Below are 225889 nucleotides of genomic sequence, written 5' to 3'. Positions count from 1 at the left end.
CCTTGGGCCAGCCCGCTGTCGAGTAGCAGCCATTCCGGGGCCAGCAGCATATCGTCGGCCTGCAACGATGGGGGCGGGGTGTTCATTGTGTGTTCATCCTCCTTGTAGAACGCGCCAGCCGTACCAGAGGCCGGCAGCCAGCAAGGCCACGGCCATGAGCTGGCGCAGCCGGGGCCCGGGCAGCGTGCGGCCAAGCGCAATGCCGCCCGCCCAACCCAGCAGCAAGCAGATACCCAGCGCCGCGCCCAAGGCCAGGGCGAGCGTGCCAGCGTGGAAATTGACGAGGCTGGCGATGCCGGTAATGGGAAGCTGTATGGTCTGACCCAATGGCAGTGCGATGCGGGCCTCTACGCCCAGCAGCATCAACAAGGGCAACAGCACCAGCGCGCCGCCCGTGCCGGACCAGGCCGAGGCGCACCCGACCGCCAGGCCCAATAGAAAGGAGGGCGCCGACCCGGGCAGGTCTTTTGCGGCCGAGGCGTGGGTCCCGCGTGCCAGCAGGGCTTGGGCGCCGCTGGCGGTGGCTAGCGCAGCCACCCCCAGGCCGATGGCGGCGCCGGGCAGCCAAGGCAGGGTGAGCGCCCCCAGCGCCGCGCCTCCCAGCGCGCCAGCGGTAAGTCCCGTCGTGCCGCGCCCACTGGCTTGGCGCGACAGCATGCATTGCGCGGCCAGCGCCGGGAACAGCAGGGCGAAGCTGGCGGCGGCGATAGCCGCGTGGACGGGCATCTCCCCCACGGCTGTCAGCACCGGTACGATCAGCACGCCGCCCACGCCCGTGGCGCCGACGCCGATGCCGGCCAAGCCGGCCAGCAACCAGGCGGTGAGAGGCAGTGCGTCGGCCATGCGTCAGGGCTTGATGTTGGCCGAGGCGATCACCGCACCCAGCGTGCGCCATTCTTCGTCGAGATAGCGGGCGAAGGCAGTGCTGTCCATGCGCAGGGGCTCGAGGCCGGCTGCGCGCAGCTTGGGCAGGGTAGCTGGGTCTTTCAGGATGGTGGCGATCTCGCGCACGAGGCGTTCCGTGATGGCGGGCGCGGTACCTGCCGGGGCGAGCAAGCCGTACCAGGAGTCCAGCGCCAAATTCTTGAGCTGCGGCGTTTCCGACAGGCTGGGTGTGTCGGGCAGCGAGGGCCAGCGCTGGCGCGAGGTGACGCCGATAGCTTTGATCTTGCCGTCGTGGATCAACGGCTGTACCAGCGAGACCGGCATGGTGGCCAGGTCGATCTGGCCGCCGGCAAGGTCGGCCACCACCTGTGGGCCGGACTTGTACGGCACATGGAGCATATCTACGCCGGCCTGCTGCTTGATCAGCTCGGTCGCAATGTGCATGGAAGTGCCGACGCCATCGGTGCCGTAAGTGAATTTACCCGGCTGGGCGCGGAGCAACGGAATGAGCTGCTGCGCGGTATCAGCCGGCAGGTCCGCGCGGGCCACGGTTACAAAGGTCGATACGCCCACCGGCGTGATGGGCAGCAGGTCCTTGAACGGATCGTATTTGACGATGCCGGGCGAGACCTGCGGCGCTACGGTAATGGGGCTGGAGACGGCGAACAGCAGGGTCTGCCCGTCGGGCTTGGCGCGCACCACCTTGTACGTGCCTATGGTGCCCGCGGCCCCGGCGCTGTTCTCGATGACGATGTTCTGGCCCAGGCGCTGGGCCAGTAGCGGCGCGATGACGCGGGCGGCATTATCGACGCTGCCGCCGGCCGCGAAGGGCACGACCAGGGTAATGGGGCCGGCATGGGGCCAGGCGCCGGTATTTTGGGCCATACTCTGGCTGGCCAGGGCGAAGGTGGAAATCGACAGGGCGGCGGTCGCCAACAAGGTTTTCATTTGCATGATGCGCTCCATGCACCGGATGAGTGAACAACCGCACATACTGAGTGCGATCCTAACTTGATATAACAAGTAATGACAAGTAGAGCAAAAGCCGTACCAAGCCATTCCCAGGCGGTCCCGGGCCAGCCGCTGTACGCGCGACTGCGCGAAGCCCTGCGGGCCGATATCCTGGGAGGCCGCTACCAGCCACACGATCAGCTGCCTTCCGAGGCCGAGCTGACTGCCAGCCACGGTGTCAGCCGTATTACCGTGCGGCAGGCATTGAATGACTTGCACAAGGAAGGGCTGATCGTGAAGGTGCACGGCAAGGGCAGTTTCGTCGCCCCGCTCGCGGTGGCCCAGGACCTGACCCGGTTGCGCGGCTTGTCGGAATCGCTGGGCCGGCCGGGCCGCGTGCTGTCGCGCACGCTGTCCATGGAGCTGGTGGCCGCGCCGGAAGAAGTGGCGGCCCAGTTCGGCATGGCGCCGGGGGCGCGGGTAGGCGAGCTGTGGTCGCTGCGCTACCTGGACCGCCAACCGCTATCGCTGAACCATTCCTATATGCCGGGCGAGTATGCCGAAAGGCTGCGGCGTATCGACCTGGGCAACCGCGATCTGCTCGAGGTCTACGAGCGTGAGCTGCGCATCCCCGTGCACGATGCCGACTTGAGCATAGGTGCAGTCGCGGCGGATGCCATGCATGCGGCCCATCTGGCCGTGCGGCGCGGCGCGCCGTTGCTGCGCGTGCGCCGACGGCTGCATGCGGACGGCGGCAAGCCTTTCCATCTGGAATCGGCTTGCTACCGGGCGGATATGTTCGAGTATTCCTTGAATGTCGGACGGCTTGCGCGCTAGAGCTTGCGGGCGGCTGCTTGGGGCCGGATAGTGGCCCGACCTGCCGCTGCGACGGTTTGCGTCAGTCCCGGCGCAGCGCAGTCCCGTGTGCGCGGCTGCCGATGACCAGGTCCAGGTCCGGGTGGGTGCGATGATTGTGGCGGTTCCAGATCATGATGAACACCATCAGGACCGCCACCAAGGTTCCGAAGATGATGATGATGGTGTTGATGGGTATGTTCATGCCGAGCATGAGGGAATAGGCGGCCACCATCAGCAGGATGTTGAGCTGCTCGTTGAAGTTCTGCACCGCGATCGAATGGCCGGCCGAAAGCAGGACGTGGCCGCGGTGCTGCAGCAGCGCGTTCATCGGGACGACGAAGAAGCCGCCCAGGCCGCCAATGGCGATCAACACCGTATAGACGAACCAGGGCTCGTAGGCCAGCGGCATGAGCATGACCACCAGCCCCATGACCACACCCATGGGCAGGACGGTCAGCGCCCGATGCAGGGGGATCTTGCCGGCCAGCGTGGCGCCCAGGATGGTACCCACCGAGGCTACCCCCATCAGGATCGACGCCTTGTTGAGCGGCAAGCCCAACTGGACCCGGCCCCATTCGATCACGATCAGCTGCAGGGTGGCGCCGGCGCCCCAGAAAAGCGTGGTCACCGCCAGGGAAATCTGGCCGAGCTTGTCGCGCCACAAGGTCGCCACGAAGCTGCCGAAGGTCGCGACCAGCTTGAAAGGGTTGCGTTGCTGCTGAGGGTAGTCGACGCCGGTGGCGGGAATGAGCAGGTTGAAGACGGCCGCCACCACGTAGACGAGGGCGATGACCACGATGGCCGCCTCGGCGGGAGTGTCGAGGTCTGCCCCCAGGTCCAGGCCCAGATCTATGGACAGCAGCCAGTCCGACACGGTGGGGCTGATGAGCGCGCCGCCCAGCACGACCCCCAGGATGATGGAGATGACCGTCAAGCCTTCGATCCAGCTGTTGCCCTTGACGAGTTGCTCGGGCGGCAGCAGTTCGGTGATGATGCCGTACTTGGCGGGGGAATACGCCGCCGCGCCGATGCCCACCAGCGCGTACGCGCCGCACACGATATAGACCTGGTACGGATCGGCCAGCCCGAAGCTGGCATGGGTGAACATCAAGAGACAGCCGATGATCTTCACCGCATTGGTGGCGAACATCACGCGCCCCTTGGGGAAGGAGTCGGCAAACGCCCCGACGAACGCCGCGAGCAGCACGTAGGCCAGGGCGAACGACCACTTGATCATGGGCGTCATCCAGTCTGGCCCGTCCAGCTGCTGGATCAGCGCAATGGCGGCGATGAAAAGCGCATTGTCGGCAAGCGAAGAAAAAAACTGCGCTGCCATGATCAGATAAAAGCCGCGTTTCATCAGTGGGGCGTGGACTCGTGTGCCGGATGAGTGGATCGGAAAAGTGCCGGACTCAGGGTGGCACTACGGGCAGGATGCGTGCCGCGCATCGTAGCGCACGTTTTATAGCATGCGGATAGGGACGCTTGCGATTGCGCCCTGCACGATCTGATGGTAGTTATCCGCGAATGTTGCTGCCCTGGGGAAATTCCTGGAGCTGGACGGCTGGCTGCGGTTCCCATCCCGGCTTGCGATGTTCGGCCACGACGTTGGTGAAGATGCCGCCGCGCACATACCATTTCGCGGTGATGCGCATGAAGCGGGGAGCCAGTGCGCGCACCAGGTCGTCCAGGATCTCGTTGGTGACCGCCTCGTGGAATTTGCCTTCGTTGCGGAAGCTCCAGGTATAGAGCTTGAGGCTCTTGAGTTCCACGCAGAGCTGGTCGGGGATGTAGTCGATCACCAGTACGGCGAAATCCGGCTGTCCCGTCATCGGGCACAGGCAGGTGAACTCCGGCACTTCGATGTGGATCTGGAAGTCGCGCCCCGGGCTCGGATTGGCAAAGGTATCGAGACTCTTGCTGGGTTGAGAAGGCATGTGCTTGCGATTTATACGTAACGAAAGTGAAAAAAAGGCCTGCCGGCGGCGCCTGGCGTAACCTTGCCGATGACCCTTTGGTATTATACGGAGCACCTTGTACATCGTGCCGATGGCGCCATCTGACGGGGTCGCGGCCCGTCTTTTCCGACCGTTTCGGACGCATATCGGTTCCTTTTCCAGCCTTTTTCATCGAAGCTTCGTTTCCCGGTGCGACTTACCCAGATCAAACTCGCAGGTTTCAAGTCGTTCGTCGACCCCACGTCCCTCCAGGTGCCCAGCCAGTTGGTCGGGGTGGTGGGGCCCAATGGCTGCGGAAAGTCCAATATCATCGATGCCGTCCGGTGGGTCCTGGGTGAATCGAAGGCGTCCGAGCTGCGCGGCGAGTCCATGCAGGACGTGATTTTCAATGGTTCGGTCAACCGCAAGCCGGCCGCGCGCGCCTCGGTCGAGCTGGTGTTCGACAACTCCGAGGGCCGGGCATCGGGCCAATGGAGCCAATACGGCGAAATCGCGGTCAAGCGGGTGCTGACCCGCGACGGAACCAGCAGCTACTTCGTCAACAACCAGCAGGTCCGCCGGCGCGACATCCACGACATTTTCCTGGGAACGGGCCTGGGCGCCCGTGGCTACGCCATCATCGGCCAGGGCATGATCTCCCGCATCATCGAGGCCCGTCCGGACGAACTACGGGTCTTCCTCGAAGAGGCGGCCGGCGTCTCCCGATACAAGGAGCGCCGCCGGGAAACCGAGAACCGGCTGTCGGATACCCGCGAGAACATGACGCGGGTCGAGGACATCCTGCGTGAGCTCGCGACCCAGCTCGAAAAACTCGAGGCGCAGGCCGAGGTCGCGCAGCGCTATCAGGGCCTGCAGGCCGATAGCGAGCAAAAGCAGCGTTTCCTGTGGCTGCTCAAGAAGCGGGAGGCTGACGCCGACCGCATGCGATATGCCGTCGCCATCGAGCAGGCACAGACCGACCTGGAAGCCGCGACCGCAAACCTGCGCAAGCTCGAGGCCGACCTCGAAGGAACCCGCCAGGCCCATTATGCCGCCAGCGACGCGGTTCATGCTGCCCAGGGTGGCCTGTACGAGGCCAATGCCGAAGTGAGCCGGCTCGAGGCCGAGATCAAATACGTGGTCGAGGCGCGCAACCGCATGCAGGCGCAGCTGGCGCAATTGCAGCAGCAGATCGCCCAGTGGAACGAGCAGCACGAAACCGGCAGCGAACAGCTGGCCCAGGCCGAGGAAGACCTCGCCGTGGGCGAGGCCCGGGCCGAGGAGGCCCGCATTGCCGCCGAGGAGGCGCAGGCGCAGCTGCCCGATGTCGAGGCCAGGGTACGGGACGCCGCGGCGGGCTTGGCCGAGTTGCGGGGCGGTTTGTCCCAGGTCGAGCAGAGCCTGGCGCTGACGGCCCAGGAGCAGCGCGAGGCCGACCGCCAGTTGCAGGCGCTTGCGCAGCGCCGGGAACGCCTGGAACAGGAAGAACGCAATCTGCAACGGCCGGATCCCGGCCGGCTGGAGCAACTGGCCGGCGACCTGGCCGACACCGAGCAGCGCGTGGCGCAGGCCCAGGACGAGTTGTCGATGCTGGAGGCGCAGCTTCCGCAGGTCGACGCCGGGCGCCGCCAGGCGCAGGAACTGGTGCAGAAGGAAGCCGCGGCGGTCTCGCAGATCGAGGCCCGGCTGTCCGCGCTCACCCGCTTGCAGCAGGACGTGCAAAAACAGGGCGCCTTGCACCCGTGGCTGGAAAAGCACGAACTGACCGGCCTGGGGCGGCTGTGGCAGAAGCTGCATATCGAACCGGGCTGGGAAACCGCACTGGAAGCGGTGCTGCGGGAGCGCCTGGCGGCGCTCGAAGTCAGCAACCTGGAATGGGCGCGGGCGTTTTTCGGTGACGCGCCTCCGGCGCGCCTGGCCTTCTACCAGATGCCCCCGGCCGCGGCACCGGCGGCGCAGCCCGCTGCGCTGACGCCGCTGGTATCGCTGCTGCGCATCACCGATCCCGGGCTGCGGGCGCTGATGGCCGACTGGCTGCGTGACGTCTATACGGCCGCCGATGCCACGCAGGCGCTGGCCGCCCGTGGCCAGCTGCCCGAGGGCGGGCATTTCGTCGTCAAGGAAGGGCACCTCATCGGGCACAACAGCGTGCGCTTCTACGCGCCTGATTCCGAGCAGGCGGGCATGCTGGCGCGGCAGCAGGAAATCGAGAACCTGCAGCGCCAGTTGAAGGCGCAGCAGCTTATCGCCGACGAGGCGCGTTCCGCGGTGGCGCGCGCCGAGGCAGCGTACCAGCAGGTGGCCCAGGCCTTGCCCGCGTCCCGCCAGCGCCTGGCCGAGGTGACCCAGCGCCTGCACGCCATCCAGCTCGAGCATTCCAAGCTGTCCCAGCAGGCCGCGCAGACCGAGGAACGGGCCGCCCGTATCCAGGAGGAACGGGCCGAGCTGGAAGCGCAGGAAGAAGAGGCCCGCATCCGCAAGGAAGAGGCCGAGGGGCGTTTCGAAGTCCTCGATACCCAGCTGGGCGACAAGCAGTCCGCCTTCGAGGAAGCGCAGATGGCGCAGGAGCAGCGCGAGGCCGAGGCGCAGCGCGCGCGCGAGCGGCTGCGCGAGCTCGAGCGGGCGGCCCAGGAAGCCGTCTTTGCCGAGCGCGGGCTGCGGGCGCGCATCGACGAGCTGCGCCGCACCCTGCAGCTGGCCGGCGAGCAAAGCCAGCGCGCGGCCGCCGAAGCGGAGCGGGTGCAACAGGAGCTCAGGGTTCTGGACGACGCAGCGGCGCAGGCCGGCTTGCAGGGCGCGCTCGAACTGCGCAGCGAACGCGAGCAAGTGCTCAACCGTGCCCGCATCGAGATGGATACGCTGGCCGCGCAACTGCGCGCCGCCGACGAACAGCGCCTGGCCCTCGAGCGCTCGCTCGAGCCGCTGCGCAGCCGCATTACCGAATTGCAGCTCAAGGAGCAGGCCGCCCGCCTGGCGCAAGAGCAGTATGCCGAGCAGCTTGCGGGAGAAGAAGTGGATCTCGCTGCCCTGGGTGAGCAGCTCGATGCGCTGCCCAAGGAATGGCAGCGCGCCAATTGGCTGCAGTCGGAACTGCAACGCCTGGCGCGCGACATCGCGGCCCTGGGTGCGGTCAACCTCGCGGCACTGGACGAACTGAACGCCGCGCGCGAACGCAAGACCTATCTCGACACGCAGCATGCCGACCTGCAGTCGGCCATCGACACGCTGGAAGACGCGATCCGCAAGATCGACCGTGAAACCCGCCAGCTGCTTCAGGAAACCTTCGATGCGGTCAACCGCAACTTCGGCGAGCTGTTCCCGTCGCTGTTCGGAGGCGGCGAGGCCAAGCTGGTCATGACCGGCGAGGAAATCCTCGATGCCGGGGTGCAGGTGATGGCCCAGCCGCCGGGCAAGCGCAACAGCACCATCCACCTGCTGTCGGGCGGCGAGAAGGCGCTCACCGCGACCGCGCTGGTCTTTGCCATGTTCAAGCTCAATCCTGCGCCGTTCTGCCTGCTGGACGAGGTGGACGCGCCGCTGGACGACGCCAACACCGAGCGCTACGCCAACCTGGTCCGCCGCATGGCCGAACAGACGCAATTCCTGTTCATCTCGCACAACAAGATTGCCATGGAAATGGCGCATCAGCTCGTCGGGGTGACCATGCAAGAGCAGGGGGTATCACGCATCGTGGCCGTCGATATCGATTCGGCCATGCAACTTGCCGCCGAGGCTGCTTGATGAGCCGGCTGTCCATGCACCGGTATTCTTTCCACCATGCCCGCCACCGGGAACAACACCAATGAGTGATCTACAAACCGGGCTCATCGCCCTTGGCGTCCTGGCCATCGTCGTCGTGCTTGGCCTGAACTGGTGGCAGGACCGCCGTGCCCGCAAGCAGATACAGGACGGCTTTCCCGACAGCGGGAAGGATCCCCTGTTGCACGGCGCCGAGCCTGGCATGCCGCCGACCGAAGGCCTGCGCCGTGAACCGGCACTCGGTTCCGCCATCGAGTCGGACGGCAACGTCGTCGGGGGACTCGCGGCCCGTGATGCCGACGCCCCCGCGCCGCAGCACGATACCGACGAAGTCGACGAGGCGTGCGAGACCGTCATCGATATTTCCTTCCTGGAGCCGGTGCCGGGCGACGAGCTCGCCGCCTTCACCCAGGGCATTCGCCATGCCGGCCAGAAATCGCTGCGCGTGTTTGCCGAAACCACCGAGGGCGTGCACCGGTCCGCCATTCGCAGCGGCGAGAGATACGCGTCGGTGCAGGTCGCCGTCTTGCTGGCCAACCGCAGCGGTCCGCTCAGCGCCGGCGAATGGGCCGAAGCCTTGTCGCGTTCGAGAGTCCTGGCCGATCGCTTCGACGGTACGGTGGAAGCCAGTGATAGCCAGGCGGTGCTGGATCGCGCCAACAAGCTGGACGCGGTCTGCGCGGCCCTCGATGCGCAGGTCGGCCTGACGCTGGTCGCCAGCAGCCGCCGCTGGTCTTCCAGCGATGTGCTGACCGCAGCCCGCGAGGCGGGGTTCTCGTCCATCCACGATGGCCGGCTTCCGTGGATAGACGAGCATGGCGCGGTGCGTTTCACGCTCGGCCGCAGCGACGGGGTATCGCTGGGATCGGCAGGCGCCGCGACCATCGGCCAGCTCAGCCTGATTCTCGACGTCCCGCGCGCACCCGCCGACGAGCATGCGTTTTCCCGGATGGCCAAGGTCGCGCGGCAACTGTCGGGCCGGCTGGAGGCGACCGTGGTCGACGACAACGGCCGGCCGCTGGCCGATGGGGCCGAAGCGGCCATCGACAAGCAGCTGCAGGCGCTCTATGCGAGGTTGGAGCACTCCGGGCTGAAGGCCGGCTCCGTCCGGGCGATGCGGGTATTCGGATAGCCGCCGATGAAATCGATTTCATGCTCTTTGCCGCCTTGCGGGGCGCCCCCGCCTGCCGGAGCGGCCCGGTAGGACTGACATGGCTTCTGATCTCGATCGGGAAAACCGGGCGATGCAGCGCGCGGCGCAATTGCGTCAGGAATTGGCGCTGCACAACACCCGTTACTACGTGCTCGACGATCCGCTGATCAGCGACGCCGAATACGACGCGCTGTTCGCCGAACTGGTCAAGCTGGAGCAGGAATTCCCGCTGCTCGCCACGCCCGATTCGCCCACGCAGCGGGTGGGCAGCGCACCGCTGACGGCGTTCGGAACCGTACGCCATGCCGTGCCGATGCTGTCGCTGAACAACGCGTTCGACGAAGAGGACATCGGCGCCTTCGACAAGCGCGTGCGCGACGGGCTCCAGGCGACGTCCGACGTCGGCTATGCCTGCGAACTGAAATTCGATGGATTGGCGGTCAGCCTGCGCTACGAGAACGGCCGGCTGGCCCAGGCCGCTACGCGCGGGGACGGCCAGACCGGGGAAGACATCACCGCCAACATTCGCACGATACGGTCCATTCCGCTGACGCTGGCCGGCCCCGCACCCGAGGTGCTCGAGGTACGGGGCGAGGTGCTTTTGTTCCGCAAGGATTTCGAACGCCTCAACGATGCCCAGCGGCAAGCCGGCGAGAAGGTATTCATCAACCCCCGCAATGCCGCGGCCGGCAGCCTGCGCCAGCTCGATCCGCGCATCACCGCGCGGCGGCCGCTGCGCTTCTTCGCCTATGGCTGGGGCGAAATCCGCGGCAGCATGCCCGATGGCCGGCAGGCCACGGCGGAAATGCCCCCGTTCGATACGCATACCGGCATGCTGGATTGGCTGCAGGAACTGGGCATGCCGGTCAACCGCGAGCGCCAACGGGTCAAGGGGGCTCCCGGCCTCCTTGATTTCTACCACCGTATCGAGGGGCTGCGCGCAGCGCTGCCCTACGATATCGATGGCGTGGTCTACAAGGTGGACGCGCTGGAGTCCCAGCGCCGCCTTGGCTACGTTTCGCGCGCCCCCCGGTTCGCCGTGGCCCATAAATTTCCCGCCGAGGAGGCCACTACCGAGCTGCTCGATATCGAGGTCCAGGTGGGCCGTACCGGAGCGATCACGCCCGTTGCCCGCCTCAAGCCGGTATTCGTGGGCGGGGTGACGGTGACCAACGCCACGCTGCACAACGAAGACGAGATCGAGCGCAAGGACCTGCACATCGGCGATACGGTGGTGGTGCGCCGCGCGGGCGATGTCATTCCCGAGGTGGTCATGCCGGTGGTGGACAAGCGTCCGCCCAACGCCCGCAAGTTCGTGATGCCGAGCCATTGTCCGGTCTGCGGCTCGGCCATCGAGCGTCCCGAGGAAGAAAGCATCGCCCGTTGTACCGGTGGCCTGTTCTGCGCGGCGCAGCGCAAGCAGGCGCTGTGGCATGCCGCCCAGCGCCGCGCCCTGGATATCGAGGGTCTGGGCGAGAAGCTGATCGACCAGCTGGTCGAACGAGGGCGGGTGCGGACGCTGGCCGATCTCTATACCTTGACCGAGGACGAACTGGCCGGGCTGGACCGCATGGGCCAGAAGTCGGCGCGGAACCTGGTCGAAGCGATTTCCTCCACCCGTGAGCCGCCATTGGGGCGGTTCCTGTTTGCACTGGGTATCCGGCACGTGGGCGAATCCACCGCACGCGACCTGGCACGCCATTTCGGCAACCTGGATGCAGTCATGAACGCCACCGAGGCCCAGCTGCTGGCGGTCCCCGACGTGGGGCCGGTGGTAGCGGCGTCCATCCACCGCTTCTTTGCCGAGCCCCATAACCGGCAGGTGGTGGGGGATTTGCTGCGCAACGGCGTCACGCCCGGGACCGAGACTGTCGTGGACCGCACTGCAGGCGAGATCGCGGGCAAGACCTTCGTCCTTACCGGCACCCTGCCCACCATGACGCGCGACGAGGCCGCCGATTTGATCCGGGCGGCCGGCGGCAAGGTGACCGGCTCGGTGTCGAAGAAGACGCACTACGTCGTGGCGGGCACGGATGCCGGCAGCAAGCTGGCCAAGGCCCAGGAGCTGGGCATCGCGGTGCTCGACGAGGACGGCTTGAAGGCATTGTTGCAGTCTTGACAGGCGGGCCGTGGCCCGCAAGAGGAACCCACATGCAGGCAATCATCGGAGGCACCGGACTCTATCAATTGACCGGCCTCGTCGTGACGCGACGGCAAGTCGTGCGCACGCCCTATGGCGAGCCTTCGGGGGCACTGACCTACGGACGCATCGGCGATGGACAGGAAATCGTTTTTCTTGCCCGCCACGGCTACGGCCATACCCTGGCGCCGCACCGGATCAACTACCGGGCCAACCTGTGGGCGCTCCACGAGGTGGGCGTGCGCCGTATCGTATCGGTGGCCACGGTGGGTGGCATCGCCCCTGAACTGTCGGCGGGCAGCATCGTCGTGCCGGACCAGATCATCGACTACACCACCGAGCGTCCGCGCACGTTCTTCGAGGGCGGCGACCAGCCGGTGGCGCATGTGGATATGACGCAGCCCTACGGCGCGGAAATGCGCCAGGACTTGCTGGAGGCAGCACGTGCCTGCGGCGTGGCGGTGGTGGACGGTGGCGTATACGGCTGCACGCAGGGGCCGCGCCTGGAGACCGCGGCTGAAATCCGCCGCATGGCGCGCGACGGCTGCGACATGGTCGGGATGACCGGCATGCCGGAGGCGGCATTGGCGCGAGAGCTGGAGCTGGACTATGCCGCCCTGTGCCTGGTGACCAACGATGCCGCCGGCAAGGGGGCAAGCGTCAATGAAATTTCCATGGAAGGGATGCGGGCCGTGGTCGACAACAGCATGCGCAACGTGCACCGCATCCTGGGCGAGCTGGTCGGCGGAGGCTGCGCGCCCGCTACTCCTTGAACCGGGAGCAGCGGGCGGCAACGCGCGTTACGCCAGACCTTCGGCCTTGAGCGCCGCCTGGACGGCGGGGCGCTGGGCTATGCGCTCGCGGAAAGCCACGATGGCGGGCCAGCGCGAGAGGTCGAAATTCAGGCGCGGCGCCCAGCCGGTCGTTACGAACAGGTAGATGTCGGCGACGGAGAAGCCGCCCGGCAGCAAATAGTCGCGCTGGGCCAGTTCGCTTTGCACGTAGTCCAGGCGCGTCGCCAGGATCTGCTTGAAGACTTCCTTGGCATCGTCGCTTACCTGGGGCTTGAACATCGGCGAGAAACCCTTGTGGATTTCCGTTGCGATGAAGACCAGCCAGGTCTGGAGCGCATAGCGATCGGCGCTATCGGGCGGGGGCGCCAATTGGCGCTCCGGCACCTGATCGGCAAGATATTGCAGCAGCACGGCCAGCTCGGTCATGACCTGCCCAGGAGCCACTTCCAGGGCGGGAACGTAGCCCTTGGGGTTGATCTTGCGGAAATCCTGGCCGGTTTCGGTGACTTTCGCTTTCAGGTCCACCTTTTCCCAGGTGAAGTCGATGCCGGCTTCGCGCAGCGCGATATGGGGCGCCTGCGAGCAGGCGCCGGGCGTGTAATAGAGCTTCATAGTGCCTCGGTGATGGATGCTTGGGAGAAATGCGCGTCTATTCTCTCACCGCGGCGGCAGGGCGGGGAGCCCCCGGCGCCTCCAGCGTCCGCTCCAGTTCGGCCTGGTCGTAGAGTTCGACCGGCACGGGCCGCACCTTCCAGATCTGTTCGCTGTACTCCCGGATGCTGCGATCGGACGAGAACTTGCCCGAACGCGCGGCATTCAGGATGGACATGCTGGTCCAGCGCTCGGTGTCGCGATAGGCCTCGCTGACGAGGTCCTGGCATTCGATGTAGGACTGGTAGTCGGCCAGCAGTAGATAGGGGTCGCGTTGCAGCAGATCGTCGATCAGGGGGCGGAACAACGCGGCGTCTCCACGCGAGAAGAAGCCGCTCTGGATCAGGTCCAGGCAGATGCGCAGTTCGCTGTGGCTGTCGTAGTAGTCCGAAGGACGGTATCCCGCTGCGCGCAGCTTGTGCACCTCTTCGGCGGTATGGCCGAAGAGGAAGAAGTTTTCCGCGCCTACCTGGTCGCGCAGCTCGATGTTCGCGCCGTCCATGGTGCCGATGGTCAGCGCGCCATTCATCGCAAACTTCATGTTGCCGGTACCCGACGCCTCTTTTCCGGCCAGGGAAATCTGTTCCGAGAGGTCGGCGGCCGGATAGATGCACTGGCCTTGGGTCACGTTGAAGTTGGGAAGGAAGACGACCTTGAGCAGGTCGTGGACGTCGGGGTCGTGATTGATGACCTCGCCCACCGAAGTGATCAGCTTGATCATCAACTTGGCCATGTAATAGCCCGGAGCCGCCTTGCCGCCGAAAATGAACGTGCGGGGCTGCAGGTCGCGTGCGCGGCCCGACTTCAGCCGATGGTAAAGCGTCACGATATGCAGCACAGCCAGGTGCTGGCGCTTGTACTCGTGGATGCGCTTGACCAGCACGTCGAACATCGAGTCTGGATCCACTTGCACACCGGTGCGCCGCAGGATCAGCGCAGCCAGGTCCGCTTTGTTCGCGCGCTTGACCGCGCGCCATTCCTTGCGGAACGCGGAGTCGTCGACGTAGTCCTCGATCTCCCGGATGCGGGGCAGGTCCGTCACCCAGGCGTCACCGATGGCGCGGGTCACCAGCGACGTCAGGCGTGGATTGCTCAACACCAGCCAACGGCGCGGCGTGACGCCATTGGTGACATTGGTGAATTTCTCCGGCCACATTTCGTAGAAGTCTTTCAGCAGGCCGGTCTTGAGCAAGTCCGAATGCAGCTCTGCCACGCCGTTGATGGCGTGGCTGCCGACGCAGGCCAGGTGGGCCATCCGCACGTAGCGCTCGCCGGTTTCGTCGATCAGCGACAAGCGGGAAATACGTGATTCATCGCCCAGGAAGTGAATGCGTACGTCGTTCAGGAAACGCGCGTTGATCTCGTAGATGAGTTCGAGATGGCGGGGCAGGATGCGCTGGAAAAGTGCCAGCGGCCAGCGTTCCAGGGCCTCCGGCAGCAAAGTGTGGTTGGTGTAGGAGAACGTGCGCGTGGTGATGCCCCAGGCCTGTTCCCAGGGCAGCAGGTGCTCGTCGACCAGCAGGCGCATGAGCTCGGCGATGGCGATGGCCGGGTGCGTATCGTTGAGCTGGATTGCAAATTTCTTGTCGAAGTCGGTCACTGCTCCGCCGCGCACAAGATGGATTCGTATCATGTCCTGCAGCGAACATGACACAAAGAAGTATTGCTGCTCGAGCCGCAGTTCCTTGCCTTGCTCGGTTTCGTCGTTCGGGTAGAGAACCTTGGTCAGGTTCTCCGACGTCACCTTCTTGCTCACCGCGCCCAGGTAGTCGCCTTTGTTGAACACGGAAAAATCGAAGGATTCGGTGGCCTCCGCGCGCCACAGCCGCAAGGTGTTGGTGGTGTTGACGCGATACCCGGGAATGGGCGAGTCGAAGGGGACGCCCACCACGGTTTTCTCGGGTACCCAGCGTACGCGCAGGCAGCCAGAGTCGTCGATGTACTGCTCGGTACGGCCGCCCAGCTTGACCTCGACCGCCCATTCGGCACGCTGGATTTCCCAGGGGTTGCCGTAGCGCAGCCACTTGTCGGTGTTTTCGACCTGCCAGCCGTCGATGATGGTCTGGAAGAAAATCCCGTATTCATAACGGATGCCGTAGCCGAAGGCCGGGATCTCCTGTGTCGCCAGCGAGTCCAGGAAGCAGGCGGCCAGGCGGCCCAGGCCGCCATTGCCCAGCCCGGGCTCTTCTTCCTGCCGGAGTACTTCGTTGAAATCGAGCTTCATCTCGGCCAAGGCCTCGCGCACGTTGTCCGCGATGCCGAGATTGATCAAATGATTGCCCAGGTGCGGGCCCATCAGGAACTCGGCCGACAGGTAGGCGACCGTGCGCGGCGCGGTCTGGTTGTATTGCGCGGTGCTGCTGATCCACCGGTGCAGGCTGCGGTCCCGGATCGTATGGGCGAGCGCCAGATAGAGGTCGTTCTTGCCCGAAATCTTGGGGAACTTGCCTATCGTGTAGAACAGGTGGTCGAAGAACGCGCGCTTGAGGCTTTCCTTGGAAAGCGAGGTGCGATCGTCGTCGTTGTCGCCCAAGGGCGACTGCGGGGCTAGTGCTGACACGTGCGGGGCTCCCATCGTTGCGGCGCCCCGCGGCAGTGGGGGCGGACCGTCTTGCGCCCGGGGCGCGGAAAGCAGGCGCGGCTGTCCGGGAAGGGCGCCGCGCCGACCTGCCTGCCTATTGTTGCTTTCGGGATTCGTGCGGCGCAAGCCGCGTTTTCAATTCGTTAACGATGGTCGCGGGCCCTCACACGGAACGCGTCGCCGGCGCTATTGGAGGGCCTCGAGCAAGTCCTGTTCGAACTGGATCTGGCTGCGTGCGTTATCCAGGGCGGCGCCGTCGATCAGGAAGGTGTCTTCCACCCGCTCTCCCAGCGTCATGACCTTGGCGGTCTTCAGGTTGATGCCATGCTGGACGAAAGTGCGTGCCATGGCATGCAGCAGGCCGGTGCGGTCGGTGGCCGTCACGCTCAGTATCCAGGACTGGCCGCGCTCGTCCGGTCGCAGCTCGATGGCGGGCGTGATGGGAAACGTGCGCGATTGGCGGGATGGGCGAGGCCCCAGCGGAACGGCTTCCGTTCCGGGGGCCCGCGCGGCATGGGGCGAGGCCAGGCGCTGGGTCAGTTCGTGTTCGAGCAGGCTCAGCAGCGAACGCTGTTCGCTCGGCGTGCCTTGGGCCAGGACAATGAAGCTATCCAGCGCCCAGCCATGCCGCGTGGTATGGATGCGGGCATCCTGGATGCTGAGGCGCCGCTCGTCGAAATAGCCGCAGATCCGCGCAAACAGGTCGGGCTGGTCCTTGGCGTAGACCACGATTTGCAGTCCTCCGCCCACTGGTGTTATGCGGGCGCGGACGATAGGGGTGGGACTATCGACCTTGTTGTACAGGTGGCGGGTCTGCCATGCGATATCGGAGGCCTCGTGCCGCAGGAAATAGGCGACATCGAGTTGCTTCCACAGCGCTTCATGCGCGTCAGGGGTGAGGCCTGCCAGGCGCAGCGCCCCCAGCGCTTCTTCCTTGCGGTTCTCCAGTATGGCCTTGGGATCCGGAATCTCGCCGCCCAGGGCACGCCGGGTCTTCAGGAACAGGTCTTCCAGCAGCTTGGCTTTCCAGGCGTTCCAGACCTTGGGACTCGTACCGCGTATGTCGGCCACCGTCAGCAGGTACAGCGCCGTCAGGTGCCGCGTGTCGCCCACCAGCGCGGCGAAATCCTGTATGACGCGGGGGTCGGACAAGTCCTTCTTCTGCGCGACGGACGATAGCCTGAGATGCTGGCGCACGAGGAATTCGAGCAGCTCGGCGTCTTCCCTGGCCAGCCCATGCTCGCGGGCGAACTTGCGGGCTTCGATCGCGCCCAGTTGCGAATGGTCGCCGCCGCGGCCCTTGGCGATGTCATGGAAGAGGGCGGCGGCATAGAGCACCCAGTGGCCGTCGAAGTTGGCGATCAGCTGGCTGCAGAGCGGGTATTCGTGTGCGTGTTCCGGCATCGTGAAGCGGCGCAGGTTGCGCACCACCATCAGGATGTGCTGGTCCACCGTGTACGCGTGGAAGAGATCGTGCTGCATCTGCCCGACGATGCGGCGGAAGGGCAGCAAATAGCGCGGCAGGATGCTGAGTTCGTTCATCCGCCGCAGTTCGTGCACGATGCCCCGGCGTTGCTGCAGGATGGACAGGAACAGGTGCCGGTTGACGGGGTTGCGGCGGAACTGGGCGTCGATGCGGCCACGCGCATGCCAGATCGCGCGCAGCATGCGCGCCGACATGCCCTTGAGCTCCGGATGCTGCTGCATGACCAGGAAGGCGCGCAGCAGCAGCGTCGGGTTGCGCTCGAAGGCATCGTCCCGGTACATGTCCAGGCGCTCGTGCAGGTTGCGGAAGTCTTCGTCGATAGGCTGGGCTTCCTCGCCCGGGCGGGCGAACAGCCGCTCCTCGAGGTTCTGGACCAGTATGGTGTTGAGCTGCGTCACCAGCTTGGCAGCCCAGTAGTAGCGCTGCATCAGGACTTCGCTGGGGCGGCGCGGACCGTTGTCCGGGATGCCGTATACCTTGGCCATCGCGGGCTGCACGTCGAACACCAGGCGGTCCTCGCGTCGGCCGGTCAGCAAATGCAGCTCGATGCGCAGGCGCTTGAAGGCCTGCTCGGCGCGGCGCAGGTGGCGCGCCTCGTCGGCGGTCAGCAGGCCGGCCCGGGCCACCTGGGCCCAGGTCTTGCCGAACCCGGCGGCGCGTGCCATCCACAGGATGACCTGGAGGTCCCGCAGCCCACCCGGCGATTCCTTGCAATTGGGCTCGAGCGCGTACGGCGTGTAGTTGTACTTGGTGTGCCGCTGCTGCATCTCCAGCTGCTTGTCGTGGAAGAACGCGCGCTTGTCCAGCCGGGCGCGCATGGCCGCCTCGAACTGCCGCATCAGCGCACGGCTGCCGGCCAGGTAGCGAGCCTCCAGCAAGGCGGTTTCCACCGTAATGTCCTTGGCCGCCTCGGCCATGCAGTCTTCCACCGTGCGGGCGCTGTGGCCGGGCTCCAGGCCGATGTCCCACAGCGCCGTGATCAGGGCGCCGATGCGGGCTTCGTCCTCGGCGGTGGGCGGCTGCCGCAGCAGGACCAGTACGTCCACGTCGGAGTGGGGGTAGAGTTCCCCCCGCCCATAGCCACCCACGGCCGCCAGCGTCGCGCCTTCGGGCAGCGGATGGCTCTCGAGCAGGGCCTGCAGGGTGCGGTCGACGATGCGGCGCAGTTCGGTCAGCAGCGCATCGGCGCGCAGGTTGGCGCGGTAGGCGGCGATGGCGCGTTCACGCGCCTCGCGCATGGCGTTGCGCAGGTCCTGCAGCCCGCGCAGCGCGGGCGAAGTCATCGTGGCGGTGGGCATAGGGCGGAGGGTGCCTTAGGCGGCCTTCTTGGCGGAGACGAAAGCCGGCGGGGCGGGCATGCCGGGCGAGACGCTGAGGATCTCGTAGCCGGTCTCGGTCACGACCACGGTATGCTCCCACTGCGCCGACAGGCTGCGGTCGCGCGTGACGATGGTCCAGCCGTCGGCCAGGCCGCGGATCTCGCGGCGGCCCGCGTTGATCATGGGCTCGACCGTGAAGATCATGCCGGGCTGCAGTTCTACGCCCGTGCCGGGCTTGCCGTAGTGGAGCACCTGGGGATCCTCGTGGAAGACCCGGCCGATGCCGTGGCCGCAGAATTCCCGCACGACGCTGTAGCCGTGGTTTTCCGCATGCTTCTGGATGGCATGGCCGATGTCGCCCAGGTGAGCGCCGGGGCGCACCTGCTCGATCCCCAGCCACATGCATTCGTAGGTGACCTCGGCCAGGCGGCGCGCCTGGAGCGTGGGTTCGCCGGCGAAATACATGCGGCTCGTGTCGCCGTGCCAGCCGTCCTTGATGATGGTGACGTCGATGTTGAGCGAATCGCCGTTTTTGAGGACTTTGTCACCCGGAATGCCGTGGCACACCTGATGATTGACCGAGGTGCAGATGGCGCCGGTGAACGGCGGGTACCCCGGGGGGGCGTAGCCGATGGTGGCTGACTTCACCTGGAGTTCCTCGGTCATGAATTGCAGGCACAGCCGGTCGAGTTCGCCGGTGGTGACGCCAGGCTTGACGTAGGGAGCGATGAAATCGAGCACGCGGGCGGCGTCCTGGCAGGCGGCCCGCATTTTTTCGATTTCCTCGGCGGATTTGATGGTAATGCTCATAATCTTGGTACCGATTTGTAACCGGGCCGCCGTGCGCGAGAGGGCGCCCGGGCGGCTGGGTAAGGTGGTCGCTTGAGCAGCGAGGCCGGAAAATAGTAGAATTATAGGCTTCCTGCGATTTCAGGAAGTGAAAACGGTAGCGGCCTTGTGCCGAAATCGTAAACCCGTCGTAAACCGCGCGCCGTATCGTCCAGGGTGCCAGCAGGGCAGGCAGGGCTCTTATGCGAAGCCCATCCGCCAAGCAGGTGCTGATACGGTGCAAGACCCAACCCTCGGAGTCAACATGTCCGTTAGCATGCGCGAAATGCTGGAAGCCGGTGTCCACTTCGGTCACCAGACCCGCTTCTGGAACCCCAAGATGGCCCCCTATATCTTCGGCCATCGCAACAAGATCCACATCATCAACCTTGAGAAGACCCTGGCCCTGTACCAGGACGCTCTCAAGTTCGTCCGCCAGCTGTCGGCCCGCGGCGGTACGATCCTGTTCGTCAGCACCAAGCGCGCCGCGCGTGAAATCATCGCCGAGGAAGCGCAGCGCTGCGGCATGCCCTACGTCGACAGCCGTTGGCTGGGCGGCATGCTCACCAACTTCAAGACGGTCAAGACCTCGATCAAGCGCCTGAAGGACATGGAAGCCATGCAGGCCGAGGGCGCGACCGAGCGCATGAGCAAGAAGGAAGCGCTGATGTTCCAGCGCGAGCTCGACAAGCTGAACAAGTCCATCGGCGGCATCAAGGACATGAACGGCCTGCCGGACGCCATCTTCATCATTGACGTCGGGTATCACAAAATTACCGTCAGCGAAGCCAAGGCGCTTAACATTCCGGTCGTCGCCGTGGTCGATACCAACCACTCGCCCGATGGCGTGGCCCACGTCATCCCCGGCAACGACGACTCGTCCAAGGCGATCGCCCTGTACGCCCGCGGCGTGGCCGATGCCGTGCTGGAAGGCCGCGAGCAGGCCCTGCAAGGCGTGGTCGATGCCGTTGCCGAAGGCGGCGACGAGTTCGTGGAAGTCGACGAAGAGGTGTAAGCCCTTCGCGCTGGCGCGGCGAAAGCCGCCAGGGGGTGGGCCTTCTCCCCCCTCCGATTGAATTGTCTGAAGGGGCCTCGAGCCCCTTCTTTTTAGTCAAACCGTTATTTCCGCCCGTCATCCCCGGCGGAAAATGTCAGGAGTAATCATGGCCGCAATTACCGCAGCAATGGTCAAGGAACTGCGCGAGAAGACCGATGCCCCCATGATGGAGTGCAAGAAAGCGTTGACCGAGGCCGACGGCGACCTGGCGAAAGCCGAGGAAATCCTGCGCGTCAAGCTGGGCAGCAAGGCCAGCAAGGCCGCCGCGCGTGTCACGGCCGAAGGCCTGGTGGCGATCTACGTGGCGCCGGATGCCAAGACCGGCGTCGCGGTCGAAGTCAACAGCGAAACCGATTTCGTCGCCAAGAACGATGACTTCGTCCAGTTCACCAACGATATCGCCGAACTCATCGCCAAAGCCGCACCGGCGGACGTCGCCGCGCTGGCCGAGCTGCCGTTCCGCGACGGCACGGTCGAAAGCGTGCGTACCGGCCTGGTCGGCAAGATCGGCGAAAACATCTCCGTCCGTCGTTTCACGCGCGTCGCCACGGAAAACAAGCTGGCCCAATACGTCCACGGCGGCCGTATCGGCGTGCTGGTCGAGTACACGGGTGACGACGCCCTGGGCAAGGACATCGCCATGCATGTGGCTGCCACCAAGCCGAAGGCGCTCGACGCCTCGGGCGTGTCCCAGGAAGACATCCAGCGCGAGCGTTCGGTCGCCGAGCAAAAGGCTGCCGAGTCCGGCAAGCCGGCCGATATCGTCGCCAAGATGGTCGAAGGTTCGATCCAGAAGTACCTGAAAGAGGTTACGCTGTTGTCGCAGCCTTTCGTCAAGGACGACAAGCAGACCGTCCAGCAGGTGCTCAAGGCCAAGAATTCGGCCATTCAGCAGTTCGTGCTGTACGTGGTGGGCGAGGGCATCGAGAAGAAAACCACCGACTTCGCCGCCGAAGTCGCGGCCCAGGCTGCTGCCGCGCGGGGCTGAGCCTCCACGCGCCGCGCGCTCCTGGGGCGCGTGGCGGACCGGCCGGTGGGGCCCATGGCACCTGTCCGGCCGGCGGTGTGTCGGCAGTGACGTGGTTGTGATTGATAGAGGACGCAGCGGATCCTGGCTCGGCCAGTCCGCCTGTGTGCCCCGGGCGGGGCGCGGGCAGCGCCCGGGAGGTCGGGTTTGACCTCCTGTGGGGGCGGGCGTCCAGGATGTGCCAGACTATGGCGATTGCTCGGGAGCATGTATGACGGTGGAAATGAACGCATCTGAGGCGAAAAAAGGGGCGTACAAGCGCGTACTGCTCAAACTGTCGGGTGAAGCCCTGATGGGCGACGATGCGTTCGGTATCAACCGCGCGACCATCGGCCGCATGGTCGAAGAAATCGCCGAAGTGGCAGAGCTGGGCGTCGAGCTCGCGCTGGTCATAGGCGGGGGCAACATTTTCCGCGGCGTGGCGCCCGGTGCCCAGGGCATGGATCGCGCCACCGCGGACTACATGGGCATGATGGCAACCATCATGAACTCGCTGGCTTTGCAGGATGCGCTCAAGCGCCGGGGTGTCGATGCCCGGGTGCAATCGGCGCTGACGATCGAGCAGGTCGTCGAACCCTATATCCGTCCGAAGGCGCTGCGCTATCTGGAAGAAGGCAAGGTCGTGATCTTCGCGGCCGGTACGGGCAACCCGTTCTTCACCACCGACACGGCGGCCGCGTTGCGCGGCGCCGAGATAGGTGCCGAAATCGTATTGAAGGCAACCAAGGTCGACGGCATCTATACGGCCGATCCCAAGAAGGATTCCACGGCGACCCGCTACAGCCGCATCAGTTTCGATGAAGCCATCGTGCGCCGGCTGGAAGTGATGGATGCCACCGCCTTTGCGCTGTGCCGCGACCAGAAGCTGCCGATCAAGGTTTTTTCGATCAACAAACCGGGTGCTTTGAAGCGCGTCGTTTCGGGCGACGACGAAGGCACGCTGGTGCACGTTTGATCGATCGTTTGTATTTAGGAGACCGCAATGAGCGCTTCCGACGTCAAGAAAAACGCCGAGACCAAAATGGGCAAGTCCATCGAGACGCTCAAGGCCAATCTCGCGAAGATCCGTACGGGTCGTGCCCATGCCGGGATACTGGACCATGTCCAGGTCGAATACTACGGTTCCATGGTTCCGTTGAGTCAGGTTGCCAGCGTGAGCGTGCTCGATGCGCGCACCCTGAGCGTGCAGGCCTGGGAGAAAAAAATGGCCCCGGTGATCGAGAAGGCCATCCGGGAGTCCGACCTGGGTCTGAATCCCCAGTCCATGGGCGAACTGATCCGCGTGCCGATGCCGGCCCTTACCGAGGAGCGTCGCCGCGAGCTGACCAAGGTGGTCAAGAGCGAGGGCGAGGACGCCAAGGTGGCCGTGCGCAACCTGCGCCGCGACGCCAACGAGCAGCTCAAGCGCCTGGTCAAGGACAAGGAAATCTCCGAGGACGAAGAGCGCCGTTCCCAGGACGATGTCCAGAAGCTTACCGACCGTTTCGTTGCCGAGGTCGACAAGCTGGTCGCCCAGAAAGAAGCGGAGATCATGACGGTTTGACGCCCTTCATGTTCACCGGCGGCCCTACGGAGCTGACATGGTCTTGAGTTCGACTCTCGGGGTACCGCGTACCGATGCCGTGCCCAGGCATGTGGCGATCATCATGGACGGCAACGGCCGCTGGGCCACCCAGCGCTTTTTGCCCCGGGTCGCCGGGCACAAGAAAGGGGTGGACGCGGTCCGTGCCGTGGTCGAAGCCTGCGCGGTGCGCGGCATCGAATACTTGACCTTGTTCGCCTTCAGTTCCGAGAACTGGCGCCGCCCGGCCGACGAAGTATCCCTGCTGATGCGGCTGTTTGTACACGCCCTGGAACGCGAGGTTGCCCGGCTGGCGCGCAACGGCATCCGGCTGAAGGTCGTGGGCGATATCAGCGCCTTCGAGCCCCGCTTGCAGGAGCTGATTGCCGACGTCGAAGCGCGTACGCGCGACAACGACCGCCTCACGCTTACCATCGCCGCCAACTATGGCGGCCGCTGGGACATTCTGCAGGCAACGCGGCGGTTGCTGGCCGACCACCCGGAATTGGGCGGTCACCCGGAACGGCTGGACGAAGCCATGCTGTCGCCGTATCTGTCCATGGCCTATGCGCCCGAGCCCGACTTGTTCATCCGGACCGGCGGCGAGCAGCGCATCTCCAATTTCCTCATCTGGCAACTCGCCTACACCGAGCTTTATTTCACCGATTGCTTCTGGCCGGATTTCGATGCCGAGCAGCTCGATCTGGCCTGCAAGTCCTATCGCAGCCGCGAGCGCCGTTTCGGCCGCACCAGCGCCCAGGTGCAGGCCCTGGAGCCCGCGGCCGCTTCTCCCAAGCGCGCCAGCGGCGGCTGACAGCATGCTAGGGCAACGCGTCGCCACCGCCGTCGTGCTGCTGGCCGTCCTGGCCGGCGTGCTGTCGGTTGCCGATCCCCGGCCTTTCGAGATTCTGATGGCGGTGTTCGTCGGCTGCGCGCTGTGGGAGTGGTGGCGCCTGACGCTCGCCCCCCGCGGTGGCGCCGGACGGCCGAATCCCGCCGCGCTGGCGGCCGGTATAGGATTGGGGCTGGCGCTGGTAGCCTGGCGCTGGACGAGCGGGGGGGCGGATCTTTCCAGCGGTCCCGGAGGAACGCTCTGGCGCGCGCTGTGGATTGCGGTGTCGCTGGTCTGGGTGTTCGGCCTGGTGCCCATGCTGTTTCGGGCCAGTGCCGAGGTCGAGCCCCGCAATCCTTGGCTGACGGCGCTGGCGCCGTTTGCGCTGCTGGCCGCCTGGTCGGCGCTGACGGCAGCGTTCGGTCGCGGTGTTACGTTTCTCCTGACCCTGATGGCGCTGGTCTGGGTGGCGGACATCGCCGCCTATTTCGTGGGCCGGGCGCTGGGGCGGCGCAAGCTAGCCCCGCATATCAGCCCGGGCAAGACCCGCGAGGGCGCGCTCGGTGGCATCGTGTGCGCCGTCGTATTCGTACTCGCGAGCGCAATGTATCCCGGCACCTTCGGAGGCGCCCTGGTTGCGCGTTGGGGCTGGCTGGGGGCGCTGTTGCTGGCTGTCGTGCTCGCGGTGCTGTCCATCGCCGGAGATCTTTTCGAATCACTGATCAAGCGGCGGGCCGGCGTCAAGGACTCCAGCCGCTTGCTGCCCGGCCACGGCGGGGTCCTCGACCGCATCGACGCCCTGATTCCCGTGCTGCCCCTTGCCGTATTGCTGTCATGACTTGTCGCACCGTCACCATTCTGGGGGCCACCGGTTCCATCGGCGCCAGCACGCTGGACGTCATTGCGCGCCATCCCGGGCGCTACCGGGTGCACGCGCTGAGCGCACACAGCCGGATGGAGCTGCTTGCCGCGCAGGCGGCCGCCAGCCAGGCGCCGGTCGTGGTAGTGCCGGACGGGCCCGCCCGCCAGCGTTTCATCGAGTCCTGGCAGGGCGGGGCGCCGCTGCCGCAAATACGGGTGGGGGCGCAGGCGCTGGTGGATACGGCCGCCGATCCTGCCAGCGATACCGTGATGGCCGCCATCGTGGGCGCGGCCGGGTTGCCGTCGGCGCTTGCCGCGGCCCGGTCGGGCAAGCGCGTCCTGCTGGCCAACAAGGAGGCCCTCGTGGTGGCGGGGGCGTTGTTCATGGACGCCGTCCGGCAAAGCGGCGCCGAGCTCCTGCCCATCGACAGCGAGCACAATGCGATTTTCCAGTGCCTGCCCCACAGCGGCGCGGCTGCCGGGCAAGGGCCCGCCCCGGGGGTCCGCCGCTTGTTGTTGACGGCGTCCGGCGGTCCCTTCAGGACCCGCCCACTGGCGGAACTGGAAGGAGTAACGCCCGCGCAGGCCTGCGCGCATCCCAACTGGTCCATGGGACGCAAGATCTCGGTGGATTCCGCGACCATGCTCAACAAGGGCCTGGAAGTCATCGAAGCGCATTGGTTGTTCGCGATGCCGCCCGAGCGTATCGACGTGGTCATCCACCCGCAGAGCGTCATCCACTCCATGGTGGAATACGACGACGGCTCGGTGCTGGCGCAGCTGGGCCAGCCCGACATGCGTACGCCGATTGCCTATGGCCTGGCATTCCCGGAGCGCATCGCCAGCGGCGTCGGGCCGCTCGACCTGGCGCGCCTGGGGCGGTTGGATTTCGAGGCGCCCGACCTGGCGCGTTTCCCATGCCTGCGCCTGGCTTTCGAGGCGTTGCGTGCCGGGCAGGGGGCCTGCGTGGCGCTGAACGCGGCCAACGAAGTGGCGGTCGACGCTTTCCTGCAGGGCGCCGCCCCATATACGGCGATCGCGGCTATCATCGAGACTGTGCTGGAAGGCGCATGGATGCACGCCGGCAACCGCCTGGGCAGCCTCGAAGGGCTGCTGGACCTGGACCACGAAGCCCGCGCCCAAGCCCGGCAAGCGCTCTCCCGGTCCCGTCCAGGCGTAGCGGGGTGAGCCCGGCATGTTGGTTTACCGTGATTCGGTGAGCATCCCCGGACCCGGCGTCCGGTTCCGCGTTGATCCGCCGGTGCGGTTTCTCTGGTACGGCGCCGGAGCAAGGAGATTTCCATGTTGTTGACCTTGGCGGCTTTTGCCGTCGCGCTGGGCCTGCTGGTGGTGATCCACGAACTGGGGCACTACCTCGTGGCGCGCGCTTGCGGGGTACGCATCCTGCGTTTTTCGGTCGGCTTCGGCAAGGTCTTGTGCCGACGGACGGACCGCCGCGGGACGGAATGGGCGTTGTCCGCCATTCCGCTGGGCGGCTACGTGAAAATGCTGGACGAGCGCGAGGGCGACGTTCCCGCCGAGCAGCGCGGCCAGGCGTTCAACGCACAGCCTGTGGGCAAGCGCATTGCCATCGTGGCGGCCGGTCCGCTGTTCAATCTCGCGCTGGCGGCCTTGCTGTACGCGGTGCTGAACATGATGGGCGTCAAGGAACCCGCGCCGGTACTCGGCGCGCCGGCGGCGGGCACGCCGGCTTCGGTCGCGGGAATACAGGCTGGCGACAGGATACTCGCGATCGGCGGCTCGGCGGTCGCTACCTGGGGCGACGCGCGCTGGATGTTGCTCCGGAGCCTGACCGACAAGGGCCGCACCGTCATCGAAGTCGAGACCGCCGCCGGTGAGCGGCGTGCGCGCACGGTCGATTTCTCCGGGGCGGCGCTGGGCCAGATGGAGGGCGACGTCCTGGGCCGGGAAGGATTCGGGCTGGCCAGTCCCCGACCCATCATCCGGGGCATCGTGCCCGACAGCGCGGCTGCAGAGGCCGGGCTGCTCGCCGGCGACCGCATCGTGGCCGTGGGCGACCAACGCGACCCTTCCGCCACCGAGCTGATTTCGGTCATTCAGGGCCATGCCGACCAGCCGCTGCGGCTGACGGTGGTCCGGGACGGTGCGACGCTGGCCATCGACGTGCGGCCGCGCGCGGAGCGCCAGGCCGATGGCCGGCCGATAGGGCGCATCGGCGCGCAGATCGGGGGCGATATCGAGCTCATTACCGTACGGCACGGGCCCCTCGAGAGCCTGGGGATGGGCGTGCAACGCACCGGCGAAGTCTCCTGGTTCTCGCTGCGCATGCTGGGAAAGATGCTGGTGGGGGATGTTTCATTGAGCAACCTGAGCGGGCCGGTGACCATCGCCGACTATGCCGGCCAGACCGCCCGCATGGGGCTGGAGGCGTACATTGCCTTCCTGGCTTTGGTCAGCGTGAGCCTCGGCGTGTTGAATCTGTTGCCCATTCCGATGCTGGATGGCGGGCACCTGCTGTATTATCTGGTCGAGATCATCCGGGGCAGCCCGCCGCCGGAACGCTGGATGGAAATGGGGCAGCGCGCCGGGTTCGGCATCCTGATGGTGCTGATGGCCGTTGCCTTGTTCAACGACTTTACGCGACTGCTGACCTAGGATTCATGAGCGCTGTCTTCTCCGCCGCTTTTGCGGACCGCGCCCCGGCTGACGGCGCCAAGTCTCGTCGCGAATCGCTCTTCCGCATATCACTCAAAGAATTCCGGGATCACGCATGACCAATCGCACCCGGCGCATGCCGCGTTTGCTGTCTATTTTGCTGGCCATGGCCGTTGCCCCTCTGGCCCACGCTTTCGAACCCTTCGTCGTTCGGGATATCCGGGTGGAAGGTATCCAGCGTACCGAAGCCGGTACGGTGTTCGGGTATCTGCCGGTCAAGGTGGGCGAACGCTTTACCGAAGAACAGGCCACGCAGGCGGTACGCGCGCTGTACGGTACGGGCTTTTTCCGCGACGTACGGATCGAGGTCGAGAACGACGTGGTGGTGGTCATCGTCGACGAACGTCCGGCCATCGCGTCGATTTCGTTCAACGGCATGCGCGAGTTCGAAGCCGCCAACGTCCTGAAGTCGCTGGCCGAAGTAGGCTTCGCCGAAGCGCGCATCTTCGACCGCGCCTTGCTCGATCGCGCCGAACAGGAGCTCAAGCGCCAGTATCTGGCGCGCGGCAAGTACTCGGTCGAGATCGTTCCCACCATCACGCCGCTCGAGCGCAACCGCGTCGGCATCACCTTCGATATCTTCGAAGGCGACGTGGCGCGCATCGCCGGCATCAAGATCATCGGGGCCAAGGCCATCCCCGAGAGCGAACTGCTGGACCTGCTGCAGCTCAGCACGCCGGGCTGGCTTACCTGGTACACCAAGGCCGACCAGTATTCGCGCGAAAAGCTCCAGGGCGATATCGAAACCCTGCGCTCGTACTACATGAACCGCGGCTATCTCGAGTTCAACGTGGACTCGCCGCAGGTTTCCATCTCGCCCGATCGCAAGGATATCTTCATCACCTTGTCGATCACCGAAGGCGACAAATATTCCGTCAGCGACGTCAAGCTCGCGGGCGACTTGCTGGGCCTGGACCAAGAGCTGAACAAGCTGATCGCGGTCAAGCCCGGCGAAACCTTCTCCGCCGAGCGGGTCAACGAGTCGAGCCGGGCGATTACCGACTACCTGGGCCGGCTCGGCTATGCCTTCAGCAACGTCAACGCCACGCCGCAGGTCGATCGCGAGAAGAAATCCGCCGCCATCACCTTCTTCGTCGACCCCAACCGCCGCGTATACGTGCGCCGCGTCAACATCGGCGGCAACACCCGCACGCGCGATGTCGTGGTACGGCGCGAGATGCGCCAGCTGGAAAGCGCCTGGTACGACGCCGGCAAGATCCAGCTCTCGCGCGACCGCATCGACCGCCTGGGTTATTTCCAGAACATCACCATCGAGACGCCGCCCGTGCCCGGCACGCCCGACCAGGTCGACGTCAATGTGAACGTGCAGGAAAAGCCCACCGGCATGATCAACCTGGGCGCGGGCTTCAGCAGCACCGACAAAGTCGTGCTGTCGGCCGGCATCAGCCAGGACAACATCTTCGGCAGCGGCACCACGGCCGGCCTGGAGCTCAATACCGGCAAGACGTATCGCACCATCGCGATCAGCCAGACCAATCCGTATTTCACCCAGGACGGCATCAGCCGGTCGACCAGCCTCTACTACCGCACGCTGCGGCCGCTGTCGATCAACCGGGGTGACTACCGCATCAAGACCATGGGCGCGGGCCTGACCTTCGGCGTACCGTTCACCGAAACCCAGCGGGTGTTCTTCGGCGGCTCGGTCGAAGCCAACGATATCGACATCTACGAAAGCAGCCCGCAGCGCTACATCGACTACGTCAACACCTTCGGCCCCCGCAGCAATGCGGTGATTTTCTCGGTAGGCTGGAGCAACGACCGCCGAGACAGCGCACTGGCCCCGACGCGCGGCACCTACCAGCGCGCTGCCGGCGAGACCTCGTTGTTCGGCGACCTACGCTACTACAAGGCCAGCTACCAGCACCAGTACTACTGGCCCATCAACCGCAACATGACGCTGGCGCTCAACGGCCAGGTCGATTATGGCAAGGGCTTCGGCGGCCGGCCTTATCCGCTGCTCAAGAACGTCTACGCGGGCGGTATCGGATCCGTGCGCGGCTTCGATGGCGGTTCGCTCGGCCCGCGCGACAGCAAGAACGGCGACAGCCTGGGCGGTGCCAAGCGGGTCATCGCCAATGCCGAGCTGCTGCTGCCATTCCCCGGCACCCAGCAGGACCGCACCTTGCGCTGGTTCGTCTTTGCCGATGCGGGTAACGTCTATTCCGACGATGAAAACATCAGCCTCGGCCAGCTGCGGTATTCGGCCGGTATCGGCCTGAGCTGGCAATCGCCCATCGGTCCGCTGAAGATCTCGTTCGGCCGGGCCTTGAATGCCAAGCCGGAAGACCGGACCCAGAGCTTCCAGTTCCAGATCGGTACCGGATTCTGATGGCGCGCGGCGGTTTCCGGGCCCATGCCTCTCGAAAGGTTTTCTGCTACAACCAATTACGAGAGGATGGGCGCCGCTTGCGCGGGGCCGCGCCATTAGTGGCAAAATACACGACTACCTTCCTAGCGAGAAATAAATGATCCGCATGTTTTCGACATCTGCCTCCAGTCTGACCGCCTCCTCTGCAGTCAAGGGTGCCGGCCGGTTGCTGGCGGCTCTGGTGCTCTCAAGTGCCGCTGTCGGCGCGGCTCATGCCCAGGCATCGCAAGCCCCGGTCAAGATCGGCTTCGTCAATACCGAGCGCATTTTCCGCGATGCGGCGCCCGCCAAGGCTGCCCAGGCGAAGATCGAGGCGGATTTCAAGAAGCGCGATGCCGAACTGCAGGACATGGCCAACCGGTTGCGCACCCTGTCGGAGCAGCTCGACAAGGACAGCGCCGTCCTCTCCGAGTCCGACCGGGCACGCCGCCAACGGGAGCTCAGCGACCTCGACAAGGATTTCCAGCGCAAGCGCCGGGAATTCCAGGAGGACCTGAACCAGCGCCGCAATGAAGAGCTTTCGCAAATCCTCGAGCGCGCCAACCGCGTGATCAAGCAGATCGCCGAACAGGAAAACTACGACCTGATCTTCCAGGAAGCCGTCGTGGTCAGCCCGCGCGTCGACATTACCGACAAGGTGCTCAAGGCCCTGAACAACGGCGCCAAGTAATTGCGCCGCTGTTTCCTGTCCCCGTCGTCCGCGCGAGTTCCGCATGCCCATCTTGCTTGATACGACCAAGGCGCCGGTCCTGCAAAGGCTGCTCGAGGAAACCGATACCAGCGGGTTGACGTGGACGATCGAGCCGGGCGGCGCGCAGGTGCCGCCGCTGGCTGAAACCCGGGTCGCCGGTATCGCCAACCTCGAGCGCGCGGGGCCCCAGGAACTCAGTTTCGTCTCCAATCCGCGCTACCAGGCCCAGCTGGTGGACGCCCGGGCCGCGGCCGTGCTGGTCACGCCCGAGGTCGCGCAGTACTACCGGCAGGCGCTGTCCGAAGCCGGGCGCAGCCAGCAAGCGCTGGCGCTGGTAGTGTGCAACTCGCCGTACTTGCTGTTCGCACGGATCGGGCAATGGTTCGAGCAGCAGCTGTATCCCGCGCCGCCCGGATCCATCCATCCTTCAGCCGTCGTGGCGCCGGGCGCCCGGGTCGACGGCAGTGCGCATATCGGGCCGCTGGCCGTCATCGAAGAAGGGGTCGACATCGGCCCGCGTGCACGCATCGGAGCGGGTTGTTTCATCGGTGCCGGCTGCCGCATCGGCGCCGATTCCGTCCTCCATCCGCGCGTTACCCTGTACCGGGGGGTCAGCATGGGCGCGCGCTGCGTGATTCTTTCCGGCGCCGTCATCGGCGACGACGGTTTCGGCTTCGCGCCGGACCCCTCGCGCGCCAAGGGCGCCTGGACCAAGATTCCGCAATTTGGCGGCGTGCGCATCGGCGATGATGTCGAAGTCGGCGCCAATACCACCATCGATCGGGGGGCGCTGGACGACACCGTCATTGGAAACGGCGTCAAGATCGATAATCAGATCATGATCGGTCACAATTGCCGTATCGGTGATCACACGGCGATGGCGGCTTGCGTCGGCATCGCGGGTTCGACCACCATAGGCGAACGCTGCTCCATCGGCGGGGCCGCCATGATAGGGGGGCACTTGACCATCGGCGACGACGTCTTCATCTCGGCCGCCACCCCGGTGCACAGCAACATCGACAAGCCGGGTCAATACACTGGCTTCTTCCCGATGACCGAGCATGGTCAGTGGGAGCGCAACGCGGTCGCGGTCAGGCACCTGGCGACGATGGCCAAGCGCATCAAGGCGCTGGAAAAGAAGTAAAAAGGCGAGGCGGACTCCGGAGAGGTCCGTCCCGCGTCAAATACTGGAATTCTGTATGGAAATGGACATCAAGGGGATACTCGATCATTTGCCGCATCGGTACCCGATGCTGCTCATCGATCGAGTCATCGACGTCAAGCCCGGCGAATCGATACGCGCGATCAAGAACGTGTCGATCAACGAACCGTTTTTTACCGGCCATTTCCCGCATCATCCGGTCATGCCGGGTGTGCTGATCCTCGAAGCCATGGCCCAGGCCGCGGCGATCACCTCGTTTACGGCGGCAGGCAAGAAACCGGACGAGAACACCGTTTACTACTTCGTGGGCATAGACGGGGCGCGCTTCAAGCGGCCAGTCGTGCCGGGCGACCAACTCAACCTCGAAGTCAATGTCGAGCGGGCCACGCGCGGCATCTGGAAGTACAACGGCAAGGCGCTGGTCGACGGCCAGATTGCCGCCGAGGCCAGCCTGATGTGCACCATGCGCATCCTCGAACCCTGACGGAAGCTGCAGTGGCGAGGATACATCCCACCGCTATCGTCGATCCGGCGGCGCAGCTGGACGACACCGTGACGATAGGCCCGTTCGCCATCGTCGGTCCCCATGTGCGCATAGGCGCCGATACCGAGGTCGGCGCGCATTGCGTCATCGAAGGCCATACGACCATCGGCCGGGGCAATCGCTTCTTCCCCTCCTGCGCCATAGGCGGTATTCCGCAGGACAAGAAGTACGCCGGCGAACCGACCCGGCTCGAGATTGGCGACGGCAACACCATACGGGAATGCTGCACCATCAATACCGGCACGGCGCAGGATGCCGGCGTGACCCGCCTGGGTAACGACAACTGGATCATGGCCTACGTGCACGTGGCGCACGACTGCCAGCTGGGCAGCCATATCATCTTGGCCAACGGTACGCAGCTGGCCGGGCATGTGCATATCGGCGACCATGTCATCCTGGGCGGTATGACGGGCGTGCACCAGTTCGTCAAGATCGGCCCGCACGCGATGACGGGCGTGCATGCGACCCTGCTGCAGGACCTGCCTCCATTCGTTACCTGCGCCGGCAGTCCCGCACGGCCGGTGGGCATCAATGTCGAGGGCCTGAAGCGGCGTGGATTCTCGGCGGCGCAGATTTCCGGCCTCCGCGCGGCATACAAGACCCTGTACCGCCAGGGCCTGACCCTGGACGAGGCGCGCGCGGCACTACAGGCCAAGCGCGCCGGGTCTCCCGAGCTCGATGCCTCCTTGTCGACCTTGCTGAACTTCCTCGATACCGCCACCCGCGGTATCGTGCGCTGACGGAGGCCGGCGTGCCGGTTGTGGCCAGACCGTCCATCGGCATGGTGGCCGGAGAGCCCTCGGGCGACTTGCTGGCCGCCTCAGTCGTCGAGGCGCTGCACGCACGGGCACCCCAATTCGCACTGACCGGTATAGGCGGTCCCAAGATGCAGGCGCACGGGTTCGAAGCCTGGTATCCCATGCAGAAACTGGCCGTGAATGGCTATGCCGACGTCCTGATGCACCTGCCGGAACTGCTCCAGATCCGCCGCGCCGTACGCGAGCGGTGGCTGGCCGAGCGGCCGGCCGCGTTCGTCGGCGTCGACGCGCCGGATTTCAATTTCTCGCTCGAGCACGCCCTGCGCGCAGGCGGCATTCCCACTGTGCATTTCATCGGCCCCTCGCTGTGGGCATGGCGCGGGGAACGCATCAACAAGATACGCGAAGCGGTGTCGCGCATATTGGTGGTGTTTCCCTTCGAGGAACAGATCTACCGCGACGCCGGCGTGCCGGTTACCTACGTTGGCCATCCGCTCGCCCGGACCATCGCGCACACACCCGACCGCGCCGCTGCGCGCGCGCGCCTGGGGGCGGCTTCGGGAGCACGTGTGCTGGCGCTGATGCCGGGCAGCCGGGCGGGCGAGGTACGCCACCTGGCGCCGCGGTTCCTGGCTGCGGCCAAGCTGCTGCAGATCCGGGATCCCGCACTCGAACTGTGGGCGCCCATGGCCAATGCCGAACGCGAGCGCGAGTTCCTGGCCCATGCGTCCGCGGTAGGGGGGCTGAAGAACCTGCACACCATCGTGGGAGGGTCCCACGACATCCTGGCCGCCTGCGATGCCGTGCTCGTGGCCAGCGGCACCGCCACGCTGGAGGCGGCCTTGTTCAAGCGCCCCATGGTGATCTCCTACGTGCTGCCGCGGCTGTCGTGGTGGATCATGCGCCGCCAGGCCTACCTGCCTTGGGTCGGCCTGCCCAATATCCTGTGCCGGGACACGCTCGTTCCGGAGCTGCTGCAGGACGATGCCACGCCGCGTGCGCTGGCCGATGCGGCCTGGAAGGCCTTGACCGACGAGGCCGGGGCCAGGCGCCTGGAAGCCCGCTTTGGTGCCTTGCACGACGACCTGGTGCGCGATACGCCGGCCCTGGCCAGCCAAGCCATCCTGGAGGTAGCGGGCCATGGGTGAGAAAGGCTGGGTGCAAACCGAGTTCGGCTGGGCCGCGGTGGATTCGCCCGGGGCCGATCTGCTGCAGGTCTTCGATGCCCAGGCCCTGCGCACCCTTCGGGTCGCCGGCGTGGACGAAGCCGGCCGCGGGCCGCTGGCCGGGCCGGTCTACGCGGCGGCGGTCGTGCTCGATCCCGCCCGCCCGATTGACGGCCTGAACGACTCCAAGATACTGACCGAGCGGGCGCGCGACGAACTGGCGCCGCAAATCCAGGAACGGGCGCTGGCCTGGTGCGTGGCCAGCGTCAGCGTGGCGGAAATAGACACGCTGAACATCCTCAACGCGACCATGCTGGCCATGCGCCGGGCGGTCGAAGGACTGGGGCTGATGCCCGACGTGGTGCAGGTGGACGGCAATCGTGCTCCGGCGCTGCCATGCCCCGTGCAGACCGTCATAGGCGGCGATGCCCAAGTGGCGGCCATATCGGCGGCCTCCATCCTCGCCAAGACCGCGCGCGATGCCGAGCTGGTCCGCCTGCACGAGATCTACCCGGTCTACGGCTTCGACCGCCACAAGGGCTACGGGACGCCGGATCATTTGCGCTGCCTGCTCGAGCATGGCCCGTGTCCGGAACATCGGCGCAGCTTCGAGCCGGTCCGGCGGGCGCTGCCCGGGCAATCCATGGTGTCCGAGGCAGCGCTGGCCATGCCGCAAACCGGCTCGCTGATCGCTGCCTGGGAAGATGGCATGGTCGAGCCCCAGGCGCCCGTTTCCCGCCGCGGCAGGGCCAAATCGCGGGCCTAGGGCCCGGCGAGGGCCATAGAGAACCACCATGAAACGCATCGCTTCGCGCGACAACCCGCTGTTCAAGTCTCTGCGCAAGCTCGCGCATACGTCTCAGGCTCGCCGCCACGCCGGCCTGTCGGTTCTCGACGGCGTCCACTTGTGCCAGGCCTATCTGCAATGGCAAGGGTTGCCGCGCTATGCTGTATTCGACAGCCGGCGGCTGGAGGGCGAGCGCCCGAGCGCCGAAGTGCGGCGCTTGTGCCAGGACATCCCCGCCGATCGCCACGTCTGGCTCGACGGAAACCTGATCGAAGACCTGGAGCAGGTCCAGGCGGGACAGGGGGTGGTGTTCGTGGTCGAGACGCCGGTGCCGCCGCTACCCGAGCGCATCGCGGAAAGCTGCGTGTTGCTCGACCGCATCCAGGACCCCGGCAACGTCGGTTCCATCCTCAGGACCTGCGCCGCCGCGGGCGTGCGCAGCGTTTTCCTGTCCGACGAGACCGCCTTCGCCTGGTCTCCCAAGGTTCTGCGCTCGGGGCAGGGGGCGCATTTTTCCCTGGCCATCTACGAGCGCGTGGATCTGGGGGCGCTGCTTGGCCGTCTCGATGTTCCACTGGTGGCGACCACGCTGGACGATGCCACCGGCTTGTACGGCACCGCCTTGTCCAGGCATTGTGCCTGGATCTTCGGCAATGAAGGGCAGGGCGTGCGCGCCGATCTCCAGGCCGCGGCTGATCTGCGTGTGCGCATTCCCCAGGAGCCGGCCGCGGAGTCCCTGAATGTGGCCGCCGCCGTGGCGGTATGCTTGTTCGAGCACCGGCGCCGGTATATGGCCGCCTAGCGGCACAGGGACGATCAGTCGTCGGGCAAGAGGGCAGGGTTCCAGACGACTTCCCATAGATGGCCGTCGAGGTCCTGGAAGTACCCTGCATAGCCGCCCCAGAACGTGTCGTGGGCCGGCTTGACGATGCAGGCGCCCGCGCGCCTCGCCTGGTCCAGCGTGGCGTCCACTTCCTCGCGGCTGCGGACATTATGGCCGATGCTAAAGCCGGGGACGCCGGCCTCGCTCTTGGGCAGCCCGGTATCGTGCGCCAAGGAGGCGCGTGGCCACAGGGCCAGCTTCAAGCCCCCTTGCAGATCGAAGAAGGCCACGGCGCCATGCTCGAATTCCCGGCCGACGATGCCCTGCGTGGGCAGGCCCAGGCCGTCCCGGTAGAACGCCACCGCCCGTTCCAGGTCGTCTACGCCCAAGGTCAGTACCGATATGCGCGCTTTCATGTCGGTGCTCCTTATCGATCCGCTTCAATAGAAGCGTCCCTCCAACCCGATCTTCTGCAAAACCGTGGTGGAGATCTCCTCGATGGATTTGGTGGTGGTCGACAGCCAGCGTATGCTCTCGCGCCGCATCAGCTTCTCTGCCTCGGCGACCTCGTAGCGGCATTGTTCCAGCGAGGCATAGCGGCTGTCCGGGCGCCGCTCGTGACGCACCTCGGCCAGCCGCTCGGGCTGTATGGTGAGACCGAACAGCTTGCTGCGGTAGGGCAGGATGGCCGAAGGCAGCGCGCCGCGCTCGAAATCGTCCGGGATCAGGGGCACATTGGCTGCCTTGATGCCGTATTGCATGGCCAGGTAGAGGCTGGTGGGCGTCTTGCCGCAACGCGATACGCCGATCAGGATCACGTCGGCCTGTTCCAGGCCCTTGATGTACTGGCCGTCGTCGTGCGCGAGACTGAAGTTGATGGCCTCGATACGATTTTGGTATTGCTGGGTGTTGGCGACGTTGTGGGAACGCCCGATCGAATGGCTGGACTTGAGGTTCAGCTCCTGCTCGATGGGTTCCACGAAGGTGGAGAACAGGTCCAGGAACAGGCCGTTCGCCTGCCGTACACGGGTATTGATCTCGGAATTGACCAGGGTGCTGAAGACGATGGGCCGCTGGCCGTCCGCCGCGAAGGCGGCGTCGATGCGCGCGGCGACCTGCGCCGCCTTGTCTACCGAGTCGATGAAAGGAAGCCTGATATGCCGGAAACGGGCGTTCTCGAACTGGGCCAGGACCGAGTGCGCGAACGTTTCGGCAGTAATGCCGGTGCCGTCGGAAACCACGAATACCGTGCGCAGGTAGGTGTTCGGCGCTGGAGCGGATGGAGGCATGGAGATCTCGCTAAAACAGGGGATTCCTGTGCGGGCAAGGGTAACAAAAGACCGTGGTGCAGAAAAACCGGCGGCCGGCGTACAATCCGGGGATTCCCCCTGGTTACGCGTGGCATAGGTCCCCGGCTCGAATGTCCCGGGCCACGTCGAAGGCGGGTTTGGCCAGCGCACACGGAATGCGGCCGTGCCGCACCGCGCAAGAGCACTGCGAATGGAGCGGCATTCCGCGTGTGCTCGCCAAACAAGCTTTCTTGCCATTGTAATAGGGGACTTTCATGTCTTATGTCGTGCCGTTCGAGCAACTCCGGATGACGGATGTTGACTCGGTAGGAGGAAAGAACGCTTCACTGGGAGAGATGATCAGCCAGCTCGCCGGCGCCGGGGTCCGCGTGCCGGGGGGCTTCGCCACTACGGCGGAAGCATTCCGCGATTTCCTCAAGGATTCGGGGCTGGATACCCGCATCAACGAACGCCTGTCGTCCTTGAATCCGGAAGACGTGCGCGCGCTCGCGGAAACCGGCGCGGAAATCCGCCAATGGATCATCGACGCCCCGTTCTCGGCCCGCTTCGAGAAGGAAATCCGTGACGCGTTCGCCAAGCTCGACGCCGACGGGAAGGGATCGTTCGCCGTTCGCTCGTCCGCCACCGCCGAAGACCTGCCCGATGCCTCGTTCGCGGGCCAGCAGGAAACCTTCCTGAACGTCGTCGGCATCGACGACGTGCTGGACAAGATCCGCCACGTATTCGCCTCGCTCTACAACGACCGCGCCATTTCGTATCGCGTGCACAAGGGCTTTGCCCATGCCGACGTGGCCCTGTCCGCCGGCGTGCAGCGCATGGTGCGCTCGGACACCGGTGCGGCCGGGGTCATGTTCACCATCGATACCGAGTCCGGCTTCCCCGATGTGGTCTTCATCACGTCGTCCTACGGCCTGGGCGAAACGGTGGTGCAGGGTGCCGTCAACCCCGACGAGTTCTACGTCTTCAAGCCGACGCTCGAAGCCGGCCACTATCCCATCGTCAGCCGCCGCATCGGCTCCAAGCTGATCAAGATGGAGTTCGATCCGGCCCGCCCCGAAGGCCGCGCCGTGCGCACGGTCGATGTCGCGCCCGAGTTGCGCAACCGTTTCTCGCTGTCGGACGAGGACGTCATCGAGCTGGCGCGCTACGCCGTCATCATCGAGAAGCACTACGGCCGCCCCATGGATATCGAATGGGGCCGGGACGGCATCGACGGCAAGATCTACATCCTCCAGGCGCGTCCCGAGACGGTCAAGTCGCAGCAGTCCGGCAACGACGTGCAGCAGCGCTATCGCCTGAAGGCGACCGGCAACGTGCTGGTCACCGGCCGCGCCATCGGCCAGAAGATCGGGTCCGGCCCGGTGCGCCTGGTGGCCGATATCGCCGACATGGACAAGGTCCAGGCCGGCGACGTGCTGGTTACCGACATGACCGATCCCAACTGGGAACCCGTCATGAAGCGCGCCTCGGCCATCGTGACCAACCGCGGCGGACGGACTTGCCACGCCGCCATCATCGCGCGTGAACTGGGCATCCCGGCGGTTGTCGGCAGCGGCGACGCCACCAGCGTGTTGTCCGATGGCGCCATGGTTACCGTCTCGTGCGCAGAAGGCGACGAGGGCCGCATCTACGACGGCCTGCTCGAGACCGAGGTCGAGGAAGTGCGCCGCGGCGAAATGCCCGAGATCCCGGTCAAGATCATGATGAACGTGGGCAACCCGCAGCTGGCCTACGATTTCGCGCAGATCCCGAACGGCGGCGTCGGCCTGGCGCGCCTGGAATTCATCATCAACAACAACATCGGCATCCACCCCAAGGCCATCCTCGACTATCCGAATGTCGATGGCGAGCTCAAGAAAGCGGTGGAGTCGGTGGCCCGTGGCTATGCCAGCCCGCGCGCGTTCTTCGTCGACAAGCTGGCCGAGGGCGTGGCCACCATCGCCGCCGCGTTCTATCCCAAGCCCGTGATCGTCCGCATGTCGGACTTCAAGTCGAACGAATACCGCAAGCTCATCGGCGGTTCGCGCTACGAGCCCGAGGAAGAAAACCCCATGCTGGGCTTCCGCGGCGCGTCGCGCTACATCGCCGGGGAATTCGCCGAGTGCTTCCGCATGGAATGCGAGGCGCTGCGCCGCGTGCGCGAAGACATGGGTCTGACCAACGTCGAGATCATGGTGCCCTTCGTGCGCACGCTCAAGCAAGCCGAGCGCGTGGTGGATCTGCTGGCCGAGAACAAGCTCAAGCGCGGCGAAAACGGCCTGCGCCTGGTCATGATGTGCGAGGTGCCGTCCAACGCGGTGTTGGCCGAGCAGTTCCTGGAGTATTTCGACGGCTTCTCGATCGGCTCGAACGACCTGACCCAGCTCACGCTGGGCCTGGACCGGGACTCGGGCCTGGAACTGCTGGCGGCCGACTTCGACGAACGCGATCCCGCCGTGCAGGCGCTCCTGCAGCGCGCCATCGAGGCGTGCCTGAAGGCGGGCAAGTACGTCGGTATCTGCGGCCAGGGCCCGTCCGACCATCCCGACTTCGCGGTCTGGCTGAGGGACCAGGGTATCAAGTCGATCTCGTTGAACCCCGACACGGTGGTCGATACCTGGAAGAAACTCGCTGAGTAGGTGTCCCCCGTACGCGCTTACGCACGCCCCCCAGGGGGCGATGCGGGTGGACCGGCGGAGCCGGATCCACCCGCATCCTAGGTAAAACCATCGGCTGGTGGGGAGGGGGCTTGGGGGCGGTTTTTTGCGGGGGCGGCTTGCTGCGGAATTGTTTTTGGGCGCGGACTGTGGCTTATAGCGATCGATGACAGCTTCACCTTCCAAGGGGGAATCCCAGAGTGAATGGGGCGAGGACTTGCCGGGGCTGGCCTTCGAGAACAACCTGTCCTACAGGTTGTCCATTCTTGGGTCCTTGCTGGGCCGCGCCACGGCCGAGATCTACATGGCCGAGGAGTTCACGCTCCACCAATGGAAGGTGATGAGCGTGATCTGCCGCTACGCGCCTATCCCGGCGTCGGAAATCATGCGTTGGGTGACGCTCGACAAGGCGGCTGTCTCGCGTGCGGTGCGCAAGCTGCAGACGCGCGGCCTGATCGAACGCCGGCTGTCCGACGGCGATGCGCGTGTGACCCATATCCTCCCGACCAGGAAGGGACGCGATATGAACGATCGCGTGGCCAGCCGGATCGCCAAGTTGCAGGGCGAGCTGCTCGCCTCGGTGGACGACGCCAAGGTGCGGGCCATGTTCGAGGCCTTCGACAGGATAGAGGCGGTGCTGCGCCTGCGATTCGGCCATGCCGACCAGCCGTCCTCGACGGACGCCGATTGACATGACTGCGCCCAGGGCGCGATCACCGGCCTGAGCGGTGCAAGGCCTCGCGGCGCGGAGGAGTCAGCGCTTGTGCCAGACGCGCGTGGGAATGTCGTTGAGCGCTTCCGGGCCGGATGGGCCCACCAGGACGGCACCGCCTATGTTGACCCGTTTCATGCCTAGGCAGGCATTGGGTTCCAGTTCCAGGCCCATGCCTTCGGCCAGGACCAGTCCGGGGCGGCGCACGCCGGGCCGCAGCAGGCCCTCGATGGCTTCCTCCCGGGTTCCTGCCAGTTGCTCGCGGTTGACCGGCGTAAAGCCGGTCGAGCCGAAGGTCAGGGTATGCAGCAGCGGGGTCTTGCTCCAGCATTTGCTGGCCGCAATGGGCGCTTCCATGGCGGCCACCACTTCGCCGAAGGTCACGCCGGGCCGGATGGCGCGCAAGCCCGCTTCGTAAGAGGCCCGGGCGACGGCTTCGCAACGTTGCAGATCCGCGTCGACCGGGTCCAGGGCCACGCACATCTGGGCCTGGGCCTCTTGTCCGCCATAGGCGGTATGAATCTCGGCCTGGACCACGTCGCCCCGCTGCAGCGTGCGCGGCGGTTCTGCCCTGAGCGTCCAGCGGGGCGCCCCCCAGCCAATGTTGTCCGGTCCTGATTGCAGGCTCAGGAAGGGATAGCGTACATCGCATCCGGCCCGATAGATTTCACGCATCAGTTCCGCGTAGACCTCGGCTTCGCTGACGCCGGGCGCGGCGGTCTGTGCCATCGCGACACAGGCGCGTTCGGTCACCTGGGCCGCATAGCGCAGCAGCGCCTGCTCCTCCTCGCTCTTGACCAGCATGAAGGTCGTAAGATCGTCGGTGAAGTCGTGGAAGCTCGCCTGGGGAAGGGCGGACAGCAGGTTGGTATGGAAACCCAGCGGCATCAGTCCTTCCATTTCTCCGGGCGCCGTCGGCCCAAGGCCGACCAGCCCGATTCTGGCCCTGGCCAAACCGCGTTCCTGAAGGACGTCGGCGACGTATTTGCCGCCTCCGCCGATGCGGTAGTCCGACGCCCATAGCGGGATGCCGCGACGTTCGCTTTCGTAGGCGCGGGAGAGGCGGGATGCCGAGAAAGCCACGACCACGGCGTCGCCTTCGGCGGGCAGGATGACCACCGCATCCAGGAAGTCGTCGATGAGGTAGCTTTCGAGCCGCTCCCGGCCCTGGAAGCTGCCGACGACGATGGCGGCGAGATCGCGTTGTGCCATGATACGGCGCAGTCCCGCCCACCGGCGGTCCCGCTCGCGCAGGGACAGGGTCGGAGCGGACAAGGGTGACAGGGATGCCAGGGTCATGGGTTCCTCTTTCAGGGTTCGCCCGCGCCGTCCGTGCCTGCGCCATGCAGGGCGTCCAGCTGCAGTTCGACTTCGACATAAGGGCGGATATCGATGATCTCGGCGCGGGCGCCGGTATCCGTCGCCGACAGGCGCAGCTGTTCGTCGCGGTCGGCCTGGAGTCCCCACACCGCCGGCACGATGGCGGGGGTCCGGGTCCAGGATTTCAACGGGCGCCCATCGAGCAGCGCCGAGATTTCCCGCTCCCACAGACGGCGCGTGGCGATGACGCCGACGTCGGCCCGGCCCAGCTTTTCCGCCCGCCGGTCGGCAAGGCGACCCTGCCCCAGCTGCGCAATATCGTCCTGCAGGCGGACCATGTCCACGCGTTGCGGATCGACGTCCTGCAGCCGTTTCCGGCCGGTCAGGATGGCCTCGCACACGGTCTGGTGCGGGATGTCGATCGAGGAGCGGCGGCGTTGGCGGCGTTCCTTGAAACGAATCGCCGCGTCCCCCTTGAGGGGCACGCGATGAAGGCTGAACTGCATGTGCCGGGTGTCATCGATGGGCACCCACCAGAACAGCGACTCCTGCCAGTCGACGTCCTCTTCGTTCGGCAGGGCTGTCATGTGGAAGATATTGGGCATGCCGAACTGCTGCACGCGCACCTTGCCGTCGGCCCGGGTGAAGGTATAGGTCACCCCCCAGTCCGATTCCACCGCCCGCAGTGCGCGGCCCAGCCCGATGTCGCGGAAGGACGCGCGGTTGTCAGCGTGGACGAAACCTACGTGCGCCATGTCCAGCGCGTTCTCCAGGTTCTGGAAAAAATTGCAGTCGCGCACATAGGAATCGACTTCCACGATGCCTTCGAATTCCTCGAATTCGCGATAGCGCGGCAGCTCGGGGGGCGTGTCTTCGCCAAGGTAGGCGAACACCAGGCCCAGGTATTCGCGCACCGGCCAGCTCTGTATGCGTATCCTTTCCACGAAGGCGGACTCTTCCGCCGGCTGTTCGGTACAGCGGCCTTCCGGGTCGAACTTCCAGCCATGATAAAAGCACCGGATCTCGTCGCCTTCGATCCAGCCCGTGGACAGCAGCGTGCCCCGATGAGGGCAACGGGCTTGCACCAGATGCAGCGTGCCCGTTTCGCCGCGGTAGAGCGTGAAGCTTTCGCCGAGAATGCGCAGAGGGACGGCCGTGCCGGGAGCGATGTCCGCGCTGTGATAGACCGGGTTCCAGAACTTGCGCAGGTACCTCCCGGCGGGCGTCGACGGGCCGGTGAGGGCGCAGTCGATCCGGCGCGGGCGGCGGACATCGATGTCCGTGGCGGGGCGGGTAGTGGCGGACATGGGGAAGAGGTCCTCGAGCAAAGCGGGTGGGGTTATGGCTGTTTGAGGCCGGCCTGTTCGACAAAGGCGCCGAAGCGCCTTACGTCGCCGGCAATGGATGCGGCAAATTCGGCCGGGGTATTGGCCTTGGCCTCGAAACCGAGCGCCTCCAGACGTTGCCGGACGCTTGCCGCGGCCAAGGCTTCCGAGACGGCGCCATGGATTTGACCAATGACTTTTTCCGGCGTGCCGGCGGCTGCTACCAACCCTACCGACACGGTGTAGGAAGCGGGCACGCCCTGTTCCATCAAGGTCGGGATGTCGGGAAAGAGCGGAGAGCGGGAGGGGGTGGTGGCGGCCAGCGCCCTGAGCTTGCCGCTGCGGGTATTGGCCGCGGCCGACATGTCGCTGATGGCGATGGTGACTTGCCCGCCCATCACCGCGAGGGTGGCCGGCGACGCGCCGTTATACGGTACGTGCAGCAGCTTCGTGCCCGTGACCTGCGCCAGCGTTTCGCCCATGTAGTGCGCGCCCGAGCCCTTGCCGGTGGAGGCGAAGCTGACCCGGCCGGGGGCGGTTTTCGCCAACGAGACCAGGTCGCGCATGGTGCGCAGTTCGGAGTCGCTGTTGACCAGGATGAAGTAAGGACCCCAGCCGATTTGCGAGATGGGCGCGAAGCTCTTGACCGCGTCGTACGGCAGTCCCGTATAGGTGGCCGCCGACACCGCATGGGTGCCGGGTCCGATCAGCAGTAGCGTGTGCCCATCGGGCGGAGACGACGCCACATGGGCGGCCGCGATAGTCCCGCCCGCGCCCACGCGGTTTTCCACGATGACCGGTACGTTCCATTTGCCGCTCAGGTATTCGGCGACGATGCGTGCGGACAGGTCGGAAGAGCCGCCGGCCGGGAAGCCCACGATGATCCTGACCGGTTTGTCGGGAAAGGAGAAAGCCGGACCGGCATAGGCCTGGAAGCCCATGGCCAGGAACAGCGCCATGAGGCGGCGCATGAAGCGGGTGGAACGGAAGGCTGGCACTTTCATCATCGTCCTCGGCTGGGGTGGACTGCAATGGAAAGACTGGTACGCGCTACGGGTTGTAGTCTCATACAACGAGTTGTACATGTCAACCTTTTGCAGCCGGACATCCATTCCCGGCATGCTCGAGCGGCCGAGGCAGGGTGCGGGCATAATAGGCGGCGCGGCGGGAGCGCTTCATGCCCGGCCGCCCGGCAGGCCGGCCATGCCGGCTACATCGCAAGGAGATAGCAATGAACCCCGCGTGGGTGTGGTTCGGATTGATGGCATTGGCCCTGATCGGCGAAGTCATGAGCGGCACCTTCTACCTGCTGATGGTCGCGGTCGGGTTCGCGGTAGCGGGCCTTGCCGCCTGGCTGGGGGCCGGCATCGCCTGGCAGATCGTGCTGTGCGCGGCCGCCGTCGTGCTGTCCATGCTGCTGCTCAAGCGCCTCAACGTGCTCAAGAAGCGCGGCGGCGCGCCATCGCGCAATGCCAACGTCAACATGGACATCGGGCAGACCGTCAAGGTCGAGGCCTGGAGCGAGGACCGTACCGCGCGCGTCTGGTATCGCGGGGCGCACTGGCAGGCCGAGCTCGCGCCTGGCGTGGAACCGGTAGCCGGGCTCTACGTGATCAAGGAAATGCGGGGCAATAGTCTGGTGCTGGCCCCCCAAGACTGACGTGCTTGCCGGCGGTCGCGGGCCGCCGGCAATACCAAGAATCCACAAGGAAACACCATGAGCGCATCCACCATCGTCCTGCTGGTCATACTTTTCCTGGCCATCCTCGTCGTCGTCAAATCGATCGCGATCGTGCCGCAGCAACATGCCTGGGTGGTAGAGCGGCTGGGCAAGTTCGACCGGGTCTTGTCTCCCGGCGCGGGCTTCGTGATCCCGTTCATCGAACGCGTGGCCTACAAGCATTCGCTCAAGGAAATCCCGCTGGATGTGCCCAGCCAGGTCTGCATCACGCGGGACAATACCCAGTTGCAGGTCGATGGCATCCTGTATTTCCAGGTCACCGACGCCATGCGCGCCTCCTACGGGTCGTCCAACTACATCGTCGCCATCACCCAGCTGGCGCAGACTACGCTGCGCTCGGTCATCGGCAAGCTGGAACTCGACAAGACCTTCGAAGAGCGCGAGCAGATCAACAGCAGCATCGTCAATGCGCTGGACGAAGCTGCGCTGAACTGGGGCGTCAAGGTGCTGCGCTATGAAATCAAGGACCTGACCCCGCCCGCCGAGATCCTGCGCGCCATGCAGGCGCAGATCACTGCCGAGCGGGAAAAGCGCGCCTTGATCGCGGCTTCCGAAGGCCGTCGCCAGGAACAGATCAACATCGCGACCGGCGAGCGGGAGGCGGCCATTGCCCGCTCCGAAGGGGAAAAGCAGGCCCAGATCAACCAGGCGCAGGGCGAGGCCACGGCCGTCGTGACGGTGGCGGAAGCCACGGCCCAGGCGATTCGCCAGGTTGCCGAGGCGATCCGTCATCCCGGCGGAATGGAAGCCGTCAACCTGAAGGTGGCGGAACGCTATGTGGATGCCTTCGGCAACCTGGCCAAGACCAACAATACGCTGATCGTGCCGGCCAATGTCAGCGACATCAGCGGGCTGATCGCGTCGGCGTTGACGGTCGTCAAGGGAACGGAAGGGGCGCCCAAGGCGCCCAACTGAGGCCGGTGTCGCGGGACGGGACGCACGTTCCGCCCGATGCGGTCACGGTCGGCCCGCCGGCAGCCGCCGCGCGGGCATACGCGGTCAGGAGGCGTTGCGCCGCGTATCGTGCTTCATGATCTGCGCCTTTTCGCGCAGCCAGTCGCGCTCGCGCTCGGTGTCGCGCTTGTCGTATTGCTTCTTGCCGCGCGCCAGTCCGAAGTCCAGCTTGATGCGGGAATTCTTGTAGTGCAGGTTCAGCGGCACCAGCGCGAAACCGCGCTGTTCGACCTTGCCGATGAGCTTGCGGATTTCTTCGGCCTTGAGCAGCAGCTTGCGCGTGCGCGTGGCATCCGGGTGGATGTGGGTAGAGGCGGTTTCCAGCGGGCTGACGTGCATGCCCAGCAGGTACAGCTCGGCGTCGCGCACGATGACGTAGCTTTCCTTGAGCTGCACCCGCCCGGCACGAATCGCCTTCACCTCCCAGCCTTCGAGGACCAGGCCGGCCTCGAAGCGCTCGTCGATGAAGTAGTCGTGGAACGCCTTGCGGTTCTCGATAATGCTCATTACGTCGGTGCTCTCCGTCACGCCGCACGTTCCCGGCCGGGGGTGCCCCGGGGCCGGCCGTGCGGCTCCGCCACCGGCGGCGCTCGAGGCGGCGCGGGCGGGGCCAGGAGGAAATGACTTTCCCTCCCGGTAAAATGAATCATTCTAGCAATTTGCCCAACCGGCTCATCTACGCATGCATAAAGTGCAACGTTCGGTCCTGGTCCCCTACAGTGCCCCCCAGATGTTCGATCTGGTAGCCAAGGTCGAGGACTATCCCAAGTTCATGCCCTGGTGCGGCGGAACCGAGGTGCATGAGCGCGACGAAAACGGCATGCGCGCCTCGGTCGTGATCCAGTTCGCCGGCTTGCGGCACCGGTTCACCACACGCAATACGCACCATTACCCGGACCGCATCCAGCTCGATCTGGTAGAGGGGCCGTTTTCCATGCTGGAGGGCGTGTGGGAATTCCACGCCCTGGCCGACGATGCCTGCAAGGTGGTCTTCACCATGCAGTACCAGTTCTCCAGCCGCGCCCTCGAGGCGCTGGTCGGGCCGGTCTTCAACCGCATCGCCACCAGTTTTATCGACGCCTTCACCCAGCGCGCCGAAGTCTGTTATGGCTAGCGGGGAAGGGCAAGCGCCGGGTAGCGTGTCGGTCTGTGTCTGCTATGCGGCTGCGGGCGGGGTCTGGATGCGGGACCTGGTTCTGCCTCAGGGCGCCACCCTGGGCGAGGCCATCGCGGCCAGCGGCTTTTGCCGCGAATTTCCCCAGCTCGATCCGCAGCAATGCGGCACCGGCGTCTATGGCCGCCGGCGGGGCAGCGACTACGTGCTGCACGACCATGACCGTGTGGAAATCTACCGCCCGCTGGTGTTCGACCCCAAGGAGTCGCGCCGCCGTCGCGCCGAGCACAAAGCCGCGACGGCCCGGGCAGGCCGCCCGGCCGCGCGGGGCCGGTAGCAGGCGGGTGGGCGGCCGCGTAGCCGCCGGTTGGCGCGGGCCGCCCGGGCTGCTCTTCCATCGCGTTCCCGGGGGGCCTGCGCCTTGCCGCGGCGCCTGTGGGTTTTCCCGCATATAAACCCTCTTGACAGCAGGGGGCGGACAGCGAAACCCGCCGCTCTCAATTACAATACTGGGTTTATTGCGGCAAGGGGTTGCTCGATGCGTCTCGTACAAAAAGCGCTTACTTTCGATGACGTGTTGTTGGTGCCCGCATATTCTGCGGTGTTGCCCCGCGATACCAGTCTTCGAACCCGTCTGACCCGTGAAATCTCGCTGAACATTCCGCTGGTATCCGCCGCCATGGACACCGTTACGGAATCGCGCTTGGCCATCGCCATGGCCAAGGAAGGCGGGATCGGGATCATCCACAAGAACCTCACCGCGGACGAACAGGCGCGCGAAGTCGCCAAGGTCAAGCGCTACGAGGCCGGGGTCGTGCTCGATCCCATCACCATCGCTCCGCACATGAAGGTCCGCGAGGTCATCGAGCTGCAGCGCCAGCACGGTATTTCCGGCCTGCCGGTGGTCGAGGGGCGGCAGGTGGTGGGTATCGTCACCAACCGCGACCTGCGCTTCGAGGACCGCTTCGACGAGCCCATCCGCACCGTCATGACGCCGCGCGAACGCCTGATCACGGTACGCGAAGGCGCATCGCTCGAAGAAGCCCAGGCGCTGATGCACAAGCACCGCCTGGAGCGCGTGCTGGTGGTCAACGACAACTTCGAGCTGCGCGGCCTGATCACCGTCAAGGACATCATCAAGAACACCGAGAACCCCAACGCCAGCAAGGACGAGCACGGCAAGCTGCGCGTCGGCGCGGCCGTCGGGGTGGGCGAGGGCACGGACGAGCGGGTCGAGAAGCTCGTGGCCGCCGGGGTGGACGTCATCATCGTCGACACAGCGCACGGCCATACCGCCGGCGTGCTCGAGCGCGTGCGCTGGATCAAGAAGCACTATCCGCAAATGCAGGTCATCGGTGGCAACATCGCCACCGGCGCGGCCGCCCGCGCGCTGGTCGAGGCGGGTGCCGATGGGGTCAAGGTCGGCATCGGCCCCGGTTCCATCTGCACCACCCGCATCGTGGCCGGCGTGGGCGTGCCGCAGATCACCGCCATCTCCAACGTGGCCGAGGCCCTGGAAGGCACGGGCGTGCCGCTGATCGCCGACGGCGGCGTGCGCTATTCGGGCGACATCGCCAAGGCGCTGGCGGCCGGCGCCTATAGCGTCATGATGGGCGGCATGTTTGCCGGCACCGACGAAGCCCCGGGCGAAATCGTCCTCTACCAGGGCCGCTCGTACAAGTCGTACCGCGGCATGGGCAGCCTGGGCGCGATGGCCGACGGCTCGGCCGACCGCTACTTCCAGGACCCGGCCAACAACTCCGACAAGTTCGTGCCCGAAGGCATCGAAGGCCGCGTCCCCTACAAGGGCAGCGTGCTCGGCATCATCTACCAGCTGGTCGGCGGCGTGCGTGCCTCCATGGGCTATTGCGGCTGCGCCACGATCGACGAAATGCGCACCAAGAGCGAATTCGTGCAGATCACCGCCGCCGGCATCCGGGAATCCCACGTCCACGACGTACAGATCACCAAAGAAGCCCCCAACTACCGGATGGACTGATATGGTCCGGCCCATTCACACGCCGCGTTCGCGGCCCCCCGGGCGGCGCTTGTCGCCCGCCTTGGGGCGGCCCGGCGGCTCGCTCGGCTAGCATATGTCTCACGACCGCATACTTATTCTGGACTTCGGATCCCAAGTCACCCAACTGATTGCCCGCCGCGTGCGCGAAGCGCAGGTCTACTGCGAAATCCATCCGTACGACGTTTCCGACGACTTCATCCGCGAACAACAGGCCAAGGGCCTGAAAGGCATCATCCTGTCGGGCAGCCACGCCTCGGCTTATGACGAAGCCTCCATGCGCGCCCCACAGGCCGTGTTCGAATCCGGCCTTCCCGTGCTCGGCATCTGCTATGGCATGCAAACCATGGCCATGCAATTGGGCGGCAAGGTCAGCTTCAGCGACCACCGCGAATTCGGCTACGCCGAAGTCCGCGCCCACGGCCACACGCCGCTGCTCAACGGCATCGAGGACTTCGCGACTGCGGAAGGCCACGGCATGCTGAAAGTCTGGATGAGCCATGGTGACAAAGTCACCGAATTGCCTCCGGGCTTCAAGCTCATGGCATCCACCGCCTCGTGTCCCATCGCCGGCATGGCCGACGTCGACCGCGGCTACTACGGCGTCCAGTTCCACCCCGAAGTCACCCACACCGTGCAGGGCCACGCCTTGCTGTCCCGCTTCGTGCACGAGATCTGCGGCTGCGGCACCGACTGGAACATGCCCGACTACGTCAGCGAAGCGGTCGAGGCCATCCGCAAGCAAGTGGGCAACGACGAAGTCATCCTGGGCCTGTCCGGCGGCGTCGATTCCTCCGTGGCCGCCGCGCTGATCCACAAGGCCATCGGCGACCAGCTCACCTGCGTATTCGTCGACCACGGCTTGCTGCGCCTGAACGAAGGCCAGCAGGTCATGCAGACCTTCGCCGAAAACATGGGCCTGAAGATCGTGCACGTGGACGCCACGGACGACTTCATGGGCAAGCTCCAAGGCGTGAGCGACCCCGAAGCCAAGCGCAAGATCATCGGCAAGGAATTCGTCGAAGTCTTCCAGCGCGAAGCCGCCAAGCTCAAAGGCGCGAAATGGCTCGCGCAGGGCACCATCTACCCCGACGTGATCGAATCGGCCGGCGCCAAGACCGGCAAGGCCGTCACCATCAAGTCGCACCACAATGTAGGCGGCCTCCCCGACACCCTGCACCTGAAACTGCTCGAACCGCTGCGCGAACTGTTCAAGGACGAAGTGCGCAAGCTCGGCATCGCGCTCGGCCTGCCGCATGGCATGGTCTACCGCCACCCGTTCCCCGGGCCCGGCTTGGGCGTGCGCATCCTGGGCGAAGTGAAGAAGGAATATGCGGACCTGCTGCGTCGCGCGGATGCAATCTTCATCGAGGAACTGCGTGGCACGCGCGCGACCGAGCAGGACGCCGCCGCGGGCCTGTGCGCCGCGGACGAGGTCGGCAAGAGCTGGTACGACCTGACCAGCCAGGCATTCGCCGTGTTCCTGCCCGTGAAGTCCGTGGGCGTGATGGGGGATGGGCGGACGTATGACTACGTTGTCGCGCTACGCGCGGTGCAGACCACCGACTTCATGACGGCGCATTGGGCGCATTTGCCGTATGCGTTGTTGGGGAGGGCTTCGAACCGGATTATTAATGAGGTCCGGGGATTGAACCGGGTGGTTTATGACGTTTCGGGGAAGCCGCCGGCGACGATCGAGTGGGAGTGATCCGGCGTCCGGCACCGTCTGGCACAATCATCAGCGCATCAGCGCAGTGCATATCGACACCGATCACCTGCACGTGCACGTCGCTATCAACAAGGTCCACCCCACGGGGCTGCAAAACATCGAGCCGTTCTTTGACAAGCAACGGCTCATGGAGGCGTGCGAACGCCTCGAAAACATCCACGGCCTACAGTGCACCAACCACGGATTGACCGAGCGACAGGCGGACAAAACAATGGGTTCGGTAAATGACATAGAAGCCCATGCCGGGGTGGAAAGCTTCATAGGGAAAGTGACCCGCGAGGTCGCCCCCGCCATGCGCAAGGTTGTTAACTGGCAGGCGCTACACGCGGCATTGGCCGAGCATGGCCTACAGATCAAACCGCGCGGCGCGGGCCTTGTCATCGGCGATACTGGTCTAGGCTTGTGGTGCAAGGCCAGCGAATGCGGGCGCGACCTGTCCATGAAGGCGCTAACCGACCGGCTAGGACCATTCGAGCCCGACAGGAACAGCCCGACTCAGGCTCGCAAGCGATACGAGCCGCGACCGCGACAGCCACACCCGGCCAGCACCGCGCTTTTCGCCGAGTATCAGCGGCAGCGGCAGGCCGCTATCGTCGGCCGCAAGCAGGGCTTTACGGCGATCAAGACCGAGCGCGCACGCGAGGGCGAGCGTATCGCAACGGCAGGCGCGGCCCTTGTCGCGTTATCGCTGGCCGTCGAGCCGTTCGAGGGCCGGGCCCTCGACGTTCGCGGCACCGAGGAATTCCGGCGCGACGTGGCCCAGCTCGCAGCCATGCACAAAATCCGAGTTACGTTCGCCGATCCGGCGATGGAAATGACACGGCGCGCGGCCGAGGCGGTCCAGCAACCAAAACGATCTGCCGTTGGATCGATAATGCCAGCCTTACCCCGAGGAAGGGCGAACACGAAAGGAAAGGGAATCGAGCTTTGAAGCTCTTGGCGCTGCCAATGACGGCAGCCGACGTGTTCCGAAGGAAAAAGGACTGAAACATCTATGTTGATGCTTAAAATTGTTGGCGTTTTGGCAGCGCTATTTCTTATTTTGGTGATCCTGATCGCGTTCGATGAACACGTGCAGGAAAAATTCGGACACCGCTTTTTCACGAAGGCTACCTTTATCGCCATCGTGGCGTCATGCCTGATGATCGCAGGTGGCTATCACTGGCATCTGTCGGCGCTCAAGTCCCACGGCGACCCGTTGAACGGCTGGGTTGTTTTGGGAATTGGTGCGGTAATCTTGATCGGTATAGCGATCAACAACGTAGTGAAGACCAACCTTGCTTATGGCATCGGCGGCAGCTTTATTCAATTGCCGCTCTTTTTCGCCATTGGGTATTTCGGAATGCCGTTGCTGATCATATGGGCCGTACTTTCGATCATCGGCGCGATGCTGACGCCGACGGTGCGAGTGGTGAACTGATGTTGAGATTCATACCGAGCGCCCGCGCGATCTTGGCCGCTGTTGCTGCGCTGGCGGGAGGGTCGGCGGTGAGCGCGCCTATGAGTTCTCGGCGAGACATGCCGGCATCGTTTGCAAGCTGGGTTAGCATCCGCGCACGAGCGACCACGCCAAGCGCGGTGGCGATATAGGCTGGATCGTCGCCGCCTTCCTCCATGACGGCCTCCATATAGGCCGCAATGTCGTCCTCGGTCTTGAGATAGTCCGCGCTGTCGTAGCGGCTGAATTTCACCTCGCTACATAGCTCTGCCATGTCGAACCGCTCGCCTTTCCCGGCTTCCAGTTCGGCCATTGCGTTGAGCGTCATGTATTGACCCAGCAGAACCTGCTCAGGTTAAGCGGCTAATGCAAATGCCTCAGCCGGGGTCTTCATGCCAAGCGCCTGGTGCGGGCGTCGGCCGTTGTAAAAGCGTATCCAGTCGCCGATCACGCGGCTGGCGTGTTGGATCGTCTCGAAGCGATGCCGGTGCACGCATGTTCCTTAAGCGTGCGGATCACCCGTTCGATCATGCCGTTCTGCTGAGGGCAGTGCGGCGTGATGAACTCCTGGCGTAAGCTGTAGCTGCGCGCAAGGGCGGTGTAGCTGCGCGAGGTAAAAACCAAGCCGTTGTCCGAGCGCAGCAGAAACGGCATCGGCACGCGCCCCAGCGTTCCAAAGCGGGCGATCAGAGCGTGTTCCAGAGCAGCACCCGCCGCGGCTCGCCAGACGCTGTACTACCGGCCGCAAAACGGCAATTTTCAGCGCCTCTCTACCTACCAGTTCTCTGCCCCTGGCCCTTCTGGCGTGCAGGACCACCCAGGGTTCATTACCGCTGACGTAGGGGGTCTGGCCCGTGGAACCTATGACCTGCTGCTGGTGTCCACCGACAGCCAGGGCAGGGTAGTCAAGCACGATTTCTACACCATGAACCTGGGTACGACCGATGCCAGCACCTATTTGACTAGGTTGTCGGCCTCTGCGGCCCAGAGCTATTCCGGTACCGGCTGGCGGGTCGACCAGACCGGACTGTATGTGCGCTTGGCGAACTCCATCGATGTCTTCGATTTGCGCAGTTCGAGCGACGCGGCACGCGCTTTCCGTATCCGGGTGTCCTACACCAATACCAGCGGAAGCGCGGCATCCGTCAATCACTACGCGTGGGCGGAGAATGGAAGTTTCAGCTGGAGCCTGTTGGGCGCCAACTTGTCGGCACCGATACATATCGAGATGTTCGACAGTGCGGAGAATTCGCTTGGGGAGGTAACCGGCGGTGTCGCGGGCCAGGCGCTGTCGTTTCAATACGCACATACCAAGAGTTCAGCGGTTGTGCTCAGAGGCTGGCCGACCTCCACCGAGACGGTCACGGCCAGCTATACCTCCCCGACAGGCGCCACCGGCACCATCGCATTGAAGCGCACCGGAGACGGCGCGTTCTATTTCGATTATCTGGAAGCAGGGCTGGCGCCCGGCATCTATCAGATCAAGCTCGAGGCCGCGGACAACCTGGGCAGGCAGGTATTCCGCAGCCAGGCCAGCCTCAACCTTGGCGCCTCGACGTTCCAGGTCACCTTCACCGGCGAAGCGATTCCGCCATCGCTGGTATTCGACCTGCAGAACGATCAGTACGACCCTGCCACCATGGGCCAGATCACGCATATCGAGATGCGCTACCGGCTCAAAGACAGCCAGGATGTCTTCTTTGCCGAAACGATCACGACCGACATCCAGTACCCGACCTTCAAATGGCCGCCGACCCAGGCCGCGCTGGACCAGGAATACGAGTACTACTACGACGTTTATGTGTCCGGCGGCACAACCAGCAGCGAACCCTATGTCCTGGCCAGGAACAGCGGCTACTTCAAGCTGCACGACCCGGGCAATACATCGAACAGCCAGGCCCAGTGGATGTGGAGCGGCTACTCCACCGAGGGGGCAACGGTGCACCGCCGCCAGTCCTATAACGCCTTCGGCGAAGTCATCTCCGAAACGGACGGCCGGGGCAACGTTACCGACTTGAAGTACAACGCCTTGGGCATGCTGACCAGCAAGAAGCTGCCTACGGTTAGCTATACGCTGGCCAACGGCGCGAAGGTGGTCGGGCGGCCCGAGACGACTTTCTACTACGACCTGCTGGGGCAGTTGACCGGTGTCAAGGACGCCAACGGCAAAGTCAACAAGCAGGCCTGGCGTGTCAGGCCGGACGGCAAGAGCTTCGTTGTGCAGGAATGGCATGCGGACGGCGGCACCAAGAAGTTCGGCTTCGATGTGCTGGGCAACATGCGCTATACCGTTGACGAAGAGAACCGGCGCACCGACTACACCTACGATGCCATGGGGCGGCTGCTCCAGGTCCAGCGCCCGGTAGACCCCAATAACGGCAATGTCCGCTCCACCGAAAGCTACGAGTACGACCAGGCGGGCAACCGCATTGCCAGCACGGACGCGCTGGGCCACCGCAGCAAGACCTATTACGACATCCTGGGCCGGGTGACCAAGTTCGTCTCGGCCCAGGGCCGGACCACCACCTACGCCTACAGCTTCAACGCCGCAACCCTGGGGCTGGACGGCGTGCGGGGCGGCGGCTGGGTGCGTACCACCACCAATGCCGAAGGCCTGGCCAGCACCGATACGATGGATGCCTTCGACCGGGTGGTCACGCACACCGACTTCGGCGGCCACGTGTTCACCTACACCTACAACAAGGCGGGCCTGATCGCCAGCCAGACCGGCACGAGCGGGCAATCGATCAGCTACCAGTACTTTGCCAACGGCCTGCTGCACTCCATTACCGACGCCGGGACCAACACGCAGTCCAGCTTCCAGTACGACGATGACGGCAACCGTACCCGGGAAATCTATGCCGTGCAGAACGGCACGCCGCTGCAAAGCTCGGTGGTGCAATACGATGCGCTGAACCGCGTCACCGCCATCGAAGGCGGGGATTACACCATCTCGTACGAGTACGATCAGGTCGGCAACCGGCGCCGCGTATACAGCCGCTACACCGACGGCCTGGGTAACACCCAGGCCGAGCAGGACTACTGGTACCGCTACGACGAGATGAACCGGTTCGTGGTCGCTATGGGCCAGCTGGCGGGCAGCCGGGGCGGCTCGGCGACCACCATCGTGGCCGGCACCACTGGGGACGGCGTAGCGCTGACCTACTTCAAGGATGGCCAGCGCAAATCCGCCACGTATGCCAGCACGGGCCAGACGCCCGGGTATACCGAGACCTATGCCTACGATGCGAACGGCGGCCTGACCACGGTCACGATGGATGGTGTGGTGCGGGCCGAGCGGGTCAACGACGCGGCCGGGCGGGTGACGCACTACATCGAACGCAACGCCGACAATACGGTGCGCACCGACGTAACCCGCACCTGGGACGCGGACAACCTGCAAACCACCGAAACCGACAGCACCACCGGCCGCCTGACCACGTACAGCTACCTGGGCGACGGGACGCTGTCCCGCCTGGTGTCCGAAGGCGGGAACTCGGCCAAGACCACCACCACCTACAGCTACGAATGGTGGGACAACGCCAAGCAGACGGAAATCAAGCTCCAGGCCGAAGGCAGCACGCCGGGCTGGGCGGCGGGGTTCTCGCGGTTTACGTATGACGTGAACGGCCACGCCAAGACGGCCACGGACGTGGAGGGCAAACGCCAGTTCCGCTACGTGGTGGACGGGGACGGGCAAGTGCTGCGGCGCAACGAGTACCTGGGCGCGTCCACCAACAGCGCCGGCGAGCTGGTGGGCGCGGTGGCGAACCGCTCGCACTCGTACTACTACCTAAGCGGCCACCGCGTGGGCAACGTGGGCAACGACGGGGTCGAGCCGGTCAACTACGCGCAAGAGCTGGCGCGAACCACGCCGGAGCAGACCAAGGCCGAGGACTACTACAAGCGGTTCAAGCCGACGGCGACGGCGGACTTCGACGAGAACTACCTGCCGGTGAACCGCGGCTATCCGGGCGCGGCGCCCGGCAGCTACACGGTGCGCGGCGGGGACAGCCTGCGCAGCATCGCCACGCAGCTGTGGGGCGACGGCTCGATGTGGTACGTGCTGGCCGATGCGAACGGGCTAAGCGGCAACGAGACCCTGGTGGCGGGCACGGTGCTGCGCGTGCCCAACAAGGTCACCAATATCCACAACACGTCCGAGACGTACAAGCCGTACGACCCGGGCCTGGCGCTGGGGGACACCAGCCCCACGCTGCCGGCCGCGCCGCCGCCGCCGGGGCGGGGCGGATGCGGGGGCTTCGGGCAGGTGCTGGCCATTGTGGTGGCGGTGGTGGCAACGATTTATACGGCGGGGTTGGCCAGTTCGGTGCTGGCCTCGGGGATGACGGTTAGTGCCAGCGCGGCGAGTGCGGCCGGTGCAGTGGGTGTGGCCGGCGCGACAGCGGCCACCGCCGTGGCGAGCGTGGCCGGGACGATGGCCGCGGGCGCGACGGCTTTGGCGGGCGGAAGCATTGCATCGGCGGTGGTTGGCGGTGCGGTGGGGTCGGTGCTGGGCCAGGCCGTGGGGATGGCGACCGGTGTGCAGGACAAGTTCAGCTGGACCGGGGTTGCCCTGGGCGCGATCGGAGCGGGCGCGACCGCCGGCCTCGGCCAGGGCCTGATGTCCCCGCTGACCAACGCGCTGGGCAGCCAGACGGCAGCCCATGCGGCACTGGGCGGCATCCGCTCGGTCGCCACGCAAGGGGTGGGTGTGGTCACGGGCTTGCAGTCGAGCTTTGACTGGAAGGGCGTTGCGGCCTCGGCCGTTGCCGGCGGCCTGGCCTACCAGGCCTCGAACGCGATCGGGGAGCTGCAGTACGGCGAGCAAGGCTGGGCATCCCTGTCCAGCGGGGTCAACGGGCACTTGCAAAGCGCCTTCTTCGCCAGGGACGCGGCGCAGACCGCCCTGCGCGCGGCGGGCAGCGGCCTGGCGGCGGGGGTCAGCAGCGCGCTGGTCCGAGGCGGCAGCCTGAGCGATTCGTGGGACAGCATCGTGCAGGACGTGGTGGGTTCCACGGTCGGCAACGCGGTCGCCGACCGACTGGTATCGGCAAGCGCCGCCGATGCGTTAAAGCACGTCAGCGTCCGGGATCTGGAGGTCATGGACGCGCTGGGCGCGCGGTTCAGCCAGGAGATCTGGGAGGAACCGGGCACGCTCAATACGCTGGCGCGCGCGGCCTGGGCGGTGGGGCCGCAGGGGAAGATGTACTCGGCCGATACCCGCCGAGGCATCGCTGCTGATTTTCTTGCTTTGGATAAGAAGGTCTCTGCCGCGGATGTCGAGGGGGCGATGAAGATCCTCGCTCCCTTGTTTGGTGAGCCGGTCCAGGCCGGCACGGCAGGGTTGAACCCGTCGGTGCCCAGCACCCTGGCGGGCATCACGGCTGATCCGTTCGTGGTGTCATTGCCGCCCCTTCCGACGGTGGTGGTCTCGGCAAGCGCCAGCAGTCCTTTCCTGGGCCACTACACCGTAGACGACATGGCGGTCGGGGCGGGACGGGTGGTCCAGCGGATAGGCGAAGAGATAGACCGCAACCCCTTGGCCAAGCTTGCGTTGAAGGCGCTGGATGTGGCGGCTGGGCCGGTGGCGTTTGCGCTGCGGGAAGCCGTGATGATGACGCCGCTGGGCGATGCGATCACGCGGGGGCAAGCGGCGGTGGCGGGCTATATGGCGCAGGGGTTTGGTGAGGCGGGGTATGATTTTGATGAATCGAACCTGGGCGCGATGGGGTCGATGTCCGTGGGGGCGTTGGCGCTTGGGGGGGTGACGGGTGCGGTAAAAAGTTTGCGGGCGTTGGGGCTTGGCAATACTGGCACATCAGCAGCTGTGGACGCTGCAGTCGGGGGGCGCACCCTCTCGCAACGTCCTGACGCGTACCAAGGCGTTAGAGATGCGTCTGCATACCTGAAGTCGATGAATGTCGACAGAGCGACACGCGTCGAAGTACTTCAGTCGTTTGATGTTTCGACCATGTCTGTCAAGACGGCTGGCGACAACTTATTTGGATTGCGGTTCCACGACTTTGGCGAGAATGCGAAGCCTTTGGGCTCATATCTCTTTGAGACCTTCACGCCCCAAACAAACCGCTCCGGATTAGCTTTGCCCCATGAGTGGAATGGAATGACTGGAATTCAGCAGTGGCAAGTGAAGCCAGGTACGACATACCTTAGAGGCATTGCTGCGCCGCAGTTTGATTTCGGCCTACAATATACCGGCGGGGCTCAGCAAATGTATATCTTGCAGCCGTGGAAGTATGGAAGCTTGCGATGACCGGTTCTATTCAAGAAAGAATTGATGCGGCCATCACTCGCGTCGATAGTGCGTTGGGAGCGCATCAAATGAGAGCTAACGCGCCACTGTCGCCGAAATTGCTGACGAAGTTGAAGGCAGAGTTAATTGCTATGCGCGGCGCTGTCGAACGTCGCGACCACGTGCCTGCGTATCCACGTGCTTTGATTGACTGGCCAGGTGATGAACAGTTTGTTCAAGAAATGGTCAGCCTTGCTTACGACTACAAGAGAGGCATTAACTAGCATGAGCGTCCCCAATGTGGTTCGCCTCGGGGCAGCGGACAAAATAATCATCGGGAAACCTGCTCGTCCGACCGATGAGAAAATGGTCGCTCGTATCGAGCGCGGCCTGAGCGGTAGCGTTTCTATAATGGAGGCGCATCTCCCCCAGTATTTCTTGCTTGGTAATATGCCAGGCCCCAAGCTTCTTCTTGTGCTCGTAGTTCAAGATGCATCGACGCAGGAGAACGTTGCGTTAAAAGCAAATGAAGTTCTGGCCAAAGGGCCAGAGGCCGCTGCTATTGACGTTTTTGTCACCGATTTGAACGACGAGCTTTTGCCAACAGTGAGAAAGGCTCAGTGTCAGTTGGCTCTTGCGTGAAGCATCGAAGTCGAGTCTCGTAGCTTGGCAATATCGTGAGCGGCGCCGAGCGCGGTTCGCGGTCAGAATTCCGGCAGGAACCGAGATATATGCTGGCCGGATTAGCACCCAAGGCGGGCTATATTCTGGTGGTGCAGATCAGATTTTGGTAGTCAGACCTTGGACGATCAATGGTGTCGAAGTGGTGGGGAAAAGGCAAATCCGATGAGCACGATTCAGCGAATCTCAGATATTGTTCAGCGTATGAGCGAACTCGCTCGACGCGGCGGCTCGGTCAACGTCAGTGTCTCGCTTGAACGTGCCGCCGCGCTTGTTGCGCGCGATACGCAAGAAGGGGCGAGCGCCATCGTGGGGATGTATGGCGGGATGGGATCGCTTAACGACGTGATCCTCTATGAAGGCAACAAACCCCTAGTTGATGAGAACGAAGAGTTCGACGCCTTGAGAAGTGAGCTTTTTGAACTGAGCCAAGAACTGCGCATTTAGCGAGCAACTTGTTGCCGCAGAGAGTGCTGCGGCTCGCGGCGCGGCCGAATTCTCCTCTGGCAGCTTTTCAATCTCCGACTGGTCGGGGTATCTTGCGGGCGTACCGCGACCGCAGGGGCCATTTAGAATTCTTCAGGGCCATATGCGCGATGTTGTTGTTGTAACCCCGAACGATTTCGGACTACGGGAACTGGGAAGACTTCTTTCCGCAGGTGGCTTTGAGGTCATTGGTCCCTCCGAAGGCCGCCTTGCTGCTCAAGCCGACGGAGAGGTGGTCCAATTTGTGCTGGACGCGTCCTTGTCCGAGCACTACGAAGAGCCGGAGGAGCGAGCCCGCGTCAGCTCTCTCGGCCGTGACCCGAACTTCTTTCTCGTGAACTTCAAGAGCACCAAATTCCTGGGGCAAGTGCTGGCGCACGTGGTTGATAGATCGGATGCTCTTGTGGACAACGACTTCGGGACCATCGAGTCTGGCCGTGAATTCGTACAGCGCTTTCGAGAACGGTCGGATTGGGATTGGATTTTCTGATTCGAAGCGTCTCAGCTCGGAATTGACCCACATTTTTTGCAATGCGTTGGGAAGCAGCTTGGCAGAAGCCTCGCGGCCGGAAACTCAGGGTGTTGGTGTAATGACCCAGTGAAATCCTGCTCACGTCCTAATCAAGGAAACGACGTTGAGCACGAAGATGGAAGAAGACATCAAACGCTGGACAGCCAAGCGCAAGAGTGCGCTGGTGCTGGACATCATTCAGGGCAAGACCACCGTGGCTGAGGCAAGCCGCCAGTACGGTCTGTCGCCGTCGGAGGTCGAACAGTGGGTCGATGACGGCAAGCGGGGTATGGAGAACGCCCTGCGTGCGAATCCGCAGGACGTGCGCGAACAGTACGAACGCCAGCTCAAGGACCTGCAAGAGGCCTATGGCGAGGCGATGCTGGAGTTGCGCGCCAGAAAAAAATTGCAGTCCCTGCTGGGCGAGGACGAGAAGTGATCGAGACGATCCGCCAGGGACTGCAAGCCGACGGCATCACCGTCTCGATCTTCAAGTTGTGCCGCTGGTTCGGTGTGCCGCACCGTGCAACGCGTGTTCCAACTGATGGGCTGGCAGGTCCGCAAGCGGCCCATAGGCCCCGCATCCAGGCCCTGCCATCGGTGGCGACGATGCCCAATGAACAAAGGTTATGGCCAATTGCTGCTAGGCCACGCGGTCAATGTGGCCCTGTCTGTGCGGCAGAGCATGGGCGTGCGTGTCTTGGTCGTGGATGCCAAGGACACGACGGTGGCGATGTTTTATGAGGGTTTTGGCTTTCGCCGTACGGTCAGTGAAGCATTGACGTTATACCTGCCGATTTCCGCAGCTTGATTGACTGGATTTGTGTAAGAAAAAGCAGCTTTTTCAGCAGGGTATTTTTCATGGCATCAAGAAATCAGGGCTTGCACAGAGCAAGACGTCTCACTATGTCGCTTGGCGGGCACGGATATATTCGCCGGGCGCTTGTCCCACTTTGCGCCGGAATGCGGTACTGAATGCGCTGGCGGATTGGTAGCCGACAGCGGCGGCCACCGCTTCTTGCGGTAAATGCTCCCGCAGAAGAATGTCTTGCGCCACCGCTATTCGCCACTCAAGCACGTATGTCATGGGCGGCACCCCCACGAGGCGGGTGAAGCGCTCGCTGAATGCCGTTCGGGACAGACTCGCCTGCGCGGCCAATGATGCGACTGTCCATGCCGCTGCAATATCTGCGTGGAAACTTTCAAGTGCCCGGTTTATTCGCGGGTCGGCAAGCCCGGCCAAGAGGCCGGGCCGAAACTGGGTTCCCGGCTGATCCGCGCCATTGCGCAAGGCTTCGATCAGCATCACCTCGACGAGCCTTTCAAGCACCAGGTCGCGGCCTGGCCGGCGCTCCTGCGCCTCGTCGGCCAAGAGGTCGATGGTGTGGGCCAGTCTTCGAGCGCTGCCGTTGGCGGCGCTGATGTGAACGAACGCCGGGAGGACCTGCTGGAGCAAGGGGGTGTCGGCGTGGCTGAAACGGAAGCTGCCCCCCAGCAGCGCGAAGTCCGGCATTTGGCTACTGTCGCCGAAAAAAGCCTCGGCAGTCGTGCATGCGCTCAAGTTAGCCTCGTCATCGCCAATATCGCAGTCGCTGGCGAGTACGAAGTCGCGGGAGGACGGCAGTAGGATGAAATCACCTGCGGCCAATTCGATCAAAGGGCCTCCGTCTATGCGGAGCTCACAATTTCCCTTCAAGACGACGCCAAAGCCGGCGTTTCCAACCCGCGGGGGCCGCACGGCCCATCGTCCGGCGGCGTAGACTGTCTTGGAAAACACGGTTTGGGGGCGGATAAGCGCCACAAGCGCCGAGAGAGGGTCCATCCGAACGATCGATAAAGAAATGCGTATGCCGGATTATAGGAAGTACGGTGGCTGCCTGCTAGTCTCCACCAGACATATCCCACGATGGAGACGTCATGAGTACAGTTCTGATCACCGGCAGTTCATCCGGCTTTGGCAAGGCCACGGCACAACGCTTTCTCGAGAGCGGTTGGAACGTCGTGGCCACCATGCGCCGCCCCTCGGACAATACCCTTGAGGGTCCAGCCGATCGCCTCAAGGTCGTGGCGCTTGATGTGGCCGACGCCGACAGCATCAAATCCGCGGTGCGTGATGCCATCGGTCTTTTCGGCGGCATAGACGCCTTGGTGAACAACGCGGGCGTCGGCATTTTCGCGCCGCTCGAAACCACGACCGAGGAAGCCACGCGGAATCTGTTTGAGATCAATACCCTGGGCGTGATCGCGATGACGCGGGCGCTCATCCCGCATATGCGCGAACGGCGATCGGGTGCGATCGTCAACGTGACATCGAGCGTGGTCTTTAATCCGAAGCCGTTCGTATCTGTTTACGCCGCCACGAAAGCGGCCGTGGAAGGCCTTTCGGAAGCGCTCTATCACGAGCTGGCGCCGTTCGGGATCAAGGTATGCGTGGTCGAGCCCGGTTATGGACCCGACACCAAGTTCGGATCGCGCATGATGGCCCTTAATGATGAGCGTACTTTCCCTGCTGCCTATCAGGCACAGCTGGCGGCTGTGATGAAGGGCATCCCGACGAACACGACGACGCTTGAAGATGTGGCCGACGCCGTGTTCCGGGCCGTCACCGACGAGAGTGCGACCCTGCAACACCCGGCGGGAGCGGACTCGTTCGAAATCGCTGGCAGGCGCGCCAAGTTGGGCCAACAGGCATTTATCCAACTGGTGCGACAGTCCCTTAGTTAAGCAGTTTCACGGAAGCAAATTACCGTTGAACATGTCTTTTCCCTGGCTCGGGATGGTAGGCGCAACCTCGTTGCTCCTGCTGCTATCGAGGAATATGGGATCGACATCCTGGGCCGGACGTACGCGTTTCCGACGTCGATGTGCCAGCTGTTTGGTTTCCAGGATGCCGCGCATTGAGCCGAACGTGCCGTTAGAAGGGCTGCTTCGCATGCCTTCCGGACTTCAGAACCTGGCCTTTTGCTCCGCCCACTGCAACATCGCGTCCAGGGCGGGGCACAGCGCCTGTCCCCATTGCGTCAGCCGGTACTCGACCTTGGGGGGCACTTCGGGATAGACCTTGCGGGATACGATGCCGTCGGCTTCCAGCTGACGCAGCTGCTGTGCCAGCATTTTCTGCGAGATGCCGGGAATCAACTTTTCGAGATCTGAATAGCGCCGCACCTTTCCATCGAACAGGTGGAACAGGATCAGCAGCTTCCAACGGCCGTCGAGCAGGCGCAATACGTCTTCCACGTCAGCAGCGGCAGTCTCGGGTGTGTATTGCTTTCTCATTTGTCAGTAGCTAACTTTTTCGTGCGTTCTTGTGGACGGGACAGCCCAAGAGGAAAATTATCGCATTGCAACTTAGCTCCGCGAGGACGCATGTCAGTTTCTCTACCCGATCCCGTCGCAGCCTATTTCGAGGCCAGTAACCAGGCGGATATCGACCGCCTTGCTTCTTGCTTCACGCCGGATGCGACGGTCTACGACGAAGGCCGGACGCACCGAGGGCGCGCGGCCATCGCCGCCTGGCAAACCGACGCACGCAAGAAGTTCCAATTCAGTGCCGAACCGCTGGAAGCCTCGCGCGATGGCAATCGCGTGGCAGTCGCGGCGAACGTCGTCGGCAATTTTCCAGGCAGCCCCGTCGAGCTCGAGCACGTCTTTCTTCTGGCAGACGACAAAATCCAGTCTCTGGAGATCCGATAATGGCGATGGACCTGGAGTTGGAAGGGAAGCGCGTGCTGATCACGGCAGGCACGAAGGGGCTCGGACGGGCTGTTGTCGATCTTTTTTGCGGCCTCGGGGCAACGGTTCTTACTACTGCGCGACACCGGGACGCGGGTGCGCCCGGCACCTTCTTCACCCAGGCCGATTTGTCGACGGTCGAAGGGTGCGAGGCCGTGGTGCGGGCCGTCGCGTCCGATCTTGGCGGCGTCGACATAATCGTCCATGTGCTGGGTGGATCGTCCGCGCCAGGCGGCGGTTTCGCCGCATTGGGCGAGGATGACTGGCAGCGGGAGTTCGCCCTCAATCTGTTTCCTGCCGTTCGTCTGGACCGCGCCTTGCTGCCTGGCATGCTAGCTCAACGCGAGGGCGTGATCATTCATGTCACCTCCATTCAACGGATGTTTCCGTTGCCGGAGGCGACCACCGCATATGCCGCCGCCAAGGCGGCGCTTTCCACCTATAGCAAGAGCCTGTCGAAGGAGGTGTCGCCGAAAGGGGTGCGCGTGATCAGGGTGGCGCCAGGGTGGATCGAGACGGAAGCCGCCGTTGCGCTGGCCGAGCGGCTTGCCTTGGAAGCGGGCACAGATTATGAAGGCGGCAAGCAGATCATCATGGATTCGCTGGGCGGCATTCCGCTGGGCCGGCCCGCCAAGCCTGTCGAGGTAGCCAATCTCATTGCGTTTCTGGCTTCGCCCCGTGCGGCCGCCATCACGGGTACCGAATATGTGGTGGACGGCGGGACGGTACCGACAGCGTAGGTGGCTGCCGGCGCTCGTCGGACGTACTTGTCCGAGTGACGGGCCGCGATCGGCGCAAGCGATGGCACGCGTCGCATGGGTTGGAAGGTCCGGGCGGAAAACGGGCAGGCTATCGCAGCGCGAGCCCGCCCACCAAGTGGAGTTCGATTAGGCCGCCGGTTCGATTGGGGGAGCCTGCAGCCGACTCCCTCCATGGGCCTGGAGGATCATGTCGGCTGCCCGCTCTCCGATCACGACGCACGGCGCCATCAGGTTGCCGACGGTGATCCGCGGCATGATGGACGCATCGGCGACGCGCAGGTTGTCGATGCCGTACACACGCAATTCCGCGTCGACCACGGACATGGCGTCTCGCCCCATCTTCGCCGTACCCGACTGGTGCCAGAAGGTCACGGCCGAGGCCCGGATGAATCGCTCCATGAGCCGGCGATCGCCGTGCCCTGGGACGACCTCTCTTTTCACGAGGCTGCCCAATGCCGGATGGTTGCCTACCTCTCTGCACAGTTCGATCGTCGCAAGCGCCGCGGCCATATCCTCCGGCTCGCTGAGCACGTTCGGATCGATCAATACAGGGGCCTGGTGGCTGGGGTCCGACAACCGCAAATGGCCCCGGCTCCTGGGGCGGGCCAGCCCGGCAAACATGGTCCAGCCGTGTGCCGGCGCCGGCACGCCAACCTCCGGGGGCGAGGGCACTGGGAACTCGAGCTGGCAATGCAACAGGTCGGGCGCTTCCAGACGAGAATCGCTCTTCCAGTACAGCGTGGATTCGCAGCCGCCAGCGCCCACGGCCCGGGGTTCGGTGTACTGCCACGTGCAGCCGAATGCGATGTGATCCTGGTAATTGTGTCCCACGCCAGGAAGATCCTGGACGACTTCTATGCCATGCGCGTGCAACGCTTCCTGCGGCCCGATACCCGATTGCAGCAGGACCTTGGGCGTGTGGATAGCGCCCATCGATAACACGACCTCGCAGCGCGCATGGATGCGCCGTGGCCTCCCGTCGATGAGCACTTCTACGCCTGTCGCCCTTTTGCCGTCGAAGAGCACCCTCGTTACCATGGCGTCGGTCGTCACCGTCAGGTTGGTTTGGCGCAGCCGCGGGTAGACATACGATCGATAGACCGATTCGCGCTTGCCGCCGCGAATGCGCAAGTCCGCAATCGCGGCGCCCCCAGGTCCTTCCATCATTTCGCCATTGGGGCTGTCGAAGCGGGGTACGCCCACCAGACCTGCCGCTTCGACCGTGGCAAGCGCCAGGGGCTGCGGCGCCTGCGCCGGCGCCACATGGACCGGCCCTCCGACGCCTCGACGCAACGCGTCCGGGCGGCCGTGCCAGTCTTCTATCCGGCGATAGTACGCAAGCACGGACTCGTAGCCCCATGCCGGGTCTCCGGATTCCGAAGCGAAGTGGTCCCAGTCGCTTTTGTGGCCGCGCGCCCAGACCATGACGTTTATGCTCGAGCCGCCTCCCAGTCCTTTCCCCACGTTCAGGGCCAGGCGCCGGCCATTCAGGTTCGGATTCGGCACGCTTTCGAATGCCCAGTCATGCCGGGAACCAAGGTTGGCCGGCCATCGTGCGGGCTCGGAGATGTTCTCGCCCGTATCGTCGCCGCCCGCCTCGAGAAGCAGCACAGTTGCATCATGCTGGCCGGCGAGGCGGGCGGCGATTACGCTTCCCGCCGTGCCCGCTCCGCAGACGATGAAGTCATAGCTCGATCGCAGTCTCTGGGGGGATCTGTCGTTGCAGGGATTTTCGCGTGTCGTGATGGGATCACTATTCATTTCGACCTCTCGATGAGTAACAAGGGTACGGAGCACGAGCCCCGGGATCAGCGAGACGTACTGCGTGCGGCACGGTCGATGACGTCGGCAACGGCCTTGGGATGGGTGACGAACGGCACATGGCTCGCCTTCAGCTCCGTGACTTCCGCGCCGATCCGCTTGGCCGTGTGGCGCAGCAGCGTCGGATCGATCGCCTTGTCCTCAGTGGCCACGACGGCCCAACTCGGCTTGGTCTTCCAGGCCGCCTGGCCGACGTTGGTGGAGAAGATCGACATGTTGATCGGCACTTGGGAATCGCGCAGGAAGGCGGCATCGGAGTCGGTCGTGTCGTGCGCGAAGCCGGCCTTGAACTTCTCCAGGTTGACGAAACCGAATCCGTCTTTCTGCGTTTCGATGATGAATTCCGGTGGCGCAGGAAAGTCTTTGAACTGGGCTCCGGTGGATTCGCCAACATCGGGCGCAAGCGCCGAAACGTAGACCAGACCGCCAACCTTCGGATCGGCACCGGCTTCGGTGATGACTGTTCCGCCGTAGGAGTGCCCAACCAGGATCGCTGGACCTGCCTGGCGGTCGAGCACACGCTTGGTAGCTGCGACATCGTCGGCCAGCGAAGTCAGCGGGTTTTGGACGATGGTGACGCGGTATCCGCGTCCGGTAAGTTCGTCATATACCCCCCGCCAGCCGGAACCGTCGGCAAAGGCGCCATGCACCAGGACCACGTTACGGACTGCCTGGTCGGCGGGAATGCGCTCGGCGGCGTCGGCGGCCGATGCGAAACCGGCTGTGGTGGCCATCGCGGCCAAGAGGGTGTTCCATTTCATGGTCGATCTCCTTGTATATCGAGATAATAATTATCGCGATATGTTTTCTTGTGGTGTGCTATCGTGGATGCACGCTCGGGAGTTACGCGATGACACAAAAAAAGGTAGGGGCTCCGCCGCCCTTGGACGACCAGCTTTGCTACGCCGTTTATTCGTCAGGCATTGCGATCCAGCGGGTCTACAAGCCTTTGCTGGATCAGTTGGGACTGACCTATCCGCAGTATCTGGTGCTCAATGTGCTATGGGCGGAGGACGAGCAGACGGTAGGCGAGATTGCCGAGAAGTTGGCCCTGGAGTCCAGCACATTGACACCCCTGCTCAAGCGGCTCGAATCCGCGGGCTTCGTCCTGCGGACACGAAGCCCTGACAATGAGCGCCAAGTGATCGTGGCGCTGACCGAGCAAGGCCGCCTGATGCGTGACCGGGCCGGATGCCTGGGCCAGTCGCTGCTCGAGGCGTCGGGACAGTCGCCGAGGGACCTGGCCCTGTTGAACCGGCAGATCCGGCAGCTTCGCGATGCGATCTATGGGCACCTGCAGAATTGGAAGGCGCCTGGCGGCACGAATTCAAACACGTATTGAGGCAGAATGGATTAGGCGGAGAGTGGATCAGGCGCAGGAATGCGACGGGGCTTCCTGATGCGCTACATCTTCTCCACGCTATCGACGATTTTCCCTACGAATGCGTTGCTGTATTCGTATGCACGGGCGTCGACTTTCTCCGGGGCGACGGTCAGCGGCTGTATGCTGATGAGGCGTCCCTTTTGTACGGTGGAGCAGAACGAATGCAAGAGCTTCTTGTTTTGCATCGCATCGACACAGCTGACTTCTACCCCTGAAGGGGATTCGTAGTTGCGCCGCTCGACATAGGGACTACCTTCCTTCTTGATAAAGGCTGCGAAGTTCGAAAGCGTCTTGTCCCGATGCGTATCTCCATCGACGCCTTTCGGGATACGGATCACGAGTATCTGTGCCTTACGCGTCTTGTTGGCGTCGATATATTCCGCCGTGACTTTCCCCTGCTTGGGATCAGTGCGGACCGACTTCAGCTGGAGTCCATCCACGTCTTGTGGCAAGGCATTCATGAATTGATTCGTTCGTACGCCTTCTATCAGGTCAGCATCGTCGGCTGCTGGTGCAGCGGACCACATGGATAATCCCACAGCGGCGACTAGTACGGAAGACAAGCGCATATAGACTCTCTGGTTGACCTTTCCTCTGAATTGTAGGTGTCTATTCGGCTTATATTCTTGCGTGAAGTAATCGTTCGTAAGGTCGTTGCTGGCGTTGAGTTGTATCTTCGCGTGTGCGGCCTTGATGGGATCGATGCCGAGAACGTTACATAGCTTGCATTACCCATTTGCCAGAAAGAAGTTCCTTGTCGCGACATCGGCCGGGAAGAAGCTCTCCAGCGTCAGTTCGGCAAGGGTGATGTCGTTGGCAGTGCCAAACACGGTTGTGGTGGAAATCAGCGAAAGAATAGGCCCGCCGGGAACACGCAGCATTAACGGGACTGCAATGCGTGCCATGCTCGCTGGAGGCGTGCTGTCCGCAGCCACAGGAATCGCCGCCAATTCATCATGCAGTCTCAGCAGGCCGACGTTACCGCTCGCGGTGAAGTCCGCACGCAGCCGGGCAAGCAAATGGTTCCGCCACGCCGCCAGATTGGCGATTCGTGGGGCAAGCCCTTGCGGGTCCAGCGTGGCGCGCAATACATTGATCGGCGGTGTAGCCAGGCGGGTTGGCAGCCCGTCAAGCAGCTGCTGCGCCGGCCGGTTTGCGCGGACAAGATTCCAGAGCGGGTCGACCACCAAGGCGGGGTAGGGGGCGCTCGCATCGAGTACGGCCGAAATTGCCGCCAGCGCCGGTTCCATGTCCGGATCGTCGAGCGCGCGGGCGTCAAAAGCGGGTGCGTAGCCGCCCGCCACGAGCAAGCGATTGCGTTCTCGAAGCGGCATGGCGAGTTGCTCGCTGAGCCGCAGGAGGAGTTCCCGGCTGGCGCTGGCTCGGCCGCTTTCGACAAAGCTCAGATGACGTGCGGACACGCCGGCATCGAGGGCGAGGTCGAGCTGGCTCATGCCTCGGCGCTTGCGCCAGGCCCGTGTCAGATCGCCGACTGTCTCGCTGCTCACGCATGGCTCCTGTGACGAGGATTTCATTATGTAGGCCTGTGGCGGGAGATTACCTCAGAGGTAATCGCTTTGTTTTCGCTTCCGGTCCATCATTTCCCTGGCCAACACCAGGAGATTGAAATCATGATCGACCCGAAGATTATCGCCGATGCTTATCTCGAGACATGGAACGCTGTTCCCGGCCAAAGGCGCGCAGCGCTATCTGCATGGCGTCCCGACGCGGTCTACACCGATCCGCTCATGTCGGGGCAGGGTCATGAAGCGCTGCAATCCATGATTGACGGGGCGATGACTCAGTTTGCGGGCCACCGTTTTGCGCTGGACGGGCAGCCGGACGGGCATGGCCGCTTCGTTCGGTTCAGTTGGACCCTGCGCGATGGGGCCGACGTTTCGGTTGCAAGGGGAACCGACGTCATCAAGCTTGACGACAGCGGCCACATAGCGGAGGTAATCGGATTTCTCGACGGAGTTGCTCAGTGATCGATGCCGGCGCGGATTGATCGCACGGTCCGGAGGAGCTCAAAACTCCTCCAAAAAACGCATCCGGAACCGCCGCCCCTTGATATTGCTATTCGACATCCGCGAAAACGCCTGTTTCGCAATCTGCCTATCCAACGCCACATAAGAATTGAACTCGGTGATATTGATTTTCCCTACCTGCTCGGAAGTCAATCCGCCGTCTCCGGTCAGCGCACCCAGCAAATCTCCAGGACGCAGCTTGTCTTTCTTCCCCCCTTGTATGCACAAGGTAATCATGCGTGCCCGCAGTGGCCGGTCGGCTTTGGATCGCAGCGATTTGAGATCGCCCCATTTCAGCGGAGCGCCCTGATATTGCTCGATCAGATTGGCCCAGCGCACTTCCTCCGGCGAACATAGGCTCAGTGCCAACCCTTTCTGCGCGCCACGCCCGCTGCGGCCGATGCGGTGCACGTGAACCTCGGTGTCCTTGGTCACGTCCACATTGATGACTGCCTCCAGGTCCTGGATATCCAGGCCGCGGGCGGCGACGTCGGTGGCAACCAGCACGGCGCAGCTCTGGTTGGCGAACTGGATCAGGATTTCGTCACGCTCGCGCTGTTCCAGGTCGCCGTTGAGCGCCCGGGCGCTGATGCCCTCGGACTGCAGCCGTTCGACCAGGTCGTGGCTGCGGATCTTGGTGTTGCAGAAGGCCAGCGCGGACACCGGACGGAAGTGCGCCAGCAGGGTGACGACGGCGTCGAGCCGTTCGTCTTCGTCGATCTCGTAGAAGACCTGTTCGATGCGGCTCGCGTCATGCTGGGCCTCGACCTTGACTTCCGCCGGGTTGCGCAGGAAGCGGGCGCTGAGCTTGCGGATGTTGTCGGGGTAGGTGGCCGAGAAAAGCAGGGTCTGGCGCTTGGCGGGGCAATGCGATGCGATGGCGACGATGTCATCGTAGAAGCCCATGTCGACCATGCGGTCGGCTTCGTCCAGCACCAGGGTGTTCAGGGCGGATAGATCCAGGCTGCCGCGTTCCAGGTGGTCCTGTATGCGGCCGGGTGTGCCCACCACCAGATGCGTGCCGCGGGCCAGCGATTCGGCCTGGGGACGCGCGGCGGCGCCGCCGCACAGCGTCAGGACCTTGACGTTGGGAATCAGGCGGGCCAGCCGGCGCAGTTCCTGGGCGACCTGGTCGGCCAGTTCGCGGGTGGGGCAGACGACCAGCGCCTGGGGGACCAGGCGGCTGACGTCCAGGTGCTGCAGCACGCCCAGGCCGAACGCCGCGGTCTTGCCGCTGCCAGTCTTGGCCTGTGCGATGAGGTCGCGGCCTTCCAGGATGAGCGGCAGGCTCTGCGCCTGGATGGGCGTCATTTGCTCGAAGCCCAGGCTTTGCAGGTTGTCCAGCAAGGCGGGAAGGAGGGAGAGGGAGGTAAAGGACGTGTCGGTCACTGGGGGGGCGGGTCGCGAGACCGCGAAAGGTTAGGTTGGTCGTCAGTGTATGCCCTTGCCGCACTTGACGGCCTCCAGGTAATGGCGCCCGTGAACTGGGCATGACCGGCTGCGACCGCGGTTTATATCTAATTCTATTTTGCAGACATTGCCGTCTGTTCCTGGCCAAGAATCCCTTCGATCGTAATGTCCAGGACGAGCACGAGAAGATGGAAGAGGCCGCCGTCTCGCGCGATGCGGATCGCGCCTGCGCGTTGCTGGAGCAACACATCCAGCGCACTGCCGTGAATATCCGCGAGCGGCTGGTCAGCAGCGGCACGGCCGTGTGCACGCGCGAAGAGCGTGCCCAAAGCTATCGGGACCTGGCGGGCTTCCTGAAGCGTGAGAAGGAGTTGGCCGGGCAGGAGTCGTGAACGCCCCCAATCATGGTGTTGCTCTCCACGGATACTCGAGTTGCATGGCGACCACGTCGGCGGTGCGGGCGCCGTAGCGCCTGTCGATGGCATGCAGCGTCTGGTCCAGCGCCTGTGCCGGGCGCTGATGGACGAAGGTGTCCGTGTATGCTGCTGCCCGCCCATCGGCTGTTGTGGTCTCAGGAATGACGCGAATCCTGTTGCGGGTTGCGACGGCTTTCGGTGAGGCTGCGAACGACACGGCCCTTGACCGGTAGGTGCGCGACCACGCGTCGGCGACCAGGGCCAGCGATACTTCGTCCATGCCTGGCTGCAGCTCCACACCGACGTGTTCGCGCTTCCAGAACGCAAGGGTGTTGGCAAGCACCGTCGTCGCGAATGGCCGTGTCAGCTTGAAGGCACGGCTGGCGTGGCGGATGTCCCAGGAAGCCATGGCAAGGTCGGCGGCAACCGCTTCGGCTTTCTGCCGGCCGGCAATGGCCTCGATCAGTATCAGCGTCATCGGCATCGATGCGGAGATACCCGTGCTGGTCGCGACGCCCCGGTCAGCCACCACGCGCCGGTCGGCCACATAGGCGATAGACGGGTGCTTGTCCAGCATTTCCCTCAGGTAGTACCAATGGGTCGTTGCTCGCTTGCCGTCCAGCAGGCCGGCCGCGGCAACGACTTTGGCGCCGGCGCAGACGCCGATGACGGTCGCGCCTTTCCGGGACTGCTCGCGCAGCCAGGCCAGGACTGCCGGGTCGTCGTCGCGGCTCATGGCGGGTACGATGACATAGTCGGCTCCCGCGGGGTTCCGCGCATCGAATTCGGCAAGGGTGGCGTCAGCCTCGACCGTGAGCGCCGGATAGAGCGTTACCGGACCTGGGCCGGTCGCCAGTGTCAGGACGTCGGCAACGTCGGCGCGCCGCAGGATGCCGGTGGGCATCAGGTAGTCGGTGGTTTCGGTGGCGTCGTTGATGCCTACGACCGCTACGAGCGGGCGCTTGCGCTTTGGCGGCTTCAGGGCGGCGTGGAGCGCGTCCATTTCCTGCTTCGCAACGGAGGGTGTTTCGGCAGTGGCCGGTGCCGGGGGCAGGCTGAATATCCAGGCGCCGAAGCCCGCCAGCGAGAGCAGGAGGAGTGTCAGTGCACCCCGGATGACATGGCGTTTGAGCATGGGCGGCGGTCTCCGGGCCGAGGCATTGGCGGAGTCGACTTGCCGGACGTCCGATCGCCCGCGCAAGCTCATGCCGCGAACGTCTCGTTGGATTCGATGACGTTGATATCATCGACCCGAAGCCCTGCCTTGTCCAGCATCGCGCGTGTCGGGGGAACGGCACCTATGCCATGTAGCTCGCTCGCGTTGTTGAAGAGACGCTGGAGCTTTAGCGTACCTATGGATAGGCAATGCTATCGTGGCCGTTCAGATCAATAATCCAACTTTCCTTCAGGAGACTTCCCATCATGCGTATCCCCCCGATCGAACCGGGCACACGCCCCGAACTGGCCCAGCAGGAAGCCCGCCTGATGGCGGAACGCGGCAGGGTATCGCTGCTGTACCAGGTGCTGTTGAACAGTCCGCCGGTGGCACATGGCTGGGAGCAGTTGCTTTCGGCAGTGCGCAATCGCAATACGATCGATCCCGGTGTGCGTGAGCTGATTATCCTGCGGGTGGCCATTCTGAACGGCGCACACTACGAGTACGAGGCCCACGTGCCGCACGCCTTGAAGGCCGGCGTGTCGCAAGAGGCGATCGATGCCGTGCGGGATTTCAAGCCCGGCATGCCAGCCTTTACCGAGGCGCAGGCTGTTGCCTTGGAGCTGACCGATGCCATGACACGCGACATCGTGGTACCGGACGAGTTGTTCCAGCGCGCCACGCAAGGAATGAGCGAGCACCAGAAGGTCGACATCCTGGTTACGGTGGCGGCTTACAACATGGTGTCGCGCTTTCTGGTCGCGGCGCGGATGACGCATTGAGAACGGCGCCGAAACCTATTTTTCACCAGATCTTGGCCGCGCCGCGATCACGCGATACGTCGCCGCTGCGCGCGCCACGGGCTCCCCGGCGAGCGTCGTGACTTCTCCCTCCGCATAGGCGACGGTCTTGCCCGCACGCACCGCGCGGCCGATACCGATCAGGTCGCCGGCTCCTGCTGACAGGAAGTTCACGGTAAGCGTGATCGTCGCCAGTCCGCCGATAGGGGCGTCGTAGGCGGACCGCACGGCTTGCGACAGCAGGACGTCGAACAGGCCGGACGTGGCGCCGCCGTGTACGTCGCCGCGCGAATTGCCGATCTCCTTGCGGGCCGGCAGGCGGATGCGGCTTAGCCCGCCGCCCAGTTCTTCGAGCTGCAGTCCGAGATGGTCGTAGAAGGGGGCGAACGAGCGCCAGTTGGTCATCAATGCCTCCCGGGCCATTTGCCGGGTGACGCGTTCAGCGCCGCTTCGATAGCCGCAGTATCGCGTCCCAGCGGGGGCGCGTCGCCCGGCGTGTGAGCCGCCGTCCGTGAAAAGCGCGCGGGAAAGGCGCGTACCCGGACAGGCGTGTGTCCGGACATGGGAACTTCCCGCACTACCTTCAAGGCTTGTGTCTGTGGATGTGCGATGGTTTCGTCTGCGCGCATGTACGAGGCGGCGTTGCCCGCGTGCTTGCGGATCAGGTCGACCAGTTCGTTGGCCGAATAGCGAGCGAATTCCTTTTCGTATTCGCCGCGCGTTTCGGGAACGCGTATGCCGTAGCCGGTGGTCGAGCGGCCGATCTTGTCGAAGCGGGGGTCCTCTAGCAGGCGGGTGAAGCCGGCTTCCTCGATGAAGTTCACCCAGCCAGGGCGGCCCTGTGCGCCGACCGACCCACCAAAGGCGAAAAAGATGGGATTGTCGCGGGTTTTCCAGCCGCGTTCGGGCGGATAGTTGGCGCCGCCGACACGTGGCCCCGCGTAGCTGTCGGGGTCGGATTGGGCGGCCAGGTGGATGCTCTTGAGAGAGATCAGCGAGTTGAGCAGAGACAGCGAAACGCGCTGTCCGCCGCAGCGCTCGCGGGCACGGGCGAATAGGGCCGCCAGTACTGCTTGGCATGCGAAGATGCCAGTGCCCGCCGAAGCGACGTCCGCTCCCAATCGGCAGGCGGGCTTGCCGAATTCTCCTAGGTAGCGCGTGTAGCCCGCCATCGCTTGCGCGGTGAGTTCGGAGCCGGGCCGGTCGCGCAGCGGGCCGCGGTGTCCCCAGCCGCTGATCTCGACGGTGATCAGCCCCGTGTTTTCGGGGCAGGGGGAGGCATCGGTGTCCTCTCCGGCAGACAGGCCGAACGCCGCAAGTTCTTTCTGCGGCCGGTCGGTGATGAACACGTCGGCCTCGCGCAGCAGCTGGCGCAAGGTAGCCCCGGCGGCGTGCGGGTCGCTGTCCAGCTGCATTGAACGCTTGCCACGGTTGAGTTCGAAGAACGCTGCGCTCATGGTGGTCCCTGGAATCAGCGGTGCGGCGCCGCGCAACCAATCGCCCTGGATGTCCTCGCACTTGATGACGTCGGCGCCAAGGTCGGCAAGCCGCAGCGCAGCCAGCGGACCCGCGATGCCTTGCGCAAATTCGACAATCTTGATGTTTCGAAGCAGGCTCACTTTGCCTCCTGCATGCGGCGGATAGACGGGGCCAGGCCGGCTAGCACTTGCTCGGTATGCTCGCCTGGCCGTGCCGGTTCCTGGACGATGCATGGGGTGCTCCCGAAATGCCAGGGCAGGCCGGCGACGCTGACCTCGCCCCAATCGCGCGTCTTCAACCGGGCGATCATTTCATTGCTGACCACTTGCTCGTGATAGCGGAATTGCTCGAAATTGTGGGCGATGGCGCACGGCACCTGATGACGTTGCATCGCGCGCAGCCACCAGATCGCCGGCCGTGCCTTGAAGATGGGCTCGAGTTCCGCGTCCAGCGCTTCCCGGTTCTCGACGCGCTGCAGATTGGTGGCAAAATGCGGATTCTCCGCCAGGTCGGGGCGAAGGATCGCCGCGCAGAACCCTTGCCATTGCCGGGCGTCGTGCACGGTGACGAACACTTCGTTGTCCAGGGTGGCATAGGCCCGGTCCGGCGCCAGCGCGGGCGATGCGCTGCCGCGCGGACGCGGCACCTGGCCGGCGCCGAGCAGTTCCGCAATGCGGGAAAACTGTATCTCCAGCGCAGCTTCGAGCATCGATACTTCTACCTTCTGGCCGCCGCCGTTGAGTTCGCGGTCAAGCAAGGCGGCCAGCACAGCTTCGGTCGCCACGCTGGCGGTGGCCAGGTCGAGGAAGCCGGTGAACCGGAACGCCTCGACGGTCTCGCCGGGTTGTCCGTTGGCGCGGGCAAAACCGGAGAAAGCCTGCATGATGTAATCCGCGCATCCCGCCCTGGCGAGCGGGCCGATTTCGCCGAAACCCGAGATCGCGCAATAGACGATGTCCGGATTCACGGCACGTATCGATTCATAGTCGAGCCCCAGGCGCTCGATGACGCCGACGCGGAAGTTCTGGACGAATACGTCGCAGCTGGCGGCCAGCTCCAGCGCTGCCTGCTTACCCGCAGGGCTTTTGAAGTCGAGTGTGATGTCTTTTTTGTTGACGTTCATGGAAATGTAGTTGGTACCCATGCCGTGCTGCAGGGGCTCTACCCAACGTGTTCCGTCGCCGTCGGGCGGTTCGACCTTGATCACCTCGGCGCCCAGCATGCCGAGCAATGCCCCGGTCCAGGGCCCGGCGGCCATGATGCTGACGTCCATGACGCGTATCCCGGCGAGAGGGCCGTCAGGGTTCGCAGTTTCTTGCTGCATTGGCTGCATGTTCCGCTCCTCGCGCACTGCCGTCACGGCTCGACGGCCTGCGTCTTGATGCCGGCCGACTGGATGACATCTGCCCATTTGGCCTTTTCGCTGGCGAGCAGGCGGCCGAAATCGGCGGGTGCATTCGCGCCGTCTATCGGCTCGGCGCCTTGCTTGAGCATCAGCCCGCGGGTTTCTGGCTCACGCAGGATGCCGACGATGGCGCGATTCAGTTTGTCGATGACGGGTTGCGGCGTGGCGGCGGGCGCGACGATACCGAACCAGGAACTCACGTCGTAGCCGGGCAGGCCTGACTCCGCCACGGTCGGTACCTCCGGGGCGATGGGCGAGCGGGTCGCACCCAGGACGGCGATAGCCTTGAGCTGCTTGCTGCGTACCAGCGGCATGGTCGAAATGATGTTGTTCGACAAGAGCTGGACGCGATTGGCGATGACGTCGGCATAGGCTGGAGAACTGCCCTTATAGGGCACGTGGATCATATCGATGCCTGCCATTTTCTTGATGAGTTCCACCGCCAGGTGCGCGCTGCCGCCTACGCCGGTCGAGCCGAACGCCGCCTTGCCGGGGTTGGCTTTGGCGTATGCAATGAGGTCGGCCACGGTGCCGGGTGCAAAGTCATTGCTGCCTACCAGCATCAGTTGCAGCCTGTTCATCAGAACCACCGGTTTGAAATCCTTGATCGGATCGAATGGCAACGAGGCGTACAGGCTGGGGTTGATCACCTGGGTAGGCGTGATGACTGCCAGCGTATAGCCGTCGGGCTTGGCGCGCGCGACCTGCGTCGAAGCGCTGATGCCGCCGGCACCAGGCACGTTTTCGACCACGACAGGGCTGTTCCATAGCGCCGAGAGCCGCTGTCCGACGATGCGGGTCACCATGTCGGTGCCGCCGCCCGGGGTGAATGGCACGATCAGGCGGATCGGCTTGTCGGGATAGCTGGCGACGGGATCTGCACCTGCAGCGGCCAGGGCCGGCCGGGCCGACGGGAGGGCAAGTGCCAGGCCTAGGGTGGCGCAGCTTGCACCACGGGCCAGTGCGGTTCTTCGGGGGGCTTTCATGGGCGTCTCCTCGACGGGTCGGCAAACCGTGCGATCCTGGCCATCAGGCTGGGGCCATCGGTGTGCTCCAGCGAGCGCACCATCTGCACCAGCTCCAGCGCGGAAGGCCGGTCTCCTAGCGGCTCGACCAGCTTGACGAACTTGGTCTGGATGTCGTCCCAGCTCATAGGTGTTTGCGGATCCCCTTTGGGGTCGAACATCTCGGCGCGTTCCGTGCTGCCGTCCTTGAACTGCACCGTGATCACGCTGCCGTACCGTGGCATCGAGTCGTCGGTCTCGAACTGGATGAGAGGCAGCAGCTTGCGCAGGCGCGGCTCGTGCAGCAAGGTGTCGTCGACGTCGCCCACCAGCACATCGCCGCGACACACCACCAGCGCAATGTTGAACTGCATCGATAGCCGGGCAGCAAGCAGTGTCTGCGGGTTGTCGTCGCCCACTTCTTCTTCGACGATCGGATGCGTGCGGACGGTAATGCGGGCGATTTGTTCAGGGTTCGCCTCGCGGCGGCGCTGCATGATCTGCGCGGTTGCGCCCGAAGCGGTGATGGTAAGGGTGCAGCCGTAGTACGGGCGGAAGGTCGTGGCGTCGACTTCGAAACGCTCGCCCAGCGCTTCGGTCAACATGTCCGGCCGCGATTCGTCGCTGGTAGCCGCCAGGAAGCCCTGCCGGTCTTCGAACACGCTGTGCGGGCCGCTGAATCCCTGCTGGGCCAGCACGGCGGCTTCCACGCCGTTCTGGGCTGAACGCCCGGCGTGGAAGATCATGGTCAACGAGCCGTCGCTCTGAAACGCCTTCAGGCCGGCGGCCTGGGAGCCCGCAATGCCCAGCGCGCTGGCAGTCCGCCAGTCGTCGAGCGCCAGCAGGCGCGCCACCGCGGCTGCGGCCCCGAACGCGCCGAACGTACCGGTAGGGTGGAATCCGCGGTTGCGGTGGCTGGGAATGATGGCGCGGCCCAGCCGCCCCATGATGTCGTAGCCGGCGATCATGGCGGTGAGCATGTCGCGGCCGCTGCTGCACTGCCACTCGCCAGTAGCCAGGACCGCCGGTATGACGCAGCCGCCGGGATGTGAGCCGGACGGCTTGTGGATGTCGTTGACACCTACGCTATATAGCGTGATGCCATTGACGAATGCGGCATCGCGGGCCATGGCGTGCGAGCCGTTTATGACGATGGTCGCGGGGCCGCCGCTGTTGACGCTACCGCCACGGCCGTTGCCGGCCATGGCGGCATGGGCGTCCGCGGCCAGGCGGCCGGGCTCGCCACGGGTGCCGGCCAGCAGGCAGCCTATGCCATCGAGCAACAGGCGCTTGGCTGTTTCGCGGGTCGCTTCGGGCACCGCCTCGTATGTGGTGTGGGCCAGATAGCGGGCGACCTGGCGGGTGGGGCCCTCCCTTGCGGGCACAGTGCGTGATGCGTGGGGGAGTGTGGCGGATGACATCGAATCGCTCTCCTGGTCGGTCTTTACAGTGCTTCCAGCGATTCAACGACCGCACGGTCGAACACCAGCCCTTCCGTGCGGCGCCGTTCACGTTCGCGGAACGCACGTTCCGAAGGAATGCGGATTTCGTCGACGCCTGGCCGCCGTTTGGTTGCCTTGATCCCGCGGACCAGATCGGACATCTGGCGCTCGAAGTCCCCGCCGGGCAGCATCAGCTTGGGGTCCATCGCGATGAAGAGAAAGCCATAGTCCTGAGCTTGCCCGCGGGGAATCGCAGCGCCCGCCAGCAGGCCCATGGCCTGCACGGCGAACGCCAGCCCATAGCCGCGGTGATCGCCGAAGGGCACCACGCCGCCCTCGATAACCTTATTGGCGTCGGTCGACGGATTGCCGTCGGCGTCAAACCCTATGCCATCGGGAATCGGCTTTCCCAGGTGCGCGTGCAGCAGCAACTCGCCCCACATCAGCGATGCGGTGCCCATGTCGAATACCACCGGCCCGTCCACCGACGGAAAACCGAAGCAGAGCGGGTTGGTGCCCAGCGCCGGGCGTGCGCCCCCGATAGGCAGCACGCGCGGCTTTGCACTGGCAATATGCAGGCAGAACAGACCCTCCCGCGTCACTTTCTCGACGTAGTAGGCGTTGCGGCCGCTGTAATAGCTGTCGTAGACGCCGACCGACGCTATGCCGTTCTTCTTGGCTTTTTCGATGGCGATTTCGGCGGCGCGGTACACCGCTACGTAGCCGACGTTGTTGCCGCCGTCGAGCAGCGCCGAGGCCGGCGTGTCGTGGACGATCTCGATCGGACGCCGCGCGCGCCGGCTTTTTTCGTCTCCGGCGATTGCCAGGATTCTAGGCAAGCTCGCGAAGCGATAGCCGCACAGGGCATTGTCGATCAACTGGTCGACGATGATGGCTGCCTCGTCATCGGGAAAGCCCAGGCGCCCGAGCGCGCGCTTGCCCAAGGATGTCGCTTCCTCGACTGACATGCGCACGCCATCGGGACGATCCGGGTCGAGCGGACCGCTTGCCGCGCCGGCAGAGGTGGTAGTCATGGCGCTTCCTCGTCAGGGTTTTGCCGGCCGGAACTGCACCAGCGTGATTTCGTCGGTGATGTCCTCGTACGCCACTTCTACTGGCATGCCGATCTTGGCGTCGTGCGGCTTGCAATCGAGCAGGTTGGTGGTGAGCCTCGGCCCTTCCTCGAGCTCGACCTGAACGACCGCATAGGGCACCTTGTCTTCGAACCAGGGCGTCCAGGCTTTGTGGTAGATCACCCAGTTGTGGATCGTGCCTTTACCCGACATGCGCTCCCATGCGAACTTCATCGAGAAGCAATGCGGGCAGGCCGCGCCGATCGGATAGAACACCTTGCCGCAGCCGCAGCAGCGCTGTAGCCACAGCTCGCGTTTTTTGGCGCCTTCCCAGAACGGCAGCTCCTCCGGATAGATCACCGGCAGATAGCGGCCGGTGGCTTCGTCGCGCATTTTGGTGGACGGTTTCATGCTTGCTTACCTCCGGAAGATGATCGATTCGCCGAGGAAACTGCCGTAGTGGATGATCTCGGCGTCCTTGACCTGGCGTGGCCCGCATTCATGCCGCAATTGCCTGACTGCTTCGATGAACAGGTTCCAGCCCACCACGTGGCCTTCGGAAAGCAGGCCACCGGATGTGTTGACCGGAAGCTCGCCGCCCAATTCGATGCGGCCGTCCTTGATGAAATCGAGCGCTTCGCCCGGTCCGCAGTACCCGAACCGTTCCAGGCCGAACAGCACCAGTGGTGAGAACGCGTCGTAGGTAATCAGTGCATCCACGTCCTTATTGGTGATGCCGGCCATCTCGAAGGCGTACAGGTCTTCCTTTTGCGGCTTGTACTGGTAGACCTTCTGCTGGGCGACTCCCAGGCCGGGCAGCGTCAAGTTGTGGAACTGCGGGCCGGCGTGTACGCCTTGCATGCCGGAGATGTAGACCGGCGGCTTTTTCATGTCGCGCGCGCGTTCTGCCGAGGTCACGATGATGCAGGCGCCGCCGTCACCGTTCTGGCAGCAGTCGAACAGGCGCAGCGGCTCGATGATCCAGCGCGAGTTCAGGTAGTCTTCCCGGCTCATGGGGTCGGTGCGGATGGCCAGCGGGTTGAGCCGAGCGTGCTTGCGGAAGGCCATCGCGATCGGTGCGAGGTCGTCCGGACCGCCGCCGTACATGTGGAAGTAGCGCTGTACCGCTACCGCCACGCCGAACGCCGGGCTGAACGCACCGTAGGCAGGGCTTTCTCCATGTGGTCCGAGGCCTTGGCGCCACATTTCATGATCGGCCAGCTGACCGAATGCGCGGCCCTTGCGGCCATGCACGACCGCCACCGCCTTGGCCATGCCGGAGGCGACCACCATCGCGGCCTGCTGCAGCATGGGCGCGATGAAGCGGCCATGGGTCCAGCCTTGATTGGCGTAGCGGACGTCGCTGCCCACGGCCTCGAGGAAGCGGTCGTAGTCCGAGCCATACGAAAGCTGAATGATGCCGTCTACGTCTTCACGCTTCAAACCCGCATCATCCAAGGCCTTCTGGTAGGCCTCTACGGCAAGCGAGAGCGGGGTGCGGTCGGGAAATGTCCCGATCGTCAACCCCACGCCGCACACCGCGGTTGCATCGCGCATGGCGCGAGCAGTTTCGGTAATCGCCATTACGTTCCCTTCCTGTCAAGACGAGTGAGAGAAGTTCCAGCCCGGAGGACGCGGAACACCAGGGACTGTGGACAGACCCTAAATCACGATGCAATGGGCAGCGGGAAGCTCGACGTGTACGCGTTCCCCGGCGATGGGGAGGCTGTCGCCGGTGACCACTTCGCCGACCAGTTGGCTGCCGGAGCCGATATCGATGCCATACCGCAGCCGGTCGCCCAGGTACATCACATTGCGTACAGTTCCCGTGAATACGTTGGACTGGCCTTGCTGCGCGGCCGAAGGCAGCAGCTTGACCTGGTGATAGCGGACGATCAGCTGTCCAGCCTGGCCATTGCGGCCGCGCCAGTTCTCCGGCAGCACCCGGAGCGACAGGTCCGCGCCGAGTCGAACGGTCCCGCTAGCCCGGTCGGAAGCCGCGATCCGCAGGACATTGGCCTGGCCGATGAACTCCGCCACGAACGGATCGTTTGGCCGTTCATACAGGTCCGGCGGCTTGCCTTGTTGCACGATGCCGCCATCGCGCATGACGCAGACGCGGTCGGACAGGACCATCGCTTCGATCTGGTCGTGCGTGACGTATACCGAGGTGACGTTCAATTGCTCATGGATGGAACGCATCAGCGTGCGCATCGAATCGCGGAGGCGCGCGTCGAGATTCGACAGCGGTTCGTCGTATAGCAGTACCTTGGGGTCGCCCACCAGCGCGCGCGCCAGCGCGACACGCTGCTGCTGGCCGCCAGAGAGCTGCGACGGATACCGTTTCCCGAAGTCGCCGCTGGGCAGGCCCACCATGTCCAGCAGCCGGTTCACGCGCGGACGCTGCTCGGCTCGCGGCATCTTGCGCATGGCCAGCGGAAACGCGACATTGTCGTATACCGACTTATGCGGCCAGACGGCATAGCTCTGGAACACCATGCCCATGTTGCGCTGATGCGGCGGAACGTGGGTCGTGGCATCGTTGACCACCCGTCCGTCGATCCGGATCGTCCCGCTCGACGGCTTCTCGAGGCCGGCAATCATGCGCAGGGTAGTGGTCTTACCCGATCCGCTCGGACCAAGCAAGGTCAGGAATTCTCCTTGCTGGACGGTCAAATCGATAGCCTTGACCGCCTGCACGGTGCCGTAGGACTTCACGAGCTTTTCAATCTCTATGCCACTCATCGCACTTGCACCTTTGACGAGTTTCAGGAAACTGCGCGGGACTTCACTTCGCTGCCAAACGCCCAGCGGAACAACAGCACGATGACGCCCACGATCACCAGTTGCACGATCGAGAGCGCGCTCGCAATGCCATAGGCGCCGTCAAGCAGGTACGACCAGGTGAGCACCGGCATGGTCACCGAATCGACGCCGTACAGAATGACCGACGCGCTGATCTCGCGCATTACGATCATGAAAACCAGTAGCCACATCGAACTGATCGCCGGCTTGAGCAACGGTAGATTGACGAACAGAAAGGTACGAAGCGGCCCGGCGCCAGCCACCGACGCGGATTCCTCGAGCGCCCTGTCGATCTGCATCATGCCGTTGCCCAGCGTCCTCACGCCGTACACCAGATACCGCGTGACGAAGGCCAGGAACAGGATCCAGAGCGTCAGATATAGGGGTGTACGTACGTAGGCCCACAGCATGCCGATGCCAAACACGGTGCCGGGAATGCCGACCGGCATGGCGATGAGGTAGTCAGCCAACGTCATCTGGGGACTTTTCTGCCGCACCATCCGATAGCTGAGCACCAGGCCGATCAGCGCGCAGGCGGTCGCGGTGCCGGCAGCCAGGTACACCGAATTGCGCAGCCCCAGCATGATGTCTTCGGCCTGGAACAGGCTGGTGTAGTTGGCCAGGGTCAGGGCCTGGAAATCGACGCCACCGGTTCGTACTGGCATCAGCGAGCGCAGAATGACCGCGGCCAGGGGCAGCAGCGTGCTGGCAATGAAAATCAGCACGCAGGCCGACAGTACGACCGGGCGCAGGCGGCCCAGGTCGGTGAGGGCGGGCTTGTAGCCGCGGGCGCTGACGGTGATGAACTTTTCGGAACGCCGCGTGAGACGACGGTAGCAGTACAGGCCTATCGCGGCGAAGAGAATCAGCAGCGTGCCAGCCGCGGCCGCACCGGGCAGATCGGCCGGATAGCCGTTGGTGCGCAGGTAGATCGAATAGGCCAGGGTGCTGAAACGGATATGCGAGCCGAGAAAGCCGGGAATGGCGAACTGTTCCAGGGCCAGCGTGAAGATGAACAGCGCCGCCGCCGCCAGACTTCCGGTCATGATCGGAAGTGTGATGCGCGTCACCCGCTGCCAGAGATTGGCGCCGGACATCGAAGCGGCTTCTTCCAGCGCGGGATCCATCGTGCGGAAGGTGCCCACGTTCAGCACAAAGGCGTAGGGAATGAAGTAGCACGACATCACCCAGACGATGCCGAGGTAGGAGTAAACGTTGATCAGCGGCTCTTGGACACCTGTGAGTCCGGTCCACATCAGATTGACCAGGCCGCCACGAGGGTCGGCCAGTACCGACCAGCCGATCACCCCGACCAGAGGCGAATACAGCATCGGCAGCAGGAATGCGATCTCGAAGACACGGCGCCCGCGCAGATCTGTGCGCGTCACCGCCCAGGCCAGGAAGGCGCCGATGGCACAGGCGATAATCATTACCGGCACCGCAAGTGACAGGGAGCCCAGCGTGGCGGCTCGCGTCCACGAGTCGGCGAACAGGCCGCCGTACACCGACTTGATGTTGTCGAGACTGAAGACGGCCGCTGGGTCGCCCGGACTTCCGGTACGCAGTGAACCGTAGAGCAGGGCGCCGAGCGGCGTAAAAACCAGCGCCGCCACCAGGACGAGCAGCAGCCAAGCCCACATGCTGTCGCCTGAATGGTGATGTTTAGCCTGTCGCATCGCCGACCCGGCCGCTTACCGGTTGTAGCCGAGGATGCGGCGCATCTCGGGCATCAGCTTGGCGTAGTTGGTTTCCCAGTCATTCATGTCGGGTACCCAGCGCACCTTGTCCGGATAAGGGGTCCACCAGTCGGTTTTCTTGAGTTCGGCTACAGCCGTGCGCTCGTCAGGCAGGTTTTTCAAGGTCGGGCGGGCTTGCGCGAGATTCATCGCCGCGGCGCCTTCAGGCGTGAAGAGCCATGCGCAGAAAAGTCGCGCAGCGTGGGGATGAGGCGCCTTTGCGGAGATCGCCAGATACGTGTTGGCGAACGCCGGGCAGATGTCGGGATACGTCCAGGCAGTCTTGCTGCCCTTGAGGAAGTTGAGCATCGTGATCGATTCCCAATCGGGAATGAAGACGGCGATGGCACCTGCGGCAAGATCCTCGCGGCCGGGAGCAGATCCCGGATAAAGGCGCGGATTCTGCGCGGCCAGTTTCTGTACGAATTCCTTGCCGTACTGCGGATGGCGGTACAACATCAGGAAGAACGAGAACGGGACGCCGCCGCCGGCCGGCTCGTTGATGCCGATCTTGCCTTTGAGCTTGGGGTCGAGCAGGCCGTTCCAGGTCTTGAACTGTTCCTTGGCGACGGCGTGAGGGATTTGCGCCGGGTCGTACGAAAGGACGATCTCTGTCCATTTGGGGCAATAGCCCAGGCCGTCGAGGTAGGTGCCCGGATCGAGCTTGCTGCTCAGGTCCTTCAGCGTGTAGCGCAGGTACAGCCCTTCCTCGGCAAGGGCGCGCAGCCCGGCCGGGTCGGCGCAATAGTTCACGTCCATCACGTGGCGGCCGGCGCGTTCTTCCGTCGCGAACAATTGCGTGCCAAGCACCCCCACTTTGCGATCGGTCTGCACGGTAATGCCGAACTTCTTCTGGAAGGCCTGGGCCATCACCGCCATTTCGTCGATGGGTGAGCTGTAGCGCACCATCAGCGAACCCTCTTTCCTCGCCGCTTCGATCAGGGCCGGCGTCACGTCGACCGTTTCAGGTGCTGGTGCCGTCGCCGCCCAGGTCACGGAGCGGGGCAGAGCGGTGCCGGCCAATGCGGTCGCGCCGACCGTCATTGAGTTGATCAGGAAGTCGCGCCGTGTGATGTTGTCGAGTTTGTCGTTCATGTCTGCTCCAACATGATTGCCAGAGTGCCGGCTGGATTCGTTGCATGAGAAGGCGCCGCCGCGTCACGCAGGGGCGCGACGAAGCTTCAGAACCGCCTTGAAGAGAGGAGCGATCCGGTGCGGCTGCCGGGGTCAGCCGGGGAGAGGCGGAAGTGAAGGAGTTCGGAGGGGATAGCGCGCGAAGCGGAACACGTCCATTTTCAAGCTTGTCTCCTGTAGCGGCACCGTAATGCCTGCTCTTCTGGTTCTCGAAAACTGTGTCGCGAATTTCTGCAGCGCCGCATCGCTTGCGAAGGCGGCTGGTGCCCATCCTACTGCCGTCGCCCGGATTTGCGTTAACTTTATTATTGTATTGATCGATAAGATTTTTGAATCGGGCCGGCTATGAACAACTCTACCGATTTACGGCTTTCGCAGTTGCGGCAATTCTTGCTGGTGGTCGAAACCAAGAGCTATCAGACGGCGGCACGCCTGTCGTTCCGGTCCCAGCCGGCGTTGTCTCAATCGATCGCCCAGCTCGAAACTCGCTTGGGTGCGCCGCTGTTCGAAAGCGGCGCCCGGACCACGCTCACGCCATTCGGCGAAAGCTGCCTCCCGCTGATACGCGACGCATTGACCAACATGGACCGGGCGATCGGGGCAATGCACAGAATCGCCGACGTATCGGCGGGGAGGCTGGCGTTCGCAATCCTGCCGTCTATCGCTCGTCAATGGCTGCCCGCATTGCTACGCAAGTTCAACGCGGCGCATCCAAATGTCGAAGTCCGGGTGTATGCCGAAGGCTCGGTGCGGGTCGAAAAGCTGGTGGCGGAAGGCGAAGTGGACTTCGGCATATCGAGCTCGCCCTCGGATGAGTCGAAGATCGCATTCGAACCGCTGGTGCGCGACCAGTTCGGACTCATGTGCCGTAGCGATCATCGCTACGCCAAGGCCAAGTCGCTGAAATGGGAGAGGCTCGCCAATGAGCCTATCATCGGCGGCAACATGCACCGGCTGCTTGAGAACTCGCCCGTCGCTCACTTGCTGGCGCGGCCGAAGATATATGCATCGAATCTGCCGACCCTGGTCGGGCTGGTACGCGAAGGCGTAGGAGTAATTCCGGTCCCGGCGGTGGGCTTTCCGATCGAGGAGCCGGAAATTTCGTATGTTCCTCTAGTGGCACCGGTGGCTTTGCGCACGCTTGGCATCCTGACCATGAAAGATCGGTCGCTGTTCCCCTCCGCACGCGTGATGGTCGATATCCTCAAGGACGGCATTGCGGACGAGCGCTTGACCCCGGAAGGATCGAGCCCGTTACTTGACCGGATGATCAAGCGTCTGGCGCGCCAGGGGAGGTAGGGAAGAGGAAAATAGCTGATATTCAGTTATTTGACGAATAACTGTTTTTCAAATAATCTACATTTATTCGAAATTCAGGTACTCCGCCATGTCGACACCGCCCCAAGTCCTGGCGACGCCCTCCCAATTGGGACACCTGCTACAGGCCGCCCGCAAGGCCCAGGGCATGACCCAGTCTGCGCTGGCCGGCCGCCTGGGCCTGAGCCAATCGCGCGTTTCCCACCTCGAACTGCACGCCCAGGAATTGAGCGTGGAGCAATTGCTCGCCTGGTGCGCGGCGCTGGGCCTGGAACTGGCCGTAGGGCCGCGGGGCGGCCAAGCGCCGTCTTCCACTGTACAGGCGGATTGGTGACATGGGCCGTCGATCGCGCAGCCGCAGCCTGTCCATATGGATCAACGGCATTCGCGTCGGCCGCTGGACGATTCCTGCGCGCGGCGAGATGGAGCTGCACTATGACGCCGGTTGGGTAGGCTCCGATATCGGCCGGCCACTTTCGCTGTCGCTGCCTTTCAATCTGCAGAACCTGCCGCTCAAGGGCGAGAAGGTCGCCAACTACTTCGATAACCTGCTGCCTGACAGCCATGCGATCCGCAGGCGCGTGGCCGAGCGTTTCAGGACGGGTTCGACAGATCCTTTCGATCTGCTCAAAGCTATAGGCCGCGATTGTGTAGGCGCGGTGCAGGTACTGGGAGAGGACGAGACGCCGGAGGGTTACGATCGCATCGAAGGCGTACCGCTCTCGGAGGAAGACATCGAGCGGCATCTGATCGAGACGGTGTCGCCGCAAGCCTTCGCGGCCGGCCGGGACCCGGATGCGGATTTCCGTATTTCGCTGGCCGGCGCACAGGAGAAGACGGCCTTTTTGTGGTGGGATGGGAAATGGCATGCGCCGCGAGGCGCGACGCCTACGAGCCATATCTTCAAGCTTCCACTGGGCTTGGTGGGTGGACGGCAGGCGGATTTCACCACGTCGGTCGACAATGAATGGCTGTGCCTGCGATTACTGAAGGCCTATGGCCTGGATGTGGCCGAAGCCCGCATCGCGGTCTTTGGCCGGCAGCGGGTCCTGGTCGTGGAACGCTTTGATCGGCGCGTGGCGCCTAACGGCCGGTGGCTCATGCGGCTGCCGCAGGAAGATTTCTGCCAAGTGGAAGCATGTTCGCCGCTGCGCAAGTACGAGAGCGAGGGCGGCCCGGGACTCAAGGCTTTGTTCGCCACCCTGCGGCAGTCGGTGAACGCGCAAGCCGACATGAAGACGCTGATGGCTGCACAGATTCTGTTCTGGCTCCTGCGCGCGCCGGACGGCCATGCCAAGAACTTCAGCATCCAGATTCTGCCGCGCGGGCGTTTCCACTTGACCCGTTTGTACGACGTGATGTCGGCCTATCCGGTACTGGGGAAGGGGGCGAATCAATGGTCCCACCGCGAAGTCAAGCTGGCGATGGCGCTGCTCGGACGCAACAGGCATTACGAAATGCACGGCATCCAGCGCCGGCACTTCAATAGCACGGCGCAAAAAGTCGGGTACGCCCCGACGGCCGAACCTGTCATCGAGGAGATCCTGGCGCGCACGCCGGCCGCCATTGCCGAGGCGCAGGCGGAACTGTCTGGAGACTTTTCTCAACGCGTGGCCGATACGGTCTTAGCCGGGCTTGAACGGGCTGCAGCAGTACTCGAGGCCATGGCTCCCTAGCGGGGCCAGACAGCGTCCACTCTTCATCAGCCTGGCTAGACCGCGCATCACCATACCGGTGGCGCCGGTATCGGCTCTTGGTCCAAGGGGCGCGGCTCCGCCGGTAATCTCCAATGCCGCGCGATGAGTGCTAAATCTTCACGCTCTTGTTGCGACCACGCGTCGAGCATTACGGTCCGGCCTTCTGGCAGTGTGATCCAAAAATGCGTGCGAGCCCGGTCGTCGCCCGTGTCGGCGATGCGCTCGGTCCATGTCACATAGTCGACCGGCGTGCTGCCGTATGGCAGCGCAAAGATCGGCCCTTTTGTTCGCTCCAGCACGGCGCCGTCCTCAAAAAGATGGATCAGGGCGTTGCCGGATCGCCATTTCAACAAGGATTTGCGGAAGGTGAGGAGTCCTGCGCACAAAAAGGTCACGCCGAAGAAAATGCAAAGTCCTCGCATCCACCAGGGCCCAGGCAGGAACAAACCCAGACCGACGAACCCCCATGGGACCAGGAAAAGCATCCACGCGCCCATTTCCAGGCCGTCTTTATCGAGATGTTCGTTGACTCGCAGGCTATGCTTCCAAGCGCCCAATACCGCATCGCTTGCGGCTTGGCTTGCTCGCCGGTTCAGTGCGGCGTGCGATTTCATCCTAGGGCTTGCCGTGACGCAGCAACGCGGCAAGGACAAGAATGCCTGCCTGTCGGCGTAGATAAGGCACACCCAGCAAAAAGCAGGATGAGTTGCGCCATAAACCTTCCCCTTCTTTTTTGTTCTGGAGCTCCAAATCGATGTCGTCGCGCCAACCCGAGATGCTCCGCGGTCTGCTGGTATGGGATGGTGCCACGGCATTTAAGCGACTGTAGGGATGGCGGAATCACTCCAGGGCCAATCCCGCCCGGTCGATGACCTCTTTCCACTTCTTGCGCTCGTGGGCGATTAGATTCGCAAATTCCCGGGGCGTCATCGGAATGCTCTCGTAGCCGTGCTGCGCGAGCTTTTCACGAATGTCGGAGGACTTCAATATGTCGGTAATTTCCTTGTTGAGGCGATCAACGATTGCCGGCGGCGTATTGGCCGGCACGACGATGCCGTGCCAGTTCTGGACTTCATAGCCTTTTACGGTTTCAGCAATTACCGGTTCCGAGGGATTCTCCGGCGATCGTTCTTTGGCGGTAATACCTAGCGCGCGAAGGCGCTCGGCGGCAATCAGCGGTTGGCTGGGGGCTTGGCCGCCAAAGGTGAAGTCGACTTCGCCCGCTACGATGGCATTGGTGGCCAGGGACGCGCCTTTATAGGGAACATGCGTGGCGGGGATGCCCGTCATCGCGACAAACAGTTCGCTGGCCAGGTGTGCCGCCGAGCCTGCGCCGGCGGTAGAGTAGGTCAGGCCCTGCTTGGACTGCTTGGCTTTTGCTATGAGCTGTTCGACGGTATGGATGTCGGATTTCGGATTGACGACGAGCACAAGCGGTGCCGTGACCATGGCCGTGACGGGAGCGAAATCCTTTTCGGGCTCATAGGGCAGCTTCTTGTACAGGGAAGGGTTGATCGACAGGGTGCCTACGTGACCCGCAAACAGCGTGTAGCCGTCCGCGTCGGCCCTGGCGACGTAGCTCGCGCCAATGCTGCCGCCAGCGCCGGGCCGGTTCTCAATAACCACGCTTTGGCCGGTACGCTCGGTTAGTTTTTCTCCGATCAGCCGGGCGACAAAATCGGTAGAGCCGCCAGGTGCAAAAGGCACGACGATTTTTATCGGCCGGTTTGGATAGGTATCGCTGGCAAGCGCCGTGCGCCCAACTATTCCCAGCGCAAGGGCCGCCAGAACAAGGATTAGCGGGATGCGATTTTGCATGGGGGGTCTCCGATTAAGATAAGCCGTTGTCTGAGAGGTTCGCCGAGGACCGGAGGCACACCGATGGTCGCGATAGGGGACGATATCGGGGAGCTGCGTTAGGTCGCGGTGTTCATCTGAACCATGTAATTGTCTGACATCGATGAACGGTAAGCGGCTAAACTTACCATATAGCGAAATCAAAGCCGCGTGTGACTCATGATTGTCAGGCAATTATAGTCAAGGCCAATCTTCGAGACCTTAGGGATTTCCTCCAGGATTGATGGGCTGCCCAGGTTTGTGAAACAGCAGCTCCGTATATTTTTTCGATACCGCCCCGCTGCGTTTGCCGTCCGGGCCGTAGTAGCGGTCCTCACGGCAAAGGCGTTCCTTCGTGTCGCAGAAAACGCCGTTGGAGAGCGTAAATTCGGTCAGGCTGAACTGGCCCTGCGAAAAGAGCTTGGCCGCGGTAGTTTCGCCGAGATATTGCGCGGTCAATGCGCGGGAAATACCTTTTTCGTTGGCGCATAGGTACGGATCGCACAGCACGCCCGATGCCGGCGAGCGGACATCGGTTTTTTGTTCTGCAGGGGCGCCTTTGGCCGCAACCGTGAACAGCGTCGCCCTGTACGAAGGCCCCGGTTCGCGCGGGCCGCAAAGGCGCCCGTTGAACGGGGCTCGCACGGTAGCCGGGCCGATACGGAGGGCGACATAGGCCGGTGTCATGCAACGCCCATTATCGTAGACGTCCCCGGATACCCAACGCACCTCGCTGGTGGCCGATCCATGCGCGGGCAGCACGAGGGGAGCCAGCACCGGGCCGGGATGCATGCCGGGCGGCATGCGCGAGGATACCGGGAGTGCGCGATGGTCGCTATCCTCGAAGGCAAGTTCAGGGCGCGCAGGCAATGCACAAATGGCGTTGCCGCGGTGGGTAACCGTCAGCTCCATGCCCGATTGCGACATCCCGTTAAAGCGCCCCTGCCCGTCGTCGACCGCCAAGGTCAGTTGATCAGCAGGGCAGGGGGCAGGCGCCCGTTCGGCGAGGACCGGCTGGGCGCAGAGCAGCACGGCCATGGTCAGGATAATCCGCGCCTTCTTGCCTGGAATTGCCATGCAGTCACTCCTAGGACGGTATTTGCTTGTGCGGGCTCGGAAGCTCCGACCGGAGCCGGGAGTGTACTCAGCAACGACCTTCATGCAAATTTTGTGCAGCAAGGAAAAACTTTGCCGCGGACAATCAAGCCCCGTGCGGCGTCTGGTTCAGCAATGCACGATACTCGGCCATGCGCGCGATCATCCAGCCCGGGTATTCCGGCGCGAGCGAACCGGCATCGTCCAGCGTCTTGAGGTCGTCGGCCGTGAGTTCGACTTTCACCGAAGCAAGATTGTCCTGCAGCTGGTCGCCCCGCTTGGCGCCCACGATGACACTGGTCACGTGCGGCTGGTGAAGCAACCAGGCCAGGGCAACCTGCGCAACCGAAATCCCGCGCGCCTGAGCGATCGAGTCCATGGCGTCGAGCACGCGATGGCCAAGGGCGTCGTCGACCGGCGGAAATGGCCGGACGTCGCGGCGGCCATCACCATTGCCGGCGCGATATTTGCCGGAAAGATAGCCGCCGGCCAGTGGGCTCCAGACGAGCAATCCGATGCCTTCTGATCGAATCATCGGCACGATTTCGCGTTCGAGGTCCCGGCCGGCTACCGAGTAATAGCACTGGGTGGTCTGGAAGCGTTCCCACCCGCGCGCTGCCGACATGCCCAGGGCCTTGGCGATCTGCCACGCGGCCCAATTGGAGACGCCGATATAGCGGACATGGCCCTGGCGGACCAGGTCGTCGAGGGCGCGCAGCGCTTCCTCGATGGGCGTGGCGGGGTCCCAGCCATGGAGTTGGTACAGATCGATATGGTCCGTGCCCAGCCGCTTGAGGCTGGCCTTGGCCTGCTCCATGATGTGGTAGCGCGAGGTGCCGGCGTCGTTCGGCCCGTCGCCCATCGGACCCAGCACCTTGGTGGCGAGCACCACCTGGTCGCGTCGCAGGCCGAGATTCCGGATGGCTTGGCCGGTGATTTCCTCTGACAGCCCCTGCGAATAGACATTCGCGGTATCGATGAAGTTGACGCCTGCCTCGACGGCAGCGCGGAGCAACTGGTCGGCATCTTCCTGCCCGACAGCTCCCATATATTCGAAGAAGCCCTTGCCGCCGAACGTCATGGTGCCGAGGCAAAGCTCGGAGACGAACAGGCCAGTATTGCCGAGGCGGTTATAGCGCATGGTAAAGGTCCTTTTTTGGATCAGGATGGGGTGCCCAGGGAAGGGCATGAGGCCGGCTGCATGCCGGTCATCTCTTCGCTCTTGGCCCACAGCGCCCTGGCACGTGCGGGGTCCAGGGCATAGGGCTGGACGCCTTCGCGCGCGTCCGGGCCCGTCGCGATATCTGCCACATGGCAGTCCTCGCAATAGCGGCCGCCGATGATTTGTTCCGGCGCCACGACGCCGGCCCAGACAGAGGTAGCAGCTCCCTGGGGGATGGTCTTCCAGCGGAAGGGCGGGGCATCGGCGGCCGTGCGGGCACGATTGGCCAGCGCCTCCAGCGATTCCGGGGCCAGGTGCCGGGCAAGTCCGGTGCGAATGCCCCCCGGGTGCACCGCGGCCGCCCGTACGCCGCGCTCCCGGTGGCGGCGGTCGAATTCCACCGCAAACAGGATGTTGGCCGTTTTGGAGCGGCCGTAGGCGCCGAATTCCGTATAGGGCGTGCGTGTGAAATTGGGGTCTTCCAGATCCACGTCGGCGTATCGGTGGGCGGCCGAGGACAGCACGACCAGGCGGGCGCCGGACCGCATCAGGTGCGCGAGCCGGTTCACCAGCACGAAATGACCGAGGTGATTGGTGCCGAACTGGGTTTCGAACCCATCTTCGGTGAAGCTTTTGGGGCACGCCATCACACCTGCATTGGCCACCACCAGGTCGAAAGGTTCGCCGGCCGTGACCAGAGCGTCGGCACAGGCGTGAACGCTCGCGAGCGAGGCGAGGTCCAGTTTCACCAGCTCCAGGCCGCCGCCGGGGGCCGCCTGGGCGCTCGCCTCCCGCGTCGCCGCGCGAGCCTTGTCGAGGTCCCGGGCTGCCCCAACCACCCATGCACCGTGCGCCGCCAGCGCGCGCGCCGTCTCTGCACCCAGGCCGGACGAGACGCCGGTTACCAGCACGCGCTTGCCGGGAAGGTCGACGCCCTCGAGGACGTCGTCGGTAGTGGACTCAGCGCCAAAGGTCTGGGGCATTGGTGTCTCCTCGGCAATATAGGGAAGTGGCAGAAAAAACCAACTGGATGGTTTATTTTTGATCCGGTGAGTTTTTTTGTCAACCATCCAGTTGGTTTTATATGATCAGGGAGTCACTTCCCGGCGAGTGGGTCAATGGTGGCTCGCAGGGTGGGGCCGCTCGACGGGAGTAGGAAACGGAAAAGAGAAATGAAAAAGTCGGAAAAGACGAAACAGCGCTTGCTGGAGGCGGCTACTGCGGAGTTTGCGGCCCACGGCTTTGCCGGCGCCCGAGTGGACAGGATCGCCGAGGCAGCGGGCTGCAACAAGCAGGCGATTTATGCGTACTTCGATAGTAAGGACGGCTTGTTCGATGCGGTCTACAACGAGATGGTGGTGACCGTGATCGCATCGGTGCCCTTGGATGCGGACGACCTGCCGGGCTATGCGGCCAAGCTGGCGGAGCATTATGACAAGCACCCTGAGGTGCGGCGCCTGGCATCGTGGTACGAGCTGGAAAAGGCTGGGCATGCTCCCGTCCCGGCTGCGGCGGAAAGCGCAAGGAAGGACAAGATCGCCGCCATATCGGCGGCGCAGAAGGCGGGGCGGATTTGCGACCGCATTCCGGCAGATCTCTTGCTAAGCCTGATTCTGGGCATGACCCGGGCCGGTCCGAATCCGCATCAAGCCGAGTCGCCTTCGTCGTCGAAGGAGTGCCGGGCTTTCCGCACGGCGCTGCGCGACGCCGTCCGGCGGCTGGTAGCCAAATCCTGAGGGCAGCGCCTGGGGCTCAATGGGATAGTCCCACCGAGCTGCTCGCCTCCGTTTTGTCGTGCGTGCCGTATTTCTCGATCATGGTGGTGCTGGCGCGGTTCAGGCCATGGACGTCGACGGCAATGCCATTGCGGCGGAACTTGTGCACGATACGATCCAGCGCCTCGATGGCGGTGATGTCCCAGAAGTGCGCATGTGACAAGTCCAGGCGCACAGATTTGATGGCCTCCTTGAAATCGAATTCGGACACCAGCGCCTCCGAGGACGCGAAGAAAACCTGGCCGCGCACCGTGTAGCGGCGCTCGCCTGCTTGCGCATCCAGCGTTGATTCGACAGCCAGTACTCGGCGTACCTTGGCGGTGAAGAACAAGGCGCTGAGCAGCACGCCGATGAAAACGCCAATGGCCAGGTTGTGTGTCGATACGACGGCCGCCACCGTTGCCAGCATGACGATGGACGAGCTTTTCGGATTGATCGTCAGGTTGCGCAGGGAGCGCCAGTTGAACGTGCTGATCGAGACCATGATCATCACCGCGACCAATGCGGCCATGGGGATTTCCTTGACCCACGGGCCGAGGAAGACCACCAGGACGAGCAGCAGCGCACCCGCGAAGAACGTGGAGAGGCGGCCGCGGCCGCCGGATTTGATGTTGATGACGGTTTGCCCGATCATGGCGCAGCCCGGCATGCCGCCCAGGAAGCCCGAGACGATGTTGGCCCAGCCCTGTCCGCGGCACTCGCGGTTCTTGTCGCTGGGCGTGTCCGTGAAATCGTCGACGATGCTGGCCGTCATGAGCGATTCGAGCAGGCCCACCACGGCGATACTGGCCGAATAGGGAAAGATGATGCGCAGTGTCTCCAGCGACAGCGGAACCTGCGGCAGTGCAAAGAAGGGCAGTTCATCGGGAAACGCGCCCATGTCGCCTACGGTCGGCAAGTCCAGGCCCGCGGCCATCGAAACCGCGGTAAGCAGGACGATGCAGATCAGGGGCGAGGGAACGGCGCGGGTCACGCGGGGCAACAGGTAGATGATTGCCAGTCCAGCCGCCACCATGGCGTATACGTACCACGGCATGTTCCGAAGCTGCGGAAGCTGGGCCAGGAAGATCAGGATGGCCAGCGCATTGACGAAGCCGGTGATGACCGAACGGGAAACAAAACGCATGAGCGCGCCTAGCCGCAGGAGGCCCGCGCCTATCTGCAGCAGGCCGGCCAGGATGCCGGCGGCCAGGACGTATTCGACGCCGTGAGCCTTTACGAGCGAAACGATCAGGAGCGCCACCGCGCCGGTGGCGGCGGAGATCATGCCGGGGCGGCCGCCGGCGATGGCGGCTACCACCGCGATGCTGAAGGCCGCATACAGGCCGACCTTGGGGTCGACGCCGGCAATGATGGAGAAGGCAAGGGCCTCAGGGATAAGCGCGAGAGCGACGACGGTTCCGGCGAGGAGGTCGCCGCGAATGTTGGAGAACCACTCCTCGCGCATGCTATAGGTTTTCATTGGATGGGCCTGAGAGTGAAGCGACTTCGGGAGGCCGACGGAGTACTTCGCGAAGCGGTCCCGTTTGCAACGGCCGCTGGGCCTGCAGGCGTGTCCGATGCAATGAGCGGGTGGCGTGCGGGCGAGGTTCGGCGGCGCAGCGGCGGCGAACCATGGGCCCACCATGGATCCACGAATCTCCCGGTCGGTCGGGTTTGTGACGGGAGGCTACGTGGAACAACTACATCGGGGAACTCTCTGCGCGGTGGGAAAGACGCGGCGAGGCGACTGTTTCCCCGCTGCGGCGCGATATTTTATGCCGCGGCGGAAGCGTCGTCCAATCGGGCTACGCCCTGAAGCAGCACTGGCGGGCGCGATGTCATCCTGATCCCGGCGTTCGCGCGCTCTTAGCGCCTGCCGGCCAGCAGCAGGCCGATCAGTCCGTCTGCAATGGTGCGCAGGCGTTTTTCATCGTCATAGACGCGTTCGATCACGACCAGCCCCCGTGTCATCGCCACTACCATCCGGGCCGCTTCGCGCGGTTCCATGGCCAGTTGTTCCCTGGCGTCGGCGCGCGACAGCCTCTCGTGGACGGCGGCTTCGATTTCGTCGAGCAGATCCCGAATGGCGGACCGTATGGGTTCGTCGAGCTCTTCGGAGCCGATTGCCGTCTTCGTGCTCAAGCAACCGCGCGAGGGCGTGCCCGTGGTCATGGACTTGATGGCGAAGGTAAAGAAGCCCCGCAGCGATGCACGCAGCTCGGGCTTGTCCAGGGCTTCCCGCATCTGTCTGACGTAGCGTTTCCGGTATACCTCGAACACGCGCAGGAACAGCGTCTTCTTGTCGCCGTAGGCGTTGTAGAGCGACCCACGCTGTACGCCGGTCGCTTCGGCCAGCTCCTGCATGGTGGTGCTGGCATAGCCTTGCTGCCAAAAGAGCGCCAGCGCCTTGTCCAGCGCCTGGTCTTCGTCGAACTGGCGAACTCCGGCCATTTCCTGCTCCGCTGCTGTGTGTGGATGGATAACGAAACAACATTGGAACCGATTGTTGACACACCCGTCAAGTTTGACTAGATTGTCAAAATTGACAAGTATGTCAAAGAAACGCCACCAGCCTGCGGGCGCGGCGCCTATCGATTCTCCTGTGGAAATTTCATGTCTTCCCATAGATCCTTACTGCTCGCGGCGCGGGCCGACCGGATGCGCGTGTGGCGCTACCTGTTCGCCGGCTTGTGTGCCAGCCTCGAAAGCATCGGCCTGGCGCGGTTTGCGTTCACGCCGCTGCTTCCGGAACTGATTCATGCGCAGTGGTTCAGTGCCTCCAGCGTGGTCTACCTGAGCGCCGCCAACCTCGCAGGGTATGTGCTCGGCGCGCTGATAGGCCGGCCCATCGGCTCGCGCTTTGCCCACGAGCACGTGCTGCGTTTCATGATGGTGCTGATCGCCGCGACCTTCTTCGCTTGTGCCTTTCCGTTGTCCGTGCTGTGGTATTTCTGCTGGCGCTTTGCGTCCGGCATCGCGGGGGGCGTGGTGATGGTGCTCGTCGCGGGCACCATATTGCCGCACGTCCCGCCTTCGCGGCGAGGTGCGGCCGGCGGCGCGATTTTTCTCGGCCTCGGTCTGGGTATCGCAGGGTCCGGCACGGTGATTCCCTTGCTGCTGGAGTGGGGCCTGGCGCAAACCTGGGGCGGCCTGGGCATTATTTCGCTTGTCCTGACGGCGGCCAGCTGGTTTGCCTGGCCGCCGAGCCGCTCTTCGCCCGTGTCGGAACGCCATGGCGCCAAGGGCGGCCACGCCGCGCGCTTCGGCTCGGAGGTCAGGCTGGTCTACCTGCAATATGCACTGATGGCAGCGGCCGCCGTGCCGCCCATGGTTTTTCTCGTGGACTTCATCGCGCGCGGCCTGGGACACGGCACACACCTTGGGTCGGTGTTCTGGGCGATCTACGGACTGGGCGCCATCGCAGGGCCGCCGCTGTATGGCTACCTGGCGGATCGCCTGGGGCCGGAGCCCACGGTCAGGATGGTGTCGCTGCTGATGGCCATCGTGTTTGCCGGCTTCTACAGCGTGGACGACCTGATCGTGCTAGGTGTCCTGACGGCCGTCATCGGAACCTTCGCGCTCGGAATGGTTCCGCTCGTGCTGGCGCGCGTGCATGAAGTGATCGCCCATGATCCGGTGCGCCAGAATATCGCATGGACGCGAGCCAGCATTATTTCGGCCGCAGGCCTGGCCGCGGCGGCATACGGCTTTTCCGGGCTGTTCAACGCGACGGCGGGAAATCACCGCATGTTGTTCCTGGTGGCCGCGGCCATGCTCGTGGCCGTGCTGCTGATTGCCCAATCGGTTATTCTCGCAGCAACGCGAACAACGGATTCTGCATGACCAGGTTCAGGACGGCGGCAGCGATCGCGATGGCGTGCGCCGTCGCCACAGGCTGTGCCCAGTACACCGCGCTGCCGCGCGCAGGTTACGAGGTGCAAGGTACCGAGGAACTGTCCTCGGACCAGATGATGCAGACGGATTTCAACCGGACGCTCACCATCGCCATGCGCGACAACCTGTCGAGCCTGCAGGCGCTGATGATCAAGCTCTATAAGCGCAATCCTCGCGAATGGCGCAAGACCGGTCAGTCCAGCCTCGAGACCGCCGCCGAGTCGGTTCGGCAATCGATCGATGCGCGCAGGCCCCCGGCGGGATTGGAGGGCTTGCGCGATATCGAGATCCTGGCCGTATCGCTCGATCCTGCCTATACGGGCGACCGCGTCGCCGCATTCATCTATGGAATGGCAGACACCATCGTTACCGCGCATGACGGCAAGACGCGCTTCTATGCCTTCGACATGCTCGACGGCCAGCGCGTCTATAACGCAGCCCGCAATGTCGAAGCCGCGGCCTGGCTGCTGGGCAGCCGCCGCGATGCGCGCGGCGCGCCCTTGCTGTTGGCCAACGAGTGGACCGACACCCAGATGAACCTTAGCTTCGAGCGCGAGTTCGGGGCGATCATCGGGCGCCTGGACCTGATCGCCAACCTGCTCGGCGAGAACACCCGGCGGCTGGGCATCAACTATGCCCAGAACCTGTTGCTGTTTTCCTTCTTGCCGGTCCGCTAGGCCTCAGTCGCCGTGGGCCATGCCGTTCAGGGCCGTGATGGCGTCCGCGGGCAAGGTCAGCTCGCCGGAGGCAAGGTTTTCGCGTAGATGCGCGACCGACGACGTGCCGGGAATAAGCAGAATATTGGGCGAGCGCTGGAGCAGCCATGCGAGTGCCACCTGCATGGGCGTGGCGCCCAGGCCGCGGGCCACCTCGGACAACAGCGACGACTGCAACGGCGTAAAGCCACCCAGCGGGAAGAACGGCACATAGGCGATCCCCTCGCGGGCGAGATCGTCGATCAGCTGGTCATCGCTTCGATGCACCAGGTTGTAGTGGTTCTGCACGCAGGCGATCTTGCAGATCCGGCGGCCTTCCTCTATTTGCGCGGGGGTGACGTTGCTCAAGCCGATATGGCGTACCAGTCCTTGCTGCTGCAGTTCGGCCAGGACGGAGAGCGGGGCTTCGATCGATCCTTCGGCAGGACCGTGGGCATCGAACATGGCCCGCAGGTTGACGACCTCCAGCACGTCCAGCCCCAGATGACGAAGGTTGTCATGCACCGCCCGGGTCAGGGCCTCGGGCGAGAACGAGGGAATCCACGAGCCGTCATCGCCACGCAGCGCCCCGATCTTGGTGACGATGACTAGATCGTCGGGGTAGGGGGACAGCGCTTCGCGAATCAGGTGGTTGGTAACGTGCGGGCCATAGAAATCGCTGGTGTCGATGTGGTTGACGCCAGAGGCCACGGCTTCACGCAGCACCGAGAGGGCTGCGTCCTTGCTTTTCGGCGGGCCGAATACGCCCGGCCCGGTAAGCTGCATCGCGCCGTAGCCGAGGCGCTTCACGGGACGATCGCCGAGTATGAAGGTATCGAGGGAGTGAGCGGGAGACATGGTCTGGTTCCTGTCAAAGTCGGTGGAGCCCCCACAATATCGATCGCCGATATCTAGGACAATCCAATACAATCGGGACGGGTTGTGCGGAATTCCGAACAATGAAAGTCGATCTGAATGATCTACAGGCCTTCGTGGCCGTGGCGCGCGCCGGCGGGTTCCGCGATGGTGCCCGTGCGAGCGGGGGCAGTGCCTCCGCGCTCAGCGAGGCGGTTCGCCGCCTGGAAGCGCAACTGGGCGTCAGGCTGCTCCACAGGACCACCCGTAGTGTCGCGCCGACGGAAGCGGGTGCCAGCCTGCTCGCCCGGCTCGCCCCGGCATTGAACGAAATGGGCGCTGCGCTCGATGCCGTCAATGGTTTCCGCGACCGGCCCGCCGGTACGCTGCGCCTCAATGTTTCGGTCAGCGCCTCGCGGCTGGTCCTGCCTGCGCTGGTTCCACCGTTCCTTGCGGCCTATCCCGATATCCGGCTCGAAGTAGTGGCCGAGGAAAGTTTCGTGGACATGCTCGAGGCCGGATGCGATGCAGGGATCCGCTATGAAGAGCGCTTGGAGCAGGACATGATCGCCGTGCCGATCGGTCCGCGCATCCAGCGCTTTGCAGCGGCCGCTGCGCCGGCCTATCTCGATCGCAACGGGCGGCCGCAACATCCGCGGGACTTGATAGGGCATGCCTGCCTGCGCGGCCGCTTTCCGAGCGGATCGATGCCACCCTGGGAATTCGAGCGCGACGGCGAGTCAGTCCGGATCGATCCCGCCGGTCCGCTTATTGTCCGTATAGGTGGCGCGGTCGATCTGGCCGTCGACGCGGCCGTCGCAGGCACCGGCATCGTGTACCTTTTCGAGGATTGGCTGCGGCCGTATTTCGACAGCGGTGCGCTCGAACCGATACTCGAACCGTGGTGGCAGCGTTTTTCCGGGCCCTTTCTTTATTACCCCGGGCGTCGCCTGGTTCCGGCGCCGCTCAAGGCCTTCATCGATTTCATCAAGACATCGGGCTAGTGACACGACCGCTGCCTGCAAGCGAGGACGTCGCACGGGTACAACACGCGGGGGCGTCGCTGGCCCGTTTTCCGCGGCAGCCGGGACGAGTCACAGGACCGTACCTTGGTAACAGCTTTGATACCTGAGCGCCGCGCGGGGCGTGCTAGCTTCGTAGCAAGTACCTATTCTAAGACGTGAACAATGACTTATCGCAGCCTGCTTACCTTGCTTGTCCCCCTTGCCTTGGGGCTGGGGGCCGCCCAGGCCCACGCCGACCCCTGGAAAGATGAATCCGGCCACGGCTATCGCGGCAAGTACAAAGGCCGGGAATATAAAGAGGAATATTGGGACGGCCCCTGCAGGATCGAGCGCAAGTGGAAGGGGAACGGCGAATACAAGGAAGAGCGCAAATGCAAGGACCGCCCCTCCTACTACGGCGGCGGTGGCGTCTACTATCCCGCCGAGCCGGCGATCGTCATCACTCCTCAAATCGTGATCCAGCCTTGACGCCGTAACACCGAGTCATCCAACCCGCTGCCGCCGCAGCGGGTTTTGTTTGCCTGGGCGTCGTTGCTAGGCGGCGATGGCCCAGCCGCTCACGGCAGCCAGGGCGACGACCAGGACCGGCGGCCAGCGGCCGAATACCAGCAATCCAAACGCAGCGAGGGCCAGGCCGAAGTCTGCCGGCCCGCGAATCGCGCCGGTCCAGACGGGATCGTAGAGTGCCGCTAGCAGGATACCGACCACGCCCGCGTTGATGCCCGCCATCGTTGTCTGGATGTCTGCGCGTTGCCGCAAGCGCTCCCAGAAGGGCAGCGCGGCGGCCAGCACGAGCAGCGCAGGCAGGAAAACGGTCACCAGCGCGGCGAGTCCGCCTGGCCAGCCTTGCAGCGGCCATTGCGCCACTGTTCCGAGATAGGCGGCAAAGGTAAATAGCGGTCCCGGTATGGCTTGTGCCGCGCCGTAGCCTGCCAGGAAGTCGGCGTTGTCGACCATCCCCTGGGGAACGACCGTGGCCTGCAACAGAGGCAGGACCACGTGGCCCCCGCCGAAGACAAGCGCGCCCGAGCGATAGATTCCTTCCAGCAGTGCAATGACCGATGAACCGCTGGCGGCCGCCCAGATGGGCAGGACCAGCAACGGGAGCGCAAACAAGGCCAGCGCCAATAGGCCGAAGCCGCGCGAAAGAGGATAGGCGCTGGTTCGTACCGCCTCGGCAGGAGGCAGCCGCAGCCACATGCGCCCGAGCAGGCCCGCCGCGGCCATGGCCGTCACTTGCCCGGCGGCGGTAGGCAGTGCCAGCGTGGTCAATGCGGCCAGGATGGCCAGTGCGGCGCGGAGGCGGTCCGGGCAGAGCGACTTGGCCATGCCCCAGACCGCCTGGGCGACGACGGCCACGGCGACCACCTTGAGTCCATGTATCCATCCCGCGTCGGCCATGCTTCGGTATTCCGCCATCCCGTAGCCGAACAGCACGAGCACGATGGCCGAGGGAAAGGTGAACCCTGCCCAGGCGGCCAGGAGGCCCGGCCACCCGGCGCGGCGCAGTCCCAACGCCATTCCGACCTGACTGCTCGCGGGGCCAGGCAGGAACTGGCAGAGGGCCACCAAATCGGAATAGGCGCGGTCGTCCAGCCAGCGGCGCCGCTGGACGAATTCGGTCCGGAAGTAGCCCAGATGGGCGATGGGGCCGCCGAAAGAGGTCAAGCCGAGCCGCAGGAAGACGAGGAAGACGCGCCATGCGCCATCACGGTTCTCGGGTTGGGCGAGGGAGTCGTCGGTGTGGGGCACGCTGGCGATCCTTGGCATGCGCGGGCGCGCGGTTGCACGAGGGGAAACGATCGGCAGCATAGCCGAAAGCGGTGGCGATACGCCCACGCCGTAAAGCGTAGATGCGCGTTGGCGCGGACTGCGCGATTGTCACTAAAGGCTGGGGTGTTTTACCCTGTTTGGATTATCCGCGTGCCGTTCCACCAGGCCGCACGCGACTTCCCTCATCCTTTTTTCTGGAGGCTTTCTAGTGGCGTTGGACACCGCGACGGCAACACCCCGCGTTTTTTCTTTTCTTTCCTGGCTGGTCTTGCGCGAGCCCGGATGGAAATCATGGCTGGCCGCCATGCTGCTGGCCGGCGTCGTCGGAGGATTGCTTTCGCCCCGTGCCGCAGCGACGGAGCCGGACGGCGCGGCCTCGGCGCACACTCCCGCCGCCCTGGCCGAGCTACTGGAGAACCCCGAGGCCCGGCAGGCATTGATCGACCAGCTCCGCGCTCACGCGCCTGGAGAGCCGGCAGGACAGCCGGGCCAGCCGGTATCGGACAGCGAGGCCGAGGCGTCGCCAACGTCGCGCATGACGGCCCGCGTGCAAGGGTTTTTGTCCGGACTGGCGCAGGACTTGGTGCAGGCCAGTGCCGATGTCCGGTCCATGGCGCGCGGCGAGGCAACCGGCATCGGGGTCGATAGGGCCGCGTCCATGCTTCTGTACTTGGCTGCCGTCATGGCCGCCACAGTCGCCGTCTATGTGCTGCTGCGGCTCGCGGCGTCGCGCGCCTATGCCCGCATCGATCGCTGGGTTGCCGCCAACCATGCCGCAGCGCAGGCCGGTGCCCCGCTCAGCATGTACATCCTGTATCGGCGGGCGGGCGCTATCCTCGGCGCGCTGGTTATCGATATAGGCATTGTGCTGCTGGCGGCGCTCGTCGGGTATGGCGTGGCGGCCGCAGCCGGTCCCGGCCCGGGCCAGATTGCGCCCGCGGGGGCGATTTTCCTGCGGGCATTCCTGGCAGTGGAGATCACCAAGGTGCTGGTGCGGACCGTATTCTCGACCCGGTATCCCTATCTGCGCTTGCTGCCTATGTCCGACCAACAGGCGCACTACTGGAACGGATGGCTGGTCCGTATCGTAGCGGTGGCCGGATATAGCACGATGCTGGTGGCGCCCGTCGCCTCGGCGGCGCTGTCCCCCGCGATCGGCCGACTGCTAGGCCTGGTCATCATGGTAGCGGTCTATGGATATGCGGTGCGCGTCATCTGGCGCAACCGGAATAGCCTGCGCGAACGGCTGGACCGGCACGCGGCCCAGTCTCCCCTCGGATCCCGGCTTCGTTTCGTATCGCGTATCTGGCACATCCTGGGTATCGGGTACTTCACCGTGCTGCTGGTCGCGAGCCAGGTCGATCCGGCCAACGCCTTGCCGTTCATGGTCAAGGCGACTTTGCAGACGGTACTGGCCATCGGTGTCGGCGCCTTGCTGGGACTGGTCATCAATACGCTGCTGTCCCGGCCGCTGCGGGTTTCGGATGAGCTGCGCAGGCGTTTGCCGCTGCTCGAGGCGCGGCTCAATTCCTATGTGCCGGCAGTGCTGAAAGTGGTCGGCTGGACCCTGCGCATTGCCGTCGTGCTGGTCGTCCTGGATGCCTGGCGGGCGTTCAATTTGTCCGCCTGGATTGCGTCCGACGCAGGGGCTGCGGCCATCGGCCTGGCTGTGAACCTCGTCATCGTGTTGTTGTTCGCTGCATTGGCCTGGACCATCGTGGCCAGCATCATCGAGCACCGTCTGAGCATCCGGGAAGGGGCCGCGATGCCCACCGCCCGCGAAAAGACGCTGTTGTCGCTATTGCGCAATGCTGCCCTGATCGTCATCGTGACCATGACCATCATGGTGGTGCTGTCCCAGATCGGCATCGACGTGGCGCCGCTGATTGCGGGGGCGGGCGTCGTCGGCCTGGCGATCGGGTTCGGCGCCCAGAAGCTGGTGCAGGACATCATCACGGGAGTGTTCATCCAGCTCGAGAACGGCATGAACGAGAACGACGTGGTCGAGGTCGCCGGCGTGTTCGGAACGGTCGAGAAGATCACTATTCGCTCGGTCGGCATCCGGACGCTAGATGGCGGCTATCACCTGGTGCCGTTCTCGTCAGTGGACGTGGTGGCAAACCATAGCAAGGACTTTTCTTATCATTTGGGCGAATACACGATAGCGCACCGTGAAAACGTCGATGAGGCCATGCAGCAACTGCGCAACGCGTTTGCCGAACTAATGACCGATGAGGCCGTGGCGCCCGACATCCTCGGGGACATTGCCATTCCGGGAGTCACCTCGTTGAGCGAGAAGGGCGTCACCATACGTGTGCTCATCAAGACCAGGCCCGGCATGCAATGGGCTGTCCAGCGGGCCTACAACCGGTTGGTCAAGCAGCACTTCGACGCCGCCGGAATCGAGCTGCCTTATCCCCATACCGTGCTCTATTTCGGCCGGGACAAGAATGGGGCCGCCCCGCCGGCCAACATCACGCTGCATCGCCCGCTGGCGTCGGCCGAAGGCTGAGCGGAGCCGTCCGTCAGAGCTGCGCGAGGACCGCTTCGGCGATAGCCAGCGAAGCGGTCAGCCCGGGTGATTCGATGCCGTACAGGTTGACCAGTCCGTGGACGCCGTGGACCGACGGGCCCTGCAGGACGAAATCCGCCGCCGGTTCGCCCGGGCCCGAAAGCTTCGGTCGAATGCCCGCGTAGCCGGGATGCAGCGCGCCGTCAGGCAGTCCCGGCCAGTAGCGGCGGATGGAGGCGTAGAACGAGTCGGCGCGCCGGGGATCCACCTGGTAGTCGAGATGGTGGACCCACTCCACGTCGGGGCCGAACCGGGCCTGGCCGCCAAGGTCGATGGTCAGATGCACGCCCAGCCCCCCGGGCTCGGGGACCGGATAGACCAGGCGCGCGAACGGCGAGCGGCCAGACAGGCTGTAGTAGTTTCCCTTGGCCAGGTGGAGCAGGGGGATGGTGGCCGCGGCCAGCCCTTCCAGGCGGGAGGCGATTTGCTGAGCATGCAGGCCCGCTGCGTTCACCACGACGCCTGCCTGAAGGTCCATGGGGTGCTCCCCGCCGACGTGGAGCGTAATGCCGCCGGCCTCGCACCGGCCGCCGAGCACGGGGGAACGGAACGCCAGCATGCCCCCGGCCGCTTCGCAATCGGCTTGCAGCGACAGCATGAGCGCATGACTGTCGACAATACCCGTGCTGCGGCTCTCGAGCGCGGCCACGCAGTGCAAGGAGGGTTCGAGGGCGGCGGCGGCACGTGCGTCGATGATGTCGAGCCCGGCGACGCCATTGGCTTTGCCGGCGGCCCGCAGCTGGTCCAGGACGGGAACCTGTTCAGGCGCCGTGGCGACGATCAGCTTGCCGCATTGACGGTGAGGGACACCGCGGTCGGCGCAGTACTCGTAGAGCAGGTGCTTGCCTCGCACGCACCATTCGGCCTTGCGCGATTCCGTGGGGTAGTAGATGCCCGCATGAATGACCTCGCTATTGCGGGAGCTGGTACCGGTTCCGATGCCGGATTCCTGTTCCAGCACGATCGTTTCCCAGCCGCGCAGCGCGAGCGCGCGTGCAATGGCCAAACCGACCACGCCGGCGCCGATCACAATGCAATCTACTTTTTCCATCTGGTAGGGGCTAAGTCTTTTCGCCGGCGTTCCACAGGATGCAGACGCCGATGACCGAGGAGAGCAGCGAGCCGACGAATACCGCAACCTTGGCGGCCGCGAAATCCGCGTCCACCGCAAACGCCTGCCCGGCGATGAATAGCGACATGGTAAACCCTATGCCCGCCAGCGCACCCGCGCCTATCAGCTGTCGCCAGGAGTAATCCGCCGGCTTGCGGGCAATGCCCAGCCGGACCGCCAGCAGCGACGCGGAGACCAAGCCCAAGGGCTTGCCGATGGCCAGCCCCGCGACTATGGCCGCTGCCAGCCAGCCATGACTGGCCAGGATGTCGGGCGTGATCGGCACGCCGGCATTGGCGAGGGCGAACAAGGGCAGTACGACGTAGCTGGAGCGCGCGCCGGCCGTGCGCAAAAGGCGGTCCGCGGGTGATTCCAGGCGGTCGTGAATGGCGTCGAATGCCGCCAGGGCTGGAAGCGACGGGCCGTGCCGCAGCACTTCCCGGCTGTGGCTGGCCTCTGCCGCCAGTATGGCGTCGGCCTGGGCCATGAGGCTGTCCAGGTTGGGGGGCGGCCGGGTAGGGATGAAAAGCGCGAGCAGGACACCCGCCATGGTGGCGTGCAGGCCGCTCGCATGGATGCAGGCCCACAACAACAGGCCCAGCAGGGCGTAGGGCACGACCCGGTAGATGTGGGCACGATTCAGCAGTGCCAAAGCGGCTACCACGGCCCCCGCCGCAGCGAGGTAGCCCAGGTTCAGGGCCCCCGAATAGAACAGAGCCACGACGATGATGGAGCCGATATCGTCGACGATCGCAGCTGCCGTCAGGAATACCCGCAAGGAGAGAGGAACGCGGTTACCCATCATGGCGATCAGCGCCACCGCGAAAGCGGTGTCGGTGGCCATGGGTACGCCCCAGCCATGCGACCAGGGTCCGCCAGGAACGATCAATCCGTAGAGCAGGGCGGGGACCGCCATGCCACCTACGGCCGCGGCGATAGGCAGGGCGGCTGACCGTAAATTGGCCAGATGGCCGACGGTCAACTCGCGCTTGATTTCAAGGCCGACGACCAGGAAGAACACGGTCAGCAGGCCATCGTTGATCCAATGCAGGAGCGACATGCCGAAGGCCGACGGGCCCAATGAAATGGCCAGCGGCTGTTCCCAGAACGCGGTGAACGCGGGCCCCAGCCGGGAGTTGGTCAGCAGCATCGCGATGGCCGCCGCGACCAAGAGCAGTATGCCGGCGGAGGGCGCCCAGGCGGCGAAGTCCTGCGCAGCGCTCCGGATCCGGTGCCCCGGGGTGCGCACCATGGCATCGATGAACGAGCTTTCATCCCAGGGCCCGTCGTAGCGACGGCCATTGATGAAGAAGGTGGGCGTCATCATGACGCCGCTTGCTCTGGCGCTTTGTACATCGGCCCGTACCCGATCGCGGGCGTGGACGCGCGCGGCGTCGGCCACCTCGGGGTCTGCCTCCGGAACGCCCAATGTGCCGGCAACGCTGGCCAGGTCATTCTCGGTCAGGGTCGGCGAGCGCGTCATCAAGGCGACGTGCGCTTCCCAGAACCGCTCGGAGTCTTGCGCGTGCTCGACGAGTTCGGCCGCTCTCTGCGCAATATCGCTGCCCCGCAGCGGGTAGTGCCGGAATACGTAGCGCAGACGGTCGCCAAGCTGATGCCGGATCTCGGCTATCCGTTCGTTGGCGGCGCGGCAATATGGGCAGGCGTAGCTGCCATACTCCACCAGCGTAATGGCAGCGCCGCCAGGACCGAGCGTGTGGTCGTGGTCGTCGACGGGCCGATCGAGCCTGCCGGTTAAGGAATCTGTTGACACATCGAGCCTCGCGTTGCCCGAGGCTGGGTGCCGCCCCGACGGCTGCGCCTCTGCCTCGCCCCCGATTGTAGGGGGAGAACGCGCCGCGGCGCCCGGGGGGCCAGGCGCCGCGTCCATCATCGACCTGGTATGCGCCTCAGACGGTTTCCTTGATGGATGCCTGCTGCGCCGGGGCTGGCGGCTTGCTCTTCCACACTTTGTTGACAGCCCGGATTGCGGCCCAAGCCACCCATCTCGGGCTGGTCAGCCGGGCCGACGGCAGCCGCCGCATGACGTCGATCGCCAGTCCTCCGCGCTTGTGCCAAAGCTTGCGGCGCGTCTGGCTGTCGGTCCATCGCCCTTCGAGCCAGGGAAATTCGCGCCGGCCGGGCTTGTAGACGGGCGGGGTATTGAAGATCAGGATGTAGGCCAGGCGCGGGGTAGGCGACGTGTTGGGCGCGGTGTAGTGCAGGGTGCGCATGTGATGCACGGTGCAGTCGCCGGCCTCCAGCGGCGCCGGAACCGCGAGTTCGCGCGGGAAGTCGGCGCAGCACTCCAACGGGTGAAGCGCCTTGTCGCCCCCGGGGGACCGGTGCTCCAGCACCTCATACTTATTCGACCCGGGGATGAACTGCATGCAGCCGTTTTCGGCGGTGACCGGCTGCAATGCCAGCCAGATGCTCAGCTCCTTGTATTCGAAGTCGGGCGAGCGGAAGGCCTCGTCCTGATGCCAGGGGGTCTCGGGGCCGGCCAGCCCGGGCTTGAGCAGCGCATGCTCGCCGTACAAGGCGGCATTCTCGCCCAGCAGTTGTCGGGCCAATGCCAGGGCCCGTTGGAAGTACGCAGTCTTGACTAGCTCCGGCGCATAGTGACGGGGATCGTGCATGCTCGGGAATCTGGCTGGCTTGGAAGGATCGTCGCGGCCGACGAAGTCGTACTGTGCTCCTTCTTCGTACCCGGTTCTGCTCTCGAAAAGACCCATGAGGGTGGCGCGGATCAACTCGACCTCCTCCGGGGGGCATAGACTCTTCAGCGCCAGGTATCCCTGCCTGTTGTACAGCGCGGTTTCGGTATCCGACAGCACGGCGGTCGCTTCCATGATTCCTCCTAAAGTCGCCATCTGGCGTGGTGCCGTTGGCGTGATTGAACCTGGCGCTACCGTATCTGTCGGCGCCGTGCTTAACCATCGTGAGTCGGCCCTAGGTCACCGCGACGACGGTAGGTTTGGGCGAAGGGATGGCGCGCTAGTACGGACGTGCTAGCGGCGGTGGGTAGCGCGAGCCGAAGCGCTAGGGTTTCTCCCGCGTAGTAGATCGTGTGTAGGAGGCGTTATCCCTTGCTCCTCAAACTCGTGTCCGATTGCACGGAGCAGAGGCGTTCTGGCGTGCCGGGCATTTGCCCTAAGGCGTGCGCACACTGGCGGGCAAGGGGGAAAGCAAGCAGTATCACTACGTGACAGGACTCCAGAGCGCGGGTGCGGCAATGAGCATAGCGAGGATTGCGCTGTTGGTTGATGCGTATGAACAGCCGGGGTGGGTATGCGATCTCATCGAATGGATTGATCAGAGTCAGGCCTTCGGACTGGCGGCGATCCTGGTGGCGCCGCACAGTCCGGTCCGCTCCGGCTGGACGCGCAGGAACGGACCGTTGATGAAGGCCCTGATCCAAATGGAGCAGCGTGTGCTGACCGGGCGCCAGCGCGACTTGTTGAAAAGCCGCGATATTCGCCAGCTGCCTTGCGCGGACGGCAAGCCCATCGGTCTCTGGCCAACGGCCAATGCGGAGGAGTCGCTGCGAGGGCTCGACCTGGACCTGATCATCGCGCCGGATGGGTTGCCGGTGGCCCGCGAGCAACTGCGAGGTGCCTCGAGGCTGGGAACCTGGTGTCTTTCCTATTGCGCGACGGATGCCGGCTCCGGGCGGTACGCCGGTTTCTGGGAGGTGCTTCGCCGCGCCGATCATACGGTAGAAACCCTGTGGTGGCTGGCCGAACGCCCCGAGGACGATGAGCCCATAGAGAAACGCAGTTTCAATACCGAGGTCTTCTGGCTCAAGAACCAGGCGCGGGCCTTCGATATGGGCAAGCTGATCATCTGCGACGCGCTGTCCTGTCTTGCCGCCGCCAAGCCGCAACGCTATACCGATCCGGTTCCCCGCATCGATACCGCCTTACCGTCTACTCATCCTACCGAATGGGATGGTGCCAGCTACCTGGCGCGCCAGGTGTGGCTGGCTGCCGTCCTGTCCCTGCGCCGTGCAATGAACCGGAACATGCGTTGGCGCATTGGCATGTTCCCTTCCATGAGGGCCCAGGCCATGGCGTCGGACGCGCTGGTGCTCACGCCGCCGAAGGGACGTTTCTTCGCCGACCCGTTCGTGCACACACGCGACAACCGCCCCTACATCTTTTTCGAGGACTACGACTTCAACGAGCGCAAAGGGAAGATCGCGGTTGCCACTTATCGCGATGGCCGCTTCGAGGTGCTCGGCGACGTGCTGAACTTGCCCTATCACTTGTCGTTTCCCTACATCTTCGAGTACGAGGGCGAGACCTACATGGTCCCGGAGACCTGCGGCAATAGAACTATCGAGTTGTGGAAATGCGAAGAATTTCCATTGAAATGGAAACTTGAAACAACCTTGATGCGGGATATATCAGCGGTTGATACTGTCGTATTCCAGCATGGAGAATACTGGTGGTTGTTGACTAATATCGACAGAACCGACGGTTGGAGTCACTGCGACGAATTGTTTGCATTTTATGCGCCGTCTCCTACCTCGACGGATTGGCGTGCGCATGCGGGTAATCCCGTGGTTCGCAGTCCGGCGAAGGCAAGAAATGCTGGTTTAGTAGTTTCCCCATCCGGGGATATTATCCGGTGCGCCCAGTATCAGGGTTTTTGCCAGTATGGGAAAGGGATATCCCTTAACCGTATAGAAAAACTGACGCCGTATGAATACAGGGAAACCGATGGACCAGTGCATTACGCAAAATTCGTCGGCAAGAACAACTCGGCCATGCACCATTGGCACAGCCATGGGGGCCATACGGTATTCGACTTCGCATACATGGAATAGGCTGGCCGAAAACCTCCGCCTTTTGGTTTCATACCGAAGAACTAAGTGATGGATCTAATCATGTGTACATCGCACAAGGTGGTATATCTACACTCAGCGAACGTCCGATTCGGGCGAACGTCATCTGCGCACGCAAGTGGGCAAATGGCAACCGTGTTGTGCTACAAATAGCAGTAATAGCCGCGACGAGTCGAATGACTCAGTCTTAAAGTCTCCTGCTTTCGGAACGACTTTTCTCGCGGCTACCCCCCTTATTCCACTACAAAGGTTTGGTTCACTGTTCATTTTTGAACGGTGATGCAAATCCATGATTACACGATGAATGTAACTAAATTTAATTGGATCCGCGGATCTTTTCGTGGCTACGGATATCGTTGCGGGCGGGCGGGCGGGCGCCCATTATGGAAACAGAGGGAGTGATGGGAAAAATAGTCCTAATGGAATCTCATCCATTACTGCGTCTTGGTTTATGGCAGATAGTGAACAAGCTGGGCGAGCTCTGGGATATCGTCGAAATGGATTACGACGACATCTCCAAGGCGGATCCGACCGCTATCGGTGTCGATCTCTTGATTTACGGTGTGTCGGCGGAAACGGATTCCGACTGGCACCGCCTGCTTGAGATACACAAAACACTGCGTCCCAAGCGGGTCCTCTTGCTGACCGACGTGCTTCCTCTGCCCGCGGGTTTGCACAGCCTGACGGGAGTGCCTGTTTCCGGCTGTGTCATGAAAACGGTATCGGTCGAGATACTCGAGGCGGCAATCCGTCTCGTCATGGCGGGAGGGCAGTGTTTTCCGGGTAAGCAGCTGCAGGCTGCCGAGCCGTATTTGCGTAGTGTGACCAGCACATCTGTTGGCGCTACCGCGCTCGATACCGTAGGCAATGTGGTGCCGCATGGCACCAAGTCGAGCGAAATCAGCATTACTGAGGGAGCGCAGCTGCTTCAGCTGACTCCCCGTCAGTACGAAGTACTCGTGCTGCTGGCCCGTGGGCACCCGATCAAAACTATCAGTCGGATGCTGAACATCTCGGTGGCCACGACCAAGACCCATGCTTGTACCCTCTACCAGCGGCTGCATGTGCGCAATAAGGGGGAAGCCGTCTACGCAGCATTGAAGCGCGGCGCGACGCTGGAATGGCATGAAGGTGAGCGTGATCGCGAGAACAAACGGGTCTCGTCTTACGCCCATAAGTAGGCCTTTAAGCCGAACCGTTTCAATCGCACGACCGAGAGTCGCTGCGAATGGCCGCTGATAGCATAACAGCGAGTTGAAAGACGGCGCGCGGGCAGGCCCGCGTTTTCATTCGAGTGGGCCTCCCGCGATGACGCATGTCCAGTGAATCGAGTTTCTTCATCTCCACGCACGCCCATACTATTCCGGACCCATGGGCTGGCCAGGCGGGGCGTCCGGCGCGTTACAAAAGGCCGCGGGAATGGCGACTGTTCTAATTGAAGATTACGCGCTGTTGCGGCTGGCGTTAGAACATGTATTGATGCGAGTGCAAGGGGTCGGAGAGATCATCGTTCTCTCTGCGCGTCAATTGAGCGATCTGGCCGGCTCATGGAATCGTCAGGTTGAACTGCTGGTCATGGACGTGCATCCCGACGCCGTGCAAGCCGTCGATACCCTGGAACGGGCACTCGCGCTGTTCTCGCCTCGGGCGGTATTGACGCTCTATGGCGCAGAAGACGCGGCGGTCAGCGCGGCATTCGCCCGCAGAGGGGTGCAGGGATACATACCCAGGTCCTCCAGTCCCGCCGCCCTCGCGGCGGCGGTCAGCCTGGTGCTGGCCGGCGGCGAATGCTATCCGCGCCGCGAGGCCCTGGTGCCCGAGCTATCGATGCCCGCCAAGAATCCTGTCAGGGGCCTGACCAAGCGGCAGGAAGAAATATTGCGCCTGTTGGTACAAGGCCATAGCATGCGCGAGATCGCGGAGCGTATCGGCATATCGTCAGCCACCGTCAAAAGCCATGCGCGCACCCTTTATTGGAAGCTGAACGTGCGCAATCAGGCCGAAGCCGCTTTCGTGGCTCGCCGCAGGGGGCTGATCAAGTCGGGCGACGAGGACGCGGACTGACGGAGGACTGCGCGCCCGACCACAGTGGAAATGCGTTTCTCAGGCCGTGCGCCTTTGGCACAGACAGGTATGCAAATCCTGTTCCGCCTGGGACAGGATGGCGTCGATGTGAAGGTGACGGCGGGCGTAGTCGCGCGCGGCGGCCCCCAGTTCCGCGCGGCGGCATGGATCGTCCGCCAGGGCCTGCAGCGCATCCGCCAGTGCCGAGGCGTCCTCGGGAGGCACCAGGACGCCGCGCCCGGCAATGACCGCTGCCAGTTCGGTGCCCGGCGCCGCGGTGCAGACGACGGGGCGGCCGCTGGCCAGCATGCCGCCGAGTTTCGATGGCATGACGAGGTCCGAGGCGTGCTGGCGCTGCGGCAGCAAGTGTATATCGGCCGTGCAGAGAAGCTCGCCCAGGCGGTGCGCGGGCTGCAGTCCGATGAATCGCACGCGCGGCAGGTCGGCGCAGGACTTGCGCAGAGCCTCCCGCTGTGGACCCTCGCCGCAGAGCACGAACCAGAGGCGGGGATGTTGCTCGAGCAGCTTTGCCGCCTCGCCGAGGATCTCCAGGCCTTGCTTGGCTCCCATGTTTCCCGCGTAGAGGGCGACGATGGCGTCGCGAGGGATCCCGAGTTCGGCACGATAACGGTCGCGGCCCTCGGCAAGTGCGACAAAATCCACGTCGACCCAGTTGGGGAGGGATACCAACCGGTGGTCCTCCACGCCTTTCTGCAGCGCCAGCTCGAGCATTCGGTTCGAGATGGTCGATACGCGATCGAACCTCCGAAGCAGCCATCGCTCGAACGATAGGACGCGGCGGCGCAGCCAGTTCCCCTTGAGCAGCCCCAGTTCGAAGGCCGCGTCTACCTCGTAGTCCTGGATGTGCAGCCATGCTCGAGCACCACACAGGCGTGCTGCCGCCAGTGCGGCTGGGGCGCACAGCAGCGCCGGCGCGACCACGAAGATGACGTCTGGCCGTTTGGCGGCTTGCTGGATGAGAGCCGGCAGGCTGCCGAGCGCGAAGCTGGCGAGGTGCAGGATGCGCTTGAGGCCGCCCGGCCGTGCCGGTACCCATAGAGGCGCGCGCATAATCGACACGCCTTGCCAGCGCTCTTGCTTGTAGCGCCAGGCGGAATAGCCTTCCTGGACGCGCCACGCGGGGTAATAGGGCGGGCCGGCTATTACCGAGACGGTATGGCCCTGGCGAGCCATCCAGGTGGCCAGTTCGCCTGTGTACTTGCCGATGCCGGTCAGCTCGGGCGCAAAATTCAAGCCGTATATGAGGAGCTTCATCAGCGCATCGTCCCGCGCATGCGCACCGGACGGCAGGGATTGCCGTGACAAATCGTGCCGGCCGGCACCGCCTTGAATACCGAGCTGCGGGCACCGACGACGGCGCCGCGTCCGACCGTGACCCCCGGGCCGACGAACACGTCCGTCGCAATCCAGGCGCCGTTCTCGACACGCACGGGGCGCTCCCGGATCGGAAAGTTGCGCAGTTCCGGATCGTGATCGGCCGCGCATAGATAGCTGCGTTGAGAAACGACGACATGGTCGCCGATGTCTATGCTGGACAGGCTATACAGCACCACGTCGTCTCCGATCCACGAGTGATCGCCAATGCTGACTTTCCAGGGGTAAGTGACCGTTGCGGTGGGACGGATCAGCACTTTCTTGCCGACCCGCGCGCCGAAGCAGCGCAACAGCCAGCGGCGGAACCCATAGGCGATCTGGGGCGAGCCGCGGAATAGCGTGGCCTGCACCAGCCACCAGAGTTGTACGGTGAGCGCCGAGCGACCGCGCGAGCCGGGTGCGAGGGAGAAAAGATCCAGGCGCTGATATTCGTTCACAGCGGCCTCCGCTCCATACCGGGGGATGAGGCCTCGCGGGCCACGGTATTGGCGCGGGCCGAGGCACTCTTGAGCTCCTCGGTCTTGATGCCGATCTGCCAGTAGTAGAGCCCGCGCGCGACTGCGTAGTCGAATCCGGCCTTGCCGTCCAGGAATCCACGGCGCAGGACGTAGCTGTGGAGGAAGGCTGCCACGCCCTTGAAAGGCATGTTCTGGAACAGTTTCTTCGAAGCGGCACGGCCGCCGATGTTGGCTTCGCGGGGATCGTTCAGCAAGCCTTTCAGGCGCAGGTTGGCTTCCCAGTCCGAATAGCGGTTGTGCTTGTCGAAGTAATGGTAGAGGGAATCGTGGTCCGCATGGATCATGCGGTTCGACAGAACGAAGGTCGGTCCTTCGACATGCGGTTGATAATGGCCTTCCACCTCCCACATGTTGGCGACGTCGAGATCGTCGTAGTCGAGGAAACGGGCGCGTTCGCGGTCCAGCAGGACGAGCTTGTAGACGCGATGGCCGTGGCGCAGGGTCTTGCCGCAGAAGACGTAGTCGAACGCGGCGAATGCGCCGGCATGGCCGTCATTGAAGCGAGGCAGGGTGGTGCGGATTTCTTCCGCCAATTCCGGCGTCATTTCCTCGTCCGCGTCGACATACAGGACGATGCGGTGGGAGAACGGCAGGTTGTCCAGGCACCACTGTTTCTTCTTGGGGTATTTGCCGTTCCATTTGAAGGGCACTACCCGCGCGCCTTGGTCCAGCGCGAGGTCCCGGGTATCGTCGGTGCTTTCGGAGTCGACGACGAAGACCTCGGAGAAGCGTTGGAGGCTGGCCAGACACTTGACGATATTGCGTGCTTCGTTCTTCGTCATGACGACGACGGATACCGGAATGCGTTCCAAGATCTTCTCCGTGGCGGTAAGTCCGCTATAGCAGCGGATTGAAAAGGGCCGCGACACTGCGGCGGTGCTGCTCCAAGGAGAACTCCGCCGCTCGGTCGGGCGCCATCGTCGCCAGGCGTTCATGCTGGTCGGGATCCTCGACCAGCCGAAGCACGGCGGCGGCCAGCGCACAGGCGTCCCCAACCGGAAACAGCATCCCGTACCGCCCGTCGGCGAGTATTTCCGCGGGGCCATGCGGACAGTCCGCGGCGATCACGGGCACCCCCAGGCACAGCGCCTCCACCATGGCGTTACCGAAGCTCTCGCGGCGAGAGGTCGAGACGAAGGCGTAGGCATGGGCGAGGACGGGGAAGGGGTTGGCAACATAGCCGGCGAGCGTGACTTTCGACCTGGACCGGGAAGCGGAGATCCGCCGCTGCAGCGCGGTGCGTTCGGGCCCGTCGCCCAGGATCGTGAACGCAATGCGCGGGTCGTCCAGGATTTCCGCCGCTTCGATCAAGGTATTGAAGTCCTTGAGGGCATCGAGCCGGCCGATGGCGACGATATGGAAAATGCCGGGGTCGCCGGCCGGGGGACGCGTGCAACTGGCGAGACGGCGGACCTGATCGAGCGGAATGCCGTTGTAGACATGCCGGAACTTGCCTGCCATGGAGGGGAACATGGCCGACAGGTCGCGGACGACGCCTTTCGAGACCCCGACGACCAGGTCGTGGCGGGCATAGCTGTAGCGGGCCAGCCAACGCTTCATCCATTGCAGGGCAGAGCCGCTGTAGTGGACGGAGGGGCTGTTGTGCTCCACCGCCACGGTCGCGTAGCGCCGCATGGACAGCGTGGACGCTACGGCAACGAGTGTGTTGCACAGCAGGCCGTGGGAGCAGACCACCGCCGGTGGTTCATTCCGCAGGTGGATCAACAGGCGCCAGAATGCCAGCGGCAGCGCGGAGCGGAAGCGCCACGGCGTCGTGATGACCGGCAAGGCGTGGGTCACGTTCGAGTTGCTGACCTTGTACTCGCCGCTGAAGCGCCGCAGCAGGAACAAGTCGGTCTCCAATCCCTCCAGGGGCAGGGCGTCGGCAATGAACGTGACGCAGCGCCCGACGCCCCCCGGCGACAAGTCGGGAGCAACAAAGAGGACATCAGCCATGATGGACGGTCCTGCCCGTGTTCATTCCGGTCCGGACTTTACGGACCATCGGTTGGAACGCCGCGCCGTTGTGGACCAGCGATAGCGCGTAGCACAGCATGAATCCCAGAAAGGCCGTCTTGGGAGCATAGGCCAATCCTCCCGACATCGAATCGACGACCACATAGATGGGCAGGCAGCAGACCAGGTAGCGCCGGTGCAGTTCGAGGCCGGGATGGGCATATGGCCGCACCAGCGAGAGCAGCATGATGGCCAGCGGCGTCGCCATGATCAGGACGGTGCCGACGATGCCGAACTTCATAAGATAGAACGCCCACGAGTTGTGCGCGAACGTGCTCAGCTCGAAGCCTTCTTCGCCCATGACCCAGCTTCTCAATCCCGCCCCATGTCCGAATATCGGGGCCTGGCGGAACAAGTCCATCTGGCCCTGCATTTCCTGCACCCGTGCGCCATAGCTGGAGTCGTATTCGAGTTCCTGCACCGTGAAGATCCGGCTGATAAGAACGTCCATATAACCGATGAGGTAGAACACCGACACTCCCGCGATGATGGCGGGTACGAACAGCACGAGGGTTTTCTGCAAGGCTCTTGCCTGGCCGCCCAGGATGGCCGCAAGCACGACAGACACCGCCAGCTGCAGATACTGGCTGCGGTTGAGCGACATCGCCAGTGCGACAAACATGAACAAGGTCAGCAGATAGGCGCTCGCCCGGCCCAGTCTGAGCGTGCGGGGGAAAAAAATGATGGAAATGATCGAGAAGGGAAGCAGCCATACCGCGAGCCGGACGTTGCGCAGCGGTTCGGTAACGCTGAATCCGGTAGCTTGCTCGGCAAGCAGTAGGAACGCGACCGTGGTGCCGGAAAACACGATAGTCTTCTGCAGGGTGGCGTAGGCCCCGGCCGAGTCGATGTCCTTGTAGCAGAGAAACGGGATGCTTATGAAATAGAACACGATGCGCAGGTCACGAGCCACGTCGGGCCCTGCTATGCCTGGGTTCGGATAGCTGGTCGCAGCCAGGTAGGCAAGTGCCAGACCTTGGAGCGCCAGTGCAATAATGACCGGGCTGGAGGGCAGGGTGTAGGCGCCTGGCTGGCCGAGACGCATGAACTTGATCGCGACGATCACGACGAAAAACACGTCGAACAGCGAGAGCTTGAAGTTGCCAGCCCCGATCGTCAGCGAATCGTTGTTCAGCGCTACCGCGGAAAAAAAGAACGCGCATAGCCACGGCAAGGTGGTGTGTGTGAGTGAAGGCTTCATGGTGCAGGCGCCTTAGTGTCCGCTCCAGTCGTCGCGACCGATGAGTTTGCTGGCGAACTTCTCGAACAGGTAGGGAATGTCCCCCTGCTTGGCGTGCGCTGCCATCTTGGCCAGCCGGCAGGACAGTCCGTAGAACGGACCGATGCCGGGTTCCGTCTCGCGTATCCAATCGACGATGGCGCTGCGTTCTTCCAGCAGCACGTCCTGCAGCCGTGCGGTCTTGGTTTCCTCGTGCATGGTGTAGACGCCGTACGCGTCGGGAACGATCTGGTTGGTGCCGGCATAAAGCAGGCGGCTCCACAGATCGAGATCCATGCAGTACTGCTTGTCCTCGTCGAGCATGCCGTACTTCTCGAGCAGGTCGCGCCGGAAGATGGCGGCCTGGTTGGGAATGGAGGCCTTCACGACGGTCAGCATGCCGCGGTCCACGGGGGTGTACTGGATCTTGCGGAATATGCGGTTGGCCGCGTCGGCCAGATAGAGATTGCCGCTGACGATGGCGGGGCGGCCCACGGCCGCGGCTTTTCCCAGGCGCAGCAATGCACCCGGAAAGAACAGATCGTCGGAATTCTGCCACCCGACATAGTCGCCGGTAGCCCGAAGGAATCCCTCGTTGATGGCATGCGACTGCCCACGGTCCGGCCTGCTGGTCCAGTAGGCGAGGTACTTTTCGTACTTGCGGATGATGTCGACGCTTTCATCGGTCGAGCCGCCGTCGATGATGATGTATTCCAGGTTGGGGTAGCCCTGGTTCAGCACCGAGAGGATCGTACGCTCGAGGAATTTCCCCTGGTTGTACGACGGCGTGACGATGGTAATGCGTGGCAGCAAGCCGGTGGCCACGGGACGCGGCGGTTTCAGGCAGCTGACGAAGTTGAGCAGCTCCCGCGTTTCCTGTGCATGATGTCTGCGCATATATTCCCTGAGCATGTAACGGCTACCGGATCGCGACCGGGGTTGGATTGGGTAGAGGTTCACGGGACTCTCGAAGCGCAACGCCTATTCCAACGAGGGTCACCATGGCGTAGGCCATGCGTCCGATGGCGGCGGCGTTCTGGCCGACCGGACCGGACAGCGCGGCCATTAAACCGAGCATCGTCATTCCCCCCAGGCCGTTCAGCAGTGCGACGGCCCGGCCGTTGCCCAGGCCAAGCAGGGAGAAGTGGGCGGCGGCATTCATCGAAAGCATGCCGGACGCCAGGATCAGCAAGTCGAAGGTGATTTGTTGGCCCGCTACCTGGTCCGCTCCCAGCATCAGCTTGAGCAACGGTTGGCTCAACGCCAGCAGCAGCGCGGTCGCGCCGACCGAGAGCGCGAGGTTCCACCGGAGCAGCCGGCGTATTTCAATGCCGGCCGCGCCGGGATGAGGCGGGGCGACACGCAATTGGTTGACGCGAGGCATGGCCTTCTGGAAGACGGCCACCGCGCAGGTATGGGTGGTCTGGCCTATCTGCACGCCTACGGCGTAGAGCGCCAGCGCGCTGGGGCCCAATAGGCTCCCGATCACCACGCGGTCGAGCGAACCGAAGGCCAATGCGCTCACGCCGTGCAACCAGGACCAGCGCGAGAAGCGGAATGCACTGGCCATGGCCGCCCGGTCAGGAATGGGCTTGACCCAGTAGTGTCCTTCGTGGCGGGCGAATATCACCATCTTGACCCCGCCCGACAAGACTATGCCCAGGGCCTGGGCCGCCGCCGTCCATAGCGCACTTTGCGTGAACCAGGCCGCCAGGCATGCGAGCGCCATGGCGGCGAGACGGCCGCAGCACTCACAAAGCGCGGTGGCCTGGAAGCGCTCGCGCCCCTTCAAAGCGCCGGCATAGAGCTGGTCCACCTGTTGGGCCAGATAGACGGCCAGCGCGGCCGGCAGCAGCGTATAGAGCGCCGTTTCGCCGAACCGCAGCTGGGGCCAGGCCAGCGCCAGAGCGGAGGTGGCGAGCAATGCGACCAGCGCTACGGTGGCGAGCGCGCAGAAGATCAATGCCGAGGCTACGCCTGCGCCGTGATAGGCTCCGCCGGGTTCGTGGGCCTTTTCGGCCACGAGCTTGGTCGCCGTCACGCTCGCTCCAAGGTTTGCGAGGCTGCCGAAACCCGCGACGGCCAGAATCATCGCGTACTGGCCGAATCCTTCCGTGCCGAGCAGGCGCAGCAGCACCGGCAGTGCGGCCAGGGCGATGAGAGGCCCGCCGCCGTACTCGACCAGTCCCCAAAACGAGGCGTTGCCGACGACGTAGCGGCGTATCAGGCGCGTGATTGCCATGGGTCAACTCAGTACGCTGGTCAACCGTTGCAGGGCGCTCGACTCCCGCAGGAATTGCTTGTAGGTGATCGCGATGCCATCGGCCAGCGCAATCTCCGGTTTCCACCCCAGTGCCCGTATCCGTGACGAGTCCAACAGCTTGCGGGGCGTGCCGTCCGGGCGGCTCAGGTCGAACTTCAGCTTGCCTTCGTAGCCGACTACCTTGGCCACCAGGCGCGCGAGGTCCGCGATACTGATTTCTTCGCCGGAACCGACGTTGTAGATCGAGTGATCGTGATCACTTTCCAGCAGGTGTACACACGCCCGCGCCAGGTCATCGACGTGCAGGAATTCCCGCAGCGGCTGGCCGGTGCCCCATATCGTCACGGAGGAAGCGCCGGCTACCTTGCCTTCATGGAACTTACGGATCAGCGCCGGCAATACGTGGCTGCTCTCGAGGTCATAGTTATCGCCTTGGCCGTAGAGGTTGGTCGGCATCGCGCTGATGAAACACGATCCGAACTCCCGGCGGTATGCCTCGCACAGCTTGACGCCCGCGATCTTGGCGACCGCATAGGCTTCGTTAGTGCTTTCCAGCGGCCCGGTAAGCAGGTGTTCTTCGCGCATGGGCTGGGGGGCGAGGCGCGGATAAATACATGACGAGCCCAGGAACAACAGCTTGCTGACGCCGCTTTCATAGGCCGCGCGAATCACATTGGTCTGGATCATCAGGTTGCGGCCCAGGTAGGCGACGGGATGGCGCTCGTTATCGAGGATGCCTCCCACTTTGGCTGCGGCCAGATACACCATGTCGGGGCGTTCGCGATCGAAGAACTGTTGTACGGCAGCCTGGTTCTCGAGGTTGAGTTCATGCCGCGAAGGAGTAAGCAAGTGGCTATAGCCCTTGCGTTCAAGTTCCCGCCTGATGGCCGATCCCACCATGCCTCGGTGGCCGGCCACGAAAATCCGTGCAGAGCCCGGTTTCATGATTACTCCTTGTATGCGTAGACTTCGTAGCCGTTCTCTTCCATCAGCGCGTCGCGCTGCGCATCCCGCAGGTCGCTCTCGACCATTTCCTTGACCAGTTCGGCGAAGGATGTGCGGGGAGACCAGCCCAGCTTTTCCCTGGCTTTGCTGGGGTCGCCCAGCAGGGTGTCGACTTCGGTCGGCCGGAAGTAGCGGGGATCGACCCTGACGATGACCTGTCCGGGCTTGACCTTGTCATGCACGGCGCTGAAGAGGACGGTAGCCGTCTCGCGCAGGCCTTCTCCCTCCCACGACAGCAGCAGTCCCAGCTCCCTCGCGGCCACGTCGATGAACTCCCGCACACTGTATTGCATTCCGGTCGCGATGACGAAGTCTTCAGGCTGTTCTTGCTGCAGCATCAACCATTGCATTTCGACATAGTCGCGGGCGTGCCCCCAGTCGCGCAGCGAAGAGAGATTGCCCAGGTACAGGCAGTCTTGCAGGCCCATGGCGATGCGCGCCAACCCCCGTGTGATTTTCCGGGTAACGAAAGTCTCACCGCGGCGCGGGGACTCGTGGTTGAACAGGATGCCGTTGCACGCGTACATGCCGTAGGCCTCCCGGTAGTTCACGCATATCCAGTAGGCATAGAGCTTGGCAGCCGCATACGGGCTGCGGGGGTAGAACGGCGTGGTCTCTTTCTGGGGCGTCTCCTGCACCATGCCATACAGCTCCGACGTCGAAGCCTGGTAGAAGCGCGTCCGGTCCGTGAGCTTGAGCATGCGGATGGCCTCGAGCAGGCGCAGCGTACCCAGGCCGTCGGTATTCGCGGTGTACTCGGGCTCCTCGAAGGACACCCCTACATGGCTTTGCGCGGCGAGGTTATAGATCTCGTGGGGCTGCACGGCCTGGACGATACGGATGAGACTGCAGGAGTCCGTCATGTCGCCGTGGTGCAAGAAAAAGTTGCGCGAATGCTCGTGCGGGTCCTGGTAGAGGTGGTCGATGCGGGCGGTGTTGAAAAGCGACGCCCGCCGCTTGATTCCGTGGACCTCATAGCCTTTGCCCAGGAGCAGTTCGGCAAGGTAGGCGCCGTCCTGCCCAGTGACGCCGGTGATTAGTGCACGCTTCGACATGGTTGTGTCCTTGTGGCTTAGCTAGCGGACTCTCGGCCGAAAAGAGTCGGCCGGCGGTGAAAAGATTAGCGCCGGGGTAGTGTCGGCGGTATCGATCAAAGGGTCTAAGGCATCGCTTCGGTCAGACGCGCCCATACACGTCTTGGAACCGGACGATGTCGTCCTCTCCCAGGTATGCCCCGGATTGGATTTCGATGATGTCCAGGGGGATCTTCCCGGGGTTCTCGAGGCTGTGGACCTCGCCCAAAGGGATGAACGTGGACTGGTTTTCGGTCAGCAGATACTGCTTGTCGCCGTTGTAGATGCGGGCCGTGCCCGAGACGACGACCCAATGCTCGGCGCGATGGTGATGCATCTGGGAAGAAAGGCGGCCGCCCGGCTTTACCGTGATGCGCTTGATCTGGTAGCGTTCGCCCCGGTCTACGGAGTCGTACCAGCCCCAGGGGCGCTGGACTTGCCGGTGGTGCATGATTTCCGTGCGGTGCAGCACCTTGAAGCGCTCCACCAATCCCTTGATGTCCTGGGACTTGCTCTTGTGCATGACCAGTATGGCATCGGCGGTTTCGATGACGACGATATCGTCCAGTCCGATGGACGCAACCATGCGGTGGGTGGCGTGCACTAGGCAGTTGCGGGAGTCTTCCATCAGGACGTCGCCCTGTACCGCATTGCCGTCGGCGCATTTGGTTGCGATGCCCCAGACGCTGTCCCAGGTGCCGACGTCGCTCCACGCGCAATTGAGCGGTATGACGACAGCGTCCTCGGCATGCTCCATGACCGCGTAGTCGATCGAATCCGAAGGGCATGCGGCATAACTCGCGGGGTCGAGCTGGAACAATGAGTGATCGCCCTTGCCGGTTGCGATGGCGTTGCGCACGGCCGCCAGCATGGCCGGAGCATGGCGTTCCAGCTCCGCCAGGTACACGTCGGCCCGGAAGGCGAACATGCCGCTGTTCCAGTAATAGCCGCCTTCGTCGAGCAGGTGTTTCGCGAGTTCGGCCGATGGTTTTTCGACGAAACGCCGGATCCGGCGCGCGCCTTCGGGGCCTTCCACGGGTTCGCCGGCCTGGATGTAGCCGTAGCCGGTCTGGGGGGCGGTGGGCGCGACCCCGAAGGTCACGACGGCGCCGTTGCCGGCCTGGATGTAGGCGGCGGCAAAGGCCTTGCGCAGGGCCTCGCCGTCCTCCAGCACATGGTCTGAAGGCATGACCAGCAATACCGCATCGCTGTCGGTTTCCATCGCCCGCAGGGCCGCGGCGGCGATGGCGGGCGCGGTATTGCGCGCGCAAGGCTCGAGGATCAGTTCCAGCGAGCGTACGCCGATGTCATGCGCCTGCTCCGCCGCAACGTAGCGGTGCGAGTCGTTGCATACCAGGATGGGGCGGTTATCGGCGTTGGCCGACGTCAAACGCCGCAACGTATTCTGGAGCAGGCTGTAGGAGTCGTTCAGGCAGATGAACTGCTTGGGCAGCGTTTCGCGCGAAAGCGGCCACAAACGGGATCCTGAACCACCGCAAAGAATGACGGCACGGAACTGCGGGAGGAGGAGGTCGGTCATGAGACGCGCTCCTTGAAGTAGGCTTGGGTGTAGGGATGAACGCTTGGGTGGGAGCCTGCGCTGGCTGCTGGCATCCAGCAGTAGCGGCGATGCTGGTCCCGCGGAAAGTCAGGCGGTGCGGTGCCCAGCTGTGCCTCGAAAGCCAGGACGACGTAGTGCGTCGCCTGGCCGGATTCGTCGGCGAAATTGGTCTGGTAGAAATGCTCGTATACGCCACGCGAGACCCAGGCCGAAGCAGGAAGCTCCAGCCCGAGTTCCTCGCGCGCGATGCGGGTGCGGGCATGTGCCAGGGACTCGTTCTTGCGGATCCTGCCGCCGGGTACGAACCAGGTGTCGCGGGCGGGCGGGTTGACCCGTAGTCCGAGCAGGTACGCGCCCCAGCTGTTGCGAAGCAGCAGGTCGATCGACACTAGGGGGACCATGGCCACCGCTTTGCGGAAATCATCGGCACTCAGCAACCCCGTGGGGGGAAGTGCCGGGTCTTCAGTACGCATTGCGACCGGTCCACCCTGACAAGGCGGTTCTGGCAATAATGCGCAGATCCATCAGAAACGACCAATTCTGTATGTAGTACAGATCGAACTCGATGCGCGCGCGCATCTTGTGCACGGTCTCTGTCTGGCCCCGGTAGCCGTTGACCTGGGCCCAGCCGGTGATGCCGGGCTTGACGCGGTGCCGCATCATGTAGCGATCCACCACGTCCTTGTAGAGCTCGTTGTGTGCCAGCGCATGCGGACGGGGACCGACTACCGACATCTCGCCCTTCAGCACGTTGAAGAACTGCGGCAGCTCATCCAGGCTGGTGGCGCGGAGAAAGGCACCGATGCGAGTGACCCGGGCATCGTTGCGCGTAGCCTGCGTGACGGTTCCGTGTTCCTCGTGGACCGTCATGGTGCGGAACTTGTAGACGTTGAACACCTTGCCGTCGACGCCCAGCCTAGGCTGCTTGAACAGGACCGGTCCCGGCGAAGACAGCTTGACGAGCACCGCGATGACGATCATGACGGGCGCAAGGGCGATGAGCGCACAGGTGGAGAAGGCCCGGTCGAACATCTCTTTGGCCCAGCCGCGAATGCCGATGGCTGGCAGGCTGTTCAACTGGATGGCAGGCAGGCCCATGAAGTTGTCGATGCGGTGTCCCAATAGCCGGATCGACATCACGTCGGGTATCCACCGGATATCCACCAGGTCGTTGCGCAGCTGGAAAAGCACCTCATGCACGATCTGCCCCTGTTCCATGGGCAGCACGATCCAGACCTCGCGCACGCCGTTGTTGCGGACAAAGGCCGACAGGCACTCGAGCGAATTCAGCCGCCGGACGCTGCTTGGCAGCCGCTCGTCCGTGCCGGTATAAATGCCGGCCACTTCATAGCCGGTTGTACGGAACTGAGCCACCCGGCGCCACAGGTCGCGGCCCAACATGCCGAAGCCGACGATCGCGACGCGTTTCTGGTTCAGTCCGCGATCGCGAGCGGCACCAAGCGTGGCATATACGCCGAGGCGCAGCCCGGCCAGCGACAGTGCGGTCAGGGCGAACCAGGTCGAGGCCCATGGAAACGAGATCACGCCGCTCTGGTCCATGAGGAAGCTCAGCAGGATGCCCAGCGCGTAGACCGTGCACCAGGCCGCGAGGCTGCTCAACAGCAGTTCGCTCAGTTGCCGTCCGCGCCAGGATCCGTACAGGCGAAAGGCCGGGAAGATCAAGAGTGCGGCAAGCGTGCAGAAAGCGATCAGGAAGAGGTGGATGGGGGGCGCCGTGAGATTCGCTCCGGCGGGCAGGCGCCATTCGGCGGCTGCCAATCCGCAGCTGACGACGAGGCTTGCGTCGAACAGCCGATAGAGTGCATGAGCGCCGGTGACGCGTTCGGATTCGGGAAAGGAAGCCGACTCCATCACGTACTCCTGAGTTAACGAGAGGCGTATAGGGACAGTTCGTATGGACTTGTGCCGGCGAAGCGCTGACACGATGCAAAGCTTATTGAGCACCCCGAAGCCGCGAAACAACCGGATGGATGAATAGAAGGATGAAGTAGGACCTAAACCGTCCGTCCAATGGGCGGGGATTGCAAAAAAAGGTGGAATGGCGCAACCCGATCGCACCGGGTCCTCCGACAGGCAACGTAGTCACCCACCGTGAGCTGCCATGAAGACTTTTATCGAGACCACCCTTCGAACTTTCTGCATTGCGCTGGTGCTCGCCTCCCTGGGCGCGTGCGCCTTTGCCCCTGGCATGCGCTTCGACCCGGACTGGCCAGTCGATCCTAACGACCCCAGTTCCGTACCTACGATGAAGCAAATTACGCCCAGTCTCGTGCTGGCGGAAAAACACGCGCGGGAATCGCAAGTCGATGAGGCGGTCGACGCGATGATGGGCAACGGCATGCCCTATGTGATCGGACCCGGAGACATCCTGTCCATCGTGGTTTGGGACCACCCCGAGCTCGTATTTCCGACGCAAGCGTACGCCATTGGGACAGGCGCTACCGAACTAACCCTAGGCGATTCGTCATCGAACATTCCGGGCTATCCGGTCTCATCCGACGGATACATCCAGTTCCCCTATTTAGGCTTACTGAAGGTGGCTGGCTTGACGGAGATCCAGGTCCGGGATTTGATCATCAAGAACTCGCGCGACTATATCCGTAACCCGCAAATCACCGTCCGTGTGCTGGGTTACCGCAGTAAGCGCGTTCATCTGGAAGGCGAGCTGAAGAATCCAGGCACCGTGGCCATGAACGATTTGCCGTTGCATCTCATGGAAGCCATTAACCGGGCGGGAGGCATCCTGCCGTCCGCGGACCGCAGCCGCATCTTCGTGCTGCGCGGCGGCAAAGCTGTGCAGATCGATCTTCCCCGGCTCATCGAGCGTGGCGTGGATTTGACCAGGATCATGCTCAAGCCTGGCGACATCGTTCGCGTTTCGCCGCGCGACGAAAGCCGGATATTCGTGATGGGCGAAGTTTACGCCCCGCAGGCGATGAACCTCCGGGACGGCCGCATGAGCCTGACCGAGGCCCTGGGCGCGGCGGGCGGGCCGAACCAGAGTACGGCCGATCCGGCGCAGATTTTCGTTGTTCGCACCACTCCCCAAGCGTTGCCGGAGGTCTATCACCTGGATAGCAGCTCGGCTTCGGCACTGGCGGTCGCCGAACAGTTCCAGCTCAAGCCCAAGGATGTGGTGTTCGTCGATACCGGCAATCTGGGCCGCTGGAATCGCTTCATCAGCCTGTTGTTCCCGAGCGCGCAGACTGTCCAGACAGCCGCCGCCGTCGGTCGTTGACGGCGCGTTGGCCAGCAGTACACGCATGACCTTTCCCTTTCAAGCGAGCTGACGATGAATTTGCCTATTGAATCGTTCGAGCCTTCCACTCCGGCCAGACGGCCGGAGACGCCCATGTCGTCCTACCTGGACGCCGTGGTTGCAAGGCGGTGGTCCATCCTGGGCGCGATAGTGCTGACGCTGGCGTTGGCCGGGGCCTACCTGCTTCTGACACCGCCGGTCTATCGCGCCGACATCCTGGTGCAAGTCGAGGAAGAGCAGCCTACATCGACGGCTCGTACGCTGTTGGGCGATGTGTCGGCCATGTTCGACGTGAAGCCTGCCACGTCGGGAGAAATGGAGGTTCTGCGTTCGCGGACCGTCGTTCGCGCGGCCGTCGACCGGTACTTGCTGTATATCGATGCCGCACCGGACTACTTCCCCATCGTCGGCCGCTGGCTGGCGCAGCGGGACTACGGGCGCTCGGTCGCCCAGTTCCTGCCGCCCACCAGCTACGCCTGGGCAGATGAAAAGATCGTGGTCGGAAAGCTGGAGGTGCCCCGTTCGCTGCTGACCAAAAAACTGGAGGTCACGGCGCTGGGCGGTGGACGTTACCGTCTCGTGGACCGGGTGAATGACCTTTCGTTCGAAGGGCGGGTCGGACGGCTCGAGCGGTTCGTTGTGCCTGACGGCCCGATCGAGATCCAGATCGACGAGTTGACCGGTGCTGCGGGCACCGATTACACCGTTCGCCGCCGCTCCCGGCTGATGGCGGAGGAGTCGGTGCAGGCCAAGCTCGGCGTGTTCGAACGAGGCCGGCAATCAGGCGTGATCGGGGTCACCTTCGAAGGCTCGGACCCCGTGCTCACGGCGGCGATACTGAACGAAATCGGCCGCGAATATGTCCAGCAGAATGTCAACCGCCGCGCCGAGCAAGCCGAGAAGTCGCTGGCCTTCCTGGACAGTCAGCTGCCCAGCATGAAAAAGGCGCTGGACGAAGCGGAAAGCCGGTACAACGCATTGCGCAACTCGCGCGGCACGATCGACTTGAGCGAAGAGGCCAAGCTCATCCTGGCCCAGTCCACCGAGGCTCAGACGCGGGTTGTCGAGCTGCGCGCGCGCCGCAGTGAACTCGATACCAGGTTCGCGAAGTCGCACCCGGCCATCGTGGCGATCGATCAACAGATCGCTTCGCTGAATGCCGACATCAACCGGTTGGGCGGCCGCATCCGGCAACTGCCCGACCTGGAGCAGGACGTCGTCCGCCTGGTCCGCGATGTGCGCGTCAATACCGAGCTGTACACGGCATTGCTGAACAATACCCAGCAACTAAAGCTGATACGAGCGGGCAAGGTGGGCAATGTGCGGCTGCTCGACACCGCGGTCGTTCCGGAAGAGCCGGTCGAGCCCAAGCCTTCCATCGTCCTCGCGGTGGCGGGCGCGATCGGATTGATCGCCGGTACTTTGCTGGCGCTGATGCGCAACGCGCTGTTCGGCGGCCTGTCCGATCCCGACGAAGCGCAGCGCTACACCGGGCTTCGGGTGCTGGGAACCATCCCGTACAGCGAAGCTCACGAGCGGCTCTGGCGCCACAGCCTCAAGCGCAATTCCGAAGTGCAGCCATTGCTGGCGCAGAAGCGGGGCAAGGATCCGTCCATCGAGAGCCTCAGGGCGTTCCGCACCATCATGCAGAAGACTCTGCAGCAGTCGGTCAGCAACGTCATGGTGTTTACCGGCCCCGTTCCCGGCGTCGGCAAGTCGTTCCTGTCGGCGAACTTCGCCTTCATCCAAGGGGCGGTAGGCAAGCGGGTACTGTTGATCGATGCCGACTTCAGGAAAGGGCAGCTGAACCGCTATTTCAACTTGCCCAAGGGGCCCGGCCTGTTCGAGGTCCTGGCCGGCACGACACCGGTAGAGAAGGTCAGCAAGCATAGCGTGGCGGAAGGGGTCGACTTCATTTCTACGGGCGTGGTGACCTTCGACCCGTCGGAGCTATTAGCCTCGTCGGCGTTCGCTCCGACGCTTAACGAGCTTTCGCGCGACTACGATCTGGTCATCGTGGACACGGCGCCCGTCCTCTCGTCGTCCGACGCCGCAGCCGTGGGGGTCCACGCCGCGGCGGTGGTCATCGTGGTGAGAGACGGCATGAACACCGTGGGCGAGATCCGCGAAACGGCCAAGCGCCTGATGGAAGCTGGGGCACCGGTCGACGGCCTGGTATTCAACGGACTCAAATTGCTTCCCAAGCGCTACGGTTTCCGGCCCAAGTATGGCAACTACCGCTATGCGAGGGCCGATTACTATGGTGATGAGGCGGGCCGGCCGTCCTGAGCGGCGAGCGCAGCGCGGAGGGGGCGCGGCAGCTGGCGCTGTGCGCAGGAGTCACCAGGGCCGGACGGGTCACATGACGTGCTGGGGCGGTGGCCATCGACTGGACGCCCGTTTTCGTCATGAGGCAATGCCGGCACAATCGTGTGCCGCTCGCGTGTTGCCGCATCTTCGAGCAGTTCGTCCGGGTCGGCCAGCCAATCAGGCTCATCGTCGCGCCGCGCGCTTCCGTCGGCCAGCAGGCCCTTGGTAAGTTCCAACGCCTGCTTCTCGAATAGCCGGCGGTAAAGGCCGTCCGTGATGCGGATGAGTGCGGCGTGGCTGCCTTCCTCGACGATGCGTCCTTTCTCCATGACCAGCAGGCGGTCGAGTGCGCGCACGGTCGAGAGCCGGTGTGCGACAACCAGCGTGGTACGGCCTTCCATCAAACGTTCCATCGCCTGCTGGATGAGCACTTCGCTCTCGCTGTCGAGGCTGGAGGTGGCCTCGTCCAGGATGAGGATAGGGGCATCGGCCAGGAAGGCGCGCGCCAGGGCGACGCGCTGGCGTTCGCCTCCGGACAGCTTGACGCCGCGCTCGCCGACCAGTGTCTCGTAGCCGCTTGGCAGCGCAGCGATGAAGTCGTGGGCGTTGGCCAACCGTGCGGCGTGCTCGATCTCGGCCCTCGAAGCTTGGGGCCTGGCATAAGCGATGTTCTCGGCCAACGAGCGGTGGAACAATATGGGTTCCTGCTGCACGATGGCGATCTGCTGGCGCAGCGAGGCCTGCGCGACCAGGGCGATGTCTTGCCCGTCTATGGTGATACGACCCCCCGTCAGGTCGTAGAGGCGCTGGATGAGCTTGATGAACGTCGTCTTGCCCGAGCCTGAATGACCTACCAGGCCCACCTTCTCGCCGGGCCCGATGTGGATCGAGAAATCCCGGAAGAGCGGCGTGTCGTGGGCGCCATAACGGAAGTCCACGTGTTCGAAGCGGATTTCGCCGCGGTCGATCACGATAGGCGGTGCGCCCGGGGCGTCTTCGATCCCAAGTGGCTGGCGTTCGAGCGCGACGAGCTCTTCCATGTCGTTGACGGACCGCTGAAGGTTGCGCACGTCCATGCCGATGTTGCGTAGATAGCCTTGGAGCATAAAGAAGGTGGTCAGCGCGAAGGTGATGTCGCCCACGCTGGCCTGTCCACCTTTCCAGAGCATGAGCGCCGTCCCCACGATGGCGGCCTGCATCAGGACCAGCATGCCGCCCTGCACGCCGCCGTTGATGGTGCCCCGGACCCAGGTCCGGCGGGTGCGGGCCCGCCATTTCGCGACGACGCGCGACAGCCGGGACTCTTCGCGGGCCTCCGCGCCAAAAGCCTTGACCACGGCGTTGCAGGTAATGGCATCTGCCAGCGCACCACCCATCCTGGTATCCCAGGCGTTGGCCAGCCGGGCTGCCGGCGCGACGAAGCCCAGGGACAACGCCACCGTGAGGCCCACGTACAGCAGCGAGCCCACGCCAATGACGATACCCATGAGCGGCCAGTGAATGCCCAGAAGTATCGTCGTGCCGACCAGCATGACCAGCGACGGCAGAAGCGCGATCAGCAAGGTATCGTTGAGCAGGTCCAGCGCCCACATGCCGCGCGTGATCTTGCGGACCGTGGAACCCGCGAAACTGTTGGCGTGCCAGTCGGTGGACAAGCGCTGGACGCGATGAAAGGCGTGTCCGGCGATCTTGCTCATCATCTTCAAGGTAAGCGTGATGATGTTCAGGAAGACCATTTGGCGCAGCGCCGTGCTGCCTATGCCCAGCCCGGCGAGCACCCAGAAGGCGGTGATGGCCGCCCCCCAGGCCTTGGGGTCGCTGGCGTTTCCCGAGGCCACGGCGTCGACCAGCCTGCCTGCGTAGAGCGGCGTCATGACGTTGGCCGCGGTGGAAAGCAGCACGGCGCCGATGATCACGAGGATACGCCAGGGCTGTTCGGCCCAATGCTGGAAGGTAAAGCCCAGGACGTCCTTGAAGGACTGTCCGCGGAAATCGAATTTCTTGAATGGCATTGCGACGGTTCCGGCGATGGTGGCCGGGCCTCACCATAATACACTTGGGCATGCGCGGGCGGGCGCCTGCGGTGGCATGAACAAGACCAGTTGCAGAGGCGGTTATGAATATTGCGGTAATGGGGGCGGGGGCCGTGGGCAGCTATTACGGCGGTATGTTGGCCAAAGCCGGGCACGAGGTCGTCCTGATCGGACGTCCCGCACATGTGGCCGCGGTGCGCGAGCACGGCCTCTTGCTCGACATGCAGTCATTCAATGGACGTGTGCCGGTAAACGCGAGCGAAGAAGCCGAGGCCGTCGACAAGGCCGATCTGGTACTGTTCTGCGTGAAATCGACCGACACCGAGGAAGCCGGCCGGCAGATCGCTCCGTACCTGAGGCCGGATGCGGTCGTGCTCAGTCTGCAGAACGGCGTGGACAATGCCGAGCGGCTGCAGGCGCTGCTTCCGGTCCCGGTCATCCCCGCGGTGGTCTACGTCGCAGTCGAGATGGCGGGGGCAGGACACGTCCGCCACCACGGCCGGGGCGAACTGGTGCTGGGACCCTCTACCCGCAGCGGCGCGGTGACGGCTGCGCTGCGTGCGGCCGGGATCCCGGCGGAGGTCTCGGACAACGCTATCGGCGAACTCTGGGCCAAGCTCATCCTCAATTGCGCCTATAACGCCTTGTCCGCCATTGCTCAGGTACCGTATGGGCGCCTGGTAGCAGGGCCGGGCGTTCTGGACGTGATGCGGGATATCGTGCAGGAATGCCACCTCGTGGCCGACAGGCTAGGCGTGCGCGTTCCCGGGGATACCTGGGAAGCCGTGCAGCGCATCAGCCGCACCATGCCTACCCAGTTTTCGTCTACCGCGCAGGACCTTGCCCGGGGCAAACCCAGCGAGATCGACCACCTGAACGGCTATATCGTCCGCGCCGGGGAACGCCTGGGCTTGGCGACGCCCGTCAACCGCGCGCTTCACAGCCTGGTGAGACTGCTCGAAGCGGAATCGCGGCTGCAGGGCCGCTAGCAGGTTCGCCGCGCGCCGGCAAGCAGGAGACCCCGACAGGAACAAAACCTGCTGGACGGCTGTATCGGCTATCCCTTGCTGGAGGTAACCCCATGAATGCGCCTGCTAAAGAAATGCAGCTCTGCATCGATGCCTGCCTGCGCTGCTACCAGTCGTGCCTGGGCATGGCGATGAATCACTGCCTGGAAGCGGGCGGGCCCCACGTGGCCCCGCCGCATTTCCGCCTGATGATGGCCTGCGCCGAGATCTGCCGCACCGCTGCCCATTTCATGCTTTGCAATGTGCCGCATCACCGGCACGTCTGCGCGGATTGCGCCGCGATATGCCGGCAATGCGCCGACAGCTGCGACGGACTGGACGGCATGGATCAATGCGCAGCCGACTGCCGAAGCTGCGCCGACGCCTGCGAACGCATGGCGGCCTGATACCGGCCTATCGGCGAATTTGCTGTCGCCTTGGCTACGGCACGCCTGTTCCCCTATCATGCCGGTTGCCGGATGAAGGGGCCAGCCCGGTCCCGCCGGCATGGGAGCAAGCGTGGCGCAAGCAAAACGATCGGCGGTCCGCCGCAATTATCCGTCGGCCGACACCCTTGGCCGGCCCGAGGGAGGATGGCGGCTGTCGCTGTACAGGATCATGTTCGAGGCCGACTGCGAAGCAGGCAGGCGCTTCGACCAGGCAGTTTTCGTGGTCATTCTGGCCAGCCTGGCGGTGGTCATGGCCGACAGCGTCGAGTTCTTGGCGCAGCGCTATGGCCGCGTATTCACCTATCTGGAATGGACGTTCACCATCATCTTCACGGTGGAATACGTACTGCGGCTGCTTTGCGTGCGGAATCCCTGGCGCTACGCCCTGAGTTTCTACGGCGTGGTGGACCTGCTGGCCTTCCTGCCCTCGTATGCGGCCTTGCTGCTTCCCAATCTGACCTTCCTGATCGGCATCCGGGTGCTCAGGCTGCTGCGCATTTTCCGGGTCTTCAAGCTGCGCGTCTTCGCCGACGAGTATGCCATGCTGGGCCGGGCGCTGCGGGCGTCGGCGCGCAAGACCATGGTGTTCCTGTCGGTGGTGCTGTTGATCGTGCTGGTGATGGGCACCGTCATGTATGTCGTGGAGGGTCCGGAAAACGGCTTCACCAGCATTCCCACCAGCGTCTATTGGGCGATTTCCACGATCGCAACCGTCGGGTTCGGCGACATTACGCCGCACACTCCCCTCGGGCGCTTCGTCGCGTCAGTGATGATGCTGCTTGGCTGGGGGATCCTGGCCGTTCCCACGGGAATCTTCACGATGGAAATGACCCTGGCGGAAACGGCCCGCCGGCGGGGACAGATGCGTACCTGCCAGGTATGCATGACGCCGGGCCAGGACCAGGACGCAAACTATTGCAAGCACTGCGGCGCCCGGATGGAAGGCGCCCAGGCCGGTTAGTGCCCGCCGGGCGGCGGGGTCAGGCCGGCACCGCCTGAGGTTCGAGGTCGGCCAGGAAGCGGTCCCGCCATTGGCGGATGCTGTTGTCCTTGAGCACTTGCATCATGTGCTCGTGGCGCTCGAGTCGCTCTTCAAGCGGCATGCTCAGGGCCTTGTCGAGCGCGCAGGCCATGGCCTCGATATCGTAGGGGTTCACGATCAGGGCCCCGTCCGCCAATTCGTCGGCCGCGCCGGCAAATTCCGACAGTACCAGCACGCCGGGGTCATCTGCAGGCTGGGCCGCCACGTATTCCTTGGCCACCAGGTTCATGCCGTCGCGCAGCGGGGTGACGAAGCCGACCTGGGACGCCCGGAAGAACGATAGCAGCGCGGCCCGCTCATAAGAGCGGTTCATGTAGCGGATGGGTGTCCAGGAAAGCTCGGTCCAGCGGCCGTTGATATGGCCCGCGGTGGTCTCGAGCTGGCGCCGGATATGCCGATAGCCCTCGACGTCCGAGCGCGACGGCGGCGCGATCTGGAGGAAGCTGACCTTGCCGCGATAGCCTGGCCGGGATTCCAGCAGGCGCTCGAAGGCATTGAAGCGTTCCACCATCCCCTTGCTGTAGTCGAGCCGATCGACGCTGACGATGAGCTGTCGCTCCTGGAGTCCTTGCTTGAGGGTGCCGACGAGCTTGGAGCGGCTGCGCGCCTTGGATTTGTTTTGAATGTCGTCGGGCAGGATGCCAATGGGATAGTGTCCGACACGCACCAGGCCGCCACGGGTGCGCACGGCGCTGCCGGCTTCCAGGGGATAGCCGAGGCGGCGCGTCACATAGTCGAGAAATGCCTGGGCATCGCCCCGCGTCTGGAAGCCCACCAGGTCGTATTCGCACAGCGCTTCGACCAGCTCGCGATGAGGCGGTATGGTCCGCAGGACGCCCTCCGAAGGAAATGGCGTGTGGAGAAAAAAACCAATCCGGTTACGTATGCCGTGGCGGCGGCACGCCCTGGCAAAGGGAATGAGATGGTAGTCGTGGACCCACAGCCGGTCGTCTTCCTCGATCAGGTTCTTGAGCATCCCGGCCAGGCGGTCATTGACGGCCAGGTAGCCGGCATATTCCTTGGAATCGTAGCGGCTCAGGTCGATCCGGTAGTGAAAGACGGGCCATAGCGTGCCGTTGGCGAAGCCGCGGTAGTAATGGTCGTATTCGCTGCGGGACAGGCTGGTGGTTGCGCAGTCGATGCGGCCGATCCGGTGGAATCCCACTTCCGGGGCGGCCGATTCCTCGATTTTCCCGCTCCAGCCGAACCAGAGACCATCTTGCCGTTTGAGTGCATCCAGAACGCCTACGGCCAGTCCGCCAGCACTGCTCTTGCCTTCGGCTGCGGAAGCCACGCGATTGGAAACAATGACGAGTCTGCTCATGTCACGATCCTTTGTTCGCGGCCTCGGGGAGCAGGCCTTCCAACCAGAGCGCCAGAGCGGCCGGATCTGCCAGCCTCCATGCCGCCACGCTGTCTCCGTCCCCGATCTTGATCGAAATGCCGCCCAGCCGGTTGACCGCATCGAACGCGGGCTCGTCGGTCAGATCGTCCCCCGCCATGACGGGCACACGCCCGGCATAGGGTGCGATGGCCATGAAACGTTCAATGGCTTGCGCCTTGTCGGCGCCGCGTGGTTTGACCTCTGCCACCATCTTGCCGTACTGCAGCGCATAACGCTGGCCGAACGGCGCGGCAATCTGCGCCACCTCGTCGCGGATCGTGGATTCGAGCTCCGGGGCGTGGCGGTAATGGACCGCGAAGGATAATCCCTTGTCTTCGAGCCTGATCCCGGGATACCGGGCCGCGAGGGCGGCCAGGGCGGCGCGCAGGCGATCCGCTTCCGCCCGGTCCACCGGCATTTCCCAGAGGCGGCGGTCGGGACCGCGCCATTGGGAGCCGTGCAGGCCGGCGGCGGGGACGCGCATCGGCGCCAGCATGCGGTCGAGCACGTCGATGGCGCGGCCAGAGACGACGGCGACGGCACCGCGGGTAGCGTCTTGCAGGTGTTGGAGCAGAGCGAGGGTGGGCGCGGGGACGGCGGCTGCTTCGGGCACGGCGGCGATGGGAGCCAGCGTGCCGTCCAGATCAAAAAAGAAAGCGCAGCGCGACAGGTCCGGGGCATCGCTAGGCCGGGCAGCCGGGTTGCGTCCCAGCGTGGCGGCAAGGAGGTCGCGCGTATCGGGAATAGGGCCGTTTTCTTCCGATCCGGTCATCGTTTGTTGATTTTTGGTCAACGTATCGTTTTGACAACAGTCGTAATAGTATTAGGAAATGTTATGGAACGCCCCTCCGTGGGGGTGGTTCATTTTGCGCGTTTTTGTTTCCAATTATCTCGAAGCGGCCGCTATTGGCGGTCAAAGAGAGGGCGCCGGTTGCGATTGCGCAGTTCGCCCGCCACCTCGCGCAGCACATCGATGAACAGCCGGGCGCTCTCGGGCAATTCGTCCGTGCCGAGCGTGGTCAGTCCGACCGCGGCCGAGGTAGGGCTGGTGTCCACCGGCAGCGTGTGCGCTTCGCCCTGATCCAGGTCGGCTTCGATGACGCCGTAGGGCACGAACCAAACGGCATCCGCGGTATGCATCAGGGTGCGCGCCATGGTGGAGGACAGCGTTTCCACCAGTTGCTGCGGGATGCCAATGCCGCTCGACTGGAGGAAGGTCTCCGCGGCCGGGCGGATGTAGGTGCCTTTCATGGGAAGTACCAGCGGGTAGCGCCGCAGGTCCGCAGGTTCCAGGCGGTGCCCCAGCAAGGGATGGCCGGGACGGACCGCCAGCACCAGGGGCTCCATGTAGAGATGCTCGAACGAGATGCCGACCATCTCGGACGGGTCGCTGATGCGGCCGATGACCAAGTCCAGTTCGCGCAGCTTGAGCCGTACCAGCAGATCGGCATTGGTTCCGCCATGGGCCGTAACGACGAGGTGGGTATAACGTGCCTGGAGTTCCCGGATGGCGTTGGGGACCAGGGTCGCGGCGGCGGTGGGAAGAATGCCGATCCGCACGTGTTCCGGCGCTTTTTCGCCGGTTCCCAGCAACTCGAACCCCTCGCGCAGGGCCCCGATGGCCTGTGCCGCATGACGCAGCAGGATATGGCCGGCCGGCGTCAACTCCAGTCCCTTGCGGTGGCGAAGCGCCAGTGTTTCCCCGGTAATGGCTTCCAGTTCCGCCAAGCTCTTGGAGACGGCCGAGGGCGTCTGCGCCAAGGCGTCGGCGGCTTTGAGCACGCTTCGGTGGCTGGCCAGGGCGACCAGGCATTGCAAGTGCCGCAGCCGAAGGCGAGGGTCCAGGACGCGTAGCATTGATTTCCTTTCTCTCAATTAATTTGCGAAAAGATCAACCAATGATAGCGTCCCCGCCTCTATGATCCGCCCTATACCGGGGGCCGGTCGCAGGCCGCCGCCATATAAACAAACAGGAGGAGTCAGACATGCTGAGATCCATCGTCCGCGGGCTGGGGCTCGCGCTGGGGCTATCGGCCGCGGCTACCGCGCCGGCCCTTGCCGCCTATCCCGACAAACCGGTGAAGATCGTCGTCAATTTCACGGCCGGCGGTCCCTTGGACATCATGGCACGGCTGATCGCCGACCGCCTGAATGCCACGTTCAAGCAACCGTTCATCGTCGAGAACCGCACCGGCAGCGGCGGCAACATCGGCGCCGCGGCGGTCGCCAATGCCGCGCCCGACGGCTATACCGTGCTGTTCGGGCTGGATTCGACGTTCACCGTCAACCCGAGCCTGTACTCGTCGCTGGGCTTCAGGCTGGACCAGCTCAAGCCCGTGGTGCGGCTCGCTTCCTCGGGCATGCTGATCGCGGCCCATCCCTCTGCCAAGGCCGATACGCTGAAAGGGCTGGTCGACCAGGGACTGCGGGATGCGGTGACCTTCAGTTCCGCCGGCAACGGCTCGCCGGGCCACTTGAGCCTGAGCATGTTGTCCCAGGCGACCGATATGAAGATCAACCACATTCCTTATCGAGGCAATGCGCCCGCCGTCCTGGCCCTGGTATCCGGAGAGGTCCAGGCAGCCGCCCTGGCCACGCCGGGGCTGCTTCAGCACGTCAACGCTGGGACCATCAAGGCCCTGGCCGTGACGGGCAGCCAGCGTTCGCCGCTGCTGCCGTCCGTGCCCACGACGGCCGAGCTGGGGTATCCCGCGGTCAAGCAGGACGTGCTGTATGTCGCGATGGTGCCATCCGGTACGCCCGACGGCATTGTGCGCACCCTGCAGAGCGCCATCGGGAAGATCCTCGCCCAGCCGGACGTCCAGCAGCGGTTGCGCGCGATGGATTTCACGCTCGAATCCCTCGACGGCGAAGCGGCGGCCAAGGAACTGGCCGCCGTACGCGAACGCTACGCCAAGATCATCAAGTCGGCGGGGATGACCGTCGACTGAAACCGGAGCCAGCAGAGTTCTCATGAGCACCAATTTCATCTTCATCCTGGCCGACGATCTCGGCTATGCCGACCTGGGCTGCTATGGCGGCCGGCGGCCGGTTTCCCCGCAACTGGATCGCATGGCCGCGCGTGGCATGCGCTTCACGCAGGGGTACTCCAACTCGCCCGTGTGTTCGCCCACGCGCTTCGGCCTGATCACCGGCCGTTACCAATATCGCCTGCGCGGCGCCGCCGAGGAGCCGATGACGGGCAAGTTCCGCGGCAGCACGGAGATCGGACTGCCACCTGCGCATCCCACCTTGCCGTCGTTGTTGCGCGATCATGGCTATCGCACGGCGTTGATCGGCAAGTGGCACCTGGGTTATCCGCCGCACTTCGGGCCGCAGAAAAGCGGGTACGAGTACCACATCGGCCCCTTGTCGGGCGGAGTGAGCTATTTCAGCCACGTCGATCGCATGGGCAAGCACGACCTGGTGCGCAACGGCGAGCCGGTCAACTACGACGGGCACTATCTGACGGATCTGCTGACTGACGAGGCCGAAACCTATCTGCGCGCCCGCGCTCAAGACGGCCAGCCGTTCCTGCTCAGCCTGCACTACACCGCGCCGCACTGGCCCTGGGAGACCCGCCACCAAGGCGGCTCCAACGCCGAGACCGACAAGGACATCCGGCACCTGGACGGCGGCTCCATCCACGTCTACGCTGAAATGATCAAGGCCTTGGACGAAGGCTGCGGCCGCGTGTTGCAGATTCTGGACGAGCTTGGGCTGGCCGAGGACACCATGGTGGTCTTCACCAGCGACAACGGCGGCGAACGGTTCTCCGACTCGTGGCCGCTGGTAGGAGGGAAAATGGACCTGACCGAAGGCGGGATCCGCGTGCCTTATATCGTGCAGTGGGGCAGCAAGATCGCCCCGGGGTCCGTATCGGAGCAGCACTGCATGACCATGGATTGGACCGCGACCATGCTGGAGGCCGCGGGCGTGCCTGCCCATCCCGACTATCCGCTGGACGGCGTGTCGATGCTGCCGGTGCTGCGCGACCCGGCCCGGACCTTTCCCCGCGAGATGTGCTGGCGGATGAAATACCGCAACCAGCGGGCCTTGCGAGACGGCGACTGGAAGTACCTCGCGATCGAGGACAACGAGTACCTGTTCGACTTGTCGGTCGACGAGCGCGAACGTGCGAACCTGGCGCGCCGCCATCCCGAGCGGCTGGCCGAGATGCGCGCGCGCTATGATCGCTGGAATGCCATTTTCGGCCCCATCCCGCCAGAGGCGAACAGCGAACTCGTCTATACCGAAAAAGACATGCCGAGTCGCTGAGCGGGCGCCATAAGGCAAGTGCATCGCCAAAAAAAAACGGCCGCGTAAGCGGCCGTTCTTGCGAGGAGCGCCCTCTGTTTACATCGGCATCATGTTCGCGTTCATGTTGTGCAGCACCCAGGCGGAGCCGCCCACGATGATGGCGATGATGAGGACGGTGAAAATGAAGGACGACAGGTTTTCCCGCTGTTCCGGCGAGGTACCCATGTGCAGGAAGAAAACCAGCTGCACCAGCAATTGCAGTACGCACAGGACCACGATGGCGGCGATGGCGGCAAAGCCGGTGAGGGCGCCGGTCATGACCACCCCGAACGAGAGGGCGGTCAGCACGATGCAGAGCACGAACCCGATCAGATAGGACTTGACCGAGCCGTGGCTGGCGTGGGCGCCGTGGTCTCCGGCGGCCGTGGACGAGTGTTGCGCCATTACAGGGCTCCCATCAGGTAGACGAAGGTGAATACGCAGATCCAGACCAGGTCCAGAAAGTGCCAGAACAGGCTGAGGCACGCCATGCGGCGGCGGTTCACCGCATCGAGTCCGTGCCGGCGGATCATGTCCATCATGACCACCATCCAGATCAGGCCCGACGTTACGTGCAGGCCGTGGGTACCGACCAGGGTGAAGAACGCAGACAGGTAGGCGCTGCGCTGGGGGCCGGCTCCTTCGGCGATCAGGTGATGGAACTCGTAGATTTCCATCGCGATGAAGCCCGCGCCGAACAGGAAGGTAATGGCCATCCAGCCGAGCACCTTGTTGCGCTGGCCGGCATGCATGGCCAGCATGGCCATGCCGAAGGTCACGCTGCTGACCAGCAGCAGCATGGTCTCGGTCAGCACGAACGACAGGTCGAACAGTTCGCTGCCATGCGGGCCGCCGGCGGTGGCGCCTGAGAGGACGGCAAAGGTCGCGAACAGGACCGAGAAGATGAGCAAGTCGCTCATCAGGTAGATCCAGAATCCCAGTACGGTCTTGGAGCCGTCGTCATGGTGGGCATGGTCGCCGTGCCCGTGATGGGTATCGTCGCCATGTCGCGGCGAGTGGAGAATTGCTGCGCTACTCATATCAAAGTTCTTTATCCATAAGGAAGCCGACTCACGCGGCCTCGGGCCGCTCTCGGGAGAGGGGACGGAGCGTCGATCCGACCGTCCTTCCTGCCGCCCGCGGGCCGCCTGTCAGGCGGCGGAGGATTGCTACGCCGCTTTCTTCGCCGCCTCGAAATGCGCGTTCTCGATGCGCGCCACCTCGTCAGCCTTGACGTAGTAGTCCACGTCGCGGTCGTAGGCGCGGGCGATGAAGGCGCCGATCATGCCGACCAGGCCGGCCGCCGCGAGCCACCAGATGTGCCAGATCAGTGCGAAGCCCAGGATGGTTCCCGCAATGCCGATATACACCCCGGCCCCGGTGTTGCGCGGCATATGGATGTCTTCGTAGTGGTCGGGACGCTTGTAGGCGACACCGGTTTCCTTGTCATGCCAGAACTGATCGAGTTGCGTCACTTGGGGCACCTTCGCGAAGTTGTAGAACGGCGGGGGAGAGGAAATGGACCATTCCAGCGTACGGCCACCCCAGGGGTCGCCGTCGTAGTCGACGTTCTTCTTGCGGTCGCGGACGCTCACGGCGATCTGCAGCAGCAGGAAGACGATACCCAGCGCGATGATGGCCGCGCCTACCCAGGCAACGATCAGGTAGGGCTGCCAGGCAGGGTTGTCGTAGTGGTTCAGGCGGCGCGTCATGCCCATGAAGCCGAGGATGTAGAGCGGCATGAAGGCCATGAAGAAGCCCACGATCCAGCACCAGAACGAGTACCTGCCCAGGCGCTCGTTCAGCTTGAAGCCGAAGGCCTTCGGGAACCAGTACACCATGGCCGCGATACATCCGAACACGACGCCGCCGATGATGGTGTTGTGGAAGTGCGCGATCAGGAACAGGCTGTTGTGCAGCACGAAGGACACCGCCGGGATTGCCATCAGCACGCCCGTCATGCCGCCGATCACGAAGGTCACCATGAAGCCCAGGGTCCACAGCACGGGCACGCTCATCTGCACCCGCCCGCGGTACATCGTGAACAGCCAGTTGAAGATCTTCACGCCGGTGGGCACCGAGATGATCATGGTGGCAATGCCGAAGAAGGCATTGACGTTGGCGCCCGATCCCATGGTGAAGAAGTGGTGCAGCCAGACCAGGAAGGACAACACGCCGATGGCCGCCGTGGCGTAGACCATGGACTTGTAGCCGAACAGCGGCTTGCGCGAAAACGTGGCGATGATTTCCGAGAACGCGCCGAAGCAGGGCAGGATCAGGATGTAGACCTCGGGGTGGCCCCAGATCCAGATCAGGTTCACGTACATCATCACGTTACCGCCCAGGTCGTTCGTGAAGAAGTGCGTGCCCAGGTAGCGGTCGGCGGTCAGCAGCGCCAGCGTGGCCGTCAGCACCGGGAAGGCAGCGACGATCAGGATGTTGGTGACCAGCGCGGTCCAGGTGAAGACCGGCATCTTCATCATCGTCATGCCGGGCGCACGCATGCGCAGGATGGTGACGATGAAGTTGATCCCGCTGAGCGTGGTGCCCAGCCCTGATAACTGCAAGGCCCAGATGTAGTAATCCACCCCCACGCCCGGACTGTAGTCCAGGCCCGACAGCGGCGGATAGGCCAGCCAGCCCGTGGCGGCGAATTCGCCTACGAACAGCGACATCATGATCAGCACGACGCCGCCACCGAACAGCCAGAAGCTCAGCGAGTTAAGGAACGGGTAGGCCACGTCGCGGGCGCCGATCTGCAGCGGTACGACGACGTTCATCAAGCCGGTGATGAACGGCATGGCCATGAAGAAGATCATGATCACGCCGTGGGCGGTGAAGATCTGGTCGTAGTGGTGCGGCGGCAGGTACCCGGCCGAGTCGCCCGAGGCGATGGCCAGCTGCGTGCGCATCATGATGGCGTCGGCAAAGCCGCGCAGCAGCATGATCAGCGCCACGATGATGTACATGATGCCGATGCGCTTGTGGTCGACGGTGGTCAGCCACTCCTTCCACAAGTAGGTCCACTTGCCGTAATAGGTAATGGCGCCGAGCAAGGCGGCGCCCAAAACGACGACCGCGGCCAGCGTGACCATGACGATGGGTTCATGGTACGGAATGGCATCCAGGGTCAGTTTCCCGAACATCGATTTACTCCGACAAGGCGATCTTGGGTGAATTGGCAGGCGTGCACATCCCGGTATCCATGCCTGCTGAGGCCATGTACTGGTAAATGATGCCGTCGAACATGGTAGGTTCGGCGCCCGAGTAGTAGGCCACGGGCTCGTGCTCGCTGGGCGAGACCAGCGCCTGGTAGGATTCGGCCGTCAGCTTGTTGGGCGACGCCTGGGCATTGCGCACCCAATCCTCGAAGCCTTCGCGGCTGGTGGCGATGGCCTTGAAGCGCATGCCCGAGAAGCCCGCGCCGCTGTAGTTGGCCGAGATGCCGGCGTAGGTGCCGGGCTCGCGCGCAATGAGGTGGAGCTTGGTTTCCATGCCCGCCATGGAGTAGATCTGGCTACCCAGCTGCGGGATGAAGAAGGAGTTCATGACCGAAGCCGAGGTGATGCGGAAATTCACCGGAACGTCGACCGGGAAGGCAATCTCGTTGACGGTCGCTATCCTCTGTTCGGGATAGATGAACAGCCACTTCCAGTCCAGCGAGACGACGTCGATCTGGATCGGCTTGGCTTCGGACTGGATGGGCCGGTACGGGTCGAGTTCGTGCGAGCTTTTCCAGGTCAGCACGGCCAGGATGGCAACGATGATGCAGGGGATGGTCCAGACCACGACCTCGATGGCGGTGGAGTGCGACCACTTCGGATCGTATTCGGCCTTGGTGTTCGACTCGCGATACTTCCACGCGAACCAGAGCGTGAGGATGATGACCGGCACGACGATGAGCAGCATCAGCCCCAGAGCGGTGAGGAGCAGGGTTTTTTCCTGGGCGCCGATGTCGCCCTTGGGATTTAGAATTTCCATGTTGCAGCCAGCCAGCAGCAACATGACCGCACCGACGCATATCGTGCGTCCCGCGTTCGCAAAGAAGGATTTACTCACGTCCAGCCTTGGTTGAAGAATCGTTGGCGAAGTCCGCCAGTTCCGCATCCTACTGAGACGGTCTAGAAAAGAAGTGCGACAAAAAGTCGCGCGCCGGGGAGGAAAGGGGGGCGGCGCGGGGCTCGAAAGCCCGTTCCGCCCAGGGGTTTACAGGGATTGTGGCCAATTGTGACGGTTCGTCCCTAGGGCCTACCCTGCGACAATATGTCGCACTCGGCTGCCAGCGAGCCGCCGGCCTGGCGGCAGGCGCTCAGTTCGGCGCCGGAAATCCGTTGCGACCGGGGAATTCCGGTGCGAGTTCCCGCGCGTTGGCCATCTTCAGCCACAGGCGGATCATCTTGCGGCGGCGCGCGGGGTCAGGATCGTCCTCGAATTCGGTACGCGAGTGCAGGACCGCGTAGTTGTTGGCGAACTGGATATCCCCGGGCTCCAGCATCATGTCCAGCCGGATGGTGGCATCGTGCATGATTTCGTCGAACAGGTCGAGTGCCGCGATCTCCACCCGGGATAGGGGCCAGCCCTTGATCTCGTGGCCCAATTCCAGGTATTGGCGCAGGTACCGGCAGCTGAGCTTGCCGTGGTGATAGCTGAAGATGGGCGACAGGCTGGGCTGGTCTTCGCACAGGTGGGCAAAGTACATCGGCCGGTAGTAGAGCCCCAGCAGCTCGGGATGCCGAGCCAGGATCTCGTTATAAATGGCCGCCACGCTCACCAGGCTGCTCAGGCCGCCCCGCATGGCCTTGCGCACGCACATCAGCCCCACTACATCGGAGGGGTCGGAGTGGTAGGGCAGGTACAGGTTGGTTTCGTATACGCGGGTCGTCTTCTGGGTGACGTCGCCGACGTTCATGACCGCACCGAGCAGGTCGCCGCGCGGGTTCTGCCGTACCGGCGTGCCCATATGCAGGCCCATGCCGTAATAAAGACAGTTGAGTTCTTCCTCGGTATAACGGTCCACCGGCAGGCCGCGCAGCAACAGGAAGCCTCGGCCGTTCTCCAGTTCCTCGGCGTAGCGCTGGAACTCCGGCGCCAGGGCATGAACGGGAAAGTCGTCCTTCGTGAAGTGGGGGAAGCTCAGGCCGCGCGACTTCAGTTCGCCGAGCGCGTGTTCCAGGATCGCGATGGTCTCCGGCGTGAAGCGGTGGATCCAGGATTCGTCGCCGTCGAAGTCGGGGCCTTTCCAGACGGCCGGGCCGGTCAGAGGCTGCGTGTGGATGATGCTCATGGAAATCTCCTGAATGATGGCCGGGGCGGGGCAGGCCGGTCCCGACCGCGCCCGTCGGCGCGGGCGTCAACACGGGCTTATTGAGGCTGGTAGCCGGCGTTCTTGACCATGACGCTCCATGCTTCGTGGGTGGCCTGCAGCCGGGCGTTCAGCTCGCTCGCCGTCCCGAACACGGGTTCTATGTTCAGGGCCGCCAGTTTTTCTGCGAATTCGGGCGATTTCACGACCTTGGCAATGGCAGCGCTGTAGGTGTCGATCAGGTCGGCGGGCGTGCCGGCGGGCGCGAAGACGCCATTGAAAATGACGTCCTCGTAGCCTTTGATGCCCAGTTCCAGGTAGGTGGGTACATCGGGAAGGAACGGCAGCCGAGCCGTCCCGTTCACTGCCACGATGCGCAGCCGCCCTGCCTTGGCCGGTTGCAGCATGGCGCCGACCGACCCGATGGCCGCCGGAATCTGCCCCGCCATGACGTCCTGAACGATAGGGGCGTCGCCGCGGTAAGGGACCGACTTGAGATCCGCGCCCAGGGCCTTGCCTATCACGCCCACGGCAAAATCCGGTGCGCTGGCCGGCGCGGGAACGCCGACGTTGCCCTTGCCGGGATTTGCCTTGACCCATTCGGCGAATTCCAGCAGGCCAGCCTTCGGATTGCCGATCACGTCGGTATTGAGGACGAATACATCCGGATTGACCGCCACGAGGCTGACCGGGACGAAATCCTTGGCCGTATCGAAGCCCGGTTCCCGCAGCGTCAACGGGATCATGGCCACCGTGTGGCTGTTGGACATGAACAGGGTCGTGCCATCGGGCCGCGCGGCCTTGAGCGCCTGGGCCGCAATCTGGCCCCCGGCGCCGGGCCGGTTCTCGACGACGACGTTGCGGCCCAGTTCCTTCTGGAGGCCTTGGGCCAGGTGGCGGGCGATAACGTCGCTGCTGCCGCCGGCCGGATATCCGACCAGCATCCTGATGGGGCGATTGTCGGCATGCACTGGCGCGGTGGCCAGCAGCGCGGCGGCGCTTAGGCCGGAGAGGGCACGGAGGGCGAAGCGTCGTTTCACGATGGTGGTTCCTGGAAAGTGGTGGGAACGATGAATGACGGGTCCTCAGGCAAGATCGAACACCTTGCCCGGGTTCAGTAATCCCAGCGGGTCGAGGGCGTGCTTGATGGCCCGCATGGCGGTCATTTCGGCTGGGCTGCGGCTCGCGCCGAGGTAGGGCTTTTTATGCAGGCCGACGCCGTGCTCGGCCGATATGCTGCCCCCCGCCCGGGCAACCAGGCCATAGACGATGGATTCGACTTCGTGCTGGGCCTGCTCGAAGGACATTCCTCCCAGCGAGTTGGCGTCGGTACTCAGGTGCAGGTTGCCGTCGCCCAAGTGGCCGAAGCGCAGCGAACGGTGGCCGGGCCACCGTCTGGCCAGGGCCTCTATGCAGCGGTCTGCGAAATCGCCCAGTTCCGCTCGCGGCAGACTGATGTCGAAGTTGATCAGGGCCATCTCGGGTGGCAGCTCGGCGGTGGCTTCCCGGATGCGCCAAAGCGACGCGGCCTGCGCTTGCGATTGCGCCAGTACGGCGTCCAGGGCCAGCCCCTCGGCCATGGCCTCGCCCAGTACATCTTCCAGCACGACCTGCAGTTCTGCTTCGTCGGTGCCTGTCAGGTCGGTCAGCACCACCAGCGGATATTCGTTTCCGAACGGGGCAGGGGCGTGGATGCAGGCCAGGGCCAGGTTCAGGAAATCCCGCCACATCAGTTCAAAGGCGGCGACCCCGCCGGGCGCGCGGGCCTGCAGCCGCCCCAGCAGCGCCAGGGCGCTGTTGCAATCCGGCACCGCGGCCAGCGCGGTGGCCCGCGCCCTGGGCGCGGGCTGCAGGCGTAGGATGGCGCGCGTAATGATGCCCAGCGTGCCTTCGGCGCCTATAAACCAGTGTTTCAGGTCGTAGCCGGTGTTGTTTTTGTAGAGCGGCCGCATCATATCCAGCACGCTGCCGTCCGCCAGCACCGCTTCCAGCCCCAGCGCCTGTTCCCGCATCATGCCGAACTGCACCACGCCGTTGCCGCCGGCGTTGGTGGATAGGTTGCCGCCGATCTGGCAGGACCCGCGTGCGGCCAGGTCGACGCCGAAGATACAGCCTGCTGCGTGCGCGGCTTCCTGCACGGCCTGGAGGGTCGCGCCCGCCTGCACGGTGATGGTGCGGCCGACGGGGTCGACCGCCTCGATCCTGTTCATGCGGGCCAGCGACAGCGCCACTGCGCCAGGCGATGGGACCGCGCCGCCGGTCAGGCCCGTCAGTCCGCCTTGCGGAACTACGGGAACGCGGTGTGCGTGGCAAAGGCGCAGGGCTGCGGCCACCTGAGAGGTATCCGTCGGACGCAGCAAGGCTTGGGGAGCCAGTGGCGAGATGCGGCTCCAGTCGGTATGGCAGTGGTCAGGGATGGCGTTGCCGGTGAGCACCGCATCCTGGCCAAGAGCGCCAGTGAGGGCTTGCAGGAACGAAGGAGATAACTGGGACATAGGCTTTTGCGATTGTAGACACGCGAAGTATGGGATTGCCGCCGACCTGCAACAAATACCATTTCTTCGGTCAAGGTATAGGTTCTTCCCTATGCCTGTCTACGCGAGGAAGGCGTCCCCGGAGCGCACGAGCGTCGATTAACGCCGCCACGGTATCGTGCAGGCACTGGCGCGTTGCTTCCGCCGCCGGCGTGAGCGGCGTACCGCTGGGCCAGGCGACGGATTGGATGCGGTGGAGCACGGGTTCGACGATCTCCAGGGCGCGCACGCCGTTGCGCAAGCTGGTGGCTGCGAAGGCATTGCTCGGCAAGATAGCTTGGGCGAGCCCGCTTTGCACCAGGGCCCGCGTCAGTTCCGCATCGTTGATCTCGTAGCGCACGTTCAGGGTGCGCTTGCGCGCATCGGCCACGCGCTCGATGAGCTTGCGCTGGTCGTGCTGCCGGTCGGTGGCGACCAGGGGGCGATCGCCGATGTCATCGAACCGTATCTGCCTCAGCTGCGGGGGAAAGCTGCCGCTGGCGCCGAACAGGCAGAACCGTTCCTCGTAGACCGGTTCGCTCAGCAGGCTGGGCAGCTCGAACGCGTTGGGCATCAGCGCCAGATCGACGCTGCGGGTTTGGACCAACTGCAGCATCTGGTGCGACAGGCCGGTCAGCACCGACACCCGCACGTCCGGATAGCGAGCCTCCATCGCGCGGTACAGCGGCGCGATGACCAGTGCGGCGATCGAACCGTCCATCGCCAGTCGCACTTCCCCCCGGGGCAGGCCGGTGGCCGCCGCGACGTCGTCTGGCAGGTGATCGAGCTGGCGCAGGATCGAGCAGGCCCGGTCGAACAGCCGCTGCCCGGCGGGCGTGAGCGTGACCCCTCGGGCGTGCCGTTCGAGCAGCGGCACTCCGAGCTCGTCCTCGATCGCGGCCATGTGCTGGCTCAAGGAGGGCTGGGCGACATGCAGCACCGCCGCGGCCTGGCTGATATTGCCGGCCCGGGCGATGGCGACGAAATAGCGCAACTGGCGGGGCGTCACGGGCAGTCCATGCAAACGATGGTGGGGGCCCGCATTATGACCGCATCCCGGAGAGGTATTCAGTAGAACTTATACCAGTGCCTGCGCGCCGGAATTATTCCACCTCCGGTCCGCGTTCGGGGCCGGGCCGCTTGGCCAGTTTGCGCTGTAGCGAACGGCGGTGCATGTTCAGCAGGCGGGCGGCGGCGGAGACATTGCCCCCCGTCTCGTGCAAAGCCTGCTGGATATGCTCCCATTCGAGCCGGTGCAACGGAATCATGGTGGATTCCACGGTGACGGCTTCTGCTTTTTCCAGCCCCAGGGCCCGCAGAATCATGTCGGCGGTGGCGGGCTTGGGCAGATAGTCGTCGGCGCCGCGCTTGATGGCGTCCACGGCGGTTGCCACGCTGGCATAGCCGGTGACCAGCAGGATGCGCATGTCGGCTCGCAGCGCGCGCAGCGGCTTGATCAGCGTCAGGCCGGAGTCGTCGCTGCTGAGCTTGAGGTCGATCAGCGCGAAGCCGGGCCGGATCTCGTCGGCGATCCGCAGCGCCTCGGCGATGGTAGTGGCGGTGCGGGTTTCCAGGCCGCGGCGGGCCAGGCTGCGTTGCAGCGTGCGCAAGTAGAGTTCGTCGTCGTCGACCAGCAGTCCGGTATCCAAGGCAGTCATCATGAAGTCACGGTAGTTTCCACGGGCAGTTGGAACTGGATGCGAACGCCTCCTCCCTCGGCTGCCGTCATGGTCATTTCGCCGCCTAGCCGTTCGACCGTGGCGTGCGACAGCGCGAGCCCGACGCCCAGGCCTCCAGGCTTGGCGCTACGGAAGAGCGTGGCCGGCAGCAAGGGCTGGTCGGGATTGAAGCCGCGGCCGTAGTCGCGTACCACGCCGCGCACCATGCCGCCTTTGCATTCCAGATGCAGGTCTACCTGCGGGGCCCCCGCCTGGACGCCGGCGTCGGCCGCATTATTCAACAAAGCTTGCAGTAGATGGGCGACCGAGGGCTCGACACGCAAGCCGCGCGGCAATACCCCCGTGCGATGCAACTCGACCGTGGGGCGCACCAGTTTCCACTGTTCCACCACACGTTCCAGTTCCACTTCCGTTGGGACAGCGAGATTGCGGACGCGTTCCCGGCACAGCGCCAGCAGTTCGGTGAGCATCTCGGTATCGGCCCGCAAGTCGTCGGTCTGGGCCTGGGCCGCGATTTCGTCCGCCAGCAGCGTCATGGTTGCCAACGGCGTGTTCAGCTCATGCGCCATCGAGGCGGCATGCGTTGCCAGGGCGACGATGCCCTCGTTGCGCGCGAAGCGCTCGCGCAGGTCGGCCAGTTCCCGTTCCCGGTTGCGCAAGTCCGCGGCCAGGCGGGTGGAGAAAATCAGGATCACCACGACGGAGATCAGGAAGCTGGCCGCGATGCCCCACAACAGCAGCTCGTAGGCATCGCCCGGTGCACGCAGGGGGCGGCCGAAAGACGCTGCGGCCGCATAGCCAATTACCCCCGCACCCGCGGTGGCATACGCCCATTGACGCGGCAGCGCCATCGCGGCCAGCGCGATCAGGACCAGGAACAGCAGGCCGAACGGGTTCGTGATGCCGCCGCTCCAGGCCACCATCCAGGCCAGCACCACGATGTCCACCAGCATGTGGGCGAAGGCGGTGGCGTGTGAAGGCTCTTCCCCCGTCCGCAGCCGCCATCCCGCGTACACATTGAAAATGATGAGGGTGGCGACGCCGCTCCAGAGCATGGTCAGGGGCAGGTCCACGCCCAGGGGGCCGCTGGCGATGAGGATGGTCGCGGCCTGGCCGCCTATGGCCAGCCAGCGCAAGCTCGAGAGGGTGCGCAGGAAAGAGGTTTCGGTACGGCTCATACGATAGGAGAATGGGCCGGCGCGGGACGCCGGCAGGCTCCATTATGACCCGTACGCCAGGCACGCGCCCGCACAGGCCTGGCCGGGGGAGCCGTCAGGCGCGTCGCGGGGACGGGGCGATGGGGCGCCCCTTGCGCAGCGCCAGGCCAAGCAAGACCAGCGTAATGCCCTGGAAGAGCAGGTCGAAGGCCAGCAGCAGTCCCAATATCCAGAGGCTGTTGGCCGGCCATCCGATGGCGATCAGCACCCCGGCGAGCAGGGTAATCGCGCCCGATAAGGCCAGCCATCCCCAGCCATGCTGGCTGCGGTGCTGGAACCAGATCCAGAGCCGCAGCGCGCCGGCCGCGATCAGGAAGGCGCCCAGCAGCAGCGTCAGTACGGCCGCCCCCGCAATCGGATTGTAGAGAGCAAGGCCGCCCGCCACCCCATAGAGCACGCCGCTCAGCGTCCATAGCAGGAAACCGCGCCAGTTCTTGACACGCCAGGCCTGGATCAACTGCCCGATACCAGCCACCAGCATCATGACTCCGACGAACAAGACGCTGGCGACTGTTGCGGCAATGACATAGATGCCGGCGGCAAGACCCAGAAGCAGCAGCAAGATACCCAGGCCCACGAACCAGCCCCAGTGCGCGCCCAAGGCTTTCAGCGTCTCCGGCCACGATAGGCCGCCCGGCGCGGCAGGAGTGTTCGGCGTTCGTACCATCGTGCGCCTCCATGGAGGTTCAGGTCGAAGGTAATGAAAACACGCCTTATCGGGCGGTGGACAGCAAATCTTGTAACCGGTCGATGAAGGCGCGCTGCGCATCGATGAGTTTTTCGCGCGCGGCGGCGAGGCTGAACCAGCCGGCGCGATCGACTTCGGGGTAGCTTTGCACGCGGCCGCTGCGCGGCGGCCATTCCAGTTCAAAGGTGTTGCTGCGCAGTTGAGCGGGGTCGAAGTCGCCCCGCAGGGCAAAGGCCACGACTTCCTTGCCCGACCGCTGGCGCACGCTGCCCAGCGGCTCGAGCGTGCCCGCCGGCACGCTGCCCAATTCTTCGCGGAATTCCCGCAGCGCTGCGGCGGCGGGGTCTTCGCCGGCCTCGACCAAGCCCTTGGGGAGGGTCCAGGCACCGGTGTCCTTGCGTTGCCAGAACGGTCCGCCGGGGTGGGCGAGCAGCACTTCCCATTCGCCTGAGCCGGGGCGGTACAGCAGGATGCCGGCGCTCAGCACTGCCATGGCTACGACAGTCGGCCGGCGGGCGCCGCGGCGGCTCGAGCGCGACGCATATCGGCGTACGACAAGCCAAAAATGGCCAGTCCGCCCAGCGCAAGGAGCAGTCCTACCCAGCCGGTGGACGCCCATCCCAGTCCGGCCGAAATGGTCACGCCGCCCAGCCAGGCGCCCAGCGCGTTGGCGAGATTGAAGGCCGAGTGATTGAGCGCGGCAGCCAGTGTCTGGGCGTCGCCCGCGACATCCATCAGCCGGATCTGCAAGGCCGGGCCGATCGCGACAATGGTTCCCACCAGAAAGACATTGAATGAACCCAGCCAGATGCTGGAGGCGGTCAGGCAGAACAAGCCGAGCACCACGCCCGACCAGACCAGCAAGCCGCAGATCGTTCGCATCAGGGCGCGGTCGGCCAGCCGCGAGCCCAGGAGGTTGCCGGCCACCATGCCGAGGCCGAACAATGCCAGGACGAAGGGCACGGCGTGTACCGGCAGGCCGGCCAGTTCCATGAGCGTGGGCTTGATATAGCTGAAGACCGCGAACATGCCGCCGAAACCGATCGCGCCTATACCCAGCGTGAGCCAAACCTGCTTGCGGCGCAGCGCACCGAGTTCGCGCCAGGGACTTGCGCCTTCGCTGGCGGGGATGTCGGGAATCCACCGCCAGACGAGCAGCGCGGCCATTACGCCGATGACCCCTACCAGGGTGAAGGCGGCTCGCCATCCCAGCCACTGCCCGAGTCCGGCCGCCAGCGGGACGCCGATCAGGGTCGCTACCGTCAACCCCAGCATGACGTAGCCCACCGCCCGCGCGCGTTGCCCGCCGGGAGCTAGATAGGCGGCTACCAGGGCCGCGACGCCGAAGTACGTGCCATGCGGCAGGCCCGTCATCAGGCGCATCAGGATCATCGACAGGTATCCCGGTGCCATCGCGCTGGCAAAGTTGCCGAGGGCGAAAAAGGCCATCAGGGCAACGAGCAGGGCGCGGCGCGGCATGCGCGCACTCAGCACCGCGAGGACGGGGGCGCCTACCACCACGCCCAGCGCATAGGCGCTGATCAGGTGGCCCGCTTCGGGAATGGAAATGGCGAGATCCTGGGCGGCGTCGGGCAAAAGCCCCATGATGACGAACTCGCCGGTTCCAATGCCGAAACCGCCCAGTCCCAGCGCCGCGAGCGCTTTGGCGAACGAAGGAGGCGGGGCGGAGGAGGTCGGGTTTTGCAGGCTAGGGGTATTCATCAAGAAGCACGGTGGGCCGCGGCGGCCGGCGGCAATGTCGATAGCTTATCAGCACCAGGTTGCAGTGCACAAAACAGCTCGCCGGCCGTCATGAGGCTGACCGGCTATGATTCCGGAGCGGCAGGCGGCCCGAGAGCCGCGCGTTGCCGATTCTTCGTTTGAGGCTATGCAATGAGCGACATCACGATCTATCACAACCCGGCATGCGGCACCTCGCGCAAGGTGCTGGCTTTGCTGCAGGAGCGTGGCTACACCCCCACGGTCATTGAATACTTGAAGACGCCGCCCAGCCGGGAGACCCTCAAGGCGCTGATCGAGGCGATGGGATTGCCGGTGCGCGAAGCGATGCGGGTCAAGGGTTCGCCGTATGAGGAGTTGGGGTTGGGTGATCCCAAATGGAGCGACGAGGAACTGATCGATTTCATGCTGCAGCACCCCATCCTGATCAACCGGCCCATAGTCGTGACGCCGCGCGGCACGCGTCTTTGCCGGCCGATGGAAACCGTGCTGGAGATACTCCCCCAACAGTGAGACGTCCTGCCGCCTGAACGCGTGTAAGGGCGAAGCGAGGCGTCTTGGGACATGAACGGCGCTCAGACGTAGGTGGAAAGCAGGATGTTGGTCTCGGTGTTGGCAATACCGGGAATCAGCCGTATCCGCTCGAGGGCCCGGTCGAATGCTTCGAGGTCCTCGGCCAGCAGTTCGGCCATGATGTCCCAGCGGCCGTTGGTCGTGTGCAAGGCCTGGACGGCCGGGTCGCCGCGCAGGCTCTGCAATACCCGGCGCGCGGTATTGCCTTCGATTTCTATGCTCATCCAGGCCCGGATGCCGCGCGGCTGGGCGTCGGGGCGCAAGCGCGCCGTGTAGCCGACGATGATGCCCTGTTCTTCAAGCCGCGCCATGCGGTTCTGGACGGTTCCGCGCGACACCTTGAGCTTGTGGGCCAGCGCGGAGACCGGCGTGCGGGCGTTGTCGCGCAGCAGGGCAATCAATCGGTGGTCGATATCGTCCATGACGCTCCCCCGCGGCGGGCGGTGTCAAAACGATAGCAGAGTCTGGCGTTCTGGCAATCCACCGCCGGAAGTGCGCAGTTTTTGCTCTACAGGTTGGCGCTGCGTGCGCGCAGAATGGCGCTGCGGTCGAGGAGACCGCAACGACAGCCGAAGAAGGAGGCCGCGTGAGCACCCAAGCCAGGATCCTGATGGTCGAACCGACCCATTTCGATGTCAGCTATCGCATCAACCCATGGATGAAGCCCGATCTGTGGGCGAAGGAGCCGGGGCGCCTGGCTGCGGCCGCGCGCCGCGCGTCCGAGGTATTGCACCAGGCGCTGGTTGGCGCCGGCTGCCAAGTGATTGTCGGCGCAGCGACTCCGGGGCTGCCGGACATGGTCTTTCCGGCCAACGCCGCCATCGTGCTTGACGGCAGGGCGCTGCTCGCGCGCTTCCGCTATCCCCAGCGCCAGGGCGAAGAGGCGGCGTTCCTGACACTGTTCGAGGGCTTGTGCGAGCGGGGGCTATTGACGGAGGTCGCCCAATTGCCTCCGGGGTGCTACCAGGAGGGCGCGGGTGATGCCATATGGGATGGCAATCGCCAATGGTTCTGGGCGGCCTATGGGCCGCGATCATCCGAAGCGTCGCTGGCCCGGATCGGGGAGTTCTTTGGCCGGGAGGTCGTGCCGATGGAGCTGGTGTCGGACCGTTGCTATCACCTGGACGTCTGTTTCTGTCCCCTATCCGGAGGCGAGATCCTGTATTTTGCGCCGGCCTTGACGGCGCAGGCGCTGCGCACATTGCGCGAGCGGGTTCCTTCAGAGATGCTCATCCAGGCGACCGAAGAAGATCTGGCGCGCTTCAGCGTCAATGCGGTCAATGTCGGCAGGAACGTCATCATGGCTACGCCCACCGACCGCTTGCGTTCCGTGCTGGCGGAGCGCGGGTACATGGTCACGCCGGTCGATTTGTCGCCGTTCATGATGTCGGGCGGCGGCGCTTACTGCATGACCTTGAGGCTGGACAGGACCAGTGCAGGCGAAACCGCCGGCCATGCCCGCGAACCGGAGACCGCTCTGGCCTGAGGAGGCCGCATGAACACGCGCTACCTGGACTCGGCTGCGGTGGCCGCGCTGGTGAACCGGCGCGGCGTCATCCGCTTCATCGACGAGCTGGCCGGATACATCCGCGACGATTACCTGCGTTGGCCGGAGTTCGAAAAGTGCGCCCGCACCGCGCACCATTCGAGCATGGGCGTGATCGAGCTGATGCCGGTGTCCGATGGCCGGCACTACGCTTTCAAATATGTGAACGGCCATCCCGGCAACGCATTGAGGGGCCTGCCCACGGTCTTGGCCTTCGGTGTCCTGGCCGACGTCTCGACCGGCTATCCCTTGATGCTGGCCGACATGACCTTGGCGACGGCGCTGCGGACGGCGGCGACGTCGGCGCTGGCGGCCAGAGCCATGGCGCGCCCCGGTTCCCGTTGCATGGCCTTGATCGGTAATGGCGCACAAAGCGAGTTCCAGGCGCTGGCGTTTCACACTATGCTGGGCATCGATGAAATCCGGGCCTACGATGTCGACCGACACGCCACCCGCAAGTTGGCGGCGAATCTTGCGGGGGTCGCCGGTTTGCGGATCATGCCGGCGGAGTCGGCCGCGGCGGCCGTGAAGGGTGCGGACGTGGTGACCACCGTCACTGCAGACAAGCGCAGAGCCGTCATCGTGCGGCCCGAGTGGGTGGAGGCTGGCATGCATGTGAACGCGGTGGGCGGCGATTGCCCGGGCAAGACGGAACTGCACCCGGCCATTCTGCGTCGTGCGCGCATCGTCGTCGAGTATGAGGCGCAAACACGCACCGAGGGCGAGATCCAGCAGCTGGGTGCCCAGGCGCCGGTGGTTGCGCTGTGGCAGGTATTGTCCGGCGCGAAGGCGGGCCGGGAGGGACCCGAAGAGGTGACCGTGTTCGATTCGGTCGGCTTCGCGCTGGAGGATTTTTCCACGCTGCGCTATTTGTTCGATCTGGCGCAAGCCGGCAACGTGGCCATGCCGTTGCGGCTGGTGCCTGAGCTGGCCGACCCCAAGGACCTCTACGGGCTCCTGCACACAAAGCGCGGGGCAAGCCTGCTTGCGCTCATACCCTGATCCAGCCGCGCCTGGCCATCTGGTGGAGCGCGAGACCTAGCACGAACCCCGCCGCTACGTTCCACATGCACAGCGCGGCCGTCAGCAGGGCGATCAGGCGCTGGTTGCGATCGGTAGGCAGAATGCTGCTGCCCAACGCCAGTTGCGCGCCGGTCAGGAACAGGATGACGCCCAGGATGGGAAGCGGGAATAGCTGGAACAGCAGCTCGACCCCCGCGCTGAAAAACAAGGCCAGCACCAGAAGGATCACGCCCAGGATGACCAGCGCGCCGCCGGTACGGGCGCCGAACGCTACGTGTCCGGCCATGCCGCCGGCCCCGTGGCACATAGGGACGCCGCCCACTATCGAGCTGAAGATATTCATGATGCCCGTCGAGACCGCCAGCCCGTTTTCGGCGACGGGCCGCCCGGGAAACAGCCGGTTATTTTCCTCCTTGATGGCGATGACGGCGTTGCCCAGCGTCAGCGGCAACTGCGGCAGCGCCAGCAGGAAGACGCCCACCATCAGGTCGTTCCAGCTCACATTGGACAAGGCGAAACTCGGGGCTGGCAGACCCACCGGTGCCTGCGCCAGGCCATGCAGGAGATCGGGCTGGCGCCAGAGCCCTACGGCGGCACCGAAAGCCAGCAGCAGGAACATCGCGGGGAACGTGCGATTGGCCATCAGCACCAGGGTGCCGAGTCCCGCAATAGCCGCAATAGGCCAATCGGTCTGCATCATCTTCACGCCTTCGAGCATGAACCCGAAGCCCAGTCCCAGCATAATTCCCAGCACTACCGCAGGCGGGACGAAGCGCGTCAGCCGGGCCGCGAGACCGCTCAGGCCGAGGAACAGCCAAGCCACGCCCGTGGCCAGCGCTGCGGCATAAACGGCGCCGGGGGTGACGACGGCGGTCTGCGCAGCCTGCGTAACCGCGACGGCGCCGATAGCCTTCATGGGCTGGACCGGTACCGGTGTCTTGTAATGGAGGCCGCAGGCCAGCATGCACAGCCCGAAGGCGAACAACACGCCGAACGGATCGAGCTTGAGTACGCTTAGATAGGCGACGACGAACGGGATCAGCGTGCCGAGATCGCCGAATGCGCCGGCCCATTCCAGGCGATCGTAGCGGTTGCCTGCTGCCGCGTGCTGCGGCGCGGCGCCTCCGGCGGGTTTGTGCACCGGTCCCCCTTTTTTTCTGTGCAGTTGATGAGCGGATTGTCGGTCAGCCCCCCGGGGGTGTAAACACCGGCAGGGTCAGGCGCACGCTTCGGCGCGCAGCACGCGGCACATCGCATCGAGCATGCGCGCCCAGCCTTTGCGCGTGGGGCCGGCGGCGCCGGTGGATGCGTCCAACTGGTGTGTGACTTTTACCTTGCAGCCCGCATCGGTCGCCAGCAGGGCGACCGTGACGATGTCGGCATGCTGCGCGCCCGTCACGTTCCAGGTAAAGGCGAGGCAGTAGGGCCGGTCCACGATGAGGTACTGTCCCCAATGTCCTACCTCGCCATGCGTGCGCCGCTGCGTAATGAAGAACGATCCCCCTTCGTGCGCATCGATCTCCAGCCTCGTGAGCTCGCCCAGGCCAGGCCCGAACCAGCCCCGGATTTCCGCTGGGGAAATCCAGGCGTCGAACACCCGGTCGGCCGGGGTTGGGAAGTGGCGGATGGTCGGGACATCGATGGTACGAGCGCTCATGCGGAAAATTTTCTGGGCGGGCGGCGGCATGGGACGGGCGTTCGGTGCAAGAGGGAGGATTCGCAGCGTAGCGAATTTTGTGTACACCGTCCACAATATCCCGCTCCGGATGTCGGGATCATCGCTCAGCCGGCCTTGCGCAGCGTGAAGTTGATGCGCTGGGCACCCAGGGCCGGGTGGTGGCCGTCCCGCAGCGGCATGATGCCGTGATAGCGCAGCCGGTCGGCTCCTCCCCAGACCGCCACGTCGCCATGGAACAGCGGGAAGCGGGCGGGACGGTCGCCCCGTTGGTGTCCGCCGAACAGGAACACGGCCGGGATGCCCAGCGAGACGGACACGATAGGCGCGCCGAAGTCCTGTTCGTTGCGGTCCTGATGCAGCGTGAGGCGGGAGCCTGGCAAATAGCGATTGACCAGGCAGGCGTCCGGCACGAAGCCGGCAAACCCCGCGGCAGCGGCTGCGTGTGCCGCGAGCCGGGCGAACACATCCGGCATGGGCGGCCAAGTCCGTCCAGTCATCGGATCGAGCCGGGTGTACCGATAGCCGCGGCTGTCGCTGACCCACCCCCACTCGCCGCAATTGGTCAGGGCGACCGACATGGGACGGCCCCCGGGCGTGACCATATGGCGGAAAGGAGAGGCCGCTTCTACGCCCGCGAGCGCATGCAGCAGCTGCGGCAGTTCCGCAAGGGCGCCGCCGCGCAAGATAAAGGCTTGTTTGCCCATCGGCTCGACGCCGCCGGCGGGTCCGGTGTGTTCAAAGAGCTCCAGGTTCATCGCGAGCGGAGGGGGTAGGGGCTGGCAATATAGGGCTAGGGCGCCTAGGGCGCCGGCCTGTCCGATAATAATAGGCCTTGCCCGTCCCACGGGCGCATTTCGTGGCATTTGAACTAGCAAAGGAGCATGGTCATGGCTATTCCCGCTTTCGGCATCGGCACGTTCCGTCTCAAGAGCCAGGCGGTGATCGACTCCGTGCGGACCGCGCTGGAACTGGGCTATCGCGCCGTCGATACTGCACAGATCTACGACAACGAAGCCGAGGTCGGAGAGGCGCTCGCCTCCAGCGGCGTGCGGCGCGAGGAGGTATTCGTCACGACGAAGATATGGGTCGAGAATCTGGCTCGCGACCGCTTGCGTGCGAGCCTCGAGCAGAGTCTGGAGAAACTCCGCACCTCATATGTCGACTTGACGCTTATCCACTGGCCGCCGCCAGGCGGTGCCGTACCTGTGCCCGAGTTCATGGAGGCCTTGGCGCAATGCAAGGCAGCCGGCCTGACGAGGGAGATCGGCGTCTCGAACTTCACCATCGCGTTGATGCAGGAAGCGATCGACGCGGTAGGCGCGCGCGAGATCGCGACCAACCAGATCGAATTGCATCCGTATTTGCAGAACCGCAAAGTCGCGGCTTTCGCCCGCAGCCTCGGCATACGCATCACTTCCTACATGACGCTGGGCTACGGCAAGATTCCCGCCGACCCGGTCATCCAGGAGATTGCGAAAGCCCACGGCGTCGCGCCAGCGCAAGTGGCGCTTGCATGGGCCATGCAGCTCGGCTATGCCGTGATTCCTTCTTCTACCAAGCGCGAACATCTTGCCGCCAACCTGGAGGCTGCCGAGCTGCGGCTGACGCCCGACGAAATGGCCCGTATCGCAGCGTTGGATCGGGCAGAGCGTCTGGTGGACCCCGAGGGGCTGGCACCGGCCTGGGATTGAAGAGGTAATCGCAAGGAAGTGTTTCCACCCGCGGGCTTCCCTTGGAGCGGTGCCTGCGGCACTGGCGCCTCCAGCGGATGAGCCGCTAGCGAAGGTTGCATCTTTAACGGCGCGACATGCGGCCAAGCCGCGGCTGTTCCAAGCTGGTGTCGTCATGTCCGAGTATGGGAGCAGCCATGGCGGAACCGGATCCCGCAAGCCAGCGCGAGAGCATGGTGGCTTGGCAACTGGCCGGGCGCGGCATTACGGATCCTGCCGTGCTGGCGGCGATGCGGCGGGTGCCGCGGGAAAACTTCGTACCCGCTGCGTTGCAGGAGTTCGCCTACGAAGATGCGCCGTTGCCCATAGGCGGGGGGCAGACGATCTCGCAACCTTATGTTGTCGCACTGATGGCGGCCGAGGCGCGGCTGAGCCCGCAAGACCATGTGCTGGACATCGGGACCGGGTCCGGATATGCCGCGGCGGTCCTGGCGCAGATCGTGGCGCGGGTCGATACCGTGGAGCTCCGCCCCGAGTTGGCCGAGCAGGCCCGAGAACGCCTGGCGGACTATCCCAACGTAGACGTCCATATCGGCGACGGCACGCTGGGGTGGCCGGCGCGCGCTCCCTTCGATGCGATCCTTGCCGCGGCCGGTGGCCCCGAGGTGCCGGCGGCCTGGCGCGAGCAGCTGGCGCCGGGAGGCCGGCTCATCATGCCGGTGGGGGCGAGCCGGGACCGGCAACGATTGGTACGCGTGGTGCGCACCGCAGAAGGAGGGTTTAGTCAGGAAGACCTGGGCGGGGTGCGTTTCGTCCCGCTTATCGGCGTACAGGGTTGGCAAGGCGCCGACGAAGACCCGGCGCCGCCCGCGGACCCCCGACGCGCGTCCGGCAGCGCAGCCCCGCCGCGCGAAGCCCTGGGCGGGCGCATCCGCGCCGCGGCCGAACCTTTGAACGATCTGGAAGAGGCCGCCGCGAGCGGGGTTTTCGACCGCTGGAGCAAGCACCGTGTCGTCCTGTTGGGCGAGGCCAGCCACGGCACGTCGGAGTTCTACCAGGCACGCGCAGCCATTACCCGTCGCTTGATCGAGCACCATGGCTTTAACATCGTCGCTGTCGAAGCGGACTGGCCCGACGCGGCTGCCATAGACCGCTACGTGCGGCTGGGCGCGCACCGGCCCGACGCACCGTCGGCCTTCCGGCGCTTTCCGACCTGGATGTGGCGCAATACCGATGTCTACGCCTTCGTGGAATGGCTGCGTGCGCATAACGCGTCACGCGCAGAATCGGCGCGTGCCGGATTCTTCGGGCTCGATCTCTACAGCCTTTCCGACTCCATGGCCGCCGTGCTCGCTTACCTGGAGCGCGTGGATCCGCAGGCGGCGCGGGTCGCGCGCGAACGCTATGGGTGCCTGACCCCCTGGCAGAAGAATCCGGCCGTCTATGGACGGGCGGTCGTGAGCGACGCCTATCGCGGCTGCGAAGCCGAGGTCGTGGCGCAATTATCGGACTTGCTCGCCCGGCGCATGGAATATGCGCATACAGAGACGGCGGGCTATTTCGATGCCGCGCAGAATGCACGGCTGGTGGCGTCGGCCGAACGCTACTACCGTGCCATGTACTATGGTTCGGCCGAATCGTGGAACCTGCGCGACACCCACATGTTCGAGACCCTGGCCCAGTTGATCCAGGCGCATGGCCCAGGCGCCAAGGCCGTCGTCTGGGCCCACAATTCCCATATCGGCAATGCCGCCGCGACCGAGATGGGCCGTGTCCGGGGCGAGTTGAACATCGGCCAATTGTGCCGCGAACGCTATGGCGACGAGGCCGCGCTGGTCGGCATGGGAACGCATACCGGCACCGTGGCGGCGGCTCACGACTGGGGCGGGCCGATGGAGGTCATGGAGGTAGTGCCCTCCCGCGAGGATAGCTATGAATTCCTGTCCCACGCCAGCGGCATCCCGCGCTTTCTGCTGGATCTGCGCGCCCCACGCAACGAGGCGCTTGCGCGGGAACTGTCCGAACCGCGCCTGGAGCGCTACATCGGCGTGATTTATCGGCCCCAGACCGAGTTGATGAGCCACTACGCCGATGCGTCGCTGCCGGACCAGTTCGATGCCTGGCTATGGATGGACCGGACTCGGGCAGTGGAGCCGCTCGCGGCGACCTCCGGCACAGGCATGCCCGAGACGTACCCGTTCGGCGTCTGAGGCCAGCTCGCCGGGGCCGTGCCGCTCAGCGCCAAGCGGCGCCGAGGTCCCGGACGACGTCGGCAGCGGGGCGCTCGCGGCAGGCGCTCGGGTTCTGGCCGCACCAGAGCGGAGAAAAATCCCCCGATTCCTGGGCCTCGGCCTTGGCACGAAGCGGTGCGATCGCTGCCGTCGCCAGGGGAAAGGCCGGTGCGGCGTGCGAGATGGGACCCTGTTCGCGCATGAGCCGGTTGAGGATGCCGCGCGCAGGCCGGCCGGAAAACAGGTTGGTGAGCGCGGTGTGAGCGGCCGCGGGGCTCTTCAGCGCCGCCCGGTGGACCGTGCTGGTGGTCGCTTCCGGGCATAACAGGAACGCCGTGCCGGCCTGCACGCCGGCGGCGCCGAGCGCCTGTGCCGCCGACACCGTGCGCGCGTCGGCGATGCCGCCGGCTGCCACCACCGGTACGCGCACCGCGCGCACGATTTGGGGCAGCAGGGCGAAGGTACCCAGCTGCCCGTCCAGGTCTTCCGATAGGAACATGCCTCGGTGGCCGCCTGCCTCGTTGCCTTGCGCAATGATGACATCCGCGCCGTGGGCCTCCAGCCATTGTGCTTCGGCCACGGTCGTGGCGGAGGACATTACCTTGGCGCCCCAGGACTTTACGCGCGCCACCAGGTCGGCGGACGGAAGTCCGAAATGAAAGCTCACTACAGGGGGCTTGAACGGTGCTACTACGTCGGCGATGGCCGCCGTGAACGGCGCACGGCCGGGACCAGCCTGGACCGCATCGGGATCGATACCGAACTCGGCGTAATAGGGCGCCAACGCGCGGCGCCAGTCCGCTTCGCGCGCCGCGTCGGGCACAGGAGGCGTATGGCAGAAAAAGTTCACGTTGTAGGGGCGGCGGGTCGCGGCGCTCAGGGTTTCCAGTTCGGCGCGCAACGTGTCGGAGCCCAGCATGGCGCAAGGGAGGGAGCCCAGCCCGCCGGCATTGGAGACGGCAATGGCCAGGGCGCTGCCCTGCGAGCCCGCCATCGGCGCCTGGATGACCGGAGTATCGATACCGAGCAGTTCTTGCAGAGTCATGATGCAGCCTGACGAAGAAGGGGGAAGGAGGGTAGGGCGTCGCCGGCGGGCAGTAAATCGGCCAGCGTGTAGTGGTCCAGATGTTGCAGGAAGCGCTGCAGCGCGGCATCGAGAATGCCGGCCAGCCCGCAATGGCCGGTCAAGGCACAGGCTCCTCCCGGGCCATGGCACTCGACCAGATGGAAATCCGGCTCGAGTTCGCGAACGACCTGACCAAGACCGATCTCCTCCGGAGGCCGGGCGAGCCGCATGCCGCCTCCTTTGCCGCGCAGGGTTTGGAGATGCCCCAGTTGCCCCAGCCGATGGGTCACTTTCATCAAATGCGCTTCCGAAATGCCATATGCGCGGGCCACTTCGCCTATCGTACAGAGCCGATCGGGATGCCGGCCGACGTGCATCAGCAATCGCAACGCATAGTCGCTGTGCGCGGTCAGGCGCATGGCAGATCACGCGCGAGGCGGTCGGGATGGTGCTGGGTCTGGTATCCCAGCCACAAGCTCTGCGCAATGCGCCGGGCGAGGGTCTGGGCGCGTGCCGCCATTGCGTGGTTTTCCTGCTCTCGCGCAGTCTGCTCGAACAATTCCAGCCAGCGCAGGAACAGGGATTCGTCCAGGCCGGGAAGGGCGGCATGGCGCGACATGGGCGTTCCCGTATAGCGGCGCGTGCCCCGCAGCATGGACGACCAGAAGTCGGTCAGCGTCGCGAGATGGCGGTCCCAGTCGTCGACACGGGACTCGAAGATCGGGCCGAGCCGCTCGTCGCGACGGACGCGGGCGTAAAACGTCGCGACGAAGCGGGCGATCTCGTCTTCGGTACACAGGGCGGGGTCGAACATGGTAGCTGGCGGCGACATTAAGATATATTTCGGATATATCTTATCAGGAAGGCCTGCCCGGCGCAGCCGTGTGGACAGTCACCGCGCGCAAGACGCACGCGGTACGGTTTCGTGCGGGACAGCGGGGCAGATGGCGGGCCTAGGGGCGCGCCAAGCGCCATACGCCGTTGAAGCCGTCGCCCGTGCGGTCGCCCGGTACGCGGTCCTTGACCCAGAAGTAGAGCGGCTTGCCGCGATAAGCCCATTGCCGGCTGCCGTCCTGGCGATTGATGACCATCCAGTCGCCGCTGCGGGTTGCGTCCGCCGGAGCGGTCAGGGGAGGCCAGTTCTGCGCGCACATGCCGTTGCAGACGCTTTGTCCCACGGGATCCCGATCGAAGGTGTACAAGCTCATGCCATTGGGGGCGACCAGCGCGCCATCGCTGACTCTCGCGGGTTCCCGCACTGCCAGCGAGGAACAGCCCGCCGCAAGGAGCGCGCTGGCGCATGCGGCGTAAACCAAAGCTCGAACCATGATGCCTCCTGTGAAAGGTGCGCATCCAGTATGGTGGGTTTCGGTTCCATCCCGTGCAGCGGCGGCTGCCGCGCATTGTAAGAAATTGCAACGCCCGCATGGCCGATGTTTCCAAGAATGACGGGCAAGTTGGGGTGCCGGCCCATGAGCCATAATGAGGGCGTCCCAACAATCTCCAAGCTCATGAAAAGCGAGTCCACATTCGAATGGCTGGGCGCCATGCTGGGGGAGGCTATCCGCACCATTGTCGCGGCCCTCAAAAACGTGTTCGGCGGATTCGGCGAAGCGATCAGCGAGTTTTCGTCCGGACTGGCGGAGGCGTTGGGCATGAGTCCCACCCTGTTCAACTTCGCGCTGCTGGTGCTGGGACTGCTATTGCTCTATGCCGGCGTCAGGGCCTTGATCAGTCGTTCCTTCGTGGGCGCCATACTCTGGTTCATCCTCGCCGTGCTGCTCCTCGGAGGCCTGATCGGCGAGTCCGGGACCATGGCCTGATCCTCACGGCGCGGCAATCACGGCATTTCCGGGCGGCGCGCACTCACGTCGATTGCAGCCCAGCGGAAAATGCGGTGTGATGAAAGGCTTTGAATCCGAGGTGACGTGCATGCTTCCCATCCTCATCCTGCAGACAGGCGGCCCGCCGCATGCCATCGGAGCGCTTTATGGCGGCTTCGATCGCATGGTCAGCGAAGTCGCGGGGCTTAATCCCGCCCGCTTGGCTCGCGTGGCCGCCTACAAGGGAGAAATGCCGGAAGCGCCATCGCGTTACGCGGCCGCGCTCATTACCGGGTCGCGCGCCAATGTGACCGACCATGCGCCGTGGAGCGAAGCGTGTGCCGGCTGGGTCCGCGATGCGATGGATGCATCGCTGCCCATGTTCGGTATCTGCTATGGGCACCAGTTGATGAGTTACTCCCTGGGTGGACGCATCGATTACCTGGGCGATGGCCGCGAGTTGGGCACCCAGCAGGTAGAGTTGACCGACGAGGCGAAATCCGACCCGTTGCTGGCGGGCATCCCGGCCCTGTTCGCCGCGCACTTCATCCACGAGCAGACAGTGGCCGAGCCGCCGGCCGGAACGGTCGTGCTTGCGCGCAATGGCCGTGATCGCCACCAGATGCTTCGATACGGACCGCGAGCCGTGTCGGTGCAGTTCCATCCCGAGTTCACCGTGCCCGTCATGCGGGCCTATTTCGATGTCATGAAGACCGGCTTGGCCGAAGAGGGCCTGGACGTGCCCGCCTTGCGCGCGGCCGTTGCCGAAACGCCGGTCTCGCACGGGATCATGCGGCGGTTTTTCCAAGCGGCCGTGCGGGAGCCGCTCGCGCCGCCGGCAGGAGGCCAGGCTTGATACGGCGTTTACCACCACCCATCCTGGAACAGGAGACTGCGAGTCCTATGCGTGTTTTTCGTACGTCCCGGCGAGCGGCTCGGTTGTTGGCCGCTCTGGCCGCGAGCATGGTGCTGCAAACCGCCGGCGCCTCGGATGCGGACCTCGATGCCGGTGCCTGCCTGGCCAAGCTGCGTCCCGGCGCTGCCGCCAACGGCATCCAAGTTGCCGATTTCGATGCGTATACCCAGGGAGCGACGCTGCTGGCCTCGACCGTGGCCTCGGCCAAGGCCCAGCCAGAGGGCAGGGAAACCTGGTGGGACTATATCGCCAAGACCGTCGATGATGAGCGTGTGGCCGATGGCCGCAAATTGATGGCGGAAGAGTCATCGGCACTGGCCAGCATCGCAGAGCGCTATGAGGTGGACGGCGAGGTGCTGGTCGCCATTTTCGGGATCGAGACGAATTTCGGCAGGCAGCTGGGCAAGACGCGCGTGCTCGATGCCTGGCTTACCCGGGCCTGTACCGAGGGCAAGCCGCTGTGGGTCAAGAACGTGTATGCGTCGGTGCGCATCCTGCGCGACGGCATCGTGGCGCCCGAGACCTTCGTGGGGTCATGGAGCGGGGCGTTCGGCATGACGCAGTTCATTCCGACCTCTTTCTATGAGCTGGCGGCCGATGGCGACGGCGACGGCCGGATAGACCTGTATGGATCGCTGCCTGACGCCCTGGCCTCGACCGCCAGCCATTTGCGCAAGCGCCGGGCTCAGTGGACGCGTGGCTTGCTGCCGGTGATCGAGGTCAAGCTGCCGCCGGCGGTGGCCGCGGCAGTGCCGCCTGCGGAGGAGTTCGTCGGCGGCGACCGGCGGACGCTTGCGCAATGGGCCGAGCTGGGTGTTACACGCGTCGATGGCGGCAGGCCGGACCGGACGAGCGGCGGCGCGGCCGCGCCGGACTCGGCCGCCTATCTGTTCGCGCCTACCGGGGCCGGGGGACCGGTTTTCCTCGCCACGCGCAATTTCGATGCCATACTCAGCTACAACACCTCGCACAAGTATGCGCTGGCCGTCAGCCTGTTGATCGACCGGCTGCGCGGCGAACCGGCCCTGGCCACCCCTTGGCCGACCGACGATCCGGGACTGTCCCGCGCGGAAATACGTGAGGTCCAGGCCTTGCTGCTGGCGCGCGGCCACGACGTCGGAACCCCGGATGGGATCCCGGGCAGTCGCACCCGTGCGGCCGTAGCGGAAGAGCAGCGCCGCGCCGGCCTGGCCGAGGATGGGCGGGTGGGGCGCAAGATCCTGGAAGCACTGCGGCAGGGCGCGCTTCCGCCAGGAGGGCACACCAATGAGCGCGCCCACTGAGGCAGGTATCCTTGCGGTCGACATCGGCGGCAGCGGCCTGAAGGTTGCCGTCATCGACCGCGACGGCAACCGCATCAGCCAACGGCTGAGGGTACCGACGCCGCATCCTTGCCCGCCCGGCGTGTTGATCGACAAGGTGGCCGCCATGGCGGCCAAGCTGGAAGGCTATGACAGGATCTCCATCGGATTCCCCGGCGTCATACGCCAGCAACGCGTGTTGACGGCGGTCAATCTCGGCTCGGAGGCGTGGCTGGGCTTTCCGCTGGCCCAGGTCTTGGGCGACCGCCTGGGATGTCCGGCCCGGATGATCAACGATGCCGACATGCAAGGCTACGGCTTGATCGAGGGTCACGGCCTGGAATTCGTCATGACGCTGGGTACCGGCGTCGGCACGGCGTTGTTCATGGATGGCGAATTGATGCCGCACCTCGAACTGGCACATCATCCCATCGGACACGACATGACTTACGAGGAATACCTGGGTGACGCGGCGCTGGTCTCCGTGGGCAAGGAGCGCTGGAGCCAGCGGTTGCTCGAGGCCCTGCGCTTGATCGATGTGCTGCTCCGGCCGGACCACGTATTCCTGGGAGGCGGCAATGCCCGGACGATTGTCGTCGATCTGCCGCCGCATGTGAGCGTCGGTTCCAATGCCGCGGGCCTGACAGGCGGCGCCGCGCTGTGGCGCGACCGCGACGCCAGGCGCCGCTGACCGGCCATAGCGCGTCGCCCGGGCTAGGGCAGCTCCGCAGGATAACTGTCCAGCGCCAGCGAGACCTGGCGGCGGATGTCCCAATCGGCAAGCGTCGATTGGACTGCGCCGTAATAGACCCCGTTCTTGACCACGAACATGGATGGCAGGTGAAAGACCTCGTAGCGTTCGACCAGTCCGCGATTGCGCTCGGCGTCTATCCAGCAGAGGCGGACCACAGGCAGGCTCATGTCCGGCAGCTGCGCGCGTGCCAACCTGCAATTGGGGCAGGTGGCGCTGGTGAAGATCAGCAGGGAGGTGCCGGGGGCGTCAAGCAGGAAGCGGTCGGCGGTGCCGTCGTCGAGTTCGATCTGTTCCATGGACCAGGGGCGGCTGCCGGATAGCGGCACGCAAAGGTAATGGGCGACAATATATCGGATTTCCTCCCCCTTCACGCCATGCAAGCTGCCGAACTCGATAATCCGCCGCGCCGATGCTCCTGGGCCGGCAACGACGTCCTCTACGTTGCGTACCACGACCACGAATGGGGCCGTCCGCTGGACGGCGATTCGGCGTTGTTCGAGCGTATCAGCCTGGAGGGTTTCCAAGCCGGCCTCAGCTGGCTGACCATCCTGCGCAAGCGGCCTGCTTTCCGGCAGGCCTTCGCCGGCTTCGACATCGATGCGGTGGCCGCCTTCGGCGAACGCGACGTCGAACGCTTGCTGGGAGATGCCGGCATCGTCCGCCACCGCGGCAAGATCGAAGCAGTCGTCAACAACGCGCGCCGCGCGATCGAACTGCGCGCCAAGGAGGGCTCGCTCGCGGCGTTTCTCTGGAGTTACGAGCCCGCGGTACCCTATGCGGGGCCGCCCCGCGCCGAGTCGCCGGAGTCGCGGGCCTTGTCCAGAGAGTTGAAACGGCGGGGTTGGCGCTTTGTGGGGCCGACCACGATGTATTCACTGATGCAGGCGGTGGGCATGGTCAACGACCACGGACCGGATTGCATGTGTCACGCGGAAGTGGAAGCGCTGCGCAGCGGGTTTGCGCGTCCCCGGACGGCGCGCTGAAGGATGCGGGCGTAGCGCCGGAAGGGAATCGGCGGGGCTTCCGGGAGCACCGATCGCACCGGCTTCGACAAAAACGCGACAATCCCTCGACGTTTCTTCGATGGCACGCCAGGTAGCCTTGCCTCGGTTCGATCACCGGGGAGTACCCGCTTGTACACGGCGCTATCCCGCCGGGCTGCGGCAGCAGCCATTCGCGGTCCATCCGCATCAGGCTTCATCGGCCGATGGGGGGGGGTGCGCAGCACTCGCCTGTCGCTGCTGACGGCGACGGGGCTGGTCGCGTTCTACAACGTGCCGGTCTGGAAGGAAGTCCTGCGCCTGGTCCCGTGCACGAGCCTGGAAGCGGCGGCGTTCTACTTTTCGTTCGCGGTCCTGATGTGGTCGGCGTTTGCGTTGCTGCTGACGCTTTGTTCGTTCAGGCCGGTGTTCAAACCGTTGCTGACCCTGCTGTTTCCCGTATCCGCCGTGGTCGCGTACTTCATGGGCACGTATGGGGTGGCGATCGACAGCGTCATGGTCCAGAACCTGTTCGAGACAGACCTGCGCGAGGCGGGCGCTTTCGCCGGGCCCGGCCTGCTGGCCTATCTGGCGGTCCTGGGAGTCATGCCTGTGGTGCTGCTATGGACGGTGCGCATCGACTATACCGGGGGGATCAAGGGATTGCTCAGCCGGCTGATGGTGGCGGCGGCGTGCCTCGTGACCGGGGCGGCGATGCTGGCGGGATTCTACTCAACGTATGCGCCGCTGTTTCGCGAGCATCGCCAGGTCACGCAGATGATCAACCCGACGAACTACCTGTATGCGTTCGGCAAGTATGTCCGTCATCGCTGGGGGACGACGGCCCGCGTGGCGGCCGTGGCGCCGCTAGGCACGGACGCGCACCGGTCCCCGGTCGCCGCCCGTGCCCGCAAGGCGTTGGTGGTGTTCGTGCTGGGCGAGACTGCAAGGGCCGACCATTTCGGCTTGATCGGATACGGCCGCGATACCACGCCGGAGTTGTCCGGGCTCGGGGTGCTGGGCTACACCCGCGTCAGTTCGTGCGGTACCTCGACGGCGGTATCGGTGCCCTGCTTGTTCTCCGGTCTGGGGCGGGCGGGCTACACCGACGGTGCGGCCTGGAAGCGCGAAGGCCTGCTGGACGTATTGCAGCATGCCGGCATAGACGTGTACTGGCGCGAGAACAACAGCGACTGCAAAGGAACGTGCGTGAGGGTGGCCCACGACAGCGTCATGGACGATCCCGAGCGACCCTTTTGCGGTGCGCAGGGGTGCCTGGACGAGGCCTTGCTGGTCGGCCTGCAAGCCTATGTCGACGCGCATCCCGGCGATATCTTCATTGTGCTGCACACCATGGGCAGCCATGGTCCCGCTTACTACCAGCGGTATCCGCCGGCGTACGAGCGTTTCACGCCGGTCTGCCGTACCAACCGGTTGGATACGTGCACGCACGAATCGCTGGTCAACGCCTACGATAATACGATTGCCTACACCGACCACTTCCTGGCGCAGGTGGTGCTATGGCTGCAGCGGCAGGAGGCAACGCGCGACACCGCCATGGTGTACGTATCGGACCACGGCGAATCCCTGGGCGAAAACGGCATCTACCTGCATGCGGCGCCGTATGCATTCGCGCCGCGCGCGCAGACCCATGTGCCGATGCTGATATGGCTTGCGCAGGCGGCCGTGCGTGACTGGCGTCTCGACATGGCGTGCCTGGCTGCGGGCCGCGAGCAGGCCTACAGCCACGACAACCTGTTCCACACTTTTCTCGGGCTGTTCGACGTCCGGAGCGCCGTCTACCGGCAGGAGTTGGACGTTTTCGCACCTTGCCGGAAACCGCCCCCGGCATTGCAGGGCAGGAGCGGATCGTCCTAGAACACGCTATCGGCTACGTTGTGCTCCTCGATGACCGAGCGCACCGTGTGCCCCTTCGGCGGCCGAGCGAACGTGCATTCCTGGGTGGGCGGCATGGGGGAAGGCTTCCAATCGCTCAGGACTTCTCGCTTTAGCGTTAACACGCCTAGGGCAACTCCGCGGGATAACTGTCCAGCGCCAGCGAGATCTGGCGCCGGATATCCCAACCCGCCAGCGTCGATTGGACCGCGCCGTAGTAGACCCTGTTCTTGACCACGAACCGCAGTTCGTAGCGGCGGGTCATTCCCAGCCGCCGCCCAGGGCCAGGAACAACGCAACCTGGTCCGAGGCCAGTTGTCCTTGCGCGGCGGCCAGTGCGCTTTCAGCATTGGCCAGTGTCCTGTCGGCATCCAGTGCGGTCAGGAAATCGGTGCGGCCCACGCTGTATAGCTTGCGGGCCTGTTCGGCCGCCTCGCGGTTCCGGTCGCGCGCTGCGCGCAACGCAGCGCTGCGGTCCAGGTCGCGCGCGTACACCGCCAGGGCGCTGGACGTCTCTTGTAAAGCGTTGAGCACCGCCGCATCGAATCGCGCAAGGGCAGCCGCGCCGCTGGCCTCGGCCTGGGCAATGCGGCTGCGCGCCAGGCCGGTATTGGGCAGGCTCCACGAAATGAGCGGGCCCAGGCTCCAGCGGAAGGCGTTGGCGGCGCCGAATCGGGAAAGGGCCCCGGTGCTGCCGGCTGAAAGGCCTAGCGTGATGCTGGGATACAGGTCAGCCGTGGCTACGCCTATGCGCGCCGTGGCGGCAGCGAGCGCGCGTTCGGCCTGCCGGATATCGGGGCGGCGGCGCAAAAGCGCCGCGCCGTCGCCGGCCGGGACGGGCTCGTGCAAGGCAAGCGGCGTGTGGCAATCGGCCAATGAGGCAGGCAAGCTGCCCGGCACCTGGCCCGTCAGCACCGCCAGTCGATAGAGTGCGGTCGCGCGCTGGGCTTCGAGCGGCGGGAGCGCTGCGCGCAGCTGTTCGAGCTGGCCCTGCGCGCGGCTGACGTCAAGTGACGTGCCGCGACCCATGTCGGTGCGCTTGCGGGTAAGCGCCAAGAATTGTTCCTGCAAAGCGATCGATGCGCGGGCAACTTCCAACTGCCGTCCCGCCGAGCAGACCTGGGCATAGGAACGCACCGTATCGGCCGCCACGGTCACCCGGGCCAAGTCATAGGCGGCCTGCGCGGCTTGTGCGTCTGCGTTGGCCGCTTCGATCGCCCGTGCGATCTTGCCGAACAGGTCGACCTGGTAGGACACACTGGCGCCGGCGTCATAGCTGCCGGTGTCCGGCATCGCATCAGGAAGTCCCCGGGCGGCGGCCGAGGCGCGTCCGTATGCCGGCGCCGCACTTACCGAGGCGCCGGGACGCCGCGCCGAGTCAGCTTCGTCGAGCGCAGCGGCAGCGCGTTGCAGGTTGGCCGACGCGACGCGCAAGTCGGTATTGGCGGCAAAGGCTTGTGCGATGAGGCCGTCCAGCGCCGGGTCGTCGTAGAGCCGCCACCAACGCGGCGGCAGCGGGGAGGCCTGGGCGGCGTGGGCTTCCAGCCCCGCCAGGGGACCCTGGGCAGCCTGGAGCCGGACCGCGGCGTGTTCCGGGATCCGGTAGTCTGGCCCGACGGTCGAGCAGGCGGCCACCGCCCCCAGCACCGCCAGCGCCATGCAGCGTAGGGCAAAGGTTCTCATGGCATTCATCCCGCCGTCCGCTCTTGCCCACCCTGTTCGTGGACTTCCACCGTCGCGGTCTGTCCAGCCACGAGCCTGGTCGAGGACGGTAACCGGTCGATCGCGACCCGTACCGGGATACGCTGCGCCAGGCGTACCCAGTTGAACGTGGGATTGACATTGGGGAGCAGGTTGGACGCCGTGCTCCGGTCGCGGTCGGCGATGCCCTCGGCGAAGCTTTCCACATGCCCTTGCAGAGGTTCACCGCTTCCCATTAGCGATACGGTAACGGGATCGCCGACGTGGATGCGGGGCAGCTTGTTTTCCTCGAAATAGCCTTCGACATAGAAGGAATCCCGGTCGATCAGGGCCATGACGGCATGACCGGCCGTCACGTAGCTGCCTGCGCGCAGATCGAGGTTGGTGATGTAGCCGTTGACCGGCGACACCACGGTGCTGCGTGCGAGGTTGAGCTTGGCCAGGTCGAGATTGGCCAGCGCCTGGGCCAGCGACGCGCGCAACTGTTCGACGCGGGCCATGGACTGTTCACGGGTTTCCTGCGCCACCAGCTCGCCCAGCTCGCCGTTGCGGCGGACTTCGCGCGTGGCTTGGGCGAGCGCCGCGCGTTGCGACTGGACCGCGGCCTGGGCTTGGCGCAGCGCCAGCTCGTAGCGCGCCTTGTCGATCTCGAACAGCACCTGGCCCGCGCGCACGAGTTCGTTGTCGCGGACGCGAACCTGTGTGACTTGGCCCGTTACGTCGGGCGCAACTTGGATGACATAAGCCTTCACGCGGCCGTCACGGGTCCACGGCCGGACTTCGTAGCGTTGCCACAGCGTCCAGCCCGCGGCGATGGCGATGGCCAGCACCAGCATGGTCAATGCGAACCGGCCGACGGCCGGCAGGGATATCTTCTGAATCACGTTAGAACCCATCAGTAAACAAGAAGGACAGTCCTCCCAGCACGATCACGAACAGACAGGTGTCGAACAGCGGGGGATGCCATACCAGGCGATACAGGCCGGTCCGGGCCAGGACCCGGCCAAGCAGCCTCGTCACCGCGAGCGATGCGAGGGCCAGCACGAGCAGGGTAGGCACGTAGAGGCCATACAGATTGATTTCACCGAACATGGTCGGACTCCAGGTTCGAAGATGCGGGTTGGTAGTCGGCTGCATCGGGATAAAGATCCCGGCGGATGCCGCCCAGCGCAGCGACGGCGTCGCGCTGCTCGGGTGAAGGCGCCAGCGCACAAGCCGCACGCATGGTGGCGTCGAGGCGCTGGAGCAAAGGCGCGGCGGGACGCTGGGCCGGCCCCTTGCGGCTGTCGAAGAAACCGGAGAGGGACAGCAGCAGGGGGCGCAGGGGCAAGCCGTCGCGTTCCAGCCGCGGCTGGACCCGCAGCAATTGGGTCATGTTCAGTCCCAGCCGCAGGTCGGCCAGCGCATCCACGCCTTGCAAGCTGGTGTTGTCGCGCGCTGCCGCCAAGCGGGGCGCAAGCAGCGCGAGGCGGTCCAGCATGCGGGCGGAGATTTCCGTGACGGTGGCTTCCCGCACCGAACGGGCGCGGCCCAGCTGCGCCAGTTCCTGCCAATTCGCGCGCAGCAGCCGCGCGGCGCTATGGTCGGCACTGATGGTCCGGAACACGCGCGTGCTGACCGCGGCGGCGACGATACCTACGACCTGGGCGATCATGCTGTTGGCGAAGGAGACCAGATCCGCCGTCTGCGTATCGTGCAAGGCGAGGGCCGAGATGACGCCAAACAGGAAGGCCAGCGCGGGGCCCATCGTGGCCGGCCGCGCGATGAAGACGCCCAGCAGCATGAACAGCGGTGCAGTGGCCAGGACTAGCATCTCGAAACTGTGCACGGCGGGCAGTACCGCCAAGAGATAAAACGCCGAGCACGGTATCGAGAGCAGCGTGTACTTCAGGAAGACGCGGATCGCGGGGACCGGATTGTCCAGCGTTGCGAACAGGCAGCAAAAGACGGCAGCCATCAATGCCGAGCCCGAGCCGGCCTGCCAGCCGGAAGCGATCCAGAACAGGCAGCAGCCGAGGATGGCCACCGCGGCCGCGAACGCCGACAGCAGCGCCAGTCCCCGGTCGGTGTGCAGCACCCGGGGAGACAAGCCGGGTTGCTCACGTATCGATTCGGCCCGAGCGTCGTGCAGGCTGGCTTCGATATCTGCACGCAATGCGCGGGAGTCGGCGCATACGTTGATCAGCGCGCGCAGCCGCGAGCCGAGGCTCAGTTCGAGGATCTGCGGCCAGCTCATGGCTGCCGTAACTGCCGGCATATTCGCTTCGACGGTGCGAACCAGCGCGGCGACCTCTGCCGGGTCGCGTCGGCTCCCATCGCGTACCCAGGCGGCGACGTCCTGCATCGCGGTGCTCCAGCGCCGGGTCCAGGTGCCGGGCATTTTGCGCAGCACCTCCACGCGGTCTTCGATGGCCGAGAGCAGCGGCATCATGAGCGACAGGCGGTCCTGCACGGCGTGTATGGCGTTCGATGTCCAGCGCAGGTGCGAGGTGTCGAATGGCAGGTGGGTCGCCATCAGCCGCAAGTCGGTGATATCGGCAGCCAGCTTGCGGCGTTCCTGCCGTTGCGCGTCGGTCCTTCCCGCCAGCGCATCGGTGATCCATTGCTGCGCGTCGCCATAGGCGCGCTGAATGCGGGCCAACAGCACCGGACCGATGCCTTGCGGGAGGACCAGGCTGTGGACCAGCGTAGCGCAGGTGATGCCCAATATGATTTCCTCTACCCGGGCCAGGGAGGTATCGAAGATCTGGTCAGGCTGCGTGACCGTGGGAAATCCAATCAGCGCGGCGGTATACCCGGCCAGCATGAAGAGATACGACCGGGGTGTGCGGTCGAGCAGCGAGACGTACAGGCACAGGCCGACCCATAGCGCGAACGTCAGGGACAGTAGCTCGGGGGCGTTGGCCAGCAGCGGCACCGTAGCCAGCGCCATGGCGGATCCGAGCGTAGTGCCTGCTAGGCGGTAGACCGCCTTCGACCGCACCGCACCGGCTAGCGGACTGGCAACGATGTAGGCCGTCATCATGGCCCAAAACGGTCGCGGCAGGCCGATGCGCAGTGCCACGTAGAGGGCCAGCATCGCTCCCGCATAGCTTTTGAGCGAGAACAGGGCCTCGGAAACCGTAGGAGCTTTCATGACGATGACGCGGAGTCCGAGTCCTGTCCGAGTCGAACGATCGCCGATTGCAAGCTTTCGAGTACGCGCAGGCAGGCGTCGATGTCGCCTGCCGGCATCCCGGCAAACAACTTCCGCCGGAAAGGAATCAAGGCAGCCTCGATGCGGTCGGCGCATTCGCGCCCCGCGGCCGTCAGGTGGAGCGACTTGGCGCGGCGGTCGGTGGTGTCCTCGCGCCGTTCGACCAGCCCGAGTTCGATTACGCGGTCCAGCACGCGGACCACGGAGGACGGTTCGATGCCGAGCGCTTCGGCCACGGCCCCGGGCCGCGCGCCGTCGCCGAGCCGGCTGATCATGAGAACCGGCCATGCCGTCGCCTGCGACAGCCCGAAATCCGCGGCCATGTTGTCGGCGGCGGACTTGTAGGCGCGAGTGGCCTGGCCGAGCGACATGGTCAGCCGTGCGAGTTTTGCATCTAATTTTTCCATGCCAAATATTAGCATGGAAACTATTTTCTTGTGAATAAACTCCGTCCCACCCGTCCGTATCGGGTTGCATTGCGCGAGGGCCTTTTGCGCAGCACCCGCTTGTCGTTGCTGGTGGCCGCAGGACTGGCTGCGTTCTACAGGGGCCGGTGTGGAAGGAGATCCCGCGGCTGGCTCCATGCTCGAGCCTGGAAGCCGCGGTGTTCTACCTGTCGCCCGGCGTCCGTACGGACGTCTACCGGCAGGAGCTGGACGTTTTCGCACCTTGCCGGAAACCGGCGCCGGCATTGCAGGGCAGGAGTGGATCGTCCTAGAACACGCTCTCGGCTACGTTGTGCTCCTCGATGACCGAGCGCACCGTGTGCCCCTTCGGCGGCCGTGCGAACGTGCATTCCTGGGTGGGGGGCATGGCATGGCAACCTCCCAGCAGCGGGCAACGGCTGAACAGTTCGGCAACCCAGTCCACGAATACCCGCACCTTGGGCGAGAGGTGGCGGTTGTGGAGGTAGACCGCCGAGATGGGCATGGGCGAAGGCTTCCAATCGCTCAGGACTTCTCGCAATTGTCCCGATTCGAGATAAGGCTGCACCATGTAGCGCGCGGGCTGGATCAAGCCGAAGCCTTGCAGGCCGCATGCCACGTAGGCATCGGAGTCATTGACCGAGACGATGCCCTTGACCTTGACGTCGGTCGGGACCCCGTCGACGATGAAGTCGAAGTCTATGGTGCGTCCGGTGCGCGTGGAAAAGTAGTGCACCGCATGGTGCTGCGCCAAGTCCTCCAGCGTGCGCGGCTCGCCATAGGTTTCCAGGTAAGAGGGCGCGGCGCAGGTCAGGCTCTCGAAGGTCGCGATGCGCCGCGCCACCATCGAGGAATCCTGCAGTTCGCCGACCCGGATCGCGCAGTCCACCGCCTCCTGGACCAGGTCGACCGGGCGGTCGCCCATGCCGATGACCAGTTCGATGTCCGGATAGCGCTCGTGAAATTCGCATAGCGAGGGAATGAGGATGGAGCGCCCGATGGAGGCAGGGGTGTCTATCCGCAGCCGTCCCTTCGGGCCGCGCGATACGTCGCGGAACGAGGCTTCCGTTTCCTCCAGGTCCGCCAGCAGCCGCAGACAGCGCTCGTAGTACGAAGCACCGTCGGGCGTCAGGCTGATCTTGCGCGTGGTCCGGTTCAGCAGCCGGACCTGGAGCAGGCGCTCGAGATTCCGGATGGTGGTACTGACGGTGGCGCGCGGCAGTCCCAGGCTATCGGCGGCAAGGGTAAAACTGTTGGCTTCCACGACACGGGTGAAAACCTGCATGGCTTGGAATCGGTCCATGGAGACTCCTGGCAGCGGCAAGTGATTGTTCGTTTGAAACGAATAGTGTTTGTAAAAAAGCAGGATTTATCCCGCTCAAGATAACACTCAGAATCGGGCATCGCCATATTCCCCTATACGAGCCCGAGGTCTTTCATGTTTCGTTTTCGCAAACGCACGGTGGTGGTCGCGCTGGCCATCGCCGTGATCGGCACGGGTGGCCTTGCCGCCTCCCGTATGACTGCGCTGGCCGGACAAGAGGCGCCCGCGCCGGCGCCGCAGGCTGCCGTGGTCGACGTCGCGGAGGTCGTCAACCGCACCATCGTCGATTGGCAGGCCTATTCCGGCCGGCTGGAAGCGGTCGACCGGGTCGAGATCCGGCCCTTGGTATCCGGCACGTTGACCGCCGTGCATTTCAAGGACGGCGCCCTGGTCAAGAAGGGCGACCTGCTGTTTACCATCGATTCGCGGCCGTACGCCGCCGAAGTAGCGCGCATGCAGGCCCAGCTGGCAGCAGCGCAGGCGCGCGAGGCCTATACGGCCTCGGAGTTGGCGCGGGGCGAGCGACTGCTGGCCGATAACGCTATTGCGCGGCGCGATTTCGAGGAAAAACAGAACGCCGCCAGGGAAGCGTCGGCCAATCTGGCCGCGGCGCGGGCCGGCCTCGAGGCGGCGCGCCTGAACCTGGAGCACACCCGCATTACCGCCCCCGTCAGCGGGCGGATTTCACGCGCGCAGGTTACGGTCGGCAACGTCGTTGCTGCCGGCGCCGGCTCGGCGCCGCTCACGACGCTGGTCTCGACCGCGCGGATGTACGCGGCCTTCGATGTGGACGAACCGACCTATTTGAAGATCGCCCAGGCCAGCCGCGCCGGTTCCGGCACTATCCCGGTCCACCTCGGGCTGGCTGACGAGGAAGGATATCCGCGCCAGGGCGAACTCAGCTTCATCGACAACCGGCTCGACGTCGCATCGGGCACTATCCGCGTACGGGCAGTGTTCGACAACCCGGATGGACAACTGATCCCCGGTCTCTACGCGCGTGTGCAATTAGGCACGGGAAAGCCGCGCGAAGCGTTGCTGGTGGATGAGCGCGCCGTGGGCACGGACCAGGACAAGCGATTCGTGCTGGTGCTCGATGGCGCCAATCGCACGGCATATCGCGAAGTGCGGCTGGGCGCGACAACCGGGGGGCTGCGCGTGGTCGAGTCGGGGTTGAAGGCGGGTGAGCGCATCGTCGTCAACGGGTTGCAGCGGGTGCGCCCGGGCGAACCGGTCGAGGCGCGCCCGGTGCCCATGGCTGGATCGGCGAGTCAATTCACAGGCGAGGGGCCGTCAGCGGCGCCGGCGCGCCAGGCCCCCGCCGCACGGCCGGCCAAGCAAGTCTGAGACGGGCGCAAGCATGAACATCTCCAAGTTCTTTATAGACCGGCCTATTTTTGCCGGCGTGCTGTCCATTCTGGTCTTGCTGGCCGGCGTATTGGCCATGTTCCAGCTGCCCATTGCCGAGTACCCGGAAGTGGTGCCGCCTTCGGTAGTGGTCCGGGCGCAGTATCCGGGCGCCAATCCCAAGGTCATTGCCGAGACTGTTGCGTCGCCGCTGGAAGAGTCCATCAATGGCGTCGAAAGCATGCTGTATATGCAATCGCAGGCCAATAGCGATGGCAACCTGACGCTGACGGTCACCTTCCAGCTGGGCATGGACCCGGACAAGGCGCAGCAGCTGGTGCAGAACCGGGTCTCGCAGGCCTTGCCGCGGTTGCCCGAGGACGTGCAGCGCCTGGGCGTGACCACCATCAAGAGCTCGCCCACGCTCACTATGGTGACGCATCTGATCTCGCCGGACGACCGCTACGACATTACCTATCTGCGCAATTACGCCTTGCTCAACGTCAAGGATCGCCTGGCGCGCATCCCCGGCGTAGGGGAGGTCCAGCTGTGGGGGGCGGGCAACTACTCGATGCGGGTCTGGCTGGATCCGCAGAAAGTCGCGCAGCGCGGGTTGACGGCCTCCGACGTGGTCGCCGCCATTCGCGAGCAGAACGTCCAGGTAGCGGCCGGCGTGATCGGCGCATCGCCCAGCACGCCCGACGTATCGCTGCAGCTGTCGGTCAATGCTCAGGGACGCCTGCAGACGGAATCGGACTTCGCCAACATCGTGCTCAAGACTTCGCCGGACGGCGGCGTCACCCGGCTGTCGGACGTCGCCCGCGTGGAGCTGGCCGCCGCCGAGTATGGACTGCGCTCGCTGCTGGACAACAAGCCCGCGGTGGCGCTGGCCATCATGCAATCGCCCGGTGCCAATGCGCTGGCGGTGTCCGACCAGGTGCGGGCTGCCATGCGGGAGATGGCGCAGGATTTCCCGCCGTCGGTCGACTATCGCATCGTCTACGATCCGACGCAGTTCGTGCGCGCCAGCATCAAGGCGGTGGTGGCGACGCTGCTCGAAGCCGTTGCGCTCGTGGTCCTGGTCGTGATCGTATTCCTGCAGACCTGGCGCGCCTCCATCATTCCGTTGCTGGCGGTACCGGTATCCATCATCGGTACGTTCGCGCTTATGCTGGGCTTCGGCTATTCGATCAATGCCTTGTCGCTGTTCGGGATGGTGCTTGCCATCGGCATCGTAGTGGACGACGCCATCGTGGTCGTGGAGAACGTCGAGCGGAACATCGCCGCCGGACTGACGCCGCGCGAAGCAACCTATCGCGCCATGCGCGAGGTCAGCGGGCCGATTATCGCCATCGCGCTGACCTTGGTCGCGGTATTCGTTCCACTGGCGTTCATGACGGGCCTGACGGGCCAGTTCTACAAGCAGTTCGCGATGACCATCGCGATCTCGACCGTCATCTCCGCATTCAACTCGCTGACGCTGTCGCCGGCGCTCGCGGCGCTGCTGCTGCGCGGGCACGACGCGCAGCCCGATCGGCTTACGCGCGTGATGAACCGGTTGTTCGGGGGATTCTTCCGCCGTTTCAACCAGGTGTTCGGCAGCGCGTCGGAACGCTACGGGCGCAGCGTGGGCGGCGTCATTTCCCGCAAGGCGTCCGTCATGGCCGTCTACGGCGTGTTGCTGGCGCTGACGGCGGCTGTTTCCTACGTCGTGCCGGGCGGCTTCGTTCCCGCCCAGGACAAGCAGTATCTCGTCGCCTTCGCGCAACTGCCCAACGGCGCGTCGCTCGACCGTACGGAAGCAGTGATTCGCAGGATGGGCGATATCGCGCTCAAGCAGCCGGGCGTGGAAAGCGCCATTGCCTTTCCCGGCCTGTCGATCAACGGGTTTACCAACAGCTCGAGCGCGGGGATTGTCTTTGTCTCGCTCAAGGACTTCCACGAGCGCAGTAGCAAGGAGACCTCGGCCGATGCCATTGCCGCCGCGCTCAACCAGCAGTTCGCCCAGATCAAGGAGTCCTTCATAGGCGTATTCCCGCCGCCACCGGTCATGGGGCTGGGGACGCTGGGCGGCTTCAAGCTCCAGATCGAAGACCGCGCGGCGCTGGGCTATGCCGAACTGGACGCCGCGGCCCAGGCTTTCGTCGCAGCGGCGCAGAAGGCGCCGGAGCTGGGCCCGACGTTCAGCAGCTACCAGATCAACGTACCTCAGCTCGACGTACGGCTTGACCGGGTCAAGGCCAAGCAGCTGGGCGTCGCGGTCACGGATGTGTTCGATACCATGCAAATCTATCTGGGATCGCTATACGTCAATGACTTCAACCGCTTCGGGCGGGTCTACCAGGTCCGTGCCCAGGCCGATGCGCCGTTCCGCGCCCACGCCGACGACATCCTTGCGCTGAAGACCCGCAACGCTGCCGGCGAGATGGTCCCGCTGTCGTCGCTGGTGGATGTGCGTCCGACCTACGGGCCCGAGATGGTCGTGCGATACAACGGCTACACCGCAGCCGACATCAACGGAGGCCCGGCGCCGGGCTACTCGTCGGACCAGGCGCAGGCGGCCGCCGAGCGTATCGCGGCCGAGGTGTTGCCCCGCGGCATGAAGCTGGAATGGACGGACCTGACTTACCAGAAGATTCTTGCCGGCAATGCCGGTGTCTGGGTGTTCCCCATCAGCGTGCTGCTGGTCTTCCTGGTGCTGGCAGCCTTGTACGAGAGCCTGACCCTGCCGCTGGCCGTGATCCTGATCGTGCCGATGAGCATCCTGGCTGCGCTGACCGGCGTCTGGCTGACCGGTGGGGACAACAACATCTTTACCCAGATCGGCTTGATGGTGCTGGTCGGGCTTGCGTCCAAGAACGCCATTCTCATCGTCGAGTTCGCACGCGAGCTGGAACTGCAGGGCCGCACGCCGGTCCAGGCGGCCATCGAGGCAAGCCGCCTGCGCCTGCGCCCGATACTGATGACCTCAATCGCGTTCATCATGGGGGTGGTGCCGCTGGTGACCTCCACGGGCGCCGGCTCCGAAATGCGCCATGCCATGGGTGTGGCGGTGTTCTTCGGCATGCTGGGTGTGACGTTGTTCGGCCTATTCCTCACGCCGGTCTTCTATGTCTTGCTGCGGCTGGCAGGCGGGGCGCGCAAGCTGCATGCCGCCGCGCCTCACGAGGCGCCCATCGTGGCCTCGGCAGCCCACGCGGAGCGTTAACGGAATGGAACGAGAGAGTGACATGGAAATGCAATTTCGAAGCCTGGGCCTGGTCGGGGCTTGGCTGGCTGCGCTGGTACTTGCCGGATGCTCGGTGGCGCCGGCTTACGAAGCGCCGCAGGCCGACGTGCCGATGGCCTTCAAGGAAGCCGCCGACGGCAAGTGGAAAACCGCTGCGCCGGCAGAGGCCGCGCATAGGGGAAAGTGGTGGACGGTGTTCGGCGATCCGGTGCTCGATGAGTTGGAAGAGCGGGCAGGGCAGGCCAACCAGAACCTCAAGGCCGCCGTGGCACGGCTGGCCCAGGCGCGAGCCAGGTTGCGGGACGCCGAGGCCGGCCGCTATCCCGGCGTGACCGCGGGCGCCGGACCCACCCGCCAACGGCCCTCGCCGGCATCGCAGGGCCTGCCTGCGGATGCTTCGACCGACGCGTCGACGCTGTGGCGTGCGCAGGCCACGGTGTCCTATGAAGTGGATCTGTTCGGGCGCGTGGCGGCGAGCGTGCAGGCGGCGACGGCGCAAGCCGAGCAGAGCGAAGCCTTGCTGCGTTCGGTGCAGCTCTCCCTGCAGGCGGACGTGGCCCAGGCCTACTTCCTGGTACGAGAGCTGGACGCCGGCCAGGCGCTCTACGCGGGTACCGTGGAACTTCGCGAGCGCACCCTGGCACTGATACAGCGCCGCTACGACGAAGGCGACATCAGCGAGCTCGACCTGGCCCGCGCCCGGACCGAGCTGGCGTCGGCGCGGTCCGAAGCGCTGGATATCGCCCGTCAGCGCGCCGCAGCCGAGCATGCGCTGGCCATTCTATTGGGACAGGCGCCGGCCGGTTTCACGCTGCCGGCCCGTCCGCTCACCCGCGTGGCGGTATCGGTGCCGCCGGGCTTGCCCTCCGCGCTGCTGGAGCGGCGGCCGGATATCGCTGCGGCGGAGCGGGCGATGGCGGCCGCCAACGCCCGGGTCGGGGTGGCCCGGACGGCCTTCTTCCCCCGCCTGGAACTCACCGGTGCATTGGGCTATGAGTCGGCGCAACTCGGGGACTTGTTCAACTGGTCCAGCCGCACGTTTTTGTTCGGGCCGCTGGTAGGCACGATGCTGAGCCTGCCGATTTTCGACGGCGGGCGGCGCGAAGCCGGCCTGCAGGCCGCGCGCGCAGCCTATGAAGAGGAGGTGGCCGTCTATCGGCAGACCGTCCTGAACGCTTTCAAGGAAGTCGAGGACAATCTCTCAAACCTTCGTATCCTGGCCGACCAGTACCGGGCGCAGGACGAGGCCGTGGCCTCGGCTGCGCGCGCCGCGCGGCTGTCGCAAATCCAGTACCGCGAAGGCTCGGTGAGCTACCTGGACGTGATCGATGCCGACCGCAGCGTCCTGCAGCAACGGCGCGCCGCGACCCGGCTGGATGGCGAACTGGCACGATCGACGGTGAATCTGATCCGCGCGCTGGGAGGCGGGTGGGATGGCCCGGCTCCCACGGCTGTGTTGCGTACGGATCAACCTTCGTAACAAGCCGTCGCGCCGGATACGCCGGTGCGAGCCGTGACGGCTTTGCTGTACAGAACGCTTACATTGTTGCGTGCGTCGACGGTAGTACCGGCATGCAAGGCGCCTACACTGAATTGCGTGCCGGCCTCGCAGGGCGGGGCCTTTTGCGCAAAAGGAGTCAGGCATGAGTACTCACAGCAAGCACTATGCGTCCAGGCTCGCCATGGTTGCCCTGGGCGCCATTCTGTTGTCGTCCGCCCAGGCGGCCTCCGGCCCGGAAGCCGCCTATAAAGAAGAAGTGGCCCGCTGCAATAGCGGGAAATCGGGGCAGGACCGTGCTACTTGCATGCGCGAGGCGGGCGCGGCGTTGCAGGAGGCGCGCCGTGGCCGCACTGGCGGCGCGGCGGATGCTTCCGCCTATGAGCGCAACCGCACCCAGCGGTGCAATGCCTTGCCGGAAGCCGACCGGCCGGCGTGTATTGCACGGGTAGAGGGGCGAGGCACCGTTACCGGCAGCGTCGAGGGCGGCGGCCTGCTCAGGGAGTACCGGGAAGTGGTAACACCGGCTCCGGCATCCCCCGCGCGCCCGTCCGGCCCGTCCGGCCCCACGACCCCCGGAGCAGGTAGCAGCCCCGGAATGCGCTGAGCACTGTCCGGACCGACAGCCCGCCAGGGCTGCGGCCCGGCAATAGTCTCACCGGAATTATTCGGTAACACTTGGCGGCACGCGATCGACCCCCGTTATAAAATGCGGCGGTTTTGCATCGATCTTGGGGGCCACGTGCGTATCGCCATACTGGAAGACGACCCGGCACATGCCCGGATCATAGAAAAGTCGTTGGTCCAGGCCGGGCATGATTGCCAGCTGTTCGAAGACGGCAGGGTGATGCTGCGCGATCTCCATCGCGAGAGCTACGATATGTTCGTGCTCGACTGGCACGTGCCCCACATCGAAGGTCCGGAAATCCTCGGCTGGATACGCCGCCACCTCCCCCCCCACATGCCGGTGCTCTTCGTTACCAGCCGCGACGAGGAGCAGGACGTCGTCGACGGCCTGCAGGCCGGGGCCGACGACTACATGGCCAAGCCCATCCGCCCCTTCGAGCTGCAGGCACGGGTCGCGGCGCTGTTGCGCCGGGCCTACCCCGAATCGTCGCGCCCCGCCCAACCGGGGATAGGCATCTACGCCTTCGATCTCCATCGTCGGGAGGTCAGGTTCAAGGGCCAGCCGGTGGAGCTCAAGCCCAAGGAATACGAACTCGCCCTGTTCCTGTTCCGCAACCCGGGGCGGCTCCTGACCCACCAGCATCTGCTCGAGGAATTGTGGGGTACCAGCGTCATAGACACCCGTACCGTCACCACGCACATGTCGCAGTTGCGCCGCAAGCTCGACCTGCGGCCGCATAACGGCGTACGGCTCGTGCCGGTTTATGGCCTCGGCTACCGTTTCGAGGTCTTGGACGAGCCCCAAGCCGCGGACGCATCCTCCAACCATTCAATATGACTCCTTTCCGTAGCATGGGTGCGGGCATCCGCGCGTCCGCATGGACGCTCGCGGTTGCCGGCTGGTTGGCGGCGCCATTCGCGCACGCCCAGGATGCCGGTCCGCTGCGTCACCAGGTACGCGCCGGCGATACCTTGTATGACTTGGCACAGGCCTATCTTGAAGATCCTGGCCAATGGCCGGCGCTGGCGCGGGCCAACGGCAACCCGAATCCATACCGGCTGCAGCCCGGTTCCGTCATCCTGGTCCCCGACGACTTGCTCCGCCGTAAGCCAGGCGGTGCGCGCGTCGTGCACGTCTCGGGTGATGTCCGCTACACCACCCGCAGCGGGGCGACCGGGTCGCTCGAGCGGGACATGCGCTTGATCGATGGCGACCGCATTGCGACCGGCAGCGGCGGTTTTGTCACGCTGGAGATGGCCGACGGCTCCATCGTGCGCGTGGCTGGCGAGTCTGAGCTGGGCCTCGAGCGCTTGAAATACAGCGTGGTCAAGAAACGCGCCGAAACGTCGATGACGCTCGATAAGGGGAGGGTGGAGTCGCGCGTGGCGCCCCAAAGGCCTGCGGGCGGCCGCTTCGAGATCGATACCCCGTTGATGGCTGCAGGGGTGCGCGGCACCGAGTTCGGTGTTTCGGTTCAAGCAGGTGGCGCGGCGACCAGCGATGTCTTGCACGGCGAAGTCGAGCTGCGGGTCTTGCGATCGGGAGCAAGCTCCCGGGTACGGGCCGGCGTCGGCGGAGCGGTCACGGCGGAGGCCCCGGAGGCAACGCTGGCACCCTTGCCTGCCGCGCCGGATCTCTCCGGCGTGCAGCCCTTGCAGCAGCGTCCGGTCGTGGACCTGGCGTTTCCCCCGCTCGAGGGCGCGGTTGCCTATCGCGCTTTTATCTGGCCCCAGGGTACGGCCGAGCAGGTCGCGGACAACCTGGTAAGCCGCGAGCCGCGGGTGCGTTTCGCCGGACTGCAGGATGGCGCCTATCTGGTACGCGTCAGCGGGGTCGACGCGCGAGGGATAGAAGGGCACCCCACGATCAAGTCCATCGAGCTGGATGCCCGACCCGAGCCTCCTGTGACCCTCGCGCCGGAAGATGGCGGCCGGACCGACCGGCCCCACGTCCTGTTGCGCTGGGCCGAGGTCGGCGACGCCGTCGGCCATCGCCTTCAGGTCTCGCGCAACGAGGCATTCACGGATCCGATCATCGACGAGACGATGGGGCCCGAGACGTCACGGGAACTCCAGGGACTGGCCTCGGGAACGTATTACTGGCGGATCGCGACCATCGTCCGGGGCCGGGACGGCCAGCCGGATCCCGGCCCCTTCAGCGAAGCACGCCGGTTCATGGTACGGCTGCCGGTCGGGACGGGCCTGTCGGTCTACCAGGAAGACGAGAGCGTGACCTTGCGTTGGGACGGCGAGCCGGGCCAGGCATATCTCGTCCAGATCGCGCCGGATACGGGCTTTGCCCAGCTCGCGACGGAGTACCGGACGGAGCGGCGGCAATGGTCCCTGCGGGGTCTGCCGGCCGGCGAGTATTTCGTCCGCATACAAGCCACCGATACCGATGGGTTCGTGCGCGAGTTCACCTCTCCGCAGCGCTTCCGGATCAACCGTTTCGTTCGTAGCGGCACGGGTTCTCTGCGCACCGGCGACGGCCGGGAAGTGCACCTTCGATAGCGCATGGACACTCATCGGCCTCGCCCGCTGGTGCAGGGCGCCGCGGTGGCCGCCGGCTTGTGCCTGGCGGTCGTCCTTGGCTGGCAGAATGGCCTGGGCCGGTTGGACGCGGCTTTGTATGACCTGTTCAGCAGGTGGGGCGCGCCGACGCCGAGTCCGGAGATCGTGCTGGTCGCCATCGACGAACGGAGCCTGGCGCAGGTGGGGCGTTGGCCATGGAGCCGGGACCAGCAAATCGACCTGATCGAGCGTATTTCGGAACAGGCCCCGGCCGCTATCGGCATCGACCTGCTGCTGTCCGAGCCTTCTCCGGATCCGACTGTGGACCAGCGGATGGCCGAGGCCATCCAGCGCAGCGGCAACGTCGTGCTGCCGGTGTTCACCGCCCGGCTCGGACACCAGGAGATACAGGCCATGATGCCGGTACCTCCGCTGGCCCAGGCGGCCCGTGCCCTTGGCCACGTATCGATCGAACCGGACCCGGACGGCGTCGTGCGCAGCGTTTACCTGAAGGAGGGCAGCGGCACGCGCCATTGGGACCATTTCGGGCTGGTGCTGTTGCGTGTCGCCGGGGCCGCCATGCCGTCGCCTCTGCCGGGCAACCGGGCGCCGGAACCCGCAGGTGCGCCGCGTCCGGGAGTATGGTGGCGCACGGATTGGATCCAGATAGCCTATGCCGGGCCTGCCGGGACTTACCCGGCGATCTCCGCGGCCGACGTACTTGCAGGCCGCTTGCCCGATGGATTGCTGAAGGGGCGCATCGTGCTGGTCGGTTCGACCGCCGCCGGACTTGGAGACGTCTACCCGACGCCGTTGTCGGTGCACCAACGGTTTATGCCGGGTGTCGAAATCTCGGCCAACGTCGTGGATAACCTCGCCTCCGGCACCGCCCGCAGCATGGCGTCCCCGTGGATGGCCGCGGCGTTGACGCTGATCCTGGTGGGCGCAGTCCTGCCGGCGCTATGGCTATTGACGCCGGCCTGGGCGCTGGCGGCGTCGACCGCCGGTGTCGCGGCCGCGCTTGCGGTGAGCGGTGCGTTGCTGATAGGCGAGCGTCTCTGGTTTGCGCCCGGTGCTGCGGGCTTGTCCATCGTCCTGTTCTATCTCGCGTGGAATTGGCGGCGGCTCGAGCATGCGGCGAACTACCTGGTCGACGAGTTGAGGCGGCTGCGCCAGCATGGAGCGGTTCCCGCCGACGAGGGACAGGGGAGGCGAGGCGACCTGATCGATCGCCGCATTCGCGACTTGGCCCAGGCGACCGGGCGGCTGCGCGACATGCAGGCCTTCATGTCGTCGGTCATAGAAAGCCTGCCCGACGCGGCGCTGGCGGTGGCGGAGGATGGTCGCATCCTGCTCGCCAACGCGGCCGCCCAGCGCGATTTCGGGCAGGCGGGGGCCGAAGGGGCCAGCATGTCGCGCCTGCTGCGCCGGTTGACCTTGATCACGGGGGGGCCACTGGATTGGCCCATTCCGATCGCGCCGCACCAGTCCGTCGAGTGCCGCGATGCCGCCGGGCGGGCGTTCCTGTTCGAGTATGCGCGCTGCGCAGGATTGGGCGGGGCGGCGCCGGCGTGGATCGTCACGCTGGTGGAGATCACTGCCCTGCGCGACGCCGAGCGCAAGCGGGACCAGGCCTTGCGTTTCCTGTCGCACGATATCCGTTCGCCCCAGGGCGCCATCCTGGCCTTGCTCGATCTCTACCGAAGCGACCCCAGCGAACTGTCGCAGGAAGAGCTCCTGGAGCGTATACGGCGCTACGTGTTGCGCACGCAGGCCTTGGCGGAGTCGTTCGTCGAACTCGCCAAGGTGGGCACCGTTCCCCTGAGGGCCGAGCCCGTGGATGGCGTGGACCTCATGCTCGACGCCGCGGACGAATGCTGGAGCCTGGCGCAGGCGAAGGGCATCGAGCTTGCGACCGATCTGCCGGATGAGGGCGCCTTCATGGCCGGCGACCGCAGCCTGCTTACCCGTGCGCTGGTCAACCTCATCGGCAACGCCGTCAAGTACAGCCCGCCGCGCAGCCGTATTGATTGCCGCGTTTTCCTGGCCCAAGACCATTGGTGCATGGCGGTGCGCGACCGGGGCCGCGGTATCGCGCCGGAAGACCAAGGCCGCTTGTTCCAGGAATTTTCGCGCATCGGTACGCCCGGAGCCCCGGCCGTCGAACCCGGATTCGGTCTTGGGCTTGCCTTTTCCAAGGCCGTTGCGGAGCGGCACGGCGGGCGCATCGAGTGCGAAAGCGCGCCCGGGCGGGGCAGCGAATTCCGCATGTTCCTGCCTCTGGCCGCCGCCCATCTGCAACATGCCAGCGAAGAACAATGACAGCGACTTCCTCTTCCTCGTCCTCGCCATCGGGCTTGCAACTCTTGCCGCTGGTTGCGATCGTCTTCTCGGGCTTTCTTGCCGTGGGGCTGCCGCTTCCCGCGATGCCGCTGCATGTCAACGGGGTCCTCGGCTACAGCCCACTGGTCGTCGGCTGGGTCATCGGGCTGCAGCCGCTGGCAACCATTCTGACGCGAAAGTTCGCTGGTTCGTACGTCGATCGGCATGGTCCGAAACAGGCCGTGCTCGTGGGCTTGCCCATGGCTGCCGTGGCGGGATTGCTGTATGTGGTTTCAGCCTTGCTCACCCCGTCTTCCTTGTCGCTCGCGATACTCGTCCTGGGGCGGATTCTCATGGGGCCGGCGGAGAGCCTGTTCCTGACCGGCACCATGACCTGGGGAATCGGCCGCGTGGGACCGCATCGCACCGGCCTGGTCATGTCGTGGCAGGGGATCGCAATGTTCGCCGCCCTGGGCCTGGGCGCGCCGGCCGGCGTCGCGATCATGCAAGCCATGGACTTTCTCGCAGTCGGGCTGGCGACCATTGCGTTTCCGCTGGCCGGACTCGCCGTCGCCGCGTGCGTGCCGCCTGTACCCGTGCCTGGCGGAAGCCGGCCACAAGCGTCGTTCCTCCGCGTCATTGGCTTGATATGGCGGCAGGGCGCGGCTCTCTCGCTGGCCTCGGCGCCCTTTGCCGTGCTGACAGCCTTCGTCGTGCTGTACTTTGCAAACCGCGGATGGCATGGCGCCGGCCTGGCGATGACAGGCTTCGCCGCCGGCTACATACTGGTGCGGCTGTTCTTTGGCCGATTGCCGGACCAGCTCGGCGGGCGCAGGGTGGCCGCGGTTTCGCTGGTTATCGAAGCCTTGGGCCAGCTCCTGCTATGGATGGCGCCGACGCCTGCGTTTGCGTTGGCCGGCGCCACCCTTACCGGCGTAGGATTCTCGCTGGTTTTTCCGTCCATGGGCGTGGAGGCCATGCGGCGAGTGCCCCCCGAGAGCCGGGGGGTTGCGGTGGGCGGGTTCCTCGCCTTCGTGGATGTGACCTCGGCCGTGACGGGGCCGCTCGCAGGCCTGCTGATCGGCGCCTACGGCTACCCCGCGGCGTTCCTGGCAGGACTCGTCGCCTGCCTGGTGTCGTTTGCGGCCGTGGTCTTCGGGCTCGGCCCGGTTTACTCCAGGACTCGCGAGACTTCGTAGACCGCGGTCGTGCCGCTGACCTCGTGGCCGACGATCAACAAAGGCTGTTGCGTCGGCGACTGGTCCGCAGGCACGAATTTCAGTCCTTCGGGGCCCAGGTCTCCCATGGTGGACAGGTTGTCGTCCGAGGGTTCATCGGCCCAGTCCGCGCGGGTGTTGAAGTAGTCCACGAAAGCCGGGGCCAGCGGATCGGTAATGTCGTAGACCATCACGCCGCCCATGCGCTCGAGCCCGACGAAGGCGAAGGTCTTGCTGCCCATCACGCCGATTTCAACTCCCTCGGGTTCGGGCCCCTTGGCGTCGCTGCGGCTGTCGAGGGTGCCGGCTTCGTCGTGCCCGGAGTTGAAGTAATCCGCGCAGGGAATGTCGCGATCCGGTCCGAGCTTGCAATCGTCGCTGGCCAGCAGCCGTTCGAATTGGGCACCGGAATCCCAGACAAGCTGGCCGTTCTCGTCCCAGATAGAAAACGAGCGGCCGCCGTAGGCATACAAGTGGTCGTACATGACGCGGTCGCCGTTGGCGTCTTCCAACCCCTGCGCATTGAATCTGACAGGGTTGCCGAATGCGTCTTTGCGATAGCCCAGGGTCCACGAGATCTGCAGGCGGCCAAGGATGTCGTCATCGCGGCACGCGCCCGGATCGCCGGCGGTGGCGCCGCAGTAGGCGAAGGTTGCCGGATTCAGCAGCGCGCCGGCAGCCAGCGCGTCCAGCTGCGGCGGCAAGTCGTCACCGCGCCGGCGGGCGAAGCCGTTGGCGTGAACCAGGTGCTTGACGCGGAACTCCTCCACGAAGCCCTTGCTGGCATCGCCGGCCCAGTAGGCGTCGTTGTCTTCGCCCCATGCCCGGGCATCGCCTTCGTTGGCGGTGACGAGGTAGGTCTTGCCGCCGGCTGCGTAGGCGGCGATGGCGTCGGGCAAGTACATGCCTCGCACACCGGGGAACGCGCGGATGTCTATCTTGGCCGGCTCGTCGCTGGCATCGAGCGCATTGGCATCCTGCCCGTGATCCTTGTATCCCAGCGGCAGGATGTCCGTGACGGTCGCCGCCGCAATGTCGATACGCGCAAGCGCATTGTTTTCCTGGAGGGTCGCCCAGGCCGTCTTGCCGTCCGGTGCCACCGCAATGTACTCGGGCTCGAAATCCTGGGCGGCCGAGGCGTTGGGGCCGTAGATGCGCACGCCTTGTTCTCGCAACTGGGCTTCCTTGCCGTTCCAGGCCGAGAAGTCGGCGACCCGCGCCACGGGCGAGGCGGGATCGGAGATGTCGATGATGCTGATCGAGCCGACCGGGTCGGTCTGGTAGTCGTCGCTGGGTTCGCCCTCGTTGGCTACCAGCACGGTCTTGCCGTCGGGCGTGAAGGTCAGCATGTCGGGCAGGGCGCCCACGCCGACCTGGCCCAGCAGTGCCAGTGTGTCGGCCCGGTAGAACGCGGCATAGCCGGGAGCCGTCTTCTCGGCAGCCTGGATGGCGACGGCGACGATGCCATCGTGCACGGCGATGCTGTTGATCTCTGCATCGGCCGCGATGGCCGAGGCGTCGAGCGTGCCGATGTGCTTGGGGTTGGCCGGATCGTTCAAGTCCAGCACGTCTACCACGCCGTTGCGCGCATTGACGATGAATCCCCGTTTGCTGGCAGCGTCATAGGCAGGGATTTCCGCGGCGCTGACATTGAATTCCCCGGCAGAATAGCGGCCAAGCAGTTTCAGGCTGATGGTCTTGGGCGTCGGCTCTACCGCCGGCGGCGGGGCGGGGGGCGTCGAAGAAGACGGGCCATCGTCGCCGTCGCCCAGGCAGGCGGCCAAGGGCAGGACGAAGGCCAGGGCGCACAGGGCGCGCGCAAGACGTGTCCTGTGCAAAGACGGAAGGGCGGAAGTCATCGTGTCGTGGGACCTGGAGTGGACAAGCACCCGATCATGACGAGGTAACATGACAGTCATATGTAAGCAAAGGTACGGCGTACCGCCGGACCGGCGGGATGCGCCAGCCGCGGCCGCGCGCAGGGTAGAATGCGCCGGTCCTTCTTCTAATATTCATGTCCGAATCTCCCGACACCCTTCTGATGCGGCGGGCGCTGGCGCTGGCCGAGCAAGCCTGGCGCGAGGGCGAGGTACCGGTCGGCGCGGTGGTATGCGATGCGTCTGGCCGCATCATCGGTGAAGGTGCCAACCGGCCCATAGGCAGCCGCGATCCCACGGCCCATGCGGAAATCCAGGCGCTCAGGGCGGCCTGCCTGCACGCCGGCAACTATCGCCTGCCCGGGGCGACCCTTTATGTCACGCTGGAGCCTTGCGCCATGTGCATGGGGGCCATGCTGCACGCCCGTCTCGCACGCGTGGTGTATGGCGCCGCCGATCCCAAGACCGGCGCCTGCGGCGGGGTAGTCGACCTGCCTGCGCTGCCTGCGCTGAACCACCAGACGCGGGTCGAAGGCGGTGTATTGGGCGACGAGTGCGGCGAACTGCTGCGGGCATTCTTTCGTCAGAAACGCGAGGCGGCGCGCAATGTGCGGCCTCTTTCTCCCGAGTCTCCATGAATCGACGCCGTATTACTCCTGCCGCAGCCCCCATCCACGAACATGCCGACGCCATGCCACCCCTGGGAGGCCGTCCGGGCGTTTATCTGGTGTCCCCATCGGGCGCCGTGCCCGAGCCCGACGCCATCGCGCGGGCGCGCGCCAACCTCAAGGCGCTAGGATTCCCCGCGGTGCTCGATCGCAGTGCGCTATTGCGCCACGAGCGCTTCGCCGGAACCGACGAGCAGCGGCTGGCAGCGCTCGACCGGGCCGTTGCACACAAGCATCCCATCGTCATGGCGACCCGAGGCGGTTATGGGCTCTCGCGGCTATTGCCGCGCATCGACTGGCGCGCGATGGCCGACAGCGGCAAGCGCTTCGTGGGTCACAGTGATTTCACCTTTTTCCAGCTTGCCTTGCTAGCCAAGACCGGTGCCGTCAGCTATGCGGGCCCCATGGCAGCCTTCGATTTCGGCGGCAAGCGCGTGGACGACCTGACGTCTGCCTTGTTTGCCGAAACCATGCGGGGCGAGCTCGAGATCCTGAGCTTCGAATCAGCCGACGCCGACGCGGTCGATTGCCGTGGGGTCCTGTGGGGCGGCAACCTGGCGGTGCTGGTGTCCCTGCTAGGTACGCCGTATTTCCCCCGGACGCGCGGCATCCTGTTCCTGGAGGATGTCAACGAGCATCCGTACCGGGTGGAACGCATGCTGGTGCAGCTGGCCCAGGCGGGGGTGCTGGCCAGGCAGAAGGCCATCGTGCTGGGCGCATTTACCGATTACAAGCTGACGTCCCATGACGACGGCTACGACTTGGCGTCTGTCGTGGCCTGGCTTCGGCGTGAAGTAAAGGTGCCTATCGTACCGGGGCTGCCTTTCGGCCATGTAAGGACCAAGGCCACGCTGCCGGTGGGAGCGCGGGTAGGCCTGGCCACGGAAGATGGCATGGCCTACCTGGTTCTGGCAGAGCATTCCCACTCCCACTAATAGGGGGGCATACGCTACGGGCGCGTGCCGGCGTCTCCTGCCGGCGGTTCGTCGTTCCCGGGATCGTCGTCGGCGCTTTCGGTCCTGTCGCTGATGTCGTCGCGCTCGAAGCTGACGGGCCGGTCCTTCGGGCCTTCACCGCGCATGGGTACGTCACCGGAAGTCCGCCTGTGACGGTACAGGGCCGCCCGAGCCAGCATAAGGGTAGTAGCGGGTACGGTCAGCGTCAGCAGCGCGGCAATCAATAGCTCGTGCAGGGCCGCTCCCTCGGCAGTCATGCTGAAGTACAGCATCGAAGCCAGCAGAATGAACACCATGCCCATGGTTGCGCCCAGCGTCGGGCCGTGCATGCGCTGATAGAAATCCGGGAACCGCCACAATCCCAGGCAGCCGACGAGTGTCAGCAGGCCGCCCGCGACCAGCAGCAACGAGACCAGGATCTCGGCCCACAAGGGAAGGATCATGCCGTTCGTCATTCGATCACCTCGCCGCGCAGCAGGAACTTTGCCAGGGCGACCGAGCTGACGAAGCCGAGCAGCGCAATGGTGATGGCCGCCTCGAAGTACTCGGTGCTGCCAAAACGTATGCCCAGCACCAGCAGCATGAGCATGGCGCTGATGTACATCGTGTCCAGGGCCAGGACGCGGTCCTGTGCCGCGGGCCCCTTGAGCAGGCGCAAGGTAGCCAGCAGCATGGCGGCCGCAATGCACAGCAGCGAGAACAGGCTGGCCCATCCAAACAGCGGCGTCATTGGAAAATCTCCATCAGCGGTTTCTCGTAGCGGTTCTTGATGGTGTCGATCCAGTACTGCTCGTCGTCCAGGTCCAGCACGTGGATGGTGATCGAGCTGCGGTCGTCGGCAAGTTCGACGCACACCGTGCCCGGAATGGCGGTCAGGATGATCGCGAGCGTGGCCACGCCGTGCGGGTCTTGCAGCGCAAGGGGCAGCCGGATGAAGCCCGAGTTGTCGCGCCGCTCCCGGGAGGCCAGGATGACGCGCGCCACGTCGATGTTGGACCGGATGCTGTCCACCAGGACGATGCCCAGCAGCCGCAAGGCCGTGCCGGGGCGGCGCAGGCGCGCCTGCACCGGGCGCAGGGATGCGGTCCAGAGCGGCAGTGCGATGGCCAAGGCCGCGCCCAGCAGTATGTGGCCGGGCGAGACGGACTGGTTCAGCAGCAGCCACATCGCCAGCAGGAATACCGAGATGAGCGGCCAGGGGACGAGACGTTTGATCATGGCGCGGGTCCTCGGCGATGATCGACCTGGCGGGCGGCCAGGACACTGCGCACGTAGGCTTCCGGCTGATGCAGCGCGCGCGCCGTTTCATTGAAATAGCGCATGGCGGGCTGGGCTTGCACCATCAGCACGATGCCAAGCACCAGCCAGGCAGTGACCGGAAAAACTTCGATGACCCGCAAGCGGGGCGGGGCGCGGTCGGTCGGAACCCAGAATGCGCGTATACCGATGCGGGTGAGCGAAACCACGGTCGTCAGCCCGGAGGCAATCAGCAGCGCGAGCAGCACCCAGGCAAGCGCGGGCTCCGGACTGCCGATCTCCGGTGTCAGGCCGTCGGGATTCAGGATGGTCGTCAGCAGCGCGAACTTGGCCACGAAGCCGGAGAGCGGCGGCAATCCCGAGAGGACCAGCGCGCAACCGATGAAAGCCAGTCCCAGAAAAGCCATGGCCGCCGGAATGGCCACGCCTACTTCGGTGCTGCGCATTTCCTCTTCCGAGTTGGTGCTCCGGTCGAGCCCGAATGCCTCCAGCGTCACGGCCAGCAGGTCGGCGCCGAACGTGCGGCTGCGATCCATCAGTTCCTGCAACAGGAAGAAAGCCCCCAGTGCGAGGGTGGAGCTGACCAGATAGAAAAGCGCGGCCGCCGTCACGCTTTCCCGGCCAAAGCCTATGGCCGAGAGCAAGGTGCCTGAAGAGATGATGACGGCGAAGCCGGCTAGCCGGCCGGTATTCTGCGATGCCAGCATGCCCAGCGTGCCGAACACCAGCGTGGCCAGGCCGGTGTAAAGAATCCATGGCTGCACGAACCCGCTGGAGGCCCCGGCGTTGGCGCCGAACATCAGCAGCGATAGCCGTAGGATGATGTACACCCCGACCTTGGTCATGATGGCAAACAGCGAGGCTGCCGGCGGGCTGGCCGCGGCGTAGGAAGGGGGGAGCCAGAAGTTGAGCGGCCAGGCCCCGGCCTTGATCAGGAAGGCCACGCCGAGAATGGCCGCGCCGGCCTCCATCAGCATCCGGTCCGCGTCGCCGACCTGGCCGATCCGCACCGCGACGTCGGCCATGTTGAGCGAACCCGTTACGCCGTAGATCAGGGCCACGCCGATCAGGAACAGCGACGATCCAGCCAGGTTTACCGCGATGTAATGCAGCCCGACCTTCACGCGTTGCGGTCCGGAGCCATGCAGCAACAAGCCGTAGGAAGCCGCCAGCAGAATCTCGAAGAACACGAAGAGGTTGAAAAGATCGGCCGTGAGGAACGCGCCGTTCAGGCCCATCAACTGAAGCTGGAACAAGGGGTGGAAATGCACCCCGGCGCGGTGCCAGCGCGCCAGTGAATACAGCAAGGCTCCAAGCGCCATGATGGCCGTGAGCAGCAACATGACGGCCGAGAGGCGGTCCAGTGCCAGAGATATGCCGAAGGGCGCGGGCCAATTGGCCGCGAGATAGACCGCAACCTGTACCTGCCCGGCGGCGGCCTGCCGCAGCAGCATGATAGCCACCGCGAGCAGGACGAAGGTGGCCAGGACGTTGACGATGGCCTTCAGGGTTGCCCGGCCTTCGCCGAGCAGCAGCATGACCCCGGCTACCAGCATGGGCAGCACGATGGGGACGATCATGAGGTGGTCGTGCCAGGAAAGCATCAGTCTTCTCCCTCCCGGCCGTCGACGTGGTCGGTGCCGCTGAAACCACGCGAGGCGAGCAGGACCACGAGGAAAAGCGCCGTCATCGCAAAACCGATCACGATGGCGGTCAGGACCAGCGCCTGGGGCAGAGGATCGGCGTATTCCGCGATCTCGCTGGCGCGGCTGGCCCGCAGGATGGGGAGCTGGTCTACCGAGAGTCTGCCCATGGAGAAGATGAAAAGATTGACTGCGTACGACAACAGCGAAATACCCATGATGACCTGGAAGGTCCGTGGCCGTAGCAGCAGCCAGATGCCGGATCCTCCCAACACGCCGATGGCCAGGGAAATGATCAGTTCCATCGCGCGCCTCCTTTGGAAAGGTCGGCCTCGGTCTGGTGGAGGGTCCGGTGGCTGCGGATGGATTGATGGCCTAGGGCCGTGAGGATCAACATCGTGGCTCCCACGACCAGGGTGAACACGCCAAGATCGAAGAGAAAGGCGCTGGGCAGATGGATCTCGCCCAGCAGTGGCAAATTCACGTGCGCGGTATGGGAAGTCAGGAACGGATAGCCGAACATCCAGGCTCCCATTCCCGTCAGTACCGCGAACAACAAGCCCAGACCGATCCAACGTTGAGGGTGAAGACGCATCTTGGATTCGACCCAGGCGGTGCCGCCGACCATGTATTGCAGAATGAAGGCCACCGATAGCGTGAGGCCGGCAGCGAAGCCGCCTCCGGGAAGATTGTGTCCGCGCAGGAACAGGAAAGCGGCGAACAGGGCAATGATGGGCAGCGCAAGGCGGATGATCACCGAGGGCAGCAGCATGTAGCCGACAGCCGGATCATCGCCAGCGCCGGCCGCGGCATCGGTCTTGCCCTGGTCGATCTGCTGGTGCGGCAGCGGAATGCTTTCGGGGGCGGGCCGGAACCGGCGCAGCAGGGCATAGACCGTCAGCGCGACAATGCCCAGCACGCAGATCTCGCCCAGCGTGTCGAAGCCGCGGAAGTCCACCAGCAGGACGTTGACGACGTTGGTGCCTCCGCCCTCGGTCAGGGCGCGCTCCAGGAAATAGTTTGAGATGGTATCCGGATACGGGCGGGTCAATACCGCGTAGGCGAGCAAGGCCATACCGGCCCCACCCGCCACGGCGATCGCGAGATCGCGCGCCCGGTGCAGCCATGCCCGGGCCGGCACGCGTATGCCGAGCTCGGCGGGTTCCTTGCGGCGCGGCAGCCAGCGCAAGCCGAGCAGCAGCAGGATGGTGGTGACGACTTCCACCAGCAGCTGGGTCAGCGCCAGGTCCGGTGCCGAGAACCAGACGAAGGTGATGCACGTGATCAGCCCGGCGCCGCCCATCATGATGAGCGACGCCAGCCGGTGGTACTTCGCCTGGTAGGCGGTGCCGATGGCACAGGCAACGCCGATGAGCCAGAGGAGGGCGAAAGTGGGGTCCACTGCCGATGCCTGGGCGGCGGGAAGCAGGACGGGCCTGCCGTACAGCGTGACTCCCGCCACCAGAATGGCGAACGACACGATACCCAGCAATTGCAGCTGGAGACCCCGCGCGCCCAGGCTGTTGGTGAGCCGATCCGCCAGCCAGGTCGTGAAGGACATGAAGCGCTCGAACGCGCGCTTGCCATTGAACTTGTAGAACAGCGGCAGGCGTTCGACCGTGCTGAGACGCAAGGTCTTTTGCAGGATCATGTAGAGCGCCGACCCGCCGAGCAGCGCCACCAGGCTCATGACCAGCGGGAGGTTGAACCCGTGCCAGATTGCCAGGCTATAGGAAGGCACGGCTTCGCCCAGGATGGCACGCACGGCGGTGGCCAGGAAGGGGGCGATGGTATAGCCGGGCAGCACCCCCACGGCCAGGCACAGGAAGGCCAGGACCTCGGCGGGAAAGCGCATCCATCGCGGCGCCTCGTGGGGCGTGCGGGGCAGGTCGTGGGGCGGAGGGCCGAAGAAGACATCGTGCAGGAAACGCCAGGAATAGGCGACGCTGAACGCGCCCGCCACGGTTGCCGCGATGGGCAGGGCGTGGCTCATGCCGACGGCATTGCCCACGACTACCGCTTCGGTAAAGAACATTTCCTTGGAAATGAAGCCGTTGAGCAGCGGCACGCCCGCCATGGCGGCGCCGGCCACCATGGCCAGGGTCGCGGTAATGGGCATGACGCGGGCCAGGCCGCTCAGCCGCCGGATCTCCCGCGTGCCGCACTCGTGGTCGATGATGCCGGCGGCCATGAACAGCGATGCCTTGAAGGTGGCATGGTTCATGATGTGGAACACCGCAGCCACCAGCGCCAGCGGACTGCCCAGCCCGAGCAGCAGCGTGATGAGGCCCAGGTGGCTGATGGTGGAATAGGCCAGGAGGCCCTTGAGGTCCTGCTGGAAAATGGCCGTGTATGCGCCCAGCAGGAGCGTGCACAGGCCGGCGCCGCCGATGATCCAGAACCACTCTTCGGTCCCTGCCAGTACCGGCCAGAGGCGGGCGAGCAGGAAGACCCCGGCTTTGACCATGGTGGCCGAATGCAGGTAGGCGGATACCGGAGTCGGGGCCGCCATGGCGTGGGGCAACCAGAAATGGAAAGGGAATTGGGCGCTCTTGGTCAGCGCGCCCAGCGCGATCAGCACCAGCGCGACGGTGTAGACCGGATGCGAGCGGATCAGGTCGCCCGAGGCCAGTACGGCATCGAGGTCATAGCTGCCCACGATGTGGCCCAGCACCAGGATGCCGGCGAACAGGCAAAGGCCGCCGGCACTGGTAACGGTGAGGGCCATGCGGGCGCCGCGCCGGGCGTCCGGCCTATGATGCCAATAGCCGATCAGCAGGAAGGAAACCAGGCTGGTCAGCTCCCAGAACAGCGCGAGCTGGATCAGGTTGCCGGACATGACCACGCCCAGCATGGCCCCCATGAAGGCCAGGAAGAACGAGAAAAAACGCGGGACCGGATCCTCGGGCGACATGTAGTAGCGTGCGTAGAGCACGACCAGCAGTCCGATGCCGGTAATCATCAAGACGAAGATCCAGGCCAGCCCGTCCATGCGCAGGACGAAGTCCAGGCCTAGCGAGGGAAGCCAGGGAATCTCGTAGCGGATGACCTTGCCGTACGAGACTTCGGGATAGAGCAGCGCAGCCTGTACTGTTCCCGCCAAAGCGACCAAACCGGCAAGCCAAGCCTCCCGGTTGCGTGCATTGGCAGGCAGCAAGGCTGCCAATACACTGCCGGCGAAAGGAAGCAGGAGCAGGGTCAGCAAGGACATAAGTGGCGGTCACTCTCTCTTATTGATAAGTATTGATGCCCCCGGGCTGCAAAGCGAAGGGGCCCCGGCCACGTCCGGCGCACGTGGCGCCGTCCCCGCTGGGCGGCGTCGTCCGGAGTGTGTGCCTGGGGGCGAGCCGCGTGCCGGCCGCAGTACCGGCTGTGCGATTCGCCGCCCAATGGTAGCAAACCGGAAGCGGCCCGATGGGCCGCGGCGCGCGGTGTCGAGCACCCGCAGGCAATTGTGTAAATATCCGGGTCAACCCGGATTATGCCTGTTACAATAGCAGGTTGATCTTTGCGCCCTGTTTGCGCTTTTGTCGCCGGGCGCCTTTCCCATCCCTTGCGAGTTTTTTGCCGTCGTGATTTCCACTGCCAACCTCACCATCCAGTTCGGCCCCAAGCCTCTCTTCGAGAACGTGTCGGTCAAGTTCGGCGAGGGCAATCGCTACGGCCTGATTGGCGCCAATGGCAGCGGCAAATCGACCCTGATGAAGATCATCGGCGGCGATCTCGAGCCCTCCGCGGGCAACGTCTCGCTCGAGCCGAATACGCGCCTGGGCAAGCTGCGCCAGGACCAGTTCGCCTACGAAGACATGCGGGTGCTGGATGTGGTGCTGATGGGGCATGCCGAAATGTGGCAGGCCATGACCGAGCGCGACGCCATCTACGCCAACCCTGAGGCGACCGACGAAGACTACATGCGCGCCGCCGACCTGGAGGCCAAATTCGCCGAGTACGACGGCTACACGGCCGAGGCGCGCGCCGGGGAGCTCCTGCTGGGGCTGGAAATCCCGGTCGAGCAGCACCAGCTCCCCATGCGCGAGATCGCGCCTGGCTGGAAGCTGCGCGTGCTGCTGGCGCAGGCGCTGTTCTCGAATCCCGACGTGCTGCTGCTGGACGAGCCCACCAACAACCTGGACATCAACACGATCCGCTGGCTCGAGACGGTGCTCAACCAGTATCAGTCGACCATGATCATCATCAGCCATGACCGGCACTTCCTGAACCAGGTCTGTACCCACATGGCCGACCTGGACTACGGCGAGGTACGGATCTATCCCGGCAACTACGACGACTACATGCTGGCGTCGGCGCAGGCGCGGGAACGGCTGCTCAGCTCCAACGCCAAGGCCAAGGAGCGCATTACCGAACTGCAGGATTTCGTGCGGCGGTTCTCGGCCAACAAGTCCAAGGCGCGCCAGGCGACCTCGCGCCTGAAGCAGATCGACAAGCTCAAGGCCGACACGGTCGAGGTCAAACCCTCTTCGCGCCAGAATCCGTACATACGCTTCGAGCCGGCCAAGGTCATGCACCGCCAGGCGGTCGAGATCGAAGGCGTTTCCAAGGCCTACGACAAGCCCGTCATCCCGAGCTATTCCGCCATGGTCGAAGCGGGCGAGAAGATCGCCATCATCGGCGCCAACGGCGTGGGCAAGACCACCTTGCTGCGCATGCTGGCAGGCGACCTCGCGCCCGACCGCGGCACGATCAAGTGGTCCGACAACGCCAATCTCGGCTACATGGCCCAGGACGTCTCGGACAACTTCCAGTCCGACGACACCGTCTTCGACTGGATGAGCCAATGGCGCCAGCCCGGGGACGACGACCAGGCGATCCGGTCGGTACTCGGCCGCCTGCTGTTCTCGAGCGACGACATCGGCAAGGCTGTCCGAGTGCTGTCGGGCGGCGAGAAGAACCGGATGATGTTCGGCAAGCTGATGCTCAGCAAGCACAACGTGCTGCTGCTCGACGAACCCACGAACCACCTGGACATGGAATCGATCGAATCGCTCCAGCTGGCGCTCGAAAAGTTCCAGGGCACGCTGTTCTTCGTGTCGCATGACCGGGAGTTCGTGTCCGGCCTGGCCAGCCGCATCATCGAGATCCTGCCTAGCGGCGAGCTCATCGACTACAAGGGTACCTACGACGAGTACCTGGCCTCGCGCGGTATCGAGAACTGATCGGCGCAACACGGCACGAAGCTTGCTTCGTCTGCTTCGAGACCGGCGGATTGCTTCCTACCGCCAGGAAGAAGAGACGATGCCAGAAACTTTGTATATCGCCATGATTGCCGTGCAGGCGGCCGCTGCCGACCGTCTGGTCCCCTGGGCTTCGATGCAGCAATGCGGTGCGGTTCCCCGGTGTGCGCCCAACATGGGGGCGGCCCGTCCATCCCGTCACGCAGCAGCCTAGCCCATGCGCATCAAAGTCCTGCTCTTTGGGTCGCCGGGCCACGGCAGTTTCAACCTGTGCGGCCTGGCAGGCGCGGAAATCGCGCAACGCGCCGGGCAGCAAGTGGAGCTGATCTGGATCGAATCGGCCGGTCCCGCCATACGGGCCGCTCGCCTGATCGACATCTGCCACCGCGGTGCGGATCTCGTCATCGCCTACGGCAGCCAGGGTGATTATCCGGTGGCCATGGCCGCCGTGCGCTTCCCCCATATCCATTTCATCGTCGTCCAAGGCTCGCATCTATCCGAGAACACGGCGGTCTACGGCGTCCTGCAGGAACAATCGGCTTTCCTGGCCGGCGTGCTGGCCGCAGCCGAGTCCCGCACCGGGGGCCTGGGGCACTTGGCAGGCGTCAAGAGCGAGGCGGCCCTTCGTACGCGTGCTGCCTATGTGGACGGCGCCATGCGCCATGCGCCGGGCATGGGCATGATGACCTCGTTCTGCGGCAGCCAGGACGATGAGGAAGTCGCTTTTGAAACCTGCGAAGCCATGGCCAAGAGAGGCGTAGACGTCATATTCGCCCCCATCGAGGGCGGACGACCAGGCGCGGTGCGGGCCTGCCGGAAATTCCGGCTGCGGCAGATCGGCTCCATCCTGGACTGGACCGAAAACGATCCGCGGCTCTTCCTCGGCTCGGCCGTAGCGGACGCGGGGCGGTGCATTGACGCGGCGATCAAAGACTATCTGGCCGGCAATGTGCGATTCGGCGAACGGACCCTTTTTGGTGTGGAACGCCCTGAATACGTGAGATTGGCAATGAGCCCGGCCGTCGGCGCCGGTGCGCGGCAAGCGGTCGATGAATGGAGCCATGCGCTCGCGCGCGGCGAGGTGGTCTTGAGTGAGACCTACACCGGGCGCGAGTTCGAATTGAGCGGCCTGCTCAGCCGTCTGTAGCGAGGGTAGGCCGCGAGAACGGCCCGTCCCCTCAAGCCGCGCGCGGCTTGACTCGCGCAGAAGCCTGCTTGGCCTTGGCCCGTGCTTCATCGACGCTAGCCCCGACGGCCAGCGCGACGCCCATGCGGCGTTTGACGAAGGACTCCGGCTTGCCGAACAGGCGAAGGTCGGTGCCGGGCTCGGCCAATGCGTCCGCGACGCCGTCGAAGGCAACGGCGCCTGCTTCGATGCCGCCATAAATGACGCTGCTTGCCCCGGGCTGGCGCAGCGATGTGTCCACCGGCAGGCCGAGGAAGGCGCGGGCGTGCAACTCGAATTCGTTCTGCGCCTGGGTGATCATGGTGACCATGCCCGTGTCGTGCGGCCGGGGGCTGACTTCGGAGAACCAGACTTCTTCGCCCGCTACGAACAGCTCGACGCCGAAGATGCCGTAGGCGCCCAGTTCGCCCGTTACCCGGCGCGCTATGTCGCGCGCCCGGTCCAGCGCCTTGGGAGCCATGGGGTGCGGTTGCCAGCTTTCGACGTAGTCCCCGTCCACCTGCACGTGGCCGATAGGCTCGCAGAAGTCCGTGCGGTCTTGTCCGTCCGGTCCACGCGACCGTACGGTAAGCAGCGTGATTTCATAATCGAAGCGCACGAAACCCTCGACGATGACGCGGCCTCCGCCGACGCGGCCGCCTTCCTGGGCGTAGCGCCAGGCATGCTCCAGGTCCTGCGGACCGTCGAGCTTCGATTGCCCCTTGCCGGAGGACGACATGACCGGCTTGACGATGCATGGATAACCGATGTGGCCGTCGATGGCCGCACGCAGTTCATCGAGGCTGGAAGCGAAACGATAGGGCGAGGTGGGAAGCCCCAGTTTTTCGGCCGCGAGCCGGCGTATGCCTTCCCGGTTCATGGTCAACTGGGCCGCGCGGGCGGTTGGCGTGACACGGGCCGTGCCGGCCGCTTCCAGCTCGACCAGCAGGTCGGTGGCGATGGCTTCGATCTCGGGGACGATGATGTGGGGCTTTTCCGCCTCGATGACGGCTTTGAGCGCTTCCCGGTCCGTCATGGAAACGGTATGCGATCGGTGGGCCACCTGCTGTCCCGGCGCGTTCGCATAGCGGTCTACCGCGATGACTTCGACGCCCAGGCGCTGCAAGGCAATGATGACTTCCTTGCCGAGTTCGCCCGCGCCGAGCAGCATGACGCGAACGCCGGCCGGGCCGAGCGGGGTGCCGAGGGTGGGAAACGGATGGGCAGTCATCAGAGGTCGTCCGGAAGCGCAAAAACAGAAATGTAGCGCGAACCGGCCGACTCTGCGCTAGCAGCCTGGACGGCCGGGCGGCGTGTGCGCCAGCACGCCGCCCTCCGGCAGTGGGCGCACCACTTGTTCGTATACCGAAAGCCAGCCGCGAACCCGCCCGGCGGAGGGAGGAACGAAGTCGGCGCGCCGCCGGGCCAGTTCCTCGTCCGGCACGTCCAGGGCGACCGTGCGGGCATCGATGTCTATAGAAATGGCGTCGCCGTCCCGCACCAGTCCCAGGGGGCCTCCCGCCGCAGCCTCCGGCGAGATCTCGCCCACCACCAGGCCTTTGTTGACCAGGCCCGAGAGCTGGCCGTCGGTAACGACCGCCACATGTTCCCCCAGGCCGGCCCCATCGAGGACGAACACGAAGCGGGACGCCATTCCCATGCCCGGGCCGCCCCGTACTCCCAGACCGCGCAGGACCACGACCGTGCCGCGCGCGATCTCGCCGCGCTGCAAGGCCGCGATGGCATCTTCCTGCGACTCGAACACTTGCGCCGGTCCACGGAATTGCATGGCTTTGCCCGTCGCCAGGCCGAGCTTGACGATGCCGCCCTCCGGGGCGAGCGAGCCGCGCAGGATCACGATCGAAGGGCGGCTGGAAAGCGGCTGGTCGGCCGGATGGAGCACGGCCGGGTCGTACACATCAACGGCCTCGACCGCCTCGCCCAGCGTCTTGCCCGATACCGTAAGGGCCTGGGGGTGATAGCGGTCGGCCAGGCGCTTGAACACCGCCAGCGTGCCGCCGGCGCGTTCCAGGTCCTCGATCGTACGCTCTCCATTCGGCCGTATGGCCGCCAGCAAAGGGGTGGAGTCGGCGAGGCGCTCGAACAGTGCGTAGACGTCTACGTCGGTCTGCGCCTCGCGCGCGATGGCCTGCAGATGCTTGATGGTGTTGATGGAGCCGCCCAGGGCCAGGACGACCCGCGCCGCGTTGGCGAAGGCTTCCGGAGTGAGAATGTCGCGCGGCTTGAGATCCTCCCAGACCATTTCGACGATGCGCGCGCCGGCGCGCGTCACGGTCGCCATCATTTTGTCGCTGTTGGCCGCTACCGGAGCGCTTCCCGGCAGCGCCATGCCCAGCGCTTCGCAGACCATGTGCATGGAGTTCGCGGTGCCTATGCCTGCGCATACTCCCGGGCTGCGCACGGCCACGTCGCTCATGGCCAGCAACTCGTCCGGCTGCATCTTTCCCGCCGCGACATGGCCGGCGGCAAGAAAGACTTCTTCGATATCCACGTGCTGCTGCTTGTAATGGCCGCTCTGCTGATAGCCGCATACCACCACGAGCGTAGGAATATTCAGGCGGCCCGCCGCCATGAGCTGGCCCGGCGTGGTCTTGTCGCAAGAAGCCAGGCACACCATGCCGTCGAGCAGGGCGCCTTCCACGGCGACCTCGATGTCGTTGGCGATCAGGTCGCGGCTGGGAAGGATGTAGCCGCCGCGCGCGCCGGCACTGGTGATGAAATCGCTGGGCGCGGCGGTGCGCACTTCGAAGGGAAGGCCGCCCGCCGTGCGTATGGCGCGCTTGATCTCGGCCGCCACGCCGTCCAGATGACTGAAGCAGCTGGAGAGCTCGGACGAGGTGTTCACGACGGCGATCTTGGGCTTCTCCATATCGTCGTCGGTCAACCCGAGTGCTCGCCACTGCGACCTGCGCACCGCCCAGCGCGAGGTGCCTTTTTCGAAGTTGCTGCGCAGCGGGCGGCGAGCGGCGGCCGAGCCGGAACCTGACGATGACATGAGGTCTCCTGAATTTGAAATGTCATTTCAATTTATCATCTGCGGTTAAACGCGGTCAATGGACCGCCTGCGGGAAAATATTTTTTTGAAATAGCATTTCAAAAAAATTGACTTGAACAGGGCACTGTCCGAGAATGCGCATCCTGTCTACCGTTATCGCAAGAAGGAGAGCGCGCATGCCGAATCAAGTACGAACCGTCCGACGAACGGAGTCCTCGCCGTGGCGGGTCGATGCGGACCTGTGCGTAGTCGGAGCCGGCATCTCGGGGGTCTCGGCTGCGCTCGAAGCGGCGGCACTGGGCCGCAAGGTAGTCCTGGTCGACAGCTTGCCCATGCTGGGCGGCCAGGCCGTCGGCTCTATCATCGGCACCTTTTGCGGCTTGTTCTCCAACGGGCCGAATCGGGTTCAGCTTACGCATGGCATCGCCGACGGCATCCTGCAGGACCTCGGTGCCGCTGGTGCGCTGCACCATAACGTCGGGCCGCTCACTACGGTCGTGTACTACGACGAGGTGGCACTTGGACGGTGGATCGAGCAGAAAATCCGCGAGGCCGGCATCACCGTCGTGCTGGGCGCGGTGCTGCGCGACGCGCGGCGCGAGGGAAGGCGGCTCGAACGCCTCGAGCTTGCCACCCGCTACGGCGACGTGCACGTGCGGGCCCAAGGTTTTGTCGATGCCAGCGGCGATGCCGCGCTGACGTGGCTCGCGGGCCTGGAATGCCGCCAACCGGACGAACCGATTTTCGGCACGCAGATGTTCGTGCTCGAAAACCTCGACGAGGCGCATCTGCCTACGCGTGAGGCGTTCACCCAGCGCATCAAGGAGAAAGCGTCCCAGTACGGCATTTCGCGCGACGATGGCCTGTTCTTCCGCTTCCCGGGCCGGGGCACGGCGGCGATGAACATGACCCACATGGAAACGCCGCTCGACCCCCTGGCGGCTTCCGCCACGGCGTTGGCGGGGCGCGAGCAGGTCGATCGGGTCATCGAATTCCTGCGGGCCGAGTATCCCCAGGCGTTCGGCGCCGCGCGGATACGGGCCTATGCCTTGCCCGGCATACGGCAGACCCGGTGGATCGTGGGCTTGCACCAGTTGACCACGGCCGAGGTGAGGGCGGCCACCCGCTTTCCGGATACGGTGGCCAGGACCTCCTGGCCGGTGGAACTGCACGACCAGCCCGAGGGTTATGTCTGGGAGCCCTTCGGCGAAGACCACGTCCATACCATACCCCTGCGCAGCCTGATTCCCGCCGAGAGCGACAACATCGTCGCCGCCGGGCGGTGCATCGACGCGGACGCCGCCGCGCTCTCGAGCGTACGCGTCATGGGGCCGTGCATTGCCATGGGCGCCGCCGCCGCGCATGCGCTGGACCTGACGCTGGGCGGACGGGTGCAGGATGTCGATGTCGCGGCCTTGCACGAGCGTATCCGGACCAATATCTGATTCAAGGGAGCCTAGCCTTCCCATGCTTCCCTACCGAGGAGACACCATGAAAAAAACGTTCGCCTTCCTGTTGTGCGCCACTTCTGCTTGCGTGGCCGGGCCGGCCGCCGCGGCCGACCACCGTTTTCCTTCGCACCCGGTCACTCTCATCGTTCCCAACGCGCCCGGCGGCGCGGTCGATATTCTGGGCCGCCTGCTGTCCGAGCGCTTGCAGAAGACCTGGGGCCAGCCGGTAGTCGTGATGTACAAGCCGGGGGCCAATACGGTGGTCGGAACGGATTACGTCGCCAGGGCGCCCGCCGATGGCTATACCCTGGGCATCGTGGTGACCTCCCACGTCATCAATCCGACGCTGCGCAAGACCATGCCGTTCGACACACTCAAGGATCTGGCGGGGGTCTCGATGCTGGTCACGTCGCAGATCGTCATTACGGCCACGCCGTCGTTTGCGGCGAAGGATCTGGCCGGGGTGATCGACATTGCCAAGAAGCAGCCCGGCAAGCTGAGCTATGCGTCCCCGGGAAGCGGCAGCTCGATGCATCTGACGGGCGAGCTGCTCAAGAACATGACCGGGATCGACATGCTGCACATCCCCTACAAGGGCAGCGGGCCCGCCTATACGGAGGTCATGGCCGGGCGCGTGCCATTGCTGATCGATCCGCTGTTCTCGTCCATGCCGTACATCAAGTCGGGCAAGCTCAAGCCCATTGCGGTCACCGGCAAGACCCGCGACGCCAGCGCGCCGGACATCCCGACGGTGGCCGAGACCATACCGGGCTTCAATGTACAGAGCATCTTCGGCCTGGTGGCGCCGAGCGCGACCCCGCGTGAAGTCATCAACAAGATCAGCGCGGACGTAGGAACGGTACTGCGCAGCCCCGATTTCAAGGCCCGGTTGGCCGAAGTCGGATTGACCGCGGCACCGAGCTCGCCGGAGGAGTTCGACGCCTACGTCCGGGACGAGATCGCCAAATGGGCACCCGTGGTCCGCGCATCCGGCGCCACGGCGGATTGACCCGCCATGGAAACACCGGTGCTTGTCGATAAAATGGGCGGTCTTTTTGCCGGGCTGCCCGACTGCCTGGCCGCGCTGCCCGTCTACCTGCTGCACCCGGAGCCCAGTCATGCCACGAAACGCCAACCGAGCCCAACCCGCCAAGGCCAAGCGCGGTTCCGCCGCGATCGAATCGGGGGGGACCGTATCCGCCCTGGAACGCGGCATTGCCGTACTGCGTTGTTTCCGCGAGGACGTGCGGGTATTGAGCAATGCCGAACTGGCGGCCATGACCGGCATTCCCAAGCCTACCGTGACGCGGCTGGCCACGACGCTGGTCGCGCTGGGCCTGATGAAACAGGAACCCGAGACCGAACGCTTTTCGCTCGCGGCAGGCGTGGTGTCGCTGGCGCAGGCGTTCCTCGGCGGGGTGGACACCCGCTCGATCGCCCGGCCGCACATGGCCGCGCTGGCCAACGAGGCCGAGGGGTCGGTGTATCTGGGGATCCGGGATCACCTGCACATCGTCCTGATCGAGACCGCGTCGCCGCAGACGGCGCTGCTGCTCGCCCGGCTCAGAGTCGGGTCGCGTTTCTCCGTGGCCAGCTCGGCCTTGGGCAGGGCCTACCTGGGCGCAATGACGGACCAGTACGAAAAGGAACGGCTGTTGCGCAGCATACGCAAGGAATGCGGCGAGGCGGAGTGGTCGCGCCTGGAAAAGGGGCTCGAACGCTCGCAGCGCGACGCGCGCACGCACGGATACTGCCTGTCGCTGGGGGAATTCCATCGCGATATCAATTCGGTGGCGGTACCGCTGATCGTTCCCGGCGGCGAGATCATGGCGCTCAACTGCGGCGGCCCGGCCTTTTCGTTTACCGAGAGGCGGCTGCGCAACGAGGTAGCGCCGCGCTTGATCGAAACCGCGCAAGCCATTGCGCGGGATACCGGCGGCGAAGTGCCGCTGCCCGGCAAGCTGCGCAAGGTGTCCTGAGCGCATGCGGGCCGCATCCGGCCCGCGGCCTGCCGTCGGCCATGAAGGAGGAAAGTCATGAAGCTGAGTGACTATGAAAAAGCCATGCTCGACGGCGCGCATGGACCGGCCAAGCAGAAGGCCATGGATTTGCTGGTGCGTTATGGCAACGCGCTGGGCGCGGAGCGGCTGGTCGAGACTCGCAACGTGGCCGGCACCATAGGTGCCACGACGCCATTCATGCGCAAGTTCGCCGACGAAAAGGGCGGCCTCGACGCAGTGTTCTCCGAGTTCAACCTGGACAGCGCCGAGGTCGTGCCCATCCCGCCGGTCGAAGTCTACAGCAGCCACCTGCAGCAAGGCATAGACCCCGAACATGCCGCCCAGCAGGGCGTGGGCGAAGAGGTGGTGCGCATCTTCCGCAAGGGCGACGCCTACAGTGCCGGCCTGGGCGTGCAGTTGCTGAATACCTGCACGCCTTACCAGGTCGGCAACCTGCCGGCGCGCGGCGAGCATTGCGCATGGATGGAATCGTCCGCCGTCATCTATATCAATGCGGTGCTCGGCGCCCGCTCGAATGCCGAAGGGCGCGAAAGCACCGGCGCGGCCATGCTGACGGGACGCATCCCGTACTGGGGCTACCACATCGAGTCGGAACGCCGGGGCACGCATCTGGTGGAGCTGGACATGCCCATCGAATCCATGTCGGACTGGGGCATGCTCGGCTACTACGTCGGCGACGCCGTGCAGGATAAAGTGCCCGTCATCACCGGGACCGGGCTGGCGCCGAGCACCCTCAAGCTCAAGCACTTCGGCGCGGCGGCCGCTTCGTCCGGTGGGGTCGAGATGTATCACATCCCCGGTTTTACGCCGGAGGCGCCCACGCTCGAAGCCGCGTTCGGCGGGAACCGCCCACGGGAAGTTTTCCGGTTCGGACCGAAGGAGCGGCAGTCGGTCTACGAGAACCTGAATGCCACCGCACGTGACCCGGAGGTCGATTTCGTCATGCTGGGATGTCCGCATTACAGCATCGAGCAGATCTGGGAAGTATGCCGCCTGCTCCAAGGCAAGCGGGTCCACGAGAACACCCAGCTCTGGATCTTCACGCCCCGCGCCACCAAGCAGATCGCCGACCAGAACGGCTACACCAAGATCATCACCGATGCGGGCGGGTATCTCATGTCCGACACCTGTTCCGCGCTGGGCCGCGTCATACCCAAGGGAACGAAGGTGGCCGCCGTGGATTCGGCCAAGCAGGTCCACTACCTGCCGGCCATCATGGGCATACAGGCTTGGTTCGGCAGCACGGCCGATTGCATCGAGGCGGCGCTGACCGGGCGCTGGAAAGGAGGATTGCGATGAGTTCCCGGCAGTATCCGCATGAGGTGGCTCGCGCGCCTGCCACCGGCTCGCAGCCAGGGGAAGAAGTCATCGTGCTGCACGGGCGAGGCATCGTCGGCGGCCGGGCCGAAGGCGAGGCACTGGTGACGCGCGATCGGATTTCCGGGTGGGGCGGCATCGATCCGCGCACCGGAACGGTCATCGAAACGCGCCACGAGTTGCGCGGTGTCAGCTTTGCCGGGAAAGTGCTGGTGTTCCCCGGAGCCAAGGGGTCGTCCGGCTGGTCGGGCCAGTTCCACATTGCCCGGATTTCCGGCATGGCGCCTGCGGCCATGCTGTTCAACGAAATGACCACCAAGATCGCGCTGGGCGCCGTCGTCACCCATGCGCCGTCGGTCACGGATTTCGACATCGACCCGCTGTCGGTGATCGAAACCGGGGACTGGGTCAAGGTGGACGGGGATCTTGGCAGGGTGGAAGTCGTCAAGCGATAATGCGCCATCCCGGGTCCGTCGATCGACGGTTGGAGCGCACGATGAAGAACGTCCTCGCAGTGTCCTTGGCCGCTATGTTCGTCACACTCGCGGGCCCTGCCTTGGCCGCGGAAAATTCCCAGCAGAACAAGATGGCGGTCTGCAACAAGGAAGCGGGGAACAAAAAAGGGGATGAGCGCCAGGCCTTCATGAAATCCTGCCTCTCGGCCAAGAAACTGACCCAGCAGGAAAAGATGACGGTCTGCAACAAGGACGCCGGAGCCAGGAAAGGCGATGAGCGCCGGGCATTCATGAAACAGTGCCTCAGCGCCGGCTGACGAGCCTTCCCGGCCTTGCCCCGCGGCGGCTCGGGGAAGGCCGGCGGCCCACAGGCCGCCGGTAGCGCAGGCGTCAGATCGCCGGATTGGTCTGCAAGCTGTATTCCAGCGTGGACATGCTTGCGGGCATGTCCACCTTGGCGCCGAGGTCGCGCATCGTCGATCCCAGCGCATGCAGGGTACGGAACAGGTTGTGGACCCGGCACTGTTCGCCCATCTGCCCGATACGCACGATAGGCAACCCGAACGAACCCGAGATCTCGACCCGGTAGCGGTTGGAGATATGGGCGCAGATCTCGGTATTGCTCAAGCCGTCCGGGACCACGATCCCGACGACGGAGTTCAGGCGCGACGACGGAGGGGCGAACAGGCGCAGCCCCATGGCTTCGATGCCGTTCTGCAGCGCGAACGACGAACGCGAATGGCGTGCGAACCGGACCGGCAGCGTCTCGGCGCACACCAGGCGCAAGGCTTCGTGCAAGGCAAGCACGCCGGAGACGGGGGCCGTGTAGTGGTAGGAGCCCTTGTGCCAGAAGTTCTCGGCGAGCTTGGCGTCCAGCACCCAGTGGGTGTTGGGCGTCTTGCGCTGGTTGATGCGTTCCCACGCCGCATTGGAGAACGCAATCAGCGAAACGCCCGGAATGGAGGACAAGCCTTTTTGCCCGCCGGTAATGACCGCGTCTATTTGCCAGTCGTCCATTTGCAGCGGCATGGTGCTCAGGGTGCAGACGGCGTCGACCACGACCAGGCAGCCATGTTTCTTGGCGGCCCGGGCGATCGCTGGCAGCTCGCGATTGAACACCGTGTTCGAGGTCTCGCCCTGGACGATGGTCAGGACGTCGGGGTGGTGCTGGGCGATGGCTCGCTCGACGGCCTCGGCCGAAGCGGCCTGGTTGCCTTCTACCTCGTAGGTGATCACGTCGGCGCCCAGCCGGCGGCTCATTTCAGCCATGCGCGCGCTGAAAAAGCCGTTGACTACGCACAGCACCTTGCTGTCGGCAGAGACGAGGTTGCAGATTGCCATTTCCATCGCGGCCGAGCCGGGGCCCGCCACGCCCAGCACCCATTCCGACCGGGTCTGGAAAACATAGCCCGCCATCTGCTTGACCTGCGAGATGATGGTGGACATGGTCGTGCCCAGGTGGTTGATCACCACGGAGTTGGCATGGGCCACCACATCCGGGATGGGGACGGGGCCGGCGCCCATCATGAGCAGGGGGTCGTCAGGCAGGATGTCGCTCAGCAGGCGTACGGCCGGCGGAGGGGAGAAGACAAGCGTGGAGTGGTCGGTCGAGGAAGCGGTATCAGCGGTTTCTTCGGCAGAGCGAAGCGGGCGGGTTGGCATGTTCGATGTGCGGCAATGAGGGAAGGTCCGTCCCGGGGGCCTGCGGCCGCTCTGGCGGCAGGAACGGCGTGGCGGCCGGCAAGAGCCGGAACCACGGCGCCCTGGACGGGAGCAGGCGCGGAAGCCGGGGATGGTTCGACGATCTTAATTATAGATTCAGTGCGCCCCCGAGCGCCTGTCCCATCCGCACCCCGCTGAGCGGGCCGAGGGTTTCGTTCCAGTCCACCTTGCCGGGGCCGAACAGGACCACTACGGTCGAGCCCAGCTTGAAGCGGCCCATTTCAGCGCCTTTATCGAGGCGTACGGCGCCGTCGGCGTAGGGGGTCGCCACCACGTGCCGGCCATGAGGCCGCACTTGCCCCGCCCAGACCGTTTCCATCGCGCCGACGATCATGGCGCCCACCAACACGACCGCCATGGGACCGCATTGGGTGTCGAACAGGCAGGCCAGGCGTTCATTGCGGGCGAACAGGCGGGGCACGGAGCGGGCGGTGAGAGGGTTCACCGAGAACAGCCGCCCGGGGATATAGACCGTTTCCCGCAGCGTGCCGGCCACCGGCATATGGACCCGGTGGTAGTCGCGCGGGGAGAGGTAGATGGTGGCGAACTTGCCGTCGAGGAAAGGCCGGGCCCGTCCGGGATCGCCGCCGAGCAGTTCGGCGGCGCTGAAATCGCGGCCCTTGGCCTGGAAGATGCGGCCTTGGCGGATGTCTCCCAACTGGCTGATGGCGCCGTCCGCGGGGCACAGGATGGCGCCCGGCGAGCCGTCCAGCGGACGGGCGCCGGGTCTGAGCGCCCGGGTGAAGAAAGCGTTGAAGTGCTCGTAGGCGTGGGGGTCGGGCTCGAGCGCCTCGCTCATATCCACGCCGTACTGGCGGATGAAGCGGTCGATGGCTCCGTTCTTGAGCGCCGCGACTCGGCATTCTGCCAGCCGTCCGAAAAGGCTGGACACAAGGGCCTGCGGAGCAAGGTATTGGCTATAGATGAAAAGCTGGTCTTTGATCGGCATGTGCGGGCGTCGCATCGGCGAGGCAGTTCCTGGTTGCGCCGGGATATTACAGGCAGGCGTCCCTGGGCGGGAACCCGTCCGCCCCTGTCATGTCGTTATGGCCGGCCAATCTGCCACTATATCCCGCATCGGCCGGGCAATGCGGTCGAGGACCCCACGGCCGCGCCTGTGCGCCGCCTGGTGATGCCTGGGCGATACGGAAGGCGTCGAGGGGCCGATCCATGCGCTATGCTTGGGCCGTTGCGCATATGCGTGTCTCGAGGGTTGCTTCATGGCGCTGAAAGTACGACTGACTGCTTCTCTGGTTCTGGCCCTGGCAGCGGCCGTTGGAACGGGGCCGGCCGTTGCCGAGCCGCCCCATGGCAAGGGCAAGGGCGGCGGCCACGGACAAGCGGAGCAAGGGGGCAAGGGCGGCGACAAGAGCCGCAAGACAGGCAACGGCGGCCCGCGGGAACAGTCCGTCCGCAGCGGGGGAGGTGGCGGCGACCTTATCCGCGCCGGCGTCACGGTGGCCATGGCGCGCGGCTATGCCAGCGAGTACCGGGCGCTGGGCTATAGCCCGTTGCCGCCCGGCGTCCGCAAGAACCTGGCCCGCGGCAAGCCGCTGCCTCCCGGAATCGCGAAGAAGATGGTTCCCCCGGGCATGATGGCGAGGTTGCCGGTCTATCCCGGCTATGAATGGCGGGTAGCCGGTACGGACCTGATTCTGGTTTCGCTGGCCACGCTGGTGATTGCCGACGTGCTGGCCGACGTGTTTCGCTGATGGCGCGGAAGGACCGTTCATTTCCTAGGAGAACAAGGTGCGAAGCCTGATTACTGCTTTTCTGGCCGTATTGGCGCTGGGACTGTCCGGCTGCGGCTACAACGAGCTCCAGCGTGCGGACGAACAAGTCAAGGCGAGCTGGTCCGAAGTCCTGAACCAGTATCAGCGGCGGGCGGACCTCATACCCAACCTGGTCAATACGGTCAAAGGCTACGCCAGCCACGAGCAGGAAACCCTGACTGCGGTCACCAATGCCCGGGCGCAGGCCACCGGCATCAATGCCACCCCTGAGCTGGTCAACGACCCCGACGCCTTTGCCAAGTTCGACGCCGCGCAGCAGCAGCTCAGCAGCGCGTTGTCGCGGCTGATGGTGGTGGTCGAACGCTATCCCGACCTCAAGGCCAACGAGAATTTCCGCGACCTGCAGGCGCAGCTCGAAGGCACGGAGAACCGCATTACCGTGGCCCGCAACCGCTATATCAAATCCGTCCAGGACTACAACATCATCGTCCGCTCCTTCCCGAGCAACTTGACGGCCAAGGTGTTCGGCTACCCGGTCAAGGCCAATTTCTCGGTCGCGAACGAAAACGCGATCTCCACGCCCCCGACCGTCGACTTCGGCGGGAACAAGCCCGCGGGCGCGCGATGACGGCATGCCTGCATCGCCTGCGTCGTGCCGCCGCGTGGCTGGCGGCCGGCGCGGCCATGCTGTGTATGCTCGTCATCCCTGCCTGGGGCGCGGATGACGGCCTGGTAGCCGTCCCTCCGTTCAAGGGGCTAGTCACCGACCTGACCGCCACCTTGACGGCCGAGCAGGAGTCCGGGCTGGAACAACGGCTGCGCGCCTTCCAGGAGAAAAAAGGCAGCCAGCTTGCGATCCTGGTGGTTCCGACGACACGGCCCGAAAGCATCGAGCAATACTCGATACGTGTCGTCGAGGCTTGGCAGCCGGGCCGCAAGGGCGTCGATGACGGGGTGCTGTTCCTGGTGGCCAAGGACGACCGCAGGATGCGGATAGAAGTGGGCTACGGACTGGAAGGCGTACTCAATGACGCGACCGCCAACCGTATCCTCAACGAAATCGTCACCCCGCGCTTCCAGGCCGGCGACTACTACGGCGGCATCGAGCAGGGCGCCGACCGCATCATGCGGCTCATCGAGGGCGAGCCGCTGCCCGAGCCCGACCGCCGTGCCGTGGCGGGCGAGGATGTCGAAGGCGTTGCACCGGTGCTGTTGATCATTGCCCTTGTGGCGGGCGGGCTGCTCAGACGTATGCTGGGCCGATTGCCGGGCGCCACGGTCACCGGCGGCGTGGTGGGCATCGTGGCCTGGCTGCTGTCCGGCGCGCTGGCCATTGCCGTCGTCGGTGCCTTGCTTGCATTTTTCTTTACCCTGGTGGGAGGCGGCTTCGCCGGCTTGCCCGGCGGATACGGTGGGGGATACCGCGGCGGCGGGCGAGGCGGAGGTTTCGGCGGCGGCTTTGGCGGTGGCGGTTTCGGTGGCGGGGGAGGCGGCGGCTTCGGCGGCGGCGGTGCTTCGGGGCGGTGGTAGGCATGGCGATCAAACGATTCCTCAAACATCTGATCACGACGCGCGGAGCGGCCGAACGCGCATTCCCGCCAGCCACCATGGATGCCATCGAGCATGCCATACGCGAGGTCGAATCCCGTCACCGCGGCGAGATCCGCTTCGTCGTGGAAGGCGCGCTGGACATGGGGCCGTTGTGGCAGCAGCAGTCGCCGCGAGAACGGGCCCTGGAAGTGTTTGCGCTGCAGCGCGTGTGGGACACGCCGGATAACAACGGCATCCTGCTGTATGTCCTGATGGCGGACCATGCGGTCGAAATCGTTTGCGACCGGGGTATCCATTCCCGGGTCGGCGACGGGACCTGGCAAGCCGTCTGTCATGACATCGAGTCGGCATTCCGGCAGGGACGCTACAAAGACGGCGTGATAGCGGGTATTACCGCCCTCGGTGCCACCCTGGAGCGCCATTACCCTGGTGCTGCCAGGGCTAACGAGCTGTCCGACCGGCCGCAGATTCTCTAGCGCAACGTCTTTTATGCGCGGCGCCGGGCGCCGCCTTCACAAAAGTGTCACCGGTGCCTCCTAGCATGTCGCGAGACGCGAATCGGGAGGACGCCCCAGGTTCCCAGGACCGGGTGCCGCCGTCGATTCGACGTCGCAACGCACCCTCCTTGGATACCAAAAAAATGTCCCAACCGCTACAAAACCGCTCGCGCCGCCAGGCGCTCAAACTGCTGGCCGGCGTGCCGGTCATGCTGCCGCTCGGTACGGTCGCCACCACGTCGCTGCTCGCCGCCTGTGGCGGCGACGACGACACGCCCGTGCTGCCTCCGTCCCAGGAGCCCGCGAAGTTCGTCTCCGCCTCGTTCACGCCCACGCCTGCCCCCACGCTGGACAACCCGGCCGCAATGGCCACGACCACGGTGGATTCGACGCTTACCGTCACGCTGAGCGACGGTAGTACCCACGCCTACGAGCTTGCGTACCAGCCTTTCTTCCTGACGGGCGACATGGTGCCGGACGGCAACGGCGGCACGATACTTGCCGGCGGCTACGTCGACATCAACAACCAGCCTATCATCGATCGCTCGATACCCGGCCAGGAACGCCAGTTCTTCTCGGATTCGCCCGACGGCACCTCGCTGCTCACACTGGCGGATGCGAACGTCGGCGGCGTCAACGGCAACGCGGTATTTGCCGTGGTGCAGTTCGAATACAACAGCCGCGACCAGTCCGGTGCCAGCACGTACGGCCAACTGCCGTCGCCGATCGCCGTCCTGACCTTGGACCAGGATCCCGGCACCGGCAAGCTGACGCTGGTCAAATATCACAACGTCGATATGTCGCAGGTGCACGGACTGTGGATTACCTGCGGCGCGAGCCTGTCGCCCTGGAATACGCACCTGTCCAGCGAGGAATACGAGCCGGACGCCTTCTCGATCGCGGGCAACAGCCAGTTCAAGAAGTTCAGCGCATTCACCTATGGCGACGAGACCGCCGCCAACCCATACAACTACGGCCATATCCCCGAGATCACGGTCAATCCCGACGGCACGGGCACGGTCAAGAAGCATTACTGCCTGGGGCGTATCTCGCACGAGCTGGTCCAGGTCATGCCCGACAATCGTACCGTGCTGATGGGTGACGACTACACCAACGGCGGGCTGTTCATGTTCGTGGCCGACCGCGACAAGGATTTGTCGGCGGGCACCCTGTACGTCGCCAAGTACACCGAAACGCTGACCGACACCTCGAGCGCGGGAATCTCGTGGATCAAGCTGGGCCACGCCACCAGCAAGGAAATCGAGGACCTGGTCAACGTCCGCAAGATCCAGCCCACCGACATCATGGAGTCGCTGACCGAGGATCCCCAGGACGACAGCTATACCCTGGCCCACCTAGACGGCGCGCCGGCCTGGCTCAAGCTCAAGCCGGGCATGGAGAAGGCTGCCGCCTTCCTGGAGACCCATCGCTACGCCAACCTCAAGGGTGCCAGCATGGCCTTCACCAAGATGGAAGGCACGACGGTCAACGCCAAAGATAAGGTCGCTTACTCGGCCCTGGCGAACATCCAGGCTTCCATGATCGAGGGCGACGCGGCATGGCTGGCTTCGCGCAACGTTGCCTTCCCCAAGGCCATCAAGGCCGGCGGCATCCTCGAGCATGCGCTGGGCGGTGGCCAACGCGACAGCGACGGCACGGCCATCGATAGCGAGTGGGTGCCGATCCAGTCGCGCCTCATGCTCAAGGGAGAGGACATCCCGGCCGATGCGCTGGGCAATACGTCCAACCCGGAGAACATCGCCAGCCCGGACAACCTCAAATTCTCGGAGACCCTGCGCACCTTGTTCATCGGCGAGGACAGCGGCAACCACGTCAACAACTTCCTGTGGGCCTATAACGTCGACACCAAGGAGCTCGTGCGCATCCTGTCGTGCCCCGCGGCTGCCGAGTCGACCGGCCTCCACGCCGTGGACGAAGCACATGGCTGGACCTACATCATGAGCAACTTCCAGCACCCGGGCGATTGGAGCGGCTTGCACGCCAAGGTCCAGGCGACGCTCGATCCGCTGATCCGTGCCAACTACAAGGACCGTTTCGGCGCGGCGGTAGGCTACCTGACCGCCGATCCGACCAGCATCAAGCTGGGAGCCTGACGGCTGGCAGGCAGCAGCGCCAGGCGGGATGCCCACGCGGGCATCCGCCGGGGCATCCGGGGACGAGGCTAGAAGTAGAACGAAACCTCTGCGCCCCCGGATGACGGTACTTGAACTTGGCGGCTTTGCCGTGCCTGGCCGTACTCGGCGTCGACCCTGTAGCGGCCAGGCGGCAGGCGGGCCAGTAGATATGGGCCCTGGGTAACCAGCGACAAGGCTGGCTTGCCCTGGCTGTCGTAGATGCCGACTTTCACGTCGGCCACGTACTCGCCGCTCTTGCCGGCCGCCAGCACGCGCAGGTTGTAGTCCTTGGCCATGCTCCGCAGGATCGAGGATTCGTCCTGCCCGACGCCGCCGGTGGCATAAGCCACGCCGTTCTGCTCCCCCTGGTCAAGGGCCAGCCCGGTCAACGGCCATGCCAAGACAAGGGCCGCCGCCAGTTGCAACGCGCGTTGCCTGGGTGCATTGGTGAAGTTCTTCATGCCATGCTCCTTGCGGGAAATCGCGCTGGATTGCTCTGAATTTATGCCGCGGGCACGCGCCGTGCAAGCAGGAGGGCGTTGAAAGCCGCGAGTGCCAGCAGCAACGCCACCAGCCCGATGAACCCGGCCCAGCCCGCCTGCGCCAGGGCATAGCCGCCGCCGGCGCCGATGAGGCTGGAGCCGGAGTAATAACCGAACAGGTAGAGCGATGATGCCTGCGCGCGGCCTTGCCTGGCGGCCCGGGCAACCCAGGTACTGCAGATCGAATGGGCGCCGAAGAAGCCGAAGGTCAGCACCGCCATGCCCAGCACCAGTAGCCAGAGGTTGGCGGAGAGGGTGAGCAGCGCGCCGGCCAGCTGCATCAGCACGCCGGCGGCCATGACCCGGCCGTGTCCATGGCGCGCCGCCAGGTCGCCCATCCAGGCGGAACTGAAAATGCCTGCCAGGTAGGCGACCGACACCATGCCCACGACGGCATGGCTGAGCAAAAAAGGCGGCGCTAGCAGGCGAAAGCCAATGTAGTTGTAGACCGCAACGAAGCCGCCCATGAGCAGAAACCCTTGCGCGAACAGGCGCAGCATCACCGGGCTGCGCAGGTGCGTCCCGAAGCTTCCGACGATACCGCGCAGATCGAGGCGGCGAGGCTGAAAATGGCGGGAGGCGGGCAGCATCTTCCAGAACAGCCCGGCACCCAGGAAACCGATCAATCCGATGATCAGCGCCGCCGTGCGCCAGCCGTGGTCATCGGCAATGATGCCGGCAAGAAGGCGTCCCGACATACCCCCTATGGCGGAGCCTCCGATATACAGCCCCATGGCCAGGCCCGCGGCGCGAGGCTCGATCTCTTCGCCGACGTAGGCCATGGCAACGGCCGGCAGGCCGCTGAGCGTGATGCCCATCAAGGCCCGCATGGATAGCAGGGCCGGCCATTGCGGGAACAAGGCCATGGCGGTGGTCAATGCCGCCGAGCTGAGCAGCGAGACGATCATCAGGGCGCGGCGGCCCACCCGGTCCGATACGGCGCTGGCAAGGAGCATGGACACTGCCAGCAGGGCGGTGGTCAGCGATAGGGCAAGACTGCTGGCGGCGGGCGACAAGCCGAAATCGTGGGCGAAGAGGGGCAGCAGCGGTTGTACGAAATAAAGCAGCGAGAAGGTCGAGAACCCGGATGCGAAGAGCGCGACGACGGCGCGCCAGAACGCCGGCGTCGCGCGTCGGATATGGCGGGGCGGTGACGGCTGGGCAGGCGGCGTGTCGAGGCGGGCGGGGGAGTCGTCGACCGACGGGGCGGAAGGCATGGTGCGGCTATCAGGGCAGGCTGAGCGTTAACTCTAGGCTTTTTAACAGATGCAATGCCTGATGAGCCGTTCGTTTTCTTCACGCCGGGCGCGGGTGTGGTGATCCGAACGCTACGGGAGCCCGAGGCGGCCTCCAAGCTGTGGCTCGCTTGCCGCCGGCAGGAGCGCTCCGGAACCGGGGCGGCGTTCTGGCGCCTGGCTCACGGCACCGGCAGCCATTGAAGCGGCGCGGCGCCACCGTGCATCCTTATAATCCCTGCCACGCCCACGTTTGCATCGTCCCCGCCTTATGTCCGAACGCCGCCCGCATCCGCCTTCCCCGAACCCCAGCCCGCGCCTGCCCGCGTGGCGCCGCTGGCTGACCTGGGGGAGCCTGGCGATCGCGTTGCTACTGGCGGGAGCGTTGACGGTCAGTTGGGTATTGCGGGAAAGCTCGCCGCAATACAGCGACCAGTTGCGCACGGCGAGCGCACCGGGCAGCCTGCCCCTGCCGGATGGCTCCCGGATCGAGGCGGCGCCGGATACCGCGCTCTCGGTCGCTTATTATCCGCGGCGCCGCTATGTGAGTATGACGCGGGGCGAGGCGGATTTCCGGGTACGGTGGCAATACCGCGCTTCGTTCAACGTGCAGTCCGGCGTCAACGAAGTGGTGATCGACGGCACCCGTATCGAGCAGCCGGAAATCGCCTTCCGCGTAGTGGCGACGCCGGAACGGTTGCAGGTGGCGCTGCGCGAAGGAAAGCTGAAAGTACGCACCGTCACGGCCGGCCCGAGGGAGTTCGTGGAACTGGAGCCGGGCGACGTGCTGACGGTAGACATGAACGCGCGCCGGCATAGCCTGGAGCGCGCTGCCGGCGGCTAGCGGCGTTTCGTTGGCTGGCCGTCATCGGCGTCCATGGCCAACGGCGGCGCAATGTCCTCCAGGGATTTGCGTTCGGCATCGACGCCATAGCGCAGGGCGCAGCCGCCCGCCACGATCATCAGGGCCGCGGCAACGGCATAGCCAACGGCCACGGCGGCGTGGCTGCCGGTACCGATCAAGCCACCAAAAAGCGCGGGACCCACAAATCCCCCCAGCCCGGTTCCCGCGGCGTAGAACACCGCGATGGCGATCGCCCGCATTTCCAGCGGAAAGATTTCGCTCGCCGTAAGATAGGCCGAGCTCGCAGCGGCCGAGGCCAGGAAGAATACCGCCGACCAGCACCAGGCCTGGGAGCGGGCGTCCAGCCAGCCTTGGGCAAAAGCCCAGCCGGTTATGGCCAGGGCCAGGCCTGCGGCGGTGTAGGTGGAGGCAATCATGCGGCGGCGGCCGATGCGGTCGAACAGCGGTCCGAGCAACAGCGGGCCCAGGACATTGGCAAGTGCGAACGGAAAGACATAAAGACCGACTTTTTCCTCGGCGACATGGTGGAAACGCGTCAGCACCAGCGAGTAGGTGAAGAAAATGGCGTTGTAGAAGAAAGCCTGGGACACCATGAGCGCCAACACCACCGCTGTGCGGCGCCGGTACCGGTGCAGCAGTATGCGGGCGACCCCGGCCAGCGAGGGCGCTGCGCCGGCGACGACGACGCGGTCGGTCACGGCGGGCAGGGGACCGCGTTCGCGCGCGACTTCCTCTTCGATGGCCTGCACGATGCGGTGCGCCTCGTCGAGGCGGCCGTGGGCAGCCAGCCAGCGCGGGCTTTCGGGCACGTGCCGCCGCACCAGCAGGATGGCGACGGCCATGACCCCTCCCGCGAGAAAGGCGGCCCGCCATCCCCATACGGGACCGAGCACCCGTTCATCGAGCAGCAGCAGGCTCAGGGCGGCGCCGAGTGCCGCGCCCAGCCAGAAGCTGCCGTTGATGGCCAGATTGACGCGCCCTCGGACCCGCGCCGGAATCAGCTCGTCTATCGCCGAGTTGATGGCGGCGTACTCGCCGCCTATGCCCAGTCCGGTTATGAAACGGCACACCACGAAGAACACGAAGTCGGTGGAGAAGGCCGTGGCCAGGGTGCCTGCCATATAGACGGCCAGTGTGAGCAGGAACAGCCGCTTGCGGCCCAGACGATCCGTCATGCGGCCGAAAGCCAGGGCACCCAGCACCGCACCGGCCACATACACGGATCCGGCCCAGCCGACTTGGCTGGCCGTCAGGCCCAGCGTATCCTCGCGCTCGATGACGCCGCCTATGCTGCCCACCATCGTGACTTCGAGGCCATCCAGCACCCACGCGATACCCAGTGCCAGAACGACTCGCCAATGCCAGCGCGACCAGGGCAGCCGGTCCAACCGGAGGGGAATATCGGAGCGCATCGCATGCGGGGCCATAGGTGTCGCCGGTCTCCTTGGTCGTCCTGCGGGGAAGAGCGATCGAGCGGCTAGCTGCCGCCGTCGGGAATAGAGGTCTCGCCAGCGGTTGCCAAGTGCCGGACTTCCACCGTGGAAATCCGGTTGTCCGTGACGCCTTGCACGGTGAACCGGTAGCCCCGGTAGTCCAGCGTCTTGCCTGGCGTCGGCAATTCCGCAAAACGGGTCAATAGAAAACCTGCCAGGCTGCTGTAGTCGCCGTCATCCTCGCCGGCAGCCAGCGATACGCCCAATACTTGCTCGACATGATGCACGTCGGCGGTGCCGTCGATGAGCCAGCGGCCGTCGCCGGCGGGCTGGATGGTCGGTGTTTCGTCTTCGTCGGGAAACTCCCCGGCAATGGCCTCCAGTACGTCGATAGGCGTGACGACGCCCAGCACGGTGCCATACTCGTCCGTCACGAACACCAGCTGCCCGCGGGCGCGCCGGAGCACCTCTATCAGCTCGAGCGTGCCGATGGACTCGTGCACGTAGATCGGTGGACGCAATGAAGCCACGTCGATCCGTCCGTTGTCGGTCAGCATGCGCAGCAGGTCCTTCGCCCGGGCGCTGCCGGCGACGTCGTCGAAGTGCTGGCGACAAACCGGGAAGTAGCTGTGCGGCGTCTCCAGAATCTGCTGCCGGACGACCTCCGGGGACGCCGTCATATCGACCCATGACACTTCCGAGCGCGGGGTCATGATCGAGCGGACCGAGCGGTCGGCCAGCTTCAGCACGCCGCTGACCATGTTGCGTTCCTGGGCGGCGAAAGTGGGCGGGGCCGGGGGCTGCGGCGAGTCATGCCCGGTGCCGCCGTCGCCGCTGGCCGCGCGCCGGCCGCCGAGCATGGTCAGGATGGCATCTGCGGTCCGCGCCCGCATCGGGCGGTGAGCCGCATGCTTGATGGCGTTGCGGCGGGCGACCTGGTTGAACATCTCGATCATGATCGAGAAGCCGATCGCGGCATACAGATACCCCTTGGGAATGTGGAAACCAAAGCCGTCGGCCACCAGGCTCAGGCCGATCATGAGCAGGAAGCTCAGGCAAAGCACGACCACGGTGGGGTGCTGGCCAACGAATCGGGTCAGCGGCTTGGAAGCAAACAGCATCACAGCGACCGCAATCACTACCGCGGTCATCATGAGCGACAAGTCGTCCACCATGCCGACCGCGGTAATGACCGAGTCGAGCGAAAAGACGGCGTCCAGCAGCACGATCTGCATGATGACGAGCCAGAATCCGGCGTGAACCTTCTTGTCCGCGTGACTGTGTTCGGCCCCTTCGAGTCGTTCGTGCAGTTCCAGCGTCGCCTTGAACAGCAGAAACAGGCCGCCTATCAGTAGGATCAGGTCGCGGCCGGAAAAGGAAAAGCCGGCCACGTCGAACAGCGGCCGGGTCAAAGTGGACAGCCACGAGATGGCGGACAGCAAGGCCAGGCGCATGACGAGCGCGAGCGACAGCCCGATGATCCGCGCCTTGTCGCGCTGGTTCGGCGGCAGCTTTTCAGCGAGGATGGCAATGAAGACCAGGTTGTCGACGCCCAGGACGATCTCGAGCACGATCAGGGTCAACAGGCCCGCCCAGGCCGTAGGGTCCATCAACCAATCCATGGAAGGCTCCATCGGAACGAAGGACAACGGGGGACATCAATCCTTGGCAGATGATACGACGGTAACGCCGATCACGATAAGCACCGTACCGATGGCCACGCGGACCATGTCGAGTTCCTTCCATTCGCGGAATAGCCATGCGGACAGGGCCACGGCTACCAACGCATTGGCATTGGTCAACGGGGCGATGATCGCAACCGGGACTTTCAGCGCCGACGCGCTATAGGCCATGCTGGCCGCCGCGACCGCCCAGGCCACCCCCATCGCGACGGCGCTGGCCACCGCGCGCGTCCCGCCGCGCCACCCGCCTTCGCCGAGCAGGCTCAACAACCCGGTGCCGCATATCGTCGCGCCTACCGTGGCCAAGTAGAGGGGAATGCTCGCACCCATCTTCATGGCGAGTTTCATAAGGAAGGTGCTGCTGCCGAGCATGATCATGGGCAGGATGCCTCCCAGTAGCAAAGCCTTCAGGTCCATAGCGTTCTCTTCGTTGAATGCGTTCTGGCGGTGCAGCAGGCACCGTGCCGCGAGTGACCTCGCGATGAATCAACTAGGCGTCCCCCACGGTGACGAGGACAATTCCGGTACCGCCGCATTCGGGGCATGGACCGCCCGGGATTCGACCCGTGCCGGCGCAGGCAGGGCAGTTCTGTTCCGCCGTCTGCGCCGGCGCACCGTCGGTTTCGTCGCCAGGACGTTCTTTGCCTTGGGAGGGCGGGGCGGAAGCAGGAAGGCCAGGCGCCGAGGGCTCGTGCGAGATAGGCATGGAATGTCTCCATCGTGCAAGGCGGGACCGGAGCTCAGCAAGAGATGTGCCCACGGCTGTGCAGGCGCTGCACGCAAATGTTCCGATTGTGCGATTCCATGTCTCTAAAATCCATGCCGGCCGTCCCCGTTGGCCCGTACGATGGACACATCCCAGAAAGGGAGCGCCACTGCAGCGTTCCCCGACCGCAGACACGGCAAGCCGGCGCGCAAGCATGCCACCAACGACGCGCCCGCTGACGAGACGACTTTCGGTTTCATCGTCGGACCACACCCGCTCGGACGCGGGGACCAGGAGGAGGGTGTCATGCACAAGAGGAAACGCTGGGCGTCGCACGGCAAGCTGATGCTGGCCGGCGCCATGATCACGGGATTGGCCGCATGCGGCGGCGGGGATGGCGGGTCGGACGGCGGCCCGTCGACCCCGCCGCCTTCCACGGGTGAACCAGGCATCGGGGACCTGGCCATATCGCCCGCCATCCCCTGTACCGCAGAGGGGGTGGGCAGCACGGCTCTGACTACCGACGATCCGCCGGACAAGAATTTCAAGGCGGCGATCCTGGAAGTGAGTCAGGCGTCCGTCGAGGGCGGCGACCCCACCCGCGAATACTGCCTGGTGAAGGTCAGGGTCGACCCGGCCATCCATATCTGGGTGGCCATGCCTTCGGATGGCACCTGGAATGGCCGGTTCCGGTCCGAGGGCGGGGGCGGCT

General features: G+C 64.7%; 212 protein-coding genes and 1 pseudogene (2 of these 213 only partly in view). 101 read left to right on the top strand and 112 right to left on the bottom strand.

The window, feature by feature from the left end:
- The 3 genes in view from QHC78_RS08205 to QHC78_RS08195 are tightly spaced (at most 7 nt apart) and all read right to left on the bottom strand, a layout consistent with a single transcriptional unit that may run on beyond the window.
- A protein-coding gene (locus QHC78_RS08205; protein WP_319743385.1) for an amidohydrolase family protein crosses the window boundary here: on the bottom strand, nucleotides 1–86 show its 5' portion. Its footprint begins 1279 nt before the window's first position; 86 of the gene's 1365 nt are visible here — the first part of the coding sequence; its start codon is at nucleotides 84–86; the stop codon falls past the left edge of the window.
- Nucleotides 87–93: 7 nt separating this feature from the next.
- Nucleotides 94–843, bottom strand: coding sequence for a TSUP family transporter (locus QHC78_RS08200; protein WP_319743384.1), 750 nt, complete (start codon nucleotides 841–843; stop codon nucleotides 94–96).
- Between the two features lie 3 nt (nucleotides 844–846).
- Nucleotides 847–1839, bottom strand: coding sequence for a Bug family tripartite tricarboxylate transporter substrate binding protein (locus QHC78_RS08195; RefSeq protein WP_319743383.1), 993 nt, complete (start codon nucleotides 1837–1839; stop codon nucleotides 847–849).
- A gap of 72 nt (nucleotides 1840–1911) precedes the next feature.
- Between QHC78_RS08195 and QHC78_RS08190 the strand changes: the two genes are divergently transcribed.
- Entirely contained in the window at nucleotides 1912–2673 is a 762-nt protein-coding gene (locus tag QHC78_RS08190) for a GntR family transcriptional regulator (RefSeq protein ID WP_319743382.1), read from the top strand.
- 61 nt (nucleotides 2674–2734) lie between these two features.
- Here QHC78_RS08190 and lplT read toward each other — a convergent pair whose 3' ends face one another.
- Together lplT and queF are read right to left on the bottom strand one after the other, a co-directional pair.
- Nucleotides 2735–4054 carry a lysophospholipid transporter LplT gene (lplT, locus tag QHC78_RS08185; protein WP_319743381.1) on the bottom strand — a complete coding sequence of 440 codons (1320 nt, stop codon included), beginning with the start codon at nucleotides 4052–4054 and terminating at the stop codon, nucleotides 2735–2737.
- A 157-nt stretch (nucleotides 4055–4211) separates the two neighbouring features.
- Nucleotides 4212–4631, bottom strand: a complete 420-nt coding sequence (queF, locus tag QHC78_RS08180; RefSeq protein ID WP_319743380.1) for a preQ(1) synthase — start codon at nucleotides 4629–4631, stop codon at nucleotides 4212–4214.
- A 210-nt stretch (nucleotides 4632–4841) separates the two neighbouring features.
- Here queF and smc point away from each other — a divergent pair, with 210 nt between their 5' ends.
- From smc to QHC78_RS08160, 4 genes are all read left to right on the top strand, one after another.
- Nucleotides 4842–8372: a chromosome segregation protein SMC gene (gene smc, locus QHC78_RS08175; RefSeq protein WP_319743379.1), complete on the top strand. Its 3531-nt coding sequence runs from the start codon at nucleotides 4842–4844 to the stop codon at nucleotides 8370–8372.
- 61 nt (nucleotides 8373–8433) lie between these two features.
- Nucleotides 8434–9522, top strand: a complete 1089-nt coding sequence (locus tag QHC78_RS08170) for a cell division protein ZipA C-terminal FtsZ-binding domain-containing protein (protein WP_319743378.1) — start codon at nucleotides 8434–8436, stop codon at nucleotides 9520–9522.
- A gap of 79 nt (nucleotides 9523–9601) precedes the next feature.
- Entirely contained in the window at nucleotides 9602–11662 is a 2061-nt protein-coding gene (gene ligA / locus QHC78_RS08165; RefSeq protein ID WP_319743377.1) for an NAD-dependent DNA ligase LigA, read from the top strand.
- A gap of 32 nt (nucleotides 11663–11694) precedes the next feature.
- Nucleotides 11695–12456: an S-methyl-5'-thioinosine phosphorylase gene (locus tag QHC78_RS08160; RefSeq protein ID WP_319743376.1), complete on the top strand. Its 762-nt coding sequence runs from the start codon at nucleotides 11695–11697 to the stop codon at nucleotides 12454–12456.
- A 27-nt stretch (nucleotides 12457–12483) separates the two neighbouring features.
- On the opposite strand, the gene gstA is transcribed toward QHC78_RS08160, so the two are convergent.
- The 4 genes from gstA to map all read right to left on the bottom strand — a co-directional run bounded on the left by gstA (nucleotide 12484) and on the right by map (nucleotide 19324).
- Entirely contained in the window at nucleotides 12484–13089 is a 606-nt protein-coding gene (gene gstA, locus QHC78_RS08155; RefSeq protein WP_319743375.1) for a glutathione transferase GstA, read from the bottom strand.
- 37 nt (nucleotides 13090–13126) lie between these two features.
- Nucleotides 13127–15688, bottom strand: a complete 2562-nt coding sequence (locus QHC78_RS08150) for a glycogen/starch/alpha-glucan phosphorylase (RefSeq protein ID WP_319743374.1) — start codon at nucleotides 15686–15688, stop codon at nucleotides 13127–13129.
- A gap of 207 nt (nucleotides 15689–15895) precedes the next feature.
- Complete coding sequence (locus tag QHC78_RS08145; protein ID WP_319743373.1) at nucleotides 15896–18493, bottom strand: [protein-PII] uridylyltransferase; 2598 nt, start codon at nucleotides 18491–18493, stop codon at nucleotides 15896–15898.
- A gap of 15 nt (nucleotides 18494–18508) precedes the next feature.
- The gene (gene map / locus QHC78_RS08140; protein WP_319743372.1) at nucleotides 18509–19324 is read right to left on the bottom strand and encodes a type I methionyl aminopeptidase; all 816 of its coding nucleotides are present in this window, start codon (nucleotides 19322–19324) and stop codon (nucleotides 18509–18511) included.
- Nucleotides 19325–19607: 283 nt separating this feature from the next.
- Between map and rpsB the strand changes: the two genes are divergently transcribed.
- The 16 genes from rpsB to QHC78_RS08060 all read left to right on the top strand — a co-directional run bounded on the left by rpsB (nucleotide 19608) and on the right by QHC78_RS08060 (nucleotide 35676).
- Nucleotides 19608–20357, top strand: coding sequence for a 30S ribosomal protein S2 (gene rpsB / locus QHC78_RS08135; RefSeq protein WP_319743371.1), 750 nt, complete (start codon nucleotides 19608–19610; stop codon nucleotides 20355–20357).
- Nucleotides 20358–20505: 148 nt separating this feature from the next.
- The gene (gene tsf / locus QHC78_RS08130; protein WP_319743370.1) at nucleotides 20506–21387 is read left to right on the top strand and encodes a translation elongation factor Ts; all 882 of its coding nucleotides are present in this window, start codon (nucleotides 20506–20508) and stop codon (nucleotides 21385–21387) included.
- A 262-nt stretch (nucleotides 21388–21649) separates the two neighbouring features.
- Entirely contained in the window at nucleotides 21650–22381 is a 732-nt protein-coding gene (pyrH, locus tag QHC78_RS08125; RefSeq protein ID WP_319743369.1) for a UMP kinase, read from the top strand.
- Nucleotides 22382–22408: 27 nt separating this feature from the next.
- Nucleotides 22409–22969, top strand: coding sequence for a ribosome recycling factor (gene frr, locus QHC78_RS08120; RefSeq protein WP_319743368.1), 561 nt, complete (start codon nucleotides 22409–22411; stop codon nucleotides 22967–22969).
- 37 nt (nucleotides 22970–23006) lie between these two features.
- Nucleotides 23007–23801, top strand: a complete 795-nt coding sequence (gene uppS, locus QHC78_RS08115) for a polyprenyl diphosphate synthase (protein ID WP_319743367.1) — start codon at nucleotides 23007–23009, stop codon at nucleotides 23799–23801.
- A 4-nt stretch (nucleotides 23802–23805) separates the two neighbouring features.
- Nucleotides 23806–24657, top strand: a complete 852-nt coding sequence (locus tag QHC78_RS08110) for a phosphatidate cytidylyltransferase (RefSeq protein ID WP_319743366.1) — start codon at nucleotides 23806–23808, stop codon at nucleotides 24655–24657.
- On the top strand, nucleotides 24654–25868 hold the full coding sequence (locus QHC78_RS08105; protein WP_319743365.1) for a 1-deoxy-D-xylulose-5-phosphate reductoisomerase: 1215 nt from the start codon (nucleotides 24654–24656) through the stop codon (nucleotides 25866–25868). The genes QHC78_RS08110 and QHC78_RS08105 overlap by 4 nt, the downstream gene beginning before the upstream one ends.
- Nucleotides 25869–25982: 114 nt before the next feature.
- Nucleotides 25983–27317 (top strand): RIP metalloprotease RseP, encoded by a 1335-nt coding sequence (rseP, locus tag QHC78_RS08100; RefSeq protein ID WP_319743364.1) that lies wholly within the window; start codon nucleotides 25983–25985, stop codon nucleotides 27315–27317.
- A gap of 115 nt (nucleotides 27318–27432) precedes the next feature.
- Nucleotides 27433–29727, top strand: a complete 2295-nt coding sequence (gene bamA / locus QHC78_RS08095) for an outer membrane protein assembly factor BamA (protein WP_319743363.1) — start codon at nucleotides 27433–27435, stop codon at nucleotides 29725–29727.
- 145 nt (nucleotides 29728–29872) lie between these two features.
- Complete coding sequence (locus tag QHC78_RS08090; protein WP_319743485.1) at nucleotides 29873–30436, top strand: OmpH/Skp family outer membrane protein; 564 nt, start codon at nucleotides 29873–29875, stop codon at nucleotides 30434–30436.
- 43 nt (nucleotides 30437–30479) lie between these two features.
- A complete protein-coding gene (gene lpxD, locus QHC78_RS08085) occupies nucleotides 30480–31601 on the top strand; it encodes a UDP-3-O-(3-hydroxymyristoyl)glucosamine N-acyltransferase (protein WP_319743362.1) in 1122 nt (373 codons plus the stop codon).
- Nucleotides 31602–31656: 55 nt separating this feature from the next.
- Nucleotides 31657–32103, top strand: a complete 447-nt coding sequence (fabZ, locus tag QHC78_RS08080; protein WP_319743361.1) for a 3-hydroxyacyl-ACP dehydratase FabZ — start codon at nucleotides 31657–31659, stop codon at nucleotides 32101–32103.
- 11 nt (nucleotides 32104–32114) lie between these two features.
- Complete coding sequence (gene lpxA / locus QHC78_RS08075; RefSeq protein ID WP_319743360.1) at nucleotides 32115–32903, top strand: acyl-ACP--UDP-N-acetylglucosamine O-acyltransferase; 789 nt, start codon at nucleotides 32115–32117, stop codon at nucleotides 32901–32903.
- 20 nt (nucleotides 32904–32923) lie between these two features.
- Entirely contained in the window at nucleotides 32924–34069 is a 1146-nt protein-coding gene (lpxB, locus tag QHC78_RS08070; RefSeq protein WP_319743359.1) for a lipid-A-disaccharide synthase, read from the top strand.
- Nucleotides 34062–34853, top strand: coding sequence for a ribonuclease HII (gene rnhB, locus QHC78_RS08065; RefSeq protein ID WP_413816431.1), 792 nt, complete (start codon nucleotides 34062–34064; stop codon nucleotides 34851–34853). The genes lpxB and rnhB overlap by 8 nt, the downstream gene beginning before the upstream one ends.
- Nucleotides 34854–34881: 28 nt before the next feature.
- Nucleotides 34882–35676: a TrmH family RNA methyltransferase gene (locus QHC78_RS08060; RefSeq protein ID WP_319743358.1), complete on the top strand. Its 795-nt coding sequence runs from the start codon at nucleotides 34882–34884 to the stop codon at nucleotides 35674–35676.
- Between the two features lie 14 nt (nucleotides 35677–35690).
- Here QHC78_RS08060 and QHC78_RS08055 read toward each other — a convergent pair whose 3' ends face one another.
- Both QHC78_RS08055 and ppsR read right to left on the bottom strand, forming a co-directional pair.
- Nucleotides 35691–36113 carry a VOC family protein gene (locus tag QHC78_RS08055; protein WP_319743357.1) on the bottom strand — a complete coding sequence of 141 codons (423 nt, stop codon included), beginning with the start codon at nucleotides 36111–36113 and terminating at the stop codon, nucleotides 35691–35693.
- A 24-nt stretch (nucleotides 36114–36137) separates the two neighbouring features.
- Nucleotides 36138–36986, bottom strand: coding sequence for a posphoenolpyruvate synthetase regulatory kinase/phosphorylase PpsR (gene ppsR / locus QHC78_RS08050; protein WP_319743356.1), 849 nt, complete (start codon nucleotides 36984–36986; stop codon nucleotides 36138–36140).
- A gap of 275 nt (nucleotides 36987–37261) precedes the next feature.
- Here ppsR and ppsA point away from each other — a divergent pair, with 275 nt between their 5' ends.
- Both ppsA and QHC78_RS08040 read left to right on the top strand, forming a co-directional pair.
- Complete coding sequence (gene ppsA, locus QHC78_RS08045) at nucleotides 37262–39625, top strand: phosphoenolpyruvate synthase (RefSeq protein WP_319743355.1); 2364 nt, start codon at nucleotides 37262–37264, stop codon at nucleotides 39623–39625.
- Nucleotides 39626–39809: 184 nt separating this feature from the next.
- On the top strand, nucleotides 39810–40334 hold the full coding sequence (locus QHC78_RS08040) for a MarR family winged helix-turn-helix transcriptional regulator (protein WP_319743354.1): 525 nt from the start codon (nucleotides 39810–39812) through the stop codon (nucleotides 40332–40334).
- A 63-nt stretch (nucleotides 40335–40397) separates the two neighbouring features.
- Here the strand turns inward: QHC78_RS08040 and QHC78_RS08035 are convergent, their stop codons facing one another.
- Genes QHC78_RS08035 through QHC78_RS08025 form a run of 3 tightly spaced genes read right to left on the bottom strand, consistent with a single transcriptional unit; the run spans nucleotide 40398 to nucleotide 44007 of the window.
- Entirely contained in the window at nucleotides 40398–41654 is a 1257-nt protein-coding gene (locus tag QHC78_RS08035) for a M24 family metallopeptidase (protein WP_319743353.1), read from the bottom strand.
- Between the two features lie 11 nt (nucleotides 41655–41665).
- Nucleotides 41666–42982: a Rieske 2Fe-2S domain-containing protein gene (locus QHC78_RS08030; protein WP_319743352.1), complete on the bottom strand. Its 1317-nt coding sequence runs from the start codon at nucleotides 42980–42982 to the stop codon at nucleotides 41666–41668.
- 32 nt (nucleotides 42983–43014) lie between these two features.
- Entirely contained in the window at nucleotides 43015–44007 is a 993-nt protein-coding gene (locus tag QHC78_RS08025) for a Bug family tripartite tricarboxylate transporter substrate binding protein (protein WP_319743351.1), read from the bottom strand.
- A gap of 224 nt (nucleotides 44008–44231) precedes the next feature.
- Between QHC78_RS08025 and QHC78_RS08020 the strand changes: the two genes are divergently transcribed.
- The gene (locus QHC78_RS08020) at nucleotides 44232–44660 is read left to right on the top strand and encodes an NfeD family protein (RefSeq protein WP_319743350.1); all 429 of its coding nucleotides are present in this window, start codon (nucleotides 44232–44234) and stop codon (nucleotides 44658–44660) included.
- A 57-nt stretch (nucleotides 44661–44717) separates the two neighbouring features.
- Nucleotides 44718–45656, top strand: a complete 939-nt coding sequence (locus QHC78_RS08015) for an SPFH domain-containing protein (RefSeq protein ID WP_319743349.1) — start codon at nucleotides 44718–44720, stop codon at nucleotides 45654–45656.
- Between the two features lie 84 nt (nucleotides 45657–45740).
- Here QHC78_RS08015 and smpB read toward each other — a convergent pair whose 3' ends face one another.
- Nucleotides 45741–46202 (bottom strand): SsrA-binding protein SmpB, encoded by a 462-nt coding sequence (smpB, locus tag QHC78_RS08010; protein ID WP_319743348.1) that lies wholly within the window; start codon nucleotides 46200–46202, stop codon nucleotides 45741–45743.
- Between the two features lie 175 nt (nucleotides 46203–46377).
- On the opposite strand from smpB, the gene QHC78_RS08005 reads away from it, so the two are divergent.
- From QHC78_RS08005 to QHC78_RS07980, 6 genes are all read left to right on the top strand, one after another.
- On the top strand, nucleotides 46378–46809 hold the full coding sequence (locus tag QHC78_RS08005; RefSeq protein WP_319743347.1) for a type II toxin-antitoxin system RatA family toxin: 432 nt from the start codon (nucleotides 46378–46380) through the stop codon (nucleotides 46807–46809).
- Complete coding sequence (locus QHC78_RS08000; RefSeq protein ID WP_319743346.1) at nucleotides 46802–47146, top strand: RnfH family protein; 345 nt, start codon at nucleotides 46802–46804, stop codon at nucleotides 47144–47146. Before QHC78_RS08005 ends, QHC78_RS08000 begins: the two co-directional genes overlap by 8 nt.
- 201 nt (nucleotides 47147–47347) lie before the next feature.
- Entirely contained in the window at nucleotides 47348–48808 is a 1461-nt protein-coding gene (gene guaB, locus QHC78_RS07995) for an IMP dehydrogenase (protein ID WP_319743345.1), read from the top strand.
- 94 nt (nucleotides 48809–48902) lie between these two features.
- Nucleotides 48903–50534: a glutamine-hydrolyzing GMP synthase gene (gene guaA / locus QHC78_RS07990; RefSeq protein WP_319743344.1), complete on the top strand. Its 1632-nt coding sequence runs from the start codon at nucleotides 48903–48905 to the stop codon at nucleotides 50532–50534.
- Complete coding sequence (gene traI, locus QHC78_RS07985) at nucleotides 50491–51486, top strand: TraI/MobA(P) family conjugative relaxase (protein WP_319743343.1); 996 nt, start codon at nucleotides 50491–50493, stop codon at nucleotides 51484–51486. Before guaA ends, traI begins: the two co-directional genes overlap by 44 nt.
- Before the next feature lie 63 nt (nucleotides 51487–51549).
- Nucleotides 51550–51975: a hypothetical protein gene (locus QHC78_RS07980; protein WP_319743342.1), complete on the top strand. Its 426-nt coding sequence runs from the start codon at nucleotides 51550–51552 to the stop codon at nucleotides 51973–51975.
- Here the strand turns inward: QHC78_RS07980 and QHC78_RS07975 are convergent.
- The 3 genes from QHC78_RS07975 to QHC78_RS07965 all read right to left on the bottom strand — a co-directional run bounded on the left by QHC78_RS07975 (nucleotide 51932) and on the right by QHC78_RS07965 (nucleotide 52653).
- Nucleotides 51932–52267 (bottom strand): addiction module antidote protein, encoded by a 336-nt coding sequence (locus QHC78_RS07975; RefSeq protein ID WP_319743483.1) that lies wholly within the window; start codon nucleotides 52265–52267, stop codon nucleotides 51932–51934. The genes QHC78_RS07980 and QHC78_RS07975 overlap by 44 nt on opposite strands.
- Before the next feature lie 81 nt (nucleotides 52268–52348).
- Nucleotides 52349–52444 carry an integrase core domain-containing protein gene (locus tag QHC78_RS07970; protein ID WP_319743341.1) on the bottom strand — a complete coding sequence of 32 codons (96 nt, stop codon included), beginning with the start codon at nucleotides 52442–52444 and terminating at the stop codon, nucleotides 52349–52351.
- Entirely contained in the window at nucleotides 52441–52653 is a 213-nt protein-coding gene (locus QHC78_RS07965; RefSeq protein WP_319743340.1) for a hypothetical protein, read from the bottom strand. The genes QHC78_RS07970 and QHC78_RS07965 overlap by 4 nt, the downstream gene beginning before the upstream one ends.
- 145 nt (nucleotides 52654–52798) lie before the next feature.
- On the opposite strand from QHC78_RS07965, the gene QHC78_RS07960 reads away from it, so the two are divergent.
- The 7 genes from QHC78_RS07960 to QHC78_RS07930 all read left to right on the top strand — a co-directional run bounded on the left by QHC78_RS07960 (nucleotide 52799) and on the right by QHC78_RS07930 (nucleotide 60735).
- A complete protein-coding gene (locus tag QHC78_RS07960) occupies nucleotides 52799–58267 on the top strand; it encodes a LysM peptidoglycan-binding domain-containing protein (protein ID WP_319743339.1) in 5469 nt (1822 codons plus the stop codon).
- Entirely contained in the window at nucleotides 58264–58530 is a 267-nt protein-coding gene (locus QHC78_RS07955) for a hypothetical protein (RefSeq protein WP_319743338.1), read from the top strand. Before QHC78_RS07960 ends, QHC78_RS07955 begins: the two co-directional genes overlap by 4 nt.
- Nucleotide 58531: 1 nt before the next feature.
- A complete protein-coding gene (locus QHC78_RS07950; RefSeq protein WP_319743337.1) occupies nucleotides 58532–58888 on the top strand; it encodes a hypothetical protein in 357 nt (118 codons plus the stop codon).
- Between the two features lie 204 nt (nucleotides 58889–59092).
- Entirely contained in the window at nucleotides 59093–59374 is a 282-nt protein-coding gene (locus tag QHC78_RS07945) for a DUF6966 domain-containing protein (protein ID WP_319743336.1), read from the top strand.
- A 142-nt stretch (nucleotides 59375–59516) separates the two neighbouring features.
- On the top strand, nucleotides 59517–59903 hold the full coding sequence (locus QHC78_RS07940; protein ID WP_319743335.1) for a hypothetical protein: 387 nt from the start codon (nucleotides 59517–59519) through the stop codon (nucleotides 59901–59903).
- A gap of 145 nt (nucleotides 59904–60048) precedes the next feature.
- Nucleotides 60049–60363 carry a DUF1153 domain-containing protein gene (locus QHC78_RS07935; protein WP_319743334.1) on the top strand — a complete coding sequence of 105 codons (315 nt, stop codon included), beginning with the start codon at nucleotides 60049–60051 and terminating at the stop codon, nucleotides 60361–60363.
- A 177-nt stretch (nucleotides 60364–60540) separates the two neighbouring features.
- A complete protein-coding gene (locus tag QHC78_RS07930; RefSeq protein WP_319743333.1) occupies nucleotides 60541–60735 on the top strand; it encodes a GNAT family N-acetyltransferase in 195 nt (64 codons plus the stop codon).
- 93 nt (nucleotides 60736–60828) lie between these two features.
- Here QHC78_RS07930 and QHC78_RS07925 read toward each other — a convergent pair whose 3' ends face one another.
- Nucleotides 60829–61746, bottom strand: coding sequence for an AraC family transcriptional regulator (locus QHC78_RS07925; protein ID WP_319743332.1), 918 nt, complete (start codon nucleotides 61744–61746; stop codon nucleotides 60829–60831).
- A 95-nt stretch (nucleotides 61747–61841) separates the two neighbouring features.
- Here QHC78_RS07925 and QHC78_RS07920 point away from each other — a divergent pair, with 95 nt between their 5' ends.
- Nucleotides 61842–62648 (top strand): SDR family oxidoreductase, encoded by an 807-nt coding sequence (locus tag QHC78_RS07920; protein WP_319743331.1) that lies wholly within the window; start codon nucleotides 61842–61844, stop codon nucleotides 62646–62648.
- Nucleotides 62649–62870: 222 nt separating this feature from the next.
- On the opposite strand, the gene QHC78_RS07915 is transcribed toward QHC78_RS07920, so the two are convergent.
- Complete coding sequence (locus QHC78_RS07915) at nucleotides 62871–63200, bottom strand: winged helix-turn-helix transcriptional regulator (RefSeq protein ID WP_319743330.1); 330 nt, start codon at nucleotides 63198–63200, stop codon at nucleotides 62871–62873.
- A gap of 90 nt (nucleotides 63201–63290) precedes the next feature.
- Here QHC78_RS07915 and QHC78_RS07910 point away from each other — a divergent pair, with 90 nt between their 5' ends.
- Both QHC78_RS07910 and QHC78_RS07905 read left to right on the top strand, forming a co-directional pair.
- Nucleotides 63291–63617 (top strand): nuclear transport factor 2 family protein, encoded by a 327-nt coding sequence (locus tag QHC78_RS07910; protein ID WP_319743329.1) that lies wholly within the window; start codon nucleotides 63291–63293, stop codon nucleotides 63615–63617.
- The gene (locus QHC78_RS07905; RefSeq protein WP_319743328.1) at nucleotides 63617–64396 is read left to right on the top strand and encodes an SDR family oxidoreductase; all 780 of its coding nucleotides are present in this window, start codon (nucleotides 63617–63619) and stop codon (nucleotides 64394–64396) included. The genes QHC78_RS07910 and QHC78_RS07905 overlap by 1 nt, the downstream gene beginning before the upstream one ends.
- A 147-nt stretch (nucleotides 64397–64543) precedes the next feature.
- Here the strand turns inward: QHC78_RS07905 and QHC78_RS07900 are convergent, their stop codons facing one another.
- Nucleotides 64544–66178, bottom strand: a complete 1635-nt coding sequence (locus QHC78_RS07900; RefSeq protein ID WP_319743327.1) for a GMC family oxidoreductase — start codon at nucleotides 66176–66178, stop codon at nucleotides 64544–64546.
- A gap of 47 nt (nucleotides 66179–66225) precedes the next feature.
- Nucleotides 66226–66999: an alpha/beta fold hydrolase gene (locus QHC78_RS07895; RefSeq protein WP_319743326.1), complete on the bottom strand. Its 774-nt coding sequence runs from the start codon at nucleotides 66997–66999 to the stop codon at nucleotides 66226–66228.
- A gap of 89 nt (nucleotides 67000–67088) precedes the next feature.
- On the opposite strand from QHC78_RS07895, the gene QHC78_RS07890 reads away from it, so the two are divergent.
- Nucleotides 67089–67580 (top strand): MarR family winged helix-turn-helix transcriptional regulator, encoded by a 492-nt coding sequence (locus QHC78_RS07890; protein WP_319743325.1) that lies wholly within the window; start codon nucleotides 67089–67091, stop codon nucleotides 67578–67580.
- A gap of 62 nt (nucleotides 67581–67642) precedes the next feature.
- Here QHC78_RS07890 and QHC78_RS07885 read toward each other — a convergent pair whose 3' ends face one another.
- Entirely contained in the window at nucleotides 67643–68149 is a 507-nt protein-coding gene (locus QHC78_RS07885; protein WP_319743324.1) for a hypothetical protein, read from the bottom strand.
- 201 nt (nucleotides 68150–68350) lie between these two features.
- Nucleotides 68351–69130 carry a helix-turn-helix domain-containing protein gene (locus tag QHC78_RS07880; protein WP_319743323.1) on the bottom strand — a complete coding sequence of 260 codons (780 nt, stop codon included), beginning with the start codon at nucleotides 69128–69130 and terminating at the stop codon, nucleotides 68351–68353.
- Between the two features lie 123 nt (nucleotides 69131–69253).
- Here QHC78_RS07880 and QHC78_RS07875 point away from each other — a divergent pair, with 123 nt between their 5' ends.
- Entirely contained in the window at nucleotides 69254–69610 is a 357-nt protein-coding gene (locus tag QHC78_RS07875; protein ID WP_319743322.1) for a nuclear transport factor 2 family protein, read from the top strand.
- A gap of 39 nt (nucleotides 69611–69649) precedes the next feature.
- Here QHC78_RS07875 and dbpA read toward each other — a convergent pair whose 3' ends face one another.
- The gene (gene dbpA, locus QHC78_RS07870) at nucleotides 69650–71038 is read right to left on the bottom strand and encodes an ATP-dependent RNA helicase DbpA (protein WP_319743321.1); all 1389 of its coding nucleotides are present in this window, start codon (nucleotides 71036–71038) and stop codon (nucleotides 69650–69652) included.
- 209 nt (nucleotides 71039–71247) lie between these two features.
- Between dbpA and QHC78_RS07865 the strand changes: the two genes are divergently transcribed.
- Nucleotides 71248–71451, top strand: a complete 204-nt coding sequence (locus tag QHC78_RS07865; protein ID WP_319743320.1) for a hypothetical protein — start codon at nucleotides 71248–71250, stop codon at nucleotides 71449–71451.
- Between the two features lie 10 nt (nucleotides 71452–71461).
- On the opposite strand, the gene QHC78_RS07860 is transcribed toward QHC78_RS07865, so the two are convergent.
- Both QHC78_RS07860 and QHC78_RS07855 read right to left on the bottom strand, forming a co-directional pair.
- Nucleotides 71462–72610, bottom strand: coding sequence for a DJ-1/PfpI family protein (locus tag QHC78_RS07860; RefSeq protein WP_319743319.1), 1149 nt, complete (start codon nucleotides 72608–72610; stop codon nucleotides 71462–71464).
- A gap of 68 nt (nucleotides 72611–72678) precedes the next feature.
- Nucleotides 72679–72777 (bottom strand): hypothetical protein, encoded by a 99-nt coding sequence (locus QHC78_RS07855; protein WP_413816435.1) that lies wholly within the window; start codon nucleotides 72775–72777, stop codon nucleotides 72679–72681.
- 120 nt (nucleotides 72778–72897) lie between these two features.
- Between QHC78_RS07855 and QHC78_RS07850 the strand changes: the two genes are divergently transcribed.
- Nucleotides 72898–73413, top strand: coding sequence for a carboxymuconolactone decarboxylase family protein (locus QHC78_RS07850; protein ID WP_319743318.1), 516 nt, complete (start codon nucleotides 72898–72900; stop codon nucleotides 73411–73413).
- Nucleotides 73414–73428: 15 nt separating this feature from the next.
- Here the strand turns inward: QHC78_RS07850 and QHC78_RS07845 are convergent, their stop codons facing one another.
- The 11 genes from QHC78_RS07845 to QHC78_RS07795 all read right to left on the bottom strand — a co-directional run bounded on the left by QHC78_RS07845 (nucleotide 73429) and on the right by QHC78_RS07795 (nucleotide 85470).
- Nucleotides 73429–73836 (bottom strand): PaaI family thioesterase, encoded by a 408-nt coding sequence (locus QHC78_RS07845; protein ID WP_319743317.1) that lies wholly within the window; start codon nucleotides 73834–73836, stop codon nucleotides 73429–73431.
- Nucleotides 73836–75050, bottom strand: coding sequence for a CoA transferase (locus tag QHC78_RS07840; RefSeq protein WP_319743316.1), 1215 nt, complete (start codon nucleotides 75048–75050; stop codon nucleotides 73836–73838). The genes QHC78_RS07845 and QHC78_RS07840 overlap by 1 nt, the downstream gene beginning before the upstream one ends.
- Complete coding sequence (locus QHC78_RS07835) at nucleotides 75047–76243, bottom strand: CaiB/BaiF CoA transferase family protein (protein ID WP_319743315.1); 1197 nt, start codon at nucleotides 76241–76243, stop codon at nucleotides 75047–75049. The genes QHC78_RS07840 and QHC78_RS07835 overlap by 4 nt, the downstream gene beginning before the upstream one ends.
- Before the next feature lie 23 nt (nucleotides 76244–76266).
- Nucleotides 76267–77301: a Bug family tripartite tricarboxylate transporter substrate binding protein gene (locus QHC78_RS07830; protein ID WP_319743314.1), complete on the bottom strand. Its 1035-nt coding sequence runs from the start codon at nucleotides 77299–77301 to the stop codon at nucleotides 76267–76269.
- Complete coding sequence (locus QHC78_RS07825) at nucleotides 77298–78740, bottom strand: MmgE/PrpD family protein (RefSeq protein ID WP_319743313.1); 1443 nt, start codon at nucleotides 78738–78740, stop codon at nucleotides 77298–77300. Before QHC78_RS07825 ends, QHC78_RS07830 begins: the two co-directional genes overlap by 4 nt.
- A 23-nt stretch (nucleotides 78741–78763) precedes the next feature.
- Nucleotides 78764–79795 (bottom strand): Ldh family oxidoreductase, encoded by a 1032-nt coding sequence (locus QHC78_RS07820; RefSeq protein ID WP_319743312.1) that lies wholly within the window; start codon nucleotides 79793–79795, stop codon nucleotides 78764–78766.
- 12 nt (nucleotides 79796–79807) lie between these two features.
- Complete coding sequence (locus tag QHC78_RS07815) at nucleotides 79808–80245, bottom strand: Zn-ribbon domain-containing OB-fold protein (protein ID WP_319743311.1); 438 nt, start codon at nucleotides 80243–80245, stop codon at nucleotides 79808–79810.
- A gap of 6 nt (nucleotides 80246–80251) precedes the next feature.
- A complete protein-coding gene (locus QHC78_RS07810) occupies nucleotides 80252–81418 on the bottom strand; it encodes a thiolase C-terminal domain-containing protein (RefSeq protein WP_319743310.1) in 1167 nt (388 codons plus the stop codon).
- 78 nt (nucleotides 81419–81496) lie between these two features.
- On the bottom strand, nucleotides 81497–82579 hold the full coding sequence (locus QHC78_RS07805; protein ID WP_319743309.1) for an ABC transporter ATP-binding protein: 1083 nt from the start codon (nucleotides 82577–82579) through the stop codon (nucleotides 81497–81499).
- Between the two features lie 23 nt (nucleotides 82580–82602).
- Entirely contained in the window at nucleotides 82603–84279 is a 1677-nt protein-coding gene (locus tag QHC78_RS07800; protein ID WP_319743308.1) for an ABC transporter permease, read from the bottom strand.
- 51 nt (nucleotides 84280–84330) lie between these two features.
- On the bottom strand, nucleotides 84331–85470 hold the full coding sequence (locus tag QHC78_RS07795) for an ABC transporter substrate-binding protein (protein ID WP_319743307.1): 1140 nt from the start codon (nucleotides 85468–85470) through the stop codon (nucleotides 84331–84333).
- A 384-nt stretch (nucleotides 85471–85854) separates the two neighbouring features.
- Between QHC78_RS07795 and QHC78_RS07790 the strand changes: the two genes are divergently transcribed.
- From QHC78_RS07790 to QHC78_RS07780, 3 genes are all read left to right on the top strand, one after another.
- Nucleotides 85855–86808 (top strand): LysR family transcriptional regulator, encoded by a 954-nt coding sequence (locus tag QHC78_RS07790; protein WP_319743306.1) that lies wholly within the window; start codon nucleotides 85855–85857, stop codon nucleotides 86806–86808.
- A gap of 88 nt (nucleotides 86809–86896) precedes the next feature.
- A complete protein-coding gene (locus tag QHC78_RS07785) occupies nucleotides 86897–87160 on the top strand; it encodes a helix-turn-helix domain-containing protein (RefSeq protein ID WP_319743305.1) in 264 nt (87 codons plus the stop codon).
- 1 nt (nucleotide 87161) lies between these two features.
- Entirely contained in the window at nucleotides 87162–88502 is a 1341-nt protein-coding gene (locus tag QHC78_RS07780) for a type II toxin-antitoxin system HipA family toxin (protein ID WP_319743304.1), read from the top strand.
- Between the two features lie 47 nt (nucleotides 88503–88549).
- Here the strand turns inward: QHC78_RS07780 and QHC78_RS07775 are convergent, their stop codons facing one another.
- The 6 genes and pseudogenes from QHC78_RS07775 to QHC78_RS07750 form a co-directional block, all read right to left on the bottom strand.
- A complete protein-coding gene (locus QHC78_RS07775) occupies nucleotides 88550–89137 on the bottom strand; it encodes a hypothetical protein (protein ID WP_319743303.1) in 588 nt (195 codons plus the stop codon).
- Nucleotides 89138–89363: 226 nt separating this feature from the next.
- Nucleotides 89364–90341 carry a Bug family tripartite tricarboxylate transporter substrate binding protein gene (locus tag QHC78_RS07770; RefSeq protein WP_319743302.1) on the bottom strand — a complete coding sequence of 326 codons (978 nt, stop codon included), beginning with the start codon at nucleotides 90339–90341 and terminating at the stop codon, nucleotides 89364–89366.
- Between the two features lie 240 nt (nucleotides 90342–90581).
- Entirely contained in the window at nucleotides 90582–90938 is a 357-nt protein-coding gene (locus QHC78_RS07765) for a YcgJ family protein (protein ID WP_319743482.1), read from the bottom strand.
- A gap of 54 nt (nucleotides 90939–90992) precedes the next feature.
- A pseudogene (locus QHC78_RS07760) lies at nucleotides 90993–91397 on the bottom strand (DUF4232 domain-containing protein); the annotation flags it as partial.
- 163 nt (nucleotides 91398–91560) lie between these two features.
- Nucleotides 91561–92595: an aldo/keto reductase gene (locus QHC78_RS07755; RefSeq protein ID WP_319743301.1), complete on the bottom strand. Its 1035-nt coding sequence runs from the start codon at nucleotides 92593–92595 to the stop codon at nucleotides 91561–91563.
- A gap of 20 nt (nucleotides 92596–92615) precedes the next feature.
- Nucleotides 92616–93599, bottom strand: coding sequence for an SDR family NAD(P)-dependent oxidoreductase (locus QHC78_RS07750; protein ID WP_319743300.1), 984 nt, complete (start codon nucleotides 93597–93599; stop codon nucleotides 92616–92618).
- Between the two features lie 135 nt (nucleotides 93600–93734).
- Between QHC78_RS07750 and QHC78_RS07745 the strand changes: the two genes are divergently transcribed.
- Complete coding sequence (locus tag QHC78_RS07745; protein WP_319743299.1) at nucleotides 93735–94352, top strand: TetR/AcrR family transcriptional regulator; 618 nt, start codon at nucleotides 93735–93737, stop codon at nucleotides 94350–94352.
- A 16-nt stretch (nucleotides 94353–94368) separates the two neighbouring features.
- Here the strand turns inward: QHC78_RS07745 and QHC78_RS07740 are convergent, their stop codons facing one another.
- Entirely contained in the window at nucleotides 94369–95853 is a 1485-nt protein-coding gene (locus tag QHC78_RS07740; protein ID WP_319743298.1) for a SulP family inorganic anion transporter, read from the bottom strand.
- Between the two features lie 386 nt (nucleotides 95854–96239).
- The gene (locus tag QHC78_RS07735) at nucleotides 96240–96824 is read right to left on the bottom strand and encodes a TetR/AcrR family transcriptional regulator (RefSeq protein WP_319743297.1); all 585 of its coding nucleotides are present in this window, start codon (nucleotides 96822–96824) and stop codon (nucleotides 96240–96242) included.
- 162 nt (nucleotides 96825–96986) lie between these two features.
- Here QHC78_RS07735 and QHC78_RS07730 point away from each other — a divergent pair, with 162 nt between their 5' ends.
- Both QHC78_RS07730 and QHC78_RS07725 read left to right on the top strand, forming a co-directional pair.
- A complete protein-coding gene (locus QHC78_RS07730) occupies nucleotides 96987–98216 on the top strand; it encodes a YbfB/YjiJ family MFS transporter (RefSeq protein WP_319743296.1) in 1230 nt (409 codons plus the stop codon).
- Nucleotides 98213–98944, top strand: coding sequence for a hypothetical protein (locus tag QHC78_RS07725; RefSeq protein WP_319743295.1), 732 nt, complete (start codon nucleotides 98213–98215; stop codon nucleotides 98942–98944). The genes QHC78_RS07730 and QHC78_RS07725 overlap by 4 nt, the downstream gene beginning before the upstream one ends.
- Before the next feature lie 3 nt (nucleotides 98945–98947).
- Here the strand turns inward: QHC78_RS07725 and QHC78_RS07720 are convergent, their stop codons facing one another.
- A complete protein-coding gene (locus QHC78_RS07720; protein WP_319743294.1) occupies nucleotides 98948–99820 on the bottom strand; it encodes an aldo/keto reductase family oxidoreductase in 873 nt (290 codons plus the stop codon).
- A 101-nt stretch (nucleotides 99821–99921) separates the two neighbouring features.
- On the opposite strand from QHC78_RS07720, the gene QHC78_RS07715 reads away from it, so the two are divergent.
- On the top strand, nucleotides 99922–100821 hold the full coding sequence (locus QHC78_RS07715; protein WP_319743293.1) for a LysR family transcriptional regulator: 900 nt from the start codon (nucleotides 99922–99924) through the stop codon (nucleotides 100819–100821).
- A gap of 183 nt (nucleotides 100822–101004) precedes the next feature.
- Nucleotides 101005–101310, top strand: a complete 306-nt coding sequence (locus tag QHC78_RS07710; protein ID WP_319743292.1) for a hypothetical protein — start codon at nucleotides 101005–101007, stop codon at nucleotides 101308–101310.
- A 66-nt stretch (nucleotides 101311–101376) separates the two neighbouring features.
- Here QHC78_RS07710 and chrA read toward each other — a convergent pair whose 3' ends face one another.
- Nucleotides 101377–102612: a chromate efflux transporter gene (gene chrA / locus QHC78_RS07705; RefSeq protein ID WP_413816430.1), complete on the bottom strand. Its 1236-nt coding sequence runs from the start codon at nucleotides 102610–102612 to the stop codon at nucleotides 101377–101379.
- A gap of 211 nt (nucleotides 102613–102823) precedes the next feature.
- Between chrA and QHC78_RS07700 the strand changes: the two genes are divergently transcribed.
- Nucleotides 102824–105127 (top strand): mechanosensitive ion channel domain-containing protein, encoded by a 2304-nt coding sequence (locus QHC78_RS07700; protein ID WP_319743290.1) that lies wholly within the window; start codon nucleotides 102824–102826, stop codon nucleotides 105125–105127.
- Between the two features lie 13 nt (nucleotides 105128–105140).
- On the opposite strand, the gene QHC78_RS07695 is transcribed toward QHC78_RS07700, so the two are convergent.
- From QHC78_RS07695 to QHC78_RS07685, 3 genes are all read right to left on the bottom strand, one after another.
- Nucleotides 105141–106238 carry an NAD(P)/FAD-dependent oxidoreductase gene (locus QHC78_RS07695; protein ID WP_319743289.1) on the bottom strand — a complete coding sequence of 366 codons (1098 nt, stop codon included), beginning with the start codon at nucleotides 106236–106238 and terminating at the stop codon, nucleotides 105141–105143.
- Between the two features lie 10 nt (nucleotides 106239–106248).
- Nucleotides 106249–108072 carry a Na+/H+ antiporter NhaA gene (gene nhaA, locus QHC78_RS07690; RefSeq protein WP_319743288.1) on the bottom strand — a complete coding sequence of 608 codons (1824 nt, stop codon included), beginning with the start codon at nucleotides 108070–108072 and terminating at the stop codon, nucleotides 106249–106251.
- Between the two features lie 136 nt (nucleotides 108073–108208).
- Nucleotides 108209–109150 (bottom strand): phytanoyl-CoA dioxygenase family protein, encoded by a 942-nt coding sequence (locus QHC78_RS07685; protein WP_319743287.1) that lies wholly within the window; start codon nucleotides 109148–109150, stop codon nucleotides 108209–108211.
- Between the two features lie 353 nt (nucleotides 109151–109503).
- Between QHC78_RS07685 and QHC78_RS07680 the strand changes: the two genes are divergently transcribed.
- The 3 genes from QHC78_RS07680 (at nucleotide 109504) to QHC78_RS07670 (ending at nucleotide 113211) form a co-directional block, all read left to right on the top strand.
- Nucleotides 109504–111129 carry a glucosamine inositolphosphorylceramide transferase family protein gene (locus QHC78_RS07680; protein WP_319743286.1) on the top strand — a complete coding sequence of 542 codons (1626 nt, stop codon included), beginning with the start codon at nucleotides 109504–109506 and terminating at the stop codon, nucleotides 111127–111129.
- A 419-nt stretch (nucleotides 111130–111548) separates the two neighbouring features.
- Nucleotides 111549–112328, top strand: a complete 780-nt coding sequence (locus QHC78_RS07675) for a response regulator transcription factor (RefSeq protein WP_413816429.1) — start codon at nucleotides 111549–111551, stop codon at nucleotides 112326–112328.
- A 238-nt stretch (nucleotides 112329–112566) separates the two neighbouring features.
- Entirely contained in the window at nucleotides 112567–113211 is a 645-nt protein-coding gene (locus QHC78_RS07670) for a helix-turn-helix transcriptional regulator (protein WP_319743284.1), read from the top strand.
- A gap of 39 nt (nucleotides 113212–113250) precedes the next feature.
- Here QHC78_RS07670 and QHC78_RS07665 read toward each other — a convergent pair whose 3' ends face one another.
- The 12 genes from QHC78_RS07665 to QHC78_RS07610 all read right to left on the bottom strand — a co-directional run bounded on the left by QHC78_RS07665 (nucleotide 113251) and on the right by QHC78_RS07610 (nucleotide 126133).
- The gene (locus QHC78_RS07665; protein WP_319743283.1) at nucleotides 113251–114486 is read right to left on the bottom strand and encodes a glycosyltransferase WbuB; all 1236 of its coding nucleotides are present in this window, start codon (nucleotides 114484–114486) and stop codon (nucleotides 113251–113253) included.
- Nucleotides 114486–115043: a putative colanic acid biosynthesis acetyltransferase gene (locus tag QHC78_RS07660; protein ID WP_319743282.1), complete on the bottom strand. Its 558-nt coding sequence runs from the start codon at nucleotides 115041–115043 to the stop codon at nucleotides 114486–114488. Before QHC78_RS07660 ends, QHC78_RS07665 begins: the two co-directional genes overlap by 1 nt.
- Entirely contained in the window at nucleotides 115040–115936 is an 897-nt protein-coding gene (locus QHC78_RS07655) for a glycosyltransferase family 2 protein (protein ID WP_319743281.1), read from the bottom strand. The genes QHC78_RS07660 and QHC78_RS07655 overlap by 4 nt, the downstream gene beginning before the upstream one ends.
- Nucleotides 115937–115961: 25 nt before the next feature.
- Entirely contained in the window at nucleotides 115962–117080 is a 1119-nt protein-coding gene (locus QHC78_RS07650; protein ID WP_319743280.1) for a glycosyltransferase, read from the bottom strand.
- A complete protein-coding gene (locus tag QHC78_RS07645) occupies nucleotides 117073–118341 on the bottom strand; it encodes an O-antigen ligase family protein (RefSeq protein ID WP_319743279.1) in 1269 nt (422 codons plus the stop codon). Before QHC78_RS07645 ends, QHC78_RS07650 begins: the two co-directional genes overlap by 8 nt.
- Nucleotides 118342–118353: 12 nt before the next feature.
- The gene (locus tag QHC78_RS07640; protein ID WP_319743278.1) at nucleotides 118354–119256 is read right to left on the bottom strand and encodes a glycosyltransferase family 2 protein; all 903 of its coding nucleotides are present in this window, start codon (nucleotides 119254–119256) and stop codon (nucleotides 118354–118356) included.
- A gap of 22 nt (nucleotides 119257–119278) precedes the next feature.
- The gene (locus QHC78_RS07635; RefSeq protein WP_319743277.1) at nucleotides 119279–120601 is read right to left on the bottom strand and encodes a lipopolysaccharide biosynthesis protein; all 1323 of its coding nucleotides are present in this window, start codon (nucleotides 120599–120601) and stop codon (nucleotides 119279–119281) included.
- Nucleotides 120602–120604: 3 nt separating this feature from the next.
- Nucleotides 120605–121567 (bottom strand): GDP-L-fucose synthase family protein, encoded by a 963-nt coding sequence (locus QHC78_RS07630; protein WP_319743276.1) that lies wholly within the window; start codon nucleotides 121565–121567, stop codon nucleotides 120605–120607.
- Between the two features lie 2 nt (nucleotides 121568–121569).
- Nucleotides 121570–122682, bottom strand: a complete 1113-nt coding sequence (gene gmd, locus QHC78_RS07625; RefSeq protein ID WP_319743275.1) for a GDP-mannose 4,6-dehydratase — start codon at nucleotides 122680–122682, stop codon at nucleotides 121570–121572.
- 121 nt (nucleotides 122683–122803) lie between these two features.
- Entirely contained in the window at nucleotides 122804–124240 is a 1437-nt protein-coding gene (locus QHC78_RS07620) for a mannose-1-phosphate guanylyltransferase/mannose-6-phosphate isomerase (protein WP_319743274.1), read from the bottom strand.
- The gene (locus QHC78_RS07615) at nucleotides 124237–124734 is read right to left on the bottom strand and encodes a GDP-mannose mannosyl hydrolase (protein WP_319743273.1); all 498 of its coding nucleotides are present in this window, start codon (nucleotides 124732–124734) and stop codon (nucleotides 124237–124239) included. Before QHC78_RS07615 ends, QHC78_RS07620 begins: the two co-directional genes overlap by 4 nt.
- Nucleotides 124724–126133: an undecaprenyl-phosphate glucose phosphotransferase gene (locus QHC78_RS07610; protein ID WP_319743272.1), complete on the bottom strand. Its 1410-nt coding sequence runs from the start codon at nucleotides 126131–126133 to the stop codon at nucleotides 124724–124726. The genes QHC78_RS07615 and QHC78_RS07610 overlap by 11 nt, the downstream gene beginning before the upstream one ends.
- A 250-nt stretch (nucleotides 126134–126383) precedes the next feature.
- Between QHC78_RS07610 and QHC78_RS07605 the strand changes: the two genes are divergently transcribed.
- On the top strand, nucleotides 126384–127520 hold the full coding sequence (locus QHC78_RS07605) for a polysaccharide biosynthesis/export family protein (RefSeq protein WP_319743271.1): 1137 nt from the start codon (nucleotides 126384–126386) through the stop codon (nucleotides 127518–127520).
- Nucleotides 127521–127634: 114 nt separating this feature from the next.
- Nucleotides 127635–129830, top strand: coding sequence for a polysaccharide biosynthesis tyrosine autokinase (locus QHC78_RS07600; protein ID WP_319743270.1), 2196 nt, complete (start codon nucleotides 127635–127637; stop codon nucleotides 129828–129830).
- Here QHC78_RS07600 and QHC78_RS07595 read toward each other — a convergent pair.
- On the bottom strand, nucleotides 129800–131863 hold the full coding sequence (locus tag QHC78_RS07595) for an ABC transporter ATP-binding protein (RefSeq protein ID WP_413816428.1): 2064 nt from the start codon (nucleotides 131861–131863) through the stop codon (nucleotides 129800–129802). The two genes, QHC78_RS07600 and QHC78_RS07595, sit on opposite strands and share 31 nt — an antisense overlap.
- Before the next feature lie 104 nt (nucleotides 131864–131967).
- On the opposite strand from QHC78_RS07595, the gene QHC78_RS07590 reads away from it, so the two are divergent.
- The 3 genes from QHC78_RS07590 to QHC78_RS07580 all read left to right on the top strand — a co-directional run bounded on the left by QHC78_RS07590 (nucleotide 131968) and on the right by QHC78_RS07580 (nucleotide 134301).
- On the top strand, nucleotides 131968–132873 hold the full coding sequence (locus tag QHC78_RS07590; RefSeq protein ID WP_319743269.1) for a ketopantoate reductase family protein: 906 nt from the start codon (nucleotides 131968–131970) through the stop codon (nucleotides 132871–132873).
- Nucleotides 132874–132965: 92 nt separating this feature from the next.
- Entirely contained in the window at nucleotides 132966–133298 is a 333-nt protein-coding gene (locus QHC78_RS07585; protein WP_319743268.1) for a four-helix bundle copper-binding protein, read from the top strand.
- 112 nt (nucleotides 133299–133410) lie between these two features.
- Nucleotides 133411–134301 (top strand): ion transporter, encoded by an 891-nt coding sequence (locus QHC78_RS07580; protein WP_319743267.1) that lies wholly within the window; start codon nucleotides 133411–133413, stop codon nucleotides 134299–134301.
- A 19-nt stretch (nucleotides 134302–134320) separates the two neighbouring features.
- Here the strand turns inward: QHC78_RS07580 and otsA are convergent, their stop codons facing one another.
- The 3 genes from otsA to pcaQ all read right to left on the bottom strand — a co-directional run bounded on the left by otsA (nucleotide 134321) and on the right by pcaQ (nucleotide 137623).
- Nucleotides 134321–135706, bottom strand: coding sequence for an alpha,alpha-trehalose-phosphate synthase (UDP-forming) (gene otsA / locus QHC78_RS07575; protein ID WP_319743266.1), 1386 nt, complete (start codon nucleotides 135704–135706; stop codon nucleotides 134321–134323).
- 1 nt (nucleotide 135707) lies between these two features.
- On the bottom strand, nucleotides 135708–136538 hold the full coding sequence (gene otsB, locus QHC78_RS07570; protein WP_319743265.1) for a trehalose-phosphatase: 831 nt from the start codon (nucleotides 136536–136538) through the stop codon (nucleotides 135708–135710).
- Between the two features lie 131 nt (nucleotides 136539–136669).
- On the bottom strand, nucleotides 136670–137623 hold the full coding sequence (pcaQ, locus tag QHC78_RS07565; protein ID WP_319743264.1) for a pca operon transcription factor PcaQ: 954 nt from the start codon (nucleotides 137621–137623) through the stop codon (nucleotides 136670–136672).
- A 128-nt stretch (nucleotides 137624–137751) separates the two neighbouring features.
- Here pcaQ and QHC78_RS07560 point away from each other — a divergent pair, with 128 nt between their 5' ends.
- Both QHC78_RS07560 and QHC78_RS07555 read left to right on the top strand, forming a co-directional pair.
- Nucleotides 137752–138717: a Bug family tripartite tricarboxylate transporter substrate binding protein gene (locus QHC78_RS07560; RefSeq protein ID WP_319743263.1), complete on the top strand. Its 966-nt coding sequence runs from the start codon at nucleotides 137752–137754 to the stop codon at nucleotides 138715–138717.
- Nucleotides 138718–138739: 22 nt separating this feature from the next.
- On the top strand, nucleotides 138740–140044 hold the full coding sequence (locus QHC78_RS07555; protein WP_319743262.1) for a sulfatase family protein: 1305 nt from the start codon (nucleotides 138740–138742) through the stop codon (nucleotides 140042–140044).
- Between the two features lie 78 nt (nucleotides 140045–140122).
- On the opposite strand, the gene cyoD is transcribed toward QHC78_RS07555, so the two are convergent.
- The 13 genes from cyoD to QHC78_RS07490 all read right to left on the bottom strand — a co-directional run bounded on the left by cyoD (nucleotide 140123) and on the right by QHC78_RS07490 (nucleotide 153186).
- Nucleotides 140123–140470 carry a cytochrome o ubiquinol oxidase subunit IV gene (cyoD, locus tag QHC78_RS07550; RefSeq protein WP_319743261.1) on the bottom strand — a complete coding sequence of 116 codons (348 nt, stop codon included), beginning with the start codon at nucleotides 140468–140470 and terminating at the stop codon, nucleotides 140123–140125.
- Nucleotides 140470–141105 (bottom strand): cytochrome o ubiquinol oxidase subunit III, encoded by a 636-nt coding sequence (gene cyoC, locus QHC78_RS07545; protein WP_319743260.1) that lies wholly within the window; start codon nucleotides 141103–141105, stop codon nucleotides 140470–140472. The genes cyoD and cyoC overlap by 1 nt, the downstream gene beginning before the upstream one ends.
- 129 nt (nucleotides 141106–141234) lie before the next feature.
- Nucleotides 141235–143211 carry a cytochrome o ubiquinol oxidase subunit I gene (gene cyoB / locus QHC78_RS07540; RefSeq protein ID WP_319743259.1) on the bottom strand — a complete coding sequence of 659 codons (1977 nt, stop codon included), beginning with the start codon at nucleotides 143209–143211 and terminating at the stop codon, nucleotides 141235–141237.
- 4 nt (nucleotides 143212–143215) lie between these two features.
- Nucleotides 143216–144124 (bottom strand): ubiquinol oxidase subunit II, encoded by a 909-nt coding sequence (cyoA, locus tag QHC78_RS07535; protein WP_413816427.1) that lies wholly within the window; start codon nucleotides 144122–144124, stop codon nucleotides 143216–143218.
- 250 nt (nucleotides 144125–144374) lie between these two features.
- Nucleotides 144375–145349 (bottom strand): TauD/TfdA family dioxygenase, encoded by a 975-nt coding sequence (locus QHC78_RS07530; protein ID WP_319743258.1) that lies wholly within the window; start codon nucleotides 145347–145349, stop codon nucleotides 144375–144377.
- A gap of 77 nt (nucleotides 145350–145426) precedes the next feature.
- Nucleotides 145427–146407, bottom strand: coding sequence for a Bug family tripartite tricarboxylate transporter substrate binding protein (locus QHC78_RS07525; protein ID WP_319743257.1), 981 nt, complete (start codon nucleotides 146405–146407; stop codon nucleotides 145427–145429).
- Between the two features lie 45 nt (nucleotides 146408–146452).
- Nucleotides 146453–147862 carry an FAD-binding oxidoreductase gene (locus tag QHC78_RS07520; protein WP_319743256.1) on the bottom strand — a complete coding sequence of 470 codons (1410 nt, stop codon included), beginning with the start codon at nucleotides 147860–147862 and terminating at the stop codon, nucleotides 146453–146455.
- Nucleotides 147863–147932: 70 nt separating this feature from the next.
- Nucleotides 147933–148889, bottom strand: coding sequence for a LysR family transcriptional regulator (locus QHC78_RS07515; RefSeq protein ID WP_319743255.1), 957 nt, complete (start codon nucleotides 148887–148889; stop codon nucleotides 147933–147935).
- Between the two features lie 94 nt (nucleotides 148890–148983).
- Nucleotides 148984–149538 carry a response regulator transcription factor gene (locus tag QHC78_RS07510; protein ID WP_319743480.1) on the bottom strand — a complete coding sequence of 185 codons (555 nt, stop codon included), beginning with the start codon at nucleotides 149536–149538 and terminating at the stop codon, nucleotides 148984–148986.
- The gene (locus tag QHC78_RS07505) at nucleotides 149538–150737 is read right to left on the bottom strand and encodes an ATP-binding protein (RefSeq protein ID WP_319743254.1); all 1200 of its coding nucleotides are present in this window, start codon (nucleotides 150735–150737) and stop codon (nucleotides 149538–149540) included. Before QHC78_RS07505 ends, QHC78_RS07510 begins: the two co-directional genes overlap by 1 nt.
- A 94-nt stretch (nucleotides 150738–150831) precedes the next feature.
- Nucleotides 150832–151443, bottom strand: coding sequence for an HdeD family acid-resistance protein (locus QHC78_RS07500; RefSeq protein WP_319743253.1), 612 nt, complete (start codon nucleotides 151441–151443; stop codon nucleotides 150832–150834).
- A 46-nt stretch (nucleotides 151444–151489) separates the two neighbouring features.
- A complete protein-coding gene (locus QHC78_RS07495; protein ID WP_319743252.1) occupies nucleotides 151490–151957 on the bottom strand; it encodes an NUDIX hydrolase in 468 nt (155 codons plus the stop codon).
- A 2-nt stretch (nucleotides 151958–151959) separates the two neighbouring features.
- Nucleotides 151960–153186, bottom strand: a complete 1227-nt coding sequence (locus QHC78_RS07490; protein WP_319743251.1) for an MFS transporter — start codon at nucleotides 153184–153186, stop codon at nucleotides 151960–151962.
- A 171-nt stretch (nucleotides 153187–153357) separates the two neighbouring features.
- Between QHC78_RS07490 and arsC the strand changes: the two genes are divergently transcribed.
- Nucleotides 153358–153717 (top strand): arsenate reductase (glutaredoxin), encoded by a 360-nt coding sequence (gene arsC, locus QHC78_RS07485; RefSeq protein WP_319743250.1) that lies wholly within the window; start codon nucleotides 153358–153360, stop codon nucleotides 153715–153717.
- A 62-nt stretch (nucleotides 153718–153779) separates the two neighbouring features.
- Here the strand turns inward: arsC and QHC78_RS07480 are convergent, their stop codons facing one another.
- A complete protein-coding gene (locus QHC78_RS07480; RefSeq protein ID WP_319743249.1) occupies nucleotides 153780–154199 on the bottom strand; it encodes an Lrp/AsnC family transcriptional regulator in 420 nt (139 codons plus the stop codon).
- A gap of 164 nt (nucleotides 154200–154363) precedes the next feature.
- On the opposite strand from QHC78_RS07480, the gene QHC78_RS07475 reads away from it, so the two are divergent.
- Both QHC78_RS07475 and ocd read left to right on the top strand, forming a co-directional pair.
- The gene (locus QHC78_RS07475; protein WP_319743248.1) at nucleotides 154364–155263 is read left to right on the top strand and encodes a dimethylarginine dimethylaminohydrolase family protein; all 900 of its coding nucleotides are present in this window, start codon (nucleotides 154364–154366) and stop codon (nucleotides 155261–155263) included.
- A 9-nt stretch (nucleotides 155264–155272) separates the two neighbouring features.
- Nucleotides 155273–156325 (top strand): ornithine cyclodeaminase, encoded by a 1053-nt coding sequence (gene ocd / locus QHC78_RS07470; protein ID WP_319743247.1) that lies wholly within the window; start codon nucleotides 155273–155275, stop codon nucleotides 156323–156325.
- Here ocd and QHC78_RS07465 read toward each other — a convergent pair.
- The 3 genes from QHC78_RS07465 to alkB form a co-directional block, all read right to left on the bottom strand.
- Nucleotides 156315–157487 carry a putative sulfate/molybdate transporter gene (locus QHC78_RS07465; protein WP_319743246.1) on the bottom strand — a complete coding sequence of 391 codons (1173 nt, stop codon included), beginning with the start codon at nucleotides 157485–157487 and terminating at the stop codon, nucleotides 156315–156317. The genes ocd and QHC78_RS07465 overlap by 11 nt on opposite strands.
- 75 nt (nucleotides 157488–157562) lie before the next feature.
- Nucleotides 157563–158003: an SRPBCC family protein gene (locus QHC78_RS07460; RefSeq protein WP_319743245.1), complete on the bottom strand. Its 441-nt coding sequence runs from the start codon at nucleotides 158001–158003 to the stop codon at nucleotides 157563–157565.
- Between the two features lie 125 nt (nucleotides 158004–158128).
- On the bottom strand, nucleotides 158129–158779 hold the full coding sequence (gene alkB / locus QHC78_RS07455; protein ID WP_319743244.1) for a DNA oxidative demethylase AlkB: 651 nt from the start codon (nucleotides 158777–158779) through the stop codon (nucleotides 158129–158131).
- Between the two features lie 126 nt (nucleotides 158780–158905).
- Here alkB and dkgB point away from each other — a divergent pair, with 126 nt between their 5' ends.
- Nucleotides 158906–159715 (top strand): 2,5-didehydrogluconate reductase DkgB, encoded by an 810-nt coding sequence (gene dkgB, locus QHC78_RS07450; RefSeq protein ID WP_319743243.1) that lies wholly within the window; start codon nucleotides 158906–158908, stop codon nucleotides 159713–159715.
- Between the two features lie 176 nt (nucleotides 159716–159891).
- Nucleotides 159892–161904 carry a protein-L-isoaspartate(D-aspartate) O-methyltransferase gene (locus QHC78_RS07445; RefSeq protein ID WP_319743242.1) on the top strand — a complete coding sequence of 671 codons (2013 nt, stop codon included), beginning with the start codon at nucleotides 159892–159894 and terminating at the stop codon, nucleotides 161902–161904.
- A 25-nt stretch (nucleotides 161905–161929) separates the two neighbouring features.
- Here the strand turns inward: QHC78_RS07445 and QHC78_RS07440 are convergent, their stop codons facing one another.
- From QHC78_RS07440 to QHC78_RS07425, 4 genes are all read right to left on the bottom strand, one after another.
- A complete protein-coding gene (locus tag QHC78_RS07440; RefSeq protein WP_319743241.1) occupies nucleotides 161930–162970 on the bottom strand; it encodes an NAD(P)H-dependent flavin oxidoreductase in 1041 nt (346 codons plus the stop codon).
- Entirely contained in the window at nucleotides 162967–163410 is a 444-nt protein-coding gene (locus QHC78_RS07435; RefSeq protein ID WP_319743240.1) for an RrF2 family transcriptional regulator, read from the bottom strand. Before QHC78_RS07435 ends, QHC78_RS07440 begins: the two co-directional genes overlap by 4 nt.
- A complete protein-coding gene (locus QHC78_RS07430) occupies nucleotides 163401–163805 on the bottom strand; it encodes a group III truncated hemoglobin (protein ID WP_319743239.1) in 405 nt (134 codons plus the stop codon). Before QHC78_RS07430 ends, QHC78_RS07435 begins: the two co-directional genes overlap by 10 nt.
- 139 nt (nucleotides 163806–163944) lie before the next feature.
- Entirely contained in the window at nucleotides 163945–164319 is a 375-nt protein-coding gene (locus QHC78_RS07425) for a COG4315 family predicted lipoprotein (RefSeq protein WP_319743238.1), read from the bottom strand.
- Between the two features lie 183 nt (nucleotides 164320–164502).
- Between QHC78_RS07425 and QHC78_RS07420 the strand changes: the two genes are divergently transcribed.
- The 4 genes from QHC78_RS07420 to QHC78_RS07405 all read left to right on the top strand — a co-directional run bounded on the left by QHC78_RS07420 (nucleotide 164503) and on the right by QHC78_RS07405 (nucleotide 167722).
- Entirely contained in the window at nucleotides 164503–164814 is a 312-nt protein-coding gene (locus tag QHC78_RS07420; RefSeq protein WP_319743237.1) for a hypothetical protein, read from the top strand.
- 109 nt (nucleotides 164815–164923) lie between these two features.
- The gene (locus QHC78_RS07415; RefSeq protein WP_319743236.1) at nucleotides 164924–165670 is read left to right on the top strand and encodes a glutamine amidotransferase; all 747 of its coding nucleotides are present in this window, start codon (nucleotides 164924–164926) and stop codon (nucleotides 165668–165670) included.
- Between the two features lie 47 nt (nucleotides 165671–165717).
- Entirely contained in the window at nucleotides 165718–167013 is a 1296-nt protein-coding gene (locus QHC78_RS07410; protein ID WP_319743235.1) for a lytic murein transglycosylase, read from the top strand.
- Complete coding sequence (locus QHC78_RS07405; RefSeq protein ID WP_319743234.1) at nucleotides 166997–167722, top strand: ROK family protein; 726 nt, start codon at nucleotides 166997–166999, stop codon at nucleotides 167720–167722. Before QHC78_RS07410 ends, QHC78_RS07405 begins: the two co-directional genes overlap by 17 nt.
- 23 nt (nucleotides 167723–167745) lie before the next feature.
- Here QHC78_RS07405 and QHC78_RS07400 read toward each other — a convergent pair whose 3' ends face one another.
- Nucleotides 167746–168081, bottom strand: a complete 336-nt coding sequence (locus QHC78_RS07400) for a thioredoxin family protein (RefSeq protein WP_319743233.1) — start codon at nucleotides 168079–168081, stop codon at nucleotides 167746–167748.
- A 78-nt stretch (nucleotides 168082–168159) separates the two neighbouring features.
- Between QHC78_RS07400 and QHC78_RS07395 the strand changes: the two genes are divergently transcribed.
- Nucleotides 168160–168768, top strand: a complete 609-nt coding sequence (locus QHC78_RS07395; RefSeq protein ID WP_319743479.1) for a DNA-3-methyladenine glycosylase I — start codon at nucleotides 168160–168162, stop codon at nucleotides 168766–168768.
- A gap of 234 nt (nucleotides 168769–169002) precedes the next feature.
- The gene (locus QHC78_RS07390) at nucleotides 169003–170643 is read left to right on the top strand and encodes a phosphoethanolamine transferase (protein ID WP_319743232.1); all 1641 of its coding nucleotides are present in this window, start codon (nucleotides 169003–169005) and stop codon (nucleotides 170641–170643) included.
- A gap of 145 nt (nucleotides 170644–170788) precedes the next feature.
- Here QHC78_RS07390 and QHC78_RS07385 read toward each other — a convergent pair whose 3' ends face one another.
- The 7 genes from QHC78_RS07385 to QHC78_RS07355 form a co-directional block, all read right to left on the bottom strand.
- Nucleotides 170789–170926: a hypothetical protein gene (locus QHC78_RS07385; RefSeq protein ID WP_319743231.1), complete on the bottom strand. Its 138-nt coding sequence runs from the start codon at nucleotides 170924–170926 to the stop codon at nucleotides 170789–170791.
- Nucleotides 170923–172344, bottom strand: a complete 1422-nt coding sequence (locus QHC78_RS07380; protein ID WP_319743230.1) for an efflux transporter outer membrane subunit — start codon at nucleotides 172342–172344, stop codon at nucleotides 170923–170925. The genes QHC78_RS07385 and QHC78_RS07380 overlap by 4 nt, the downstream gene beginning before the upstream one ends.
- 5 nt (nucleotides 172345–172349) lie before the next feature.
- Nucleotides 172350–173258 carry an HlyD family secretion protein gene (locus QHC78_RS07375; protein ID WP_319743229.1) on the bottom strand — a complete coding sequence of 303 codons (909 nt, stop codon included), beginning with the start codon at nucleotides 173256–173258 and terminating at the stop codon, nucleotides 172350–172352.
- Nucleotides 173248–173454, bottom strand: coding sequence for a DUF1656 domain-containing protein (locus tag QHC78_RS07370; protein WP_319743228.1), 207 nt, complete (start codon nucleotides 173452–173454; stop codon nucleotides 173248–173250). Before QHC78_RS07370 ends, QHC78_RS07375 begins: the two co-directional genes overlap by 11 nt.
- Nucleotides 173444–175498, bottom strand: a complete 2055-nt coding sequence (locus QHC78_RS07365) for an FUSC family protein (protein WP_319743227.1) — start codon at nucleotides 175496–175498, stop codon at nucleotides 173444–173446. The genes QHC78_RS07370 and QHC78_RS07365 overlap by 11 nt, the downstream gene beginning before the upstream one ends.
- Nucleotides 175495–175965 carry a MarR family winged helix-turn-helix transcriptional regulator gene (locus QHC78_RS07360; protein WP_319743226.1) on the bottom strand — a complete coding sequence of 157 codons (471 nt, stop codon included), beginning with the start codon at nucleotides 175963–175965 and terminating at the stop codon, nucleotides 175495–175497. Before QHC78_RS07360 ends, QHC78_RS07365 begins: the two co-directional genes overlap by 4 nt.
- A 307-nt stretch (nucleotides 175966–176272) precedes the next feature.
- On the bottom strand, nucleotides 176273–177286 hold the full coding sequence (locus tag QHC78_RS07355) for a LysR family transcriptional regulator (protein ID WP_319743225.1): 1014 nt from the start codon (nucleotides 177284–177286) through the stop codon (nucleotides 176273–176275).
- A 135-nt stretch (nucleotides 177287–177421) separates the two neighbouring features.
- Here QHC78_RS07355 and QHC78_RS07350 point away from each other — a divergent pair, with 135 nt between their 5' ends.
- The 8 genes from QHC78_RS07350 (at nucleotide 177422) to QHC78_RS07315 (ending at nucleotide 190040) form a co-directional block, all read left to right on the top strand.
- The gene (locus tag QHC78_RS07350) at nucleotides 177422–178654 is read left to right on the top strand and encodes an efflux RND transporter periplasmic adaptor subunit (RefSeq protein ID WP_319743224.1); all 1233 of its coding nucleotides are present in this window, start codon (nucleotides 177422–177424) and stop codon (nucleotides 178652–178654) included.
- 13 nt (nucleotides 178655–178667) lie between these two features.
- Entirely contained in the window at nucleotides 178668–181862 is a 3195-nt protein-coding gene (locus tag QHC78_RS07345) for an efflux RND transporter permease subunit (protein WP_319743223.1), read from the top strand.
- 22 nt (nucleotides 181863–181884) lie between these two features.
- Nucleotides 181885–183363, top strand: a complete 1479-nt coding sequence (locus tag QHC78_RS07340; RefSeq protein ID WP_413816426.1) for an efflux transporter outer membrane subunit — start codon at nucleotides 181885–181887, stop codon at nucleotides 183361–183363.
- Between the two features lie 163 nt (nucleotides 183364–183526).
- On the top strand, nucleotides 183527–183988 hold the full coding sequence (locus QHC78_RS07335) for a hypothetical protein (RefSeq protein ID WP_319743222.1): 462 nt from the start codon (nucleotides 183527–183529) through the stop codon (nucleotides 183986–183988).
- 135 nt (nucleotides 183989–184123) lie between these two features.
- Nucleotides 184124–184846: a response regulator transcription factor gene (locus QHC78_RS07330; protein ID WP_319743221.1), complete on the top strand. Its 723-nt coding sequence runs from the start codon at nucleotides 184124–184126 to the stop codon at nucleotides 184844–184846.
- On the top strand, nucleotides 184843–186519 hold the full coding sequence (locus tag QHC78_RS07325) for a FecR family protein (RefSeq protein ID WP_319743220.1): 1677 nt from the start codon (nucleotides 184843–184845) through the stop codon (nucleotides 186517–186519). The genes QHC78_RS07330 and QHC78_RS07325 overlap by 4 nt, the downstream gene beginning before the upstream one ends.
- Before the next feature lie 3 nt (nucleotides 186520–186522).
- Nucleotides 186523–188841 carry a CHASE2 domain-containing protein gene (locus QHC78_RS07320; protein WP_319743219.1) on the top strand — a complete coding sequence of 773 codons (2319 nt, stop codon included), beginning with the start codon at nucleotides 186523–186525 and terminating at the stop codon, nucleotides 188839–188841.
- Nucleotides 188838–190040, top strand: a complete 1203-nt coding sequence (locus QHC78_RS07315) for an MFS transporter (RefSeq protein WP_319743218.1) — start codon at nucleotides 188838–188840, stop codon at nucleotides 190038–190040. Before QHC78_RS07320 ends, QHC78_RS07315 begins: the two co-directional genes overlap by 4 nt.
- Here the strand turns inward: QHC78_RS07315 and QHC78_RS07310 are convergent.
- Nucleotides 190013–191917, bottom strand: a complete 1905-nt coding sequence (locus QHC78_RS07310) for a choice-of-anchor I family protein (RefSeq protein WP_319743217.1) — start codon at nucleotides 191915–191917, stop codon at nucleotides 190013–190015. The two genes, QHC78_RS07315 and QHC78_RS07310, sit on opposite strands and share 28 nt — an antisense overlap.
- 155 nt (nucleotides 191918–192072) lie before the next feature.
- On the opposite strand from QHC78_RS07310, the gene tadA reads away from it, so the two are divergent.
- Together tadA and QHC78_RS07300 are read left to right on the top strand one after the other, a co-directional pair.
- Nucleotides 192073–192573: a tRNA adenosine(34) deaminase TadA gene (gene tadA, locus QHC78_RS07305; RefSeq protein ID WP_319743216.1), complete on the top strand. Its 501-nt coding sequence runs from the start codon at nucleotides 192073–192075 to the stop codon at nucleotides 192571–192573.
- 53 nt (nucleotides 192574–192626) lie between these two features.
- The gene (locus tag QHC78_RS07300; protein WP_319743477.1) at nucleotides 192627–193538 is read left to right on the top strand and encodes an LD-carboxypeptidase; all 912 of its coding nucleotides are present in this window, start codon (nucleotides 192627–192629) and stop codon (nucleotides 193536–193538) included.
- Between the two features lie 14 nt (nucleotides 193539–193552).
- Here QHC78_RS07300 and mnhG read toward each other — a convergent pair whose 3' ends face one another.
- Genes mnhG through QHC78_RS07270 form a run of 6 tightly spaced genes read right to left on the bottom strand, consistent with a single transcriptional unit; the run spans nucleotide 193553 to nucleotide 199670 of the window.
- Nucleotides 193553–194014 carry a monovalent cation/H(+) antiporter subunit G gene (gene mnhG, locus QHC78_RS07295; protein ID WP_319743215.1) on the bottom strand — a complete coding sequence of 154 codons (462 nt, stop codon included), beginning with the start codon at nucleotides 194012–194014 and terminating at the stop codon, nucleotides 193553–193555.
- Nucleotides 194011–194289 (bottom strand): K+/H+ antiporter subunit F, encoded by a 279-nt coding sequence (locus tag QHC78_RS07290; RefSeq protein WP_319743214.1) that lies wholly within the window; start codon nucleotides 194287–194289, stop codon nucleotides 194011–194013. Before QHC78_RS07290 ends, mnhG begins: the two co-directional genes overlap by 4 nt.
- Nucleotides 194286–194777, bottom strand: coding sequence for a Na+/H+ antiporter subunit E (locus tag QHC78_RS07285; protein ID WP_319743213.1), 492 nt, complete (start codon nucleotides 194775–194777; stop codon nucleotides 194286–194288). Before QHC78_RS07285 ends, QHC78_RS07290 begins: the two co-directional genes overlap by 4 nt.
- On the bottom strand, nucleotides 194774–196420 hold the full coding sequence (locus QHC78_RS07280) for a monovalent cation/H+ antiporter subunit D (RefSeq protein ID WP_319743212.1): 1647 nt from the start codon (nucleotides 196418–196420) through the stop codon (nucleotides 194774–194776). The genes QHC78_RS07285 and QHC78_RS07280 overlap by 4 nt, the downstream gene beginning before the upstream one ends.
- The gene (locus QHC78_RS07275) at nucleotides 196420–196764 is read right to left on the bottom strand and encodes a Na+/H+ antiporter subunit C (protein ID WP_319743211.1); all 345 of its coding nucleotides are present in this window, start codon (nucleotides 196762–196764) and stop codon (nucleotides 196420–196422) included. The genes QHC78_RS07280 and QHC78_RS07275 overlap by 1 nt, the downstream gene beginning before the upstream one ends.
- On the bottom strand, nucleotides 196755–199670 hold the full coding sequence (locus tag QHC78_RS07270; RefSeq protein ID WP_319743210.1) for a monovalent cation/H+ antiporter subunit A: 2916 nt from the start codon (nucleotides 199668–199670) through the stop codon (nucleotides 196755–196757). The genes QHC78_RS07275 and QHC78_RS07270 overlap by 10 nt, the downstream gene beginning before the upstream one ends.
- Nucleotides 199671–200031: 361 nt before the next feature.
- On the opposite strand from QHC78_RS07270, the gene QHC78_RS07265 reads away from it, so the two are divergent.
- Both QHC78_RS07265 and QHC78_RS07260 read left to right on the top strand, forming a co-directional pair.
- The gene (locus QHC78_RS07265) at nucleotides 200032–201633 is read left to right on the top strand and encodes an ABC-F family ATPase (protein ID WP_319743209.1); all 1602 of its coding nucleotides are present in this window, start codon (nucleotides 200032–200034) and stop codon (nucleotides 201631–201633) included.
- Nucleotides 201634–201868: 235 nt separating this feature from the next.
- Nucleotides 201869–202798 carry a BMP family lipoprotein gene (locus QHC78_RS07260; protein WP_319743208.1) on the top strand — a complete coding sequence of 310 codons (930 nt, stop codon included), beginning with the start codon at nucleotides 201869–201871 and terminating at the stop codon, nucleotides 202796–202798.
- 31 nt (nucleotides 202799–202829) lie between these two features.
- Here QHC78_RS07260 and purT read toward each other — a convergent pair whose 3' ends face one another.
- Complete coding sequence (gene purT / locus QHC78_RS07255) at nucleotides 202830–204047, bottom strand: formate-dependent phosphoribosylglycinamide formyltransferase (RefSeq protein WP_319743207.1); 1218 nt, start codon at nucleotides 204045–204047, stop codon at nucleotides 202830–202832.
- Between the two features lie 57 nt (nucleotides 204048–204104).
- Entirely contained in the window at nucleotides 204105–205832 is a 1728-nt protein-coding gene (ilvD, locus tag QHC78_RS07250; RefSeq protein WP_319743206.1) for a dihydroxy-acid dehydratase, read from the bottom strand.
- Nucleotides 205833–206008: 176 nt separating this feature from the next.
- On the opposite strand from ilvD, the gene QHC78_RS07245 reads away from it, so the two are divergent.
- The 6 genes from QHC78_RS07245 (at nucleotide 206009) to QHC78_RS07220 (ending at nucleotide 211393) form a co-directional block, all read left to right on the top strand.
- Nucleotides 206009–207277, top strand: a complete 1269-nt coding sequence (locus QHC78_RS07245) for an FAD-dependent oxidoreductase (protein WP_319743205.1) — start codon at nucleotides 206009–206011, stop codon at nucleotides 207275–207277.
- A gap of 46 nt (nucleotides 207278–207323) precedes the next feature.
- Nucleotides 207324–208292, top strand: a complete 969-nt coding sequence (locus tag QHC78_RS07240) for a tripartite tricarboxylate transporter substrate binding protein (protein ID WP_319743204.1) — start codon at nucleotides 207324–207326, stop codon at nucleotides 208290–208292.
- A 109-nt stretch (nucleotides 208293–208401) separates the two neighbouring features.
- Nucleotides 208402–209262, top strand: coding sequence for an IclR family transcriptional regulator (locus QHC78_RS07235; protein WP_319743203.1), 861 nt, complete (start codon nucleotides 208402–208404; stop codon nucleotides 209260–209262).
- Nucleotides 209263–209319: 57 nt separating this feature from the next.
- The gene (locus QHC78_RS07230; protein ID WP_319743202.1) at nucleotides 209320–210603 is read left to right on the top strand and encodes an aconitase X catalytic domain-containing protein; all 1284 of its coding nucleotides are present in this window, start codon (nucleotides 209320–209322) and stop codon (nucleotides 210601–210603) included.
- Entirely contained in the window at nucleotides 210600–211076 is a 477-nt protein-coding gene (locus QHC78_RS07225) for an aconitase X swivel domain-containing protein (protein WP_319743201.1), read from the top strand. Before QHC78_RS07230 ends, QHC78_RS07225 begins: the two co-directional genes overlap by 4 nt.
- 41 nt (nucleotides 211077–211117) lie before the next feature.
- On the top strand, nucleotides 211118–211393 hold the full coding sequence (locus QHC78_RS07220) for a PsiF family protein (protein WP_319743200.1): 276 nt from the start codon (nucleotides 211118–211120) through the stop codon (nucleotides 211391–211393).
- Nucleotides 211394–211466: 73 nt separating this feature from the next.
- Here QHC78_RS07220 and QHC78_RS07215 read toward each other — a convergent pair whose 3' ends face one another.
- Nucleotides 211467–212738 (bottom strand): pyridoxal-phosphate-dependent aminotransferase family protein, encoded by a 1272-nt coding sequence (locus QHC78_RS07215; RefSeq protein ID WP_319743199.1) that lies wholly within the window; start codon nucleotides 212736–212738, stop codon nucleotides 211467–211469.
- Between the two features lie 148 nt (nucleotides 212739–212886).
- Nucleotides 212887–213747 (bottom strand): archaetidylserine decarboxylase, encoded by an 861-nt coding sequence (gene asd, locus QHC78_RS07210; RefSeq protein ID WP_319743198.1) that lies wholly within the window; start codon nucleotides 213745–213747, stop codon nucleotides 212887–212889.
- A 271-nt stretch (nucleotides 213748–214018) separates the two neighbouring features.
- Between asd and QHC78_RS07205 the strand changes: the two genes are divergently transcribed.
- The 5 genes from QHC78_RS07205 (at nucleotide 214019) to QHC78_RS07185 (ending at nucleotide 218693) form a co-directional block, all read left to right on the top strand.
- Nucleotides 214019–214510, top strand: coding sequence for an anti-virulence regulator CigR family protein (locus QHC78_RS07205; RefSeq protein ID WP_319743197.1), 492 nt, complete (start codon nucleotides 214019–214021; stop codon nucleotides 214508–214510).
- Between the two features lie 37 nt (nucleotides 214511–214547).
- Entirely contained in the window at nucleotides 214548–215159 is a 612-nt protein-coding gene (locus QHC78_RS07200; RefSeq protein WP_319743196.1) for a LemA family protein, read from the top strand.
- Between the two features lie 56 nt (nucleotides 215160–215215).
- Complete coding sequence (locus QHC78_RS07195; RefSeq protein WP_319743195.1) at nucleotides 215216–216061, top strand: TPM domain-containing protein; 846 nt, start codon at nucleotides 215216–215218, stop codon at nucleotides 216059–216061.
- A 2-nt stretch (nucleotides 216062–216063) separates the two neighbouring features.
- Complete coding sequence (locus QHC78_RS07190) at nucleotides 216064–216558, top strand: TPM domain-containing protein (RefSeq protein ID WP_319743194.1); 495 nt, start codon at nucleotides 216064–216066, stop codon at nucleotides 216556–216558.
- A 164-nt stretch (nucleotides 216559–216722) separates the two neighbouring features.
- Nucleotides 216723–218693 (top strand): PhoX family protein, encoded by a 1971-nt coding sequence (locus QHC78_RS07185; RefSeq protein ID WP_319743193.1) that lies wholly within the window; start codon nucleotides 216723–216725, stop codon nucleotides 218691–218693.
- A 68-nt stretch (nucleotides 218694–218761) separates the two neighbouring features.
- Here the strand turns inward: QHC78_RS07185 and QHC78_RS07180 are convergent, their stop codons facing one another.
- Nucleotides 218762–219175: a carboxypeptidase regulatory-like domain-containing protein gene (locus tag QHC78_RS07180; protein ID WP_319743192.1), complete on the bottom strand. Its 414-nt coding sequence runs from the start codon at nucleotides 219173–219175 to the stop codon at nucleotides 218762–218764.
- A 41-nt stretch (nucleotides 219176–219216) separates the two neighbouring features.
- Nucleotides 219217–220473, bottom strand: a complete 1257-nt coding sequence (locus QHC78_RS07175; protein ID WP_319743191.1) for an MFS transporter — start codon at nucleotides 220471–220473, stop codon at nucleotides 219217–219219.
- 54 nt (nucleotides 220474–220527) lie between these two features.
- Between QHC78_RS07175 and QHC78_RS07170 the strand changes: the two genes are divergently transcribed.
- Together QHC78_RS07170 and QHC78_RS07165 are read left to right on the top strand one after the other, a co-directional pair.
- The gene (locus tag QHC78_RS07170; protein ID WP_319743190.1) at nucleotides 220528–220695 is read left to right on the top strand and encodes a hypothetical protein; all 168 of its coding nucleotides are present in this window, start codon (nucleotides 220528–220530) and stop codon (nucleotides 220693–220695) included.
- A 67-nt stretch (nucleotides 220696–220762) separates the two neighbouring features.
- Nucleotides 220763–221335 (top strand): FecR domain-containing protein, encoded by a 573-nt coding sequence (locus tag QHC78_RS07165; RefSeq protein ID WP_319743189.1) that lies wholly within the window; start codon nucleotides 220763–220765, stop codon nucleotides 221333–221335.
- On the opposite strand, the gene QHC78_RS07160 is transcribed toward QHC78_RS07165, so the two are convergent.
- From QHC78_RS07160 to QHC78_RS07150, 3 genes are read right to left on the bottom strand one after another with little or no spacing between them, the layout of a single operon-like run.
- Nucleotides 221332–222783: an MFS transporter gene (locus tag QHC78_RS07160; RefSeq protein ID WP_319743188.1), complete on the bottom strand. Its 1452-nt coding sequence runs from the start codon at nucleotides 222781–222783 to the stop codon at nucleotides 221332–221334. The genes QHC78_RS07165 and QHC78_RS07160 overlap by 4 nt on opposite strands.
- A gap of 50 nt (nucleotides 222784–222833) precedes the next feature.
- The gene (locus tag QHC78_RS07155; RefSeq protein WP_319743187.1) at nucleotides 222834–224411 is read right to left on the bottom strand and encodes a TerC family protein; all 1578 of its coding nucleotides are present in this window, start codon (nucleotides 224409–224411) and stop codon (nucleotides 222834–222836) included.
- A 36-nt stretch (nucleotides 224412–224447) separates the two neighbouring features.
- Complete coding sequence (locus tag QHC78_RS07150) at nucleotides 224448–224888, bottom strand: hypothetical protein (protein ID WP_319743186.1); 441 nt, start codon at nucleotides 224886–224888, stop codon at nucleotides 224448–224450.
- Nucleotides 224889–225483: 595 nt separating this feature from the next.
- Between QHC78_RS07150 and QHC78_RS07145 the strand changes: the two genes are divergently transcribed.
- A protein-coding gene (locus QHC78_RS07145; protein ID WP_319743185.1) for a tannase/feruloyl esterase family alpha/beta hydrolase crosses the window boundary here: on the top strand, nucleotides 225484–225889 show its 5' portion. 1271 nt of this gene lie beyond the right edge of the window; 406 of the gene's 1677 nt are visible here — the first part of the coding sequence; the start codon lies at nucleotides 225484–225486; the stop codon falls past the right edge of the window.

The organism is Pigmentiphaga sp., from assembly GCF_033795525.1.
Lineage (GTDB): Bacteria > Pseudomonadota > Gammaproteobacteria > Burkholderiales > Burkholderiaceae_B > Pigmentiphaga.
This window is presented reverse-complemented; position numbering and strand designations above follow the sequence as displayed.

Coding starts and splice junctions, on each gene's coding strand:
- QHC78_RS07220 (WP_319743200.1), top strand. CDS start 211,118: ATGAAGAACGTCCTCGCAGTGTCCTTGGCCGCTATGTTCGTCACACTC.
- QHC78_RS07155 (WP_319743187.1), bottom strand. CDS start 224,411: ATGGATTGGTTGATGGACCCTACGGCCTGGGCGGGCCTGTTGACCCTG.
- QHC78_RS07605 (WP_319743271.1), top strand. CDS start 126,384: ATGAAGACTTTTATCGAGACCACCCTTCGAACTTTCTGCATTGCGCTG.
- alkB (WP_319743244.1), bottom strand. CDS start 158,779: ATGAACCTGGAGCTCTTTGAACACACCGGACCCGCCGGCGGCGTCGAG.
- otsB (WP_319743265.1), bottom strand. CDS start 136,538: ATGACCGGATCGGAAGAAAACGGCCCTATTCCCGATACGCGCGACCTC.
- QHC78_RS07805 (WP_319743309.1), bottom strand. CDS start 82,579: ATGAGTGGCATAGAGATTGAAAAGCTCGTGAAGTCCTACGGCACCGTG.
- QHC78_RS07315 (WP_319743218.1), top strand. CDS start 188,838: ATGACAGCGACTTCCTCTTCCTCGTCCTCGCCATCGGGCTTGCAACTC.
- QHC78_RS07215 (WP_319743199.1), bottom strand. CDS start 212,738: ATGCCAACCCGCCCGCTTCGCTCTGCCGAAGAAACCGCTGATACCGCT.
- QHC78_RS08090 (WP_319743485.1), top strand. CDS start 29,873: ATGTTTTCGACATCTGCCTCCAGTCTGACCGCCTCCTCTGCAGTCAAG.
- frr (WP_319743368.1), top strand. CDS start 22,409: ATGAGCGCTTCCGACGTCAAGAAAAACGCCGAGACCAAAATGGGCAAG.
- QHC78_RS07595 (WP_413816428.1), bottom strand. CDS start 131,863: ATGCCATTCAAGAAATTCGATTTCCGCGGACAGTCCTTCAAGGACGTC.
- guaB (WP_319743345.1), top strand. CDS start 47,348: ATGCGTCTCGTACAAAAAGCGCTTACTTTCGATGACGTGTTGTTGGTG.
- ilvD (WP_319743206.1), bottom strand. CDS start 205,832: ATGTCATCGTCAGGTTCCGGCTCGGCCGCCGCTCGCCGCCCGCTGCGC.
- QHC78_RS07845 (WP_319743317.1), bottom strand. CDS start 73,836: ATGACCAACTGGCGCTCGTTCGCCCCCTTCTACGACCATCTCGGACTG.
- QHC78_RS07365 (WP_319743227.1), bottom strand. CDS start 175,498: ATGAAAGCTCCTACGGTTTCCGAGGCCCTGTTCTCGCTCAAAAGCTAT.
- QHC78_RS08055 (WP_319743357.1), bottom strand. CDS start 36,113: ATGAAAGCGCGCATATCGGTACTGACCTTGGGCGTAGACGACCTGGAA.
- QHC78_RS07925 (WP_319743332.1), bottom strand. CDS start 61,746: ATGGACCCTCTCTCGGCGCTTGTGGCGCTTATCCGCCCCCAAACCGTG.
- guaA (WP_319743344.1), top strand. CDS start 48,903: ATGTCTCACGACCGCATACTTATTCTGGACTTCGGATCCCAAGTCACC.
- QHC78_RS07920 (WP_319743331.1), top strand. CDS start 61,842: ATGAGTACAGTTCTGATCACCGGCAGTTCATCCGGCTTTGGCAAGGCC.
- QHC78_RS07835 (WP_319743315.1), bottom strand. CDS start 76,243: ATGCAGCCAATGCAGCAAGAAACTGCGAACCCTGACGGCCCTCTCGCC.
- arsC (WP_319743250.1), top strand. CDS start 153,358: ATGAGCGACATCACGATCTATCACAACCCGGCATGCGGCACCTCGCGC.
- cyoB (WP_319743259.1), bottom strand. CDS start 143,211: ATGTTCGGGAAACTGACCCTGGATGCCATTCCGTACCATGAACCCATC.
- QHC78_RS08110 (WP_319743366.1), top strand. CDS start 23,806: ATGCTAGGGCAACGCGTCGCCACCGCCGTCGTGCTGCTGGCCGTCCTG.
- QHC78_RS08015 (WP_319743349.1), top strand. CDS start 44,718: ATGAGCGCATCCACCATCGTCCTGCTGGTCATACTTTTCCTGGCCATC.
- QHC78_RS07710 (WP_319743292.1), top strand. CDS start 101,005: ATGACTTATCGCAGCCTGCTTACCTTGCTTGTCCCCCTTGCCTTGGGG.
- QHC78_RS07500 (WP_319743253.1), bottom strand. CDS start 151,443: ATGGTACGAACGCCGAACACTCCTGCCGCGCCGGGCGGCCTATCGTGG.
- QHC78_RS07975 (WP_319743483.1), bottom strand. CDS start 52,267: ATGGCAGAGCTATGTAGCGAGGTGAAATTCAGCCGCTACGACAGCGCG.
- bamA (WP_319743363.1), top strand. CDS start 27,433: ATGACCAATCGCACCCGGCGCATGCCGCGTTTGCTGTCTATTTTGCTG.
- QHC78_RS08170 (WP_319743378.1), top strand. CDS start 8,434: ATGAGTGATCTACAAACCGGGCTCATCGCCCTTGGCGTCCTGGCCATC.
- QHC78_RS08005 (WP_319743347.1), top strand. CDS start 46,378: ATGCATAAAGTGCAACGTTCGGTCCTGGTCCCCTACAGTGCCCCCCAG.
- ocd (WP_319743247.1), top strand. CDS start 155,273: ATGAACACGCGCTACCTGGACTCGGCTGCGGTGGCCGCGCTGGTGAAC.
- mnhG (WP_319743215.1), bottom strand. CDS start 194,014: ATGACGAACGGCATGATCCTTCCCTTGTGGGCCGAGATCCTGGTCTCG.
- cyoD (WP_319743261.1), bottom strand. CDS start 140,470: ATGGCGCAACACTCGTCCACGGCCGCCGGAGACCACGGCGCCCACGCC.
- QHC78_RS07770 (WP_319743302.1), bottom strand. CDS start 90,341: ATGCAAAATCGCATCCCGCTAATCCTTGTTCTGGCGGCCCTTGCGCTG.
- QHC78_RS08190 (WP_319743382.1), top strand. CDS start 1,912: ATGACAAGTAGAGCAAAAGCCGTACCAAGCCATTCCCAGGCGGTCCCG.
- QHC78_RS07230 (WP_319743202.1), top strand. CDS start 209,320: ATGAAGCTGAGTGACTATGAAAAAGCCATGCTCGACGGCGCGCATGGA.
- QHC78_RS07520 (WP_319743256.1), bottom strand. CDS start 147,862: ATGTCCCAGTTATCTCCTTCGTTCCTGCAAGCCCTCACTGGCGCTCTT.
- QHC78_RS07800 (WP_319743308.1), bottom strand. CDS start 84,279: ATGTGGGCTTGGCTGCTGCTCGTCCTGGTGGCGGCGCTGGTTTTTACG.
- QHC78_RS07350 (WP_319743224.1), top strand. CDS start 177,422: ATGTTTCGTTTTCGCAAACGCACGGTGGTGGTCGCGCTGGCCATCGCC.
- QHC78_RS07930 (WP_319743333.1), top strand. CDS start 60,541: ATGAACAAAGGTTATGGCCAATTGCTGCTAGGCCACGCGGTCAATGTG.
- tadA (WP_319743216.1), top strand. CDS start 192,073: ATGTCCGAATCTCCCGACACCCTTCTGATGCGGCGGGCGCTGGCGCTG.
- QHC78_RS07785 (WP_319743305.1), top strand. CDS start 86,897: ATGTCGACACCGCCCCAAGTCCTGGCGACGCCCTCCCAATTGGGACAC.
- QHC78_RS07900 (WP_319743327.1), bottom strand. CDS start 66,178: ATGAATAGTGATCCCATCACGACACGCGAAAATCCCTGCAACGACAGA.
- QHC78_RS07780 (WP_319743304.1), top strand. CDS start 87,162: ATGGGCCGTCGATCGCGCAGCCGCAGCCTGTCCATATGGATCAACGGC.
- QHC78_RS07555 (WP_319743262.1), top strand. CDS start 138,740: ATGAGCACCAATTTCATCTTCATCCTGGCCGACGATCTCGGCTATGCC.
- QHC78_RS07685 (WP_319743287.1), bottom strand. CDS start 109,150: ATGGAAGCGACCGCCGTGCTGTCGGATACCGAAACCGCGCTGTACAAC.
- QHC78_RS07530 (WP_319743258.1), bottom strand. CDS start 145,349: ATGAGCATCATCCACACGCAGCCTCTGACCGGCCCGGCCGTCTGGAAA.
- QHC78_RS07370 (WP_319743228.1), bottom strand. CDS start 173,454: ATGTTCGGTGAAATCAATCTGTATGGCCTCTACGTGCCTACCCTGCTC.
- QHC78_RS07560 (WP_319743263.1), top strand. CDS start 137,752: ATGCTGAGATCCATCGTCCGCGGGCTGGGGCTCGCGCTGGGGCTATCG.
- ligA (WP_319743377.1), top strand. CDS start 9,602: ATGGCTTCTGATCTCGATCGGGAAAACCGGGCGATGCAGCGCGCGGCG.
- QHC78_RS07240 (WP_319743204.1), top strand. CDS start 207,324: ATGAAAAAAACGTTCGCCTTCCTGTTGTGCGCCACTTCTGCTTGCGTG.
- QHC78_RS07810 (WP_319743310.1), bottom strand. CDS start 81,418: ATGGCGATTACCGAAACTGCTCGCGCCATGCGCGATGCAACCGCGGTG.
- QHC78_RS07850 (WP_319743318.1), top strand. CDS start 72,898: ATGCGTATCCCCCCGATCGAACCGGGCACACGCCCCGAACTGGCCCAG.
- QHC78_RS07195 (WP_319743195.1), top strand. CDS start 215,216: ATGCTGTGTATGCTCGTCATCCCTGCCTGGGGCGCGGATGACGGCCTG.
- QHC78_RS07865 (WP_319743320.1), top strand. CDS start 71,248: ATGGAAGAGGCCGCCGTCTCGCGCGATGCGGATCGCGCCTGCGCGTTG.
- QHC78_RS08025 (WP_319743351.1), bottom strand. CDS start 44,007: ATGATGAAAGTGCCAGCCTTCCGTTCCACCCGCTTCATGCGCCGCCTC.
- pyrH (WP_319743369.1), top strand. CDS start 21,650: ATGAACGCATCTGAGGCGAAAAAAGGGGCGTACAAGCGCGTACTGCTC.
- QHC78_RS07790 (WP_319743306.1), top strand. CDS start 85,855: ATGAACAACTCTACCGATTTACGGCTTTCGCAGTTGCGGCAATTCTTG.
- QHC78_RS07280 (WP_319743212.1), bottom strand. CDS start 196,420: ATGCTTTCCTGGCACGACCACCTCATGATCGTCCCCATCGTGCTGCCC.
- rnhB (WP_413816431.1), top strand. CDS start 34,062: ATGGGTGAGAAAGGCTGGGTGCAAACCGAGTTCGGCTGGGCCGCGGTG.
- QHC78_RS07405 (WP_319743234.1), top strand. CDS start 166,997: ATGAGCGCGCCCACTGAGGCAGGTATCCTTGCGGTCGACATCGGCGGC.
- QHC78_RS07820 (WP_319743312.1), bottom strand. CDS start 79,795: ATGACTACCACCTCTGCCGGCGCGGCAAGCGGTCCGCTCGACCCGGAT.
- QHC78_RS07630 (WP_319743276.1), bottom strand. CDS start 121,567: ATGAAACCGGGCTCTGCACGGATTTTCGTGGCCGGCCACCGAGGCATG.
- QHC78_RS07225 (WP_319743201.1), top strand. CDS start 210,600: ATGAGTTCCCGGCAGTATCCGCATGAGGTGGCTCGCGCGCCTGCCACC.
- traI (WP_319743343.1), top strand. CDS start 50,491: ATGACGTTTCGGGGAAGCCGCCGGCGACGATCGAGTGGGAGTGATCCG.
- QHC78_RS07675 (WP_413816429.1), top strand. CDS start 111,549: ATGGGAAAAATAGTCCTAATGGAATCTCATCCATTACTGCGTCTTGGT.
- QHC78_RS07895 (WP_319743326.1), bottom strand. CDS start 66,999: ATGAAATGGAACACCCTCTTGGCCGCGATGGCCACCACAGCCGGTTTC.
- QHC78_RS07615 (WP_319743273.1), bottom strand. CDS start 124,734: ATGCGTACTGAAGACCCGGCACTTCCCCCCACGGGGTTGCTGAGTGCC.
- QHC78_RS07205 (WP_319743197.1), top strand. CDS start 214,019: ATGGCGCTGAAAGTACGACTGACTGCTTCTCTGGTTCTGGCCCTGGCA.
- QHC78_RS07190 (WP_319743194.1), top strand. CDS start 216,064: ATGGCGATCAAACGATTCCTCAAACATCTGATCACGACGCGCGGAGCG.
- QHC78_RS07300 (WP_319743477.1), top strand. CDS start 192,627: ATGCCACCCCTGGGAGGCCGTCCGGGCGTTTATCTGGTGTCCCCATCG.
- lplT (WP_319743381.1), bottom strand. CDS start 4,054: ATGAAACGCGGCTTTTATCTGATCATGGCAGCGCAGTTTTTTTCTTCG.
- QHC78_RS07745 (WP_319743299.1), top strand. CDS start 93,735: ATGGTGGCTCGCAGGGTGGGGCCGCTCGACGGGAGTAGGAAACGGAAA.
- QHC78_RS07150 (WP_319743186.1), bottom strand. CDS start 224,888: ATGGACCTGAAGGCTTTGCTACTGGGAGGCATCCTGCCCATGATCATG.
- QHC78_RS07245 (WP_319743205.1), top strand. CDS start 206,009: ATGCCGAATCAAGTACGAACCGTCCGACGAACGGAGTCCTCGCCGTGG.
- QHC78_RS07490 (WP_319743251.1), bottom strand. CDS start 153,186: ATGAATACCCCTAGCCTGCAAAACCCGACCTCCTCCGCCCCGCCTCCT.
- uppS (WP_319743367.1), top strand. CDS start 23,007: ATGGTCTTGAGTTCGACTCTCGGGGTACCGCGTACCGATGCCGTGCCC.
- QHC78_RS07940 (WP_319743335.1), top strand. CDS start 59,517: ATGCGCGATGTTGTTGTTGTAACCCCGAACGATTTCGGACTACGGGAA.
- QHC78_RS07885 (WP_319743324.1), bottom strand. CDS start 68,149: ATGTGGTCCGCTGCACCAGCAGCCGACGATGCTGACCTGATAGAAGGC.
- QHC78_RS07795 (WP_319743307.1), bottom strand. CDS start 85,470: ATGAACGACAAACTCGACAACATCACACGGCGCGACTTCCTGATCAAC.
- purT (WP_319743207.1), bottom strand. CDS start 204,047: ATGACTGCCCATCCGTTTCCCACCCTCGGCACCCCGCTCGGCCCGGCC.
- QHC78_RS07165 (WP_319743189.1), top strand. CDS start 220,763: ATGTCCGAACGCCGCCCGCATCCGCCTTCCCCGAACCCCAGCCCGCGC.
- QHC78_RS07730 (WP_319743296.1), top strand. CDS start 96,987: ATGTCTTCCCATAGATCCTTACTGCTCGCGGCGCGGGCCGACCGGATG.
- QHC78_RS07360 (WP_319743226.1), bottom strand. CDS start 175,965: ATGGAAAAATTAGATGCAAAACTCGCACGGCTGACCATGTCGCTCGGC.
- QHC78_RS07420 (WP_319743237.1), top strand. CDS start 164,503: ATGAAAAGCGAGTCCACATTCGAATGGCTGGGCGCCATGCTGGGGGAG.
- QHC78_RS07980 (WP_319743342.1), top strand. CDS start 51,550: ATGTTGATGCTTAAAATTGTTGGCGTTTTGGCAGCGCTATTTCTTATT.
- QHC78_RS07335 (WP_319743222.1), top strand. CDS start 183,527: ATGAGTACTCACAGCAAGCACTATGCGTCCAGGCTCGCCATGGTTGCC.
- QHC78_RS07495 (WP_319743252.1), bottom strand. CDS start 151,957: ATGGCAGTGCTGAGCGCCGGCATCCTGCTGTACCGCCCCGGCTCAGGC.
- QHC78_RS07355 (WP_319743225.1), bottom strand. CDS start 177,286: ATGGACCGATTCCAAGCCATGCAGGTTTTCACCCGTGTCGTGGAAGCC.
- QHC78_RS07395 (WP_319743479.1), top strand. CDS start 168,160: ATGCAAGCTGCCGAACTCGATAATCCGCCGCGCCGATGCTCCTGGGCC.
- QHC78_RS07160 (WP_319743188.1), bottom strand. CDS start 222,783: ATGGCCCCGCATGCGATGCGCTCCGATATTCCCCTCCGGTTGGACCGG.
- QHC78_RS08035 (WP_319743353.1), bottom strand. CDS start 41,654: ATGACCCTGGCATCCCTGTCACCCTTGTCCGCTCCGACCCTGTCCCTG.
- QHC78_RS07175 (WP_319743191.1), bottom strand. CDS start 220,473: ATGCCTTCCGCCCCGTCGGTCGACGACTCCCCCGCCCGCCTCGACACG.
- QHC78_RS07460 (WP_319743245.1), bottom strand. CDS start 158,003: ATGAGCGCTCGTACCATCGATGTCCCGACCATCCGCCACTTCCCAACC.
- QHC78_RS07480 (WP_319743249.1), bottom strand. CDS start 154,199: ATGGACGATATCGACCACCGATTGATTGCCCTGCTGCGCGACAACGCC.
- QHC78_RS07445 (WP_319743242.1), top strand. CDS start 159,892: ATGGCGGAACCGGATCCCGCAAGCCAGCGCGAGAGCATGGTGGCTTGG.
- QHC78_RS07905 (WP_319743328.1), top strand. CDS start 63,617: ATGGCGATGGACCTGGAGTTGGAAGGGAAGCGCGTGCTGATCACGGCA.
- QHC78_RS08200 (WP_319743384.1), bottom strand. CDS start 843: ATGGCCGACGCACTGCCTCTCACCGCCTGGTTGCTGGCCGGCTTGGCC.
- queF (WP_319743380.1), bottom strand. CDS start 4,631: ATGCCTTCTCAACCCAGCAAGAGTCTCGATACCTTTGCCAATCCGAGC.
- QHC78_RS07235 (WP_319743203.1), top strand. CDS start 208,402: ATGCCACGAAACGCCAACCGAGCCCAACCCGCCAAGGCCAAGCGCGGT.
- gstA (WP_319743375.1), bottom strand. CDS start 13,089: ATGAAGCTCTATTACACGCCCGGCGCCTGCTCGCAGGCGCCCCATATC.
- QHC78_RS07275 (WP_319743211.1), bottom strand. CDS start 196,764: ATGGAACTGATCATTTCCCTGGCCATCGGCGTGTTGGGAGGATCCGGC.
- QHC78_RS07715 (WP_319743293.1), top strand. CDS start 99,922: ATGAAAGTCGATCTGAATGATCTACAGGCCTTCGTGGCCGTGGCGCGC.
- QHC78_RS07385 (WP_319743231.1), bottom strand. CDS start 170,926: ATGACCCGCCGCTACGAACTGCGGTTCGTGGTCAAGAACAGGGTCTAC.
- QHC78_RS07915 (WP_319743330.1), bottom strand. CDS start 63,200: ATGAGAAAGCAATACACACCCGAGACTGCCGCTGCTGACGTGGAAGAC.
- QHC78_RS07875 (WP_319743322.1), top strand. CDS start 69,254: ATGATCGACCCGAAGATTATCGCCGATGCTTATCTCGAGACATGGAAC.
- QHC78_RS07400 (WP_319743233.1), bottom strand. CDS start 168,081: ATGGAACAGATCGAACTCGACGACGGCACCGCCGACCGCTTCCTGCTT.
- QHC78_RS08020 (WP_319743350.1), top strand. CDS start 44,232: ATGAACCCCGCGTGGGTGTGGTTCGGATTGATGGCATTGGCCCTGATC.
- cyoC (WP_319743260.1), bottom strand. CDS start 141,105: ATGAGTAGCGCAGCAATTCTCCACTCGCCGCGACATGGCGACGATACC.
- map (WP_319743372.1), bottom strand. CDS start 19,324: ATGAGCATTACCATCAAATCCGCCGAGGAAATCGAAAAAATGCGGGCC.
- QHC78_RS07720 (WP_319743294.1), bottom strand. CDS start 99,820: ATGTCTCCCGCTCACTCCCTCGATACCTTCATACTCGGCGATCGTCCC.
- QHC78_RS07860 (WP_319743319.1), bottom strand. CDS start 72,610: ATGCTCAAACGCCATGTCATCCGGGGTGCACTGACACTCCTCCTGCTC.
- QHC78_RS07665 (WP_319743283.1), bottom strand. CDS start 114,486: ATGAAGCTCCTCATATACGGCTTGAATTTTGCGCCCGAGCTGACCGGC.
- rseP (WP_319743364.1), top strand. CDS start 25,983: ATGTTGTTGACCTTGGCGGCTTTTGCCGTCGCGCTGGGCCTGCTGGTG.
- dkgB (WP_319743243.1), top strand. CDS start 158,906: ATGGTCATGGCTATTCCCGCTTTCGGCATCGGCACGTTCCGTCTCAAG.
- QHC78_RS07260 (WP_319743208.1), top strand. CDS start 201,869: ATGCGCATCAAAGTCCTGCTCTTTGGGTCGCCGGGCCACGGCAGTTTC.
- QHC78_RS07740 (WP_319743298.1), bottom strand. CDS start 95,853: ATGAAAACCTATAGCATGCGCGAGGAGTGGTTCTCCAACATTCGCGGC.
- QHC78_RS07650 (WP_319743280.1), bottom strand. CDS start 117,080: ATGGCTGATGTCCTCTTTGTTGCTCCCGACTTGTCGCCGGGGGGCGTC.
- QHC78_RS07505 (WP_319743254.1), bottom strand. CDS start 150,737: ATGAGCCGTACCGAAACCTCTTTCCTGCGCACCCTCTCGAGCTTGCGC.
- QHC78_RS07310 (WP_319743217.1), bottom strand. CDS start 191,917: ATGACTTCCGCCCTTCCGTCTTTGCACAGGACACGTCTTGCGCGCGCC.
- ppsA (WP_319743355.1), top strand. CDS start 37,262: ATGTCTTATGTCGTGCCGTTCGAGCAACTCCGGATGACGGATGTTGAC.
- QHC78_RS07955 (WP_319743338.1), top strand. CDS start 58,264: ATGACCGGTTCTATTCAAGAAAGAATTGATGCGGCCATCACTCGCGTC.
- rpsB (WP_319743371.1), top strand. CDS start 19,608: ATGTCCGTTAGCATGCGCGAAATGCTGGAAGCCGGTGTCCACTTCGGT.
- QHC78_RS07910 (WP_319743329.1), top strand. CDS start 63,291: ATGTCAGTTTCTCTACCCGATCCCGTCGCAGCCTATTTCGAGGCCAGT.
- QHC78_RS07830 (WP_319743314.1), bottom strand. CDS start 77,301: ATGAAAGCCCCCCGAAGAACCGCACTGGCCCGTGGTGCAAGCTGCGCC.
- QHC78_RS07945 (WP_319743336.1), top strand. CDS start 59,093: ATGAGCACGATTCAGCGAATCTCAGATATTGTTCAGCGTATGAGCGAA.
- QHC78_RS07410 (WP_319743235.1), top strand. CDS start 165,718: ATGCGTGTTTTTCGTACGTCCCGGCGAGCGGCTCGGTTGTTGGCCGCT.
- QHC78_RS07755 (WP_319743301.1), bottom strand. CDS start 92,595: ATGCGCTATAACCGCCTCGGCAATACTGGCCTGTTCGTCTCCGAGCTT.
- QHC78_RS07825 (WP_319743313.1), bottom strand. CDS start 78,740: ATGTCATCCGCCACACTCCCCCACGCATCACGCACTGTGCCCGCAAGG.
- QHC78_RS07380 (WP_319743230.1), bottom strand. CDS start 172,344: ATGAGAACCTTTGCCCTACGCTGCATGGCGCTGGCGGTGCTGGGGGCG.
- QHC78_RS07775 (WP_319743303.1), bottom strand. CDS start 89,137: ATGAAATCGCACGCCGCACTGAACCGGCGAGCAAGCCAAGCCGCAAGC.
- QHC78_RS08105 (WP_319743365.1), top strand. CDS start 24,654: ATGACTTGTCGCACCGTCACCATTCTGGGGGCCACCGGTTCCATCGGC.
- QHC78_RS07170 (WP_319743190.1), top strand. CDS start 220,528: ATGCCTGATGAGCCGTTCGTTTTCTTCACGCCGGGCGCGGGTGTGGTG.
- QHC78_RS07725 (WP_319743295.1), top strand. CDS start 98,213: ATGACCAGGTTCAGGACGGCGGCAGCGATCGCGATGGCGTGCGCCGTC.
- gmd (WP_319743275.1), bottom strand. CDS start 122,682: ATGTCGAAGCGTGCACTAATCACCGGCGTCACTGGGCAGGACGGCGCC.
- lpxD (WP_319743362.1), top strand. CDS start 30,480: ATGCCCATCTTGCTTGATACGACCAAGGCGCCGGTCCTGCAAAGGCTG.
- QHC78_RS07640 (WP_319743278.1), bottom strand. CDS start 119,256: ATGCGCAGACATCATGCACAGGAAACGCGGGAGCTGCTCAACTTCGTC.
- QHC78_RS07415 (WP_319743236.1), top strand. CDS start 164,924: ATGCTTCCCATCCTCATCCTGCAGACAGGCGGCCCGCCGCATGCCATC.
- QHC78_RS08000 (WP_319743346.1), top strand. CDS start 46,802: ATGGCTAGCGGGGAAGGGCAAGCGCCGGGTAGCGTGTCGGTCTGTGTC.
- QHC78_RS07285 (WP_319743213.1), bottom strand. CDS start 194,777: ATGATCAAACGTCTCGTCCCCTGGCCGCTCATCTCGGTATTCCTGCTG.
- QHC78_RS07435 (WP_319743240.1), bottom strand. CDS start 163,410: ATGCGCCTGACCGCGCACAGCGACTATGCGTTGCGATTGCTGATGCAC.
- QHC78_RS07695 (WP_319743289.1), bottom strand. CDS start 106,238: ATGGAAAAAGTAGATTGCATTGTGATCGGCGCCGGCGTGGTCGGTTTG.
- QHC78_RS07620 (WP_319743274.1), bottom strand. CDS start 124,240: ATGACCGACCTCCTCCTCCCGCAGTTCCGTGCCGTCATTCTTTGCGGT.
- QHC78_RS07185 (WP_319743193.1), top strand. CDS start 216,723: ATGTCCCAACCGCTACAAAACCGCTCGCGCCGCCAGGCGCTCAAACTG.
- QHC78_RS07590 (WP_319743269.1), top strand. CDS start 131,968: ATGAATATTGCGGTAATGGGGGCGGGGGCCGTGGGCAGCTATTACGGC.
- QHC78_RS07610 (WP_319743272.1), bottom strand. CDS start 126,133: ATGGAGTCGGCTTCCTTTCCCGAATCCGAACGCGTCACCGGCGCTCAT.
- QHC78_RS07180 (WP_319743192.1), bottom strand. CDS start 219,175: ATGAAGAACTTCACCAATGCACCCAGGCAACGCGCGTTGCAACTGGCG.
- QHC78_RS07670 (WP_319743284.1), top strand. CDS start 112,567: ATGGCGACTGTTCTAATTGAAGATTACGCGCTGTTGCGGCTGGCGTTA.
- QHC78_RS08160 (WP_319743376.1), top strand. CDS start 11,695: ATGCAGGCAATCATCGGAGGCACCGGACTCTATCAATTGACCGGCCTC.
- QHC78_RS07325 (WP_319743220.1), top strand. CDS start 184,843: ATGACTCCTTTCCGTAGCATGGGTGCGGGCATCCGCGCGTCCGCATGG.
- QHC78_RS07600 (WP_319743270.1), top strand. CDS start 127,635: ATGTCGTCCTACCTGGACGCCGTGGTTGCAAGGCGGTGGTCCATCCTG.
- QHC78_RS08060 (WP_319743358.1), top strand. CDS start 34,882: ATGAAACGCATCGCTTCGCGCGACAACCCGCTGTTCAAGTCTCTGCGC.
- chrA (WP_413816430.1), bottom strand. CDS start 102,612: ATGCCAAGGATCGCCAGCGTGCCCCACACCGACGACTCCCTCGCCCAA.
- QHC78_RS07320 (WP_319743219.1), top strand. CDS start 186,523: ATGGACACTCATCGGCCTCGCCCGCTGGTGCAGGGCGCCGCGGTGGCC.
- QHC78_RS07510 (WP_319743480.1), bottom strand. CDS start 149,538: ATGACTGCCTTGGATACCGGACTGCTGGTCGACGACGACGAACTCTAC.
- QHC78_RS07950 (WP_319743337.1), top strand. CDS start 58,532: ATGAGCGTCCCCAATGTGGTTCGCCTCGGGGCAGCGGACAAAATAATC.
- QHC78_RS08145 (WP_319743373.1), bottom strand. CDS start 18,493: ATGCCCACCGCCACGATGACTTCGCCCGCGCTGCGCGGGCTGCAGGAC.
- fabZ (WP_319743361.1), top strand. CDS start 31,657: ATGGAAATGGACATCAAGGGGATACTCGATCATTTGCCGCATCGGTAC.
- QHC78_RS08040 (WP_319743354.1), top strand. CDS start 39,810: ATGACAGCTTCACCTTCCAAGGGGGAATCCCAGAGTGAATGGGGCGAG.
- QHC78_RS07635 (WP_319743277.1), bottom strand. CDS start 120,601: ATGGCAATCACGCGCCTGATACGCCGCTACGTCGTCGGCAACGCCTCG.
- pcaQ (WP_319743264.1), bottom strand. CDS start 137,623: ATGCTACGCGTCCTGGACCCTCGCCTTCGGCTGCGGCACTTGCAATGC.
- tsf (WP_319743370.1), top strand. CDS start 20,506: ATGGCCGCAATTACCGCAGCAATGGTCAAGGAACTGCGCGAGAAGACC.
- QHC78_RS07430 (WP_319743239.1), bottom strand. CDS start 163,805: ATGTTCGACCCCGCCCTGTGTACCGAAGACGAGATCGCCCGCTTCGTC.
- QHC78_RS07425 (WP_319743238.1), bottom strand. CDS start 164,319: ATGGTTCGAGCTTTGGTTTACGCCGCATGCGCCAGCGCGCTCCTTGCG.
- ppsR (WP_319743356.1), bottom strand. CDS start 36,986: ATGCCTCCATCCGCTCCAGCGCCGAACACCTACCTGCGCACGGTATTC.
- QHC78_RS07340 (WP_413816426.1), top strand. CDS start 181,885: ATGGAAATGCAATTTCGAAGCCTGGGCCTGGTCGGGGCTTGGCTGGCT.
- QHC78_RS07270 (WP_319743210.1), bottom strand. CDS start 199,670: ATGTCCTTGCTGACCCTGCTCCTGCTTCCTTTCGCCGGCAGTGTATTG.
- asd (WP_319743198.1), bottom strand. CDS start 213,747: ATGCCGATCAAAGACCAGCTTTTCATCTATAGCCAATACCTTGCTCCG.
- QHC78_RS07345 (WP_319743223.1), top strand. CDS start 178,668: ATGAACATCTCCAAGTTCTTTATAGACCGGCCTATTTTTGCCGGCGTG.
- QHC78_RS08195 (WP_319743383.1), bottom strand. CDS start 1,839: ATGCAAATGAAAACCTTGTTGGCGACCGCCGCCCTGTCGATTTCCACC.
- QHC78_RS07645 (WP_319743279.1), bottom strand. CDS start 118,341: ATGAAGCCTTCACTCACACACACCACCTTGCCGTGGCTATGCGCGTTC.
- QHC78_RS07585 (WP_319743268.1), top strand. CDS start 132,966: ATGAATGCGCCTGCTAAAGAAATGCAGCTCTGCATCGATGCCTGCCTG.
- QHC78_RS07290 (WP_319743214.1), bottom strand. CDS start 194,289: ATGACGCCGCTGTTTGGATGGGCCAGCCTGTTCTCGCTGCTGTGCATT.
- smpB (WP_319743348.1), bottom strand. CDS start 46,202: ATGAGCATTATCGAGAACCGCAAGGCGTTCCACGACTACTTCATCGAC.
- QHC78_RS07375 (WP_319743229.1), bottom strand. CDS start 173,258: ATGGGTTCTAACGTGATTCAGAAGATATCCCTGCCGGCCGTCGGCCGG.
- QHC78_RS07750 (WP_319743300.1), bottom strand. CDS start 93,599: ATGCCCCAGACCTTTGGCGCTGAGTCCACTACCGACGACGTCCTCGAG.
- QHC78_RS07890 (WP_319743325.1), top strand. CDS start 67,089: ATGACACAAAAAAAGGTAGGGGCTCCGCCGCCCTTGGACGACCAGCTT.
- QHC78_RS07735 (WP_319743297.1), bottom strand. CDS start 96,824: ATGGCCGGAGTTCGCCAGTTCGACGAAGACCAGGCGCTGGACAAGGCG.
- otsA (WP_319743266.1), bottom strand. CDS start 135,706: ATGAGCAGACTCGTCATTGTTTCCAATCGCGTGGCTTCCGCAGCCGAA.
- QHC78_RS07815 (WP_319743311.1), bottom strand. CDS start 80,245: ATGAAACCGTCCACCAAAATGCGCGACGAAGCCACCGGCCGCTATCTG.
- QHC78_RS08030 (WP_319743352.1), bottom strand. CDS start 42,982: ATGTCCGCCACTACCCGCCCCGCCACGGACATCGATGTCCGCCGCCCG.
- QHC78_RS07440 (WP_319743241.1), bottom strand. CDS start 162,970: ATGACTCTGCAAGAACTGCTCGGTATCGATACTCCGGTCATCCAGGCG.